Source organism: Sanguibacter sp. Leaf3, assembly GCF_001425965.1.
Taxonomy (GTDB): domain Bacteria; phylum Actinomycetota; class Actinomycetes; order Actinomycetales; family Cellulomonadaceae; genus Sanguibacter; species Sanguibacter inulinus.
The window spans coordinates 1,084,831-1,313,304 of record NZ_LMRH01000002.1 but is presented as its reverse complement, the minus strand read 5'-3'; the positions used below and the strand labels follow the sequence as shown (position 1 = coordinate 1,313,304).

General features: G+C 70.3%; 205 protein-coding genes, 3 tRNA genes and 3 pseudogenes (2 of these 211 cut by a window edge). 120 read left to right on the top strand and 91 right to left on the bottom strand.

Annotated features, from left to right (window positions below; all coding sequences use genetic code 11):
• From ASG53_RS13255 to ASG53_RS13245, 3 genes are all read right to left on the bottom strand, one after another.
• Positions 1-774, bottom strand: partial view of an energy-coupling factor transporter transmembrane component T family protein gene (locus ASG53_RS13255; RefSeq protein WP_156382790.1) — the 5' portion only. It extends 6 nt beyond the left edge of the window; the window shows 774 of its 780 coding nt (coding positions 1-774); the start codon lies at positions 772-774; the stop codon falls past the left edge of the window.
• Positions 771-1,433: an energy-coupling factor ABC transporter ATP-binding protein gene (locus ASG53_RS13250; RefSeq protein WP_056134346.1), complete on the bottom strand. Its 663-nt coding sequence runs from the start codon at positions 1,431-1,433 to the stop codon at positions 771-773. Before ASG53_RS13250 ends, ASG53_RS13255 begins: the two co-directional genes overlap by 4 nt.
• 125 nt (positions 1,434-1,558) lie before the next feature.
• Complete coding sequence (locus ASG53_RS13245) at positions 1,559-2,233, bottom strand: biotin transporter BioY (RefSeq protein WP_056133777.1); 675 nt, start codon at positions 2,231-2,233, stop codon at positions 1,559-1,561.
• Between the two features lie 243 nt (positions 2,234-2,476).
• Between ASG53_RS13245 and ASG53_RS13240 the strand changes: the two genes are divergently transcribed.
• Entirely contained in the window at positions 2,477-4,075 is a 1,599-nt protein-coding gene (locus ASG53_RS13240) for an ABC-F family ATP-binding cassette domain-containing protein (protein WP_056133775.1), read from the top strand.
• Positions 4,076-4,346: 271 nt separating this feature from the next.
• Positions 4,347-6,413 (top strand): DEAD/DEAH box helicase, encoded by a 2,067-nt coding sequence (locus ASG53_RS13235; RefSeq protein ID WP_056133772.1) that lies wholly within the window; start codon positions 4,347-4,349, stop codon positions 6,411-6,413.
• Between the two features lie 29 nt (positions 6,414-6,442).
• On the opposite strand, the gene ASG53_RS13230 is transcribed toward ASG53_RS13235, so the two are convergent.
• Genes ASG53_RS13230 through ASG53_RS13220 form a run of 3 tightly spaced genes read right to left on the bottom strand, consistent with a single transcriptional unit; the run spans position 6,443 to position 8,273 of the window.
• Complete coding sequence (locus ASG53_RS13230) at positions 6,443-7,528, bottom strand: SURF1 family cytochrome oxidase biogenesis protein (protein WP_235533925.1); 1,086 nt, start codon at positions 7,526-7,528, stop codon at positions 6,443-6,445.
• On the bottom strand, positions 7,525-7,770 hold the full coding sequence (locus ASG53_RS13225) for a hypothetical protein (RefSeq protein WP_056133770.1): 246 nt from the start codon (positions 7,768-7,770) through the stop codon (positions 7,525-7,527). Before ASG53_RS13225 ends, ASG53_RS13230 begins: the two co-directional genes overlap by 4 nt.
• Positions 7,767-8,273 carry a DUF3099 domain-containing protein gene (locus ASG53_RS13220; protein ID WP_056133767.1) on the bottom strand — a complete coding sequence of 169 codons (507 nt, stop codon included), beginning with the start codon at positions 8,271-8,273 and terminating at the stop codon, positions 7,767-7,769. Before ASG53_RS13220 ends, ASG53_RS13225 begins: the two co-directional genes overlap by 4 nt.
• Positions 8,274-8,550: 277 nt before the next feature.
• Between ASG53_RS13220 and fabG the strand changes: the two genes are divergently transcribed.
• From fabG to ASG53_RS13205, 3 genes are all read left to right on the top strand, one after another.
• Positions 8,551-9,297, top strand: coding sequence for a 3-oxoacyl-ACP reductase FabG (gene fabG, locus ASG53_RS13215; protein WP_056133764.1), 747 nt, complete (start codon positions 8,551-8,553; stop codon positions 9,295-9,297).
• A gap of 69 nt (positions 9,298-9,366) precedes the next feature.
• Positions 9,367-10,137, top strand: coding sequence for an enoyl-ACP reductase FabI (gene fabI, locus ASG53_RS13210; protein WP_012867166.1), 771 nt, complete (start codon positions 9,367-9,369; stop codon positions 10,135-10,137).
• Complete coding sequence (locus ASG53_RS13205) at positions 10,134-10,664, top strand: SixA phosphatase family protein (protein ID WP_235533924.1); 531 nt, start codon at positions 10,134-10,136, stop codon at positions 10,662-10,664. The genes fabI and ASG53_RS13205 overlap by 4 nt, the downstream gene beginning before the upstream one ends.
• 184 nt (positions 10,665-10,848) lie before the next feature.
• Here the strand turns inward: ASG53_RS13205 and serB are convergent, their stop codons facing one another.
• Entirely contained in the window at positions 10,849-11,565 is a 717-nt protein-coding gene (gene serB, locus ASG53_RS13200) for a phosphoserine phosphatase SerB (RefSeq protein WP_082544030.1), read from the bottom strand.
• A gap of 118 nt (positions 11,566-11,683) precedes the next feature.
• Positions 11,684-12,922, bottom strand: a complete 1,239-nt coding sequence (locus ASG53_RS13195; protein WP_056133761.1) for a glucose-1-phosphate adenylyltransferase — start codon at positions 12,920-12,922, stop codon at positions 11,684-11,686.
• A gap of 58 nt (positions 12,923-12,980) precedes the next feature.
• Between ASG53_RS13195 and glgA the strand changes: the two genes are divergently transcribed.
• Positions 12,981-14,210 (top strand): glycogen synthase, encoded by a 1,230-nt coding sequence (gene glgA / locus ASG53_RS13190; RefSeq protein WP_056134335.1) that lies wholly within the window; start codon positions 12,981-12,983, stop codon positions 14,208-14,210.
• 12 nt (positions 14,211-14,222) lie between these two features.
• On the opposite strand, the gene ASG53_RS13185 is transcribed toward glgA, so the two are convergent.
• Positions 14,223-15,041 (bottom strand): hypothetical protein, encoded by an 819-nt coding sequence (locus ASG53_RS13185; protein ID WP_235533923.1) that lies wholly within the window; start codon positions 15,039-15,041, stop codon positions 14,223-14,225.
• A gap of 134 nt (positions 15,042-15,175) precedes the next feature.
• Here ASG53_RS13185 and ASG53_RS13180 point away from each other — a divergent pair, with 134 nt between their 5' ends.
• From ASG53_RS13180 to ASG53_RS13125, 13 genes are all read left to right on the top strand, one after another.
• On the top strand, positions 15,176-15,994 hold the full coding sequence (locus ASG53_RS13180; protein ID WP_056134332.1) for an ABC transporter ATP-binding protein: 819 nt from the start codon (positions 15,176-15,178) through the stop codon (positions 15,992-15,994).
• A 109-nt stretch (positions 15,995-16,103) separates the two neighbouring features.
• Positions 16,104-16,568, top strand: coding sequence for an NfeD family protein (locus tag ASG53_RS13175; protein WP_056133755.1), 465 nt, complete (start codon positions 16,104-16,106; stop codon positions 16,566-16,568).
• Between the two features lie 77 nt (positions 16,569-16,645).
• Positions 16,646-17,920, top strand: coding sequence for an SPFH domain-containing protein (locus tag ASG53_RS13170; protein WP_056133752.1), 1,275 nt, complete (start codon positions 16,646-16,648; stop codon positions 17,918-17,920).
• Between the two features lie 203 nt (positions 17,921-18,123).
• Entirely contained in the window at positions 18,124-19,857 is a 1,734-nt protein-coding gene (locus tag ASG53_RS13165; protein WP_056134329.1) for an ABC transporter ATP-binding protein, read from the top strand.
• Complete coding sequence (locus ASG53_RS13160; RefSeq protein ID WP_082544029.1) at positions 19,854-21,869, top strand: ABC transporter ATP-binding protein; 2,016 nt, start codon at positions 19,854-19,856, stop codon at positions 21,867-21,869. The genes ASG53_RS13165 and ASG53_RS13160 overlap by 4 nt, the downstream gene beginning before the upstream one ends.
• 130 nt (positions 21,870-21,999) lie before the next feature.
• The gene (locus tag ASG53_RS13155; RefSeq protein ID WP_056133749.1) at positions 22,000-22,815 is read left to right on the top strand and encodes a TrmH family RNA methyltransferase; all 816 of its coding nucleotides are present in this window, start codon (positions 22,000-22,002) and stop codon (positions 22,813-22,815) included.
• Between the two features lie 179 nt (positions 22,816-22,994).
• Entirely contained in the window at positions 22,995-24,701 is a 1,707-nt protein-coding gene (locus ASG53_RS19545) for an AIPR family protein (protein WP_156382788.1), read from the top strand.
• Between the two features lie 351 nt (positions 24,702-25,052).
• Positions 25,053-25,289 (top strand): type II toxin-antitoxin system PemK/MazF family toxin, encoded by a 237-nt coding sequence (locus ASG53_RS20630; RefSeq protein ID WP_327286735.1) that lies wholly within the window; start codon positions 25,053-25,055, stop codon positions 25,287-25,289.
• Positions 25,290-25,395: 106 nt separating this feature from the next.
• Positions 25,396-25,905: a hypothetical protein gene (locus ASG53_RS13145; RefSeq protein WP_056133747.1), complete on the top strand. Its 510-nt coding sequence runs from the start codon at positions 25,396-25,398 to the stop codon at positions 25,903-25,905.
• 48 nt (positions 25,906-25,953) lie between these two features.
• Positions 25,954-27,237 carry a sensor histidine kinase gene (locus ASG53_RS13140; protein WP_056133743.1) on the top strand — a complete coding sequence of 428 codons (1,284 nt, stop codon included), beginning with the start codon at positions 25,954-25,956 and terminating at the stop codon, positions 27,235-27,237.
• Entirely contained in the window at positions 27,234-27,902 is a 669-nt protein-coding gene (locus tag ASG53_RS13135) for a response regulator (protein WP_056133741.1), read from the top strand. Before ASG53_RS13140 ends, ASG53_RS13135 begins: the two co-directional genes overlap by 4 nt.
• 126 nt (positions 27,903-28,028) lie before the next feature.
• Positions 28,029-28,838, top strand: coding sequence for an ABC transporter ATP-binding protein (locus ASG53_RS13130; protein WP_082544027.1), 810 nt, complete (start codon positions 28,029-28,031; stop codon positions 28,836-28,838).
• Between the two features lie 5 nt (positions 28,839-28,843).
• Positions 28,844-30,760: an ABC transporter permease gene (locus ASG53_RS13125; RefSeq protein WP_235533940.1), complete on the top strand. Its 1,917-nt coding sequence runs from the start codon at positions 28,844-28,846 to the stop codon at positions 30,758-30,760.
• Here the strand turns inward: ASG53_RS13125 and ASG53_RS13120 are convergent.
• Positions 30,739-31,146 carry an ArsR/SmtB family transcription factor gene (locus ASG53_RS13120; protein WP_082544026.1) on the bottom strand — a complete coding sequence of 136 codons (408 nt, stop codon included), beginning with the start codon at positions 31,144-31,146 and terminating at the stop codon, positions 30,739-30,741. The genes ASG53_RS13125 and ASG53_RS13120 overlap by 22 nt on opposite strands.
• 71 nt (positions 31,147-31,217) lie before the next feature.
• Between ASG53_RS13120 and ASG53_RS13115 the strand changes: the two genes are divergently transcribed.
• Entirely contained in the window at positions 31,218-31,532 is a 315-nt protein-coding gene (locus ASG53_RS13115) for a putative quinol monooxygenase (protein WP_056133736.1), read from the top strand.
• 146 nt (positions 31,533-31,678) lie between these two features.
• Complete coding sequence (locus tag ASG53_RS13110) at positions 31,679-32,284, top strand: hypothetical protein (protein ID WP_156382787.1); 606 nt, start codon at positions 31,679-31,681, stop codon at positions 32,282-32,284.
• Between the two features lie 191 nt (positions 32,285-32,475).
• Here ASG53_RS13110 and ASG53_RS13105 read toward each other — a convergent pair whose 3' ends face one another.
• From ASG53_RS13105 to ASG53_RS13085, 5 genes are all read right to left on the bottom strand, one after another.
• A complete protein-coding gene (locus ASG53_RS13105) occupies positions 32,476-34,158 on the bottom strand; it encodes a pectate lyase (RefSeq protein WP_200945496.1) in 1,683 nt (560 codons plus the stop codon).
• A 10-nt stretch (positions 34,159-34,168) separates the two neighbouring features.
• On the bottom strand, positions 34,169-35,014 hold the full coding sequence (kduI, locus tag ASG53_RS13100; RefSeq protein WP_056133730.1) for a 5-dehydro-4-deoxy-D-glucuronate isomerase: 846 nt from the start codon (positions 35,012-35,014) through the stop codon (positions 34,169-34,171).
• 102 nt (positions 35,015-35,116) lie between these two features.
• Positions 35,117-35,881: a 2-dehydro-3-deoxy-D-gluconate 5-dehydrogenase KduD gene (gene kduD, locus ASG53_RS13095; protein ID WP_056133726.1), complete on the bottom strand. Its 765-nt coding sequence runs from the start codon at positions 35,879-35,881 to the stop codon at positions 35,117-35,119.
• 93 nt (positions 35,882-35,974) lie between these two features.
• Complete coding sequence (locus tag ASG53_RS13090) at positions 35,975-37,330, bottom strand: MFS transporter (RefSeq protein WP_082544025.1); 1,356 nt, start codon at positions 37,328-37,330, stop codon at positions 35,975-35,977.
• A 42-nt stretch (positions 37,331-37,372) separates the two neighbouring features.
• The gene (locus ASG53_RS13085; RefSeq protein ID WP_156382786.1) at positions 37,373-38,167 is read right to left on the bottom strand and encodes a 2-keto-4-pentenoate hydratase; all 795 of its coding nucleotides are present in this window, start codon (positions 38,165-38,167) and stop codon (positions 37,373-37,375) included.
• 254 nt (positions 38,168-38,421) lie between these two features.
• Between ASG53_RS13085 and ASG53_RS13080 the strand changes: the two genes are divergently transcribed.
• Entirely contained in the window at positions 38,422-39,498 is a 1,077-nt protein-coding gene (locus tag ASG53_RS13080) for a LacI family DNA-binding transcriptional regulator (RefSeq protein ID WP_056133719.1), read from the top strand.
• Complete coding sequence (locus ASG53_RS13075; protein WP_056133716.1) at positions 39,495-40,016, top strand: hypothetical protein; 522 nt, start codon at positions 39,495-39,497, stop codon at positions 40,014-40,016. Before ASG53_RS13080 ends, ASG53_RS13075 begins: the two co-directional genes overlap by 4 nt.
• Before the next feature lie 24 nt (positions 40,017-40,040).
• Here the strand turns inward: ASG53_RS13075 and ASG53_RS13070 are convergent, their stop codons facing one another.
• From ASG53_RS13070 to ASG53_RS13010, 13 genes are all read right to left on the bottom strand, one after another.
• Positions 40,041-40,694, bottom strand: coding sequence for a DUF4125 family protein (locus ASG53_RS13070; RefSeq protein WP_235533922.1), 654 nt, complete (start codon positions 40,692-40,694; stop codon positions 40,041-40,043).
• 20 nt (positions 40,695-40,714) lie between these two features.
• Positions 40,715-42,658: a DUF4037 domain-containing protein gene (locus ASG53_RS13065; protein ID WP_056133713.1), complete on the bottom strand. Its 1,944-nt coding sequence runs from the start codon at positions 42,656-42,658 to the stop codon at positions 40,715-40,717.
• A 164-nt stretch (positions 42,659-42,822) separates the two neighbouring features.
• On the bottom strand, positions 42,823-43,587 hold the full coding sequence (locus ASG53_RS13060; RefSeq protein ID WP_056133711.1) for an ABC transporter permease: 765 nt from the start codon (positions 43,585-43,587) through the stop codon (positions 42,823-42,825).
• On the bottom strand, positions 43,587-44,453 hold the full coding sequence (locus ASG53_RS13055; RefSeq protein WP_056133708.1) for an ABC transporter ATP-binding protein: 867 nt from the start codon (positions 44,451-44,453) through the stop codon (positions 43,587-43,589). The genes ASG53_RS13060 and ASG53_RS13055 overlap by 1 nt, the downstream gene beginning before the upstream one ends.
• A complete protein-coding gene (locus tag ASG53_RS13050) occupies positions 44,450-44,872 on the bottom strand; it encodes a DUF1048 domain-containing protein (protein ID WP_082544023.1) in 423 nt (140 codons plus the stop codon). Before ASG53_RS13050 ends, ASG53_RS13055 begins: the two co-directional genes overlap by 4 nt.
• Before the next feature lie 2 nt (positions 44,873-44,874).
• Complete coding sequence (locus ASG53_RS13045; RefSeq protein ID WP_056133705.1) at positions 44,875-45,240, bottom strand: PadR family transcriptional regulator; 366 nt, start codon at positions 45,238-45,240, stop codon at positions 44,875-44,877.
• A 120-nt stretch (positions 45,241-45,360) separates the two neighbouring features.
• The gene (gene nrdG / locus ASG53_RS13040; RefSeq protein ID WP_056133702.1) at positions 45,361-45,957 is read right to left on the bottom strand and encodes an anaerobic ribonucleoside-triphosphate reductase activating protein; all 597 of its coding nucleotides are present in this window, start codon (positions 45,955-45,957) and stop codon (positions 45,361-45,363) included.
• 3 nt (positions 45,958-45,960) lie between these two features.
• Positions 45,961-48,228 (bottom strand): anaerobic ribonucleoside-triphosphate reductase, encoded by a 2,268-nt coding sequence (gene nrdD, locus ASG53_RS13035; protein WP_082544022.1) that lies wholly within the window; start codon positions 48,226-48,228, stop codon positions 45,961-45,963.
• A gap of 218 nt (positions 48,229-48,446) precedes the next feature.
• The gene (locus ASG53_RS13030; RefSeq protein ID WP_056133699.1) at positions 48,447-50,036 is read right to left on the bottom strand and encodes an ABC-F family ATP-binding cassette domain-containing protein; all 1,590 of its coding nucleotides are present in this window, start codon (positions 50,034-50,036) and stop codon (positions 48,447-48,449) included.
• 105 nt (positions 50,037-50,141) lie between these two features.
• Complete coding sequence (locus ASG53_RS13025; protein ID WP_056133697.1) at positions 50,142-50,579, bottom strand: GyrI-like domain-containing protein; 438 nt, start codon at positions 50,577-50,579, stop codon at positions 50,142-50,144.
• Positions 50,580-50,686: 107 nt separating this feature from the next.
• Positions 50,687-51,208 carry a hypothetical protein gene (locus ASG53_RS13020; RefSeq protein ID WP_056133694.1) on the bottom strand — a complete coding sequence of 174 codons (522 nt, stop codon included), beginning with the start codon at positions 51,206-51,208 and terminating at the stop codon, positions 50,687-50,689.
• Between the two features lie 61 nt (positions 51,209-51,269).
• Positions 51,270-51,839, bottom strand: a complete 570-nt coding sequence (locus tag ASG53_RS13015) for a sugar O-acetyltransferase (protein ID WP_056133691.1) — start codon at positions 51,837-51,839, stop codon at positions 51,270-51,272.
• A 138-nt stretch (positions 51,840-51,977) separates the two neighbouring features.
• On the bottom strand, positions 51,978-52,535 hold the full coding sequence (locus tag ASG53_RS13010; protein ID WP_056133688.1) for a cyclophilin-like fold protein: 558 nt from the start codon (positions 52,533-52,535) through the stop codon (positions 51,978-51,980).
• Between the two features lie 149 nt (positions 52,536-52,684).
• Between ASG53_RS13010 and ASG53_RS13005 the strand changes: the two genes are divergently transcribed.
• Positions 52,685-53,587 (top strand): helix-turn-helix domain-containing protein, encoded by a 903-nt coding sequence (locus ASG53_RS13005; RefSeq protein ID WP_056133685.1) that lies wholly within the window; start codon positions 52,685-52,687, stop codon positions 53,585-53,587.
• Positions 53,588-53,614: 27 nt separating this feature from the next.
• Here ASG53_RS13005 and ASG53_RS13000 read toward each other — a convergent pair whose 3' ends face one another.
• The 3 genes from ASG53_RS13000 to ASG53_RS12990 form a co-directional block, all read right to left on the bottom strand.
• Positions 53,615-54,625, bottom strand: coding sequence for an alcohol dehydrogenase catalytic domain-containing protein (locus ASG53_RS13000; protein WP_200945495.1), 1,011 nt, complete (start codon positions 54,623-54,625; stop codon positions 53,615-53,617).
• Between the two features lie 110 nt (positions 54,626-54,735).
• The gene (locus ASG53_RS12995; protein WP_056133683.1) at positions 54,736-55,074 is read right to left on the bottom strand and encodes a MoaF-related domain-containing protein; all 339 of its coding nucleotides are present in this window, start codon (positions 55,072-55,074) and stop codon (positions 54,736-54,738) included.
• A 40-nt stretch (positions 55,075-55,114) separates the two neighbouring features.
• A complete protein-coding gene (locus ASG53_RS12990) occupies positions 55,115-56,062 on the bottom strand; it encodes an NADP-dependent oxidoreductase (RefSeq protein ID WP_056133680.1) in 948 nt (315 codons plus the stop codon).
• 165 nt (positions 56,063-56,227) lie between these two features.
• Between ASG53_RS12990 and ASG53_RS12985 the strand changes: the two genes are divergently transcribed.
• Entirely contained in the window at positions 56,228-57,064 is an 837-nt protein-coding gene (locus ASG53_RS12985; protein ID WP_056133677.1) for a helix-turn-helix domain-containing protein, read from the top strand.
• Positions 57,065-57,103: 39 nt separating this feature from the next.
• Here ASG53_RS12985 and ASG53_RS12980 read toward each other — a convergent pair whose 3' ends face one another.
• The 3 genes from ASG53_RS12980 to ASG53_RS12970 are packed head-to-tail and all read right to left on the bottom strand — an operon-like array spanning position 57,104 to position 59,866.
• Positions 57,104-57,706, bottom strand: a complete 603-nt coding sequence (locus tag ASG53_RS12980) for a response regulator transcription factor (protein ID WP_056133674.1) — start codon at positions 57,704-57,706, stop codon at positions 57,104-57,106.
• Complete coding sequence (locus tag ASG53_RS12975; RefSeq protein WP_056133671.1) at positions 57,703-58,917, bottom strand: sensor histidine kinase; 1,215 nt, start codon at positions 58,915-58,917, stop codon at positions 57,703-57,705. The genes ASG53_RS12980 and ASG53_RS12975 overlap by 4 nt, the downstream gene beginning before the upstream one ends.
• 4 nt (positions 58,918-58,921) lie before the next feature.
• The gene (locus tag ASG53_RS12970; protein ID WP_056133668.1) at positions 58,922-59,866 is read right to left on the bottom strand and encodes an alpha/beta fold hydrolase; all 945 of its coding nucleotides are present in this window, start codon (positions 59,864-59,866) and stop codon (positions 58,922-58,924) included.
• Positions 59,867-60,059: 193 nt separating this feature from the next.
• Here ASG53_RS12970 and ASG53_RS12965 point away from each other — a divergent pair, with 193 nt between their 5' ends.
• The gene (locus tag ASG53_RS12965; protein ID WP_056133664.1) at positions 60,060-60,656 is read left to right on the top strand and encodes a shikimate kinase; all 597 of its coding nucleotides are present in this window, start codon (positions 60,060-60,062) and stop codon (positions 60,654-60,656) included.
• Here the strand turns inward: ASG53_RS12965 and ASG53_RS12960 are convergent.
• A complete protein-coding gene (locus ASG53_RS12960; protein ID WP_056133661.1) occupies positions 60,621-61,367 on the bottom strand; it encodes a hypothetical protein in 747 nt (248 codons plus the stop codon). The two genes, ASG53_RS12965 and ASG53_RS12960, sit on opposite strands and share 36 nt — an antisense overlap.
• A 108-nt stretch (positions 61,368-61,475) precedes the next feature.
• Between ASG53_RS12960 and ASG53_RS12955 the strand changes: the two genes are divergently transcribed.
• The 4 genes from ASG53_RS12955 to ASG53_RS12940 all read left to right on the top strand — a co-directional run bounded on the left by ASG53_RS12955 (position 61,476) and on the right by ASG53_RS12940 (position 63,695).
• Positions 61,476-61,784 carry a hypothetical protein gene (locus ASG53_RS12955; RefSeq protein ID WP_156382785.1) on the top strand — a complete coding sequence of 103 codons (309 nt, stop codon included), beginning with the start codon at positions 61,476-61,478 and terminating at the stop codon, positions 61,782-61,784.
• A 130-nt stretch (positions 61,785-61,914) separates the two neighbouring features.
• Positions 61,915-62,337, top strand: coding sequence for a VOC family protein (locus tag ASG53_RS12950; RefSeq protein ID WP_056134305.1), 423 nt, complete (start codon positions 61,915-61,917; stop codon positions 62,335-62,337).
• 110 nt (positions 62,338-62,447) lie between these two features.
• The gene (gene thiD, locus ASG53_RS12945) at positions 62,448-63,245 is read left to right on the top strand and encodes a bifunctional hydroxymethylpyrimidine kinase/phosphomethylpyrimidine kinase (protein ID WP_056133655.1); all 798 of its coding nucleotides are present in this window, start codon (positions 62,448-62,450) and stop codon (positions 63,243-63,245) included.
• 99 nt (positions 63,246-63,344) lie between these two features.
• Complete coding sequence (locus tag ASG53_RS12940) at positions 63,345-63,695, top strand: hypothetical protein (RefSeq protein ID WP_056133652.1); 351 nt, start codon at positions 63,345-63,347, stop codon at positions 63,693-63,695.
• A gap of 139 nt (positions 63,696-63,834) precedes the next feature.
• Here the strand turns inward: ASG53_RS12940 and ASG53_RS12935 are convergent, their stop codons facing one another.
• Positions 63,835-64,452, bottom strand: coding sequence for a biotin transporter BioY (locus ASG53_RS12935; protein WP_056133648.1), 618 nt, complete (start codon positions 64,450-64,452; stop codon positions 63,835-63,837).
• 185 nt (positions 64,453-64,637) lie between these two features.
• Between ASG53_RS12935 and ASG53_RS12930 the strand changes: the two genes are divergently transcribed.
• Positions 64,638-65,300 (top strand): TetR/AcrR family transcriptional regulator C-terminal domain-containing protein, encoded by a 663-nt coding sequence (locus ASG53_RS12930; RefSeq protein WP_056133645.1) that lies wholly within the window; start codon positions 64,638-64,640, stop codon positions 65,298-65,300.
• A gap of 69 nt (positions 65,301-65,369) precedes the next feature.
• Here the strand turns inward: ASG53_RS12930 and ASG53_RS12925 are convergent, their stop codons facing one another.
• Genes ASG53_RS12925 through ASG53_RS12910 form a run of 4 tightly spaced genes read right to left on the bottom strand, consistent with a single transcriptional unit; the run spans position 65,370 to position 69,800 of the window.
• A complete protein-coding gene (locus tag ASG53_RS12925) occupies positions 65,370-65,981 on the bottom strand; it encodes a YbaK/EbsC family protein (RefSeq protein ID WP_082544020.1) in 612 nt (203 codons plus the stop codon).
• 9 nt (positions 65,982-65,990) lie between these two features.
• The gene (locus tag ASG53_RS12920) at positions 65,991-66,521 is read right to left on the bottom strand and encodes a YbhB/YbcL family Raf kinase inhibitor-like protein (protein WP_056133643.1); all 531 of its coding nucleotides are present in this window, start codon (positions 66,519-66,521) and stop codon (positions 65,991-65,993) included.
• 7 nt (positions 66,522-66,528) lie between these two features.
• On the bottom strand, positions 66,529-67,671 hold the full coding sequence (locus ASG53_RS12915) for a substrate-binding domain-containing protein (RefSeq protein WP_056133640.1): 1,143 nt from the start codon (positions 67,669-67,671) through the stop codon (positions 66,529-66,531).
• Positions 67,668-69,800: a heparinase II/III domain-containing protein gene (locus tag ASG53_RS12910; RefSeq protein WP_082544019.1), complete on the bottom strand. Its 2,133-nt coding sequence runs from the start codon at positions 69,798-69,800 to the stop codon at positions 67,668-67,670. Before ASG53_RS12910 ends, ASG53_RS12915 begins: the two co-directional genes overlap by 4 nt.
• A 174-nt stretch (positions 69,801-69,974) precedes the next feature.
• On the opposite strand from ASG53_RS12910, the gene ASG53_RS12905 reads away from it, so the two are divergent.
• The 7 genes from ASG53_RS12905 (at position 69,975) to ASG53_RS12875 (ending at position 82,499) form a co-directional block, all read left to right on the top strand.
• Positions 69,975-71,012: a hydroxyacid dehydrogenase gene (locus ASG53_RS12905; RefSeq protein WP_056133637.1), complete on the top strand. Its 1,038-nt coding sequence runs from the start codon at positions 69,975-69,977 to the stop codon at positions 71,010-71,012.
• Positions 71,009-73,165, top strand: coding sequence for a DUF2264 domain-containing protein (locus ASG53_RS12900; protein WP_082544018.1), 2,157 nt, complete (start codon positions 71,009-71,011; stop codon positions 73,163-73,165). Before ASG53_RS12905 ends, ASG53_RS12900 begins: the two co-directional genes overlap by 4 nt.
• Before the next feature lie 161 nt (positions 73,166-73,326).
• Positions 73,327-74,517, top strand: a complete 1,191-nt coding sequence (locus ASG53_RS12895) for a hypothetical protein (RefSeq protein WP_056133634.1) — start codon at positions 73,327-73,329, stop codon at positions 74,515-74,517.
• Complete coding sequence (locus tag ASG53_RS12890) at positions 74,517-76,316, top strand: DNA polymerase Y family protein (protein ID WP_235533921.1); 1,800 nt, start codon at positions 74,517-74,519, stop codon at positions 76,314-76,316. Before ASG53_RS12895 ends, ASG53_RS12890 begins: the two co-directional genes overlap by 1 nt.
• 9 nt (positions 76,317-76,325) lie before the next feature.
• Positions 76,326-79,691, top strand: a complete 3,366-nt coding sequence (locus ASG53_RS12885; RefSeq protein ID WP_056133631.1) for an error-prone DNA polymerase — start codon at positions 76,326-76,328, stop codon at positions 79,689-79,691.
• 53 nt (positions 79,692-79,744) lie between these two features.
• Positions 79,745-81,577, top strand: a complete 1,833-nt coding sequence (locus tag ASG53_RS12880) for a dihydrodipicolinate synthase family protein (protein WP_056133629.1) — start codon at positions 79,745-79,747, stop codon at positions 81,575-81,577.
• A gap of 97 nt (positions 81,578-81,674) precedes the next feature.
• Positions 81,675-82,499, top strand: coding sequence for a serine hydrolase domain-containing protein (locus tag ASG53_RS12875; RefSeq protein WP_056133626.1), 825 nt, complete (start codon positions 81,675-81,677; stop codon positions 82,497-82,499).
• Between the two features lie 219 nt (positions 82,500-82,718).
• Here the strand turns inward: ASG53_RS12875 and ASG53_RS12870 are convergent, their stop codons facing one another.
• Positions 82,719-83,606, bottom strand: coding sequence for a LysR family transcriptional regulator ArgP (locus tag ASG53_RS12870; RefSeq protein ID WP_056133624.1), 888 nt, complete (start codon positions 83,604-83,606; stop codon positions 82,719-82,721).
• A gap of 68 nt (positions 83,607-83,674) precedes the next feature.
• On the opposite strand from ASG53_RS12870, the gene ASG53_RS12865 reads away from it, so the two are divergent.
• A complete protein-coding gene (locus ASG53_RS12865) occupies positions 83,675-84,289 on the top strand; it encodes a LysE/ArgO family amino acid transporter (RefSeq protein ID WP_056134296.1) in 615 nt (204 codons plus the stop codon).
• Positions 84,290-84,517: 228 nt separating this feature from the next.
• Positions 84,518-84,964, top strand: coding sequence for a methylglyoxal synthase (locus ASG53_RS12860; protein WP_056133621.1), 447 nt, complete (start codon positions 84,518-84,520; stop codon positions 84,962-84,964).
• A 63-nt stretch (positions 84,965-85,027) separates the two neighbouring features.
• Here ASG53_RS12860 and ASG53_RS12855 read toward each other — a convergent pair whose 3' ends face one another.
• From ASG53_RS12855 to ASG53_RS12845, 3 genes are all read right to left on the bottom strand, one after another.
• Positions 85,028-85,390 (bottom strand): GntR family transcriptional regulator, encoded by a 363-nt coding sequence (locus ASG53_RS12855; protein WP_082544016.1) that lies wholly within the window; start codon positions 85,388-85,390, stop codon positions 85,028-85,030.
• 40 nt (positions 85,391-85,430) lie between these two features.
• Positions 85,431-85,802 carry a VOC family protein gene (locus tag ASG53_RS12850; RefSeq protein ID WP_056133613.1) on the bottom strand — a complete coding sequence of 124 codons (372 nt, stop codon included), beginning with the start codon at positions 85,800-85,802 and terminating at the stop codon, positions 85,431-85,433.
• Positions 85,803-85,978: 176 nt separating this feature from the next.
• Positions 85,979-86,061, bottom strand: a tRNA-Leu gene (locus ASG53_RS12845).
• 232 nt (positions 86,062-86,293) lie between these two features.
• Between ASG53_RS12845 and ASG53_RS12840 the strand changes: the two genes are divergently transcribed.
• Positions 86,294-87,538 carry an amidohydrolase gene (locus ASG53_RS12840; protein ID WP_056133610.1) on the top strand — a complete coding sequence of 415 codons (1,245 nt, stop codon included), beginning with the start codon at positions 86,294-86,296 and terminating at the stop codon, positions 87,536-87,538.
• A 98-nt stretch (positions 87,539-87,636) separates the two neighbouring features.
• On the opposite strand, the gene ASG53_RS12835 is transcribed toward ASG53_RS12840, so the two are convergent.
• The 3 genes from ASG53_RS12835 to ASG53_RS12825 form a co-directional block, all read right to left on the bottom strand.
• Positions 87,637-87,719 (bottom strand) — tRNA-Leu (locus ASG53_RS12835).
• A gap of 133 nt (positions 87,720-87,852) precedes the next feature.
• Entirely contained in the window at positions 87,853-89,271 is a 1,419-nt protein-coding gene (locus tag ASG53_RS12830; protein ID WP_056133607.1) for a M1 family metallopeptidase, read from the bottom strand.
• On the bottom strand, positions 89,268-93,464 hold the full coding sequence (locus ASG53_RS12825) for a Pls/PosA family non-ribosomal peptide synthetase (RefSeq protein ID WP_235533920.1): 4,197 nt from the start codon (positions 93,462-93,464) through the stop codon (positions 89,268-89,270). The genes ASG53_RS12830 and ASG53_RS12825 overlap by 4 nt, the downstream gene beginning before the upstream one ends.
• A gap of 249 nt (positions 93,465-93,713) precedes the next feature.
• Between ASG53_RS12825 and ASG53_RS12820 the strand changes: the two genes are divergently transcribed.
• The 4 genes from ASG53_RS12820 to ASG53_RS12805 all read left to right on the top strand — a co-directional run bounded on the left by ASG53_RS12820 (position 93,714) and on the right by ASG53_RS12805 (position 99,717).
• Positions 93,714-94,979, top strand: a complete 1,266-nt coding sequence (locus tag ASG53_RS12820) for an AI-2E family transporter (RefSeq protein WP_082544015.1) — start codon at positions 93,714-93,716, stop codon at positions 94,977-94,979.
• Positions 94,980-95,002: 23 nt separating this feature from the next.
• On the top strand, positions 95,003-96,127 hold the full coding sequence (gene ald, locus ASG53_RS12815) for an alanine dehydrogenase (protein WP_056133601.1): 1,125 nt from the start codon (positions 95,003-95,005) through the stop codon (positions 96,125-96,127).
• 80 nt (positions 96,128-96,207) lie between these two features.
• Complete coding sequence (locus ASG53_RS12810; RefSeq protein WP_082544014.1) at positions 96,208-98,307, top strand: M3 family metallopeptidase; 2,100 nt, start codon at positions 96,208-96,210, stop codon at positions 98,305-98,307.
• 72 nt (positions 98,308-98,379) lie between these two features.
• Positions 98,380-99,717, top strand: a complete 1,338-nt coding sequence (locus ASG53_RS12805; protein WP_056133592.1) for a M20/M25/M40 family metallo-hydrolase — start codon at positions 98,380-98,382, stop codon at positions 99,715-99,717.
• A gap of 158 nt (positions 99,718-99,875) precedes the next feature.
• Here ASG53_RS12805 and ASG53_RS12800 read toward each other — a convergent pair whose 3' ends face one another.
• On the bottom strand, positions 99,876-100,079 hold the full coding sequence (locus ASG53_RS12800; protein ID WP_056134290.1) for a DUF5703 family protein: 204 nt from the start codon (positions 100,077-100,079) through the stop codon (positions 99,876-99,878).
• Between the two features lie 358 nt (positions 100,080-100,437).
• On the opposite strand from ASG53_RS12800, the gene ASG53_RS20145 reads away from it, so the two are divergent.
• Positions 100,438-100,773 carry a hypothetical protein gene (locus tag ASG53_RS20145; protein ID WP_056133589.1) on the top strand — a complete coding sequence of 112 codons (336 nt, stop codon included), beginning with the start codon at positions 100,438-100,440 and terminating at the stop codon, positions 100,771-100,773.
• A 55-nt stretch (positions 100,774-100,828) separates the two neighbouring features.
• On the opposite strand, the gene ASG53_RS12790 is transcribed toward ASG53_RS20145, so the two are convergent.
• Positions 100,829-101,794: an aldo/keto reductase gene (locus ASG53_RS12790; RefSeq protein ID WP_056133586.1), complete on the bottom strand. Its 966-nt coding sequence runs from the start codon at positions 101,792-101,794 to the stop codon at positions 100,829-100,831.
• Positions 101,795-101,854: 60 nt separating this feature from the next.
• On the opposite strand from ASG53_RS12790, the gene ASG53_RS12785 reads away from it, so the two are divergent.
• Positions 101,855-102,721, top strand: a complete 867-nt coding sequence (locus tag ASG53_RS12785; RefSeq protein ID WP_056133583.1) for an undecaprenyl-diphosphate phosphatase — start codon at positions 101,855-101,857, stop codon at positions 102,719-102,721.
• A gap of 22 nt (positions 102,722-102,743) precedes the next feature.
• On the opposite strand, the gene ASG53_RS12780 is transcribed toward ASG53_RS12785, so the two are convergent.
• Positions 102,744-103,736, bottom strand: coding sequence for a magnesium and cobalt transport protein CorA (locus tag ASG53_RS12780; RefSeq protein WP_156382784.1), 993 nt, complete (start codon positions 103,734-103,736; stop codon positions 102,744-102,746).
• Positions 103,737-103,853: 117 nt separating this feature from the next.
• Between ASG53_RS12780 and mshC the strand changes: the two genes are divergently transcribed.
• Positions 103,854-105,131: a cysteine--1-D-myo-inosityl 2-amino-2-deoxy-alpha-D-glucopyranoside ligase gene (gene mshC / locus ASG53_RS12775; protein WP_056133577.1), complete on the top strand. Its 1,278-nt coding sequence runs from the start codon at positions 103,854-103,856 to the stop codon at positions 105,129-105,131.
• A gap of 170 nt (positions 105,132-105,301) precedes the next feature.
• On the opposite strand, the gene ASG53_RS12770 is transcribed toward mshC, so the two are convergent.
• On the bottom strand, positions 105,302-106,177 hold the full coding sequence (locus ASG53_RS12770) for a PAC2 family protein (RefSeq protein WP_056133574.1): 876 nt from the start codon (positions 106,175-106,177) through the stop codon (positions 105,302-105,304).
• 153 nt (positions 106,178-106,330) lie between these two features.
• Between ASG53_RS12770 and ASG53_RS12765 the strand changes: the two genes are divergently transcribed.
• Complete coding sequence (locus ASG53_RS12765; protein ID WP_082544013.1) at positions 106,331-107,164, top strand: HAD family hydrolase; 834 nt, start codon at positions 106,331-106,333, stop codon at positions 107,162-107,164.
• 151 nt (positions 107,165-107,315) lie between these two features.
• Here the strand turns inward: ASG53_RS12765 and ASG53_RS12760 are convergent, their stop codons facing one another.
• The gene (locus ASG53_RS12760) at positions 107,316-108,254 is read right to left on the bottom strand and encodes a RecB family exonuclease (RefSeq protein ID WP_268793427.1); all 939 of its coding nucleotides are present in this window, start codon (positions 108,252-108,254) and stop codon (positions 107,316-107,318) included.
• 53 nt (positions 108,255-108,307) lie between these two features.
• On the opposite strand from ASG53_RS12760, the gene ASG53_RS12755 reads away from it, so the two are divergent.
• The 10 genes from ASG53_RS12755 (at position 108,308) to hisF (ending at position 119,140) form a co-directional block, all read left to right on the top strand.
• Complete coding sequence (locus ASG53_RS12755) at positions 108,308-109,450, top strand: site-2 protease family protein (protein WP_056133571.1); 1,143 nt, start codon at positions 108,308-108,310, stop codon at positions 109,448-109,450.
• Positions 109,451-109,461: 11 nt separating this feature from the next.
• Entirely contained in the window at positions 109,462-110,595 is a 1,134-nt protein-coding gene (locus ASG53_RS12750; protein ID WP_056133569.1) for a tRNA (adenine-N1)-methyltransferase, read from the top strand.
• 35 nt (positions 110,596-110,630) lie between these two features.
• The gene (gene arc / locus ASG53_RS12745; protein WP_056134280.1) at positions 110,631-112,334 is read left to right on the top strand and encodes a proteasome ATPase; all 1,704 of its coding nucleotides are present in this window, start codon (positions 110,631-110,633) and stop codon (positions 112,332-112,334) included.
• Between the two features lie 75 nt (positions 112,335-112,409).
• A complete protein-coding gene (gene dop / locus ASG53_RS12740) occupies positions 112,410-113,999 on the top strand; it encodes a depupylase/deamidase Dop (protein ID WP_056133566.1) in 1,590 nt (529 codons plus the stop codon).
• Between the two features lie 114 nt (positions 114,000-114,113).
• Positions 114,114-114,305 (top strand): ubiquitin-like protein Pup, encoded by a 192-nt coding sequence (locus ASG53_RS12735; RefSeq protein ID WP_056133564.1) that lies wholly within the window; start codon positions 114,114-114,116, stop codon positions 114,303-114,305.
• Between the two features lie 6 nt (positions 114,306-114,311).
• Positions 114,312-115,169, top strand: a complete 858-nt coding sequence (prcB, locus tag ASG53_RS12730; protein ID WP_056133561.1) for a proteasome subunit beta — start codon at positions 114,312-114,314, stop codon at positions 115,167-115,169.
• Entirely contained in the window at positions 115,166-115,951 is a 786-nt protein-coding gene (gene prcA, locus ASG53_RS12725; RefSeq protein ID WP_056133559.1) for a proteasome subunit alpha, read from the top strand. Before prcB ends, prcA begins: the two co-directional genes overlap by 4 nt.
• Positions 115,948-117,315, top strand: coding sequence for a Pup--protein ligase (gene pafA / locus ASG53_RS12720; RefSeq protein WP_056133556.1), 1,368 nt, complete (start codon positions 115,948-115,950; stop codon positions 117,313-117,315). Before prcA ends, pafA begins: the two co-directional genes overlap by 4 nt.
• A gap of 77 nt (positions 117,316-117,392) precedes the next feature.
• Positions 117,393-118,310, top strand: coding sequence for an FKBP-type peptidyl-prolyl cis-trans isomerase (locus ASG53_RS12715; RefSeq protein WP_156382783.1), 918 nt, complete (start codon positions 117,393-117,395; stop codon positions 118,308-118,310).
• A 56-nt stretch (positions 118,311-118,366) separates the two neighbouring features.
• Positions 118,367-119,140 (top strand): imidazole glycerol phosphate synthase subunit HisF, encoded by a 774-nt coding sequence (gene hisF, locus ASG53_RS12710; protein ID WP_056133550.1) that lies wholly within the window; start codon positions 118,367-118,369, stop codon positions 119,138-119,140.
• Between the two features lie 95 nt (positions 119,141-119,235).
• Here hisF and ASG53_RS12705 read toward each other — a convergent pair whose 3' ends face one another.
• Positions 119,236-119,880: a TIGR03085 family metal-binding protein gene (locus tag ASG53_RS12705; RefSeq protein ID WP_056133547.1), complete on the bottom strand. Its 645-nt coding sequence runs from the start codon at positions 119,878-119,880 to the stop codon at positions 119,236-119,238.
• A gap of 159 nt (positions 119,881-120,039) precedes the next feature.
• Between ASG53_RS12705 and ASG53_RS12700 the strand changes: the two genes are divergently transcribed.
• The 14 genes and pseudogenes from ASG53_RS12700 to ASG53_RS12635 all read left to right on the top strand — a co-directional run bounded on the left by ASG53_RS12700 (position 120,040) and on the right by ASG53_RS12635 (position 139,855).
• Complete coding sequence (locus ASG53_RS12700) at positions 120,040-121,869, top strand: ABC transporter ATP-binding protein (protein ID WP_056133545.1); 1,830 nt, start codon at positions 120,040-120,042, stop codon at positions 121,867-121,869.
• A gap of 134 nt (positions 121,870-122,003) precedes the next feature.
• Positions 122,004-123,848: an ABC transporter ATP-binding protein gene (locus tag ASG53_RS12695; RefSeq protein WP_056134277.1), complete on the top strand. Its 1,845-nt coding sequence runs from the start codon at positions 122,004-122,006 to the stop codon at positions 123,846-123,848.
• A 153-nt stretch (positions 123,849-124,001) separates the two neighbouring features.
• A pseudogene (gene hisI, locus ASG53_RS12690) lies at positions 124,002-124,385 on the top strand (phosphoribosyl-AMP cyclohydrolase); the annotation flags it as partial.
• A gap of 125 nt (positions 124,386-124,510) precedes the next feature.
• Positions 124,511-126,097 carry an anthranilate synthase component I gene (locus ASG53_RS12685; protein ID WP_056133541.1) on the top strand — a complete coding sequence of 529 codons (1,587 nt, stop codon included), beginning with the start codon at positions 124,511-124,513 and terminating at the stop codon, positions 126,095-126,097.
• A complete protein-coding gene (locus ASG53_RS12680) occupies positions 126,094-126,882 on the top strand; it encodes a Trp biosynthesis-associated membrane protein (RefSeq protein WP_082544010.1) in 789 nt (262 codons plus the stop codon). The genes ASG53_RS12685 and ASG53_RS12680 overlap by 4 nt, the downstream gene beginning before the upstream one ends.
• A 131-nt stretch (positions 126,883-127,013) precedes the next feature.
• A complete protein-coding gene (locus tag ASG53_RS12675) occupies positions 127,014-127,283 on the top strand; it encodes an HGxxPAAW family protein (RefSeq protein WP_056133536.1) in 270 nt (89 codons plus the stop codon).
• Between the two features lie 159 nt (positions 127,284-127,442).
• Positions 127,443-128,255 carry an indole-3-glycerol phosphate synthase TrpC gene (gene trpC / locus ASG53_RS12670; RefSeq protein ID WP_056133533.1) on the top strand — a complete coding sequence of 271 codons (813 nt, stop codon included), beginning with the start codon at positions 127,443-127,445 and terminating at the stop codon, positions 128,253-128,255.
• 132 nt (positions 128,256-128,387) lie between these two features.
• Positions 128,388-129,635, top strand: coding sequence for a tryptophan synthase subunit beta (trpB, locus tag ASG53_RS12665; RefSeq protein ID WP_056133528.1), 1,248 nt, complete (start codon positions 128,388-128,390; stop codon positions 129,633-129,635).
• Positions 129,632-130,450: a tryptophan synthase subunit alpha gene (gene trpA, locus ASG53_RS12660; protein ID WP_056133525.1), complete on the top strand. Its 819-nt coding sequence runs from the start codon at positions 129,632-129,634 to the stop codon at positions 130,448-130,450. Before trpB ends, trpA begins: the two co-directional genes overlap by 4 nt.
• Positions 130,447-131,430, top strand: a complete 984-nt coding sequence (gene lgt / locus ASG53_RS12655; protein ID WP_056133524.1) for a prolipoprotein diacylglyceryl transferase — start codon at positions 130,447-130,449, stop codon at positions 131,428-131,430. Before trpA ends, lgt begins: the two co-directional genes overlap by 4 nt.
• 135 nt (positions 131,431-131,565) lie before the next feature.
• Positions 131,566-136,140: a glutamate synthase large subunit gene (gene gltB, locus ASG53_RS12650; protein ID WP_056133521.1), complete on the top strand. Its 4,575-nt coding sequence runs from the start codon at positions 131,566-131,568 to the stop codon at positions 136,138-136,140.
• Positions 136,133-137,599: a glutamate synthase subunit beta gene (locus ASG53_RS12645; RefSeq protein ID WP_056133518.1), complete on the top strand. Its 1,467-nt coding sequence runs from the start codon at positions 136,133-136,135 to the stop codon at positions 137,597-137,599. The genes gltB and ASG53_RS12645 overlap by 8 nt, the downstream gene beginning before the upstream one ends.
• An 86-nt stretch (positions 137,600-137,685) precedes the next feature.
• Entirely contained in the window at positions 137,686-139,104 is a 1,419-nt protein-coding gene (gene pyk, locus ASG53_RS12640) for a pyruvate kinase (RefSeq protein WP_056133515.1), read from the top strand.
• A gap of 322 nt (positions 139,105-139,426) precedes the next feature.
• A complete protein-coding gene (locus ASG53_RS12635; protein WP_056133512.1) occupies positions 139,427-139,855 on the top strand; it encodes a hypothetical protein in 429 nt (142 codons plus the stop codon).
• Here the strand turns inward: ASG53_RS12635 and ASG53_RS12630 are convergent.
• From ASG53_RS12630 to ASG53_RS12610, 5 genes are all read right to left on the bottom strand, one after another.
• Positions 139,837-140,556: an ABC transporter ATP-binding protein gene (locus tag ASG53_RS12630; protein ID WP_056133509.1), complete on the bottom strand. Its 720-nt coding sequence runs from the start codon at positions 140,554-140,556 to the stop codon at positions 139,837-139,839. The genes ASG53_RS12635 and ASG53_RS12630 overlap by 19 nt on opposite strands.
• Positions 140,543-141,544: an ABC transporter ATP-binding protein gene (locus ASG53_RS12625; RefSeq protein WP_056133506.1), complete on the bottom strand. Its 1,002-nt coding sequence runs from the start codon at positions 141,542-141,544 to the stop codon at positions 140,543-140,545. Before ASG53_RS12625 ends, ASG53_RS12630 begins: the two co-directional genes overlap by 14 nt.
• Entirely contained in the window at positions 141,541-142,974 is a 1,434-nt protein-coding gene (locus ASG53_RS12620; RefSeq protein WP_235533919.1) for a branched-chain amino acid ABC transporter permease, read from the bottom strand. Before ASG53_RS12620 ends, ASG53_RS12625 begins: the two co-directional genes overlap by 4 nt.
• Positions 142,971-144,008, bottom strand: a complete 1,038-nt coding sequence (locus tag ASG53_RS12615; RefSeq protein ID WP_056133504.1) for a branched-chain amino acid ABC transporter permease — start codon at positions 144,006-144,008, stop codon at positions 142,971-142,973. The genes ASG53_RS12620 and ASG53_RS12615 overlap by 4 nt, the downstream gene beginning before the upstream one ends.
• Positions 144,009-144,134: 126 nt before the next feature.
• On the bottom strand, positions 144,135-145,376 hold the full coding sequence (locus ASG53_RS12610; protein ID WP_056133501.1) for a branched-chain amino acid ABC transporter substrate-binding protein: 1,242 nt from the start codon (positions 145,374-145,376) through the stop codon (positions 144,135-144,137).
• 442 nt (positions 145,377-145,818) lie between these two features.
• On the opposite strand from ASG53_RS12610, the gene ASG53_RS20625 reads away from it, so the two are divergent.
• From ASG53_RS20625 to ASG53_RS20140, 9 genes are all read left to right on the top strand, one after another.
• Positions 145,819-145,971, top strand: coding sequence for a hypothetical protein (locus ASG53_RS20625; RefSeq protein WP_327286734.1), 153 nt, complete (start codon positions 145,819-145,821; stop codon positions 145,969-145,971).
• Positions 145,971-146,189 carry a helix-turn-helix domain-containing protein gene (locus tag ASG53_RS12605; protein ID WP_056133498.1) on the top strand — a complete coding sequence of 73 codons (219 nt, stop codon included), beginning with the start codon at positions 145,971-145,973 and terminating at the stop codon, positions 146,187-146,189. Before ASG53_RS20625 ends, ASG53_RS12605 begins: the two co-directional genes overlap by 1 nt.
• A 133-nt stretch (positions 146,190-146,322) precedes the next feature.
• Positions 146,323-147,888 carry a DNA polymerase IV gene (locus ASG53_RS12600; RefSeq protein WP_056133495.1) on the top strand — a complete coding sequence of 522 codons (1,566 nt, stop codon included), beginning with the start codon at positions 146,323-146,325 and terminating at the stop codon, positions 147,886-147,888.
• Positions 147,889-148,009: 121 nt separating this feature from the next.
• Complete coding sequence (locus ASG53_RS12595; RefSeq protein ID WP_056133493.1) at positions 148,010-149,212, top strand: NAD(P)/FAD-dependent oxidoreductase; 1,203 nt, start codon at positions 148,010-148,012, stop codon at positions 149,210-149,212.
• 424 nt (positions 149,213-149,636) lie between these two features.
• Complete coding sequence (locus ASG53_RS12590; protein WP_156382782.1) at positions 149,637-150,956, top strand: DUF6923 family protein; 1,320 nt, start codon at positions 149,637-149,639, stop codon at positions 150,954-150,956.
• Positions 150,953-152,743: a sigma-70 family RNA polymerase sigma factor gene (locus ASG53_RS12585; protein ID WP_056133487.1), complete on the top strand. Its 1,791-nt coding sequence runs from the start codon at positions 150,953-150,955 to the stop codon at positions 152,741-152,743. Before ASG53_RS12590 ends, ASG53_RS12585 begins: the two co-directional genes overlap by 4 nt.
• 786 nt (positions 152,744-153,529) lie before the next feature.
• Positions 153,530-155,431, top strand: coding sequence for a DUF7927 domain-containing protein (locus tag ASG53_RS12580; RefSeq protein WP_056133483.1), 1,902 nt, complete (start codon positions 153,530-153,532; stop codon positions 155,429-155,431).
• A gap of 105 nt (positions 155,432-155,536) precedes the next feature.
• Entirely contained in the window at positions 155,537-156,967 is a 1,431-nt protein-coding gene (locus ASG53_RS12575; protein ID WP_056133480.1) for a SpaH/EbpB family LPXTG-anchored major pilin, read from the top strand.
• Between the two features lie 325 nt (positions 156,968-157,292).
• Positions 157,293-158,360 carry a class C sortase gene (locus tag ASG53_RS20140; RefSeq protein ID WP_056133477.1) on the top strand — a complete coding sequence of 356 codons (1,068 nt, stop codon included), beginning with the start codon at positions 157,293-157,295 and terminating at the stop codon, positions 158,358-158,360.
• Positions 158,361-158,539: 179 nt separating this feature from the next.
• On the opposite strand, the gene ASG53_RS12565 is transcribed toward ASG53_RS20140, so the two are convergent.
• The gene (locus ASG53_RS12565) at positions 158,540-159,376 is read right to left on the bottom strand and encodes an NAD(P)H-binding protein (RefSeq protein WP_056133474.1); all 837 of its coding nucleotides are present in this window, start codon (positions 159,374-159,376) and stop codon (positions 158,540-158,542) included.
• 85 nt (positions 159,377-159,461) lie between these two features.
• On the opposite strand from ASG53_RS12565, the gene ASG53_RS12560 reads away from it, so the two are divergent.
• Positions 159,462-159,902, top strand: a complete 441-nt coding sequence (locus ASG53_RS12560; RefSeq protein WP_056133464.1) for a winged helix-turn-helix transcriptional regulator — start codon at positions 159,462-159,464, stop codon at positions 159,900-159,902.
• Here the strand turns inward: ASG53_RS12560 and ASG53_RS12555 are convergent.
• Positions 159,874-160,461, bottom strand: coding sequence for a GNAT family N-acetyltransferase (locus ASG53_RS12555; RefSeq protein ID WP_082544008.1), 588 nt, complete (start codon positions 160,459-160,461; stop codon positions 159,874-159,876). The two genes, ASG53_RS12560 and ASG53_RS12555, sit on opposite strands and share 29 nt — an antisense overlap.
• 69 nt (positions 160,462-160,530) lie before the next feature.
• On the opposite strand from ASG53_RS12555, the gene ASG53_RS12550 reads away from it, so the two are divergent.
• From ASG53_RS12550 to ASG53_RS12535, 4 genes are all read left to right on the top strand, one after another.
• Positions 160,531-161,403 carry a LysR substrate-binding domain-containing protein gene (locus ASG53_RS12550; RefSeq protein ID WP_056133462.1) on the top strand — a complete coding sequence of 291 codons (873 nt, stop codon included), beginning with the start codon at positions 160,531-160,533 and terminating at the stop codon, positions 161,401-161,403.
• Positions 161,404-161,593: 190 nt separating this feature from the next.
• Complete coding sequence (locus ASG53_RS12545) at positions 161,594-161,968, top strand: hypothetical protein (protein ID WP_056133460.1); 375 nt, start codon at positions 161,594-161,596, stop codon at positions 161,966-161,968.
• Positions 161,969-162,243: 275 nt separating this feature from the next.
• Positions 162,244-162,780 carry a VanZ family protein gene (locus ASG53_RS12540; protein WP_056133458.1) on the top strand — a complete coding sequence of 179 codons (537 nt, stop codon included), beginning with the start codon at positions 162,244-162,246 and terminating at the stop codon, positions 162,778-162,780.
• A gap of 281 nt (positions 162,781-163,061) precedes the next feature.
• Positions 163,062-163,451 carry an ATP-binding protein gene (locus ASG53_RS12535; RefSeq protein WP_056133456.1) on the top strand — a complete coding sequence of 130 codons (390 nt, stop codon included), beginning with the start codon at positions 163,062-163,064 and terminating at the stop codon, positions 163,449-163,451.
• Positions 163,452-163,494: 43 nt separating this feature from the next.
• On the opposite strand, the gene ASG53_RS12530 is transcribed toward ASG53_RS12535, so the two are convergent.
• The 6 genes from ASG53_RS12530 to ASG53_RS12505 form a co-directional block, all read right to left on the bottom strand.
• Entirely contained in the window at positions 163,495-165,246 is a 1,752-nt protein-coding gene (locus ASG53_RS12530) for a SpoIIE family protein phosphatase (protein ID WP_056133455.1), read from the bottom strand.
• 122 nt (positions 165,247-165,368) lie between these two features.
• Positions 165,369-166,598 carry an MFS transporter gene (locus ASG53_RS12525; RefSeq protein ID WP_056133452.1) on the bottom strand — a complete coding sequence of 410 codons (1,230 nt, stop codon included), beginning with the start codon at positions 166,596-166,598 and terminating at the stop codon, positions 165,369-165,371.
• A gap of 5 nt (positions 166,599-166,603) precedes the next feature.
• Positions 166,604-166,999: an ArsR/SmtB family transcription factor gene (locus ASG53_RS12520; RefSeq protein WP_056133449.1), complete on the bottom strand. Its 396-nt coding sequence runs from the start codon at positions 166,997-166,999 to the stop codon at positions 166,604-166,606.
• 64 nt (positions 167,000-167,063) lie between these two features.
• Positions 167,064-167,924 carry an SDR family NAD(P)-dependent oxidoreductase gene (locus ASG53_RS12515; RefSeq protein WP_056133447.1) on the bottom strand — a complete coding sequence of 287 codons (861 nt, stop codon included), beginning with the start codon at positions 167,922-167,924 and terminating at the stop codon, positions 167,064-167,066.
• Positions 167,921-168,520, bottom strand: a complete 600-nt coding sequence (locus tag ASG53_RS12510; RefSeq protein WP_056133446.1) for a TetR/AcrR family transcriptional regulator — start codon at positions 168,518-168,520, stop codon at positions 167,921-167,923. Before ASG53_RS12510 ends, ASG53_RS12515 begins: the two co-directional genes overlap by 4 nt.
• Positions 168,517-169,479 (bottom strand): AvrD family protein, encoded by a 963-nt coding sequence (locus tag ASG53_RS12505; RefSeq protein ID WP_056133444.1) that lies wholly within the window; start codon positions 169,477-169,479, stop codon positions 168,517-168,519. The genes ASG53_RS12510 and ASG53_RS12505 overlap by 4 nt, the downstream gene beginning before the upstream one ends.
• A 92-nt stretch (positions 169,480-169,571) precedes the next feature.
• On the opposite strand from ASG53_RS12505, the gene ASG53_RS12500 reads away from it, so the two are divergent.
• The 5 genes from ASG53_RS12500 to ASG53_RS12485 all read left to right on the top strand — a co-directional run bounded on the left by ASG53_RS12500 (position 169,572) and on the right by ASG53_RS12485 (position 173,278).
• Positions 169,572-170,177 (top strand): TetR/AcrR family transcriptional regulator, encoded by a 606-nt coding sequence (locus tag ASG53_RS12500; RefSeq protein ID WP_082544006.1) that lies wholly within the window; start codon positions 169,572-169,574, stop codon positions 170,175-170,177.
• Between the two features lie 336 nt (positions 170,178-170,513).
• On the top strand, positions 170,514-170,627 hold the full coding sequence (locus tag ASG53_RS19885) for a lasso RiPP family leader peptide-containing protein (protein WP_156382781.1): 114 nt from the start codon (positions 170,514-170,516) through the stop codon (positions 170,625-170,627).
• Between the two features lie 505 nt (positions 170,628-171,132).
• Positions 171,133-172,602 carry an asparagine synthase-related protein gene (locus tag ASG53_RS12495; protein ID WP_156382780.1) on the top strand — a complete coding sequence of 490 codons (1,470 nt, stop codon included), beginning with the start codon at positions 171,133-171,135 and terminating at the stop codon, positions 172,600-172,602.
• Entirely contained in the window at positions 172,599-172,865 is a 267-nt protein-coding gene (locus ASG53_RS12490; protein WP_056133432.1) for a PqqD family protein, read from the top strand. The genes ASG53_RS12495 and ASG53_RS12490 overlap by 4 nt, the downstream gene beginning before the upstream one ends.
• Positions 172,862-173,278, top strand: a complete 417-nt coding sequence (locus tag ASG53_RS12485) for a lasso peptide biosynthesis B2 protein (protein ID WP_056133430.1) — start codon at positions 172,862-172,864, stop codon at positions 173,276-173,278. Before ASG53_RS12490 ends, ASG53_RS12485 begins: the two co-directional genes overlap by 4 nt.
• 66 nt (positions 173,279-173,344) lie before the next feature.
• Here ASG53_RS12485 and ASG53_RS12480 read toward each other — a convergent pair whose 3' ends face one another.
• From ASG53_RS12480 to ASG53_RS12460, 6 genes and pseudogenes are all read right to left on the bottom strand, one after another.
• Positions 173,345-173,857: a nitroreductase family protein gene (locus ASG53_RS12480; protein WP_056133425.1), complete on the bottom strand. Its 513-nt coding sequence runs from the start codon at positions 173,855-173,857 to the stop codon at positions 173,345-173,347.
• A gap of 208 nt (positions 173,858-174,065) precedes the next feature.
• Positions 174,066-174,290: pseudogene (locus tag ASG53_RS20380) on the bottom strand (GNAT family N-acetyltransferase); the annotation flags it as partial.
• Between the two features lie 224 nt (positions 174,291-174,514).
• Entirely contained in the window at positions 174,515-174,853 is a 339-nt protein-coding gene (locus tag ASG53_RS20135; protein WP_200945493.1) for a hypothetical protein, read from the bottom strand.
• Positions 174,850-175,542, bottom strand: coding sequence for a LysR family transcriptional regulator (locus tag ASG53_RS20130; RefSeq protein ID WP_200945492.1), 693 nt, complete (start codon positions 175,540-175,542; stop codon positions 174,850-174,852). Before ASG53_RS20130 ends, ASG53_RS20135 begins: the two co-directional genes overlap by 4 nt.
• A gap of 76 nt (positions 175,543-175,618) precedes the next feature.
• Positions 175,619-175,831 (bottom strand): hypothetical protein, encoded by a 213-nt coding sequence (locus ASG53_RS20620; protein ID WP_056133419.1) that lies wholly within the window; start codon positions 175,829-175,831, stop codon positions 175,619-175,621.
• Positions 175,832-175,870: 39 nt separating this feature from the next.
• The gene (locus ASG53_RS12460; RefSeq protein ID WP_056133416.1) at positions 175,871-176,227 is read right to left on the bottom strand and encodes a putative quinol monooxygenase; all 357 of its coding nucleotides are present in this window, start codon (positions 176,225-176,227) and stop codon (positions 175,871-175,873) included.
• Positions 176,228-176,387: 160 nt separating this feature from the next.
• Between ASG53_RS12460 and ASG53_RS12455 the strand changes: the two genes are divergently transcribed.
• Positions 176,388-177,329, top strand: coding sequence for an AraC family transcriptional regulator (locus tag ASG53_RS12455; RefSeq protein WP_056133411.1), 942 nt, complete (start codon positions 176,388-176,390; stop codon positions 177,327-177,329).
• 28 nt (positions 177,330-177,357) lie between these two features.
• On the opposite strand, the gene ASG53_RS20370 is transcribed toward ASG53_RS12455, so the two are convergent.
• A complete protein-coding gene (locus ASG53_RS20370; protein ID WP_235533918.1) occupies positions 177,358-177,951 on the bottom strand; it encodes a DUF2254 family protein in 594 nt (197 codons plus the stop codon).
• 12 nt (positions 177,952-177,963) lie between these two features.
• Between ASG53_RS20370 and ASG53_RS20365 the strand changes: the two genes are divergently transcribed.
• From ASG53_RS20365 to ASG53_RS12430, 4 genes are all read left to right on the top strand, one after another.
• Positions 177,964-178,581 (top strand): cation transporting ATPase C-terminal domain-containing protein, encoded by a 618-nt coding sequence (locus ASG53_RS20365; protein WP_235533917.1) that lies wholly within the window; start codon positions 177,964-177,966, stop codon positions 178,579-178,581.
• Between the two features lie 7 nt (positions 178,582-178,588).
• Positions 178,589-179,323, top strand: coding sequence for a VIT1/CCC1 transporter family protein (locus ASG53_RS12440; RefSeq protein WP_056133400.1), 735 nt, complete (start codon positions 178,589-178,591; stop codon positions 179,321-179,323).
• Between the two features lie 67 nt (positions 179,324-179,390).
• Entirely contained in the window at positions 179,391-180,068 is a 678-nt protein-coding gene (locus ASG53_RS12435; protein ID WP_200945491.1) for a response regulator transcription factor, read from the top strand.
• Positions 180,065-181,309, top strand: coding sequence for a sensor histidine kinase (locus ASG53_RS12430; protein WP_056133397.1), 1,245 nt, complete (start codon positions 180,065-180,067; stop codon positions 181,307-181,309). Before ASG53_RS12435 ends, ASG53_RS12430 begins: the two co-directional genes overlap by 4 nt.
• An 84-nt stretch (positions 181,310-181,393) precedes the next feature.
• Here the strand turns inward: ASG53_RS12430 and ASG53_RS12425 are convergent, their stop codons facing one another.
• The 4 genes from ASG53_RS12425 to ASG53_RS12410 form a co-directional block, all read right to left on the bottom strand.
• A complete protein-coding gene (locus ASG53_RS12425; protein ID WP_235533916.1) occupies positions 181,394-182,143 on the bottom strand; it encodes an FAD:protein FMN transferase in 750 nt (249 codons plus the stop codon).
• A 3-nt stretch (positions 182,144-182,146) separates the two neighbouring features.
• Positions 182,147-182,710 carry an FMN-binding protein gene (locus tag ASG53_RS12420; RefSeq protein ID WP_056133394.1) on the bottom strand — a complete coding sequence of 188 codons (564 nt, stop codon included), beginning with the start codon at positions 182,708-182,710 and terminating at the stop codon, positions 182,147-182,149.
• Positions 182,707-184,104, bottom strand: coding sequence for a ferredoxin reductase family protein (locus ASG53_RS12415; RefSeq protein WP_056133392.1), 1,398 nt, complete (start codon positions 184,102-184,104; stop codon positions 182,707-182,709). The genes ASG53_RS12420 and ASG53_RS12415 overlap by 4 nt, the downstream gene beginning before the upstream one ends.
• A 427-nt stretch (positions 184,105-184,531) precedes the next feature.
• Entirely contained in the window at positions 184,532-185,536 is a 1,005-nt protein-coding gene (locus ASG53_RS12410) for a LacI family DNA-binding transcriptional regulator (RefSeq protein ID WP_056133388.1), read from the bottom strand.
• Between the two features lie 314 nt (positions 185,537-185,850).
• Between ASG53_RS12410 and ASG53_RS12405 the strand changes: the two genes are divergently transcribed.
• From ASG53_RS12405 to ASG53_RS12390, 4 genes are read left to right on the top strand one after another with little or no spacing between them, the layout of a single operon-like run.
• On the top strand, positions 185,851-187,053 hold the full coding sequence (locus ASG53_RS12405; protein ID WP_235533914.1) for an MFS transporter: 1,203 nt from the start codon (positions 185,851-185,853) through the stop codon (positions 187,051-187,053).
• A 19-nt stretch (positions 187,054-187,072) separates the two neighbouring features.
• Complete coding sequence (locus ASG53_RS12400; RefSeq protein ID WP_056133385.1) at positions 187,073-189,583, top strand: alpha-L-rhamnosidase; 2,511 nt, start codon at positions 187,073-187,075, stop codon at positions 189,581-189,583.
• Complete coding sequence (locus ASG53_RS12395; protein WP_056133382.1) at positions 189,580-191,826, top strand: glycoside hydrolase family 3 C-terminal domain-containing protein; 2,247 nt, start codon at positions 189,580-189,582, stop codon at positions 191,824-191,826. Before ASG53_RS12400 ends, ASG53_RS12395 begins: the two co-directional genes overlap by 4 nt.
• Entirely contained in the window at positions 191,819-193,270 is a 1,452-nt protein-coding gene (locus ASG53_RS12390; RefSeq protein WP_156382779.1) for an NAD-dependent epimerase/dehydratase family protein, read from the top strand. Before ASG53_RS12395 ends, ASG53_RS12390 begins: the two co-directional genes overlap by 8 nt.
• A 79-nt stretch (positions 193,271-193,349) precedes the next feature.
• On the opposite strand, the gene ASG53_RS12385 is transcribed toward ASG53_RS12390, so the two are convergent.
• Entirely contained in the window at positions 193,350-193,805 is a 456-nt protein-coding gene (locus ASG53_RS12385; RefSeq protein WP_056133379.1) for a hypothetical protein, read from the bottom strand.
• 219 nt (positions 193,806-194,024) lie between these two features.
• Between ASG53_RS12385 and ASG53_RS12380 the strand changes: the two genes are divergently transcribed.
• Positions 194,025-195,020, top strand: coding sequence for an NAD-dependent epimerase/dehydratase family protein (locus ASG53_RS12380; protein WP_056133375.1), 996 nt, complete (start codon positions 194,025-194,027; stop codon positions 195,018-195,020).
• Positions 195,021-195,100: 80 nt separating this feature from the next.
• Here ASG53_RS12380 and ASG53_RS12375 read toward each other — a convergent pair whose 3' ends face one another.
• Positions 195,101-196,804 (bottom strand): 3-ketosteroid-delta-1-dehydrogenase, encoded by a 1,704-nt coding sequence (locus ASG53_RS12375; RefSeq protein WP_056133372.1) that lies wholly within the window; start codon positions 196,802-196,804, stop codon positions 195,101-195,103.
• A 145-nt stretch (positions 196,805-196,949) separates the two neighbouring features.
• Here ASG53_RS12375 and ASG53_RS12370 point away from each other — a divergent pair, with 145 nt between their 5' ends.
• Entirely contained in the window at positions 196,950-197,558 is a 609-nt protein-coding gene (locus tag ASG53_RS12370) for a TetR/AcrR family transcriptional regulator (protein ID WP_056133370.1), read from the top strand.
• 24 nt (positions 197,559-197,582) lie between these two features.
• On the opposite strand, the gene ASG53_RS12365 is transcribed toward ASG53_RS12370, so the two are convergent.
• From ASG53_RS12365 to ASG53_RS12355, 3 genes are all read right to left on the bottom strand, one after another.
• Complete coding sequence (locus tag ASG53_RS12365; protein ID WP_156382778.1) at positions 197,583-197,798, bottom strand: hypothetical protein; 216 nt, start codon at positions 197,796-197,798, stop codon at positions 197,583-197,585.
• Positions 197,799-197,884: 86 nt separating this feature from the next.
• Complete coding sequence (locus tag ASG53_RS12360) at positions 197,885-198,376, bottom strand: hypothetical protein (protein WP_156382777.1); 492 nt, start codon at positions 198,374-198,376, stop codon at positions 197,885-197,887.
• Positions 198,377-199,043: 667 nt separating this feature from the next.
• Positions 199,044-200,135 carry a hypothetical protein gene (locus ASG53_RS12355; RefSeq protein ID WP_156382776.1) on the bottom strand — a complete coding sequence of 364 codons (1,092 nt, stop codon included), beginning with the start codon at positions 200,133-200,135 and terminating at the stop codon, positions 199,044-199,046.
• Between the two features lie 393 nt (positions 200,136-200,528).
• On the opposite strand from ASG53_RS12355, the gene ASG53_RS12350 reads away from it, so the two are divergent.
• Together ASG53_RS12350 and ASG53_RS20360 are read left to right on the top strand one after the other, a co-directional pair.
• Positions 200,529-201,221 carry a hypothetical protein gene (locus tag ASG53_RS12350; RefSeq protein WP_056133357.1) on the top strand — a complete coding sequence of 231 codons (693 nt, stop codon included), beginning with the start codon at positions 200,529-200,531 and terminating at the stop codon, positions 201,219-201,221.
• Between the two features lie 27 nt (positions 201,222-201,248).
• Positions 201,249-201,497, top strand: a pseudogene (locus ASG53_RS20360) (metal-dependent hydrolase); the annotation flags it as partial.
• A gap of 35 nt (positions 201,498-201,532) precedes the next feature.
• Here ASG53_RS20360 and ASG53_RS20355 read toward each other — a convergent pair.
• Positions 201,533-202,057, bottom strand: coding sequence for a hypothetical protein (locus ASG53_RS20355; protein WP_235533941.1), 525 nt, complete (start codon positions 202,055-202,057; stop codon positions 201,533-201,535).
• A 67-nt stretch (positions 202,058-202,124) separates the two neighbouring features.
• On the opposite strand from ASG53_RS20355, the gene ASG53_RS19880 reads away from it, so the two are divergent.
• Together ASG53_RS19880 and ASG53_RS12335 are read left to right on the top strand one after the other, a co-directional pair.
• Positions 202,125-202,319, top strand: coding sequence for a hypothetical protein (locus ASG53_RS19880; protein ID WP_156382775.1), 195 nt, complete (start codon positions 202,125-202,127; stop codon positions 202,317-202,319).
• A 57-nt stretch (positions 202,320-202,376) separates the two neighbouring features.
• Positions 202,377-202,682 (top strand): hypothetical protein, encoded by a 306-nt coding sequence (locus tag ASG53_RS12335; protein WP_156382774.1) that lies wholly within the window; start codon positions 202,377-202,379, stop codon positions 202,680-202,682.
• 40 nt (positions 202,683-202,722) lie between these two features.
• Here ASG53_RS12335 and ASG53_RS12330 read toward each other — a convergent pair.
• Positions 202,723-202,796 (bottom strand) — tRNA-Leu (locus tag ASG53_RS12330).
• Between the two features lie 252 nt (positions 202,797-203,048).
• Here ASG53_RS12330 and ASG53_RS12325 point away from each other — a divergent pair.
• The gene (locus ASG53_RS12325; RefSeq protein ID WP_042439004.1) at positions 203,049-203,702 is read left to right on the top strand and encodes an ANTAR domain-containing response regulator; all 654 of its coding nucleotides are present in this window, start codon (positions 203,049-203,051) and stop codon (positions 203,700-203,702) included.
• A gap of 90 nt (positions 203,703-203,792) precedes the next feature.
• Positions 203,793-204,506 carry a GNAT family N-acetyltransferase gene (locus ASG53_RS12320; RefSeq protein WP_056133346.1) on the top strand — a complete coding sequence of 238 codons (714 nt, stop codon included), beginning with the start codon at positions 203,793-203,795 and terminating at the stop codon, positions 204,504-204,506.
• On the opposite strand, the gene ASG53_RS12315 is transcribed toward ASG53_RS12320, so the two are convergent.
• A complete protein-coding gene (locus ASG53_RS12315) occupies positions 204,474-204,911 on the bottom strand; it encodes a hotdog fold thioesterase (protein ID WP_056133344.1) in 438 nt (145 codons plus the stop codon). The genes ASG53_RS12320 and ASG53_RS12315 overlap by 33 nt on opposite strands.
• On the opposite strand from ASG53_RS12315, the gene polA reads away from it, so the two are divergent.
• The gene (gene polA, locus ASG53_RS12310) at positions 204,910-207,618 is read left to right on the top strand and encodes a DNA polymerase I (protein WP_056133341.1); all 2,709 of its coding nucleotides are present in this window, start codon (positions 204,910-204,912) and stop codon (positions 207,616-207,618) included. The genes ASG53_RS12315 and polA overlap by 2 nt on opposite strands.
• Positions 207,619-207,664: 46 nt before the next feature.
• Here polA and ASG53_RS12305 read toward each other — a convergent pair whose 3' ends face one another.
• Positions 207,665-208,501 (bottom strand): class I SAM-dependent methyltransferase, encoded by an 837-nt coding sequence (locus ASG53_RS12305; RefSeq protein ID WP_056133338.1) that lies wholly within the window; start codon positions 208,499-208,501, stop codon positions 207,665-207,667.
• 296 nt (positions 208,502-208,797) lie between these two features.
• Between ASG53_RS12305 and ASG53_RS12300 the strand changes: the two genes are divergently transcribed.
• Both ASG53_RS12300 and rpsA read left to right on the top strand, forming a co-directional pair.
• On the top strand, positions 208,798-209,823 hold the full coding sequence (locus ASG53_RS12300; protein WP_056133335.1) for a 6-phosphofructokinase: 1,026 nt from the start codon (positions 208,798-208,800) through the stop codon (positions 209,821-209,823).
• Positions 209,824-210,176: 353 nt separating this feature from the next.
• Positions 210,177-211,667, top strand: coding sequence for a 30S ribosomal protein S1 (gene rpsA, locus ASG53_RS12295; RefSeq protein ID WP_056133331.1), 1,491 nt, complete (start codon positions 210,177-210,179; stop codon positions 211,665-211,667).
• Positions 211,668-212,208: 541 nt separating this feature from the next.
• On the opposite strand, the gene ASG53_RS12290 is transcribed toward rpsA, so the two are convergent.
• Positions 212,209-214,113 (bottom strand): ABC transporter ATP-binding protein, encoded by a 1,905-nt coding sequence (locus tag ASG53_RS12290; protein ID WP_056134259.1) that lies wholly within the window; start codon positions 214,111-214,113, stop codon positions 212,209-212,211.
• A gap of 180 nt (positions 214,114-214,293) precedes the next feature.
• Here ASG53_RS12290 and coaE point away from each other — a divergent pair, with 180 nt between their 5' ends.
• Both coaE and uvrB read left to right on the top strand, forming a co-directional pair.
• Positions 214,294-214,917 (top strand): dephospho-CoA kinase, encoded by a 624-nt coding sequence (gene coaE / locus ASG53_RS12285; RefSeq protein WP_056133329.1) that lies wholly within the window; start codon positions 214,294-214,296, stop codon positions 214,915-214,917.
• A 78-nt stretch (positions 214,918-214,995) separates the two neighbouring features.
• On the top strand, positions 214,996-217,092 hold the full coding sequence (gene uvrB, locus ASG53_RS12280; protein WP_056133326.1) for an excinuclease ABC subunit UvrB: 2,097 nt from the start codon (positions 214,996-214,998) through the stop codon (positions 217,090-217,092).
• Positions 217,093-217,288: 196 nt separating this feature from the next.
• On the opposite strand, the gene ASG53_RS12275 is transcribed toward uvrB, so the two are convergent.
• Genes ASG53_RS12275 through ASG53_RS12265 form a run of 3 tightly spaced genes read right to left on the bottom strand, consistent with a single transcriptional unit; the run spans position 217,289 to position 220,243 of the window.
• Positions 217,289-217,585, bottom strand: coding sequence for a YciI family protein (locus tag ASG53_RS12275; protein WP_228087096.1), 297 nt, complete (start codon positions 217,583-217,585; stop codon positions 217,289-217,291).
• Between the two features lie 10 nt (positions 217,586-217,595).
• Complete coding sequence (locus tag ASG53_RS12270; protein ID WP_056133322.1) at positions 217,596-218,291, bottom strand: MBL fold metallo-hydrolase; 696 nt, start codon at positions 218,289-218,291, stop codon at positions 217,596-217,598.
• Positions 218,288-220,243, bottom strand: coding sequence for a glycoside hydrolase family 15 protein (locus ASG53_RS12265; protein ID WP_082544004.1), 1,956 nt, complete (start codon positions 220,241-220,243; stop codon positions 218,288-218,290). The genes ASG53_RS12270 and ASG53_RS12265 overlap by 4 nt, the downstream gene beginning before the upstream one ends.
• 230 nt (positions 220,244-220,473) lie before the next feature.
• Between ASG53_RS12265 and uvrA the strand changes: the two genes are divergently transcribed.
• From uvrA to ASG53_RS12240, 5 genes are all read left to right on the top strand, one after another.
• Positions 220,474-223,422, top strand: coding sequence for an excinuclease ABC subunit UvrA (gene uvrA, locus ASG53_RS12260; protein ID WP_056133318.1), 2,949 nt, complete (start codon positions 220,474-220,476; stop codon positions 223,420-223,422).
• Positions 223,423-223,573: 151 nt separating this feature from the next.
• Entirely contained in the window at positions 223,574-224,107 is a 534-nt protein-coding gene (locus ASG53_RS12255; RefSeq protein WP_056134253.1) for a DUF6328 family protein, read from the top strand.
• Positions 224,108-224,266: 159 nt separating this feature from the next.
• Positions 224,267-225,412, top strand: coding sequence for an acyl-CoA dehydrogenase family protein (locus ASG53_RS12250; RefSeq protein WP_082544003.1), 1,146 nt, complete (start codon positions 224,267-224,269; stop codon positions 225,410-225,412).
• On the top strand, positions 225,406-226,863 hold the full coding sequence (locus ASG53_RS12245; protein WP_056133315.1) for a bifunctional PIG-L family deacetylase/class I SAM-dependent methyltransferase: 1,458 nt from the start codon (positions 225,406-225,408) through the stop codon (positions 226,861-226,863). The genes ASG53_RS12250 and ASG53_RS12245 overlap by 7 nt, the downstream gene beginning before the upstream one ends.
• Entirely contained in the window at positions 226,860-227,633 is a 774-nt protein-coding gene (locus tag ASG53_RS12240; RefSeq protein ID WP_082544002.1) for a glycosyltransferase, read from the top strand. The genes ASG53_RS12245 and ASG53_RS12240 overlap by 4 nt, the downstream gene beginning before the upstream one ends.
• A 113-nt stretch (positions 227,634-227,746) precedes the next feature.
• On the opposite strand, the gene ASG53_RS12235 is transcribed toward ASG53_RS12240, so the two are convergent.
• Entirely contained in the window at positions 227,747-228,220 is a 474-nt protein-coding gene (locus ASG53_RS12235; RefSeq protein WP_056133312.1) for an OsmC family protein, read from the bottom strand.
• A 116-nt stretch (positions 228,221-228,336) separates the two neighbouring features.
• Between ASG53_RS12235 and uvrC the strand changes: the two genes are divergently transcribed.
• A protein-coding gene (gene uvrC, locus ASG53_RS12230) for an excinuclease ABC subunit UvrC (RefSeq protein ID WP_056133309.1) crosses the window boundary here: on the top strand, positions 228,337-228,474 show its 5' portion. 2,019 nt of this gene lie beyond the right edge of the window; the window shows 138 of its 2,157 coding nt (coding positions 1-138); the start codon lies at positions 228,337-228,339; the stop codon falls past the right edge of the window.

Genomic DNA, 228,474 nt, shown 5'->3' with positions numbered 1-228,474 from the left:
AGGTTCTTCGTCGGGGTCCTCACCGTCGAGGATCCCGCGGGCGGCGAGGGCGTCGCCCGTGCGGTGCGCACGCGCGACGGTCCGGAGCACGAAGGGCACGAGATAGGCCCTGGGTGAGCGTTCGAGCCCACGAGCGCGGGCGGCGTCACGCACCTCCCATGCGAGCTCGACGAGCAGCGGGACCGAACGGAGCATCAGGGTGACGGTGAGCCCCACGACCTCGGGGGAGACGCCGACCCGTCGCAGCGGCCCCGCTGCCCTGACGACTGTGTCGAGGACCCTGTCAGCGGGGGAGGTCACCGTCACCACTGTGGCCAGCACGACCAGCGCGAGCAGCGTCCCGGTGACCGCGAGGGCTGCCGAGAGGTCGCGAGACCACCACTGGAACACCCCGAGCACCACACCCACGACCACGACGGGGAGCAGCGCGCGGGAGGTCTGGCGCAGGGGAGCGCCCGTGGCGAGCAGCAGGACCACCGCGACGCCCAGGGCGCTGAGCCCGACGGCGGGGGTCCGCCACACGGTCAGGACGACCGAGAGAGCGGCGAGAGCGGCGATCTTGTACCCGGGGCTCAGCCTGTGCAGCCAGGTGCTGCCCGGCGTGTAGAGGCCGAGCGGACCTGTCCAGCGCGCGCGAGCGGGCCGGCGCCGGGGCGGCTGTGTCGACGGGGACGGCGTCGAGGGGGACTGCGCTGAGAGGGGCTGCGCCGAGCCCGACTGCTCCGAGGGGGACTGCTCCGAGGTAGACCTCGCCGACCCGAACTCCGCCGTCACGGCTCGTCCGTCGTGCCGACCCGGGTCGCCATGAGCCCGCGGTACGTCGCGACGGCCTCCTCCGGTGCACCGTCGGCCACGACCCGCCCGTGGTCGACGACCAGCACCCTGTCGGCGAGCAGCGCGGCGTCGAGGTCGTGGGTCACGTGGACCACCTGCTGCTCGAGGCGTCCCAGCAGAGCCGTCACGTGGGTACGCCACCGCAGGTCGAGCAGCGTGGTCGGCTCGTCGCAGACGAGGACGCGCGGCTCGGTCGCGAGCACCCCGGCCAGGGCGAGCAGCTGCTTCTGACCGCCGGAGAGCGCGTGCACGCTGACGTCGGCGAGGTGCGCCAGACCGACAGCACCGAGCACCTCCTCGACCCTCTGTGCCCGGAGAGAACGTTCCAGTCCCGTCCGGCGGACCGACAGCGCGACGTCTTCACGGGGGGTCGGCATCACCAGCTGGGCCTCGGCGTCGGAGAACACGAAGCCGACCATCCTGCGCACGGCGCGCCCGTCGTCGTACGTGTCGAGCCCGTGCACCCGCACGTACCCGCGGGTCGGCAGGATCAGCCCGTTGAGGAGGCGCGCGAGCGTCGACTTCCCCGAGCCGTTCGCCCCGATCACTGCGACCGACCGCTCGGTGAGGGTCAGGGTCGTCGGGTGCAGGATCGTGATCTCGCCAGGGGTGCCATGGTCGGCACGGCCCCAGCGTCGCCGCGCGCTCGTGGGCTCCGCACCTGGCGAGGCGGCAGGGGTGCTCGCGCTCGCGGGGACGGCGACCGAGACCGCGTCGAGCTCGATCACCCGCGTCGCCGGCTCACGGGGGCGAGCGTCGGGAAGGCACGCAGGACGGCCGTCGCGACGACACCGACGGCGACGCACTTGACGAGGTCCGCGGGGACGAAGGCTGCGTTCGCCGTGAAGGCGGCACCGAAGGAGAGGTCGGCGCGCCACATCATCCCGGCGATGCCGAGCGGGTAGACCACGGCAGCCGTCGCGACAGCGCAGGCGAGCATCACGAGAACGCTGCGCAGCGTCTGACCGGCCCGCGCGGGCACCAGCCTCACCAGCAGCCCGACGACCACCGCGGCGAGCGGGAAGGAGACGGCGTACCCGGCCGAGACCCCTGTGAAGATGACGAGGCCCGAGACCCCCATCGAGAACACGGGCACCCCGGCGACCCCGACCGCGAAGTACAGCAGGACCGCGAGCAGCCCGCGCCACGGTCCCAGGACCGCGCCGCACAGCAGCACCGCGAAGGTCTGCAGGGTGATCGGCACCGGCACGACACCGACGGTGATCGCCGGGAGGATCGAGCAGACCGCGAGCAGGGCGGCGAAGGTCGCGACCAGGGCGACGTCGGTCGCTGTCGTCGACCTCGTGAGGTCTCGGCGCTCGCCGAGCCTGGCGGGCTGCGCGCCCGTCGGGTCTGAGGCGTCTGTCGAGCCAGTCGAACCTGTCGTCGTGCCGGTCATCGGAACCTCGTGGTCGCAGGTGTGATGCAGCGAACTCCTCGCCCGCCGGCTGGCCCAGCATCCGCCCACAGCCTCGCGGAGAGCGGGCGTGGTGGCCGTCGGCTGCCCCAGAGGGGCTCCGCGGGTAGGCCCGCAGCGATATCGGGTGCCCTCGGAAGCCTATCCACCGATAGAATCGGTGGCGTTTGTGCCCGCCCCCAAGTCTGGCCCCAGGTCTTGTGGGCATCCTACGGAGGACTACCTGTGATCTCTGCCCATGCCGTCGAGCTTCGAGTCGGAGCCCGTGTGCTCCTCGAAGAGGCGACCTTCCGCATCGCACCTGGCGACAGGATCGGGCTGGTCGGCCGCAACGGTGCCGGCAAGACGACCCTCACCAAGACCCTCGCTGGAGAGACGCTGCCCTCGGGCGGCCAGATCACCCGCACCGGTGACATCGGCTACCTGCCGCAGGACTCCAAGTCCGGCGACATGGAGATGATCGCGATGGACCGCGTGCTCTCCGCGCGCAGCCTCGACAAGCTCGTCCGCCAGATGCGCGACACCGAGGGCGAGATGGCCTCGGCCGACGAGGAGACCCAGACGGCGGCCATGGACCGCTACCCCGGCCTCGAAGAGCGCTTCACAGCGGCCGGCGGGTACGCCGCCGAGAGCGAGGCCGAGCGGATCGCCTCGAACCTCGGGCTCTCAGAGCGTGTCCTGGAGCAGAAGCTCGGCACGCTCTCGGGTGGTCAGCGCCGCCGCGTGGAGCTCGCCCGCATCCTTTTCTCGGGTGTCGGGACACTCCTGCTCGACGAGCCCACCAACCACCTCGACGCCGACTCGATCATGTGGCTGCGCGAGTACCTCAAGTCCTACGCCGGCGGATTCATCGTCATCAGCCACGACACCGAGCTCATGCGGGCCACCGTCAACAAGGTGTTCCACCTGGACGCCAACCGCGGCGAGATGGACCAGTACAGCCTCGGCTGGGACGCCTACCTCGAGCAGCGCGAGACCGACGAGCGTCGCCGCCGTCGCGAGCGCGCCAACGCCGAGAAGAAGGCCGGCGTGCTGCTCGTCCAGGCCGAGAAGATGCGCGCGAAGGCCACCAAGGCCGTCGCCGCGCAGAACATGATCCGCCGCGCCGAGCGCATGCTGTCCTCCCTCGAGGGCGAGCGCGTGAGCGACCGCGTGGCCAAGCTCCGCTTCCCGACCCCGGCCCCCTGCGGCAGGACGCCGCTCACGGCCTCGGGCCTGAGCAAGGCCTACGGCTCGCAGGAGGTGTTCACAGGGGTCGACCTCGCGATCGACCGTGGTTCACGCGTCGTGATCCTCGGCCTCAACGGTGCCGGGAAGACGACGCTGCTGCGCATCCTCGCGGGAGTCGAGGAGTCCGACAGCGGCGCGGTCAACCCGGGCCACGGCCTCAAGCTCGGGTACTACGCGCAGGAGCACGACACCCTCGACCTCGACGCGACGGTCCTGGAGAACCTGCGCCACAGCGCCCCGAACCTCAGCGACACCGAGGTCCGCTCCGTGCTCGGCTCCTTCCTGTTCTCCGGGGACGACGCCGAGAAGCGCACCAACGTGCTCTCCGGTGGTGAGAAGACGCGTCTCGCGCTCGCGACGATCGTCGTCTCGGGTGCTAACGTGCTTCTGCTCGACGAGCCCACCAACAACCTCGACCCTGCGTCCCGCGCCGAGATCCTCGGAGCCCTCAAGACGTACGAGGGAGCGGTCGTCATGGTCACCCACGACCACGGCGCCGTCGAGGCGCTCTCGCCCGAGCGGGTCTTGCTGCTGCCCGACGGCGACGAAGACCACTGGAACGACTCCTACGCGGAGCTCATCGAGCTCGCGTAGCGGTCCGCACGTCCGTGCTCACGCCGCGCCGCAGCTGGTGTGCGGCGACCGAGAAGGAGTAGAAGTGGCAGGACAAGGCCAGAGACGATCTGGGCGTGCGCAGGACGCGAAGGGCACCTCAGGCGCGAAGGGCGGCCAGGGAGCCTCCGGCGGCCAGGGCGCGAAGAGCGCCCGAGGGGCGAAGAGCCCCCGGGGCGCGAAGGCGGCTCAGGGGGCGTCCGGCGCTCAGCGCCGCCGTGCCCCGCGCCGGACCCCGCAGGGGATCGTCGAGGTGCTCGTCGAGGTCGCCCGCGACGTCGACGCTGCCGTGAAGCGACCGCCGTCGAGCCCGGCGGTGCGCACCAAGTTCCAGGTCGTCGCCCTCCTCGTGCGTGAAGAGCGCGCCAGGGTCAAGGCGGACGACAGCCTGACGACGTCCAAGCGCGCCGAGGAGCTCAAGCGCCTCGACGGTGTCGCGACGATGCTCGCGAAGACCGCTGCTCGGGACACCTCGTTGCTCGCCCTGCTCGCCGACGACGCGAGGGTCTCCGACGCGGCCCGGGCGCTCAAGGCGAAGGTGATGCGTGCGGGTGGTCTCGAGCCCCCGGAGCCGTCCGAGGACCCGACGCCCGTGGCCCCTACGACGCCGACCTTCAGCTCGTCGCCCCAGGTGGTGCCCCGGTCTGTCGTCTCCCGCCAGATGGCGAACCCCTTCTTGGCCCCGGACTTCGAGGCGGCTGCCCAGCGCTCCGCGCCGCGTGCCCGCAGGCTCGCCGGCTGGGAGCTGCTCGAGCCGCTCTTCAGGTCCTTCGAGAAGGCAGCCACCGGCGCCCCGGCCTGCATGGCGCTGCCCGACCCGCGCCCGGTGCCGGTCCCGAGCGGCCGCGACCTCATGCCGCACCAGGCGCAGGTCGTCACCGCTGCGGCTCGCGGGCACCGGACCTTCTTGCTCGCCGACGAGCCCGGGCTCGGCAAGACGGCCCAGGCCCTGCTCGCCGCCCAGGCCGCTGACGCCTACCCGCTCCTGGTCGTGGTGCCCAACGTCGTCAAGGCGAACTGGGCGCGCGAGGTGGCCCTGTGGACGCCTTCGCGCCGCTCGACGGTGGTCCACGGAGACGGCGACCAGATGGACGGCTTCGCCGACGTGGTGATCGTCAACTACGAGATCTTGGACAGGCACGTCGGGTGGCTCGGCGACCTGGGGTTCCGCGGGATGGTCGTCGACGAGGCCCACCTCATCAAGAACAAGACCTCCCAGCGGTCCCAGCACGTGCTCGCGCTCTCCGACCGGATCCGGACCCGCGTCGCCCGGCCGCTGCTCATGGCGCTGACCGGGACACCGCTGATCAACGACATCGAAGACTTCCGGGCGATCTGGCAGCTGCTCGGCTGGATCGACGCCAAGGGACCGCTCGGCGCGCTCGCAGACGCTCTCGAGGACACCGGGCTCACCCCGGCCGACCCCGGGTTCTCGGCTGCCGCGCGTGCCAGCGTCATCGACATGGGGATCGTGCGCCGCCGCAAGATCGACGTGGTGGCCGACATCCCGGCCCGCCGGGTCGCTGACCTGCCCGTCGAGCTCGACGGAGCAGCAGGACGGTCGATCCGCGCGGCCGAGGCGGCCCTGACCGCTCGGCTCGTCCAGCGCTACACCACTGCCCTGGAGCTGCGGACCGGGGGCTCGGTCGTCGACGAGATCGACGGGATCGACCACGAGCTCGTCCGCCGGGTCGCGGCGGCCGAGCTCAAGGACTCGACCTCGAAGGCCGGCGGCGAGAACGTCTTCACGATGGTCCGTCGGATCGGCCAGGCCAAGGCGGGCCCGGCGGCCGACTACGCCGCGCAGCTCGCCCGCAACGTCGGCAAGGTGGTGTTCTTCGCCAAGCACGTGGACGTCATGGACCAGGCCGAGCAGCTCTTCGCCGAGCGCGGCATCCGCTACGCCTCGATCCGTGGAGACCAGACGACGAAGGTGCGGGAGAAGAACATCACCGCCTTCGTCGAGGACCCCGACGTGCAGATCGTCGTCTGCTCCCTGACAGCCGCAGGCGTGGGCCTCAACCTCCAGGTGGCCTCGAACCTCGTGCTGGCCGAGCTCTCGTGGACCTACGCCGAGCAGACGCAGGCGATCGACCGCATCCACCGCATCGGGCAGGCCGAGCCTGTCACGGCGTGGCGGATCATCGCGGCGCAGACGATCGACTCGAGGATCGCCGAGCTCATCGACAGCAAGTCCGGGCTGGCTGCCCGGGCCCTCGACGGGGCGAGCGATGAGGACGTCACCTCGGCGACGTCCGTCCAGCTCGAGACGCTCGTCGGCCAGCTGACCGACGCGCTCCGGCCGCCTGAGCTGGTCTGACCTCGCAGCAGGTCAGCAGGACAGCTGGGTCAGCGGGTCGAGCTCGAGTCGATGAGGGCGTCTTCGATCTCTTCGGCGCTCTGACGTCCGCCGCGACGCCCTGGCCGGCTCGAGCGGCCGGTGTGCGGCCCGACGGTCGAGGAGGGCCCGTCGAGCGGGCCGTCGCCGTCGCGAGCCCCATCAGCGTCGCCGAGCGCGGCGAAGGGGTGCGGGAGGTCGCCGAGGGCCTCGATGGTCGCGTCTCGGCGCTCGCGACGGATCAGCACGACGAAGCCTGCGACACCGCCCACGGCGAAGACCCACCACTGGAAGGCGTACGACAGGTGGGACCGCGGGTCTGTGTCCGGGACGGGCAGGGTCGCGAGCCCTTCGGCGGGCCGGCCGTCCTCGGCCGCGAGGGCCCCGTAGCCCCCATACGTGCGTCCGTCGGCCCAGGCTGCTCCGTCAGGCCCGGCAGCGAGCACCTGGGACGTGTTGATCGCCTGCACCTGACCTGGAGGCGCACCGTTGTCCGCTGCCGGCTCGTCGGCGCGCAGGCGGAGCGTCAGCTCGACCTCGCCTCCCGGGGGAGCAGGCAGCGCGTCAGGGGTCGAGCTGTTCGAGCCGTAGGGGATCCACCCGCGGTTCACCACGATGACAGTGCCCTCGTCCGTGACGAAGGGCACCAGCACGTGGAAGGCCGCCTGGCTCTCAACAGGGCGGTTGCGGAGCAGGACGGTCTTGTCGGCCTCGTAGGTCCCCGAGACCGTGACACGTCGCCAGACGTCGGAGGCCGGCACCACGTCGCCGGGGCCGTCGAGCAGCTCGTCGATCGGGACGGGGTCGGAGGCGTAGTTGGCCTCGATGACCGCGATCTGCGCGTCGCGGTCGACGTGCCGGTTCCACTGCCACCGCCCGGCGAGCACACACCCTGTGAACAGCACGGCGACGCCGAGGGCGAGGGCGACCCACTGCCGAGGGGTCCGCAGCTGGACGTGCGGCGCTGCGGCCTCGGGTGCTGGTGCCTCCGCGGTGCGCTGCGCGGTGGTCGCCTCGGCGCGCTGGGCGGCGGTCGCCTCGTCGGGCGTCTGCGTCTCGCGGGGCGCCCCGGGGGCAGGGGACGGTGCGTCGGTCACTGTGCCGGCTGCTGCTCGAGGTCGGTGACCGGGACCGTGCCGTGGCGGAACCCGCGTGCGTCGAGGAAGGTCTCGAGGTGCTCGCGGTGGTCGTCGCACGCGAGCCACACCTTGCGGCGCTCAGGGGCGTGGATCTTCGGGTTGTTCCACAGCAGACCCCACCGGGCCTCGGCGCGGCAGCCCTTGCCGCTGCACACGAGGTCGTCGGAGATGGGGTCGGCGAGGCCGAGCAGGTCGATCATGGGTGCCTCTCGTCGTGCTGGGCTGCCGGGGGAGCGTCGTCGGCCGGCGGGGTGGTCGACCCTCCATCTTCGCCCGAACCTGACGTCGGGCGTGACTGCGGGCCGTCGCCCGGCCCCTCGGGGTCCATCACGTGGACGTAGACGGGCGGGTCCTCGGTCGTCGGCCGCGAGGACGCCGGACCGTAGGGCCCCGTCGCGCCCTCCGCGGACGGCAGCTGGTAGTACTCCATGAGCGGACCCTGGGTCTCCTGCCCCTTGACCCTCGTCTCGTTGGCGCTGACGACAGCCACGTAGGGGAGCAGGACTGCGCCGGCCAGCAGAGCCCACATCAGCCACCCGTCGGCGAAGAACGCACCGGCGAAGCACGCCAGGCGGATGCCCATCTGGAGCAGGTACCGCTTGGCGCGTCGGGACTGGTCTTGCCTGAGGGAGTCGGCGGCGTTCGTGATCCGGTGCACCTCGTCGCGGTGCTCGGAGCGCCCGCGGGTGCCAGGAGTCTTCACGCCCTCGAGTTTACGCGCGGAGGGCTCGTGACGCCCCTCACGATCTTTGTCGGTGACGCACAGTGGAAGCCGTGTCCGACCAGCACAGGACCCCCACACTCTGTAGGGTTCCCACTAGTGCTGACCCGCCGACCTGAGGATTCCTGCGCGCCTGGGCGACCTCGTGTCGGCTACCGTTCTGACGCAGGGTCCGCATCGTGCGGGCCCAGAGACCGGCTCACCGCACCCGCGGACCGGTCAGCACGACCCACCAGACGAACGATCTCCAGGAGGACCTGTGGCAGCGGCTGAGACAGCGACGGCTGAGACGGCGGGACACACGCCACGGGTGGTCCTGGTGACCGGTGCGAACCGCGGCATCGGCCGCGCGATCGCAGAGCGCTTCGTCGCCGAGGGCGACCGCGTGGCGACCATCTACCGCAGCGGAGACCTGCCCGAGGGCGTCTTCGGCGCTGTCGCCGACATCAGCGACACCGCCGCGGTCGACGCCGCCTTCACGGCCATCGAGGCCGAGCTCGGCCCCGTCGAGGTGCTCGTGGCCAACGCAGGCATCACCCGCGACCAGCTGCTCATGCGCATGACCGACGACGAGTTCGAGAGCGTCGTCGACGTCAACCTCACGGGGACGTTCCGCTGCGTGCGCCGGGCGTCCAAGGGCATGATCAAGATGCGCCGAGGGCGCATCGTCCTGGTCTCCTCGGTCATCGGCCTCTTCGGCGGCGCCGGTCAGGTCAACTACGCCGCGTCCAAGGCGGCGCTGGTCGGCATGGCCCGCTCGATCACCCGTGAGATCGGCTCGCGCAACATCACCGCGAACGTCGTCGCCCCGGGCTTCATCAACACCGCGATGACCGCCGAGCTCCCCGAAGAGCGCCAGAAGACCTACAAGGCGTCCATCCCGGCCGGCCGCTTCGCCGAGCCGTCCGAGGTCGCCGGTGCCGTCTTCTTCCTCGCCTCACCCGACGCCGGCTACATCAGCGGCGCCGTCATCCCCGTCGACGGTGGCCTCGGCATGGGTCACTGATCCGAGGCTGGCTGTCCGTCTCCTCGCACCCCCCTCCTCGCACCACCCCCTCCGTCGGAAGGATCAGGCATGGGCCTGCTCGAAGGTAAGAAGCTGCTCGTCACAGGCGTCCTCACGGACCACTCGATCGCGTTCCACGTCGCGCGCCTGGCGCAGCAGGAAGGCGCGCAGGTCGTCCTGACGTCCTTCGGCCGCCAGTTCCGCCTCACCCAGGCGATCGCCAAGCGCCTCCCCGAGGCTGCGCCTGTCGTCGAGCTCGACGTCACCGACGACGAGCACCTCGCCGCGCTCGAGGGCAACGTGCGCGAGCACGTCGACCACATCGACGGTGTCGTCCACTCGATCGGCTTCGCACCGCAGTCCGTCATGGGCGGCAACTTCCTCAGCGGTGAGTGGAAGGACGTCGCGACGGCCCTCGAGGTCTCGGCCTTCTCGCTCAAGTCCCTCGCCGTCGCCGCGAAGCCCCTCATGACCAACGGTGGCGGGTCCATCGTCGGTCTGACCTTCGACGGCAGCTTCGCGTGGCCCGTCTACGACTGGATGGGTGTCGCCAAGGCGGCCTTCGAGTCGACCTCGCGCTACCTCGCCCGCGACCTCGGCGCAGACAACATCCGCGTCAACCTCGTCTCGGCCGGACCGATCCGCACCACCGCGGCCAAGTCCATCCCCGGATTCGAGAAGATGGAGGGCGGCTGGCCCGAGCGCGCCCCCCTCGGCTGGGACCAGACGAACCCGGAGCCGACGGCCCGCGCCGTCGCCGCCCTGCTCTCGGACTGGTTCCCCGCGACCACCGGTGAGATCGTCCACGTCGACGGTGGCGTGCACGCGATGGGTCTGTGACCTTGTCCACCCCCACGGTCCGCCGCCTGGTCCTGCTGCGCCACGCGAAGGCAGAGCCTGGCGGCACCGTGCCGGACGTCCTGCGCTCCCTCGCCCTCTCGGGCCGGTCGCAGGCGTCCGCAGTCGGGCGCTCCCTCGCGGAGGCCGAGATCGCCCCCGAGGTCGTGCTGTGCTCGGACGCCGTCCGGACGCGTCAGACCTGGGACCTCGTCCGTCCCGGACTCGGGGACGTCGAGCCTGACGTGACAGTGACGCCGGACCTCTACACGGCGGACGTCGCGCAGGTGCTGGCCCTCGTCGGAGCCGTCGACGAGCGCGTCCGCACGGTCCTCGTGGTCGGCCACGAGCCGATCATGTCCTCGGTCGCTGAGCACCTCGCCGGCCCCGGCTCGGAGTCGGCAGCACTGCGGCAGGTGCAGGTCGGGGTCCCGACAGCCTCGTACTCCGTGCTGGAGTCCGAGGAGCCGTGGGACGCGTGGGGACGCAAGACCAGCACGCTGCTGCGGCTGGTCCGTCCGAAGGACTGAACGTCTCTCGTGCCGGCCGTCTGACGGTCTGAGACAGCCCCGGCCGGGCGTCGCTCCCGCGGCGCCTCGCCGGGGCCGTCTGGTACGCGGGCAGCCCGCGTGTGCTCGGGGAGCCAGCGACGGACGGCCCGCACAGGAGAAGGCCCTGCGGTCGGCTCGTCCGGTCGCCCACCGGTGTCGGCCTTCAGACCGCGTCGATGATCTCCAGCACGGCGTCCAGGCGGGGACCGTCGACGGAGTACGGAGCCTGCTCCCGCACCACAGGCTTAGCGGCGAAGGCGATGCCGATCCCGGCCGCCCCGATCATGTCGAGGTCGTTGGCACCGTCGCCGATCGCCACCGTGTGCTCGATCGCGATGCCCTCCTCCGCGGCGATCTCGCGGAGGGTCTGCGCCTTGTAGGCGCGATCGACCACCTGGCCGGCGGTCCGGCCGGTGAGCACACCGTCCGTCACCTCGAGGTGGTTCGCCCGGAAGAGCGTGATGCCCAGCTCTGCGGCGAGCGGCGCGACGACCTCGGTGAAGCCGCCCGAGACGAGGGCGACCACCCATCCGCGCCGGTGGCACTCCGCAACGAGCTCGCGGGCACCGGGTGTGAAGGTGGTCCGTCGACGGACCTCGTCCAGCGCTGACACCGGCACCCCTGCCAAGGTCGCGACACGCTCGCGCAGCGACTCCGCGAAGTCCAGCTCGCCCCGCATCGCGCGCTCGGTCACCGCGGCAACCTGAGCCTCGGTACCCGCGTGCGCGGCGATGAGCTCGATGACCTCTTGGGAGATGAGCGTCGAGTCGACGTCCATCACGACGAGCCGGCGCGGGCCAGTGCCTGCCCCCTTGGGCTGGGTGGCTGCCGTGGCGGCGGGGACAGCGGGCTGGGCGTCAGGTGCTGGCGTCTCGGTCACCGGGCCAGCCTAGGCGCAGCCTCACGACGCACGAGAGCCGCGCCCGCACAGCGGACGCGGCTCTCAGGTGCCGGGCTCGGGGCGAGCCGCGGCGAGGTGCTCTCGGGGAGGCAGTCGCCTACTCGACGATCGACCCCTTCGGGACCACGGTGATGCCGGAGTCGGTGACGGTGAAGCCGCGGGCGCGGTCCTCCTCGGCGTTGAGGCCGACGCGGGCGCGCTCCTTGATGATGACGTTCTTGTCGACGATCGCGCGGTGGACCTGCGCGTGCCTGTGCACCTGGACGTCGTCGAGCAGGACGCTGTCCGACACGGCGGCCCAGGAGTGCAGGTGGACGCCGGGGGACAGCACAGAGCCGACGACGGTCGCCCCGGAGATGAGCACACCTGGGGAGACGATCGAGTCGGCTGCGTGCCCGAGACGACCAGCACCGGCGTGCACGAACTTGGCGGGCGGCAGCCCGACGTAGCCCGTGTGCAGCGGCCACTCGTGGTTGTACAGGTTGAACACCGGGGTGACGGCGATGAGGTCTTTGTTGGCCTCGTAGTAGGACTCGATGGTCCCGACGTCGCGCCAGTAGTCGCGGTCGCGGTCGGTCGAGCCGGGCACGTCGTTGCGGATGAAGTCGTAGACGCCGGCCGTGCCGCGGTCGACGAAGTACGGGACGATGTCGCCGCCCATGTCGTGGCGAGACTCGAGGTTGTCGGCGTCCTTGGTGACGGCCTCGACGAGGGCGTCGGCGTTGACGACGTAGTTGCCCATCGAGGCGAGGATCTCACCGGGGGAGTCGGCGAGACCGACCGGGTCGGTCGGCTTCTCGAGGAAGGCGCGGATCTTGTCGGGGGAGGCGGGGTCGGTGTCGATCACGCCGAACTCGGTCGCGAGGGCGATCGGCTGGCGGATGCCGGCGACCGTGAGCTCGGCGCCCGAGGCGATGTGCGCGTCCACCATCTGGGAGAAGTCCATGCGGTACACGTGGTCTGCTCCGACCACGACGACGATGTCAGGACGCTCGTCCTCGATGATGTTGAGGCACTGGTAGATCGCGTCGGCGGAGCCGAGGTACCAGTGCTTGCCCACACGCTGCTGCGCGGGGACGGGTGCGACGTAGTTGCCCAGCAGCGCTGACATCCGCCACGTCTTGGAGATGTGACGGTCCAGGCTGTGGGACTTGTACTGCGTGAGCACGACGATGTGCAGGTAGTGCGAGTTGACGAGGTTCGAGAGCGCGAAGTCGACCAGCCTGTAGATCCCGCCGAAGGGGACAGCTGGCTTGGCGCGGTGCGCCGTCAGCGGCTTGAGTCGGTTGCCTTCGCCGCCGGCCAGGACGATCGCGAGAACTTTAGGGGCTGCCATGCCATGACCTTAGAGCCGCGCGCCCCCAGATGCACCCAGAAGCGCTACCGTGTCGACCGTGAGAATCGACCTGTTGACCCGTGAGTACCCTCCGTTCGTCTATGGCGGGGCTGGTGTTCACGTCGCCGAGCTGTCGGCCGTGCTGCGCAGCCGCGTCGACGTGCGCGTCCGCTGCTTCGACGGTCCCCGGACCGCCCCTGACACCCCGGAAGGAGTGACCGGCTACGGCGTCCCCGGCGGTCTGGACGACGTCAACCCCGCGCTGGCGACCTTCGGCGTGGACCTCGCGATGGCTGGCGACGTCGCCGGAGCCGATCTCGTGCACTCCCACACCTGGTACGCGAACCTCGCCGGGCACCTCGCGGGTCTCCTGCACGGGGTGCCGCACGTGCTCTCCGCGCACTCCCTCGAGCCGTTGCGCCCGTGGAAGGCCGAGCAGCTCGGCGGGGGCTACGCGCTCTCCGGCTGGGCCGAGAAGACCGCGTACGAGGGCGCCGCGGGCATCATCGCGGTGAGCGCCGGGATGCGCGAGGACATCTTGCGCTCCTACCCGGACGTCGACCCCGCCAAGGTGCATGTGGTCCACAACGGCATCGACCTCGACGGATGGGTCCGTCCCACGGGTGACGAGGCGGTCCGTGCCGACTCTGTCGTCCGTGCGCTCGGCATCGACCCCGACAGGCCGGCCGTGGTGTTCGTCGGCCGGATCACCCGCCAGAAGGGCCTGCCGTACCTGCTGCAGGCTGCCGCGCGTCTCCCGGAGGACGTCCAGCTGATCCTCTGCGCGGGTGCGCCCGACACGCCCGAGATCGCCGAAGAGGTGTCCTCGGCCGTGGCCGAGCTCTCGACGCGGCGCAGCGGGGTGGTCTGGATCGAGGAGATGCTCTCGCGCCCCGACCTCGTCGCGGTGCTCGCTGCGTCGACGGTCTTCGTCTGCCCGTCGGTCTACGAGCCGCTGGGCATCGTGAACCTCGAGGCGATGGCCGTCGGGCTCCCTGTCGTCGGCAGCGCGACAGGCGGCATCCCCGAGGTCGTCGACGACGGCGTCACCGGGCTGCTCGTGCCGATCGACCAGGTGCAGGACGGCACCGGGACGCCGACAGACCCGGAGACCTTCGTCAGCGACCTCGCCCGGGCGCTCACCGACGTGGTGACCGACCCGGAGCGTGCCGCGGCGATGGGCGTCGCCGCCCGCCGCCGGGTCGAAGACCACTTCGCGTGGGACGCGATCGCCGACCGCACCCTCGCGGTCTACGAGACCGTCCTCGAGCAGTGGGCGGCGCGGTAGGTCAGAGCAGGATCAGTCGTCGGCGGGGACGTGGAGCGTCGCCGCCGACATGGCGCGGCGGGCTGCGCGGTCGACCTCGCGCAGGGCTGTCGACCGCTGGTCGGCCTGCCACAGGTTGACGGCCCCGCCGTCGTCCATCGTCGCGAGGTCGACGATGGCCCGCAGCCGGGCCGCCGACTGGAACACCTCGGCGCGGCGCGCGTCGACCCCGCGCGGCAGGACCGACCGCAGGTCGACGGGCTCACGCAGCGACGCGATGATCCCGGCAGCGTCTTCGCGCCACCTCGACACGTCGAGGTCCATGAGTGCCTCGGTCGCCTCCCGCAGGCCCAGCCGGAGCTGACGCTGCGCGTCGTCGAGCGTCCCCACGGCGCCGACGGTCCGCAGCTCCCAGGGGTCGACCCGCACACCGTGCCACGTCACGAGGTGACCGGGTTCGAGGTCCGACCCGAACCTCTCGACCTCGGGGGCGAAGGCCCAGTGCTCGAGGACCTCGGGGGCGTCCGGCCCCGCAGGCACCAGCGGCGCAGGCGGGGCGTCCGCGACGACAGTCACGAGGACGCACTCCTCGGCGTCGACGGCCCGCGCGCTCACCGGGGCGGGTACGCCCATCGCGTCGCCGGGCCCGGGGAACACCGCGGCCACCGAGCGCACCCGACCGGCCCACGCCGAGAACAGGCTCCCCACGGTCGGGGTGTCGAGGCCTGCCGGCACGTCGCCGGCGAGCTGGTGCGGCTCGTCGTCGTCGACGACGGTGCCGGCCGCTGCGGCAGCCTCCTCGGTCGACGAGACGGCCCACAACCACAGGGCGAGCGAAGCGGATCGGGGCACGATCGCCCCCGGGTCTGGACGCGCCGACGAGCGCGGAGAGAGCGAAGTCACGACGACCAAACTACGCCGCTCACAGCCAGACATGGCGTGCCACGGTCGGCGACTGTCACCGGATGCGGATAGGGTCGGTGACCATGACCTGGGTGCTTGACCTCGAGAACGTCTCTGTCCGCCGCGGTGAGAAGAACATCCTCGACGACGTGTCGTGGCAGATCGCCGAAGGCGAACGGTGGGTGATCCTCGGCCGCAACGGAGCCGGGAAGACGACCCTCCTGCAGATCGCCTCCGCGCGCATGCACCCGACGAAGGGTGTCGCCAAGATCCTCGACACCCAGCTCGGCAAGGTCGACGTCTTCGAGCTCCGCCCGCGCATCGGCCTGGCCAGCGCAGCGCTCGCCGACCGCATCCCCGCCTCCGAGACCGTCTCCGACGTCGTCCTCACCGCCGCCTACGCCGTGACCGGCCGCTGGCGCGAGTCCTACGAAGACCTCGACGTGGCGCGGGCGGGCGACCTGCTCGCCGTGTTCGGCGTCGACCACCTCGCCGACCGCCGCTTCGGCACGCTGAGCGAGGGCGAGCGCAAGCGTGTGCAGATCGCCCGCGCGCTCATGACCGACCCCGAGCTGCTGCTCCTCGACGAGCCGGCCGCCGGACTCGACCTCGGTGGCCGCGAAGAGCTCGTCGGCGCGCTGTCCGAGCTCGCCGCGTACCCGCAGTCACCCGTCCTCGTGCTCGTCACGCACCACGTAGAGGAGATCCCGCCGGGCTTCACCCACGTCATGCTCATGCGTGACGGCGGCGTGCACATCGCCGGACCGATCGACGAGGTCCTCACCGACGAGCACCTGAGCGAGGCCTTCGGGCTGCCGCTCGAGGTGACGCGCTCGGGTGACCGTTGGGCCGCCCGCGCAGCCCAGGTCGAGGCCGTGCGCACCGGGGGCCACGCCGACTGAGCAGGGGACTTCTCCCCGCTGCTAGGCCTACCCAGCACATGCCAGACCGACCCGGATAGGGTAAAGTTTAGGCAAAGCCGGGTTTGGCTTTCTCAGAGCGGAGGCACCCATGGACTGGTACTGGTGGATCGGAGCAGCGCTGCTCCTCGTGGTCGTCGAGATGGTCTCTCTCGATCTCGTCCTCATCATGTTCGCCGGGGGTGCGATCGCCGCAGGTATCGCAAGCGCCCTGGGCCTCGGCCTGGTCGGCCAGATCGTCGTCTTCGGCGTCGTGTCGACCCTGCTGCTCCTCGCCCTGCGGCCGTGGCTGCTCAAGTACCTGCGGCAGCGCACACCCCTCGTCGAGACAGGCGTCGCGGCGCTCGCGGGCCGCACCGGGACCGTCGTCTCTGAGGTCAGCGACGAGTCTGGCCGCATCAAGCTCCTCGGCGAGGTGTGGACCGCCCGGTCCCTCGGTGACGTCACCTTCCCTGTCGGCGCGGACGTCCGCGTCGTGAAGATCGACGGGGCGACGGCGGTCGTCGACGCCGTCGAGGCCCCCTACAGCTCACCCGGCGCGCCGCCCGTCCTCTGAGGTCCGGGCCCAGAGCCCAGCACCTGCGACGGCAGCGCCGGTCGACCGACCACACACCGCACCTCGAGAGGACCCTCATGAACGATGGCAACAGCGGCCAGGTCATCGGCCTGGTCATCGCAGCGCTCATCGCGCTGTTCTTCATCATCGCCCTGGCGCGTGCCGTCCGGGTCGTCCCCCAGACCGCCTCGCTCATCGTCGAGCGGCTCGGTCGCTACTCCCGGACGATGGACGCCGGTCTGCACTTCCTCATCCCCTTCGTCGACAGGGTCCGCGCCGGCGTCGACCTGCGCGAGCAGGTCGTGTCCTTCCCGCCGCAGCCGGTGATCACCTCCGACAACCTCGTGGTGAGCATCGACACCGTCCTGTACTTCCAGGTGACCGACCCCAAGTCGGCCGTCTACGAGATCGCCAACTACATCACCGCGATCGAGCAGCTCACCGTCACCACGCTCCGCAACGTCATCGGGTCCATGGACCTCGAGCAGACCCTCACCAGCCGCGACCAGATCAACGGTCAGCTGCGCGGGGTGCTCGACGAGGCGACAGGTCGCTGGGGCATCCGCGTCAACCGCGTCGAGCTCAAGTCGATCGACCCGCCGCAGTCCATCCAGGGCTCGATGGAGCAGCAGATGCGCGCCGAGCGTGACCGTCGTGCCGCGATCCTCACGGCCGAGGGCTTCAAGCAGTCGCAGATCCTCACGGCCGAGGGTGAGAAGCAGGCCGCGATCCTGCGCGCCGAGGGTGGCGCCCAGGCGGCGATCCTCACGGCCGAGGGTGAGGCTCGCGCCATCCTCCAGGTCTTCGACGCCATCCACGAGGGTGACGCGTCGCCCGAGCTGCTGGCCTACCAGTACCTGCAGATGCTCCCGCAGATCGCCAACGGCACCTCGTCGAAGATGTGGATCGTCCCGACAGAGTTCACGGCAGCTCTCGGCTCGATCAGCAAGGGCTTCGGCGGTGACGGCGGGGACTCCGGCAACGGAGGCGGTCGGGGTGGGGACGACGGCGACAGCCCGCGTCCCCGCCGCGACAGGACGGCCAGCCCCCTGCAGTCTGCCCTCGAAGACCCGACCCAGGCCCTCGCCGAGGCACGCCGCCTCGCCGAGGCCGCGACGGCCGACGCGACGAGCGCCGGCACGCACTCGGGTGCCCCGACGGACCCGTCGCGGACCGCCGGCCAGCAGCCCGCCGGGTCGCACGGCGCACCGCAGCAGGCACCCCGGACGCTCGGGACCGAGGGTGGGGGAGCGCGCTTCGCGCCGCCCGTCCCGGACTCGCTCGAGAAGCCGGCGACCCCGCCTGCTCCGCCGACACCTCCGACGGCGCCCGGACAAGCACCGCAGCAGTAACCCGTCCAGCCCGCGCGCACCTCAGGGACCACGCGCGGGCAGCGCACGACGCCTCGCAGGCTCCTCCGCCCTGAGCGGACCGGGACCTTCTGCGAGGCACACCGAGGGCCACGCACCGTAGGCTGACAGACGGTCAGCACACTGACCGTCTGTCAGTCCGGGGCGTGGCCCTCGGGCGTTCCGCGGGAAAGTCGAGGATGTCTGTGCTCCTCCAGCTGCTCAAGGCCCACCTGAGGCCCTACAGGTCTGCGCTCGTGCTCGTGATGGTGCTCCAGCTGGTGCAGACCATCGCCTCGCTCTACCTGCCGAGCCTCAACGCCGACATCATCGACAAGGGCGTGACGACCGGCGACACCAGCTACATCATCCGCATCGGCGCGCTCATGCTCGTGGTGAGCCTCGGGCAGATCGTCTGCGCGGTGACGGCCGTGTACTTCGGTGCCCGCGCGGCGATGGGCTTCGGGCGCGACGTGCGCGCCTCGCTCTTCTCGACGGTCCAGAGCTTCTCCGGGCAGGACGTCGGCCGCTTCGGGGCGCCGTCGCTCATCACCCGGACCACCAACGACGTCCAGCAGGTCCAGATGGTCGTCATGCTCGGCCTGACCATCATGGTCATGGCACCGATCATGCTCGTCGGCGGCATCATCATGGCGCTGCGCGAAGACGTCGGGCTGTCGGCCCTGCTCGTGGTGATCGTCCCGGTGCTCGGCGTGACCGTGGGCATCATCATCTCGCGGATGGTCCCGTACTTCCGGCAGATGCAGAAGCGCATCGACCGGATCAACTCGGTCCTGCGCGAGCAGATCACCGGCATCCGGGTGATCCGCGCCTTCGTGCGCGAGCGCCACGAAGAGGATCGCTTCGAGGTCGCCAACACCGAGCTCTACGACACGTCGCTGCGCGTCGGCAAGCTCATGGCGCTCATGTTCCCCGTCGTCATGCTCGTGATGAACCTGTCGAGCGTCTCGGTCATGTGGTTCGGTGCGCAGCGCATCGACTCCGGTGAGATGCAGATCGGTGCCCTCACGGCGTACCTCAGCTACATCATGTACATCCTCATGGCCGTGATGATGTCGACGATGATCTTCATGATGGTCCCGCGTGCCGCAGTCTCGGCCGAGCGCATCAAGGAGGTGCTCGACACCGACTCGAGCGTCGTCGAGCCGGCCCACCCTGTCGCGATCGGCCAGGTGTCGGGGCGCGTCGAGCTCGACCACGTCGAGTTCCGCTACCCGGGCGCACAGGACCCTGTGCTGAGCGACATCACCTTCACCGCCGAGCCTGGGCAGACCACGGCCATCATCGGCTCGACGGGCTCGGGCAAGACGACGTTGATCAACCTCGTGCCGAGGCTCTTCGACGCGACCGGGGGGACTGTCCGCATCGACGGCGTCGACGTCCGCGAGGCCGCCGGGCAGGACGTCTGGGCGCACATCGGCATGGTGCCGCAGAAGCCGTACCTGTTCTCGGGGACCATCGCCTCGAACCTCGCCTACGGCCTGCCCGGCGCGACCGAGGAGCAGATGTGGGACGCCCTCGAGGTCGCCCAGGCGGCGACCTTCGTCCGAGACCTCGCGCAGGGCCTCGAGACGCCCGTCGCCCAGGGCGGCACGAACTTCTCGGGAGGCCAGCGCCAGCGCCTCGCGATCGCCCGGGCCGTGATCCGCGACCCGAAGATCTACCTCTTCGACGACTCCTTCTCGGCCCTCGACTACGCGACGGACGCCGCCCTGAGACGCGCTCTGGTCCCACGGACACGAGGGGCGACGACCTTGCTCGTCGCCCAGCGCGTCGCGACCATCCGCACCGCCGAGAAGATCATCGTGCTCGACAACGGGCGCATCGTCGGCCAGGGCACCCACGACGAGCTCCTCGAGAGCTGCCAGACCTACCAGGAGATCGTCTTCTCCCAGCTCTCCGCGGAGGAAGCAGCATGAGCGCGAACACCGAGGGGGCCCCGGCCCGCAAGAGCATGGAAGAGCCCGTGGCAGACGCCGCCGCGACGGCGCCCAAGACCCCCCGCGCGGGTCGTGGCCGTCCCGGCGGTCCGATGGGCGGCATGGGGATGCCGACCGAGAAGGCCATGAACTTCACGGGATCGCTCAAGCGCTTCGCGGGGTACCTGCGCGTCGAGCGCATGCGCGTCGTGATCGTGACCGTGCTCGCGGTGGTGTCGGTGACGCTGTCCGTGCTCGGGCCCAAGCTGCTCGGCAACGCGACCAACATCATCTTCGAAGGTGTCATCGGGCGTCAGCTGCCTGCTGGTGCCACCCAGGCCGAGGTCGTGGCTGGGCTGAGGGCCGAGGGGAACGACACCTTCGCGGACCTCGTCTCGGGCATGACCGTGACGCCTGGGCAGGGGCTCGACACCACGGCGCTGCGGAACGTGCTGATCGGCGTGATCGCCGTGTATGTCGGGGCGTTCCTCTTCGGGTGGCTGCAGGGCCGAACCACCGCTGTCGTCGTCCAGAACACCGTGCTGCGCCTGCGCGCCGAGGTCGAGGCCAAGATCAACCGGCTGCCGCTCGGGTACTTCGACAAGCAGCAGCGCGGCGAGGTGCTCTCCCGCGTCACCAACGACATCGACAACGTGGCCCAGACGCTCCAGCAGACGCTGTCCCAGCTCGTCACGTCGGTGCTGACCATCATCGGTGTGCTCGCCATGATGTTCTGGATCTCGCCGCTGCTGGCCGTCGTCGCGCTCGTCACCGTCCCGCTGTCGGTGCTCGTCACCGCGATGATCGCGAAGCGGTCCCAGCCGCAGTTCATCAAGCAGTGGGCGGCGACAGGGACGATCAACGCGCACATCGAGGAGATGTACTCCGGGCACGCGCTCGTCAAGGTCTTCGGCCACCAGCAGGCCGCGATCGAGACCTTCGAGGAGGAGAACGCGGGGCTCTACGAGTCGAGCTTCAAGGCGCAGTTCATCTCCGGGATCATCCAGCCCGCGATGGGGTTCATCGCCAACCTCAACTACGTGATCGTCGCCGTCGTCGGTGGTCTGCGGGTCGCCTCGGGGACCATGACCCTCGGTGACGTGCAGGCCTTCATCCAGTACTCGCGCCAGTTCACGCAGCCGATCACGCAGGTCGCGTCGATGATGAACCTGCTGCAGTCCGGTGTCGCGTCCGTCGAGAGAGTCTTCGACCTGCTGGATGCCGAGGAGCAGACCCCGGACCCTGCGCAGCCCGCGCACGTCGACAAGGTCGAGGGGCGTGTCGCCTTCGAGCACGTGAAGTTCAGCTATTCGCCCGACGTGCCGCTCATCACCGACCTGTCGATCGTCGCCGAGCCCGGCCAGACCGTCGCGATCGTGGGGCCGACGGGGGCCGGCAAGACGACCCTGGTCAACCTCATCATGCGGTTCTACGAGGTCGACGGAGGGCGGATCACCCTCGACGGCGTCGACACGTCGACCATGACCCGCGACGAGCTGCGGTCCAGCATCGGCATGGTGCTCCAGGACACCTGGCTGTTCAAGGGCACGATCGCCGACAACATCCGCTACGGCGCGACAGGCGAGGTCTCCCAGGAGCGCCTGCTCGAGGCGTCGGTGGCGACGCACGTCGACTCCTTCGTCAGGTCGCTGCCCGACGGCTACGAGACCGTGCTCGACGACGAAGGCGGCAGCGTCAGCGCGGGGGAGAAGCAGCTGCTCACCATCGCACGAGCGTTCTTGGCCGACCCGCCGATCCTCATCCTCGACGAGGCCACGAGCTCGGTCGACACCCGCACCGAGGTGCTCGTGCAGAAGGCCATGAACGCCCTGCGCCAGGGGAGGACGAGCTTTGTCATCGCACACAGGCTGTCGACCATCCGCGATGCCGACGTGATCCTCGTGATGGAAGACGGGGACATCGTCGAGCAGGGGACGCACGACGGGCTGCTCGAGGCTGGCGGGGCGTACGCGCGGCTGTACCAGAGCCAGTTCGCTGTGGCTGAGGACTGATCCGGCTTCGGTGCCACGTCTGACGACGGGTTGAGCGACATCGGGCGGTGCTCCTGACTTCGGTCGGGGGTGCCGCCCGTAGCCGTCGCGGGGTGGTCGACCGCTCTCGCTCGTCGGGGAGAATGGTCTCGTGCCTCTCATCCCGATTATCGACTCGACCGACCCGCGCCTCGACGACTACACGAACCTCACGGACATCGTGCTGCGCTCCAAGCACGAGCCTGAGAAGGGCCTCTTCATCGCGGAGAGCTCCAACGTCATCCGCCGCGCACTGGCTGCCGGGCTGCGACCGCGGTCGTTCTTCATGGCGGAGAAATGGGTCGAGTCGATGGCCGACGTCGTCGCCGAGTGGCCGGACGTACCGGTCTTCGTCGGAGAGCCGAAGCTGCTGGAAGACATCACCGGGTTCCACCTGCACCGCGGGGCGCTCGCGGCGATGCACAGGCCGGTCGAGCCGACTGTTGCGGAGTTGCTCGCTGGTGCGCGGGGCGGTGCTGGGGCTCGACGCGTGGCGATCTTCGAAGACGTCGTGGACCACACGAACCTTGGTGCTGCGTTCCGGTCTGCTGCTGCGCTCGGTGTCGATGCGGTGCTGGTGACCCCGCGCTGCTCGGACCCGCTGTACCGGCGGAGCGTGCGCGTGAGCATGGGCACGGTGTTCCAGGTGCCGTGGACGCGGATCCCGTGGCCGTCGGGGATCGGTGAGCTGCAGGCCGCCGGTTTCACGGTCGCCGCGCTCGCGCTGTCGGACGACTCGATCACCCTCGACGAGTTCGTGGAGCAGAAGAACGAGAAGACGGCGTTCATCTTCGGCACCGAGGGCCACGGCCTGGCGCAGGAGACGTTGGAGGCTGTGGACTCGGTGGTGAAGATCCCGATGGCCGGGGGAGTGGACTCGCTCAACGTCGCGGCCAGCGCGGCTGTGGTGTTCTACGCGACGCGGTAGTCCATAGCGGCAATCGGGCGACCGATACCACTGTTCTCGGACCTGGGCAGGAGCGGATTGAGGATAGACGTACCGCATCCTGTGACGCTAGTGTGGACCCGCAACAGATGGGTCTCCGTTTGGAGGGCCTCAGGCATTCTCGGCCGAATTAACGTGCCGAATCAATATTGGGGGCAACTTTGACGGCAATCAAGCGCATCCATGTCAGCCACATTGCTAACGCTGTCAAGGAGAGATATTCTGTCCACCTCGATCTGACTGACGTGGCGGCCGCTTCCGCGAACTCGAAGGAAGCGATCATCAAGACACGCGGGCTGGCTGCATTCGCGTTGCAGAGTGTGGTCGCCGATCTGGAGGTAGATTCGGCGGCTCGACATGTGACGGATGGTACCGACGACAACGGTATCGACGCTCTGTACGTCGACTTGAGAGAAAAGACTATCTACGTTGTGCAGACAAAATGGCATGACGATGGCATGGGCAGTATTGGTGTCGGAGATATGCACAAGACGGTTAGCGGCCTGAGGGATTTGACTGAAGAGCGTTTTGATCGTTTCAATAGCAAATTCGGGCCGGTGCTGCCCGATGTCGAGGACGCTCTAAGCGATCCCGATGTCAAGTTCTCGCTCGTAATCGCGATGACCGGACCGTCCGAACTCGCTGAAGCAGTTCAGAATGTTGTTGATGACGCTTTAGCGGAGATGAACGAAATCTCCGAGATGCTAAAGATCAGAATTTTGGGACTCGCGGAACTGCATCAAATTCTGCGAGAAGGTGGAGCTGCCGCGAAAATCGACCTTGACCTAACACTCGAAGGATGGGGTGCTCTGACCGAGCCCTATAGCGCCTTCTATGGCGTTGTTGACGGCGTCACAGTGGCTCGCTGGTACTTAGAGCATGGGGGAAGGCTATTCGACGACAACCTTCGGAAGGCTCTAGGGTTCACTTCGGTCAACGCCGCATTGCTAGAGACAGTCGACGCAGAGCCAGAGAATTTCTGGTACTTCAATAATGGCGTGACGGCTCTTTGTGATTCGGTAAGTAAGACTGTGAAGGGAGGTGCTTCACGTGTAACTGGCGAGTTCGTCGTAAAAGGTATGAGCGTCGTAAACGGAGCACAAACCGTTTCTAGCCTAGCGGAGCGTTATAGGACTGACCCAGATGCCCTCGAAGCTGTCCGCGTCTGGATTCGTCTGATTTCGCTTGAGGGTTGCCCAGATCAGTTCGCCACGGACGTCACTCGCGCGACAAACACTCAGAATGTCGTTGAAGGCAGAGATTTTCTTTCGCTCGATCCGACTCAGCAGCGCCTTCAGGACGACCTCCAGCTCTCGCTGAAGAAGCGTTATGTATTTAAGAGAGGAGAAGTTACGCCAGCGGCGCAAGATGGATGTACTGTTGCTGACGCTATTGTTGCTCTTGCATGCGCGAAAAGCGACAGCACTTTTGCGGTCCTCGCGAAAAGTGCAGTCGGTCGGCTCGAAGATCGGCGCGGTCGGTACTATCCCCAGCTATTTCGGTCATCGACAACTGCTTTCGAAGTGTGGCAGTCGGTGCAGATCCACCGCGTCATCGAGAAAAAGTTGGGCACTCTAAGATCTGTGTCGCAGGGGAAAAAGAAAGCGGTTGCAATGCAAGGTAATAGAATGGTCGCGCATGCCGTCTTCCAAAAAGTTCGATCCCAGCACGACTTGTCGGCCGAGATTCAGAGTGATGTCTGGCAAGACCTAATCGGCGAGGTGTCAAACTTGACGGCTTCGGCGCTGGATGTTCTCAGCAAGCACGTCGAAAGAAGTTACGCGAGTAATTACGTGACAAGCTTGTTTAAGAATGCAACAAAGTGCCAGAGCATCTCCGTCCATGTAAACCGCCATATGGGCTCCTAGAAATTCTGACCTTTCGCTGGAACTAGTTTGTTCATAGTGGTGGTTGAGTCCTGTCTTTTTGTTTTCAGGAGCAACGAAGAGACCGATCGTGCACTTCAGCATCTCGTGGAGATGGGCGGAAAGTCCAGGTCTGTCGCAGTGCGTGGGCCATCGAGTCTGCCGAACGTGGGATGCTCCTCGCTCTTGCCTCGCTTCAGGGAGACGAGCTGCGGGAGACCCCGGAAGATCTTGTGGAGATGGCCGAGGTTGCGCTTTACATGGACTCCCTACGTACGAGGTGACGTCTACAAGGTCGAAGGCGCCCCGGGATGCGACGGGGCCGGAGCAGCGCGGTGCTCGTAACGCTGTGGTGTGCAGTCGGACAGGCTCAACCTGTCGACGATCCTCGTCGCGCCGATATCGACGTCCGCTGCTCCGGCCCTCTTTCTACCGACGATCGTGGTCGGCGACGTCACGACACGGGTGCTCGTCGAGCAGACCTGCGCCGCGAATGCGGAGGTCCGGTTTGGTGAGTTCGCTGGGCGACTGGATGCGGCCGAGCTCGACGATGTCGAAGAGTCTCTCCGCCTGGTCCTTGGTCTCCTCTGATCGCACGACAGGTGGCTCGCAGAGAGCGCGGCTTCACCGCGAGGTACCGTGACTTCACGCACCGCGGACCACTCCCGGCGCTGACCCATGAGGAGAGCACACGACCATGAAGCGCCAGACCGCAGCAGCGTGCCTGCTCGCCCTCACCCTGGTCGTCTCTGGCTGCTCCTCGTCGGCGCGTAAGGACTCGGCCCCGGTCGCCGTCGACACTGCAACACCGAGCGCTACCGCGTCCCCGTCGGCCTCGCCCGAGCCGAGCCCTTCCGAGTCCGTAGCCGACCCGTCTGACGCCCCCGACGTCATCGAGCCGCCCGCCGAGGCCCTCCCCGACGACAGCGCATCCGACGTCCCGGACGACCTCGAAGACATGCTCGTCCCCGACGACCTCAAGGACGTCACGGCTGACGACATGTACGGCAGCGGCATCGACGACCTCATGGCGGCCTTCGAGGCTGGGGACAAGAACCGCAAGGTCGGCGTGTGCCGCACCGGGGCGGTCATCGTCTCCGAGCTGACCCGCACGGAGATCGACGAACGCCGGGCGTCGATGACCTCGGACCAGGTCGAGACCTTGGAAGACTTCATCGAGCAGTGCGGTCGTGTCCTCGCCAGCTAGCGCCCCACCATCCCCAGCGGACAGCGTGACCGGCCTAGACTCCGTCGTGTGACCGACCGACCTCGTAGCCCGCGGACCGTCGACGCGTGGGTCGCGGGCTGTGGCTGGCTCTTCGCAGCCCTCGCCCTCGTGGCCCTCCCGCTGCTCGACACCGGTGACGACGGGGTGGTCCTCGTGCTGCAGGGCAGCATCGGGTGGTGGCTCGTCCTCGTCACGGTGACTGCCCAAGCACTCGTGCTCTGCCGCGCCCGGTCGGCGCCCCGCCCAGCGCTCCTGACCGTGGCGGCGATCCCGGCGCTGCTCGCCGTCGCCGGGCCCGGGGCGGTCTACGGCCTCACCGGGATCGCGACGATCCTCGCGGTCTTCCTCGTGACCCTCGCCCTCCCGCTGCCCGACCTGCGCACGCTCCTCCCGGTCGTCGCGGGATCCGTCGTGCTGGGGGAGACGATCAACGCCGTCCGCAGCACCCCGACCGAGATCCCTGCGGCGCTTGGCGCGGCGGTCCTGCAGGCTGTCGGTGTCGTCGGGCTGCCCTTCGTCATCGCCCTGGCCGTCGCGGCCCGGCGCGAGGCTCGCACGGCCCACCGCGGGGAAGAGCAGGCTCTCGTCCGTGAGCGCGACGCCCTCGTCCAGGCTGCGGTCGCCGACGAGCGCACCGCGATGGCGCGCGAGCTGCACGACATCGCTGCGCACCACATGTCCGGTATCGCGATCATGTCGGCGGCCATCGCCCGGCAGATCGACACCGACCCTGAGGCTGCGAAGCGCTCGGTGCAGCAGGTGCGCGAGCAGAGCACCGCGGTGCTCGACGACCTGCGTCGCCTGGTCGGTCTGCTGCGGTCCGACGACGGGGAGGCCACACGCTCGGTCGAGACGCTCTCCGCGCTCCGCGAGCTCGTCGCGAGCCGCCGCGAGGCGGGTCTGACAGTCGAGCTGCGCCTGCCCGAGCAGGCGGGACCCCACGGGCCACGGCTGACCGACGACGTCGGACCGCTCGCCCAGCTCGTGGCGTACCGCATGGTCCAAGAAGCCCTCGCGAACGCCGTGATGCACGCCCCCGGTGCGGCCTGCATCGTCGAGATCGCGAACTCAGGTGACCGCGCGATCCTGGTCCGTGTGGTCAACGGTCCGCCCGAACAGCCTGTCGACCGCGAACGCTCGACCTCAGGCTTCGGGCTCCTCGGCATGCGTGAGCGCGCCGCCCTCGTCGGTGCCGACCTCGCCTACGGCAGCACGGTCGACGGTGGCTGGGAGGTGCGGCTGACCTTGCCCACGGAGACGGGCCGCCCGCCACGCACGACGACCGACCACCAGCCTGGAGACCCTGCATGATCCGCGTCCTCGTCGCCGACGACCAGCCCCTCGTCCGCGCCGGCCTCTCGGCGCTCCTGTCGGCCGAGCCTGACATCGAGCTTGTCGGGGTGGCCTCCGACGGCGTCGAGGCCCTCGAGATGGCGCTCGCGCTGCGCCCGGACGTCGCGTGCCTGGACATCCGCATGCCCGGCCTCGACGGCATTGAGGTGACCCGCCGCCTCAACGGCATCGACTCCGGATACCCCGTCCCGGTGCTCGTGCTCACCACCTTCGACATCGACGACTACGTCTTCGGTGCCCTCGAGGCCGGGGCCTCAGGGTTCCTCCTCAAGGACGCCGACCCTGACGTGATCATCCACGCCGTCCGCCAGGTCGCAGCCGGTCACGGGACCATCGACCAGACGCTGACCCGGCGGATCCTTCGCGAGTTCGTCGACAGGCGCAGCCTGCGACCCGTCTCCGTGGACCGCGCTGACGGTGTGCTCACCGACCGCGAGCGGGAGATCTTGCTGCTGCTCGCCCAGGGCATGTCGAACGAGGAGATCGCCCGGGAGCTGGTCGTCGAGGTGTCGACGGTCAAGTCTCACCTCGCGCGCATGCTGCCCAAGCTGGGTGTGCGGTCCAGGCTGCAGGCCGTCGTGTGGGCGTACCAGAACAGGGTCGTCGCGCTGCCCGACGTCTGAGGCCGGCCGGGCCTGCATCGAAAGATGCAAGCCTCCAGGTCCCGCCGGAAGCATCTAGGTCCGCCACCACCCGCTCCGTAGCGTCGAGAGCATCACCTCAGAGCCCTCGACACCAGGAGCATCGTCATGCCTCTCCGCCCTCAGAATGCGCGCCCTCAGACCGCCCACCCGCACACCGCCCACCCGCAGACGTCGCTGCCGACCCTCTCGACCGACACGGCCGTCCGCCTCGTCCAGGTCACCAAGACCTACCCCGACGGCCCCGACGTCGTGACCGCCCTGCGGTCCGTCTCCCTCGCCATCCCGCGCGGGTCCTTCACAGCGATCATGGGTCCTTCAGGCTCAGGCAAGTCGACCTTCCTCAGCTGCGCGGCCGGGCTGGACTCGCCGACCAGCGGCCAGGTGATCGTCGGTGACGTGGACATCACCGCGCTCTCGCCCGACGCCGTCACCCGGTTCCGCCGCGACCACATCGGCTTCGTCTTCCAGGCCTACAACCTCGTCGGTCACCTGACGGTCGCGGAGAACATCCAGCTGCCCATGCTCCTGGGTGGCACCCGGCCCGACCCGGGGTGGCAGGCCTCGCTCGTCGACGCCGTCGGGCTCACCGGGATGGAGGACCGCCTGCCCGGCGAGCTCTCCGGTGGCCAGGCGCAGCGCGTCGCGATCGCCCGTGCCCTCGTGACCCGTCCTGCGGTGGTCTTCGCCGACGAGCCCACGGGTGCCCTCGACACACGCACCGGTCAGCAGGTGCTCGGGCTCCTGCGGCGGATGTCCGACGAGCTCGACCAGACCCTCGTGGTCGTCACCCACGACCCCGGCGTCGCCGCCACAGCCGACCAGGTGCTGTTCCTCGCCGACGGCAGCGTCGTCGGTGACCTCTTCTCGCCGACGGCCGCCGACGTCTCGGCCCGCCTCGCAGAGCTGGGGCGGTGAACCCCATGTGGTCCTTCGCCCGCTCAGCCCTGCATGCCCACGCCTCGAGCGTCGCCGGCAGCTTTGTCATGGTCGCTCTCGCCTCAGCCCTGCTCACAGCGACAGGCGCCTGGATGGAGGCCGGGATCCGCGGCACGTCCTCGGGGGAGGACCTGTCGATGCTCTCCGCCGCGACAGGCTCCTTCGCGGGGACGACGATCCTCGTGGTCGTGCTCGTCGTCGCCTCCGCCTACGCCGCCGCCCTGCGGGAGCGGCGTTCGCAGTTCGCGCTGCTGCGCGCAGTCGGTGCGACACCGACCCAGGTGCGCAGGATGGTCGCGACCGAGGTCGCCTTCGTCTTCGCCGCCGCGACGCTCGTCGGCGCTGTCCCCGGTCTGCTGCTCGCCCGCTCGGCGACGTCCGTGCTCGTGTCGGGGGAGATCGTGCCCGCGGGCTTCGTCCTCCAGCTCTCGCCCTGGCCGGTCCTCGCGACAGCCGTGCTGCTCGGCGGGACCGGCGCGCTGACCGCCCGCCTCGCGGCACGGGAGACAGCGAGGCTCAGCCCGACCGCCGCTGTCAGGCTCAGCGCGACCGAGCCGTCGACGCTCTCACCCGTGCGGCGTACGGCCGCCTGGTGCTGCGCCGTGCTGGGGCTCGGGGTCGCGGTGGTCCCCTTTGTCGTCCCCGGTCTCATCGGGAGCGCGTCGGGTGCGTCGTCGGCCTTCCTGCTCATCACGTCGGCGGCGCTCGCTGGTCCGGCGATCGTCGCAGCACTGGCTCGCCGTGGTCTCGCGGCGGCACAGGGCTCGGGGAGCGCGAGCCTCACGCTTGCCCTCACCAACGCCCGCGGCTTCTCTCGCCGGCTCACCGCGGCGATCGTGCCGCTCGCCCTGCTCCTGTCCCTCGGCACGGTCCAGCTCGGCGTCAACCGGGCGGTCTCGACAGCAGCCGGTGTCCAGCTGGGCGACGGCATCACGGCTGACCTCGTGGTCCAGAAGACCGGGGGACTGGGCACGACCGACCTCGAGGCCGTCCGCTCGACGCCCGGTGTCGAGGCCCTCACGACCCTCCGATCGCAAGAGGCGCAGGTGCGCACCGACGACGAGATGGACGACGTGGCCTTCCTCTCCGGCCTCGCCTGGGAACCGACCGCCCTCCAGGTCCTGTCCGGCGGTGACATGCTCGTCGACCCCGACGTGAGGTCTGGGACGCTCGACGACCTCGCAGACCCCGGCACCGTGGCTGTCGGCCGGGACTCGCTGCTCGGCACGGGCACGGGGCTCGGTGACAGCCTCACCGTCCGGCTCGACGACCAGGAGCGAGAGCTGACCATCGTCGCGGTCTACGACAGGACGCTCGGCTTTGGCGACTACCTCGTCGGCGAGGCGACGCTCGCCTCGGACGACACGCAGACGGGCACCGGGACCGCTGCCGACGCGGTCTTGCTCCGCACCGCACCTGGGCAGGCCGACGCTGTGGAGACCGCGATCGTCGCAGCAGGACTCGACGTGCTGACGACCGCCGAGTACGCCGACGCTGCGACCGACGCCGCCGCAGGTCAGCAACAGCTCTCCGCCATCCTGGTGCTCGCGCTCCTGGTCTTCGTCGCCGCCGCAGCTGCCAACACGCTCGCGATGCTCGCCTCATCCCGCCGCCCCGAGCACGCACTCCTGCGCCGGACGGGGGCGACCCGTCGCCAGCTCGTGACGACAGCAGCCGTCGAGGCGGCAGTCGTGGCCCTGGCAGCGCTGGTCATCGGGACAGCCTCGGTGCTGCCGGCGCTGATCGGTGTCGGCTACGGGCTCGTCGGGTCGGTCTTTGCCGGGATCGACGTCATGGCCTTCGGGGTGCTCGCGCTCGCGGTCGTGCTGGTGGCCGGCACGACGACGGTGATCGGAGCAGTCCGGGCGACGGCGAGACCTCAGGTCGTCCCCGCCGCCTGAGTGCTACCTGGTCGCGCCGGTCGGTGTGGCGTCCTCGGTGCCGGTGCCGGTGCCGGTGCCGGGAGGCCACCGGGTGTGTGCTCCGCACCCGCTCGGCTCGCGTCCTCTGAGAGCAGCAGCCCGAGCAGCCCGGGGAGGTCCCGGTCGATCTCCGCGCGTCGCAGCGTCAGGGTGCTCCCGTTGCCGTGGTCTCGCTGGGTGACGAGACCGGCTTCGCGGAGCACCTTGAAGTGGTGCGTCTTCGTCGCCTTCGAGACCGGGAGGTCGAAGGAGCCGCAGGCACGAGCCTGGTCGTCGGTGTCGTGCACGAGGTCGACGACTACCTGGCGGCGTGACGGGTGGGCGAGGGCGGTGAGCACAGCGCCCAGGTCGAGCTCGCGTGGCATGAGGTCCTTCTGGCAGGTCGGATGGGAGGTATGGCTTGCATCTTACCTCCGCGCGTCTCTACAGTCGAGGTATGTCTATCGCCATACCTTCATCTGCCGGTCCCGTGGCTCTCGTCGGGGTCGCCCGCCCGCGGCCCGAACGCGCAGCCGAGCTCGCTGCCCTCCTCCACTCCTTCGTGGCGCCGACGCGCGCCGAGGAGGGGTCGGTCGACTACGTCCTGCACACCGCAGAGAACGGAGACCTCGTGTTCTACGAGCGCTGGCGGTCTGCCGACGACCTCGCAGCGCACCTCGCCCTCCCGCACATGCGCGACTTTCAGGACCACCGCATGGAGTACCTTGCCGAAGACCTCCAGATCCGGTGGCTCACGCCTGTCGGCAACTGAGGCCCGACGGGGCTGGAGGCCCGGTCGACCGTCTGCGGGTCGCCGAGGCGGTGTGCGGTCTGCTGCACCGGATGAGAGGGTCGAGCTGTCGACGTAGCATCTCTGCACCGTGCGGAGACTGTCGACGTAGGGGGAGCATGCTGATGATGACGACACGCCTGACGACTGCCCGAGGGGCCGCGCTGGCTGCGCTCGTAGCCACCGTCCTGGTCGGGTGCAGCAGCCCAGACCAGGAGTCGGCTCCGCAGGAGATCACTGACATGATCCCGATCCTCGCGACCGACGCGGAGCCTCGCGACACCTTGCCCGAAGGCATGGTCACGAGCGTCGTCCAGACGGAAGACCTCGTACCGGACTCGGCGCGGCTCTTGCGGGAGAGTGACATCGACCGGCAGTGGGTAGCGCTCGACTCAGCGGGCAACGTCTGCCTCATGAACGAGTACGCCACGGAGGGCGACCTGGCGCCAGGGCAGAACGCCGTGGGCTCGTCGTGCATCGCGCCGGCGGTGTTTCAGCGACAGGGAGCGTGGATGGCTTCCGGTGGGCTCGACTATCCGACGAAGGTCGTCTACCTCGTGCCCGCCGACGTCGACGCCGACGCTGTCACCGAAGCCGGGGTGCAGCAGGTCGAGGAGGGGACGAGCTACGTCCCCGAGCTCTTCGTCGTGAGTCCTGGAGACGCAGACGATGCCGAGGGCGTTGCTGTCGAGCGTGAGTCGGGCGGGACCTTCGTCATCGCGCGGATGCGCTGATCTCGGTCAGGGTCAGGGCCCGGCCCAGGCGCCACCAGGCCAACCTCGGTCTAGGGCACGCTAGGTCGGCCAGGCAGGCCCGAACCACGGTCGCAGACGTAGACACAGACGCAGGCGCAGGCGTGGTCCGGACCTGACCGGACCACGCCTGCTCGAGCCGACAGGGCTGCGCTGGACCCGTCGACCCGGTCTCATTCCTCCGCGACGTACCGCACGAGGGCGCTCATGTTCTCGATGTACCGGCCTGTCGAGATGCCGACGACGGGGTCGTCGGTCGTGAACGGCGAGGTGTCCGTCGAGTCGCCGACCTCGGTCTGGGAGTAGTCGCCCTCGGCAGGTGTCGCCGAGCCTTCTCCTGCATAGGGGTTGCTCGTCGAGACGAGCTCCGTCGGCCAGTAGCCCTCGTCGTTGAGCCCGTCGACGAGCTCGCCGACCTCCGTGTCGCTCGGACGCTCGTCGGCCGGGCTCAGCGTGCCGACGTTGAGGTCCGACACGGAGATCTCGCCGGTCGTGAAGTACTCCGGGATGGTCGCGCCCTGGTGGAGCAACGGTGACCCGGCTGTGACCTCGTCGACAGGTGCGGCCCGCAGCTCCTCGTACCGGGCACGCAGGCCCGGGACGTCGATCTCGCGGAACGAGCTGTAGTGCACGATCGTGCCAGCAGGGTCCTTGTCGACCACGTACTCACCGTTGACGACGTTCGACCCCGTGCGGTGAACGTACAGCGGGTCGTTCGTCCCGAGCTCGACGAAGGTCGGGTACTGCCGACCGTCGTCGGTCCACAGGTCCTCCGGGAGCCGGACCGAGTCCAGCCAGTCGAGCGCCGCGGGGACACCGTCGAGGTAGGACGTGTCACCTGTGAGCTCGTAGAAGCCCAGCAGCTTCTCGACGTTGCTCGCCGTCGTGTGGGTCGCGAGCGACACCGGCTCGTAGCTCCGTGCACCGGCCGGCGCGAGGTCGTCGACGGTGTGCTGGAGCGACCAGCCTGCCTGCGGTGCCGGCTGCTGGGTCACCGTGAAGGCATCCATCGCCGCCCGCACCGCAGGTAGCACCGACTCGTCACCCAGGGCCTGGTAGGCCATGAGCAAGATCTCGATGTTCTCCGCCGCGACGTCGTCGTTGAAGGTGACGTGCCCTGTGTAGTCAGGTGCCCCGTCCTCCTCGAAGCCCTCGGCAGGTGCTGGGTAGCGCTGTGGCCAGCCGCCCATCGGGTACTGGCTCTCGAGCACGAAGGCGACGGCCTGGTCGAGCGCAGGCTTGAAGGTCTCGTCGTCCTTCTCGGTGTAGAGCCGCAGCAGCAGCTGTGTGCTCTCCGCGGTGCCGGCGTCGTCGAAGGTCGCGTTGCCGTAGTAGTGCTGGAACTCTTCGAGCCGCCACCCGTTCGCACCGATCGTGTCGTACCACTCCTGCGTCGACTCTTCCCCGGCGAAGTCGTACATGTAGTTCCAACCACCTGTCGGCAGCTGAGCCTCGGCGAGTGCCTGACCGACCTTCGTCGCGGCCTCGTAGTAGAGCTCGTCGCCTGTCGCGTGGTACGCGTCCAGGTACAGGTGGCCCATGGTCGCCGTGCCGGGCGGCTGGATCCAGATCTGTGTCGGGTACGCCTCCATCTCACCGAACTGGCGTGACCTGTCCGGCAGGTACGACCACACGTAGCCGCCCTCGTAGGCGAGGTCTTCGGTCATGAACAGGGTCGCGCGCCGCATGGTGTCGAGGGCGGCCTCACGTGTCGCGGTCCCCGTCCCGCCGCCCGGGTCGGAGGGCTGTGCGCCCTCCGGCCCGCACGCGACGACGCCCAGCGCTAGAGCCACGACGAGCGGACCTGCGAACCTGCGGTGCCCAGCCCTGCGCCAGGGCGTCATCACGTTCTTCATGGCGGCCCGATCAGCGGATCTGGTCGACGGGGACGGCGTCCATGTCGTCGAAGGCCTGGTTCTCACCGGCCATCGCCCACACGAAGGAGTACGCCGCGGTGCCGACCCCCGAGTGCAAGGACCACGACGGCGAGATGACGGCCTGACGGTCGGCGACCACGAGGTGCCGCGTCTGCGTCGGCTGCCCGCAGAGATGGATCACCCGGGCGTCCTCGGGCAGGTCGAAGTACAGGTAGCACTCGGTCCGACGCTCGTGGGTGTGCGCCGGCATGGTGTTCCACATCGAGCCCGGGTGCAGCGACGTCACTCCCATGACGACCTGGCAGGACTGGATGCCGCCGGGGTGGATGAGCTGCTCGAGGGAGCGACGGTTGCTCGTGAGCTGGTCACCGAGCTCTCGCGTGGTCCCCTCGCCCGGCAGCACCAGCCGGGTCGGGTAGGTGGTGTTCGCGGGGGCGGAGAACAGGTAGAGCTGCGCGCCACCCGCCGGGTGCTCTGCGGCGCCAGGACCGTCGGCGAAGACCACGTCCCGCACCCCGCGCCCGAGGTAGAGGCAGGCTCCCGTCGGCAGCGTGAAGGTCTCGCCGTCGGCGGTCACCGTGCCGGTCCCGCCGACGTTGACGATCCCGATCTCACGGTTCTCCAGGAAGTACTCGGCGCGGATCTCGTCCGAGGGCAGCAGCGCGAGCTCCTGGCCGGCAGGCTGCGCGCCGCCGACGACCACCCTGTCGTGGTGGGTGTAGACGAGCGTGATCTCGCCCGGGACGAACACGGCCTCGACGAGGAACCGCTCGCGCAGCTCGTCGGTACCCATGCCGGGGATCTGGTCGGGGTTCGTGGCGTATCGCTGTTCCATGTGGTTCTCCTTGTGGTGCGGTCAGTCAGAGGGGGAGCGCTGATCGGCACGGATCGGTGCCGATCAGCGCTCGTCGCGTCGGTCAGGGCTGGTGAGAGCGGCTCAGCGCACGAGCCAGCCGCCGTCGACCGGGATGATCGCCCCGTTGAGGTAGTCCGAGGCTGACGAGGCGAGGAACACGAAGGGTCCTGCGAGGTCGTCGGGGGTGCCCCACCGCCCTGCGGGGATGCGGTCCAGGATGCTGCGCTCGCGGGCCGCGTCGGCGCGGATGGGTGCGGTGTTCTCCGTCGCCATGTAGCCCGGCGCGATGGCGTTCACGCAGACGCCGTGGACGGCGAGCTCGTTGGCGAAGGACTTGGTGATCCCCGCGACGGCGTGCTTGGACGCCGCGTACCCGGGGACGAAGACGCCGCCCTGGAACGAGAGCATCGACGCGATGTTGATGATCTTGCCCGAGCCCTGCGCGACGAACCTGTGGCCGACCCGCTGCGAGAGGTGGAAGACGGCGTCGAGGTTGATCGCCAGGACGTCGTCCCAGTCTTTCGCGGAGTGCTCGAGCACCGGTGCGCGCCGGATGATCCCGGCGTTGTTGACGAGGACGTCGATCCGTCCGAGCGTCATGACCACCTCGGACACTGCAGCCTCGAGGTCGTCTGCTGTGGCCTGGACGAGGTCGAGCCGGATGCTGTGCGCGCGGCGGCCCAGTGCCTCGACCTGGGTGACGGTGTCGGTCGCCTCGGCGTAGTCGATCACGGCGATGTCTGCGCCGGCCTCGGCGAGGGCGAGCGCAGCGCTCTGCCCGAGCCCTTGGCTGGCGCCGGTGACGAGGGCGACGCGTCCGTCGAGCCTGAAGGATGGGATTGTCATGGGTGTCCTTGTGTGTCGTGGTGCCGGGTCCGGCACTCGGGTGAGTCTGGTGAGCCGGTGGTCGTCGTCGCGGTGGTGCGACGCCGCCCCGGCTCACACCGTGGTGGTCGAGGGCTCGAGGATGACTCTGTCCATGCGGGGCATGAGGAGGTGGATGACCGTGAGCGCGATGAGGTAGGCGAAGGCGCACACCATGAAGATCGGGGTGTAGTTGCCGACCCTGTCGAGGATGTAGCCGGCGTACTGGGCCATGAACATGCCGCCGATGCCGCCGAGCATGCCGCCGAGTCCGACGACCGTGCCCACGGCACCGCGTGGGAACACGTCGCTGGGGAGCGTGTAGAGGTTGGCGGAGAAGCCCTGGTGCGCGGCTGTCGCGATGCCGATGATCGCCACGGCGACCCACAGGTTGCTCAGCTGTCCGGCGAAGACCATCGGGAGGGCGAGGAGCCCGCAGAGGAACATGGTCGTCTTGCGGGAGCGGTTGATGCTCCAGCCACGGTTCATGAACTTGCCCGAGAGCCAGCCGCCGGAGACGCTGCCGACGTCGGAGATGAGGTAGATCGCGATGAGCGGGGGACCGAAGGACTTGAGGTCGAGCCCGTGCTGCTTGCCGAGGAAGTCGGGGAGCCAGAAGAGGAACATCCACCAGATCGGGTCGGTGAGGAACTTGCCGATCGCGAAGGCCCAGGTCTCGCGACGGCGCAGGATGAGCCTCCAGTCGACCTTCTCCTCGGGCTCTTCAGGGTCCTGGGTGATGTGGGCCAGCTCGGCCTCGGAGACGTGCTTGTTCTCCTGCGGACGTCGGTAGAGCAAGAACCAGACCGGCAGCCAGATGAGACCGCCGAGACCCGTCACGATGAACGCGGCCTGCCACCCCCAGGCGAGGACGATCGCGGGGACGACCAGGGGTGTGACGATCGCGCCGATGTTGGTGCCGGCGTTGAACAGACCTGTCGCGAAGGCGCGCTCCTTCTTCGGGAACCACTCGGCGACCGCCTTGATGCTCCCCGGGAACCCGCCTCCCTCACCGATGCCGAGTGCTGCGCGGGCGATGATGAAGCCCGTCAGGCTGCGCATCCCCGCGTGGGCGATGTGCGCGATCTGCCAGATGGCGAAGGCCATGCCCAGGCCCCACCGGACGCCGATCCGGTCCATGACGCGACCCCACACGAGGTAGGACGCGGCGTAGGCCGCCTGGAACCAGAAGATCGCGTTGGCGTAGTCCTGCTCGGACCAGCTGAACTCCTCGGAGAGGTCCGCCTTCATCAGCCCGAGCGTCTGCCGGTCGATGTAGTTGATGACCATCGCGGTGAACAGCAGGGCGACGATCACCCACCGGTACTTCGTGATGCGATCCGTGGCCGAGGCCACGTACCTCTTCTTGTCTGCGCTGCTGAGCTCGGGGAACAGCTCCTTGCCGTCCCCGCTCGTCTTCTGCTCGCTCATGTGTCTCCAACTCACGTCTTCGGGATGGACTTGCGACTGGTGTCAGGCCTCGACCACGTCGAGGTCGACCTGGAAGATCTCTCCGAACCTGATCCGGGCGTGCTGCCCGGGAACCACGTCGTGGATCCCTGTGACAGCGCCTGTGGCGATGTGGGTCCCTGCGGGGATGTCGAGGCCGCGGCCGCTGACCGTGGCCAGCGCGAACCTGAAGGCTTCGAGGGCGCCACCGGCGATCGAGGTCGCGTCGGCTCTGCCCACGAGCTCTCCGGCGATCCAGGTGCTGGCCTCGAGCTGCTCCCACGCGCCCGAGCGCCACTCCGGGACCTGTGGGCCGAGCACGAGCCCGGCGTTGTTGCCGAGGTCCGCGGCGACGGCCATGGGGCCGAGGCCGTTGATCTGCGGGACCGGGCTGCCGGCGAGCTCGACGGCGACGTGGACGCCGCCGAGGAGCTGTCGGGCGTCGTCGAGGGTCTGGACGGCTGTGCCGGCCGGGACGTCGACGCCGACGGTCATGACGATCTCGGCCTCGACGCACGAGGTGCCGCCGACGATCGCGGGGAGCGGCATGACGACGCCTGGCTGAGCAGGCCACAGGTTCGTGGCGAAGACCGGCCCGACGAGGCGCTCAGCACCCGCCCGCTCACGCAGTGCGGGAGCGATGAGCCCGACCTTCCAGCCCACGACGGTGTCGTCGGTGAGGGCGATCACCTCGTCCTGGATCGTGTAGGCCTCGTCGACGGTCGGTGGGATCTCGCCGGGAAACCCCGTGAGGGCCCTCCTGCTGGCTCGGGCTCGTACGAGGAGCTCGGCCGTTTTTGCTGTGTCGTGCTGGGTCACGGTCTTCTCCATCTGCTCGGTAAGCGGTTACGCTAGACCCGGAGTAACCGCTTACGCAAGCCTGGTGGGAGGAGAGAGTAGAGGCGGGCAACCCGACGGCACGAGGGGAAGAGCGTCGCGAGAGGCCGTCTACCTCGCCGGTTCCTCCGGCCCTCCGGCATGCCCTCGCGACCTGTGCAGACACTCCGGTCGCGTACTGTGGTCGCGTACTTCTGCGCGCTCTGGACGCGTCGTCTCGAGGAGGGCAGCACCCCATGGCACACGACCGCGAGGCACCGGCGTCGGTCGACCGGCGCCAGGGGAGCCTGACCATGCGGGACATCGCCAGGCTCGCGAACGTCTCGAGCAAGTCGGTCTCGCTGGTCGTCAACGGGCTGCCCGGTGTCGGCGACGAGACGCGTGCCAGGATCGAGGCGCTGATCGCCGAGCACGGCTACGTCCCGCAGGCGCGTGCCCAGGGGCTCGCGACAGGTCGCGCCTTCCTGGTGGGGCACGTGTACAACAACCCCAACCCCGAGTACCTGATCACCATGCAGCAGGGGTTGCTCGACGGGCTCGAGGGCACGGGGTACGCCCTCGTCACCTTCCCGCTGGACCGCGCCCACCCGCAGTTCAGCGAGCGTCTGCGGGAGTTCGTCAGCCGGCACCGCCTCGACGGCGTCGTCTTCTCGTCCTCGGTCGCCGAGGACGAACGGCTGGACCCTCTCCTGGCAGACCTGCGGGTCCCGTACGTCAGGGTGGCATCGACAGCCGTCGACGTCCCCGAGCGCAGCGTCGTGGGAGTCGACAGGGACGGGGCCGTCCTCGCGGGGGAGCACCTCGTCGAGCTCGGTCACGTGCGCATCGGGATGGTCTCCGGGCCGATGTCCTTCTTGTCGGCGAGAGAGCGCCGGAACGGGTTCGAGCAGGCTCTCACCGCCGCTGGCTCGCCGCTGGACGACACTCTGGTCGTCGAGGGTGACTACACCTTCGAGGCTGGTCTGCAGGCAGGTCAGGCGTTGCTCGACCTCGACGACCGTCCGACGGCTGTGTTCGCTGCGAACGACGAGATGGCAGCCGGTGTGCTCCAGGCGGCCCAGCGCGCAGGCCTCGAGGTGCCGCGCGAGCTGACTGTCGTGGGCTTCGACGACTTCAGCATCGCCAGCCACGTGCAGCCACGTCTGACGACGGTGCGGATACCGACCCGTGCCATGGGACACCTGGCGATCCTCACCCTCCTCGAGACGCAGACCGGCGCGACGGACCGCGGCCAGGCGCGGGACACCCCGAGCCCTGAGCTCGTGGTCCGTGAGACGTCAGCACCCGCCGTGAGCCCCGAGGGCCCGCGATGAGGGCCACGGGAGCACGCGCCGGCCTGGTCGCTCTCCTGATCGCGGCTGCAGCGACAGGGTGCTCGCCGACGGCGCCGAAGGACGCGTCTCCTGTGCTGACGGCACCGAGCCAGCCGAGCTCCTCTGCGCCGGCCGAGACCTCACCACCGGAGAGCAGTCCACCCGACGACCCCACGACCCCGGTCCCGTCCGAGGAGCCCACGTTCACCGAGCCCTCTGCCGAGCCCACGGTCACCGCTGACCCCGACGGGTCGACAGGGCAGGACGACTTCCTCATCCCTGACGAGGAGGTGCTCTTCACCGCGGACGAGCTGTACAGCAGCGAGGTGCAGACGCTGTACGCCGACGTCGAGGCTGCCGACAGGCCCAACCGGATCGGCATCTGCCGCTCGGCCGCGATCGTCGTCGGCAAGCTGACCTCCGCCGAGATCGAAGAGCGTCGCGAGGCCATGGCACCCGAGGACGTCGAGGTCCTCGAAGACTTCGTCTCCCTGTGCCAGCGGGTCCTCGCGAGCTGACGTGCGCCTCGCGCGCCAGTCGGTTCACCCCGCCTGGGCGGCCTCGGCCTCGGCCAGGTCGGCGTACCCGACGAGCAGCACTGTCCACCGCAGCGTCTGCTCGGTGAGGTTGCCGCCCGAGGCCGCGGTCTCCTCGACGAGGCGGGCGTAGCCCTCGAAGGTCCGGTCGGAGTAGGAGCCCAGCTCGCCGCGCAGGTAGGTCTCGAAGGACGTGTCGACGAAGGTGTCCTGCGTCGTGCGCAGCGTCCGCATAGCCCGGCCGAGCCGCGGGTACCGGGCGCAGAAGTCGACTGCCCACGCGACCTGCCTCGCGACGACGTGCTCTTGCTCGGAGACCCGGCTCGGGTCCAGGGCGGGCAGCTGTGGGGCGATCTCGCGCGCGTAGCGACCGGGTTCTGTCGATGCCATCATGCGGGCGTACTTCTCGGTGAGCAGGTTCCTCCCGGTCGACCCCGCCTCGTCGAGATCGGCCGCATAGCTGCGGAGCAGGTCGGTCGGCCAGGTGAGGAACTGGCTCAGGCGCATCTGGTGGAAGGTCGACAGGTCGTCCTGGCACGCTGCAGGTCCGCCCTCGTTGGTGACCTGCGTGAACTGCGCCCACTCTCGCTCGACGACGCTCTCGGCCACCTCCAGCCGTTCCTGCATAGTGCGGGTGTCCTCCGTCGGGGTGGTGCTCATCGCTGGTCCTCCGTCGTCTCTCACAGTGCCTTCAACCAGGGGTCGGTGATGTGCGCGGCGACGTGCTCGCGCTGTCGCTCGAGGAAGGTCTCGCCGCTGCTGCTCAGACCTCGGGCCTGGAGCTCGGCGGCGATCGTGGCGCAGAGCCTCTCGATCCGCTCTTCCAGCCGTGCTCGCGCGTCCGGAGAACCTGGTCCGAAGCACGCTGCCGACGCGAGCCTGAGGATCTCGGAGAGGTCGTCGACAGCGCCGGGCAGGCTCGAGCCCATGCGACGGCTCAGACGGCGCAGCGCCGCGAAGTGCCACTTGTAGTACGGCAGGTACCCGGCCGACGAGGGACCGGTGAGCAGGAAGACGAGGGAGGCGACGGCCCGGGTGAGCTCGCCGACCGACAACCACGCTGCCTCCCCGTCGCCGCGGTCGAGCATCCTGGGGACGTTGTACTGACCTGCCTGCGAGATCATCCCGAGCCTTCGCGAGACGAGAGCCCACCTGACGTCACGGGGCATCCTCGTGAAGGACCCCCGGACCGCGCTGAAGGCGCCGTGCGGGTCGGCGAAGACCGCGCCGTCGGTCGCTGCGGCGAGCGTCGCCTCGTCGAGCATCAGCCATTCGTGAGCGGTGGTGGGCGCCTGCCTGTAGCCGGTGATCTGCTCGTAGAAGGCGCCGATCTCGAAGACGCCGACGCGGCGACCTGCACCGTGCGCACGAGGGGTCGTGGGAGTGCGGTCCACGCCGCGGAAGGTGCGGGGGAGCGCGTCGTAGTCGGCCTGGAGCGCGGCGCCGATCTCGGCATGGTCCTCGGCGGTGAGCCACAGGCAGAATCCTGGGCCCGTGTCGTGGTCGCGGGAGATCGCGTCGTCGAAGCCGTAGCACTCGGAGCCGTGGCCGACGAGACCCGCGGCGATCCGACCGCTGTACGCCGGGTACCGGGACGCGAGCATCGGGCGTCCGTGCTCTTCCCAGAAGGCGCGGGCGAGATCGAGGCCAGAGTCGAGCGTGCGCGTCGTCGGGACCGCGGCGGCCGGTCCGGACGGGGCCGCGGCGGTGACAGGGGTGGCGGTGCTCGGACGGTCTGACGAGCCAGTCCCGGGCGCGGCCCCCGCGGCGGCTGCAGCCTCAGCCTCGGCGAGGTTCTCCGCAGTCACCGCGTAGTAGTCGTTGTCCGTGCCGTAGCACTCGGTGATGATCGCGAGCGCCTGGCGGTACATGGTCACGGCGTCGGCGTAGCGCCCGACCCTGAAGCAGGCCTCGGCGTGCCCTGCGACGGCCGACGCGTAGTGGGGGTCGTCTTCGTGCCCGCCGTCCAGGTAGATCGCGAGAGACCTGTCGACGTACCGGGCGGCGTCCTCGTGCTGCCCGAGCGTGAAGCTCACCAGGGCCAGGTTGGTGCAGGTGGTCGCGATGTCGAGGTCGCGCTCGGGGTCGACCGACGAGGCCTCGAGGATCGACATCGCCGCTCGCAGCTCTGCCAGCGCCTGGGCGTGGTCCTGCCGCTCGCTGCAGAGGATCGAGAGGTTGTTGTGCAGCCCTGCGAGACGCCGGTCTGCCGGTCCGAAGGCGGTGTCGGCTACGGACAGCGCCTGGCTGTAGAGCGCGCGGGCGTCGTCGGGGCGGCCCGCCGCGCGCATCGCCGTGGCCCCGTTGATGAGCGTGGTCGCGTGGGCGTCGGTGCCCGTGAGGCTCATGCTCTCGACGAGGGCGAGGGCAGACCGGCTCGCCGCGACGGCGTCGTCGTGCAGGCTCTGCGAGCGGTACAGCCCGACGAGCTCGTTGAGGAGGGTCAGCCGGGCTCCGTCGTCGCCCTGACGCTCAGCGTCGGCGAGCGCCGACCGCAGGTAGGGCGCGGCCCGGGTGGGACCGTCGTGGGCCGCGAAGATCGCGTCGAGACCGCGGAGCACGGCCGCGACGTCGACGGGCTGCGGAGGAGCTGCTGGGCGGGCGTCCGGTGTGCGTGACGTCATGGTGACGGTCGAGTCGCGCGGGCGGTGTGCATCTGTCCACCGTGCCATGCTGCGCGGCCTGAGATGTGGGGCTTTGGTCGGTCGCGCCCACGGTGAGCTTGCTGAGGGCTGGGCGAGGACGAGCGGGCTGGCGCAGGTCTGACCTGCCCGACCTGAGGGTCCGGTCAGCGGACCCGCCGGCGGTAGGCGGCGACAGCGGCGAGGTAGGCGCCAGCCAGCAGTGCGACCAGCCAGGCGAGGGCGACCCAGATGTCGCCTCCGACGGGGGTCTGCGCGAAGAGCGCGCGGACCGTGTCGACGACGGCGGTGACGGGCTGGTGCTCGGCGAACCAGGCGACAGGCCCGGGCATCGAGGCTGTCGGCACGAAGGCCGAGCTGATGAACGGCAGCAAGATCAACGGATAGCTGAAGGCGCTCGCCCCGTCGACTGTCGAGGCCGAGAGCCCGGCGACCACCGCGACCCAGGTGAGGGTGAGCGTGAAGAGCACGATCAGCCCGACGACGGCCAGCCACGCGCCGACGGTCGCCCCGGTGCGGAAGCCCAGGAGCAGCGCGACCACCACGACGACCGCGACCGAGACGAGGTTCGCGACGAGCGAGGTGAGCACGTGCGCCCACAGGACGCTCGGACGGGCGATCGGCAAGGACTGGAACCGTTCGAAGATCCCGCTCTGGAGGTCGAGGAACAACCTGTACGCGGTGTACGCGACGCCTGAGGCGACGGTGATGAGCAGGATGCCGGGGAGCATGTAGTCGACGTAGGACTCGTCCGAGCCCGTGTCGATCGCGCCGCCCAGCACGTAGACGAACAGCAGCATGAGGGCGACCGGGGTGACGACCGTCGTGATGATCGTGTCGGGGCTGCGCAGGATGTGGCGCAGCGAGCGGCCGGTCAAGGCAGCGGTGTCGGCGAGCGCGTGGGAGGTCATCAGGAGTCCTCTCGGGGTGGGTGTGCGTCACCTGTGGGATCGACGTCGGGCACGTCGTCGGGAGCTCCGGAGCCGGTCGTGGTGCTCGCCCCGGGGCGGCTGCCGGCACCGACGAGGGCGAGGAAGACGTCTTCGAGGGAGGGCTTCTGCTCGACGTAGCGGACCTCGGCCGGAGGCAAGAGCTGCCGGAGCTCGTCGAGGGTGCCGTCCTGGATGATCGTGCCCTGGTGCAATATCGCGATGCGGTCTGCGAGGTGCTCGGCCTCGTCCAGGTACTGGGTGGTGAGCAGGACCGTCGTGCCCGCGCTCGCGAGGCCGCGGACGGTCCGCCACACGTCGAGCCGGGCCTGCGGGTCGAGGCCCGTGGTCGGTTCGTCGAGGACGATGACCGACGGGTCTCCGACGAGGCTCATCGCGATGTCGAGCCGGCGTCGCATCCCGCCCGAGAGCTCGGCGGCCCTGCGGTCGCGGACGTCGGTGAGGGCGAGGTCGGAGAGCAGCGTCCCGGCGACAGCGCCGGGGTCGGGCAGGTGTCGGAGCCTGGCGACGAGGACGAGGTTCTCGCGTGCTGTGAGGATGCCGTCGACCGCCGCGAACTGGCCGGTGAGGCTGATCGCCTCGCGCACCTGGTCCGGTCGGTCCGCGACGTCGTTGCCAGCCACCGTGACCGTGCCCGAGTCGGCCGTCAGCAGCGTCGACACGATGCGCACGAGCGTGGTCTTGCCGGCCCCGTTGGAGCCGAGCAGGGCGACGATGCTCCCGGGGGCGACGTCGAGGTCGACGCCGCGCAGCACCTGGAGCTCGCCGAAGGACTTCGTGACACCGCGGACCCGGATCGCGGGTGCGGGGGACCCGGCGGTCGTCATGGCCGCCGCGCGTCCCCTGCGTCGTCGGGCCCGGCGTCCTCGCCGTCCGACGAGCCGCTCGAGACTCGCTCTGCGGAGTCGACGGTCGCGACGAACCTCGCGCGCTCCTTGTCGATCCATTGCTTCCCGGCATAGGCCTGCGCGAAGGTCTCGGCGAAGCCGACGGGGTCGTCGCCGACGATGTCGCGCACCGGGGTGGCGTCGAGGGAGGCGCGCTCCCAGAGGTCGGCCAGCTCGCCGAACATGGTGACGAGGGTGTCGCCGTCGGTGACGCCGGCGAAGTAGGTGATGTACCTGTGCATCCCCTTCGCGACGGATCCGTAGGGCTCGGGCAGCGCGTCGATGCGTGCCTTGTCCTGGCGGTACTGCTTCTTCTGCGAGAGCGGGCCGGTGAGGGTCTCGAACCAGTGGGCAGCCATGATCAGGTCTCTCTTCTGTCGTCTGCGGGTCTGTCGCCTGCGGGGTCCTGCGTGCGGAGGTGGTCGATGCGTCCTGCGAGGAAGCTCCAGGACGTCCAGAAGTCGTCGAGGTACTCGGCGCCTGCGGCGTTGAGGGTGTAGACCTTGCGCGGTGGTCCCTTCTCGGAGGGGACCTTCTCGACGTCGACGAGGCCACGCCGCTCGATCCGCACCAGCAGCGCGTAGACGGTGCCCTCGACGATGTCGGAGAAGCCCTGCTCGCGCAGCCGTGCGGTGATCTCGTACCCGTAGGCCGGCTCGGTCGCGAGGATCGCGAGGACGATCCCTTCGAGGGTGCCCTTGAGCATCTCGGTCATCTGCTTGCCCATGAGGCCCCGTCCCGGTACTTGGTGATGCTGACTACCACTAGATAGTAGCACCGAGTACCGGGCGCACAAGAGGGCCGCCCGCAGCCCCGCAGCCCCGCGGTCTTTGAGGTCCCGGGGGCCTCAGGGCGCAGAGGTGAGGCGTGGGGACAGGGCGGGTGCGGGCACCGCGCGCGGCTGCCACACCACCGCCCGGCCCGCCCGCAACGACGCGGGCACGTCGAGCACCCGCTGGTTGCAGCTGCCGCGGAAGGGCAGCGTCAGGTCACGCTCGGAGAGCGTGAACGGCCCGTCGACGAGCACGTCGAGCATCCCGAGCAGCTCGACCTTGTCGGAGCTCCCGGCCAGGAGCTCCTCGAAGGTGTAGCCGGACCAGGCCCAGACATCCTTGCTGTGACCGAGCTCGGCGCGCAGCCGGCGGGTGACCCGCAGGCACACGCCCGTGTTGAGGAAGGGCTCCCCACCGAGCAGGCTCAGGCCCTGCACCGACTCGTGCGCGAGGTCGGTGAGGATCTGGTCTTCGAGGTCGTGCGAGTACGGGCGCCCGTAGCGGAAGCTCCAGGCGGCCTCGTTGAAGCACCCCTCGCAGGCGAAGAGGCATCCGCTCACGTACAGGCTGCACCGCACCCCTTCGCCGTCGACGAAGACGAAGGGCTTGTAGTCGGCGACGTGGTCACGGCTGAGCCGGGAGGACAACCAGTCGGGCTGCGGCTCGCGCACTGCTCAGGCCTCGGGGTCGGGCCGACCGGTCGCCCCGGGCGTCCCGGTGCTGCCGGGCATGTGCTTGACCCTGGACGAGATCTCCACGTGCCGGCCGTGGACCATCGGCCTGGCCTGCGGGTTGCCGAGGTATCCGCAGGTGCGCTTGACCACGTCGCAGGTGCGGGGGTCCTCGTTGGCGCACTCCGGGCAGGCGAAGCCGCGAGCGGTGGGGGAGAAGTCGCCCGAGAACCCGCAGGCGTAGCAGTGGTCGATCGGGGTGTTCGTGCCCAGGTAGCCGACCCTGTCGTAGGCGTAGTCCCACACCGCCTCGAGGGCCTGGGGGTTCTGCTGCAGGACCGGGTACTCGCAGTAGTGGATGAACCCGCCCGCCGTGTAGGCGGGGTAGTCCATCTCGAAGTCGATCTTCTCGAAGGGCGTCGGGTTCTTGCGGACGTCGTAGTGGAAGCTGTTGGTGTAGTAGTCCTTGTCGGTGATGTCCGGGACGAGGCCGAACTTCGCGGTGTCGAGTCGGCAGAACCTGTCCGTGAGGCTCTCCGACGGTGTCGAGTACACGGAGAACTTGTAGCCGTGCTCGTCGGTCCAGCGCTGCGCATGCTCCGACAGGGTCCGCAGGATGTCGAGGGTGAAGGTCTTCGCCTCGGCGTCGTCCTCCCAGGCTCCTCCGAAGAACGCCGCAGCCGACTCGTACAGCCCGATGTAGCCGAGGGACACCGTCGCGCGGCCGTCCCGGAACAGCTGGTCGACGTCGTCGTCAGGGTCGAGGCGCTGGCCGAAGGCGCCGTACCTGTAGAGGATCGGCGCGTTGCCCGGTGTGGCCTCGCGGCAGCGCGCGACCCTGAACAGCAGCGCGTCCTCGACGGTCGCGAGGCGCTCGGCGAGCAGCGCCCAGAAGGTCTCGCGGCTGCCGTCGGACTCGAGGGCGATGCGCGGCAGGTTGAGCGTGACCACACCGAGGTTCATGCGCCCCTCGACGGTGTCGTTCCCGTCGGCGTCCTCCCAGCCCTGCAGGAAGGAGCGGCACCCCATCGGCGCCTTGAAGCTCCCGGTGAGCTCGACGATCTTGTCGTAGCTGAGCACGTCGGGGTACATGCGCTTGGTCGAGCACTCGAGCGCCGTCTGCTTGATGTCGTAGTTGGGGTCGCCCACCTCGAGGTTCACACCGCGCCGCAGCGTGAAGATCAGCTTGGGGAAGATCGCGGTGCGGTGCTCACCGCCGAGACCTTCGATCCGGATGCGCAGGATCGCGTGCTGGATCTCGCGCTCGAACCACCCGAGGCCGAGGCCGAAGCCGAGGGACGTGAACGGGGTCTGCCCGTTGGACGTGAAGAGCGTGTTGATCTCGTACTCGAGCGACTGCATCGCGTCGAGGATGTCCTTGCGGGTCTTCGCCTCGGCGTAGGCGCGGCGGCGGTCCGGCTCGGTCACCCACTCCTGTGCGTCCGCGAGGTGCTTGGCGAAGTTGCGCTCTGCGTACGGGGCGAGCAGCTCGTCGATCCTGTTGACCGTACAGCCGCCGTACTGGCTCGACGAGACGTTCGCGATGATCTGCGTGATCTGGGCGGTGGCGGTCTGGATCGACCGGGGCGGCTCGACCTCGGCGTTGCCGATGCGGAACCCCTCGCTGAGCATCGACCGGAAGTCGATGAGGCAGCAGTTGGTCATCGGTGAGTATGGGTGGTAGTCGAGGTCGTGGTAGTGGATTTCGCCCTTCTGGTGGGCGTTGGCGACGTGCGGTGGGAGCATCGTCAGGCCCACGGCCTTGCCGACGGCGCCGGCCGTCAGGTCGCGCTGGGTGTTGAAGACGTCGCTGTCCTTGTTGGCGTTCTCGTTGACGACGGCGCTCGCCTTGCTCAGCAGCTCGCCGATCGAGTGGTTGACGTCGGTCGACCGGTTGCGGGCGATGTCGCGACGCACGCGGTAGCCGATGTACGCCTCGGCGACGTCGTAGTGGCGGCTCTCGAGCAGCACGTGCTCGACGACGTTCTGGATCTCGTAGATCTGCACGGTGTCGGTGAAGCGGCGCGCCACCTCGGTGCTGACCTGCCGGGTGAGGTCGAGGACCGTCGGCCGCACGAGCTGGGGCGGGCCGTGGTGGACGTCGTCGAAGGCAAGGGTGAGCGCCCGCTCGACGCGGGCCGGGTCGTAGTCGGCGACCCGGCCGTCCCGCTTGAGCACCTGAGGCGCCTGGGGTCCGGCGGGGGAGAGGTACGCCGTCCCCTCCGACCCGTGGTGTGCTCGTGCGGTCTGGTCTCCGTCGACGACTGTCACTGCGGGTCCTGCTCCCTCTGGTCACGGCTGCTGGTCAGACGCTCGCCGTCGCAGTGGGGTGCCAGCCGTGGTCCGTCTCGCGGGTCAGGGGCACTCGAGCACTACATACGGGGTTCATGCGTCACACAGAGACTAGATCTTGTGTCTCGTCCGCAGCGGGCCGAAGGTCCCGGGTGAGGCCGGCAGGCCAGTCGTCAGGCCGTGCCAGCCTCCCCGGATCAGGCGGTGGCGACCTCGACCTCGCCCGACCCCGTCGCACCGAAGACGATCCGGCGCGTCGCGATCTTGTCGGTGAAGAACCTGTCGTGGCTGACGACCACGACGGCGCCGGGGAAGTGCACGAGGGCGCGCTCCATCACCTGCGTGCTCGACAGGTCGAGGTGGTTGGTCGGCTCGTCGAGGACCAGCACCGAGGCGCCGGAGAGCAGGCACTGCGCCATCGCGACGCGTGAGCGCTGACCGCCCGAGAGGTTGCCGATCTTCTGCTTGAGGTCGGCGTCGGAGAACTGGAACATCGCGAGGAACCTGTTGACGGACTTCTTGGTCGCTGTGAGCGCGAGGCTGTCCGGCATCGCATTGACGGCGTGGCTCACGGTGTCGGCGTCGTCGAGCTCGTCGAGCACCTGGTTGTAGGAGATCACCGCAGTGCCCTTGGTCCACGCGGCCTGCCCGGAGTCGGCGTCTTCCTGCCCGGTGAGCACCCGTAGGAGCGTCGACTTGCCGGAGCCGTTCGCGCCGAGCACGACGATCCGGTTGCCACGACGGATCTCGAAGGTGAGGTCGTCGAACAGACGCTTCTCGCCGTAGGCCTTGCTCAGACCCTCGACCCGGCACATGACGTCCTTGACGTGCAGACCGCCGTAGATCTCCGTGATGATCTGGTCGACCGGGCGGGGAGCACGCGACTTCTTGATCTTCGCGAGCTGGTTGCCCAGGCCCTTGCTCGCGGCCTTGGCGGCCTCGCGCCTGTCGGCGATGCCCTCCGACTCGAAGGCCAGCAGCTCGGACTCGTGGACGAACTGCGACTCGAGGGTCTTGAGGCGGAACTGCTTCTGCACCACGTACTCCTCGAAGTTCCCGGAGTACTCGTGCAGGTGGAAGTTCTCGACCTCGATGGTGCGGGTGATGACGGCGTCGAGGAACTTGCGGTCGTGCGAGACGACGATGGCCGCGCCGCGGAAGTCGCGGAACCACGCCTCGAGCCACTCGACACCGGCGACGTCGAGGAAGTTGGTGGGCTCGTCGAGCAGCAGCACGTCAGGGCGCTCGAGGACGATCTTCGCGAGGGCTGCGCGGTTGCGCCAGCCGCCCGACAGCTCGTCGATCGAGCAGGTGCGGTGCGCCTCGTCGAAGCCGAGGGTCGTCAGCGCCGTGTCGATGTGGCGGGAGTAGTCCCAGCCGTCGAGGTGGTCCATCTTCTCGAAGAGGTCTGCCTGGCGCTGCACGAGGGCGTCGAGCGCGGGACCGTCGGTGGGGTCCGCGGCGATCGCGGCGTCGATCGACGCGAGCTCGGCCTCGACGTCCTTGATCTCGACGAAGAGCCCGTCGAGCACCTCGGTGATGGTCGCCGTGCCGTCGAGCTCGGAGAACTGCGAGAAGTATCCGATCTTCAGCCCCTGGTCGAGGGTCACGGTCCCGCTGTCCGGCTCGACCTGACCGAGCACGAGCTTGAGCAGCGTCGACTTGCCCGAGCCGTTCTTGCCGATGAGCCCGACGCGGTCGCCGGCCTCCAGGCGGAAGAAGGCCTCGCGGAGGATCTGGGTGGAGTCGAAGCGCACGTGGACGTCGTGCAGCCGGATCAGGCTCATCAGGGGGTGACCTCTCGGGTGGGGCGCACAGCTCGGAGAAGTCCGGCCTGGGGGCGGGGTCAATCTTACCGAGTCGGGCGCGGACCCGAGGCGGCGGCGTCCGCGTCAGCTGGACGGGCGGATCGGCACCAGGCAGTCCACCTCGCCCTCGCGACGGTAGTGCTCGATGTGCGGTCTGCTCGGGTCGTGGTCGGCGCGGCTGAACAGCGCGTCGAAGGCCAGCCCGATCTGCTCGTAGACCGCCGGCGCCGTCCCGCGCAGCCGGAGCCTCAGATAGTCGCCACCAGGGATCACGGTCTCGTCCAGGGCGAGCGGGTTGTCGGCGTCCCGGTCGAGACGCACCGTCGACAGGCGGTACACGCCGTCGTAGACCAGACCCATCATCGAGCGGCCCCTGAGGGAGTCGAACGCTCCCTCGAAGTCTGGCCAGGCGGCCTGCACCGTCGCGAGGTCGTCGGCCACGTCGCGGCTCAGGGCTGGCCGCTCGACGAGCGTCACGACATCGATCCGGCCGAGATCGTGGGCTGCGGGATGGTTCGTCATGGGGACAAGGTACCGAGGTCGTCCGTCCATCGCGCCTGGTCTTCGCCTCCAGACGAGCGTCCAGCGAGCGCGGTCCCGCCGTCCCGGCCACGAGACCCGGTGGCCTGTCAGGTGTCCGCGAACCCCGCGATGCGCCGGGCTGCCTCGTGAGGGGTGAGGTGCGTGGTGTCGACGACCTCGGCCTCCTCGCGGAGCCACGAGTCGTAGGCGTCGGCGTAGAGCTCCAGGTGGCGCATGCGGAAGTCCGAGAAGCCCATCACCGCGTCGTTCTCGATGCGACCTCGGAGCGTGTCCTGGTCGGCGTGGAGCAGGACGTGACGGACCGGGATCGCGTGGGCGGTGAGTCCGTCGTGGATCTCCCGCCAGTAGGGCTCGACGAGCACGGTCATCGGGATCACGAGCGTGCCACCCGTGTAGTCGAGCACGCGCCGCGCGGTCTCGACCACGAGCGGACGCCACGGCGGCCAGTGCTGGAAGTTGTCCGTGGCGGGCAGCCCAGGCTTGATGTCCATCAAGGTCTCGCCGACCTTCTCGGCGTCGAAGACTCGGGAGTCCGGGATCAGTGCCTGCACGAGCGCACTGGTCGTCGTCTTGCCTGCGCCGTGGGTGCCGTTGAGCCAGATGATCACGCCACGAGGCTACCGCTGCCCCAGAGACGAGCAGCTCAGGGGGATTCATGGTCCTAGGTGACTATTCCTCGATGGTGCGGACCACCCGGGCCGGGGAGCCGACGACGACGGTCCGGGCCGGGACGTCCTTGGTGACGATGGACCCGGCTCCCACGACGGCGTCGTCGCCGATGGTGACGCCGGGGAGCACGGTGACGTTCGCTCCGAGCCAGACGTTGTTGCCGATGACGACGGGTGAGGGGATGAGGTCGCCGCGCCGGGAGGGGGCGATGTCGTGCTGGAGCGTCGCGATGACGGCGTTGTGGCCGATGAGGCAGTCGTCGCCGATCGTGATGCCGCCCTGGTCCTGGAACCTGCAGCCGGCGTTGATGAACACGCGGCGCCCGAGCCGGATGTTCTTGCCGAAGTCTGAGGTGAAGGGTGGGAAGAGGGTCACGGACTCCTCGACGGTGGCTCCGGTGAGCTGCGAGAGCAGCTCGCGGACCCGCGCTGGCTCGTGGTACCCGGAATTCAGGTCGCCGGTGATCCGCAGAGCCTCTTGGCTCGTCTCGTGCATGATCGCGTGCGCGGGGGACCCAGCGGTGATGGTGTCGCCCGTCGCGAGTGCGTCGAGCAGGTCGGTGAGTGTCATGGTGCTCCGTTCTCGATGGGGGAGTCGTCTGCGCAGGAGTGTCCCCGGCCCTGCTGCCGGAGCCGCAGGCAGGTCCTGCGCCTGGGGGGTGGTGAGGTCGAGCGTGCCACGGGGGCGGGGCGTCTCGCCTGCAGTCTCTCAGGGCACGATGCTGATGGTGACGTCCCCGCCCTCCAGGCCAGACAGCTCGTCCTCGGTGGCGTCGTAGGTGCCGATGTGGACTGTCTCGTCGGAGAACCCGATGTCTGAGGCGTCGTAGTAGAACCCCAAGTTTCCCCAGGGCGTGAAGTAGATCAGGTCACCATCCTCGGGGTCGGACCCTGGTGACCCCGAGGTGTCGAGCTGACGGCCGACGGAGGCGATCTTCTCGCGGCCGGCGAACTCCTCGACCGTGGTGGTCACGGGCAGGATCGAGAGGAGGTCGCGGACTGTCGGGTTGTCTTCTCCGAGTGTGACGTCGACCGTCGTCTGACCGGAGGAGAACCGGACGACGGTGCCCTCGACCTCGTCGACCGGCGCAGCCGGTGATTCGGGTACGACAGGTCCCGGAGACTCAGGCGTGGGTCGGGGAGGTGACGCGGGTGAGGGCGCAGCGCTCGACGGCGCGGCGGGCGCCGGTGGTGAGCCGGCGGTGCTGCACCCGGTGAGAGGGAGCATGGCCGTGAGCGTGGCGCTGACGATGGCAGTCGTGCGCATCGGGTGTCTCTCCAGTCCCTCGGGGTGTGCAGCAGCGTGCTGCTCTCCAGGTCAGCACACCTGATGCAGGTGCCCCTCGGGAAGGCTCTGCTGAGAGGTGTACCAGCAGTACGTCGTCTGGCGGGCCGGCGCCGCGTAGCGTGGCGGGCATGAGCAGCTCGAGCGAGGCCCGTGACTTCTTGGTCTCTCGCCGGGCACGGGTGCGACCCGAGCAGGTAGGGCTGACCGCCGGCCCCAACCGACGCGTCGCAGGGTTGCGCCGTGGAGAGGTCGCCGACCTCGCGAACATCAGCGTCGAGTACTACTCCAAGCTCGAGCGCGGCCACCTCAGCGGAGTCTCCGACGCGGTGCTCCGCTCCGTGGCTCATGCCCTCCGTCTCGACGACGCGGAGACCGCGCACCTGTTCGACCTCGCTCGTGCGCTCACCACGAGTCCCACCAGGCGCGGGCGCCCCACCCGCCGCACGCCCACGATCCGAGCAGGGTTGCAGCAGACGCTCGACGCGATCACCGACGGTCCGGCGATCGTCCGCAACGGACGCATGGACCTGCTCGCCGCCAACACCCTGGGACGTGCGCTCTACTCCGACGTCTACCTGGACCCGCGCCGTCCGGCGAACTTCTCCCGCTTCACGTTCCTCGACCGAGAGCGGTCCGAGCGCTTCTACCCCGACTGGGACGCAGCCGCCGACGTCGCCGTGGCGATCATGCGCCTCGAAGCGGGGCGCGACCCTCACGACCGTGACCTCCAGGACCTCGTCGGTGAGCTGTCGACCTGCAGCGCGGACTTCCGTGAGCGGTGGGCCCGCCACAACGTGCGCCTGCACGCTGCAGGAGTGAAGCCTTTCCACCACGCCGCAGTCGGTGACCTCGTCTTGACCTACGAAGCCTTCGACCTGGCCGCGGACCTCGGCCTCAACCTCACCGTCTACTCCGCACCCGCCGGGTCTCCCACGGCAGACGGCCTCCGGCTCCTGGCCCGGTGGGCGGCCACGGGCGAGTCCGAAGAGGCTCCCTCCGCCCGTTCCACCCACCCCGTCGAGCAGTCCTAGGACGAGACACCGGCCGTCTGCCCGGTGTCAGGGGCGGATGAGCACCTTGATAGCCTCGCGCGAGTCCATGAGCCTGTACGCCTCGGCGATGTCGTCGAGCGGGAGCTCGCGGTCGAAGACCCGTCCAGGGTTGATCGTCCCGTCGAGCACCTGGGGCAGGATCTGATCGAGGTAGGCCCGGACAGGGGCGGGGCCGCCGGTCAGGGTCGCGTTCTTGCCGAACAACGAGCCGAATCCCACGGGGGCGTCTTCGTACTGGGGCAGTCCGACACGGCTGATCGTGCCGCCGGGGCGGACGATCCTGTAGGCGGGCATGTGGCCGACAGCCTCGAGGACGGCGTGAGAGCCGAGCCCACCGGTGATCTCCATGACCTTCGCGACACCGTCGTCGCCGCGCTCGGCGACGACGTGGGTGGCCCCGAACTCGCGGCCGAGGTCGGTGCGGGCGGTGTGTCGGCCCATGAGGATGATGGTCTCTGCGCCCAGCTGCTTGGCGGCCAGGACGGCTGAGAGGCCGACGGCGCCGTCGCCGACCACGGTGACGGTCGTGCCGGCTGTGACGCCTCCGCGGACGGCGGCGTGGTAGCCGGTGAGGTAGACGTCGGAGAGGGTGAGCAGGCTCGGCATCAGCGACTCGTCGGTCCCGGCGGGGACGACCACGGCCGTGCCGTCGGCGTAGGGCACGATCATCTTCTCTGCCTGGGCGCCGCTGAAGAACCCACCGTGGACGCAGGAGGTGTGGACGCCGTCCCGGCAGAACGCACACGTGCCGTCGGACCAGGCGAAGGGCACGATCACGGTGTCGCCGACGACGAGCGTGCGGACGTCCGCTCCGACCTCCTCGACGACGCCGATGGACTCGTGGCCCATGCTGACGCCCTCCGGGGTGTCGGCGAGGCTGTGGTAAGGGTGCAGGTCGGACCCGCAGACGCACGCGTAGGTGACGCGGATCAGAGCCTCGGTGGGCTTCTGGATGACGGGGTCGGGGACCTCGACGACGCGGACGTCGCCGGCGCCGAACATCAGTGCTGCCTTCATGATCTTCTTCCTGGTCGTGCTCGCGGGGCGCCCTCTGGGGCGTTGCGCGTGAGGGATGGGGAGGTGAGCCGGAGACACCTCGGGGTGGCTCCGGCTCGTGGAGCCCGGTGTCAGCGGACCTGGGTCCAGGTGCCGTGCAGCTGGACGAACTCTCCGCCGATGACGGAGGAGGCCATGCAGGCGCCGTTCGTGTAGTCCTCGATGTGGGTGACGTGGTCGCCGGAGTCCGGCTCGGTCCAGCGGACGACGTGCAGTCCGTCGCGGACCTTGGTGGTGGTGTACTCCATCGTCTCGACGCGGCCCTTGATGGCGCCGCCGGTGACCTCGAAGGTCACCTGGGACTCGGTGTCGAAGGTGATCTCGACGGTGAAGTGGCCCAGCGGGGTGTCGGGGCCGAGGTCGGCGAGCCAGGTCTGTCCGACGCTGGGGAGGGGTGCGTTGATCTCCATGGGGTTCTTCTCTCTTCGTGGTGTGCGGAGGTGGTGGGGGTCAGAGCTCGAGGACGAGGCGGCCGCGACGGCCGCGCTGCTCGAGGAGTGCGTGGGCGGCTGCGGCGTCAGCCGCGGGGAGCGTCCCGGCGACCCGGGTGGTCAGGCGCCCCTGCTCGACGGAGCGGGCGAGCCTGTCGATCGCGTCGTGGCGCAGGTGGGAGCGCATGACGTACGAGCCGAAGACGGAGATGCCGCGGCCCGGGTCGACAGCTGTGGGCAGGTAGAAGGCGATCTGACCGCCGTCACGCACCGCGCCGGTCACCTGGTCGGTGAGGATCGCGGCGTCGGCGAGAGCATCGGCGCCGCGCCCTCCGGTGAGCGCACGGACCTCTTCGACGAAGTCGGCAGCAGGGTCCACGACGTGCGTGGCGCCGAAGCCGCGCACGAGAGGCTCGTCGTCGGCCGAGGCGGAGGCGATGACCACCAGCCCGCGTGCTGCGGCGAGCTCGACGAGGTATCCGCCGACGGCGCCGGTCGCGCCGGTCACCGCCAGGACAGCGCCGGGTGCGAGGTCGAGGTGCTCGAGCGTGATCTCAGCCGTCAGGGCATTGGACAAGAACGATGCTGCCTCTGGGTATCCCACTGAGCTGGGCTTGCGCGTCACGGACAGGGACGGCAGGACGACGAGCTCGCTGTAGCCGCCGTGGCTGCCCTCGGGGACCACGAACCCTATCGCTGGGTCGCCGACCGTCAGGTCGAAGCCGTCGGGCTGCTCGGGGCCGATCTCGTCGACGGTGCCCGCGACGTCCATGCCCGGCACGACCGGGTCGGTGATCGGCTCGTCGTTGCCGGCGAAGCCGCCGGAGCGGATGATCGCGTCGACGGGGTTGACGGCGGCTGCGTGCACGCGGATGCGTACCTGCCCCGGTCCTGCGTGGGGCTCAGGGACGTCGAGGGCGCGGAGCACCTCGGGTGCTCCGTACTCGGTCAGTCCGATGACTCTCACTGTGCTTCTCCTTCGTCAGGATCGCCTGGAGGGGGGCCTCTCCGGCATCGTGATCTGACCCTGTCACCTCGGCGGAGGTCGTAGCAGGGGAGAGAAAATGTCCCCCCACGAGGGCCGGCGACCGGCAGCTGCCACGCCTGTCGGAGGCCGTGAGAGGATCGCCAGGTGGCGGGCGAGACGAGATGGCGAGAGCTGGGCGACTTCCTCCGGGCGCGTCGGGCTGAGCTCACCCCGGAGGACCTCGGCCTGGTCGCCTCAGGGCAGACCAGACGTGTCCCGGGGCTCCGCCGCGAGGAGGTCGCCCACGCGACGTCCATCAGCACGGAGTACTACGCGCGGCTCGAGCAGGGAAGGTTGCCTGCCTCGGCACCTGTCCTCGACGACCTCGCCCGGGTGCTCAGGCTCACACCGGACCAGCGGGTCTACCTCGCCGGTCTGTCCGGGAGACCGCTGACCGGTGCCAGGCCAGCCTTCCGGGAAGCTCTCGACGTGCCCGTCCAGCGGATGCTCGACAACCTCGTCGGGACCCCGGCCTTCGTGATGGGACCTCGGACCGAGATCGTCGGGTGGAACGACCTCGGTGCGGCACTCATCACCGACTTCGCTGCGATCCCTGAACGTGAGCGGTACTTCATCCGGCTGCTCTTCACAGACCCGGCGATGCGGCTGCTCTACGCGGACTGGCTCAGCGTGGTGGACCTCGCGATCGCCCAGCTGCGCATGGACAGCGCCACCGACCCAGAGGACGAACAGCTCCGCGAGATCGTCCGCGAGCTCTCGGCCCTCGACCCTGACTTCCACGAACTGTGGAACGGGCAGGAGGTCGCCGCACGAGGATCGGGGACGAAGATCCTGCGTCACCCGGTCGTGGGAGAGCTCGCCCTGGACTGGGGAGCGCTCACCGACGGCGCTGGCCACACGATCATCGTCTGGACCTCAGAACCCGGGTCTGTCACCCATGACCGAGTCCTGCGCCTGGCGGAGATCGCCGAGGAGGGCTGATCGAGGCGGCCCCGACGGGACTCGTCGGTCGACCGGTCCTCAGACCCACCCGCGGTCGTGGGCTGTCGCGGCGGCGGTGACCCTGGAGTCGGCGTGCAGCTTGGCCATCGCCGAGGAGAGGTGGTTGCGGACCGTGCCGTGCGCGAGGCCGAGCGTCTTCGCGATGTGCTTGGTCGGCAGCCCCTCGCGCGTGAGGCGCAGCACGTCGGTCTCGCGTGCGGTGAGCGGGCTCTCCTCCTCGGTGAGTGCTGCTGCTGCCAGCGTCGCGTCCACGTACCTCTCGCCCGAGGCGACCGACCGGATGATGGCGGCGAGGCCGGACGCCGGGGTCGACTTCGGGACGAAGCCGCGGACCTTCGCGGCCAGCGCCCGACGCAAGGTTCCGGGGCGAGCGTGCCGGGTGACGATGATGATCTGCGAGGTGGGGTGGGACCTCAGCTCGTGCGCGACCTCGATCCCGTCGAGCCCGGGCATCTCGAGGTCGAGCAGCACGACGTCGGGGTCGTGCTCGAGGACGGCGGCGACAGCGGCGTGGCCGTCGTCGACGTCGGCGACCACCTCGATGTCGGGTTCGAGGGAGAGCAGGGCGACGAGTGCGCCGCGGATGAGCCCTTCGTCGTCGGCGATGACGATCCGGATCATCGGGCGACCTCAGACTGCAGCGCCGCGGTGCGTGCGGGGATGCGCACGACCAGGGTGAAGGTGTCGCCGCGCCGGCTCGTCGACACGGTCCCGTCCCACGAGGTGACCCGTTCGGTCAGGCCAGAGAGACCCGTACCCCCTGGGCGGACCGGACCGGATCCGTCGTTGGTCACCGTGAGGCGGTAGTCCTGCTCCGGGGTCAGGACCAGCTCGAGGGACGCCTCGGTCGCCCGGCTGTGACGGAGGATGTTGGTCGCCGCCTCACGGATCGCCACGGCGAAGACCGCACCAGCGAGCGCCGGGAGATCGGGGACGTCGATCTGGGCCTCGCAGCGGATGTCCGCCGACCGCAAGACCGCCGCGGCGTTCCGGGCCTCGACGGCCACCGTGACGGTGCGGTAGTCGTTGACCACGGCGCGCGTGTCGTCGAGGGCCGCCTGGGCGATCGCCCGGATGTCCGCGAGCTCGGCCGCCGCGAGATCCGGCTGGTCGGCGAGCAGACGACGTTCGGCGAGCTCTCCCTTGAGGGCGATCACCTGCAGGTGGTGGCCCTGGATGTCGTGGAGGTCGGTCGCGAACCGCAGCCGCTCGGTCGCGACGGCGAGGTCGGAGGCGGTCCGGCGGGCCTCGTCGAGGCGGAGCACGACGCGCAGGACCCAGACTGCGCTGAGCGGCATGGTGGTGACCACCACGAGCGTGCTGACCACCACGAGGGTCGTGCCGTCGTCGACAGGTGTGCTGACCACGGGTGTCGGGTCGGCCTGCGAGGCGAGGGCACCTCCCACGGTGAGCACCGCGAGGGTGCCCAGGATCGCGGCGAGGCTCCACCAGCGGGGCACGACGCAGCTGAGCATCCCGCCCGCGGTGACGAGCAGGAAAGCCCATCCCCACCCGCCGAAGGGTGGCAGCAGGGCGACGCCCCAGGTCGCGGTCGCCACCACCAGGAGCAGGACGACCCACAGGTTCCGCTCCGAGACACCTCCGGTCGTCCGCAGCAACGACGGGACCGCGGCGAGAGCGAGCACCACCGAGACGACCGTCAGGACCACGAGGAGGACCTGCCGCGGGCCGTCTGCCCCTCCGCCCGGCCCGAGGACCAGCTGGAGGAAGGCGGCGGTGACCACGAGGACCCAGAGGGTCACGGCCGTCGACGCGCACATCCACCGCAGGTCGGCCGCGCGTCGAGAGCTGCCCGGCAGGCCGTGTGTCATGTGCTCAGCGTACCGAGAGGGAGGTGAGGAGCTCGTCGGTGTCGCGCGCGATCTGCGGCGACTGCGTGTGGTGCAGGTAGTGCTCACCGTCGAGGGGGACGACCTCGCCGTGGTCGACGCTCGCCGCCTGGTCCTCGTGCAGCTCGAGCCAGCCGTCGACGTCCGAGTCGTCCTGCACGACGAAGAGCAGGACCGGCAGCGTCGACGGGAAGGTCAGACCGCTGACCGAGGCGAAGTTCTCGGGCGTGCGGTCCATCTCGTCGAGCAGGGTCGGAGCCGTCGAGTTCTTCGTGGTGAGGAAGCGCATCTGCTCCTTCGTGTCCTCGTCGTAGGGCAGGCCGGCGTAGGTGTCCCCGCCGATCGCGGACAGCACCCGCAGCAGGCCGAGGGTGCGCAGCTGGGCGAGACCGTCGGTCGGTACCGGGTCGTCCCAGCCGGGCTGGTCCGGCACGCTGCTGTCGATCCCGACGAAGGCGACGAGCTCGTCCGGGTACAGCTCGCTGTACTCGAGGGCGTAGATGCCGGCGATCGAGTGCCCCATGAGCACGTAGCGGTCGACACCGAGCTGCTGCAGCGCCTCGTGCACTTCTGAGGCGATGTTCGCCGCCGTGCGCGGCGAGTCGGTCTGGTCGCTCAGACCTGTGCCGAAGGGCTCGACGGCGATCACCCGGTGGGTGTCGTCGAGCTCGGCGATCAGCGGCTCGAAGTCGAGCCCCGGGGCGGCGGTGCCGAGCCCCGGGAGGAGGACGATGGTCTCGTCGCCGGTGCCGCTGACGACGACGTTCATCTGCTTGCCGTCGACGGGGACGAGCTCGCCGTACGGCGTGATCGCGGCCAGGTCCGACTTCGTCGCGACCACGTTGACGATGGAGGTGGTCGTCAGAGCCAGGACGGGGAGCGCGACGACGACGCCGACGGTCCACAGGGTGATCTTCAGGGGCTTGCGCATGAAATCCTCGTCTTCAGGGAGGCGGCTCGAGGGCCGCTGTGCAGTTCCTCAAGGACACCGGAGATCGGGATCGCGCAGAAGTGCCGTGATGTCACCCGAGACCCATGACTGATGTCATGGGTGCAGGGCATCCGGGGTCGTTCTACCGGCGACCGCCTTGCCCGCCGCGCACCCGCTCGCCCATACTGCGGGCGTGAACCAGCAGCCCCAGCAGACTGTCCTCGTCGGAGCCCCGGGGAGCGGGAAGTCGACCGTCGGGGAGATCCTCGCGGCGGCCACGGGTCGTCCCCATGTCGATGCCGACGCGGCGAGCGCAGACTTCTACGGAGAGGTCGGCTGGTCGGTCGAGCGACTCGGTGCCAGGGCGTCCGAGGTCGGGTTCTCCCTCGCGCACGAGGAGTGGGAGGTCGCGCTCGCGCACGCCGTCGAGCGCCTCGTCGAGACATCACCCGGTGCCGTCATCTCTTTGGGTGCCGGGCACTCGCACGTCACCGACGACGCGCTCTTCGAGCGTGTGGTGCGTGCTCTCGGGGCGGCGGACCAGGTGGTCCTGCTGCGGCCCTCGGACGACCTCCAGGTCTCGCTCGAGGTCCTGCGGCAGCGGTGCCTCGACGACAAGGGGACTGCGTGGAAGGTCGACGGCGAGGACTGGCTCGAGCGGTGGCTCACGGACGGGCGCGACGAGCGGGTCGCGACGCACCACGTGCTCACCGCCGGGATGACCCCGGATCAGACGGCCCGCGTGGTGGCAGGGCTAGCGGGTCGCGGCCTGTCGGTCGGCCGCGGCTGACTTCTCCGGGGCGTGAGCCTCCGCGCGGTCGCGGATGCCGCGCAGCATCTTCTGGGTCATGAGCAGGCTCACCCACTCGACAGGTTCTGCGAGCAGTGCTGCCCACGCGGACGTGTAGCCGTAGCGCTCGCGGACGACGAGACGGCACGACCTGTCGTCGACGGGGAAGAGCACAAAAGACCACGAGAACTCGTAGGGCATCGTCGGAGGTGCGGTGGCCAGGGCCTTCCCGCCGGGTGCGGGGGAGTCGTCCTCTCCAGCGGGTGCGATCTTCAACGAGGCCCGGACGGCTGACGTGCTCGGCGCTCCCGACAGCACCAGAGCGTGGCCAGGGTCGAGGGCCGCGACGACGAGCCGGACCTGGTCGGAGAGCCGGACCGTGTCGCCCGGCGCGAGACCTTGGAGGTGGGGCACGACAGTGTCGGCACTCCGGATGCCGAGCCTGGCGAGGTCTTCGAGCCTGTCGTAGCTGTAGAAACCGCCCCGTCCCTGCCCTATCTGCACGAGCCAGGGCCAGACGTCCGATGCCGGTGCGTCGATCATGATCGCGCGGGTCGCCTCGAGGTCGGGGTAGGGGACGAGCTCGTCTCCGGGGAGGACGCAGCGGCGCTCGTCAGGTGAGGCGCCCCAGCCGAGCGAGATGCGGCGGGCTGCCGCCAGCGCGACCGCCGCCACGAGCAGGGCGAGAGGCGCAGGACGGCGACGGGTCATCCCTCCAGCCAACCGCTCGTGCGCGGGAGGCGCCACGGACCATCGTCCCGACGAGGTCCGCCCTCGCCTGGTCTGTCCGACGCCGGCGGCGACCGCTAGCCTCGGACGATGCGACTCGTGCGAGAGAACCGGTTCCAGCTGACAGTCGCGCTGGGGGCGTTGCTCTTGATCGTGGGCGCCGTCGTCGCGATGCGCGCCCCGAGGTCGATGACCTTCGGGTGGTTCGAGTACGCGCCGGCCGCCGCGGTCGCCCTCAGCCCGGACGGCTCGCCAGGATTCCAGATGGTCAGCACGTCTCTGCTGGTGGGGCTGGCAGTCGCTGCAGCAGGCCTCCTCCTGCTCGTCGCGACCCTGGCCTACGGGGCTGGTCTGCGCCGCGGACGGGGTACCCGGTCCGGTGAGCCCACGCAGGACTGACCGGCCACCAGGAGGGCTCGGAATTCAGCCTCCGCGTCGAGGGCGGACAGGAGCATACTCAGGTGCGTGGGCTCGGTGCGGTGCTCTCGCCGTGACGTGCCGACACCTCATCCGCGCGACGATCGGGACGATCATGACCACCCTGAACCCGTACCTCAACTTCCCCGGCACTGCCCGCGACGCCATCACCTTCTACGCCAGCGTGTTCAGCGGAGAGCCCACCCTCTCGACCTTCGGCGAGTTCGGGATGGCTCAGGACCCTGCGCAGGCTGACCTCGTCATGCACTCCCAGCTGACGAGCCCGTCGGGTCTCGTGCTCATGGCCTCTGACTCCCCGGACAGCGCGGACCTCGTCGTCGGGTCGAACGTCTCAGTCTCGCTCAGCGGAGACGACGAGGCAGAGCTGCGCGGGTACTGGGACGCGCTGGTCGACGGCGGGCAGGTCACCGTACCCATGGAGGCGTCTCCGTGGGGTGACGTCTTCGGCATGCTCGTCGACAAGTTCGGGATCAGCTGGCTGGTCAACGTCGCGGTGACCCCACCCGAGGGCTGAACCCGGGAGAGCGGCCGGGCAGGGCCTGTGCTGGTGCGTGCGTGTGGACAATCCGCTCGTCGCGTGCCAGCCTCGACCTCGTCCCACCCCGCACCGACGAGAGTAGTTCGATGGTTCCCCTCGCGTATGTCATCGCTGGATCCGAGGCCACTGGTGGCGCCGGGATCCAGGTCGACCTCAAGACCTTCCAGCAGCTCGGCGTCTACGGCGTCGGCACGCTCACCTGCATCGTCTCCTTCGACCCCAAGAACGACTGGGGACACAGGTTCGTCCCGGTCGCGCCCGAGGTGATCGCGGACCAGTTCGAGGCCGCGACGAGCTGCTACGACCTCGACGTCGTGAAGATCGGCATGCTCGGGACCCCTGCGACGATCGACGTGGTGGCCCGCTCGCTCGCGAGCCAACCGTGGCGGCACGTGGTCCTCGACCCTGTGCTGATCTGCAAGGGCCAGGAGCCCGGCGCCGCGCTCGACACCGACACGGCGCTGCGTGAGCAGATCCTGCCGCTCGCCACGGTCATCACCCCGAACGTCTTCGAGGCCAAGACCCTCGCCGGGATGGAGTCGATCACGACAGTCGCCGACCTCGAGGAGGCGGCCCGCCGCATCTACGAGCTCGGTCCGCGCTACGTGGTCGTCAAGGGAGGTGTCGAGCTCGAGGGGCCGGACGCCGTCGACGTGCTGTTCGACGGTGAGGAGGTCACCGTGTACTCGACGCCGAAGATCGGCCAGGAGCGGGTGAGCGGGGCCGGTTGCACCTTCGCTGCGGCCATCACCGCCGAGCTCGCGAAGGGCACAGACGTGCCCGAGGCCGTCGCCGTCGCGAAGCAGCTCGTGACGGCGGGCATCACCGAGCGGGTCAGCTCGCACGCGCCCTTCGACACCGTGTGGCAGGGTGCGGCGGTCTGACTGCCCCGTCCGGGCGACGGGCTCTCCCCGCCGCCCGGACCACCCCGCACCGTGGTGTGAGGGATGATGGACCCGACCGATCGACGAACGAGGGCTGCTGTGAGCGAGAAGACCGAAGAAGAGCTGACCATCTGGATCAAGGAGCAGATCGACGCGTACGACGCCGGGACCATCGACCCCGACCTCGCTGCGCACCTCGACGCCGAGATCCCCGGCTGGAACGACGCCGGTGCCCGCGCCCGCGTGACGCCTGAGCCGGCTGTCGAGGACACCGAGGCCATGGCCGCCTGGATCGAGATCAACCGGGTCGCGCACGTGGCCGGCTCGCTCCCCGAGGGGCGTGCGGAGTACCTCGACTCGATCGCGCCCGGCTGGTCTGAGGCACCGGCGGCTGACGCCGACGAGGTCGAGGCCGCGGCTGACGTGCCTGTCACCGAGCCGACAGACTGACTCCTCTGGACCTGTCCGTCACGTGTGCGGACAGACGAACGATGCCCTCGCCCGGGTCTCCGGGGCGAGGGCATCGTCGTCCGCGGGGTGGTCCCGGGGGACTGGGCAGCAGCACCAGCACCGACAGCCCAGCCGCTACTCAGCGTCGCGCGCGGCGCACGAGCGCCCAGGTGGTCGGCAAGATGCCCGCGATCAGCAGCGCCTTCACGGTGTCGCCGACCAGGAACGGGGCGACACCGAGACGCAGCGCCGTCGCGAGGTCCACGTCGAGGAAGGCCATGAGCCACGGGACGCCGCCCGCGTAGACCACGACGGAGGCGAGCAGGACGAGCCCGACCGAGCGCAGCGGGGTCTTGTCCTGCCCGCGGCGGGCGAGGTGACCGGCGAGAGCCGCGGCCGGCAGGTACGCCAGGATGTAGCCGAAGGACGCGAAGGCCCAGCCGCTGCCGCCGTCGCCGTAGACGGGGGCGCCGAGCATCCCGACGAGCACGTAGAGCGCCACGCTCAGGCTGCCTCGCGTGGTGCCCAAGGCGGCTCCGGTGAGCAGCACGCCGAGGGTCGCGAGGCTGATCGGCACAGGGGTGAAGGGCAGCGGGACGGCGACCTGCGCGAGGACGGTCACCACGAGGGTCCCTGTGAGCACGAGGAGCGTGTCGACCGCGGTGCGCGAGAGTGCGACGGGGCGGGGGAGCAGGTCGGCGAGGACAAGACTGTCGAAGGGTGAGCGGCTGGGGCCGAGCGGGAGAGCTGTGGACATCGGGACTCCTGACCTGAACGTTGTTCAAGGACTTGAACGGCGTTCAAGGTATCTGGCTCGTGAGGTAGCGTCAAGCACCGCGAGCGATGCCGCTACCGCCCGTGGTACGAGAGGATCGGCCTCTGGGCGACGGCGCTGCCGAACCCGTACCAGACCGTCGAGGCAGAAGGGCCAGGACCCAGACCGTGGCACTGACCAGGAGCGACGTCGTCGACGCGGCGATCAGGATCCTCGACGAGTACGGTCTCGGCGACCTCACCATGCGGCGCCTCGCGGCGTCGCTCGGGGTCCAGCCCGGCGCCCTCTACTGGCACGTCGCGAACAAGCAGGCGCTGCTCGGCGCCGTCGCCGACAGGATCCTCGAGCACCTCGACGACGACATGCCCACGGGCGACTGGGACCTGAGGTTCAACGAGCTGGCGCACAGGCTGCGGGCGGCGCTGCTCGCGCACAGGGACGGGGCCGAGGTGGTCGCTGCTGCGCACTCCCTGCGGACTGGGCAGGGCGGGACGCTCGCCCTGCTCTCGCAGGTCCTCGCGGACGCCGGCTTCACCCCGGCCGAGGCGGAGCTCGCCGCGCTCGCCGTCCTGCACTACGTGCTGGGCCACACCGCCGACGAGCAGGGGCACGCGCAGTCCGAGACCCTCGCACGGACCGCAGGCACACCAGCCGCGGGCGACACCGCGTCTCCGGCGGGTCTGGCGACGCCGGGGACGGCGACCCCGGGTACACCAGAGGGGGCTGCCGGTGGTCCGCAGACCTCCGACAGCCCCCTCGCGGGCGAGACCGCCCGTTTTGGCTTCGGTCTCAGCGTGTTCGTCGACGGGCTCCGTGCCCGGCTGACCTGATGCTCTAGACCAGCAGGCGTCAGGACGACAGGCGGCAGAGCAGCAGGCGGTAGACCGGCAGGAGGCGCCTCAGGAGACGCCGAGGTCCGAGATGATCTGGACCCGCGGCATGGTCGCGAGCAGCACGCCCGGGAGCGTGATCTTGGAGCGCCGCACCCCAGAGCCGATGACGATCCAGCCAGCCTTGGCGCCGTCGTCGAGGAGCACGGGCCACTGCTTGCCGAGCCCGATGGGGCTGATGCCGCCGTACTCCATGCTCGACTCGGTCACCGCGCGGTCGACAGGCACGAAAGACGCCTTGCGCACGTTGAGCAGGGACTTCACGGTCCCGTTGATGTCGGCCCGCGACGACGCCCTGACGGCCGCGGCCGCCGTGCGCTCGACACCCTCACGCTTGCCGGCGACGAGCACGCAGTTGACCGACTGCGTCATCGTGATGTCGTACGCCTCGCACATCGCCGCCGTGTCAGACACCTCGGGGTCGATCTCCGCGACGAACACCTTGTCGGCGACCGTCGGGTCCGAGGCCGCCCACTCGAGGAGCGCCGCGTGCGTGACGTCGGCGAGCAGCTCGGGGTGGTCGACCGCCCTCAGCCACGTGAGCGTCCCGATGGTCGGGGCTGCAGGCTGAGGGGTTCCGGTGCCGGACGAGGTGGTCTCTGGAGAGTGTCGGTCAGGCATGCGTGCAGGCTATCCCAGCTGGAACGTGGCGGTGAGCGTAGCCCGGGCGACAGTGTGGAACACGGCAGTGAAGTGCACCACAGCGGGGCTGACCTCGGGGTCGAGGTCGAGGCTGTCGACGTCGAGGGCGTGCACCGCGAAGACGTAGCGGTGCGGGCGGTCGCCCTTCGGCGGGGCGGCACCGAGGTAGTCGAACTCTCCGCCGTCGTTGCGGACGTGGAACGCGGCGCCGGGGAGCATCAGGTCGCTCGACCCGTCACCCTGCTCGAGCTCGGTGACCTCGAGCGGGACGTCGACGACGTTCCAGTGCCACCAGCCCGAGGGCACCGGGGCGTCGGGGTCGAACATGCTCACGAGGAAGGACTGCGTGGTGTCGGGGAAGCCCGACCAGGCCAGGTGCGGCGAGGTGCTGCCACCCTCGGCGGAGAACTCGGCTCCGAGGGGTGCGCCCTCGGTGAGGTCGTCGCTGGTCAGCGTGAACGACGGCACGGCGGGGAGGAGGGAATAGGGCACGGGTGCGACGGGGCGGCTCAGGTCCATGCCTCCATCATGGACTCATCTCAGGGTGCCCTGCACGCCCGGACCGCGACGACGCCCGCACCACGAGCCACGGGTCGAGGGAGACGGTGCGCCGGGGACGGCGGCGCCCTTCGCCGAGGCGTGCGGTGAGCAGCTCGACAGCAGCCCGGCCCACCTCGCTCTTCGGCGGACGGACCGCTGTGAGCGCGGGCTCGGCCATGCTGGCCACCTCGTCGTCGTAGGCGACCACCGCCAGGTCACCCGGGACCCTGATACCCCGGTCTGCGCACAGCTGGAGCAGCGCGATCGCCTCGGGGTCGGAGTGGACGAGCAACGCCGTCGTCCCCGTCTGCTGGACCTGGGCCATGCGCTCGTCGAGCACCTGCTCCCAGGCCTCGTCGCCGAAGCCGACGGCCCGCCCGACGAGGTCGTCGCCCGAGGGCATCCCGAGCTCGTCGCAGGCCTCGCGCCAGCCGGCCCGGATGAGGTCGGCGTGCGGGCTCGTCGCCGTGACGAGCCCGACACGACGGTGCCCCTGCCCGTGCAGGTGGCGCACGGCGAGCCCGGCCCCGTAGGCGTGGTCTGTACGCACCCACTCCACCCGCTGGGTGTGGACCCCTGCGGGTGGTTGCCGCTCGACCAGGACCACCGGCACGTCGAGGGTGTCGAGCCAGCGCACGAGGTCGCGCCCCTCCTCGCCCTCGACCTGCGGGGCGAGCAGCAGACCGTCGACCTCCCCGGAGTCGAGCAGCCTGCGGATGTTCGACCTGTCGTCGCTCACGCTGTACGACGACCCGCGCACCACGACGCGGTCCCGGCCGAGGGTCGCCGCAGCCCTCGCCCCGTGGACCACCTGCGGCCAGTAGAAGCTGAGCGAGGGCACGACCATGCCGATCGTGAAGCGCGTGGTGCCCGTCCCGCGCGACCTGCTCGTGGAGCTCGTGCCGACGTCGAGCGTGCTGCGCAGGGTCGCACCGCCGTGCACCCGGGTCACGAGGCCCTCGTCGGCCAGGGCGGTGATGTCGCGCCGCACGGTGATCTCGCTGACCCCGATCTCGGCGGCGAGGCGGCTGACGCGCACCGAGCCGTCGCGGCGGAGCTCGTCCATGATCCGCTCACGCCGCTGGAGCCCGAAGGTGTGCGGGGTGGTGACGGTACGCGGGGTCGTCATGCGGCCGGTCCGTCGGACGGTCCGTCGGCGGTGCCGAGAGGTGCGCCAGCGGAGATCACGACTGTCGTGGTCCGGCCCCGGGTCGTCTCGTCCTGCTCGCCTGTCTCTGAGCCCTCTGAGCCGTCTGACCTGTGCCCCTCTGCGTCGTCCGGTCCCGTGAGGACGAGGTCGAGCCGGGTGAGGTGGTCACCCCACACGTCGGTGAGCAGCGGGTCGTCGAGGGTGCAGACCGTGAGGCGGGCCGTCGCTGCGGCGGGGTCCCAGCGCAGCAGCGCGGCGCGAGCGGCACCCGGTGCGCGGACCTCGGCCTCACCCGGCGCGGTGAGGGTGACCCCGCCGTGCAGCAGGAACCGGACCTCGTCCACGGGAGTCGGCTCAGGGGTGGCCGGGGCTGCCGGGTGCGAGATCGGGACTGTGGTCGAGGCAGGGGAGCGTCGGGCAGACCGCCGGTCGCAGACGACCACCTCGCCGTGCTCGCGGTCGAGGGTCACGGTGCGTCGCCAGGTCTCAGGGGGCAGGCCGGGATAGGCGGCCGACAGGTCGAGCGACAGCGACGAGCGAGAGGGACGGGTCTGGCCCTCGGCGAGCTCGACCCGCACACCGGCTGCGGCAGACGCACGCCCCGGCGGCTGCTCGGTCCCCGCCACGACCGGGACGTTGTGCCAGCCGCTCTGCATGGTCCAGATGTCGTACCGTCCGGGGCCGAAGGTCTGCGCCGTGTACGTCGGCTGACCGGCGTCGACGACCACGGGGACCCCGTCGAGGGCGACGATCACGCTGCCCACGTCGTCGTGGTTGTGGTGCTCGTCGTTGTGCCCACCCTTGACGGCGAGCGTCAGGCCTTCGGGGCTGCCGGCCTGCTCGCGGGCGACGAGCAGCTCGACGGAGGGCAACCACGTCTCGAGCGGCAGGGGAGCGCCGGGCGTCGTCCCTGAGCGCCCGGCGGCGACCCACGCCAGGTCGGTCAGACCGCGCAGCGCCCTGCCCAGGCCTGCGTGCTCGGTGACGAGCGGCCGCCCGGGGTCCGCGTGCGAGGCCGCGTGGGCGGTGACCGCGTCGTCACCGAGCAGCCGCCCCCAGCGGTGCAGCACGTGCCACGGCTGGTCCGGCGTGGGGCGCGCCGGTCCGTCGGCGACGTTGACGTACCAAGGGCCGGCCACCTGCATGCGGTGCGGGAAGCGTGCCGTCTCCCGGACGGCGGGCACACGGGTCGCGTCGAGGGTGCCCGCCGTCGCGTGGTGCAGCAGGTCGAGAGACTCGAGAGCCCGTCCTGCGCCGTTCCACCAATAGCTGTACCCCTCGTCGATCGCCCCGTCGGCCGGGATCGACGCGACGAACCTGTCCAGGCCCTCGATCACCAGACCCACGAGGCGCGCAGCCTCGGCGGGGTCGTCGACGAGCCCGAGGACAGCCACCAGGACGTTGCCGTGGATCCACGGGTTCCAGTTGTGGACGTCGCCGTCGAGACCGAGCCAGTGCCAGTCGCGCCGCCGGGAGAAGGGCTCGAAGACCCGCTCCTGCGCCTCGTGGCGGACCCGGGTCCGCACGCCCGGTGCCCGCGCGTCGAGGGCGTCCCCGAGCAGCGCGTCGACCCACGCGAGCTGGGCGACGACCTCCCCGGCACCGAGGTCGAGATACGGGTCGGTGACCGTCGGTGTCACCGCGCCGTGGGCTGAGAAGGTGTCGTCGTGCGCGGCCCACGACCACCCGCTCTGCTCGCACAGCAGCACGAGACCGTCGACGGTCTCGTCGAGCCACGCCTCGTCACCCGTCCACGCCGCCATGACCGCGGCGCGGCTCAGGCGGTGCTGGCGCTCGCGGACGCGGTCTTCGTAGGCCGTCCGGTCTCCGTCGCGGAAGAACCTCGCGTAGTCGCTCGCGAGCGGGACGGGCCAGGGCTGGGTGCGGTCTGCCTCCGCGTGGGCCGCGAGCGCGGTCAGGGTGGGCAGGTCCACCTGTGCCCAGACGTCGCGCTCGCCCGAGGATGGTACGGGCAGGCCGAGGGTCAGCGTGCGCGGCCGGGCACCGGGTCCCAGGTGGTCGTGCCAGGTGGACAGCAGCGGTCCCGCGGCTCCTGCGTCGTCCTGCGTGCCGCGTGCGACGGGGTGGCTCTCGGGGGCGGGGGTCATGCGTGCCTCGCTGACTCTCGAACGTCGGTGTTCGAGCCTGATCGAGTGTGTCGGTCTCTGATCGACCTGGTTGCCGGTCATCGTAGCGCCGGTCTTGACTGAGAGCGCAGCCCGCAGCCCGCAGCCCGCAGCCCGCCGCTCGACGACGTTCGACGATGCTCACCGAGGAGACCCATGCCCCCCGCCGGACCCGTCCCGCCCCTGCGGCGCCCCCGTGCGCTCGCGCTCATGGCCGACGACGTCTTCGACCAGCAGATGGACGGGCCCAGGCTCGACAGGTTCGCCCGGCTCGCCACGCTCACCGACCTGGTCCACACCGACACCCTCGACAGCCCGCAGGTCCGCGAGGCGGCCCGCGACGTCGAGGTGCTCCTCACCTCCTGGGGAGCACCGCGCCTCACCGCCGCTCGTCTCGACCACCTGCCCGCCCTGCGCGCTGTGCTGCACTGCGCCGGGAGCGTGCGACCCCACGTGAGCGACGCGCTCTGGGAGCGGGGCATCCAGGTGACCACCGCCGCCGACGTCAACGCCGTCCCCGTCGCCGAGTTCACCGTCGCCGCTATCGTCCTGGCCAGCAAGAAGGTGTTCACCCTCGGTGCCCTCGCCCGCCAGCACCGCGACGCCCAGTCCCGCCGCGACGACCTGGGACCGCTGAGCACCTTCGGGCTGACCGTCGGCGTCGTCGGGTTCTCCCGCGTCGGGCGACGCGTCGTCGAGAGGCTCCAGGTGCTCGACGAGTGCACCTGCCTGGTCGTCGACCCCTACGCCGACCCGGCCGAGGTCGCCGCGGCCGGTGGGACCCTGGTCAGCCTCGAGCAGATGCTCGGGCGCGTCGACGTCCTCTCGCTGCACGCCCCGTCGGTCCCCGCGACAGACCGGATGATCGGCGCCGCCGAGCTCGCCGCCCTGCCCGACCACGCCACCCTGGTCAACACCGCCCGCGGCAGCCTCGTCGACCACGACGCGCTCGCGGCCGAGTGCCTCACAGGTCGCCTGCACGCCGTCCTCGACGTCACCGACCCGGAGCCGCTGCCCGAGACGTCACCGCTGTACGGGCTCCCGAACGTCATGCTCACCCCGCACGTGGCCGGGTCGCTCGGCTCCGAGACGCTGCGCATGACCACGAGCGCCCTCGACCAGCTCGAGCTCTACGCCGCCGGGTTGCCGCTGACCGCCACCATGACGCGCGAGCTGCTGGAGGTCAGCGCATGAGCCCCCACGAGGCTCCCCGCCGTCCGACCGTCCTCGACGTCCCTGCCGACCACGAGCTCTCGCCGTGCACAGGCTGGACCCGCGCCCACTGGGCCGCGCTCGCCGACGACCTGCTCGTCGCGACCCGGCCGTGGACCTCGCCCGACTGCTCGCACGTCGACCTCCCCGGTCGCACAGGCGGCTACGGCCACGACATCGACGGCCTCGAAGGATTCGCGCGCACCTTCATGCTCGCGGCCTTCAGGCTCGCGGGGGAGCGCGGCCACGACCCGCTCGACCTCGCCGGGCGCTACGCCGCAGGCTTCGCGGCCGGCACCGACCCGGCCAACCCGCGCCGCTGGACGCGCCCCGACGAGCACGGGCAGGCGAAGGTCGAGGCCGCAGCGCTGGTCATCGGCCTCGACATGACCCGGCCGTGGATCTGGGACCGCATGACCCCGCAGGTCCAGCAGCAGGTGGTCGACTATCTCGCGACGGTGGTGGGTGGGGAGTACCCGCAGAACAACTGGGTGTGGTTCAGGATCGTCGTCGAGACCTTCCTGAGGTCCGTCGGCGGTCCGTGGTCGGCCGAGGACATCGAGTCCGACCTCGCCACGCACGACACCTTCGTGCGCGAGGACGGCTGGTACGCCGACGGGCCCGAGCGCAGCTTCGACTACTACACGGGGTGGGCGCTCCACCTCTACCCGGTGCTCTGGGCACGCATGGCCCCCGACGACCCCCTGGTGCTGTCGCGGCGTGCGCGCCTCGACGCGCACCTCGACGACTACCTGGGCCAGGCGGCGGCCCTCGTCGGGGCAGACGGGGCCCCGCTCTTCGAGGGACGCAGCCTGGTGTACAGGTTCGCGGCGGTGGCGCCCTTCTGGGCGGGTGCGCTCTCTGGGTCGACGGCTCTCACACCCGGTCAGACGCGCCGGGCGGCGTCGGGGATCGTCAGGCACTTCACCGAGCACGGCGTGCCCGACGAGCGTGGCCTGCTCACGCTCGGCTGGCACGGGGAGTGGCCCGACCTCGCCCAGCACTACTCAGGCACGGGGTCGCCCTACTGGGCGTCGAAGGGGATGCTCGGGCTCGCGCTGCCGGCCGAGCACCCTGTGTGGACGGCGACCGAAGAACCGCTCCCGGTCGAGCGGGGCGACGTGCTCACGGTGGCGCGGGCGCCAGGGTGGCTGGTCTCGGGGACCCGCGCAGACGGGCTCGTCAGGGTGGTCAACCACGGGACGGACCACGCTCTGCCCGGCGACGCGGTGACCGACTCCCCGGTCTACGCGCGGCTCGGGTACTCGACGGCCACGTCACCCGTGATGGGTTCCCGCGGCGCGGCAGACCCCCTCGACCAGTCCGCTGCTGTCGTCGGTCCGGACGGGCGGCTGAGCCACCGCTCCGGGCTCGAGACGGTGAGCGTCGGGGTCGTCGCGCTCGAGGGTGCTGGCAGTGCTGAGGGTGCCGAGGGTGCCGGAGGTGGCGGGGATCCCGCAGGCACGGGCGGTGCTGTCGCGCAGGCCGGGGTGGCGTTCTCCCGCAGCAGGGCGCACTGGGTGCGACCGGCCGACGACGCACGCGACTACGGCTCGGGGCTCGCCGGCGAGGTCACCTGGGGGCCGTGGGTGACCACGGGGTCTGTGGTCCGCGGGGCCTGGGAGGTGCGGCTCGTCCTGGTCGACGCGGTGCCCGGGGCGACGAGCGGCCGGTTGCGGGTCGCCGGGTGGGCGCTGTCGGACACGGTGCCGCCAGCCGTGGTGGTCGAGGGGGCTGGCGGTACGGGTGCAGGTGCGAGCGAGGTGGAGGAGGTCGCCGCCCGGCCGGTGGTGCGTGCGTCGACGAGGACGCTCGTCTCGTCCCTGCACGCGATGGTCGGAGACCTGGTCGCGGGCGCAGACGTCGAGGAGGACGTCACCCCGTTGGGCCCGTGCACAGCGGTGCCGTGGCTCGAGACACCGGGGGAGCCCGGTGCCGGGTGGTACGCGGTGGCCGTGCGGCTCGCGGGGGCAGCCGTCCCCGAGGGGGCGCCGCCGCAGGTCGTGGGAGCCGGCGCTGCCGGCGCTGTCGGTGGCGTCGGTGATGCTGGGCGCACAGGCAGCACCGTGCGGGTCGTGTGGTCCGACGGGGCGTCGTGCCAGGTCGAGCTGCCTGTCGGGGGTCTCATGACCTGACGGGCGGTCTGGCTGCGGGCCGTCGGGACGGGTGAGGTCGGCGTCCGGGGCTGCTCGGTGTCGGTGACGTGACGTATCGTTGTTCGAACAGGTGTTCGACACGAACGCCTGCCGAGCAGACTCCGACGCTCGGGACGACGACCACTGGCAGGTGACCCCCGATGCACGCACTCACCTCGTCGGACGACCCTGCTCCGCGGGCCGACGCCACCCCGGAGGACGCGACAGGTCCTGCTCCGGCACCGGCCCGGACCAGCGCCGCCGAGCGGGTGGCCCGGGCCCGCGAGGCGCTGCGCGCCGCCGAAGAGCGGACCGGGGCCAGGTCGCTCAGCGTCGTGCCCGCCGCAGAGGTCGCCACCCGGCTCGGCTCCGTCGACGCAGGCCGACGGTCGGCACGGCCCACCTCGGTGCCGGTGACGACCCCACCTGCCGCGCTGTCACCCACGGCGTCCCCGCACACGCCGTCCTCGCACACCGCGTCCTCACGCACAGCCCCCTCACCCACAGTCCCCTCGCACACGACGCTCTCGTCCGTGGTGCCCGCTCCGGCGGGGCCCGCCGAGCAGGGCGAACCGGCCGTGCCGGCAGACGCCCCCGCACCCCTGCATGCTGTCGACACCATCATCAGCACCGAACGGCCACCCCTGCCGGTCCCCGACGAGCTCCTGCCGCTGCTGCCCGCAGGTCTGCGCCGAGGCCTCACCGTCCAGGTCGACGGCTCGACCTCGGTGCTCCTCGCGCTGCTCTCCGAGGCCTCGCGCGCCGGGTCCTGGGCGGCCGTCGTCGGTGCACCCAGCATCGGGCTGCTCGCCGTCGCCCAGGCGGGCATCGACCTCAGCAGGCTCGTGCTGGTCCCCGCCCCCGGGGCCCAGGCCGCACCGGCGCTCGCGGCCCTGCTCGACGGCATGGACATCGTCGTCGTCGGGCCCGAGGTCTCGCTCCTGCGCGCCGACCGTCGTCGGCTCGTCGCCCGCGCCCGGGAGCGGGCGAGCGTCATCGTCTCGCTGCGCCCCTGGGAGGGAGCCCACATGACCCTCGCCGCAGAGCGCACCCGCTGGTCCGGCCTCGGTGCCGGCAGCGGGAGGCTGAGCAGCCGTGAGCTCACCGTCACCCGCACCGACAGGGCGCAGGGGATCACCTACCGCCACACCGTGACGCTGCCCTTCGCACGACCGGCGAGCACGACCCCCGGCGTGGTCGCACCTGCGCCTGTCGCCGCCCCGCTCGCTGCGCCTGTCACCGCCCCCGACATCGCACCCGTGGTCGTCCCCGAACCCACCACGGCCCCGGCGGCCGTCGTCGCCGCTGCCCGCCACGACGCCGTCCAGCCCTCCTTCGCGCAGGTCGGCTGATGACCACCGTCCCGACCGTGCCGCCGGGCGACGTCCGAGCAGCCGACGCCAGCCCTGCCGACGCGAGCCCTGCCGACGCCCGACCGACCGGTGCGCACCCTGCAGGCACCCACCCGGCAGGCACCCACCCTGCAGGTACTCAGCCGACAGGCGCTCACCCGGCTGCTGCCACGTCGACCAGCGCGGCAGCCACCCGGCACGTCCCGGGGGCCTCAGCCCACCGCACCGCCGTGGTGTGGGTGCCTGACTGGCCCGTCGTCGCCGCGATGCGTGCGGCCGAGGTGCCGGCCCAGCAGCCCGCGGCCGTGCACGACGGACGACGGATCGTCGCGAGCTCTGCGCCGGCCCGCAGCCAGGGCGTCCGCCGCGGCATGCGCCTGCGCACGGCGCAGGAGTGCTGCCCTGAGCTCGAGCTGCTGCCCGTCGACGACGCCCGCGACACGCGCGACTTCGAGCCCGTCGCCGTCGCCGTCGAGACCCTGGTCGCCGGGCTGGAGATCGCACGGCCCGGCCTGATCCTGCTGCCTGCCCTCGGCGCCAGCCGCTACCACGGCTCGGAGGAGGAGCTCGCGCGGCGTCTCGTCGAGACCGTCGCCGAGCGCACAGGGAACGAGAGCCAGGTCGGCATCGCAGACGGGATCCTCGCCTCCCTGCTCGCCGCACGCACGGCCCTGCTGCTCCCGCCCGGTCAGACGGCCCAGTTCCTCGCGACGCACCCGCTCGACGCGCTGCTGCACGCCGCGACCAGCCCGGACGCCGTGGACGAGACGCGTGAGCTCGTGCACCTGTGGACCAGGCTCGGTCTGCGCACCCTCGCCGACCTCAGCGCCCTCGCCGAGGCCGACGTCCACACCCGCTTCGGTGAGCGCGGGCGCTGGGCGCACCGCATGGCGCGCGGCGCCGACCTGCGCCCACCGGCCCGCCGCCGGATCGAGCCTGACATCGGCGTCGAGACAGCCCTCGACCCGCCCGTCGAGCGCGTCGACACCGCGGCCTTCGTCGCGCGCTCGCTCGCCGAAGACCTCTACGCCCTCGTCCTCGAGCGCTCCGTCACCTGCTCCCGGCTGCGCATCAGCGCCCACACGGAGTCCGGGCTCGCGCTCTCGCGCACCTGGCGCACCGACGACGGCGCGCTCGGCGGGCTGTCCGCCGCGCGCATCACCGACAGGGTGCGCTGGCAGCTCGAGGGCTGGTTGTCGGCCACCGGGGTCCGCGGCGAGGGCGACCCCGAGCCGTCTCCGCTGGTGCGCCTCGCGATCACCGCCGAGGGTGTGGTCGCCGCCGGTGCCCAGCAGGGCCGGCTGTGGGGCGCGGCGAGCGGCGACGAGCTCCGCGCCCGGCGCGTCACCGAGCGTGTCCAGGGCATCCTCGGCGGTGACGGCGTGCTCAGCGCCACCCTCCAGGGCGGACGCAGCGCCCGCGACCAGGTGCACCTCGTGCCGTGGGGGGACGCCCAGCCTGCGCCCCGCGCCCTCGACAGACCCTGGCCCGGGCAGCTGCCCCAGCCCGCCCCTGCCACCGTGCCCGCCGAGCCCGCCGACGTCACCCTGCTCGACGCCCAGGGGGAGCCGGTGCTGGTGAACGTGCGGCTCGCGACGAGCGGCGAGCCCGCCGTGCTCGTCACCGCGTCCGGACGGCACAGGGTCACCGGGTGGGCTGGCCCCTGGCCGCTCGCCGAACGGTGGTGGGGTGAGACCGCCCAGCGCCGTGTGTACGTGCAGGTCGTCCTCGACGACGACACAGCCCTGCTGCTCGCCTGCACAGGCGGGCAGTGGACCTGCGAAGCCCTCTACGACTGAAGCCCTGACATGACCCACCGCACCCGCCCGCCAGCCCGGCCCGAGTACGCCGAGCTCCACGCCCACAGCGCCTTCAGCTTCCTCGACGGGGCCAACCAGCCCGAAGAGCTGGCCGCCGAGGCCCACCGCCTCGGTCTCACAGCCCTCGCGCTGACCGACCACGACGGTCTCTATGGCGTCGTGCGCTTCGCCGAGGCCGCCCGCCAGCTCGGCCTGCCGACGATCTTCGGGGCCGAGCTGCACCTGCCCGACGCCGCAGGCACCCTCGACGCGCCGACAGGTGTCCCCGACCCTCGCTCGGAGCACCTGCTGGTCCTCGCCCGGGGACCCCAGGGATACCGCAACCTGTCGTCCGCGATCGCCGAGGGGCACCTCTCGACGGGCCGCAAGGGCGCCGCCGACCACACCCTCGACGAGCTCGGTGCGCGTGCCGACGGCCAGTGGCTCGTGCTGACAGGGTGCCGCAAGGGAGCCGTGCGCAGCGCCCTGGGGCCAGGCCCGGACTGGCACCCCCGCGGCGCGGCGACCGAGCTCGACCGTCTGGTCGCCACCTTCGGGCGGGACAACGTCGCCGTCGAGATCACCAGCACCGGCGACCCCTACGACGACGAGCGCAACAACCACCTCGCCGCGCTCGCCAAGGCCGCCCGCGTCGACCTGGTCGCCACGACGGCTGCGCACTACGCCCACCCGCGCGACGCCGACCTCGCTGCGGCCCTCGCCGCCGTCCGGGCCCGCTCGAGCCTCGACGACATGGACGGGTGGCTGCCCGGTGCGCCGTCGGCGCACCTGCGCTCGGCGAGCGAGATGCTGGTGCGCCACAGCTCCCACCCCGAGGCCGTGACCGCAGCCGCCAGGCTCGGCGCCGAGTGCGCCTTCGACCTCGCGCTCGTCGCCCCGAACCTGCCGCCCTACCCCGTGCCGGCCGGTCACACCGAGGCCACCTGGTTGCGTGAGCTCGTCCGGCGCGGAGCCCTCGCCAGGTACGGACCGCGCGAGTCCGAGCGGGTCCCCGGGGCCTACGCGCAGATCGACCACGAGCTGCGGATCATCGAAGACCTCACCTTCCCCGGCTATTTCCTCGTCGTCTACGACCTCGTCGAGTTCTGCAGGGTCAACGGGATCCTCGCCCAGGGGCGCGGTTCCGCGGCCAACTCGGCCGTCTGCTACGCGCTCGGGATCACCGCCGTCGACGCCGTCGCCCACGGGCTGCTCTTCGAGCGCTTCCTCGCGCCCGAGCGTGACGGGCCGCCCGACATCGACGTCGACATCGAGTCTCAGCGACGCGAAGAGGTCATCCAGCACGTCTTCGACACCTTCGGGCGCCGGCACGCCGCCCAGGTCGCCAACGTCATCTCGTACAGGCCGAGGTCTGCTGTGCGCGACGCCGCCCGCGCGCTCGGCTACGACACCGGTCAGCAGGACGCGTGGAGCAAGCAGATCGAGCGGTGGGGGTCGTTGCGGCCCGCGCCACCTGCACCGTCATCACCCGAGACTGCGCACTCAGGGATGCCCGAGGGCAAGCCCTACGGGGCGCTCGAGCAGCGCGAGCGCATCCGGGACCCGCTCGTGGAGCCGACAGCCCGCGACGACAGGGCGATGGCGCGCGAGGGCATGTGGGTCAAGGGCGGCTACGCCCCCCAGCGCGACACCGAAGACATCCCGGATGCCGTCGTCGCCCTCGCCGAGAGGCTCTTGAGGCTGCCGCGGCACCTCGGCATCCACTCGGGGGGCATGGTCATGTGCGACCGCCCGGTGATCGAGGTGTGCCCTGTCGAGTGGGCGCGCATGCCGGGGCGCACGGTCCTGCAGTGGGACAAGGAGGACTGCGCCGACGCCGGTCTGGTCAAGTTCGACCTGCTGGGCCTGGGCATGCTCACAGCGCTGCGCATCGCCTTCGAGCAGGTGAGCACCCACGAGGGTGTCGAGCTCACGCTGCACGGCCTGCCGCAGGAAGACCCCGGGGTGTACAGGCTGCTGTGCGCTGCGGACACGATCGGGGTGTTCCAGGTGGAGTCGCGCGCGCAGATCTCGACCCTGCCGCGCCTGCAGCCGGACTGCTTCTACGACATCGTCATCGAGGTCGCCCTCATCCGCCCCGGGCCCATCCAGGGCAACTCCGTGCACCCCTACATCAACCGCAAGCGCGGGCGCGAGAAGGTGACCTACCTGCACCCGCTCCTCGAGAAGTCCCTCGGCAAGACCCTCGGTGTCCCGCTGTTCCAGGAGCAGCTCATGCAGATGTCGATCGACCTGGCGGACTTCAGCCCGACCGAGGCCGACGCGCTGCGCCGCGCCATGGGCTCCAAGCGCTCGACCGAGAAGATGGAGGCGCTGCACGAGCGCCTGCTGAGCGGCATGGAGAAGAAGGGCATCGACCGCGTCGCAGGCGAGGAGATCTTCGACAAGCTCAAGGGCTTCGCCGACTTCGGCTTCCCCGAGTCCCACGCCTACTCCTTCGCGTACCTGGTCTACGCGAGCGCCTGGCTCAAGGTGCACCATCCCGAGGCCTTCTACGCGGGCCTGCTGGCCGCCCAGCCGATGGGCTTCTACTCCCCGCAGTCCCTCGTCGCCGACGCCCGCCGCCACGACGTCGAGGTGCTGCGCCCCGACCTGCTCGCCTCGCAGGTCCAGGCGGCGGTCGAGCAGTCCCCGGGGAGCGGGACCCGCGGTCTGGCGGTCCGGATGGGGCTCTCGTCGGTGCGCACGGTGACCGCAGAGGTCGCCGAGAAGATCGTGACCGAGCGCACCGAGCACGGTGACTTCGTCGACCTGCGCGACCTCGCCCGACGGGTGCGCCTGAGCACGGCCCAGCTCGAGGCCCTCGCGACCGCCGGGGCGCTCGACTGCCTCGGCGTCGAGCGCCGCGAGGCGCTCTGGGCTGCCGGCGCCCTCGCGCAGGAGCGGCCCGACACCTTGCCGGGGGTCTCCGTCGGGGTCGCTGCCCCGATGCTCCCGGGCATGAGCGAGGTCGAGACCGCCGTCGCCGACACGTGGGCGACAGGGGTGACGACCGAGTCGTACCCCACGCAGTACGCGCGCCCGGCGCTCCTGCGGATCGGTGCGATCACCGTCGCGGAGTGCACCACGGCCGACGAAGGACGGCGTGTCGCCGTCGGTGGCGTGGTCACGCACAGGCAACGACCCGGCACCGCGAGAGGTGTGACCTTCCTCTCACTGGAGGACGAGACCGGTCAGCTGAACGTCATCTGCTCGCCGGGCCTGTGGCAGCGGTTCAGGCGTGTGGCGCGAACTTCTGCGGCTCTCGTGGTGCGGGGGCGGCTGGAACGCAACGACGGTGCCACCAACCTGGTCGCCGAGCACCTCTCGGCCCTGTCCTTGCAGGTCACGACAACTTCACGAGACTTCCAATGAACGCAGGGGTTTTCATCCGCACGCGAGCCGAGCAATATCGCTACTCTGAATCGATGCCCACGATCGGACCACTCGTCGCGTACCCGCTGACCCCCCGTGGGGAGGACGGGCGTCTGCTGACCGCGTCCTTCGAGCAGCTGGTCGACTCAGCGATCAGCGCAGGCGCGAACGCCGTCGGTGTGCTGGGCAGCACGGGTGGCTTCGCGTACATGCCGCGCTCGGCCCGCAAGCGCATCACCCGCAGCGCCGTCGAGGTCGCCGACGGGCGTGCCCCGGTGATCGTCGGTGTCGGTGCCCTGAGCACCGCCGAGGTCCTGGCGAACCTCGCCGAGGCGCACAGCGTCGGTGCGAGCGGCGCGCTCCTCCAGCCGATGGCCTACCAGCCGCTGACCTTCGACGAGATCTACGGCCTGTACAAGGACGCCTCGGCGGCCACCGAGATCCCGCTCTGGGTCTACAACAACCCCTCGACCACGGGTCACAGGTTCTCCGTCGAGCAGCTGACCAAGATCGGCCGCCTCAGCGCCGTCGCCGGGTTCAAGGACCGCGCCGCGAACGCGACCGACGCCAAGGACCGCATGGACCGCATCGCTGCGGCGATGCCCCCGCGCACGGCCCGTCAGATCGACTGGGGCTTCAGCGGGGACGGTCACGGAGCCCAGGTGCTCCTCGCCGGCGCGACGGCCTGGCACTCCGGCCTGGCCGGTGTGCTCCCCGAGATCTGCGTCGCCATCGCCCAGGCTGCGACGTCCGGGCACGCGCCCCACGCCCGTGTCCTCCAGCGCCAGCTGACACCGCTGTCGATCATCGTGCGCCAGTACGGCGGCATCCGGACGGCCCACAGCATCGCGCAGATGCTCGGTCTCGACGCCGGGGAGCTCCCGCGCCCGCTCGCCCCGCTGCCCGCCGACGCCCGCACGCTCGTCCGGATGGCCCTCGAGGGCATCTCCGTCCCCGACGCGCCGACGCCCGAAGAAGTGGTTGCTCGCCAGGCCGACGAGGTTGCGGCGGTCGAGAAGGCGGAGGCAGAGAAGATCGTCGTCGAGACCCGCGCCGCCGCCGTACCAGCGGACGTCGCCGGGCCCGAAGATCCTGCCGGGCCTGCGGACGCTGCCGAGCTGGTCGCAGAGCCCCCGGCCGTGCAGGAGAGCGCGGTGGTCGACGCCGCCAAGGGGACCGGTACCGACACGGGTGCCAGCACCGGCACCGACGAGGTCGCCGGAGCCGCGCCTGGCACGACCGCTCCTGAGCTCACGATCGAGGAGCCCGAGCCCGAGCCCGAGCCCGAGCCCGAGCCCGAGCCCGAGCCCGAGCCCGAGCCCGAGCCCGAGGTCGGTCCGGATGTGCCGGTCGACCCGGGCGTCGCTCCTGACGAGCAAGCCGCCGTCGCCCCCGCAGGACCGGCACCTGTCGCGCGTCGCGCTGCCCCGGCGAGGACGAGGACCGCAGCACGCGCAGCATCCGACCCGTCTCCGGCACCGTCGGCGCCCTCGGCCGTGTCTCCAGGAACGCGCGACACTGCCGACAAGCCCGTCGCTGCCCCGCCCGCGCAGCCGCCCGCGCAGCCTCAGGCCGAGGCTCAGCCGCCGGCTCGGCCTCAGACCCCGCCGAAGTCCTCGGTCGAGTCCGTGCCCGTTCCTGCCGCGAAGCGCCCGGAGCCGACCAAGACCGGTGCGGTCTCGGTGGCACCCGACCCCGGGCAGCAGACACGTCCAGCCCCTGTCCGCTCCGACGCGGGCGTCAGCGTCCCGCCCCCGGTCTCCCTGGGCAGGAGCCGGACCGAGCAGCCCCGCCGGGTCCGCACCCCGCCCACCCCTGTCACCGACGACGACGTCGTCCTGCCCGACGAGGGCACCTCGGGGCAGTCTGGGCGTCACTCGGGCTGACGCCGGGACGAGGCTGCAGGAGCTCCGGCGCCTCCGGGGCGTCTAGTCGACCACCCGCTGGTTCGAGACCCTCGTGCGGGTGTTCTAGGGTCGTGTGATGCGAAGCGTCGAACTCATCGAGTCCTGGCCGGTCGAGCACGCGGGGACGGCTGTCGTCTCTGCGGACGGTGAGGTCCTCGCCTCCCACGGTGACCTCGACAAGGTCTTCCCGCTCGCCTCGGTCTCCAAGCTCCTCACCGCCTACGCGGCGCTCGTCGCGGTCGAAGAGGGCGCCGTCGAGCTTGACGACCCTGCGGGTCCTGAGGGGGCCACCATCCGTCATCTGCTCGCGCACACCGCGGGCTACGACTTCTCCGAGCGCACGGTCCGGGCCGCACCGGGAGAACGACGCATCTACTCCAACGTCGGGTTCGAGGTGCTGGCCGAGACCATCACCGAGCGCGCCGGGATCGACTTCGCGACCTACGCCCGCGAGGCCGTTCTGGCACCGCTGAGCATGGCCTCGACAGACGTCTCAGGCTCTCCGGCGGCCGGTGCTCGCTCGACGGTCACGGACCTGGCACGCTTCGCCGCCGAGCTGCAGCGACCGACCTTGCTGCACCCCGAGACCGTCGCGGAGGCGACCTCGGTCGTCTTCCCGGGGCTCGACGGTGTGGTCCCAGGCTTTGGCCGCCAGCGCCCCAACGACTGGGGCCTGGGCTTCGAGATCCGTGACGGAAAGAGCCCGCACTGGACGGGCGCGCAGAGCTCACCGCGGACCTTCGGCCACTTCGGGCAGTCCGGAACCTTCCTGTGGGTCGACCCTGCCGCGGGGATCGCCTGCGTCGCCCTGACCGACCGCGACTTCGGGCCGTGGGCCGCCGAGGTCTGGCCCGTCTTCACCGACGCCGTCCTGGCGGAGCACGGGCGCGCTGGCGCCTGACAGCTGATCTCTGACACCTGGCAGAGGCTCTCGGCCTGCCGAGCAGCCAGCACAGGCCGGGTGGCGGCACCAGGGACCTGCAGACACAGAACGACCCCCGTGTGTGGACACGGGGGTCGCGCTGCCTGCTGTCTCAACAGTCTGGTACCGGACCGCTCGGGGCCGGAAGTCTGGGACCAGCATACGCCCTGAGCCGGCGTGCCCGGGGCGCAGGCCCGTTCACCGCAGGTGCCGAGCCGCAGCCTCGTGGACGGCCGCCGACACCCTGTCGAGGGCCGCGGTCCGCAACGACCACTGCTGCCAGTACAGCGTGACCTCGGTGCGTCGACCAGGGTCGAGCTCGACCAGCGCACCGCTCTCCAGACCGTCGAGGCACTGCGGCTCGGTGAGCAGCCCCCACCCCATGCCGAGCCGGACGGCGTCGGCGTAGTCCGCTGACGAGGGCACGTAGTGGCGCGGGGGAGCGCCCGGGTCCACGCTCCGGTTGCGCAGATAGGCGTCCTGGAGGTCGTCCTTGCGGTCGAAGACGACCACCGGCGCCTCGGCGAGGGTTGCCGTCGTCGCCCCGCCAGAGAACCACCTGTCGGCGAAGCCGCGCGCCGCGCAGACGCGGTACGTCATGATCCCGAGCCGCCGGACCGTGCACCCCTGGACGGGAGCCTGAGAGGTGGTGATCGCGGCCATGACGCTTCCGTCCCGCAGGAGCGCAGCGGAGTGCGCCTCGTCCTCCCGGTGGAGGTCGAAGGCGATCTCTGCCGCGAGCGGGGCCAGCGCCGGGAGCACCCAGCTGCCGAGAGAGTCGCTGTTCACGGCGATCGGCAGGACGACAGACCGTCCCGAGGTGCCCGATCCCGCGGCCTCTCGGCGGGCATCGTCGGTGAGGACAGAGACCTGCCGCGCGAGGCGCAGATAGCTGCGACCGGCCTCGGTGACGGTGACGGGCCGTGTCCGCCGGACGAGGATCTGCCCGACCGAGGCCTCGAGTGCCTTGATCCGTTGGCTGACTGCCGGCTGGGTCAGGTGCAGCACGTCGGCCGCGGCCTCGAAGGAGCCCTCGTCGACGACGGCGGCCAGAGCGGCGAGCTGTGGGGAGTCGATCGATGTCATCAGCAGATCTTATGCTCGATCACTTCTAGTTGTTCGACTACTGGCTGCCTGCTCTCTACGGTGACGCCATGACCTCCTCCGCGCTCACGGTGCTCACAGGCGCCGCCTTCGGGCTCTCGCTCATCGTCGCGATCGGCGCCCAGAACCTCTTCGTCCTGCGAGCCGGCCTGCGCGGGGTCCACGTGCTCCCCGTCGTGCTGGTCTGCGCGCTCTCTGACGTGGTGCTCATCGCCGCAGGGGTCGGAGGACTGGGCAGCATCATCGAGGCTCACCCAGGGCTCGTCGTGTGGGCCCGCGTCGGCGGGGCGGCCTTCCTCACCGTGTACGCGGTGCTGGCTGCGCGCAGGGCGATGCGGCCGACGTCCGAGACCGAGGAGACCGGTGCTCGCGGCGGGACTCTTGTCGCCGCGGTCTCGACGGCTCTGGCTCTCACCTGGCTCAACCCGCACGTCTACCTCGACACCGTCGTCCTGCTCGGCTCGATCGCGACGACGCACGGGGACGCCCGCTGGTGGTTCGGTCTCGGTGCCGCCACCGCCAGCCTCGTGTGGTTCTCGCTGCTCGGGTTCGGGGCCCAGTTCCTCCAGCCGCTCTTCTCGAGGCCGGCGGCGTGGCGCTGGCTCGACGCCGCTGTCGCGGTCGTCATGCTCGTCATCGCCGCGACCTTGGTGGCGGGGATCTGAGCAGGATGCGCAGGGACGCGGTGGCTTGCGGGCGCTCGTCGCGGGTGGGCATGCGCTCTGACCTGGGTGCTCCTGCGCCAGGTCGGTCTCTGCCTGGACGTGGACCCCGTAGCGGACCCGCCTCTGCCGCGAGCATGATGGGCCTCAGGGTGGGGGAGAGCCGACATCTCGGCGCTGCCCGCTCACGGCCGGCCTCCACCGGCCCGGACTGTCGACCGAGGAGCACCCATGCCTGGAGTCTCGCACCAGATCGCCCTGGTGGCCCACGACAACAAGAAGGTCGAGATGCTCCGCTGGGCGGAGTTCAACCGCGGCACGCTCTCCCACCACGACCTCTTCGCGACGGGGACCACGGGGACGATGCTCGAGTATGAGCTCGGGCTCCCCGTGACCCGCCTGCTCTCCGGACCCGTGGGAGGCGACCAGCAGATCGGCGCGAAGATCGCCGAGGGGGTCATCGACATGCTCGTGTTCTTCTGGGACCCGCTCGAGCCCCAGCCGCACGACCCCGACGTCAAGGCCTTGCTGCGCATCGGCGCGGTCTGGAACGTCCCCATGGCGTGCAACGTGGCCACGGCCGACATGCTCATCTCCTCGCCGATGCTCGCCGACAGCTGGACAGGGCGACCCGAGATGACCTCGCGCGACTGGGTGGGGCGAGACGCGGGACTCTGAGCCTCGAAGAGCAGGGATCTGCGCCTGCCCAGGCTGCCGTGCTCGCACGGGGACGACGAGGCGTCAGCCCTGCTGGCCAGACAGCGACGCCGTGACGATCGCGAGCGCCGTCGCAGGGTCGACGCCGAGCTCTTCGGTCCGCGCCCTGTAGGCCTCGGCGGCGACCTGGGCGAGCCGCTCACCGGGGTCGCCGTGCGGAGACACCGTCGTCCCGTTGCGCCCGCGGGTCTCGACGACCTCGTCCTTCTCGAGCTCGCGGTAGGCCTTGGCGACGGTGTTGACCGCGACGCCGAGCTCGGCCGCCAGCGTGCGGACGGTGGGGAGCCTGGCGCCCGGTGCCAGCGCCCCGGAGCGCACGGCAGCGAGCACCTGGGCCCGGATCTGCTCGGACGGGGGTGCGGAGTCGTCGGGGTCGATCGCGATCATGGTGCTCAGGTCCTCTGCTCGGGGCCCCTGAGCCTATCGGTCAGCCCTGCGGCACGATCTGCTGGATGGCCCAGGTGTTGCCGTCGGGGTCGGTGAAGGAGGTGAACCGTCCCCACGGCAGGTCCTGGACCTCGGGTGCGTCGACACCGTGGGCCAGCAGGTGCTCGCGCGCGGCGTCGGCGTCGTCGACGACCACCTGGAGGCCGTGGAGCGAACCTGGTGCCATGTCGGTCATGGTGAGGTCGAGGACGATCGAGCACGCCGACCCAGGCGGTGTGAGCTGGACGAACCTCAGCTCGTCGGAGACGGTGACGTCGTGGTCGGCGACGAAGCCCACCTGGTCCACGTAGAAGTCCTTGGCGCGGTCGATGTCGCTGACGGGCACCTGCACGAGCTCGAGCCTGAAGTCCATGGGAAGGATCCCTCTGTGAGGTCGGTGCTGACCTCCTGATCATCGTCTCCTGGTGTGATTAGCACCATAGCCGTCTCGGGCCCTCTCGGAGGCCGCGCGACCCTGAGGACGACGAAGCGGCCCCGGGATGATCCCGAGGCCGCTCTGTCGTCTCTGCGTCGTGCTGTCCTGCGCTGTGTCCGGAGGGGGACTTGAACCCCCACGCCCGTTAGGGCACTAGCACCTCAAGCTAGCGCGTCTGCCATTCCGCCACCCGGACGGGTGAGCCTCCGTCGGACGTTTCCGTCCTCTGGCTGCGACGGAAAATCTAGCACGGATCTGAGGGGGTCCTCGACCACCTCCGTGCACAGCGGCAGCCTCGGCCACGCCCGACGTGACCAGACTCCAGCGCGCTGACCTGGCACATCTCACCACCAGTGGCGCATCTCGGGCGTCCTGCAAGGCTGGGGGAACCATCTCGAAGACCGGTACCGCGAAGACAGGAGAAGCTCATGACTGCTCAGCCAGACGTCGAGACCGACCCAGCGCTCGTCGACCTCTACAAAGACCTCCACAGGCACCCAGAGCTCGGGTTCCAGGAGCACCGGACGGCCGGGATCGTGGCCGAGCGCCTCGGTGCGCTCGGCTACGAGGTCACCACAGGGGTCGGCGGCACGGGGGTGGTGGGCCTGCTGAAGAACGGCGACGGGCCGACAGCGCTGCTGCGCGCTGACATGGACGCCCTGCCCGTCCTGGAGGACACGGGGCTCGACTACGCCAGCACGGCGACGGCCACGGACCAGGACGGCACTGTGGTCCCCGTCGACCACGCGTGCGGTCACGACCTGCACACCACGTGCCTCCTGGGCGCGGCTGCGGTCCTCGCCGGCAGCACCGACACCTGGGCGGGCACCCTGCTCCTGGTGTTCCAGCCGGCCGAAGAGCTCGGGGCCGGAGCCCAGGCTCTTGTCGACGACGGGCTCTTCGAGAGGTTCCCCAGGCCTGACGTCGTGCTCGGGCAGCACGTGGCGCCCCTGCCTGCCGGGAAGATCGCCGGTCACGCGGGGGCCTCCTACGCGGGATCGGACTCCTTGCGCGTCACGATCGTCGGCAAGGGCGCGCACGGCTCGATGCCCCAGTCCTCGATCGACCCCGTGGTCATCGCCGCGGCGACAGTCCTGCGGCTGCAGACGGTGATCTCGCGCGAGATCCCGAGCACAGCCGTCGCCGTGCTCACCGTCGGATCCGTCCACGCTGGCAGCGCGGCCAACGTCATCCCGGGGGAGGCCGAGCTCCAGCTGAACATCCGCAGCTACGACGAGGGGGTGCGCGAGCACGTCCTGGCGAGCGTCGAGCGGATCGTCCGGGGTGAGATGGCCACGGCCGGGGCGCCCGGCGAGCCGGAGATCACCTCGATCGAGCGCTTCCCGGTGGTCGTGAACGACGCTGGCGCTCTCGGCAAGACCCTCGACGTCTTCAGGGGGTGGCTCGGGCCGGAGAACGTCCTCGACCCCGGTGCCGGGGCTGGGAGCGAAGACGTGGGCGTGCTGGCGACAGCCTCGGGCGCGCTGCTGTCGTACTGGCTCCTCGGCGGGACAGACCCTGCGCTCTTCACCACAGGGGACATGACCGACCCGGCCCTGCTCACGGTGCCCTCGAACCACTCGCCCCACTACGCGCCGGTGATCGAGCCGACGCTGGGCATCGGAGTCTCGGCGGTCGTCAGGGCCACCAGAGCGTGGTTGCCGGTCGCCTGAGAGGTGCGGGGGTGACGGAGAGGCCCGGGGACGACGAAGCGGCCCCGGGATGATCCCGAGGCCGCTCTGTCGTCTCTGCGTCGTGCTGTCCTGCACTGTGTCCGGAGGGGGACTTGAACCCCCACGCCCGTTAGGGCACTAGCACCTCAAGCTAGCGCGTCTGCCATTCCGCCACCCGGACAGGTGGACCGTCGAGGAGCGTTTCCGTCCTCTTGGGTGCGTCGGAAAATCTAGCACGTCCTGGGCCCAGGTGTGGAACCCGTTGCCCCGGATGTGACGGGAACCACCTCTGACCAGGGCTGGGACGGCTCTCGTCAGCCGGTGATCCGCCGCAGCAGGGAACGCCGAGCGTGCGGCAGGTCCGGGAGCTCGAGCCCCGTCAGCCATGCCGTGAACAGCTCGAGGAGGTCCGTCCCGGCCACCGTGGAGGCGAGCGCGACGAAGTCCGCCGAGGTCACCGACCCGTGCCTGTGCTCGGCCACCCACGTCCGCAGGATCTGCCAGAACACGTCGTCGCCGACAGTCCCGCGCAGCGCCTGCAGGGTGAGCGCGCCGCGCTTGTAGACCCTGTCGTCGAACATGTCGTCGGTCCCCGGGTCCCCGAGGACGAGGTCCTGGGGGAGCGCGGCGAGACGTGCGTGCTGCTCTGCGGCGTGATCGGCGGCAGACCGCCCGCCCGAGGCCTCGGACCACACCCACTCCGCGTAGCAGGCGAAGCCCTCGTGCAACCAGATGTCCTGCCAGCGTGCGGCGGTGACCGAGTTGCCGAACCACTGGTGCGAGAGCTCGTGCGCGATGAGCCGCTGCGACTCCCACCCGGTGCTGAGGAACCCCTGGCTGAAGACCGAGAGCCCCTGCGCCTCGAGGGGGATCTCGAGCGCGTCCTCGGTCACGACGACCGTGTACGCGGCGAAGGGGTAGGGGCCGAAGGCGTCGACGAACACGTCGAGCATCTCGCCCTGGCGGGCGAAGGCGCGCTCGACGGCGCTCGTCGCCGTCGGCGGGAACACGGCGTGGATCGGGACCGTGCCACGGGTAGCAGCAGCGTCAGAGCCGTCGGCACCCGGAGCGCGTCCGGTGCCGTCGGTGCCCGCAGCGCCGTCAGTGCCCTCGCGCAGCGTCCGGCGGACGTACCGGCCGATCTGCACCGTCGCGAGGTACGCGGCCATCGGCTCGGGCTGCTCGTACACCCAGGTCGTGGTGCTGGCGCGGCGTCTGCTGCTGGTCAGCGTGCCGTTCGCGACCACGTGGTACTCGGACGGCACCGTGAGGGAGATCCTGTAGGGCGCCTTGTCGGAGGGGCGGTCGTTGCACGGGTACCAGGACGGTGCACCGTGCGGCTGGGAGGCGACGATCACGCCGTCGGCCAGCTCTTCCCACCCGGCCTCGCCGTCCGGCCCGGGCATCGGGCGCGGCGTCCCGGCGTAGGTGACCACGACCACGAGCTCTTGGCCCGGCTGCACCTCGCGGCGCGTCTTGACGACCAGGCGCCCGGGGCGCTGGGAGTACCGACCCGGCTGGGCGCCGTCGACGGTGACCTTCGACACGCGCAGCGCGTAGAGGTCGAGGGTCAGGCGGTCGAGGGCCTCGCGGGCGACGACCCGCAGGGTCGCCGTCCCGGACAGCTTGTTGGTCTCGACGGAGTAGTCGAGCACGAGGTCGTAGGAGAGCACGTCGTACGAGGGGTCGCCGTGACCCGGCACGTAGGGGTCGGCCGTCGTCTCGGCCGTCACAGGGCGGCCAGCGGGGCTGCCGCGGGGGTCTCGTCGGGGTCGGTCTCGTCGACCCACGGGCCGATCGGGTTGCCGACCCAGCGGGTCTTGTCGGGCACTGACTCACCTCTCATGACCAGGGACACCGGGCCCACAGTAGCGTGCCTGCCGAGGGTCGACGCGGGGAGCACGACGCTCCCGGGGCCGAGGGTCGCACCCTCCTTGAGGACGACGCGGTCGAGGCTGAGCACACGGTCGTGGAACAGGTGGGTCTGCACGACGCAGCCGCGGTTGACGGTCGCCCCGTCGTGCAGCTCGACGAGGTCCGCCTCGGGCAGCCAGTACGTGTCGCACCAGACGCCGCGGCCGATCGTCGCCCCGAGCGAGCGCAACCACACGGCCAGGACCGGGGTGCCGAGCGTCCCGCGGGCGAACCACGGGGCGGCGACCACCTCGACAAAGGTGTCCGCGAGCTCGTTGCGCCACACGAAGGAGCTCCAGAGCGCGTGGTCCGTCGTGGTGACCCGGCCGACGAGGGCCCACTTGGCGAGGGTGGTCACCGCGGCGGCGAGCGCCCCGGCCACGAGCAGGGTGAGCCCCGAGACGAGCGCGGCGACCCACCAGCCTGACGAGCCGGCGACAGCGACGAGCACGGTGACGACTGCGAGGCTCAGCGACCCGGCGACCACCACGGGGACGATCCTGCACACCTCGACGACGGCACGGGCCACCCGCAGGCGAGTCGGCGGGTGGTAGGTGAGGCTCTGGTCGACCTCGCTCGCCGTCCTGCGCAGCCGGGTCGGCGGGCTGCCGAGCCACGACGTGCCGCCCTTGGCCTTGGTGCGTCGTGGTGCCGCGGAGAGCACAGCCACGAGCCCGCCCTTGGGGACCTTGCGGCCCGGTGCCGCCATCCCGGAGTTGCCGACGAAGGCGTGCTTGCCGATCTTCACGCGCTCGACGCGCAACCAGCCGCTGCCGAGCTCGTACATGCCGAGCATCGTGTCGTCGGCCAAGAACGCCCCGTCGTTGACCGTCGTCAGGCTCGGGATCAGCAGGACCGTGGACGCCTCGACGTCGTCGCCGATCTCGGCCCCGAGGAGCCGCAGCCAGCCGGGGGTCAGGGAGCTGGAGTAGAGCGGGAACAGCCACGTGCGCGTCTCGTCGAGGATCCTCAGCACAGCCCACGCCCGCCACGCCTGGGGTCCGTGGACGGCGTGGATGCCGTTGGTCAGCCCGTGGGACAGGGCCCGGACCGAAGCCCACACCAGGGCCGCGAGGACCACGGCACCGACGAGGCAGGCGAGGGGCAGGAGCCCGAGCGCGCGCACGGCCGCCTCGGCCGGTGACGACGCACCGGTCACGGGCCCCAGGACGACCGCCACAGCGGTCGCGATCGCGACGACAGGCAGCGCGCTGATCCCGACGGCTGTCGCGGCGTACCCCCACACCCACCGCCGTCGGCGCGGGGGGCGCTCGTCGGCCCACGGCCCACGGGCGGCACCTGTGCGCTGGGCGGGGGCGCCCGCCCAGGCCGCGTCGGCCGGCACCGATCCGACCACCGCGGAACCCGGGGCGATCTCGGCGCGTGCGCCGACGTCCGCGCCCCCGACCAGCGTGGTCCGGGCGCCGATCCGAGCGCGCTCGCCGACGGTGATGGCACCCACGTGCAGCACGTCGCCGTCGAGCCAGTGACCGACGAGGTCGACCTCGGGCTCGATCGAGCAGCCGTCGCCGAGGGTGAGCATCCCGGTGACCGGCGGCAGCGTGTGCAGGTCGACGTCTGCGCCGACCGTCGCACCGAGCATCCGGGCGTAGGTGGGCATCCAGGTGGCTCCCGCGAGGGACGTCGCGCCGAGCTCGTCGGCCAGCCGCTCGGCGAGCCACAGGCGCAGGTGCACCCGTCCGCCGCGCGGATAGCGTCCGGGCGTGACACCCAGCAGCAGCAGCCGCGCCCCGAGGGCGGCGAGGCTCATCCGCCCCGCGGGCAGCACGAAGAGCAGCGCCCCGAGCCCCGTCCACCACCACGACGCCTGCGGCAGCCAGGTGACCGAGAAGAGGTCGCCCACGACGGTGCTCGCCGCCGCGACCCAGACCAGCCAGCGCAGCCCTGCGACCGTGCGCAGCGGGACCGAGGCGAGGACCTGGGCCACCTGGGTGGCTGCCGGGACCGGGTTGACCTCGGCGTTGCGCAGCCCGGTCGGTGCGGACATCGCGTCGAGGGCGTCGGCGAGGGCGCCGACCGTCGGACGCTCGTAGACGTCCGCCACGGTCACCTCGGGGAACTGCCCGCGGAGCTGGGAGACGAGCTGCGCGGCGGTGAGGCTGCCACCGCCGAGCGCGAAGAAGTCGTCGTCGCGGGAGGTCACCACGGCCCCGAGGATCTCGAGCCAGAGCTCTTGGACCCATCCGGCGGTCCCGCCGAGGGTCTCGGCCTCGGGGGCGGACCCCGTGCTGGGCAGCGGCCAGGGCAGCGCGTCGCGGTCGATCTTGCCGGAGGTGCGGGTGGGCAGCGTCGCCAGCTGGGCGATGCGCGGCACGAGGGCCGAGGGCATCGTCTCGCGCAGCGTCGCCATGGAGGCCTCGAGGTCGAAGCCCGGCCCCGGGGTGAGGTACCCGACGAGGATGGTGTTGCCCGACCCGGTCTTCCGGACGGCTGCTGCGGCGGCCTCGACGCCGGGCAGCGCGAGCAGCGCGCTGTCGACCTCGCCGAGCTCGACGCGCCGCCCGCCGATCTTGATCTGGTCGTCTGCCCGCCCCACGAACAGCAGACCTTCCGGGTCGGAGACCACGAGGTCGCCCGACCTGTACGCGCGGTCCCAGCCGAGCGTCGGCATCGGGGCGTACTTCTCGGCGTCCTTCGCAGGATCGAGGTACCGGGCCAGCCCGACACCGCCGATGATCAGCTCGCCGGTCTCGCCGTCCGCGACCTGCACGCCCTTGGCGTCGACCACGGCGAGGTCCCAGCCGTCGAGAGCCGTGCCGATGCGCACAGGCGGCTCGGTCGTCAGGCGTGCTGCGCAGGCCACGACAGTCGCCTCGGTCGGTCCGTAGGTGTTCCACAGCTCGCGGTCCTCGGTCGCCAGGCGGGCACCGATCTCCGGCGGGCACGCCTCGCCGCCGAGGATGAGCAGCCGCACCCCGTCGAGGGCGGCCGGCGGCCAGAGCGCCACGAGCGTCGGGACGGTCGAGACCACGGTCACGTCGTTGGCCGTCATCCACGGACCGAGGTCCATGCCGCTCTTGACGAGCGAGCGGGGTGCGGGCACCAGGCACGCACCGTGCCGCCAGGCGAGCCACATCTCCTCGCACGACGCGTCGAAGGCGACCGAGAGGCCCGCCATGACGCGGTCGCCGGGGCCGAGCGGGTCGCCCTGCAAGAACAGCCGTGCCTCGGCGTCGACGAAGGCGGCGGCGGACCTGTGCGAGACCGCGACCCCCTTCGGCGTGCCTGTCGAGCCGGAGGTGAAGATGATCCAGGCGTCGTCGGTCGTCGCCGGCCCGTCCCACGCCGAGGCGTCGTCGTCTGCGGTGCCTGCCTCGTCTGCGGTACCGACCTCGTCGGAACGGGGCGCCGAAGGGACCGAAGGTACCGAGGGTGCCGACGCCTGGGGGAGAGCCCGCGCCTGCGGACCCTGCGCTGCCCCACCTGCCGGAATGCCCACGACAGGGCGCGGCGCGACCACGAGCCTGTCCCCGACCACCGCGGCGACGCCGGCCTCGTCGAAGACCGTCCGGGCGCGCTCGTCGGGGTCGTCCTTGTCGACAGGCACGTAGGCCGCGCCGGCCTTGAGGATCGCGATGATCGCCACGTACAGGTCTGTCGTCCCCGAGCTGATCCGCACACCGACCCTGTCGCCTCGTCCTACGCCCACCCCCGCGAGCTCGGCCGCGAGCTCGTCGGCAGCCTCGTCGAGCGCAGCGTAGGTGAGCACGTCCACGGCGTTGTCGAGGGCGGGGGAGTCGGGGTACCTGTCCACGGTGTCGGCGAAGATGTCGACCAGCGTGCGGGGAGGCGGTGCGAGGGCGCCCCGCAGCAGGGACGACGCTGCCGGGCTCGCGCCCGGCTGCGAGCCGGGGACGGCCTGCGCGGGCTGCGAGCCCTGGGTGCCCGGTGCGGGCTTCGAGCTCAGGGTGCTCGGTGCCGGCTGCGAGCCGGGGGTGCCCTGTGCGTGCTGCGAGGCGGGCTGCGAGCCGGGGGTGCTCGGTGCGGTCATGGTCGGACGATCCCTCGCTCAGGTGAACGATGCATGAATGCCCGGCGACACTGACGCGTCACCGCCGGGCGAGCACGAGCGCGCTGCGCCAGACTTGTCGCAGGTCCGCGAGGACCGCGAGGCGCGGCGGCGACAGGCGCGTCGTACAGAACGGTTAGTGTCGCAGGTGAGCGACCCGCAGCCTCCAGCGGGTCCGAGAGCAGAGAGCAGGGGACCACCATGTCGGGCCAGCGGGTACGGAGCGCAGCAGTGCGACGGAGCACAGGGTCGATCCGTCCACCGGTGCCGGCAGCCCCCCAGGACTCTGTCCCGCTGTGGCTCAGGTCTTCCGCCGGGTGGGCCTGGCGGCTCATCATCGTCGCGATCGCCGTCGGGCTCGTCGTCTTCGCCACCGCCAAGGTGCAGCTCGTCTTCATCGCGCTCTTCGTGGCCCTCGTGTTCTCAGCCGTGCTCCGCCCCGTCGTCAACATCTACGGCAAGATCATGCCGCGAGCCATCGCGACCGCGCTCGCCCTGCTGAGCGGCGTCCTCGTCATCGGCGGCCTCCTCACCTACGTCGTCGCCTCCGTCGCCGGGCAGTGGCAGAAGCTCTCCGACCAGTTCGCGACAGGCACCGACCAGATCTTCGAGTTCCTGGAGAACGGCCCGCTGCCCTTCTCCATCACCGTCGACGACATGCGCGGCTGGATCGAGGACGGCCAGCAGTGGGTCCAGGACCACGCAGGCGACATCGCCGGCACGGCCTTCGAGCAGGCCGGGACCGTCGTCGAGGTCTTCACGGCCCTCGCGCTCGCCATCTTCTGCACCATCTTCTTCCTCGCCCGTGGCGACAGCATGTGGTCCTGGTTCCTCAACCAGCTCCCCAGCCGCATGCGCGACACGTGGAAGGTCGTCGGAGGAGCCGGCTGGTACACCTTCTCCGGGTACACCCGCGGCACCGTCATCATCGCCGTGACCGACGGCATCCTGGCCGGCGTGTTCCTCACCATCCTCGGTGTCCCCCTCGCAGCACCCCTCGCCGTGCTCGTCCTCATCGGTGCCTTCATCCCGCTCATCGGGGCCCCGGCGGCCATGGTCATCGCGATGGTCGTCGCGCTCGCGGCCGACGGCATCTGGAAGGCCGCGATCGTGGGTATCGGCATCGCCCTCATCGGGCAGTTCGAGGGGCACGTGCTCCAGCCGCTCGTCATGGGCAAGCAGGTGTCTCTGCACCCCATCGTCGTCGCCGTCTCGGTGACTGCGGGGACGCTCCTGTCCGGGATCCTGGGCGCCGTCATCGCCGTCCCGCTCGTCGCCGTCGCGTGGGCCGTCTACTCCCAGCTGCGCACCCTCGACCCGCCCATGCTCGATCCCGTGGACGACGAGGACCTGGACGACGACGAGGAGGACCACGACGACGGGGCCCTCGAGGACGAGACCCCGGTGTCCGTCACAGCCCCTGTCGTGCCGGCAGGCCCGACCACCCGCCCGACGTCCAGGAGCACCACGCAGGAACCACCGACCAGCACGGCGTGACCCGCCGGGCGCGAAGGAGACCCATGCGCATCGCAGTCCCGACCGAGACCAAGACCGACGAGCTCCGGGTGGCCCTGACCGCCGACGGCGCCCACCATCTGGTGTCCGCCGGGCACGAGGTGGTCGTCCAGGCGGGGGCCGGCCTCGGCTCGGCGGTGACAGACGCCGACTACGAGGCAGCGGGCGCGCGGGTGGTTCCCGGTGCCGAGGAGGTCTGGGCCGAGACCGAGCTCGTCGTCAAGGTCAAGGAGCCGCAGCCGTCCGAGCACCGCTACCTGCGCCCTGGTCTGACCCTCTTCACCTACCTGCACCTCGCGGCCGACCGTGCGTGCACGCAGGCGCTGCTGGACAGCGGGACCACGTCCTTCGCCTACGAGACGGTCCGTCTCGCCGACGGCAGGCTCCCGCTGCTCGCACCGATGAGCGAGGTCGCCGGACGGCTCGCCACCCAGGTCGGCGCGTACCACCTGACGAGCCCTGTCGGGGGAGCGGGTCTGCTCATGGGCGGCGTGCCCGGCACCCGACCGGCCAAGGTCGTGGTCCTCGGGGGCGGCACGGCCGGCCGCAACGCCGCGCAGGTCGCCGCAGGGATGCGCGCCGACGTGACGGTGCTCGACCTCGAGGCCTCGGTACTCGCCTCGATCGACCGCGAGCACAGCGGGGCCGTGCGCACCGTGACCTCGACGGCTGCCGCCGTCGACCGCGAGGTCGCAGGCGCAGACCTCGTCGTCGGAGCCGTGCTCGTCCCGGGCGCGCTCGCCCCACGCCTGGTCTCCGACGAGCTCGTCTCGCGCATGCGTCCAGGGTCTGTCCTGGTCGACGTCGCGGTCGACCAGGGCGGCTGCTTCGAGGGAACCCGTCCCACGACCCACAGCGCGCCGACCTACACGGTGCACGGGAGCATCTTCTACGCCGTCGCGAACATGCCCGGTGCCGTCCCGGTGACCAGCACCCAGGCGCTCACCAACGCGACGTTGCCCTACGTCTCACGCCTGGCAGCCCTCGGAGGAGCCCGAGACCTGCGCGCCCTCGCGGCTGACCCGGCGCTGGCCGCAGGTCTGGCGACGTACGAGGGCACGCTCGCGCACCGCGAGGTCGCGCAGGCGCACGGTCTCGACTGGGTCGACAGGTTCGCCCCTGCCCGGTGAGCCGCACGGCTGCGGGCTCTGACGACCTGCACCGACGTGGCTGGTCGACCTCCGACGCCTCGTGACGTATGAATGGAGTCATGTCTGACTCTCCTGTCGAGCTCGATGCGAGCAACCCCTTCGCCAGCCGGTCCACCCTTCCCTACGCGCTGCCCGACTTCGCGGCGATCCGCGACGAGCACTACATCCCGGCCGTGCGCGCCGGGATGGCAGCCGAGCTCGCCGAGATCGAGGCGATCGTCACCGACCCGAACCCGCCGACCGTCGAGAACACCCTCGAGGCCCTCGAGCTGAGCGGCGAGGTCCTCGACCGTGCTCTCACGGTCCTCTACAACGTGGCGAGCTCCGATTCGAGCCCTGCCCTCGAAGACATCGAGGAGACTCTCGCCCCCGAGCTCTCCGCGCACCACGACACGATCTTCATGGACGCTCGCCTGTACTCCCGTGTCGTCGCGCTCGACGCGGCGGTCCGCGCGGGCGAGGTCGAGGCAGACGCCGACACGCGGTGGCTCCTCGAGAACCTGCTCCAGGACTTCCGCCGCTCGGGCATCGACCTGTCGCCCGAGGACCAGGCGACGCTGCGCGACCTCAACGCGCGCACGACCTCCCTCGAGGCCGCCTTCGGGCGCAAGCTCCTCGCCGGTGCCAACGCGGCGAGCGTCTTCGTCGACGACGTCGCGGACCTCGACGGGCTCGCCGACGACGCGATCGCCGCCGCGGCGCAGGCTGCGACCGACCGCGGCGAAGAGGGTCGCTACCTGCTCGAGATGCAGCTGCCGACCCAGCAGACCGTGCTCGCCTCGCTCGCGCGCCGCGACGTCCGCCGCCGCGTGCACGAGGCCTCGGTCACCCGTGGCGCGACAGGCGACGACACCGACACCCGCGAGATCGTCATCGAGCTCGCCAGGCTGCGCGCCGAGCACGCCCGTCTGCTCGGCTACGACCACCACGCTGCGTACATCGCCGAAGACGCGACGGCCAAGACGACCGAGGCCGTCAACGCCATGCTCGCCCCCCTCGCCCCGGCTGCGGCCGCCAACGCCCGCAAGGAGGCGCTCGACCTCACCGAGGCGCTCGTCGCCGACCTGGGCGACCCGGGCGCCACGCTCGAGGCCTGGGACTGGGCCTACTACGCCGAGCGGGTCCGCAAGCAGCGCTACTCCCTCGACGACGGTCTCCTGCGCCCGTACCTCGAGCTCGAGAAGGTCGTCCAGGACGGCGTCTTCAAGGCGGCGACCGAGCTCTACGGCATCACCTTCGCCGAGCGCGACGACCTGGTCGGCTACCACCCCGACGTCCGGGTCTTCGAGGTCTTCGACACCGACGGCTCCGGCATGGGGCTCTTCCTCGCCGACTACTACACGCGCGAGTCCAAGCGGGGCGGTGCGTGGATGAACAACCTCGTCGACCAGAGCTACCTCACCGGTGAGCTGCCCGTCGTGGTCAACAACCTCAACATCGTCAAGCCGCCGGCGGGGGAGCCGACGCTCCTGGTCTTCGACGAGGTCATCACGCTGTTCCACGAGTTCGGCCACGCGCTGCACGGCCTGTTCTCGGCCGTGAGGTACCCCTCGCACTCCGGGACCGAGGTGCCCCGCGACTTCGTCGAGTACCCGTCGCAGGTCAACGAGATGTGGGCCTGGGACGAGGAGATCCTCCGGTCCTACGCCGTCCACCACGTCACCGGTGAGCCGTTGCCCGAGCAGTGGGTCCGCACGATGCTCGACTCCCGCCTGTTCAACGAGGGCTTCGCGACGACCGAGTACCTGGCCGCGACGCTGCTCGACCAGGCGTGGCACCAGATCACCCCCGAGCAGGTGCCCGGCACCGTCGACGAGGTATTGCCCTTCGAGGCAGCAGCCCTCGAGGCTGCGGGCGTCGCGCTGCGCGAGGTCCCCGCGCGCTACAGGACCACGTACTTCAACCACGTGTTCGGCGGCGGCTACTCGGCCGGCTACTACTCCTACATCTGGTCCGAGGTCCTCGACGCCGAGACCGTCGAGTGGTTCCGGGAGAACGCCGACGCCGACGGCCGTGTCCTCAACCGCGCCTCGGGTGACCGCTTCCGCGCGGCGCTGCTCTCGCGCGGCGGGTCGACCGACCCGATGCTCGCCTTCGGCGAGCTCCGCGGGCGCGGGCCCGAGATCGCCCCGCTGCTCGCGCGGCGCGGTCTGGTCTGACCTCGGCTGCCGGGGCGAGCGCTGCTCGGTCGCCCCGGCCCCGGCCCACGCCGAGGCAGGTAGCGTGGGGGGATGACCTCACAGAACACTGCACAGACCCCAGTCCCGAGCGCCCAGGACGAGGTCGTCGGGATCTGTCAGGACCTGCTCCGGATCGACACGTCGAACTTCGGTGACGGGTCCGGGCCCGGCGAGCGTGCCGCGGCCGAGTACGTCATGACCTCCCTCCACGAGGTCGGCCTCGAGCCCGAGCTCTTCGAGTCCGAGCGGGGCCGCGCGAGCGTCGTGGTCCGTCTCCCGGGGCTCGACCCGACCCGGCCTGCCCTCGTGCTGCACGGTCACCTCGACGTGGTGCCCGCGCAGGCCGGCGACTGGCAGGTGGACCCCTTCGGCGGAGAAGAGATCGACGGTCTTCTCTGGGGTCGCGGTGCTGTCGACATGAAGGACATGGACGCGATGATGCTCGCGGTCGTGCGGCAGATGGTCCGCGAGGGCCGCAAGCCTGCTCGCGACGTGGTGCTCGCGTTCTTCGCCGACGAAGAGGCCGGCGGAGCGCTCGGCGCTCGGTGGGCTGTCGACCACCGCCCGGAGCTCTTCGAGGGCGCGACCGAGGCCATCAGCGAGGTCGGCGGGTTCTCCACGCAGATCAACGGGCAGCGTGCGTACCTGCTCCAGACCGCCGAGAAGGGCATCGGCTGGTTGCGCCTGATCGCCGACGGCCGGGCCGGTCACGGGTCGCAGGTGCAGACGGACAACGCCGTCGTGCACCTCGCGGCAGCCGTCGCACGCATCGGTCAGCATCGATGGCCCTACGTGATGACGCCGACCGTCGAGGCGCTCCTGCGAGGCGTCGGCGAGCTCACAGGTCTGCCCTTCGACCCCGAAGACCCCGCAGGGGTCGACGCGCTCATCGCGGCGATGGGCTCGGCTGCCAGGTTCGTCGGCGCGACAGTGCAGAACACCTCCAATCCCTCACAGCTCGCGGCAGGCTACAAGGCCAACGTGATCCCCGGGCGTGCCGAGGCGACCATCGACGCGAGGTTCCTCCCCGGCCACGAGGAGTCGGCGATGGCCACGCTCCGCGAGCTCGCGGGGGAGCACGTGCGTATCGAGCCGATCCACCAGGACATCGCCCTCGAGGTGCCCTTCAGCGGCAACCTCGTCGACGCGATGACGGCGTCGCTGCTCGCGGAAGACCCCGAGGCCGTCGTGCTCCCGTACGCGCTCTCGGGTGGGACGGACAACAAGTCGCTCGCGAGGCTCGGCATCACCGGGTACGGCTTCGCGCCGCTGCTGCTGCCCGAGACTCTCGACTTCCCGGGCATGTTCCACGGGGTCGACGAGCGCGTCCCGACAGACTCGCTCAAGTTCGGGACCCGCGTCCTCGACAGGCTGCTCGCGACCTGCTGACCCCGCGTCTGCCGGACGGCAGCGTGCGCTGGGCTGGCAGCGTGGGCTGGGCGCCAGCGTGCGCTGGCCGGCGCAGGGCGTGCCGACCGTGCGCTGACCGGATCAGCCCGTGCTGGACGAGGCAGAGGTGGCACCCGTGTGGCAGAGGGCTGCCAGGGTCAGAGGGTGCTGCGGACGCGGATGATCTTGCGTCGCAGCCAGACCCTGCGCAGCCCACCCATGTAGAGCACCGACCTGGCCAGCTCCCAGCGCCCGTACTCGGCCTCGTCGGTGAGCATGCGGCGGGTCTCCTCGGGCCTGTCCCGGTCGCGGGGGATCGTGATGACCCTGTACTCGTACTGCCCGCCGGTGTCGGCCCACATGGTCGGGCGCACGCGCGGCGGGACGGGCGGCTGGGTGTCGTCGTGCGTACGTCGTTCCATGTCTGGCACCACCTTCTCGCCTGTCGCCGGGCGCTGCCTGCGGCGCCTGGATCGCTCCGGCGAACCTACCAAACACCGCTGACACTGGCCCCGTGAAGACCACCTCGTCACCCTCGACGCACCCGCGGACAGCCCGCCCGCTGCCCGCGCAGGGCGCGACGAGAGCCCTCGGCAGGTCTGCGGGGACGTCGCACCAGCCCGGCACCGCGCCGCCGCTGGTCGAGCAGCGGCGGTGCGTGTGGAACTCGGAGCGCCTGCGTGGTGCCATTCAGCCTGGTGGGGCGCTACGGTCAGGGGTATGACCGTCGACCCTCGCGCAGCCCTTGATCGTCTCGTCGCAGCCCTCGAAGCCCACCACGCGGCCGTGAGCAGCCGGCGCGGTGACGAGGACTCCTCGGTCGACGACGCCTACGACATCCTCGCGGACGCCTTCGACGTCTACGACGAGGCTGTCGGCAACACCTACGGCGAGGCTCTCCCCTTCGTCCTCGCCGACGACGACGATGACGATGACGACGACGAGGGAGACCACGACGACGACATCGACGAGGACGACCTCGACGACGACGAGATCGACGGGGCGGACCTCGACGACGCCGACGACCAGGGGTACGCCTCGGACGGCGACCGCTGACCTGCTGACCTCGCCCGGGCAGGTACGCCCAGCCTGGTGAGGCGCTCGACCCGGGTCAGGCGCGGGCGGACTCCCGATCGTCTGCGCTGACGTCGTCGAGCGCCAGGCTCACCGCGGGCGGCAGCACGAGGTCGACAGCCCCGAGCGCGGCCCGGAGCTGACCCGGTGTGCGCGCTCCGACGACGGCGGACCCCAGGTAGTCCCGTTCGAGCAACCACGCCAGGGCCACCTCGAGAGGCTCCCGCCCGAGGCCCGCCGCTGCCGTGCACACGGCGTCGACGACCGACGACGCGGCCTCGCCCAGGTACGGCTCCACGAAGCCGGCCAGCTGTGCCGACGCACCGCGCGACCCTGCGGGGACACCACCGCGGTACTTGCCGGTGAGGACCCCGCGGCCCAGGGCCGACCACCCGATCACCCCGACGCCCAGCGCCTGTGCTGCGGGCACGACGTCGTCCTCGAGGGCGCGGGCGAGCAACGAGTGCTCGACCTCGACGGCCGCGAGCGTGACCCCGTCGGCCTGCGAGAGCCGTCCGGCGACGTACCCGGTGTGCCACGCGCCGTGGTTCGAGAGCCCGACGTACAGCGCCCGGCCTGAGGTGACGGCGTGGGAGAGCGCGTCGACGGTCTCGTCGAGGGGTGTGCCGAGGTCGGGCGCCTGCACCAGGAACAGGTCGACGTGGTCGGTCCCGAGCCGCGCGAGAGACGCGTCGAGGTCGGTGAGCAGGGCTCTGCGCGAGGAGTCGACGACGGTCCCGCGCGCTGTCTGGCGCAGCCCGCCCTTGGTGCACAGGACGAGGTCGTCGCGGTGGACGGCCGAGCCGAGGAGAGACCCGAGGATCTCCTCGCTGGCACCGTCGGCGTAGGAGCCTGCGGTGTCGACGAGGGTCCCACCGGCGTCGGTGAAGTCACGGAGCTGCTCGGCGGCGTCCTGGGCGTCGGTCTCGCGTCCCCAGGTCATCGTGCCCAGTCCGAGGGCGGACACGTGCAGGCCTGTGCGACCGAGGCGGCGGTTCTCCATCCCCGCAGACTACGTGGCCGGGCACCTCGCAGGGCCAGGGTGCGGGTAACGTGTCTCGACGTGAACGCGATCGAAGCACTCGTCCTCGGACTCGTCCAGGGCCTCACCGAGTTCCTGCCCGTCTCCTCGAGCGCGCACCTGCGCATCGTCGGCGACCTCATCGGCTCCAACGACCCTGGGGCGGCCTTCACGGCGATCACCCAGATCGGCACGGAGTCCGCGGTCCTGCTGTACTTCAGGCGCGATATCGTCACCATCTGCACTGCCTGGTGGAAGGCGTTGCGCGGCGCGGACGGCACGGGCTGGCGCGAGCGCATGGGGTCGCAGAACCACGACGCACGGATGGGCTGGTTCATCGGTCTGGGGTCGATCCCCATCGTGGTCCTCGGTCTGCTGCTCGAGAGCGCGATCGACCAGAACTTCCGCAACCTCTACCTCATCGCGCTGATGCTCGTGGTCTTCGGTCTGATCCTCGGCTGGGCCGACAAGGTCGGCCGCAAGACGCGGACCCTCGACGAGCTGACCCCGCGTCACGCGCTGTACTTCGGTCTCGCGCAGGCGATGGCCCTCGTCCCGGGCGTCTCCAGGTCTGGTGGCACCATCACCGCAGGGCTCCTCATGGGCTACTCCCGCGAGGCCGCTGCCCGGTACTCCTTCTTGCTCGCCATCCCGGCGGTCCTCGGCTCGGGCCTCTACAAGCTCTTCAGCTCCTCGGGGGAGATCGGCTCGGCCGGCGCCCCTGGAGCGGGGGCGACGCTGCTCGCGACGCTGGTCGCCTTCGTCGTCGGCTACCTGGTCATCATCGTGTTCCTCAAGATCGTCTCGACCTTCAGCTACAAGCCCTTCGTGTACTACCGCATCGGGCTCGCCGTGGTCGTCGTCGTGCTGCTCCTCGCCGGGGTGCTGACCGCCCAGGGCGGCGTCTGAGCCCTCAGGTGAGCGTCGGCGCTCAGAGCCACCCGTTGTGCTTGAAGGCGCGGTGCAGACCGACGCAGATCCCGACCATCGCGACGAGCACGCCCGGATAGCCCCACGTCCAGGCGAGCTCGGGCATGTGCTCGAAGTTCATGCCGTAGATCCCGGCCACCAGGGTGGGGACCGCCGCGATGGCGGCCCACGCGGAGATCTTGCGCATGTCTTCGTTCTGCCGCACGGACACGAGCGACAGCCGGACCGTGAGCATGTCCGAGAGCAGGCTGTCGTGGCTCTCGAGATGCTGGTCGATCCGCTCCGCGTGCGCCGTGAGTCGCTCGAGCAGCTGGCGGTCGAGGCGCAGCGGCTCGGTCGAGACCGTCGTGCGGTCGTCGCCGAGGTCCGGCAGCTCGACCGAGAGAGGGAGCAGCGCTCGACGCGCCTCGGAGATCTCGCGCTTGAGGTTGTAGAGGCGGGGGAGCGGGTCCTCGTCCAGACGGAAGGCCACCTGCTCCAGGTGCGCGACAGCGTCGCCGAGCGCGAGCTCGACGTCTGACGCACCGGCCACCAGCTCGACGAGCATCGCTGCCAGCACCGGGAGAGCACCGCGACCCTTGAGGGCGCGCTGCTCACCGAGCCGCTCGACGACCTTGTCCGTGACCCCGGCCGACCCTGACTCGGCCGAGTAGAGCACGGTCCCTGTGGCGAAGAGCACGAGACGGCCTGTGGTCACCTGCTCGTCGTCGTAGGCGGCTGTCGGGACCACGACGTAGAGGGCGTGGTCGTTCACCCGGACCACCCGGGGTGCCACGCTCGACGGACCACGGCCGATTCGTGCGAGGCGCGCCCGGATCTCGGAGACGTCCAGACCGTGCTCCTCTGCGGCGTCGAGCACGTCGGCGCCGTCCTCGACCACGAACCACCGCGCCTCGGCACGGGCGACGGCCGAGCCGGGCGTGGTCTCGTGCCAGCCGTCGGAGACACGCTCGACGGTGCGACGGACGGAGACCGGGGGCTGTGGGCTGACCATGCCTGCATTCTGGACCACGCACGGTGCGACGCGCGCCCGGTCGGCGACGTCGTACGGGACCGACCGCACACCCAGCGGGCGGGCCTGGGGGTGCCCGGCTCGGGATACTGTTGGACCGTGCTCACCTGGCCTGCCCCACAGATCCCCGAACTCCCCGGCCGCGGCGACGTCGTCCGCGTCCACGACAGCTCGACCGGCCGGCTGGTCGTCGCCTCGCAGGGGCCGTCGGCGTCGCTGTACGTCTGCGGCATCACCCCCTATGACGCGACCCACATCGGGCACGCCGCCACCTATGTCGCCTTCGACCTCCTCGGGCGGGCGTGGCGCGACGCCGGTCAGCACGTCACCTACGCGTCCAACGTCACCGACGTCGACGACCCGCTGCTCGAGCGTGCGACGGCGACAGGTGTCGACTGGCGCGACCTCGCCGTCGAGCAGACTGCGCTCTTCGCCGAAGACATGACGGCGCTCGGCGTGATCCCCCCTGACGTGTACCTCGGGGCCGTCGAGACCATCCCGCCGGTGGCCGCTGCGGTCGAAGAGCTCGTCGCAGCCGGAGCCGCCTACCGCGTGCCGCTCGAGGACGGCGCGGGCGGCGACGCCCCCGAGCTCGGAGACGTCTACGCCGACGTGACCGCCGACAGCGCCTTCGGCCAGGTGTCACGCCTCGACGAGGCGACGATGCTCGAGCTCTTCGCCGAGCGCGGGGGCGACCCCGAGCGTGCCGGCAAGCGCAACGCCCTGGACCCGCTGCTCTGGCGCCGTGAGCGTCCGGGCGAGCCGGCCTGGGAGGCCGGGAGCCTCGGGACCGGGCGTCCTGGGTGGCACATCGAGTGTGCCGTGATCGCCCGTGCAGGGCTCGGGCTGCCCTTCGACGTCCAGGGCGGTGGTTCCGACCTGCTGTTCCCGCACCACGAGATGAGCACGTCGCACGCCCGCCTCATCGGCGACGGCGAGGTCCACGGAGCCGGTGCGGCCACGCACGTCCACGCCGGGCTCGTCGCCTACCAGGGCGAGAAGATGAGCAAGTCCCGCGGCAACCTCGTGTTCGTGTCGCGTCTGCGCGCCGAGGGCGTCGAGCCGATGGCCATCCGTCTGGCCCTGCTCGCCCACCACTACCGCTCCGACTGGGAGTGGACCGACGCGAGCCTCATCGAGGGCGTGCAGCGTTTCGAGACGTGGCGCTCGGCTGTCTCCGGCAACGGCGGCCCCGACGCCGACGCGACCCTCGCGGAGGTCCGTGCCGCCCTCGCCGACGACCTCGACGCGCCCCGCGCGCTGGCCGCCGTCGACAGGTGGGCCGAGCTGTCGCTCGCCGGCACCGCCGAGCCTGTCGAGGGCGCGCCCGGAGTGATCTCACGAGCGGTCAACGCGCTCCTCGGCGTCCGGCTCTGACACGCCGCACGTCGTCATCGCCGCACGACGTCATCGCCGCACGACGTCACCGCTGGACGGCTGACGCGGACAGACGACGAGCCGGGACCCCACTCAGGGGTCCCGGCTCGTGGCGTCTCCGTGACGCTCCCTCGGCTTGAGGAGCTGGTGCTCCCCGCGAGGGACGCCGCTCAGAGATCCTTGTCGCGCCGCTTGAGGTACTGCTCGAACTCCCGCGCGATCGCCTCGCCGCTCGCCTCGGGAAGCTCGGCGGTGTCCTTCGCCTCTTCGAGCTGCTTCACGTACTCCGCGATCTCGGTGTCCTCGGTCATGAGCTTGTCGACACCGTTCTGCCACGCCTCCGCGTCCTCCTCGAGGTCCTTGAGGTCGACGGGCTCGGCGAGGAAGGCCTCGAGACGTCCGAGGATCGCCGCCGTGGCCTTGGGCGACGGTGGGTGCGCGACGTAGTGCGGCACGGCGGCCCACACGCTGAGCGAGTGGAAGCCGGCCTCGTGCGCGGCGCTGTGCAGCACCCCGACGATCCCCGTCGGACCCTCGTAGGTGTTCGCCTCGACCTCGAGCAGGTGCTGGACAGCCGGGTCGTCGGAGGTCACCGACACCGGGATCGGCCGGGTGTGCGGCACGTCGGCGAGCAGCGCGCCGAGGGTCACGACTGTCGTCACACCGAGGCTCTGGGCGATCTCGAGCAGCTCGGTGCAGTAGGACTTCCAGCGCAGCGACGGCTCGATCCCGTGGACCAGGACCACCCGGCGGCGGGTCATGGGCGGCTCGACGACCGAGATCGTGGTCGTCGGCCAGGCGAGGTGCCGGGTGCCGTCGGCCGCTGTCGAGACCATCGGCCGGTTCTCCTGGAAGTCGTGGTACTCCTCGGGGTCCAGCTCGTCGATCTTCTCGGCGCCCCACACGTCGATGAGGTGCAGCAGGGCCGAGCTCGCAGCGCTGCCGGCGTCGTTCCAGCCCTCGAAGGCCGCGAACATGATGGCGTCTTCTGCAGGGCTCGCGTCGCCGGTGTCGGGGGTGGCCTCGGAGGGGGTCTCGTCCGTCATCCCACCAGCGTAGTTGGCCCGCGCCGCCAGGACCGTGCCGGCCGCCGCCCAGCCCGCCCGGACCGACCAGCCTGCCCAGGCTGTCTCGCCCGGACCACCCGACCGGCCCCGCTCAGGGCCGCCTCACCCAGAGACCGCCGATACGATGGACGGGTGCCCACCTCACCTGATCTGAGCCCTGTCCCCGCGCCTGCCGCCGCCCCGTCCGCAGCCGCCTCCACGTCTGCGACCTCCGCCACGTCTGACATCGCGGAGGCCTCTGCCGCGGCCCGTGACGCTGCCGGCAGCGAGGTCGTGCTGCCCGCTGCCGTCCTGTGGGACATGGACGGGACGCTCATCAACTCCGAGCCGTACTGGATGGCAGCCGAGGGTGAGCTCACCCGTGAGCACGGCGTCCCGTGGACGCACGACGACGGCCTGCAGCTGGTCGGTCGTGCCCTCGTCGACTCTGCGGCGATCATGCAGCGCGCCGGTGTGCGCCTGGAGGTCCCGGAGATCATCGAGTACCTCATCTCCCGGGTGATCGCCCAGGTGAAGATCGAGGTCCCGTGGCAGGACGGCGCCGTCGAGACCCTGGCGTCGGTCCGGGCTGCCGGCATCCCGTGCGCTCTCGTGACCATGTCCTACAGGTCCTTCGCTGACGCCTTCGTCGCGCAGGCTGCCGAGGGCACCTTCGACGTGATCGTGACAGGTGACGAGGTCGCTCGCGGCAAGCCCGACCCCGAGGCCTACCTGCGGGCCGCGCAGATGCTCGGGGTCCGCATCGAGGACTGCGTCGTGGTCGAAGACTCTCCGTCCGGCATCGCGTCGGGTCTCGCATCAGGCGCACCGACCGTCGGCATCGAGGTCATGGTGCCCGTCGAGCCGCAGCCCGGGCTGAGCCGCATCCGGTCTCTGCGCTCGCTCACGCTCGAGACCCTCGGTCGGCTCGCAGCCGGTGAGGTCATCGACGAGATCGGCGTGCCCCAGACTGCCTCTCGGGCCTGAGCGCACGCTGGCACCGCGCCTCGGCTGACCGGGGCTGGAGGGGTGACAGACCTGGTCTGGCACCCGGCCCGACCCGTCCTCGTCGGGGACCGGCCTGGTCCTCGATTCTCGCTGGTCTCGACCTGGCCCCGGACCCATCCCGGCCGCGCGGTCAGGCTGCCGGGCGCACACCTGTCGCGCGCTCGACGGCGTCCGGGTCGATCTCGGGCGGCGTCCCGCCGAACTCGGGGCAGATGCTCTGGTGCGCGCACCACCCGCACAGCTTGGACCGACGCGGTGCCCAGGTCCCGGTGGTCGCGGCGGTCTCGATGCTCGACCAGATGGTCCGCACCTTCTGCTCGGTCGCGAGCAGCTCACGCTCGGTCGGCTCGCTGCGCAGCACCTGCCCGTCGCCCAGGTAGACGAGCTGGAGCATCTTGGGCATCTCGCCACGCTCGCGCCACAGGACCAGACCGTAGAACCGCATCTGGAACACCGCGGAGCTCTCGTACCCCGGCCGGGGAGACTTGCCGGACTTGTAGTCGACCACGCGCACGGCGCCGTTCGGGGCCACGTCGACGCGGTCGACGATGCCGCGCATGAGCGGCCCGCCGTCGAGCTGGGACTCCACGAACATCTCGCGCGACTCCGGCTCGAGCCGGTTCGGGTCTTCGAGGGTGAAGTACGTCGAGACCAGCCGGCCGGCGCTGTCGAGCCAGGTGTCGAGCGCAGCGGCGTCGGTGAAGAGCTCGGCGTACTCGGGCGAGGCCTCGCGGAGCCTGTCCCACTCGCCGGGAATCATGCCCTGGGCGAGCTCGACGGTCCGCTCGCCGAGCGGCGCGTCGTAGAGCTTCTCGAGGACCGAGTGCACCAGGGTCCCGCGCGCTGCGGCAGAGCTGGGCGGCTCGGGGAGCTTGTCGACCACGCGGAACCTGAACAGCAGCGGGCACTGCATGAAGTCGTTGGCACGCGACGGCGAGAGCCCTGGCCGGCGCGGGGACCGGACCACCTCGGCGACCACCCCGTCCGCAGCAGGCACGACGGCTTGTCCGTCGACCGGAGAGGCGCCGACGGTGGACGGGAGTGCTGGGGGAGTGACCGAGTGCTGCATGGAGACGAGCCTAGGGTGCGTCACCGACAGCGGTGGCACGTAGGGTGACGCCTGTGGACAAGAGCACAGGATGGGTCGTCGGCCGGATCGCGGGAGCACCGGTCCTGCTCAAGCCCTCTGCCCTGGTCATGGTCGGGGTCCTCACGCTGCTGTTCGTCCCGACGGTCCGGACGGTCAGCCCCGAGCTCGGGTCGCAGACCCTCCTGGGTGCCTTCGTCGTGGTCGTCATGCTCATGGTGTCGGTGTTCTTGCACGAGCTCGCGCACGCCCTCGCGGCGCGCGCCCACGGCATGGTCGTCCAAGAGCTCGCCCTCACGCTCTGGGGCGGGCACACGGCCTACACGGACACGAGGTCCACGCCCCGCAGCTCAGCGGTCATCGCGGTGGTCGGCCCGCTCACCAACGTCGTCCTCGCCGGGCTCGCCTGGTTCGGCTACCAGGCTCAGGCCGGGTCGTCGTCGGTCGCGCTGCTCCTCTACGTCTCCGCCTACGCCAACGCCGCCGTCGCGATCTTCAACCTGCTGCCCGGGCTCCCGCTCGACGGTGGGCAGGTCACCGAGGCGCTCGTCTGGGCTGTCACCGGCTCGCGGCTGCGCGGGACCGTCGTCGCGGCCTGGACGGGGCGGGTCCTCGCCGTCACCCTCGTCGCAGCAGCCATCGCGGTCCCCAGCCTGAGCGGTCGGCGCGTCGAGCTCCTCATGGTCGTGTGGGCCGCGCTCATCGGGTCGTTCATGTGGAGCTCGGCCTCGGCGGCGCTGGCCCAGAGCCGCCGCCGCGCGAAGATCGACGCCCTCGACCCGCGCCTGCTGGCTCGTCCCGCGGTCGCCGTGAGCGCTGACGTCACCGTCGCGCAGGCTCGCCAGATCGCCGAGGACCTCGGCGGCGACGACGCCCAGGTCCAGCTCGTCCTCGTGGCCGGGCCGCAGCCGACGACCGGGGTCGCGACAGGACAGCCCGTCGGGCTCGTCGACCATCTCGCCCTCGCAGACGTCCCGGAGAACGCCGCCGCGACGGCGCCCGTCTGGTCGGTCTCCGTCGCCCTGCCGACGGTCGCCGTGGTCGACGCGGCCCTCGCGGGGGAGCAGCTGTTCTCGGCGGTCCTGCGCGCCGCCCCGCACGCCCCGGTGTGCATCCTCGTCCTCGGCGAGCACGTCGTCGGCGCCCTCTACGCCACGGACGTCGCCCGCGCGATCTAGACTGGCGCGTTGTGACCGACGAACTGAGCTCCGCCGCACCGAGCACCTCCGCCCCCTCCGCGCCTGGCGCACCGACCGCCGTCCCTGCCGGGGCCAGCGCCACCGGGCGTCCTGAACCGACCGGAGCCCAGGTCCGCCGCGGGCCGTTCCGCCCGGGGGACCGCGTCCAGCTGACCGACCCGCGCGGCCGTCTGCACACCATCACCCTCACCGCGGGTGCTGCCTTCCACACGCACCGCGGGTACTTCCAGCACGACGAGATCATCGGCCAGACCGAGGGTTCGGTCGTCACGACCACCTCGGGGATCGAGTACCTCGCCCTGCGCCCCCTGCTGAGCGACTACACGCTCTCCATGCCGCGCGGCGCCGCGGTGGTCTACCCCAAGGACGCGGGGCAGATCGTCGCGATGGCCGACATCTACCCCGGTGCCCGGGTGATCGAGGCCGGGGTCGGCTCCGGGGCGCTGACCCTGTCGCTGCTCCGTGCTGTCGGCGACGGCGGCTCGCTCCACTCGATCGAGCGTCGCGAAGACTTCGCCGACATCGCCCGTGCCAACGTCGAGCTGTTCTTCGGCGCCCCGCACCCCGCGTGGGAGCTCTCGATCGGCGACCTCTCCGACGTCCTCCCGACTGTCGCCGAGCCCGGCTCTGTCGACCGCGTGGTCCTCGACATGCTCGCCCCGTGGGAGAACCTCGAGGCCGTGGCCGGTGCGCTCGCGCCGGGCGGCGTCCTCGTCTGCTATGTCGCGACGACCACCCAGCTGTCCCGCCTCGCCGAGGACCTCCGCGACGACGGCCGCTTCACCGAGCCCGAGGCGTGGGAGACCATGGTCCGCGGCTGGCACCTCGAAGGACTCGCCGTCAGGCCCCAGCACCGCATGGTCGGGCACACGGGCTTCTTGCTGACCACCCGCCGGATGGCTGACGGCATCGACGCGCCCGTGCGGCGTCGCCGCCCGTCCAAGGGCTCCTACCCGGTCGTCGAGGAAGAGTGGAGCGCCGAAGACCTCGGCGAGCGTGCCGTCTCGGACAAGAAGGTCCGCAGGGTCCGTCGTGACGTCACCGCGGCTGCCGCCGAGAGCGGCGTGACCGGATCGTCACAGGACGTCTCCGCGGACACAGGGGCGCACGACGACGATCTGTGACATCGTCGGACCTCACGCAGCGGAAGGGGCTCACCATGAGCGACTCGACACCCGACACCCCCCGGAGCACACCTGAGGACGCCGCCCGACGTCTTGCCGTGCTCTCTGCGCAGAACGAGCGCCTGGCCCAGGTGCTCGGCGAGGCCCGCGGCAAGATCGTCGAGCTCCAGCAGCAGATCGAGGAGTTCGCGAAGCCTCCGGGCACCTTCGCGGTGTTCCTGGAGGAGCACGGCGACGGCACCCTCGACGTCATGTCTGCGGGGCGCAAGATGCACGTCGGCGCCAGCCCGTCGGTCGACCTCTCGCGGCTGCGCCCCGGCCAGGAGGTCAGCCTCAACGAGGCCTTCGTCGTCGTCGCCGCAGGCGGGTACGAGCCTGTCGGCGAGATCGTGACCGTCAAAGAGCTGCTCGACGACGGCCGCGCCCTCGTGGTCGGCCGCTCGGACGAGGAGCGGGTCGTGCGCCTCGCCGGCTCGCTCGTGGGTGCGCCGCTGCGCGCGGGCGACGCGCTCACCGTCGACACGCGGTCGGGCTTCGTCTACGAGCGCATCCCGAAGGCCGAGGTCGAGGACCTCGTGCTCGAGGAGGTCCCGGACATCGACTACAGCGACATCGGCGGGCTCGGTCCGCAGATCGAGCAGATCCGCGACGCCGTCGAGCTGCCCTTCAACCACCCCGACCTCTTCCGCGAGCACGGGCTGCGCCCGCCGAAGGGCATCTTGCTCTACGGCCCGCCCGGCTGTGGCAAGACGCTCATCGCCAAGGCTGTCGCCAACTCCCTCGCGGCAGCCGTGGCACGACGCGCGGCGGCCGCAGCGGCAGACGGCCCGACCGACGGTGTCCCGGCGGTCGTCGAGACCGCCAACCAGGCGAAGAGCTATTTCCTCAACGTCAAGGGCCCCGAGCTGCTCAACAAGTACGTGGGGGAGACCGAGCGGCACATCCGGCTGATCTTCTCCCGTGCTCGCGAGAAGGCCTCGCAGGGCTACCCGGTCGTGGTGTTCTTCGACGAGATGGAGTCGCTGTTCCGCACCCGCGGGACGGGCCTGTCCTCGGACGTCGAGACGACGATCGTCCCGCAGCTGCTGAGCGAGATCGACGGCGTCGAGCGTCTCGACAACGTCATCGTCATCGGGGCGTCCAACCGTGAAGACATGATCGACCCGGCGATCCTGCGCCCTGGTCGCCTCGACGTGAAGATCAAGATCGAGAGGCCCGACCCCGAGGGGGCCCGCGAGATCTTCGCGAAGTACCTCACGGCAGACCTGCCGATCCACGCGGACGACCTCGCCGAGCACCTGGGCGACACGGCGGCCGTGGTCGACGGCATGATCCAGCGGGTCGTCGAGCGGATGTACGCCGACACCGAGGAGAACCAGTTCCTCGAGGTGACCTATGCCTCCGGGGACAAGGAGACGCTGTACTTCAAGGACTTCAACTCGGGCGCCATGATCCAGAACATCGTCGACAGGGCGAAGAAGTCGGCGATCAAGGACTTCCTCGCGACCGGGCAGCGCGGCATCCGCGTGGAGCACCTGGTGACGGCCTGCGTCGACGAGTTCAAGGAGAACGAAGACCTGCCCAACACCACCAACCCCGACGACTGGGCGCGGATCTCGGGCAAGAAGGGCGAGCGCATCGTCTTCATCCGCACGATCGTCCAGGACAAGAACGGCTCGGGTCGCACGGCGGCTGGCCGGACCATCGAGACGGCGACGAGCACCGGGCAGTACCTGTAGCGCGTCGACCCTGGTCCCGGCACCCCTGAGCTGCGCGCCGGGGCTAGGGTTGGACGCGTGACTGTGCGACGCGTGATGGGGATCGAGACCGAGTACGGCGTCCTCCAGCAGGGCAACCCGATGGCCAACCCGATGCTCATGTCGAGCCAGGTGGTGACCGCCTACAGGGCGATCAGCTCCTCGGCCCGCTCGAGGGCCCGGTGGGACTACGACGACGAAGACCCCTTGCTCGACGCCCGGGGCTTCCACGTGCGCCGGGCCTCGGCGCACCCGTCGCTGCTCACCGACGACCCCAGCCGCCCCGCGCCGTCAGGCCCGACCGCGGGCGAGGCGCAGGTCCAGAGCATCGAGCGCCCGACCACCGAGGCCTACGACGACCCGAGCGCAGCGAACGCGATCCTCACGAACGGCGCCAGGCTGTACGTCGACCACGCGCACCCCGAGTACTCCTCGCCCGAGGTCACCAACCCGCTCGACGGCGTGCGCTGGGACGTGGCGGGGGAGCGCGTCATGGTCGCCGCCGCCCGCGAGGTCGCCGCGCACATGGGGGTCGACCTCCAGCTGTACAAGAACAACGTCGACGGCAAGGGCGCGAGCTACGGCACCCACGAGAACTACCTCGTCGACCGTCAGGTCCCCTTCGGCATCATCACCGAGCTGCTGACCACCTTCCTCGTCACGCGCACGGTGTTCACAGGCTCCGGTCGTGTGGGGCTCGGACCCGTCGGCCAGGAGGCCGGCTTCCAGATGTCGCAGCGCGCGGACTACATGGAGGCCGAGGTCGGCCTCGAGACGACGCTGCGACGCCCGATCGTCAACACCCGCGACGAGCCGCACGCCGACCGCAGCCGGTGGCGCCGTCTGCACCTGATCATCGGAGACGCGAACCTCTTCGAGACCGCGACATATCTCAAGCTCGGCACGACGTCGGCTGTCCTGTGGGTGCTCGAGCACCTGGACGAGATCCCCGGCGCGCAGGCCGCGCTCGCCGCGCTGCGCCTCCGCGACCCCGTCGCCGCGGTCTCGCAGGTGAGCCGCGACCTCGAGCTCGACTACGGGCTCGAGCTCGCGGACGGTCGGCGGATGACGGCCGTCGCGCTCCAGCACGCCTACCTCGAGGTGGTGAGGGCGGGGGTCGAGGCGATCGGCTCTGGTGACACCGTGACCGACGACGTCCTCGACCGCTGGGGCAGCGTCCTGGACCGGCTCGTGACCGACAGGGCGTCGTGCGCCCGCGACGTCGAGTGGGTCGCAAAGCTGCGTCTGCTCGAGGGACTGCGCCGACGCGACAACCTCGCCTGGGACCACCCCCGGCTGCGCGCGATGGACCTGCAGTGGTCGGACGTGCGCCCCGAGCGCAGCATCTACCACCGTCTGCTCGCCAAGGGCGCAGTCGAGCGCCTCGTCACGGAGGAGTCCGTGATGGCCGCGGTCGCGCACCCGCCGACGGACACCCGCGCCTACTTCCGCGGAGAGGTCATGGCGCGCTTCCCCGCGATGGTCTCGGCGGCGAGCTGGGACTCCGTCATCTTCGACCTGCCGGGGGCCCCGTCCCTGCAGCGTGTCCCGATGATGGACCCGTGGCGCGGCACCGAGCAGCACGTCGGCCGGCTGTTCGCCGAGCGGCCCGACGCCGAGGAGTTCCTCGCCGCGCTGCTCGGCTGAGCCGCCGACCTGCGACGCCACCTGTGGACTCGCCGCTCGTCGGACGCGCTGATGTGGTGAGATGGGAGTCAGTCGACGCCCTCGGGGTGACGCACCTCAGGCAAGGAGGACCACATGGCCGGCCAGGAACGCCAGCAGCACTCGCCGCAGGACCGCGAGCCCGACGACGCAGCACCGGCGCCAGCCCCCGCGGCGGCCCAGGCGCGCGACGCCGAGGTCGACGCGCTGCTCGACGAGATCGACGACGTGCTCGAGACGAACGCCGAGTCCTTCGTCCGTGGATTTGTGCAGAAGGGTGGGCAGTGACCCGCCATGACGGCTGAGCACCCTGCACGGCTCCCGAGCTCGTTCATGACGCCGGGCAGCTCGTCCTTCGTCGAGTTCCTCGCCGCGCACGACCCCTCGCTGCTGCCGTCGTCGCGCACGCTCCCGTCGGGCTCTGCGCCGCCAGCACCGCACGGCACGACCATCGTCGCCGCGTCCTTCGACGGCGGCGTCGTCATGGCCGGGGACCGCCGCGCGACCGCCGGCTCGATGATCGCGCACCGCGAGATCGAGAAGGTGTTCCCTGCGGACGAGTACTCGGCTGTCGGGATCGCGGGGACCGCCGGGCTCGCCCTCGAGCTCGTCAGGCTGTTCCAGCTCGAGCTCGAGCACTACGAGAAGATCGAGGGCACGCTGCTCTCCCTCGACGGCAAGGCGAACCGCCTGTCGACCATGATCCGCGGCAACCTCGGGCTCGCGATGCAGGGGCTCGCCGTCGTCCCGCTCTTCGCAGGTTTTGACCTCGTCGCGCGTCGCGGCCGCATCTTCTCCTACGACGTCACGGGCGGACGGTACGAAGAGCTCGACCACCACAGCGTGGGGTCGGGGTCGGTCTTCGCCCGGGGTGCCCTCAAGAAGCTGTGGCGACCCGGTCTCGACGCCCAGGGCGCCGTGCGGGTGGTCGTCGAGGCGCTCTTCGACGCCGCCGACGACGACTCGGCGACCGGCGGCCCCGACGCGGTCCGCCAGATCTGGCCCGTGGTCGCCACGGTCAGCGAGGCGGGCTATCTGCGTCTGGCAGACGACGAGCTCGAGAGCGTCGTCGACGACATCTCGCTCGAGCGGACCCGGCAGGCCCGCTCGTCCCGCACCCGCCACGGATCGCTCGGAGGAGACCTGCGATGAGCATGCCGTTCTACGTCTCGCCCGAGCAGCTGATGAAGGACCGCGCCGACTACGCGCGCAAGGGCATCGCCCGCGGCAGGTCTGTCGTCGTCGCCGCCTACGAGGGCGGTATCGCCTTCGCGACCGAGAACCCCTCGCGCGCGCTGCACAAGATCTCCGAGATCTACGACCGCATCGCCTTCGCGGCCGTCGGCAAGTACAACGAGTTCGAGAACCTGCGGGTCGCCGGTGTCAGGTACGCAGACCTGCGCGGCTATTCCTACGACCGCTCGGACGTCGACGCCCGCGGCCTCGCTAACGCCTACGCCCAGACGCTCGGCACGGTGTTCACGACAGAGTCGAAGCCCCTCGAGGTCGAGATCGTCGTCGCCCAGGTCGGGGCGACCTCCGAGCACGACCAGATCTACAGGCTCTCCTACGACGGTTCGGTCGCCGACGAGCACGGCTTCGTCGTGATGGGCGGGCAGGCCGAGCAGCTCGGGACGGCGATGACCGAGCGCTGGCGCCCGGGTCTGACCCTGGCCGAGGTCCTCGTGCTCGTGCGCGAGGTGCTCGCCGGTCCTGCTGCCCCCGACGGCGAGGCACGCGAGATCCCCGCTGCTCACCTCGAGGTCGCGGTGCTCGACCGCAGCCGACCACGCCGTGCCTTCCGCAGGCTCTCGGGCGACGTGCTCGACGACCTCCTGGCGGTCGAACCGTCACGCCCGGCTGGTGCTGGGCCCGAGTCCTCCGACCCGGCGGGACCGACTACCACGACCGACACCTCAGGAGACCCCGCATGAGCACCCGCCGGATCTTCGGCCTCGAGACCGAGTACGGCATCACCTGCGCAGCGCCCGCGGGCCAGCAAGGGCTCTCCGCCGACGAGGTCGCGCGCTACCTGTTCCGCAAGGTCGTCGCCTGGGGCCGGTCCTCCAACGTGTTCTTGCGCAACGGGTCCAGGCTGTACCTCGACGTCGGCTCGCACCCCGAGTACGCGACGGCCGAGTGCGACGACATCCGCCAGCTCATCACCTACGACCGCGGCGGGGAGCGCATCCTCGAAGGGCTCGTGGCGGACGCCCAGCAGCGCCTCGAGGTCGAGGGCATCCCGGGCTCGATCCACCTGTTCAAGAACAACACCGACTCGGCAGGCAACTCCTACGGCTGCCACGAGAACTATCTCGTGCGCCGGCAGGGGGACTTCACGCGCCTGGCCGACATCCTCGTGCCCTTCCTCATCACCCGGCAGGTCCTCACCGGCGCTGGCAAGATCCTCCCCACCCCGGGTGGCGCGACCTTCTGCCTGTCCCAGCGTGCTGACCACATCTGGGAGTCGGTGTCGAGCGCGACCACCCGGTCGCGGCCGATCATCAACACGCGCGACGAGCCGCACGCCGACGCCGAGCTGTACAGGCGCCTGCACGTGATCGTCGGCGACTCGACGATGGCCGAGCCCACCGCGATGCTCAAGGTCGGCGCGACCGACATGGTGCTGCGCATGATCGAGGCGGGTGTCCCGATGCGCGACATGGCGCTCGAGAACCCCATGCGTGCCATCCGTGAGATCAGCCACGACATGACGGGCAAGGCGCCCGTCACGCTGGCCTCGGGCCGGACCGTCACCGCGATCGACCTCCAGCAGGAATACCTGGTGCGGGTCCGCGACTTCGTCGAGGCGTCGGGGGAGATCTCCGAGACCGACCGCAAGGTCTTCGACCTCTGGGAGCGCGGGCTGCTCGCGCTCCAGTCGGGAGACCTCACGAGCGTCGAGCGCGAGCTCGACTGGGTGATCAAGCACCGCCTGATCCGCCGCTACCAGGAGAAGCACTCCCTCGAGCTGACCGATCCTCGCATCGCACGGCTCGACCTGGCGTACCACGACATCTCGCGCACCGAGGGGCTGTACAACCTGCTGGCCGCACGTGGACTGGTCGAGCGTGTGACGAGCGACGTCGAGGTGCTCGAGTCGACGGCCGTCCCGCCGCAGACCACCCGGGCCAGGCTGCGCGGCGAGTTCGTCCGCAAGGCTCAGGAGGCCAAGCGCGACTACACGGTCGACTGGGTGCACCTCAAGCTCAACGACCAGGCGCAGCGCACCGTGCTGTGCAAGGACCCGTTCCAGAGCGTCGACGAGAGGGTCGACAGGCTCATCGAGAGCATGTGAGGGGGGCCACGCCCGCCGCAGCCGTCTGGGCGGGCGTGCTCCACGAGTCCTCCACGACCGCTCGATACGATGACGGGATGCCCCGAGACCACCGCCGCAGCTCCACGTCCAGGATCCGTGCCGCCTGGGCGGCGCCGGCCCTCGCCCTCGTGCTCGCACTCACGGCCTGCGGACCCGGCGACGACGAGGCCCCGGAACCCGTCCCGACCGCCGAGCCGACGATCGGTGTCACCGGGACCGGCGGCACCGTCCCCACGCTCGACTTCCAGACCCCGCTGACACTCTCGGACCCCGTCGAAGAGGTCGTCTGGGAAGGCGCCGGTGACCCGTTGGTCGACGGAGGTCCCGTCCTGCTCCGCGTGTACACGGTGAGCGGGACCGACGGCAGCGTCGTCCGGGACGACTTCGCGTCTGTGCCGGCCGCCTACCTCATGACCCCCGACTCGATCGGCTCCGAGCTGTACACGGTCCTCGAGGGCCACTCCGTCGGGGCGCGCATCATGTACGCCGCAGCGACCGACGGCACGCCTCTCGTCTCGACCATCGACATCTTGCCGACGAGCGCCTCGGGTGACATCAGCGACCCCGAGGCCGGTCTGCCGAGCGTCGAGCACGGTGAGGGTGGCGTCCCCACGGTGACCATCCCCGAGGGGACCGAGCCGCCTGCCGAGCCTGTCGTGCGCCAGATCATCCGCGGCACCGGTGGGCAGGTGGCGAGCGGCCAGCAGGTCGTCATCCAGTTCGTCGCCGTGAAGTGGTCGACAGGTGAGGTCTTCGACACGACGTGGGGGGAGGGGCGTCTGCCCCAGACCGTCACGCTCGGCACCGACCAGCTGATCGAGGGCTTCGACGAGGGGCTTGTCGACCTGCCCGTCGGGAGCGAGGTCATGCTCGTCGTCCCGCCCGGCCTGGCCTTCGGCCCGAGCGGCAACGAGCTCGCGTCCGAGACCCTCGTCTACGTGGTCGATATACTCGCGGTGTCTCCTCCGGCCTGACCGCGGGAGCTGTCCGCGGCCCTGAGCCCGGACGAGTCCCCAGGAAGCAGGAGTGCATGTCTGTCTCGGTCCGCGTCATCCCGTGCCTCGACGTCGACGCCGGTCGTGTCGTCAAGGGTGTCAACTTCGAGAACCTGCGCGACGCCGGTGACCCTGTCGAGCTCGCGCGGACCTATGACGCCGCTGGCGCCGACGAGCTGACCTTCCTCGACGTGTCTGCGTCCTCCGGCAACCGCGAGACCACCTACGACGTGGTCCGCCGGACCGCCGAGCAGGTCTTCATCCCGCTGACCGTCGGCGGCGGCGTCCGCACGGTCGAGGACGTCGACAGGCTGCTGCGCGCCGGAGCGGACAAGGTCGGTGTCAACACTGCGGCGATCGCGCGTCCCGAGCTCATCTCCGAGATCGCCGACAGGTTCGGCAGCCAGGTCCTCGTGCTCTCGGTCGACGCACGACGCGTACGCGACGGCGTCGAGACCGCCTCGGGCTACGAGGTGACCACGCACGGCGGCAGGCAGGGAACGGGCATCGACGCCGTCGAGTGGGCCGCACGCGCGGCGACGCTCGGTGCCGGCGAGATCTTGCTCAACTCGATGGACGCCGACGGCACCTACGACGGCTACGACCTCGAGATGTTCGCGCAGGTGCGGTCCGAGGTGCGCGTCCCGCTCATCGCGAGCGGCGGGGCGAGCAGCCCTGCAGACTTCTCGGCGGCGGCGAAGGCCGGGGCCGACGCCGTCCTGGCTGCGAGCGTCTTCCACTTCGGGCGGCTGACGATCGACCAGGTGAAGCAGGCCATGGCCGCTGACGGGGTCCCCGTCCGCCTGTGACCGCGATGCCTCGGTGACGGGGCGCCAGAGACGACGACGAAGCCAGGATGCCCTCCCGCAGGTGGCAGCCTGGCTTCGTGCTTCGTGCTTCGTGCTCAGGCTTGGCTCGACGCGCCGCCCGGCCCGGGGAACCTCGCGAGGAGCGCTCGGACGTCGGCGGCGTCCCCCTGGAACGTCAGCTCTGTGCTGGTCCCGCGGCCGAAGGCGAAGAGGATCACGTCGGCCAGCTCTCCGGTCACGACCACGGTGCCGGCCCCCGACCGCGGCTTGCGCGCGACGACCCGCGGGCCGTCGGTCACGACGAGGACGACCCCGACAGGTGCCGGGCGGAGCAGCATCCTCGAGAACAGCCGGAACTGCTTCCACAGCGCCTTCGCGTAGTCGGGGCCGATCTCGGTCGAGCGCGCGCCGTCAGGTCCGGCGCGGCGGACGTCCTCGGAGTGGACGAACAGCTCGAGCAGGTTCATCTGCTCGGAGAACCAGTATCCCGGGCTGAGGCGCCCTGGGCCCTCGGCGACCTGCGCGACCAGGGCGGCATAGCCCTGGGGGTCGGCAGACGTCGCCGCGACAGACTCGAGCCGACCTGGGGACATCCGCCACGGGGTCCTGTCGCGGAGCACCAGGTGCGCGGCGAGGTGCTGCGTCTGCCAGCCTGCGCACAGCGTCGGGGCTCCGGGGCCCGCTGCGAGCAGGGTCTGGGCGAGGTCCGCGCGCTCGGTGGCGCTCCAGGTGTGGGTCATGGCCCCATCCTGGCACGGCGCCCCCGGCCGGGCATGCTGCGGCGCCAGCCTGTGGACCCGCGTCGCAGCAGGTGGCGACGGTGACAGCCCTCGACCAGCCAGGGCCCGTGTCGGTGGCTTGTGAGAACATTGTTCACTCCCTCTGGAAGGACCCTCTCCGTGACCTCGCACGCCCTCACGGGTTCACGCACACGCCGTTCTGCCGTCCTCATCGGTCGCGGTCTGCGCACCGAACCCGTCGTCTACTTCTGGGCCATCGGGGCCTCGGCGCTCTTCGGCGGACTCACCGTCGCGATCAGCCAGGTCCTCGGACGGGTCACCGACACGATCGTCGTCCCGGCCCTCGACGGGTCGAGCCCGGCCGGACGAGCCTGGATCGGTGGCCTCGTGCTCGCCGCCGTCGGCCTCGGCCTCGCGCTGAGCGTCGCGGCCCGCCGCATCTACGCGGGCATCGGGCTGTCCAACCTGCAGGCCCACCACAGGCGCGCGGTCACCCGCCGGTACCTCGAGCTGCCGATGTCCTGGCACCGGGCGCACCCCACGGGGCAGCTCTTGTCGAACGTCAGCTCGGACGTCGAGGCGGCCACAGGGGTCTTCACGCCCCTGCCCTTCGCCCTCGGTGTCTGCGTGATGATCGTCATCGCCGCCGTCGCGCTGCTGAGCATCGACGTCTGGCTGGCCGCCGCAGCCCTGGTCGTGCTGCCTCTCGCGGTCTTGGTCAACCTCGTCTTCCAGAAGTACATGTCACCGGCGATCACCCGCGCGCAGCAGCTGCGCGCCGAGGTGGCCGACGTCGCCCACGAGAGCTTCGAGGCAGCGCTGCTCGTCAAGGCCCTGGGCACCGAAGACCGCGAAGAGGCACGCTTCGCCGAGAAGGCCGGCGAGCTGCGGGCCGCGAACATCAAGGTCGGCAAGGTCCGGGCGTCCTTCGACCCGATCATCGAGTTCCTGCCCTCGGTCGGCACTCTCCTGGTGCTCCTCGTGGGTACCTCGAGGGTCTCGGGCGGGTACGTCGACACGGGCCAGGTGGTCTCGGCGGCCTACCTGCTGACGATGATGGCGGTCCCGGTCCGAGCCTTCGGCTGGGTCCTCGGTGAGCTGCCGCGCGGGCTCGTCGGCCACGACCGCATCGCGCAGGTGCTCGACGCACCGGGCGCGCTCTCGGTCGGCACCAGGACCCGGCCTGCGCGGGCCGCCGGCCCGGACGGCGCGCCGACAGGACTCCAGTTCCGCATGGACGGCGTCGGTGTCCAGGTCCCCGGCTCGAACGGACCGATCACCATCCTCGAGGGCGTCGACCTCGTGGTCGAGCCCGGGGAGACTCTCGCCGTGGTCGGACCGACGGGCTCGGGCAAGACGACCCTCGTCTCGCTGCTCAGCCGGCTCTCCGACCCCAGCAGCGGACGCGTCCTGCTCGACGGCGTCGACGCCCGCGAGCTGACGGCCGAGGCCATCACCGGAGCCGTCGCCTTCGTCTCGCAGACCACCTTCATCTTCGAAGACACGATCCGCGGCAACATCACGCTCGCCGACGTAGGGGACCAGGGCTCCTACACCGACGACGAGGTGTGGCAGGCCCTCGAGCTGGCTCGTGTCGCCGACGTGGTCCGCGCGCTGCCCGGTGGCCTCGACGCACCGCTCGGCGAGCGGGGCGCGAACCTCTCCGGCGGTCAGCGCCAGCGCGTCGCGATCGCGCGGGCGCTCGTGCGCCGACCGAGCCTGCTGGTGCTCGACGACGCGACCTCGGCCGTCGACCCCGAGGTCGAGCAGGCCATCCTCGCCGGTCTGCGGGCCGGCGCAGGGACGACCGTGGTCATGGTCGCCTACCGCATGTCGAGCGTCTCGCTCGCCGACAGGGTGGCCCACCTCGAGTCTGGTCGCGTCGTCGACGTCGGTACCGCGGCCGAGCTCCTGACCCGAGACGAAGGATTCCAAGACCTCGCACTCGCGTACCAGCGCGAGGCGACCCGACGAGAGGACGAGGCGTGAGCGCCGACAGCACGACGGGCGCCGGCTCGAAGGGCAAGAGCTCGAGGCTGAAGAGGGTGACGCGGAAGAGTGCGGAGGAGCAGGGTTCCACGACGCCGGTCTCCGGTGCTCCCGACTCCGACAGCCACAGCTCGATCGCCTCGGCCAGCGAGCTCGGGGTCTTCGCGACCCTGCGCCGCGGGGTCCAGGTCTCGCCCGAGATCCTCCACGGCGCGACGCTGACCTTCATCCTCGCCGTCTTCGCCGCGGCAGGACGCATCGTCGTCCCGCTCGCCGTCCAGCAGACCGTCGACACCGGCATCCTCGCGCCGGGCGGGGTCGACATGACCCGGGTCGTCTGGCTCGTCAGCGCCGCGGCGGTGGTCCTCGTGATCGCGGGGACCTGCTCCGCGCTCGTCAACGTGCGGCTCTTCACCAGCACCGAGACAGGTCTCGCGTCGTTGCGGGTCAAGGCCTTCAGGCACGTGCACGACCTCTCTGTCCTGTCCCAGAACACCGAGCGACGCGGGTCCCTCGTGTCTCGCGTGACCTCGGACGTCGACACCATCTCGCTGTTCGTGCAGTGGGGCGGCATCATGCTGCTCGTCTCGATGCTCCAGATCCTCGCGGCCACGGGCCTCATGCTCTGGTACTCGTGGCAGCTGACCATCGTCGTGTGGGTCTGCTTCGTGCCGCTCTTCTTCGTGCTGCGCCCGGCGCAGAAGAAGGTCAACCAGGCCTACACGGCTGTCCGCGCCAAGGTCGGCGCGATGCTCGGTGCGATCTCCGAGGCCGTGGTCGGTGCCGAGACCATCCGCGCCTACGGCGTCGGCCGCCGGACCGAGCGTCGCATCGACGCCTCGATCGACGACCACCGCCACGCGGCGATCCGCGCGCAGAAGCTCGTCTCGATCGTCTTCTCGAGCGGTGTCATGGTGGCCAACCTCGTGCTGAGCGCCGTCGTGGTGGCCGGGACGTACCTGGGCGTGGGGGGCGGTCTGAGCGTGGGTCAGCTCCTCGCCTTCCTCTTCCTCGTCCAGCTGTTCACGGGGCCCGTCCAGATGGCCACGGAGATCCTCAACGAGCTGCAGAACGCCGTCGCCGGCTGGCGCCGTGTGCTCGCCGTCCTGGAGACCCCGGTGATGGTCGCCGACCCGGGCGACGACGGGGTGCACAGCCCTCGTGGGGCTGCGGCCGTCGAGTTCCGCGGCGTGAGCTTCGCCTACCCGGGCGGGGCCCCGGTCCTGCACGGCGTCGACCTCGCGCTGCCCCCGCGCACCAAGGTCGCCGTGGTGGGTGCGACGGGTTCGGGCAAGACGACGATCGCCAAGCTCGCCACCCGTCTCATGGACCCGACCGAGGGCACGGTGCTGCTCGACGGCACCGACGTCCGGACCATCCGGGCGGCGAGCCTGCGCCAGCGCATCGTCATGGTCCCGCAGGAGGGCTTCCTCTTCGACGGGACCCTCGCGGACAACATCGCCTACGGCCACAGGCCCGAGCTCGACGACCCTGACGCGCCCTTCTCGCACGACCACCTGCAGCCCGGCCGGTCGGCTGGCCGCGACAGGGACCCGCGCCTGGCCGCAGACCTGGAGCGTGCGGTGTCCGAGCTCGGTCTGGCCGACTGGGTCGCAGACCTGCCCGACGGTCTCGACACCTCGGTCGGGCAGCGTGGAGAGTCGCTGTCGGCGGGGGAGCGGCAGCTCGTCGCGATCGCCCGCGCCTACCTCGCCCAGGCCGACCTGCTCGTGCTCGACGAGGCCACCAGCGCTGTCGACCCCGCGACCGAGGTCCGCATCGCGCGGGCCCTCGACTCGCTCACCCACGGCCGGAGCACGATCACCATCGCGCACAGGCTCTCGACGGCTGAGGCAGCCGACCTGGTGGTCGTGGTCGACGCTGGACGGATCGCGCAGGTCGGCCCGCACGCCGAGCTCGTCGAGGTCGACGGGCACTACGCCCGCATGCACGAGGCCTGGGTCTCCCAGGTCCGCTGACAGGCAGCCCATCGGACAGGCTGCCCAGCGCCGCGAGGGCGGCTGGCGGGCCCTGGCCTGTCGTGACGTGCAGGGGCTCGGGACGTGGCCCCGGTGTGTCCGCGAGACGCACCCGAGGCGCGGCGCGGCACCGCAGCATGGGAAGATGCTGCGGTGCCTGCCCAGTCTTCAGCCCCCGTCCCCACCAGCACCCTCGACCCGGAGATCGCCGCGCGTCTCAAGCGCGACCCGGCCGGCCTCGTCGCAGCGATCGTGCAGCAGCACGACACCCGTGAGGTGCTCATGCTGGGCTGGATGGACGACGAGGCGCTGTCCCGCACGCTGACCGAAGGACGCGTGACCTTCTACTCGCGGTCCCGGCAGGAGTACTGGCGCAAGGGCGACACCTCCGGCCACGTCCAGTGGGTCCGCTCGGTCTCGATCGACTGCGACGGCGACGCCCTGCTGGTCGAGGTCGACCAGGTCGGCGCAGCCTGCCACACGGGGGAGCGCACCTGCTTCATCAGCGGCGGCGACCTCGGCGCTGTCGTCGCCGGCGCGTCCGAGCCCACGGCCGCCGACCGCTCGACCGACCACACGACCGACCACACGACCGACCTCTCGACACCTGCCGCAGCAGAGCAGGCAGCCCCAGGACGTCCCGACAGCAAGGAGACCTCGGCATGACCACGTCACCGCACCCCGTGAGCACCCCCCGTACCGTCGGGTCGCTGCCGTGGGGCCAGACGTGGCCGGAGCTCCCGGAGTTCCGCGAGCTCGCCGCCGACCGCCGCGTGGTGCCCGTCGTCCGCAGGCTGCTCGCCGACGACCTCACCCCCGTCGCGCTGTACCGCCGGCTGGCCCAGGGGCGCCCGGGGACCTTCATCATGGAGTCCGCCGAGATCGGTGGTGGATGGTCGCGCTACTCCTTCGTCGGGGTGACCTCGCGCGCCACGCTGACGGTCGCGGACGACCGCGCCGTGTGGCGCGGTGACGTGCCCGCCGGCATCCCGACCGACGGCGAGCCTCTCGAGGTCCTCGACGCGACGCTGCGCGTCCTGCACACCGAGGCGATCGACGGGCTGCCGCCTCTCACGGGTGGTCTTGTCGGTGCCCTCGGGTGGGACGTCGTGCGCCGCTGGGAGCCCACGCTGCCCAAGACGGCTCCTGACGAGCTCGGCGTCCCCGAGATGACGCTCTGCCTGGCCAGCGACCTCGCAGTCGTCGACCACGTGGACGGCTCGGTCTGGCTCATCGCCAACGCCATCAACTTCGACGCGAGCGACGAGCGCGTCGACGAGGCTCACGCCGACGCCGTCGCACGTCTCGACGCGATGGAGGCCAGCCTCGTGGCGCCCCCGTCGCCCGCCGACGCCGCCGCGGTCCGCCGGGTGCTCGTCGACGAGCCCGAGCCGGAGCTGGCCTTCAGGACCGAGCGCTCGACCTTCGAGCAGTCGGTCCTGGCCGGGAAAGAGGCCATCCGCGACGGCGAGGTCTTCCAGGTGGTGCTCTCGCAGCGCCTCGACCTCGAGTGCACGGCGGACCCTCTCGACGTCTACAGGGTGCTGCGCACGATCAACCCGAGCCCGTACATGTACTACTTCCAGCTCACGGACGCCGACGGCCACGACTTCGCCGTGGTCGGATCGAGCCCGGAGACCCTCGCCAAGGTCGCCGACCGTCGGGTCGTCACCTTCCCGATCGCCGGCTCGCGTCCCCGCGGCGCGACCCCCGAGGAGGACACCCGCCTGGCTGAAGAGCTGCTCGTCGACCCGAAGGAGTGCGCCGAGCACATCATGCTCGTCGACCTCTCGCGCAACGACCTGGCCAAGGTCTGCGACCCCACGAGCGTCGAGGTCGTCGAGTTCATGGCCATCAAGCGCTTCAGCCACATCATGCACATGAGCTCGACGGTGGTCGGTGCCCTGCGCCCCGAGGCGACGGCGCTCGGCGTCCTCACGGCGACCTTCCCGGCGGGCACGCTCTCCGGGGCGCCCAAGACGCGCGCGATCGCGCTCATCGACGAGATCGAGCCCGCGGGCCGCGGCATCTACGGCGGCACCGTCGGGTACTTCGGCTTCGACGGGACCATGGACATGGCCATCGCGATCCGCACGGCGCTCATCCGTGACGGACGGGCGAGCGTCCAGGCGGGCGGTGGCATCGTCGCCGACTCCGACCCCGCGCTCGAGTACGAAGAGTCGCGGAACAAGGCCGCGGCCGCCGTCCGTGCGGTCCAGGTCGCGAGCCGTCTGCGAGCACGCCCGTGAGCCGCCAGCGTGGGCAGACCGGCCCCACCAGCCCTGACGGCTCTGCCAGCCCTGACAGCCCTGCCGCACGCCGGACGACCCCGCGACGGACCGTCGTGATGACGCTCCTGCTGCTCGGCGGGCTCAGCCTGCTGAGCGCCGTCCCGACGTGGCTCTCGACCACAGCATCGACTGCGCTCGATGCCTCGGTCGACGTCACCGTCTCCGGGACCACGGCCGCACCGGGGGTGAGCGCCGCGGCCCTCGTGGTCGTCGCGGCGGCTCTGTCCCTCGGGCTCGTCGGCCGCGCGGCCCGGTGGGTCTCGCTGCTCGTCGTGGCTCTCGGTGGCGCGGTCATCGGTGGCTCGGCGCTGTCCTTCGTCCTGTCCCCGGACGCGGCGGCCCGCTCCGGGGTCGCCGAGGCGACAGGCGTGGCCAGGTCGGGCGCGGCTGTCGACATCTCGGTCGCCCCCTACGTCACCGTCGTGCTCGGCGCTGTCGTGGTGGTCGTCGCAGCCTGGGCGGCCTTCGCCCCGGTCGACTGGGGCAAGCGGTCCCGTCGCTACGACGCACCGTCGGCTCCGCACGGCAGCGGTCAGCAGGCTGCTCGGCCGGGGGAGAAGAGCGCCCAGGTCGCACCCGGCGGTGCCTCAGGTGCCGCAGCCTCCGCGACGACCCCGGCCGCCACCAGTGTCACGGGATCCCGCGCAGCGGACCAGACGACGTCTCCTGGGGCCTCCACGACCCCAGACCTCGACGAGCGCGACACCTGGGACTCGCTCACCCAGGGCGACGACCCCACCTGACCTCACAGCTCTCCCTCCGACCCGCGCAGACGCTCCCAGGACGTGCCAGACACGGCCGACAGACGCTCCGTGGCCACCTCGAGCACCAGCAGTGGTTAGGCTGGGACCACATTTTCGTGAAAGGCAGTTCCATGGCTGACAGCTCAGTGAAGCGTGACGACACCTACCTCCCGCCGTCCGCGCCCCCGACCAACCACGGTCACACCACCGCGGCGTGGTTCACCACGATCGTCGTGGTGCTCGGCGCCGCGGTCGCCGGGGTCGCGATGTGCTTCGCGCTCGTCTGGCTCGTGATCGTCGGGGCGGTCATCGTCGTCGCCGGTCTCGTGGGCGGCAAGCTCCTCTCGGTCGCCGGGCACGGACAGCCGGCTGCTGCAGGTCGCGGCGCCTCGCGCTCCTGACCCTTCGGGACGGTCACCCGTCTCACATGCGTGACGCCGGTCGGTGGACCCGCACGGCGGCTCTACGATGGCTGTGCAGGTGCCTCGACGGCGCGGACGACCCGCGCCAGAGGTGTCCCTGCTCGGTGCGGGTCCATGCTGCTGGGGAGAAGAGACGTCATGACGGTGCTCGACGACATCATCGCCGGGGTGCGTGAAGACCTTGCCGTGCGCGAGGCGGCCACCCCGCTCGCTGTGCTCAAGGAGAAGGCCCAGCGCCAGACGAACGCCCTCGAGTGCGTCAGCCGCCTGAGCGGTGAGGACGCTGTCGCGGTCATCGCCGAGGTCAAGCGCTCGAGCCCGAGCAAGGGCTCGCTGGCCTCGATCGACGACCCTGCGGCGCTGGCCCGCGAGTACGAGAAGGGCGGCGCCTCGGTCATCTCCGTCCTCACGGAGGAACGGCGGTTCAAGGGCAGCCTGGCCGACCTGCGTGCTGTCCGCGCAGCCGTCGACATCCCCGTGCTCCGCAAGGACTTCGTGGTCACGCCCTACCAGGTGTGGGAGGCACGGGCCTACGGCGCCGACCTCGTCCTGCTCATCGTCGCGGCCCTCGAGCAGACTGTCCTCGAGTCGCTCCTCGACCGCGTGCACTCGCTCGGCATGACGGCGCTCGTCGAGGTCCACACCGTCGACGAGGTGACCCGCGCGGTCGACGCCGGCGCACGCCTCGTCGGCGTCAACGCCCGCAACCTCAAGACCCTCGAGGTCGACCGCACGACCTTCGCCAGGCTCGCACCTGCGATCCCCGAGGGTGTCGTCCGCATCGCCGAGTCGGGTGTCCGCGGACCCCACGACGTCATGGACTACGCCCGCTCGGGTGCGCACGCCGTGCTCGTCGGCGAGGCCCTCGTCACGGGGGAGTCGCCGCGCTCCTCGGTCGCCGACCTCGTCGCCGCAGGCTCGCACCCGTCGCTGCGCGCCGTCCGCCACTAGAACCTGCTCCGGTCCCGCCCGCGCCTCTGCGCGGGCGCAGGACCCCTCTCACCGACATCCGCCCCGTGCGCGGCGACGAGCCCTGCTCGCCGTGGGCGCCGGGGCGCTCAGCATCCCTCAGGAGGCCATCTCGTGCCCGAGTCCCTGCAGAACCTTCAAGGCCCGTACTTCGGTGAGTTCGGCGGCCGCTACGTCCCCGAGGCGCTCGTCGCCGCTCTCGACGAGCTCGACGTCGCCTACCAGGCCGCCGTCGCCGACCCCGTCTTCCAGTCCCAGCTCGCCGAGCTGCACCGCTCCTACAGCGGCCGCCCGAGCATCATCACCGAGGTCCCGCGCTTCGCGGAGCACGCCGGCGGTGCCCGGGTCATCCTCAAGCGTGAAGACCTCAACCACACGGGCTCGCACAAGATCAACAACGTGCTCGGACAGGCGCTGCTCACCAAGCGCATCGGCAAGAAGCGCGTCATCGCCGAGACCGGCGCCGGTCAGCACGGCGTGGCCACAGCGACCGCCGCGGCACTGTTCGACCTCGAGTGCGTCGTCTACATGGGCGAAGAAGACACCCAGCGCCAGGCGCTCAACGTCGCCCGGATGCGCCTGCTCGGCGCCGAGGTCATCCCGGTGACCACAGGCTCGCGCACCCTCAAGGACGCGATCAACGAGGCCATGCGCGACTGGGTCACGAACGTCGACACGACCAACTACGTCTTCGGCACGGCCGCGGGCCCCCACCCGTTCCCGGCCATGGTTCGCGACTTCCAGCGGATCATCGGCGTCGAGGCGCGCCAGCAGGTCCTCGACCTCGTCGGTCGCCTCCCTGACGTCGTGGCCGCGTGCGTCGGTGGTGGGTCCAACGCGATCGGCATCTTCGACGCCTTCCTGGACGACGAGTCCGTGCGTCTGGTCGGCCTCGAGGCCGGCGGCGACGGCGTCGAGACAGGTCGCCACGCCTCGAGCATCACCGGCGGCGCGACGGGTGTGCTCCACGGTGCGCGCTCCTACCTGCTGCAGGACGAGGACGGCCAGACGAAGGACAGCCACTCGATCTCGGCGGGCCTCGACTACCCGGGCGTCGGTCCGCAGCACTCCTTCCTGTCGAGCATCGGCCGGGCCGAGTACCAGCCCGTCACCGACACCGACGCGATGGAGGCGCTGCGTCTGCTGTGCCGCACCGAGGGCATCATCCCGGCCATCGAGTCGGCCCACGCCCTCGCCGGCGCGATCCGCCTCGGCAAGGAGGCTGCGGCCGCAGGCCGCACGGACGAGGTCATCCTCGTGAACCTCTCCGGGCGCGGGGACAAGGACGTCGCGACAGCGGCACGCTGGTTCGAGCTGGTCGACGCGGACGCCGACCTCGGCGCAGAAGGAGCAGACGCGTGAGCGCCACCGAACGTCGTATCGACGAGCTCAAGGCCCAGGGGAGGGCAGCCCTCGTCGGCTACCTGCCTGTCGGCTTCCCGACGGTCGACCAGTCGATCGAGGCCGCCCGCGCCCTCGTCGAGGCCGGGGCCGACATCGTCGAGCTCGGCATCCCGTACAGCGACCCCGTGATGGACGGGGCGATCATCCAGCAGGCCGTCGACCAGGCGCTGAGCTCGGGCGCCCGCGTGCGCGACGTCTTCAGGGTCGTCGAGGCCATCGCCGACCTGGGTGCGCCCGTGCTGGTCATGACGTACTTCAACCCTGTCCTGCGCTACGGCGTCGACGCCTTCGCGCGCGACCTCGCGGCAGCCGGCGGCAGCGGTCTGATCACCCCGGACCTCATCCCCGACGAGGGCTCGGAGTGGATCGAGGCCGCGGACTCCCGCGACCTCGACAAGGTCTTCCTCGTCGCCCCGAGCTCGACCCCGGAGCGACTCGAGATGACCGCCAAGGCCTCGCGAGGCTTCGTCTACGCAGCCTCGACCATGGGTGTCACGGGGGAGCGGGCGACCGTGGGGACCCGCGCTGAAGAGCTCGTCGCCGCCACCCGCGCCGCAGGAGCGTCCCGCGTCTGCGTCGGCCTCGGGGTGTCTCGCCCCGAGCAGGCCGCCGAGGTCGGCCGCTACGCGGACGGCGTCATCGTCGGCTCCGCCTTCGTCAAGCCTCTGCTCGGCGACACCCCCTTCGCCGACAGGGTGGCGAGCATGCAGTCGGTCGTCTCCGGTCTCGCCGCCGGTGTGCGCTCGGCCCGCTCTGGTGCGGCCGCGTCATGACCGGCGTCCTCGCCCAGGGGGTCGTGCTCGCCTCGATCCCCAGCCCGAGCACCGGGGTCTGGCACCTCGGTCCGCTCCCGCTGCGCGCCTACGCCTTCGCGATCCTCGCCGGCATCTTCGTCGCCGCCTGGATGACCGGGAAGCGCTGGGAGGCCCGCGGCGGCTCGATCGACGACATGTACACGATCGTCTACTGGGCCGTCCCCTTCGGGATCATCGGTGGACGGATCTACCACGTCATCAGCTCGCCCGACGCATACTTCGGCGAGGGCGGTGACCCGCTCAAGGCCTTTGCGATCTGGGAGGGCGGCCTCGGCATCTGGGGCGCGATCGCCTTCGGTGCCGTCGGCGCGTACATCGGGTGCCGCCGCACGGGTGTGCGATTCAGCTCCTTCGCGGACGCCGTCGCCCCGGGCCTGCTCGTCGCGCAGGCGATCGGCCGGCTCGGCAACTGGTTCAACCAGGAGCTCTTCGGCGGTCCGACGACCCTGCCCTGGGGCCTCGAGATCAGCCCGGACCGTCTCCCCGCAGGCTACGAGGTCGGCACGCTCTTCCACCCCACCTTCCTCTACGAGCTGCTGTGGAACCTCGCCGCCGCGGCGCTGCTCGTGTTCCTGGACAGGCGGTTCAGGCTCGGTCACGGACGCGTATTCTGGTTGTACGTCGTCTTCTACACGGTCGGCCGACTCTGGATCGAGCTGCTGCGGATCGACCCCGCAGAGCAGGTCTTCGGCCTCCGCCTCAACGTCTGGACCTCGATCCTCGTGGGTCTGGCCGGTGTCGCGGCCTTCGTGGTGCAGGGACGCCGGCACGCCGGACGCGAAGACTCGGTCTTCGTGGACGGGGACCGCCAGGTCCCCGCGCCGGTCGGAGCAGGCGCGAGCGCAGCAGGAGACGAAGCCGTCGTGACCGACCACCCCACCGGCCACGACGACCCGACGGACACCGTCGAAGAAGGTCAAGACCAGCCCAAGTTGTGATCCAGGTCACAACGGTTGGTAACGTCGTCGAAACACGAGCGACGTAGTGTCGTAATGTTTGGGCCGACGACGTCCCGCAACCCCCCAAGTCAAGTCAAGTCTGCGTCAAGCAGGCTCCCCGTGAGGACGGTGTCGATGACCACGCCGCTGCACAGCGCAACCAGCTCCGCGATGTCCGCGGCGCCCGCCGCCCAAGGCCTGTACGACCCCCGGGCCGAGCACGACGCGTGCGGTGTCGCCTTCGTCGCGACGCTGCGTGGTACCCCCGGCCGCGACATCGTCGACGCCGGTCTGACCGCACTGCTCAACCTCGACCACCGCGGCGCCGTCGGCGCCGAGGAGAACAGCGGAGACGGCGCAGGGATCCTCACCCAGATCCCTGACGCCTTCATCCGAGACGTCGTCGCCGTCGACCTGCCCCCTGTCGGCAGCTACGCGATCGGCATGGCCTTCCTCCCGCAGGACGCCGCCGAGGCGGCCGAGGTGGTCGGGGCCGTCGAGCTCATCGCAGCCCAGGAGCGCCTCGAGGTGCTCGCCTGGCGCGACGTCCCCGTGACGGCCGACCTCGTCGGCCCGAGCGCCCGGGCCTCGATGCCCACCTTCCGTCAGCTCGTGGTCGCCGACCCCGAGCGGAAGCTGTCCGGCATCGAGCTCGACCGCCGCACCTACAGGCTGCGCAAGCGCTCGGAGAACGAGCTCGGGCTCTTCTTCGCCTCGCTCTCCGCCCGCACCCTGACCTACAAGGGGATGCTCACGACGGCTCAGCTCGAGCCGTTCTTCCCCGACCTGTCGGACCCGCGCTACGCCTCCGAGCTCGCGCTCGTGCACTCGCGGTTCTCGACCAACACCTTCCCGTCCTGGCCGCTCGCCCAGCCCTTCCGGATGATCGCGCACAACGGTGAGATCAACACCGTCCGCGGCAACCGCAACTGGATGGCCGCACGCCAGGGCAAGCTCGCGAGCGAGCACCTCGGCGACCTCGCCCCGCTGCTGCCCGTGTGCTCCGACGGCGCGAGCGACTCGGCGTCCTTCGACGAGGTCCTCGAGCTGCTGCACCTCGGCGGACGCTCGCTGCCGCACGCCGTGCTCATGATGGTGCCCGAGGCGTGGGAGAACCACGCCGAGATGTCGCCAGAGCGCCGCGCCTTCTACGAGTTCCACGCCAACCTCATCGAGGCGTGGGACGGCCCGGCCTGCCTCAACTTCACCGACGGCACGCTGATCGGGGCGGTCCTGGACCGCAACGGTCTGCGCCCGGGTCGTTTCTGGGTGACCGAAGACGGCCTCGTCGTCCTCGCGAGCGAGGCCGGCGTCCTCGACATCGACCCCGCGACTGTCGTGCAGAAGGGTCGTCTCGAGCCCGGCCGCATGTTCCTCGTGGACACCGCCGCCGGCCGGATCGTCCCCGACGACGAGATCAAGTCCCAGCTCGCCGCACAGCGCCCGTACAAGCAGTGGGTCGAGGAGAACTCTGTGTTCCTCGACGCGCTGCCCGACCGCGAGCACGTGGTGCACAGCCCGGCCTCGGTCCAGCGTCGCCAGCGCGCCTTCGGGTACACCGAGGAAGAGGTCAAGATCCTCCTCACCCCGATGGCCAACACGGCCGCCGAGCCCCTCGGCGCCATGGGCACGGACACGCCGATCGCCGTGCTCTCCTCGCGCCCGCGCCTGCTCTTCGACTACTTCACGCAGATGTTCGCCCAGGTGACGAACCCGCCGCTCGACGCCATCCGTGAAGAGCTGGTCACGTCGATCGGCGGGGCGATCGGACCTGAGCCGAACCTGCTCTCCGACACCGCCGAGCACGCCCGCAAGGTCGTGCTCTCCTTCCCGGTCATCGACAACGACGACCTGGCGAAGATCATCAACATCCACAAGGCGCCCTCTCTCGGCGGCACCTTCGACGCGACGACCATCCGTGGTCTGTTCCGTGTCGACGGCGGCGGCGAGGGCCTGCGCGACAGGCTCGAGGAGATCTTCGACGAGGTCGACCTGGCGGTCGCCCAGGGCACGAGCTTCATCGTGCTCTCGGACCGCGACTCCTACCAGGACTACGCCCCGATCCCGTCGCTGCTGCTCGTGAGCGCCGTCCACCACCACCTCCTGCGCAAGCACACCCGCACCCAGGTGTCGCTCATCGTCGAGGCCGGGGACGTCCGCGAGGTGCACCACACCGCGCTGCTCATCGGCTACGGCGCGGCTGCGGTCAACCCGTACCTCGCGATGGAGACGGTCGAGGACCTCGCGAAGTCGGGCTACCTCGACGTCACGCCCGACAAGGCCGTGAAGAACCTCATCAAGGCGCTCGGCAAGGGCGTCCTCAAGGTGATGAGCAAGATGGGCATCTCGACGATGTCTTCCTACCGCGGTGCGCAGGTCTTCGAGGCCCTCGGTCTCTCGCACGAGCTCATCGGCGACTACTTCACGGGGACCACGAGCCGCCTCGGCGGCATCGGCCTCGACGTCATCGCGGCCGAGGTCGCGGCCCGTCACACCGAGGCGTACCCGTCGTCGGGCAACTTCCAGGCGCACCAGCGCCTGGCCGTCGGCGGCGAGTACCAGTGGCGCCGCGACGGGGAAGAGCACCTCTTCGACCCCGAGACGGTCTTCCGTCTGCAGCACTCGACGCGGACCCGTCAGTTCGACGTGTTCCGCGAGTACACGCAGCGCGTCGACGACCAGACGGCGCGCCTCATGACGCTGCGCGGCCTGCTCCAGTTCTCGGGCGACCGCACCCCCGTGCCCCTCGACGAGGTCGAGCCGGTCTCGGAGATCGTCAAGCGCTTCAACACCGGTGCGATGTCCTACGGGTCCATCTCGCAGGAGGCTCACGAGACCCTCGCGATCGCGATGAACCGTCTCGGCGCCCGCTCCAACACGGGGGAGGGCGGCGAAGACTCCGAGCGCCTCCACGACCCCGAGCGCCGCAGCAAGGTCAAGCAGATCGCGTCGGGCCGCTTCGGTGTGACGTCCGAGTACCTGACCTTCGCCGACGACATCCAGATCAAGCTCGCCCAGGGCGCCAAGCCCGGCGAGGGCGGTCAGCTGCCCGGTCACAAGGTCTACCCGTGGGTCGCCAAGACGCGTCACTCGACACCCGGTGTCGGGCTCATCTCGCCGCCGCCGCACCACGACATCTACTCGATCGAAGACCTCGCGCAGCTGATCCACGACGCGAAGAACGCCAACCCCTCGGCCCGCATCCACGTGAAGCTGGTCTCGGAGTTCGGTGTCGGGACCGTCGCGACGGGTGTCTCCAAGGCGCACGCCGACGTGGTCCTCATCTCCGGCCACGACGGCGGGACGGGCGCGAGCCCGCTCACCTCGCTCAAGCACGCCGGGACCCCGTGGGAGATCGGCCTGGCCGAGACCCAGCAGACCCTCGTGCTGAACAACCTGCGCGACCGCATCGTCGTGCAGGTCGACGGCCAGATGAAGACCGGTCGCGACGTGATCATCGGCGCGCTGCTCGGCGCCGAGGAGTTCGGCTTCGCGACGGCTCCGATGGTCGTGTCGGGGTGCATCATGATGCGCGTCTGCCACCTCGACACCTGCCCCGTCGGTGTCGCCACGCAGAACCCCGAGCTGCGCAAGCGCTTCACGGGGAGCCCGGAGTTCGTCGTGAACTTCTTCGAGTTCATCGCCGAGGAGGTCCGCGAGCACCTCGCGGCCCTCGGCTTCAGGACCCTCGAAGAGGCCGTCGGCCAGGTCCAGGCCCTCGACACCCGCAAGGCCGTCGACCACTGGAAGGCGCAGGGTCTCGACCTCGCGCCCGTGCTCGCCGTGCCCCAGCCCGTCGAGGGCTCGTCGCTGCGCAACACCACGACCCAGGACCACGGGCTCGCCCGGGCCCTGGACAACCAGCTCATCGCCTCGGCCGCTGCGGCCCTCGAGGACGGCACGCCGGTCTCGATCGACGTCCCGGTGCGCAACGTCAACCGGACTGTCGGCACCATGCTCGGCCACGAGGTGACCAAGCGCTACGGTGGCGACGGTCTGCCCGACGACACGATCGACGTGACCCTCACGGGGTCCGCGGGTCAGTCTCTCGGCGCCTTCCTGCCGCGCGGCATCACGCTGCGCCTCTTCGGAGACGCGAACGACTACGTCGGCAAGGGCCTCTCGGGCGGACGCATCGTCGTGCGCCCGGACCGCTCAGCCGTGCTGACGGGCGCGAGCAACGTCATCGCCGGCAACGTCATCGGCTACGGGGCCACCGGCGGGGAGATCTTCCTCCGCGGCCTCGTGGGCGAGCGCTTCGGTGTCCGCAACTCGGGCGCCACGCTGGTCGTCGAGGGCGTGGGCGACCACGGCTGCGAGTACATGACCGGTGGCACCGTGCTCGTCCTGGGCAACACCGGGCGCAACTTCGGCGCCGGGATGTCGGGCGGTACCGCCTACGTCCTGGACCTGCGCGAAGAAGCCCTCAACACCGTCGCGGCGACGACAGGCGAGCTCACGCTCTCCGGTCTCGACGACGACGACCTGGTCCTCGTCGAAGGTCTGCTCCGCCGCCATGCGGAGGAGACTGGCTCGCGGGTCGCCGAGGCACTGCTCGCCGACCTGCCCTCCTCGCTCGCGCGCTTCACCAAGGTGCTGCCGACCGAGTACGCACGTATCCGCACCGCCCTCGCGAAGGCCGACGCCGACAGCGTCGACCTGAGCGTCCCCGGTGCCTGGGAAGAGATCTTGGAGGTGGCTCGTGGCTGACCCACGTGGATTCCTGAAGGTCCGGGAGCGCGAGCTCCCGGCCTACCGGCCGGTGCCGGTGCGACTGATGGACTGGCGCGAGGTGCACGAGCACCGCGCGGAGGACTCGGCGATCGTCAAGGTGCAGGCCGGACGCTGCATGGACTGCGGCATCCCCTTCTGCCACCAGGGCTGCCCGCTCGGGAACCTCATCCCGGACTGGAACGACCTCGTCTGGCGGGACCAGTGGGAGGACGCGATCGACAGGCTGCACGCGACGAACAACTTCCCCGAGTTCACAGGCCGTGTGTGCCCCGCGCCGTGCGAGTCGAGCTGCGTGCTCGGCATCAACCAGCCTGCGGTGACCATCAAGAACGTCGAGGTCTCGATCATCGACGAGGCCTTCGCCCGCGGCTACGTCGTGCCGCAGATCCCGCAGCGCCTCACCGGCAAGACCGTCGCGGTCGTCGGCTCGGGCCCCGCCGGGCTCGCGGCAGCCCAGCAGCTCACGCGTGCCGGGCACACCGTCGCGGTGTACGAGCGCGACGCCACCATCGGTGGTCTGCTGCGCTACGGCATCCCCGACTTCAAGCTCGAGAAGACCCACATCGACCGCCGTCTGGCGCAGATGGAGGCCGAGGGCACCCGCTTCAGGCCCGGTGTCGAGATCGGCGTGGACATCACCTGGGACGAGCTCCGCTCGCGCTTCGACGCCGTCGTGCTCGCGACAGGGGCCACGGTCCCGCGCGAGCTGCCGATCCCCGGCAACGACCTCGAGGGCGTGCACTACGCCATGGAGTTCCTGCCGCAGGCGAACGCCGTCGTCGCGGGGGAGACCGTCGAGGACCAGATCCTCGCGACAGGCAAGCACGTCGTGGTCATCGGAGGCGGTGACACCGGCTCGGACTGCATCGGTACCTCGCTCCGTCAGGGCGCTGCCTCGGTGACGACCCTGGCGATCGGCAAGAAGCCGCCGACGTCGCGCCCCGAGAACCAGCCGTGGCCGACCGACCCGCTGCTCTTCGAGGTCTCGAGCTCGCACGCCGAGGGTGGAGAGCGTGACTACCTCGCCTCGACCGTCGAGCTGATCGGCGACGAGCACGGCCACGTGACGGGGCTCAAGGTCGCCACGACCGAGTACCTGCCGGACGGTCGGCGCGTGCCGCAGGCCGGCACGGAGCGGGTCATCCCCGCGGACCTCGTGCTCGTCGCGATGGGCTTCACAGGACCCGAGACCAGCCTGCTCGTCCAGCAGACCGGGGCGGGCCTCACCTCCCGCGGCCTCGTGGCCCGCAACGACGACTTCTCCTCGGCTCTCCCGGGGGTCTTCGTCACAGGAGACGCCGGGCGCGGTCAGTCGCTGATCGTGTGGGCCATCGCCGAAGGCCGGGCGACAGCGGCTACGGTAGACGCATACCTGCAAGGCACGACAGAGCTCCCGGCCCCGGTGCGTGCGACGACAGTCGCGCTCCGCCCGTGACCGACCGGCCCGCAGCACCTGATCTGCGGGCCGGGCAAGACCTTTGTCCCGTGAGCAGCACCTCAACAATCAACTAGGCTGGAGCCATGCGCAGAGCGAAGATCGTATGTACCATCGGGCCCGTCACGGCCTCCCCCGAGCAGATCCAGAACCTCGTCGACGCCGGTATGGACGTCGCACGGATCAACCGTAGCCACGGTGACCCTGAAGAGCACGAGGCGGTCTACCGCAACGTGCGCGCCGCAGCCGAGGCCTCCGGCCGCTCGGTCGCCGTGCTGGTCGACCTCCAGGGACCGAAGATCCGCCTCGGCCGGTTCGCCGGTGACGAGAAGCACTGGCTCAACGTCGGTGACACCTTCACCATCACGACCGAAGACGTCGTGGGCACCAAGGAGCTCGTCTCCACGACCCACAAGGGTCTGACGGACGACGCACGCGTCGGTGACCCCCTCCTCATCGACGACGGCCGCGTCCTCGTCCGCGTGACCGCCGTCGAGGGTCCGCGCGTCGTGACCCGCGTCGAGGTCTCCGGGCCTGTCTCCAACAACAAGGGCATCAACCTCCCCGGCGTCGCCGTCTCGGTCCCCGCCATGTCCGACAAGGACGAGGCCGACCTCCGCTGGGCCCTCAAGCTCGGCGCCGACATCATCGCGCTCTCCTTCGTGCGCAACGCCGCCGACTACGACGACGTCCGCCGCATCATGGAGGAGGAGGGCCGCGTCCTCCCCGTCATCGCCAAGGTCGAGAAGCCGCAGGCTGTCGAGAACCTCGCCGAGATCGTGGACGCCTTCGACGGCATCATGGTCGCCCGTGGCGACCTCGGCGTCGAGCTCCCGCTCGAGCAGGTCCCGCTCGTCCAGAAGCGCGCCGTCGAGCTCGCTCGTCGTGCCGCCAAGCCCGTGATCGTCGCGACCCAGGTGCTCGAGTCGATGATCTCGGCCCCGCGCCCGACCCGCGCCGAGGCCTCGGACTGCGCCAACGCCGTCCTCGACGGTGCAGACGCCGTCATGCTCTCCGGTGAGACCAGCGTCGGTGACTACCCGATCGAGGCCGTGCGCGTCATGGCCCGCATCATCGAGAGCACCGAAGAGCTCGGCCGCGAGCGGATCGCCCCCCTCGGGTCGACCCCGCACACCCGCGGTGGCGCGATCACCCGTGCCGCTGCGGAGATCGGTGAGATCCTCGGCGTCAAGTACCTCGTGACCTTCACCCAGTCGGGCGACTCGGCGCGCCGCATGTCGCGCCTCCGTTCGGCCCTGCCGCTCCTGGCCTTCACGCCTGACGCAGCAGTCCGCAACGTCCTGTCCCTCACCTGGGGCACGCAGTCCTACGAGGTCCCCTCGGTCGACAGCACGGACGCGATGGTCCGCCAGGTCGACACGACCCTCCAGGCCAACGGTCTCGCCGAGACGGGCGACCTCGTCGTCGTCGTCGCCGGTGCACCCGTCGGCGTCGCGGGCACGACCAACTCGATCCTCGTCCACCGCATCGGTGACGAGCTCTGATCGACCCGTCCTCCGTGAGCAGGTCTGCGTGACCTGACACGAACGACATCCACGACCCCCGTCCTCCTCACCGGAGGGCGGGGGTCGTGTCGTGTGACGAGGAGAGCGCTCGTGTGCGGCGACCAGCACAAGTGGCGGCCGGTCCCGCGGACGAGCGCTGGCGCGCAGCGGCTCGGCGGCCCGCCACGTCCTGCGGCCGTCGTGAGCCTGTGCCGGCAAGAGACTCACGTCCGGTGTCGACCGGCCGATGAGACAGGTGTCCGGGACGCCCGGACCGCGGAACCCAGCGTCGGGAGCCGCGCCACGACGACGAGGGAGAGAGATGACCGAGAGCTATGGAGCAGGTGTCGATCTTGCCGTCGCCGAGCCCGTCCTCACGACTCCTGCAGCACGCGTCTCCGCTGCCTCCGCCGCGTCCGCTGCCGCAGACTGTGCCTTCGCCGCAGCGATGGTCGACGCCGCGATCGGTGACCTCGACCTGGTGCTGGACCTCGATCTCGACACGCCCGGCTCAGCCCTTCCCGAGGTGCTCGAGCAGCCCAGCACCGAACGGGCCGAGATCAGCCCGCTCGTCTCGTCGCTCGTGCAGGCCTACGCCCGACGCCGGGGGATGCCCGTCGGTGCTGTCATGCTCGCCTATCCTCTGCACGACGTCCGCGTCGTCGAGAGGCTCGTGGCCGACCTCGCCCGTGCCCAGGGCACGAGCGAGGCCGTGGTCCGGCTGACCTTCGGTCAGCCCACCCCGAGGTAGGCCTCTTTGATCGCCGGGTCGGCGAGGAGCGCCTTGCCCTCGCCGGTCCGCACGACCGACCCTGTCTCGAGCACGTAGGCCCTGTCGGACCTCGAGAGTGCCTGCTGCGCGTTCTGCTCCACGAGGAGCACCGTGGTGCCCTGCGCGTTGATCTCCGAGATGATCCGGAAGATCTGCTGGATGATCATCGGAGCCAGGCCCATCGACGGCTCGTCGAGCAGCAGCACCCGCGGCCTGGCCATGAGCGCCCGGCCGATAGCGAGCATCTGCTGCTCGCCGCCGGACATCGTCCCGCCGAGCTGGGTGCGCCGTTCCGCGAGCCGCGGGAAGAAGGTGAACACCCTCTCGACCGTCTCGTCGTGCTCGGCCTTGGAGTCGAAGGGCCTGGCGAAGCACCCCATCTCCAGGTTCTCCATGACGGTCATGCCGGCGAACACGCCGCGGCCCTCGGGGGCCTGGACGATCCCCGCGGCCACCCTCAGGTGGGGCTTCATGCGGGTGATGTCCTTGCCGTCGAAGACGATCGTGCCACGCGACAGCGGACGCACGCCCGAGAGGGCCCGCATGGTCGTGGTCTTGCCGGCACCGTTGGCACCGATGAGCGTGACGAGCTCCCCGGTCTCGACGGTGATGGACACGTCGCGGATGGCCTCGATGCGCCCGTAGGCGACGGTCATCCCTGAGATCTCAAGCAGTGGCATCGTCGGGTACCCCCAGATAGGCGGCGATGACCGCCGGGTCGCTCGTGACGGCGTCAGGGGTGCCCTGCGCAATCACCTTGCCGAACTCGAGGACGACGATGCGGTCTGTCACCCCGCGCACGAGCTTCATGTCGTGCTCGATGAGCAGGACCGTGTACCCGTCGTCCCTGATCTGCCGGATGAGGTCCATGAGGGACTCCTTCTCGGCGGGGTTGAAGCCTGCGGCCGGCTCGTCGAGGCAGAGCAGCTTGGGCTCGGTGGCCAGCGCGCGGGCGATCTCGAGGCGACGCTGGTCCCCGTAGGAGAGGTTGCGGGCCTTGTCGGTCGCCCTGCCGCCGACGCCGACGAACTCGAGCAGCGCCATCGCGCGGTCGATGCCCTCGCGTTCTTCTCGTCGGTGCCGGGGCGTGCGGAAGACGGCGCCGGGGACCGACGTCCGGTGCCGGGCGTCTGTCCCCACGACGACGTTCTCGAGGGCCGTCATCTCGTTGAAGAGCCGGATGTTCTGGAAGGTCCGGGCGATCCCCAGCTGGGTGATCTGGTAACGCTTCTTGCGGCCGACGGGCTCGCCGTCGAAGACCACCGTCCCCGACGTCGGCCTGTACACCCCCGTCATCGCGTTGAAGCAGGTGGTCTTCCCCGCCCCGTTGGGCCCGATCAGCCCGAGGATCTCCCCGCGACGGATGTCGAAGGTCACGCCGTCGACGGCTGTGAGACCACCGAACTGGACCGTGACGTCGTCCATGCGCAGCAACGGCTCGCCGACGGCCGTGTGGACCTCGCGGTCCGAGGCCACCTTCTCGGCGACGACTGTCGGGTCGGCCAGCTCGGGGTGGACGTCGGCGACGTCCACGACGACGGGTTCTTCGACCCCTCCACCGGGAAGGTCTTTCTCTGCGGGTCCGGTACCGGCGCCCTGCTCAGGGTTGCGGAGCTCTTCGCCGTGCTCGGCGCCCGCGCCGATGCCGCCAGGCTCGTGGCTGCTCATGCCTGCTCCTTCGCTGTGCTGTCGGGCCCCGTGCTGCCGCGACCGGTGCTGCCACGACCCGCGCGGTGGTGCGAGGTGTCGTGGAGCTCGCTGTCCTGCGCCTTGATGGTGCGGCGGGCTGCGACGTACAGCTCGCGGCCGTAGGTGAGGAGCTTCTGCCGCACGGGCAGGAGCCCTTGCGGCCTGAAGACCATGAGCACCATGAGGGCGATGCCGAAGAACAGGTACCTGTACTCCGCGATCTGGGTACCGTCGATCGGTATGCCGAAGATCTCGGTCCGGCCGAGGAAGAAGTTCGGCAGGTAGACGATGACGAAGGCCCCGAGGATCACGCCGAGCTTGTTGCCCTGACCCCCGAGCACGACGGCGCAGAGGAACAGGACCGAGTTGATGACGTTGAAGTTCGTGGGGTTCACGAACTGCACCTGCCCGGCGTAGAGGGCGCCGGAGGCACCGCCGATCGAGGCGCCGATGACAAACGCCCAGAGCTTGAACCTGAAGGTCGGCACGCCCATGATCTCGGCGGCGTCCTCGTCCTCGCGGATCGCGACCCACGAGCGACCGACGCGTGAGCGCTCGAGGTTCCCCACGAACAGCAGCGCGACGACGATGAGCACGATGCTCAGCCAGTACCACCACACCCCGGAGTTGAGGGCTCCGGAGCCCGAGCCGGCCGAGAACACACCGTTGGGGTTCGTCTCGCTCACCCCGGCTCGCGGGTAGGCGACCTGGGCGAGGCCGCGACCGCCGCCGGTGATGCCGTCGAGGTTGTCGGCCAGCAGCCTGACGATCTCGCCGAAGCCGAGCGTGACGATCGCGAGGTAGTCACCGCGCAGACGCAGCGTGGGGGAGCCGATGAGCAGTCCCGAGAGCGCGGTGATCGCGACGGCGATCGGCAGCGCCGCGAGCCACGCCCAGTCCTGGGAGAGCCACCCGCCGTCGCCGGTCTGGTTCCACGGGCTCGACGGGCTGGTGAGCAGGGCGACGGTGTACGCGCCGATCGCGTAGAAGCCGATGTAGCCGAGGTCGAGCAGCCCCGCCTGGCCGACGACCACGTTGAGGCCGATCGCGATGAGCGCGTACATGCCGAACTGGGCCATGACGCCGCCGAAGTTTGTCCCCACGGTCGTCAGGACCGGGATCTGCAAGATCGGCAGGAGGGCGATGAAGATCAACAAGGGGAGCCCGAGGGCCCACTGGGTGGGCCTGGCCTGGGCGTCCCACCAGAGACGGACGGCGTCGCCCACACCGGAGTGGGGTCGCAGGCCTGTCGTCGTGCTGTGCGCAGGGTCAGTGGACGGGGGTGATGTCGACGAGCTGCCAGTCGGCGAGGTGCCCTTCGCGAGCGGGGCAGGCGAGGAGCCGGAGGACGGGGTCCCGTGCTCTCCGTCGCCCGGCGACGCGGGTGTGGGTGCGTTCGGGGTCGTCATGCGCGTGCCCTCCCGAGAGACTCGCCGAGGATGCCCGTGGGCCTGACCATGAGGACGAGGATCAGCAGGACGAAGGCGACGACGTCGCGCCACTCCGTGCCGAAGACGACCTGTCCGTAGTTCTCCATGACCCCGAGCAGCAGCCCGCCGAGGAGAGCTCCGCGCAGGTTGCCGATCCCCCCGAGGACCGCGGCGCAGAAGGCCTTGATGCCCAGGATGAACCCGCCCGAGTAGACGATGCCGTTGGGGACGCGGAGCGTGTAGAGCAGCGCGGCGGCGCCGGCGAGGATGCCGCCGATGAGGAAGGTGAGCATGATGATGCGCTCTCGGGAGACCCCCATGAGGGTGGCCGTCACGGGGTCCTGCGCGACGGCACGGATGCCGCGGCCGAACTTGGTGCGGTTGATGAACTGGTCGGTCGCGAGGGCCAGCAGCAGCGCGGAGACCACGATGATGAGGGTCACGTTGGTGACGTTGGCGGAGCCGATCTGGAACTGCACCTCGGGCTCGACGAGCCGGATGGGCTGCTGGGCGTTGACGCCGCCGAGCGTGCCGCCGGTGAGGCGGGGGAGCACGAAGTGCACGAACTCCTGCAGCACGAAGGACGCACCGATCGCGGTGATGAGGAAGACGAGCGACGGGGCACCGCGCTTGCGCAGCGGCCTGTAGGCGACCCGCTCCAGGCCGACGGCCACGCCGCCGGAGATGGCCATGCCGCCGATCATGGCGGCTCCGAGGTAGAGGACCGTCATGACGATCCCCATGTCGTACGCGTCGCCGTTCGGGCCGAAACCGAGCAGCATGAGGGCCGCGTACTGCCCGAACATCCCGAGCATGAACACCTCGGAGTGCGCGAAGTTGATGAGGCGCAGGACGCCGTACACGAGGGTGTAGCCGACGGCGACGAGGGCGTACACGGACCCGTAGGTCAGCCCGTCGACGGTCAGCGCCCAGAAGTTCCGCCCGAGGGCCGCGACGTCGAACCCGATGAGGGGTTCCGCCACGACCATGGTGTGGAGAAGACCACCTGTCATGTGCTGCACTCTCTCTTTCCTGTGCTGGACGTCCGTCGTGGTGCGCCCCGCAAGCAGCCCGCGCTCCCGGTCCGCCGTGGTGGCGGGCCGGGAGCGCGAGGTCAGCTGCCGGCGGGGCGGCGGGTGCTACTCGACGTCGTAGATCCAGATGAGTGCGGAGGTGAGCTCGCCCGTGTCGGTCCACGAGTAGTTCCGGGCGAGGCCGGCACCGTCGTAGCTCGCGACGAAGTCGAGCAGGCCTGCTCGGTCGGTGATGCCCGAGTCGATGCCGGCGAGCATGATCGTCATGAGGTCGTAGCCCTCGACGGAGTAGACACCGGGGGCTGCCTCGAAGGCGGTCTCGTACTCGGTCGCGAAGGCGTCGGGTGCCGGGCCGCACGGGCAGGAGAGCACGGCGCCGTCGGATGCCGAGCCTGCCTGCTCGACGAACTGCGGGTCGTTGGTGCCGTCGGCCGAGACGAAGGTGGTGTCGACCCCGGCGTCACGCAGCTGCTGGACGAAGGGTGCTGCCTCGGCGTAGTAGCCGGCGTAGAAGACCGCGTCGGCCTCGGCACCGCTGATGATCTGGACAGCGGCGGCGAAGTCCTTGTCACCGGTCTTGACCGAGGCGGAGCACGAGGAGTCTGCGGCGTCGCCGAGGCCCGCGGTGATCTGCTCGGCGAGACCGATGCCGTAGTCGGAGTTGTCGGCCACGACGCAGACCTTGGCGTAGCCGAGGGTGTCGACCATGTACTTGGCGACGGCCGGGCCCTGGACGGCGTCGTTGGCGAGGCCGCGGTAGAAGGTCTTCCACCCGAGGGTGGTGAGGTCAGGGTTGGTGGCCGAGGCAGAGAGCGAGAGCAGGCCCGCCTGGTTGAAGATGTCGCCGGTCGCCTTGGTCTCGCCCGAGAACGCGGGGCCGAGGAGGCCGAGGACGTTCGCGTCTCCGACGATCTGCGGCGCGACCTGGGTGGCCTTCTGCGGGTCGCCCTCGGTGTCGAAGGACTTGAGCACGACCTGGCAGTCGGCGTTGGCCTCGTTGTGCTTGTCGAGCGCGAGCTGTGCGCCGTTGAGGATGTTCTGCCCGAGCGCGGCGTTCGGACCTGTCAGCGCACCGGCCATCGCGATGGTGGTGGTGGCGGCGCAGGTGGCGCTCCCGTCACCCGCGGGGTCGACGGCGTCGCCGCCTGCCGCGGACTCGACCTCGACTCCGTCGGGGTCGATCTGGACCATCGGCACGATGGCCAGGTCGGCAGAGGCTGACTCGCTGGAACCTGACGCGGCTCCTGTCTCGTCGTCGGTGGACTTCTGCCCGCATGCGGTGAGGGCGACGGCTACGGCGAGGGCGATCGCCAGGCCTGGTGTTGTACGGCGAGCATGTGAACGCATCTCGTGACCTCCGGCTGTGGGCCCCCTGGACCCGGATGATGAGTGGAGCTGTGGGGTGGATCGGTCGGTGGTGGGTGGTGGAGCCGCGGGGGAGGAGTGCGACGGTGCACTCGTCCTGGTCCTGCGGTACCCACACCTTGGTGGCCTGGTGTTACGGCCGACTGCGATCGGTGTTGCGTCAGTGTTACGGAAAAGCCACGCTTCTGCACGCATGACTGTTCTGCCAGAGGTGCGCAGATCGTCAAGAGATCACAAAATCTGCAGGTCACATTTGTGACTTGGGTCACTGAACATATGTCCACGGAGTGAGCGCGACGGCGCGCCGCACGTTCCTGGCGTTGGCCCGGTGTCGGAGAACTTCACCTGGTCTCCATCTGGCAGCCTTGTGCGCCCTATCGAAGATCGATAGTTTGTGACCGTTGATCGATAGAGGAGAGCTGCCATGAGCACGATCGTCGTCCCCGCCCTGCGCGCTGTGCTCGCCGTAGCCTTCGCCGCGCTCGTCGTCCTCGTCCTGCGGATGCTCCTCGCCCAGGCTGTCGCCCGCGACGCGCAGGCGAAGGACCTCGAGGCCGAGCTCGAGCAGGTGGTCTGATGCCGGTGGTCGTCGACATCGACGTGATGATGGCGCGGCGCAAGATCACGGTGGGAGCGCTCGCGGACCTCGTCGGCATCACGCCGGCCAACCTGGCAGTGCTCAAGAACGGTCGCGCGAAGGCCGTGCGGTTCAGCACCCTCGAGGCGCTGTGCGAGGCCCTCGACTGCCAGCCCGGGGACCTGCTCCGCTGGGAGCCTGTCAGTCCCGAGACGTAAGATCTCCTGCCCGGCCAGCCGCGCCCGGGCTCTGTCCGGGACCGGCCGGCACCCGCCCGGCTCGCGCTCGGCACTGTCTCAGTCCCGCGTGGTCCCAGCCCGGCCCGGTCCCAGCGAAGGAGGGTGTCCAGTCGTGCCCCTCGACCGTTCTCGCGGCATCCCCGCAGCGCAGGCCGCGCTGAACGCGATGCGTGCTCCGCAGATGCGTCGCCGTCCGACGGTCGCGCACCTCGACGCCGACGCGTTCTTCGCGAGCGTCGAGCAGCACCAGAGGCCGTCGCTGCGCGGACGACCCGTCCTGGTCGGCGGCGTGGGACCGCGCGGCGTGGTGGCGACGGCGTCCTACGAGGCGCGGGCCTTCGGTGCGCGGTCGGCCATGCCGATGGAGCAGGCACGTCGACTGTGCCCGACGGCCACGGTGGTCGTGCCGCGCTTCCTCGCCTACTCCGCCTACTCGGCGCAGATCATGGCCGTCCTGCGCGAGGTCACGGACCAGGTCGAGGCCATCAGCATCGACGAGGCCTTCGCCGAGCTCGACCACCTGCCTGGCTCGAGCGCGGACCTCGAGGATCTGGCTCACGAGCTCCGGGCCCGGGCGCACGCACGGACCGGTCTGTCGGTCTCCCTGGGGCTCGGTCGCTCCAAGCTCGTCGCCAAGCTGGCCTCCGAGGCGGCCAAGCCGGGCGGCGTGCGGGTCGTGGACCCTGCCGACGAAGACGAGTTCTTGCTCGCCCTCCCGGTCCGCGCCCTGTGGGGTGTCGGGCCGGTGTCCGCCGCCAGGCTCGACCAGCTGGGCGTGCGGACCGTCGAAGACCTCCGGGCCCAGCCTCTGGACACCCTCGTCATGACCGCCGGCGAGGCAGCGGGCGCCAACCTCTACGGGGTGGCTCGTGGCTGGGACGACAGACCGGTGACGACGGTCCGGGAGCGCAAGTCCGCGGGGGCCGAGCACACCTTCGACGACGACCTGCACGGTCGGACGGCGATCGCCGCCGCGCTGGACGCCGTGACCGACTCGGCCCTGCGACGTCTGGAACGGCACGCTGTCGCCGCCCGGACCGTGGTGGTCAAGGTGCGGGTCGCGTCGTTCACGACGATCACCCGTTCGGTGACGCTGAGCCGACCCACCTCCGACGTCACAGCGCTGCGGCAGGCCGCGCAGCGGGCCCTCGCCCTCGCCGAGGTGGTTGAGCCCGTCCGGTTGCTCGGGGTGTCCTTCCACGGTCTGTCCGAGCACTCCCAGCTGATGCTCCCGCTCGGGATGGACGTCGGGGTCGACGAGGCTGGGCCCGAGGGCGACGGGCCCTTCGGCGGCAGACGCGCCGGGAGCGACCAGTCCGGGCAGCTCGCTGCCGACGACGCGGGCGCGGACGGCCACGGTCCCCAGGGCGGCGACGGTGACCAGAACGGTGTCGACGCCCGCTCCGGGCCGGTCCGGGCGACCGCCGCGGCCCTCGCCCCGGGCCTGGACGTGCAGACCTCGAGGGACGGCCGGGGCTGGGTGGTCCACCTCCGTGACGACGGGCGGGTCGCGGTGCGCTTCGAGACCGCCGCGACGGGGCCCGGCTACCAGCGCTGGGTGGACCCGGAGGTCGAAGAGCTCGTGCTCGTCGACCCGCTGGGCCCCGACGGCCTGGAGCTCGGCGCCGCGGCAGAGACGACGGAGCCAGCAGAGACGACTGAGGTACCGGGGGAGTAGGTCCACCGGTGCGCCATCGGTCACCGGCGGCGCTCGCGGCCCGGTTCTCGACCCGCGCCGTGGCGCAGGGACGCGTAGCGTGCGAAGGGTCTTCTTCCCCGAGCCCCACGGAGCGTGCCCTGTGAGCAGTCGTCGATACCATGACGTGGTCATCGTCGGAGGGGGCAACGCCGGGCTGTCGCTCGCGGGCCGTCTCCGCAGGGACGGCGCGAAGGACGTCGTGGTGGTCGAGCCTGCGCGGGTGCACCACTACCGTCCGATGCTCTCCTACGTCGCCGGTGGTCAGGCGACGCTCGACCAGCTGCGCCGCCCGCAGGACCGTGTCACACCGTCGGGGGTGCGGTGGTACGTCGACGAGGTGGTGTCGGTCGACCCCGTCACCTCGACCGTGCACCTCGCCGGTGGTGACGAGATCGAGTACGGGGACCTTGCCGTGTGCCCAGGGTCGCAGGTCGACTGGGACGCGATCCCGGGGTCCGAGGCGGCTGTGCAGACCCCGCACGCGGCCACGAGCTATCTGCCCGGCTCGGCTGTCGACACCTGGACGATGCTCTCGACACTCACGTCGGGACGTGCGGTCTTCGTCGTCTCGGACCGGCACGTGCCCTGCGCCCCGGTCGGTCTCAAGCCGATGTTCCTCGCCCTCGACCACTGGCGGCGCACGGGTGTGCGGGACGCGATCGACGTCGAGCTGCTGGTCGAGGGTGACCGCCTGGTCGACCTGGACCGGGCCGACCAGCGTCTGCGGGCCGAGGCTGCCGAGCAGGGGGTCACGGTGACCTTCGGAGCCACGGTGACCTCGGTCGACGCGGCGTCCCGTCGGCTGGCCGTCGACGTGGCTGGCACGGGGTCCGCGTCGTCGGAGCTGACGTACGACGCGCTCTATCTCGCCCCGCCGCACCGCGCGCCCGCGTGGGTCGCGGGCAGCGGCCTCGCCTCCGAGGGGGACGGCGGCTTCCTCAGGGTCGACCCGTCCACGCTGCAGCACCCGGAGCACCCCCGCGTGTGGGGTCTGGGTGACGTCGCGGACCTCGACGCGCTGCCGTCGGGCGGTGCGCTGCGCAAGCAGGTGCCTGTCGTCGCCCGCAACATCGCGGCACGGCGGACAGGGGTGCCGATGCGCACCTACGACGGGTACTCGATCGCCCCGGTGACCACGTCGCGCCGCAGCCTGCTGCTCGCGGAGTTCGACAGGCGCGGTCGCCCGGAGCCGAGCGTCCCTGTCGTGGACCTCGTCAGGCCGCGTCTGCTCACCTGGGCCTTCGACAGGTACGTCGAGCCGCAGGTGTACTTCCGTCGCCTGCTCCAGGGAAAGGTGTCCTGACCGCGCTCCGGTCGGTCGTGTCGCCCGCCGCCGTCTCGTCTCCAGGCGTCACAGCCGGGACGGTGTGCGCTGAGCGACCCTGAGCTCGGCAGGGAGTGCCTCCGCCGGGTGCGGTGAGCGGTCAACCTGGTCACGCCTGACGCCAGAGTCGCGGCGTCAGGCAGGGCGTCATGGGGCGACGCGGTGTCCACGACGAGGCGAACCACCTAACTGCATGGTGTCGTCACTCAGAGGTCCACCCACCACCGGCGCGGCAACCGCTCGGCACTCAGAGGAGCGCTGAGCTGCTGGTTCCGTGTGGCATGCCCCCCGCACCAGTACGCAGCACAGGTCGCAGGTGCGGGCTCCCAGCCGCCCAGCGCCTCACGAGTCGTCAAGCCCGTGTCGAGGGCGCGCCCACGACCCGTCGAGGAGACACGTGACCATGGATGGAACGACCGCACGCCTGATGACCACTGCTCGCCGCCGGTCGGCACCTCCCGAGGAGTCCCACCCTGCAGCGTCAGGAGTCGGCAGCCGGGCTCGCTGTGCTCTCGCGGTCGTCGTCGCAGGCGGTCTGGTCTTCGCAGCCGGCGGTCCAGCGGCAGGGGTCGCGAAGGTTCTCGTGGCTCCTCGGCCCGGAGTGGTCTACATGTCCTCAGGGACGAGTCTGTCGACCACGCTCTCTGCTGGGACAGGGACCGGCTCGTCGCTCACTTTCTCACCTGTCGGTGCCGGCACCCCTGGAGGTGCGGCTCACCAGGGGCTCGCCTCCAGGGCGAGCGACGGCAGGCTCTACGCCGTCGAGATCTCCGACGGTCAGGCCGACGTCCATCTCGTCGTGCTCGACGCAGCAGGGGCGATCACGCGCCTCGGTGCGCTCGCCAGCCTGGCCGGCCAGCACGGCACCGTCACCGGCGGGACCTTCGGCGAGGGCGTGTACTCCGACACCTACCTGGCCGTGGTCGCAGACGTGCCAGACGCGGGCGGACGAGATGTCCTGCTCGCTGTCGACATCGCCGCAGACGGGACCTTCGCGGAGACCATGACGCCGCTGTACCTGCCCGATGGTGCTCGACTCGGCGACCTCGCTCCGTCCGGCGGGTATCTCTGGGGTGTCTACGGGCAGACGATCGTCCGGGTCGACCCCGTCGACGGTTCTGCCACAGCATGGACGTTGCCGGAGGGGACCGTCGGACCGGGGACCGGCACGGTGTTCGGGGTCGCGTGGTCGACAGGCGACGGACAGCTCGCCTTCGGTTCCCACACGCACGGCGAGATCACGGAGATCGCCGTCTCGGACCAGGCCTCGGCCACCCCCACCTTCGAGGTCGTCGCGCGACACAGCACCCCGATCGGTCCGCAGAGCGACGGGACCTTCGTGCCCTCTGAGGAACCTGCCGAGATCCCGGCGGAGGGTGCACCCACCATCGGTCCGCGACAGCCGAGCGCGCCCGAGATCGACCCGACCGACGGGAACCGGTTCACGGGGCACGGGGTCCCCGGGGACACCATCGCCGTCACGTTCCCCGACGGCTCGACCTCCCGGACGACAGTCGAGCAGGACGGGGGATGGGTCGTCCAGCCGCCAGCCATGGACTTCGTCCACGGGCACCTCGTCGAGGCCACAGCGACGGACCTCACCGGAACCACCTCCGAGACCTCCTGCACGACGGTCGACCTCTTCCGAGCCCAGGACCCCGTGGCTGACGACGTCGGAGAGCGGCAGCTCACCTCGGCGAGCCAGCGCGGTGGGCACCAGTGACGACCGACGCGCACCTGGGCGGGTTCGTCAGCTCAGCCACCACCGACGAAGACCTCCTGGTCAGCGTCCGTGCCGGCGAGAGGGACGCGTACGGCGAGCTCTGGCGCAGGCACGTGCGCGTCGCGCTCGCGGTCGCGGGCCGCTACTCGACGATCGCTGACCCCGAGGACATCGTCCAAGAGGCATTCCAGGCCGTGTTCACAGCGGTCTGCGACGGTGGCGGTCCCACGCGCGGATTCCGCCCCTACCTGGCTCGGACCGTGCGCAACGTCGCGGTCAGCATCTCGCGCCGCCGCCGTGCCGAACCTGTCGGCGGGCTGACAGAGCTCGCCGACAGGCTCGACGTGTCGGTGCCCGGCCACGACGAGCAGAGTGCAGACAGGGTGGTCCTGGTGAAGGCATTCCAGTCCTTGCCCGAGAGGTGGCGGGCGATCCTCTGGATGACAGAGGTCGAGGACCTGCCCGTCCAGGACGCTGCTGACAGGCTCGGGATAGCCCCGAACGCCGGGGCTGCCCTCGTCCGACGCGCGCGGGAAGGGCTGCGCAGGTCGTGGCTCGCAGCGCACGTCGGGGGCAGCGAGCGGGGCCCGGAGTGCCGCTGGGTCGTCGAGCACCTCCCGCTCTCTGAGCGCGGCGACGCGACCCCGCGCCATCAGGACCGCATCGAGGCCCACACCGCCACGTGCCAGGACTGCGCTCGCACCGCGACCGAGATCGCCGCCGTCGGTCGGAGGCTCCCCGCGGTCCTCCTGCCGGTCTTGTTCACCGGGGGAGCGGCGGCCGAGCATCTGCTCGCGGGGGTCCCGGTCGCGCTGCCTGGCGACGTGGGGTCTGTCGGCGGTGCGGTCGTCGACCATCTGCCTGCCAGCGACGCGCCAGGCCGCGCGGCTCTCGGCGAGGCTTCGTCGGGCGCCCCGTGGAGGATGACGTCACTGGCGGTGAGCCGGCGGGTCGCGGCCGCCGTGGCCGTGGTGGTGATGACAGCCGCCGCAGTCGGCGCCGGGGTCGTCCTCCTCGACCGCAGCCCGTCCTCGGCTTCGGCTGGACCAGTGACGGGATCCGCCGACCCGGCTCAGATCCTGACAGCGCCCTCGGCCTCGGACGGTCCTGGTACCGAGATCGGGAGCGATACCGGAGCGCCATCCGTCGACTCGCCTGCACCCGGCACGACGGCTGCGCCCTCCGCGCCGCCCGGCACCACCTCGACGTCCGAGGTGGCTGTGCCACCGCCGCCGCGCGACGCAGCGACGTCGTCTCCCGATGCAGCCGTGCCGCTCGACGTGACTGGCGCGCCCGCGTCCGGCTTGCAGGAATGGGTGCCCGTGATCAGCGGGACCGGGGCGCCTGGGTCGACGGTCGAGGCCGTGCTGGCCGACGGCTCGCTCGTCGGTTCGGCGCAGGTCGCCGACGGGGCGTGGTCGATCGAGCTCGACGCCTCCCTCGCGGCGGACGTCGAGCACGCGGTCGCCGTCCGCTACACGGGCGACCTGCACCTGGTCGACGTCGGCAGGTACACGGTCGTCGCGCCGCTGGTGACTGGTGTCGAGGTCGTCGAGAGCCAGGCCGGTGTGCACGACGTGATCGTCCTCGTGACCGGGACCTGCGGGCAGCCGGTCGAGGCGTCGGTGGTCGGGACTGCCAGTGCAGCGTCTGTGGTGCTCGGGAGCTGCACGACGAGGGTTCCGCTGCCAGCAGTCCCGTCTGGGACCCACAGCGTCGAGCTGCGGTATGTCGATCCTGTGCAGGGCCGCGCTGGGGCCGTGCGGACCATCTCCGTCACGGTCTGACTGACGTACCCACGGACCTTCTGACCACCTCGCCGGATGGCCTTCTGGCGGTCCGACGGTCCGACGGTTCGACGGTCCGACGGTCTGGCCGGCAGTCCGGCCGTCTGACCGCTGAGGCGCCGAGCGGTCTCGCCGCTCGGCCGAGCCGTTCGTGAGGTCATCCCGACGAGCGGCGGACTCGCGGTGTCTCGACCCCGACGCGACCACGTGGCGCCTGTGAGGCGCATCACACCAGAAACCGTAGATCGGTACATCTTTCGCCGTCATGTCGACGCGTGCCGAGAGCGTCTAGTCACCGAGAGCACATCACCGCACCGAAGGACGGATCGATCAGTGAGAGCACCACGCCTAGGCCGCGCGTCCGTGAGCAGCGGCACCACCAGTCTGGCAAACCGCGGCGGTCGATCCGTCATAGCTGCAGCGGCGGCGACCTTGGCCGTCACCGCGTCTCTGCTCACAGCTGGCGGGGTCCAGGCGGCCAGCGAGGTCTCAGGACAGCGTCTCGAGCTGGCGTCAGACCCGGGGTGGGCGTCTGATGCCTACAACGCCGATGAGCTCAGGCAGGCCTTCGCTGGGGAGTGGAGGCCTTCCGGAGACGGCAGGACCGCGTCTGCGCCGCTCCCCGGCGGCGTCGGAAGCGTCTCGGTGGCTGTTCCGTCATCGGACCTGGTCGTGGCCGAGAGAGCAGGACAGATGGTGCGTGCGCTGGGCACCCCGGTGGCAAACATTGTGTACAAGGAAATGCTGCATACCAACAGCAGTGACAACCCTGCGACCGTGAACTGCTTGGCTGAGGTCCCCCGTCCTCCAGCACAGCAGCCGACGGTCGGCTACATCAAGTCCTGCGGAGAACGCGAAGTCACCGTGACCTTCGAGCGACCGACGGTCGACCCGATCCTCTGGCTCCACCTGGGGTGGTTCTACCCGATCTTCGAGCCCCAGGCAGGAGCCACCGTGGCGTGCTATCTGACGTGGCACGACGCCTCGGTCGTGAGGGTGGACGGCCTTGCGGCCGGAGCGCGTCAGCTCGATCACGTCAGCTCTGCGCAGAATCTCGCCGTCGCGAGCAATGGAGCAGTGAGCCTCGACGGGATCGGTACCGGTCTGAGCTCGACCAGCTGCAGCCCCACAGGTGTGGACAACCCCCACGGATATCCCGCCATCCAGGTGACCGGCCTCGTGTCGAGCGTGACCCTCAAACTTGACCACGTCGCGCAGATCAGTCGGCTCAGCACCCGTACGGGCGAGATCCCTCGGGGCGCAGTCGGGCAGCCGCCTATGGCTCTCACGACGAGTGCTGACGTGGTCGACCTGGGCGTCTCGACGTCTGCCCCAGCAGCGGTCGCACCGGGCGGGACCTTCGAGTGGACGCTGGAAGCGACAAATCTCGGACCAGCGGCCTCTCACGGCTTCATCGTCGCTGACGCTGTCCCGGAGGCCGTGACGGGCGCCGCTCTCGTCGACGCGCCGGACGGGTGCGTCCTGGACGGGCGATCGCTCTCGTGCGCGGTCGCCCCACCGGGGTGGACTGTCAGCCAGGACGCCGCCATGGCGACGCTCGCGAACCTCTCCGGTGGGGATCCCTCGGCTGTCGGTGAGGTCCTCGGCGACGGGGAGAGCTTCGGCCCGATCACCCTGCGGGGCACGGCGCCGGTGACGCCTGGTACCGAGATCGTCACGACGGCCTCGGTGTCCGGTGTGGACTCCGACCTCGACCTGACCAACAACACAGCCCAGACCCTCACCAGCGTCAGCGCGGCGGACTGGTCGGTCGCCAAGACTGTGACGGGCTCGGGGGACACCACCTACCCATCACCCGGTGACACCCTCACCTACACGGTCACGGCCACGAGCACGACGGGTGATGTCGCAGACGTCGTGCTGACCGACGACCTCACCGACGTGCTCGCCCACGCTGACCTCGTCCCTGGCTCGGTCCGGTACACGGTCGGGTCCGAGCCCGGAGAGCAGCTGGCGGACCCGACCGCACAGGACCCCGTCGTGGTGGTCGGCCCGACGTCACTCGGCGCAGGGAGCACGGCGACGCTCAGCTACTCCGTCGTCGTCCACGACGACGCGTGGAGCACCGTCCTCGCCAACACCGTCACCGCCACGGGCTCGACCCCGCCGTCCACCTGCGCTGCGGGCTCCTCGTCGCTCGACCCTGCCTGCTCCACCTCGACGACGACGACAGCGCTTCTCGAGCTGCTCAAGCAGGGTGAGGTCAACGATGAGCTCGTCGCTCTTGACGGCGCAGCCTTCGAGGTGGTCGCCGACGTGGAGGGGACGCTCGGCGAGGTCGTCGACTCTCTGCCCGTGTCACCGGTAGCCGACACCCCTGGGGCCTTCGAGATCCCGGGCATCGCACCGGGCACCTACTGGCTCCGAGAGACGGTCGCCCCGCCAGGGCACGAGCTCCTCGCGACCGCCGTGAGGTTCGACGTGGCGTCAGACGGCACCGTCACACTGCCCGACCCGGCCTCCGCCCCGCAGGTCGCAGCCTCGGGCGGACGGCTCACGGTGACCGACGTCCCCACCTTCCACATGCCCGAGACCGGGTCGGCGGGCACAGGGCGCCTCGTCACGGTCGGGCTCCTCCTGCTCGCAGGTGCTGTCGCAGCGACAGCCGTCCTCGGGCCCCGAAGCCACCCCCTGTCCCTCACCACCCTCCGGAAGCGGAGGCGCTGACGACCGAGACGCAGAGACGACAGACCCCGCCAGGTCTCACGACCGGGCACCAGCATCACACCGGACCCTCGTGGTCCACGAGAACTCATCAGGAGCACATCACACATGGCACTCACCTTCCGCGGATCTGCGCTCGTCGCAGCACTCGCACTGGCTGCCGTCGGCGTCGGCGGTTCCCCCGCCGTCGCGGCGACCACCATCGACCCGGAATCCGTCGCGTCGCTGTCGATCCACAAGTTCCAGCACCCCGAGACCACGACCGGCCTGCCGACGTCGAACGGGACCGAGATCGACCCGTCTGCCCTCACCGGGCTCACAGCGCTCGGAGGAGTCGGCTTCACTGCCACCCAGGTACCCGGGATCGACCTGACGACGAACGCCGGCTGGTCCTCGGCCGCCGAGCTGACCGTCGACACGGCTGCCTCCGCTGTCGCCGGCCTCCCCGGACTCAGCGGCGTGACCGCTGCCGACGGTCAGCTGACCTTCTCCGATCTCCCGCTCGGTCTCTACTACGTCGAGGAGACACTCACCCCGGCCGGTGCACGGGCCGCTGCGCCGTTCCTCGTCACGCTCCCGCTCACCGACCCGGTGACCTCGGGCGAGTGGCTGTACGACGTGCACGTCTACCCGAAGAACGTCATCACCACTGCGGGCAAGACCGTCACCGACGCTGGCACGAAGGTCGGCGACGTCGTGACATGGACCATCACCGGCGACATCCCCGTCGGCGGACGGACCGATGCCTACAGGGTCGTCGATCCTCTCGACTCTCGGCTCGAGCACGTGTCCACCACGGCGACCCTCACCAACGGCACGACGCTGACCGCGGGTGTGCACTACACCTCCGTGCTCGACGTCGCGACGAACACCGTGACTGTCGACTTCACAGCAGAGGGGCTCGACGTCCTCGCCGCCAACGAGGGCGCGCAGGTCCAGGTAGTCATCGAGACGACAGTCCTCGAGGCCGGCGAGATCGAGAACATCGCCTCGATCTTCCCGAACCAGCCCAGCATCGACGAGGGCAACCCTGTCGTCACCCCGCCGGCAGTCACGAAGTTCGGCGCGATGACCGTGCAGAAGGTGAACTCCGACGATCAGGTTCTCTCTGGAGCTCAGTTCCAGGTCTTCACGTCTCTCGAGAACGCTCGGACCCGCACCCAGCCGGTCGCCCTCGGGGGCGTCAGCACGTGGACCAGTGCTCAGGACGGCCTGCTCACGATCTCGGGGCTCGGCTACTCGAACATCGTCGACAACGTCGTGATCGACGACCCGGCGGACTGGGTCCAGTACTACCTCGTCGAGGTCGTCGCCCCGTCCGGGTACGAGCTGCTGGCCGAGCCGATCGCCTTCACGGTGACGAGCGACGACACCACCGTCGACCTCACGATCGAGAACACCGAGGCGAACGGCGGCTTCGAGCTCCCCATGACAGGTGCTCAGGGCGTCACGACCATCATCGCCGCAGGCGTCCTGCTGCTCGTCGGCGCTGCCGCGCTCAGCATCCGCTCGCGTCGTTCCTCGCGCTCGGACCGCTGATCGAGGTGGTTGTCAGCCGTCCGTAGATGCCCTTCACGGTACCTACGGACGGCAGCTCGCAGGAGTCACCTCCTGCCAGCAGGCGCACGACGCCACCTCCGGACGGCAGGCGACAGCAGTCGCCACCCGACGAGCGGCGCGCGACGTGCAGTGCTCACGGAGAGGGTGCGCGGACACGAGCCCCGCACCCTCTCACCTACGACAGGACGGACGGTCGGACGTGGCCCTGCGACCACCACGTGCAGCAACCCATCGAGAACCCCGGCGGTCACCCCCACGCAGCGCGGGGGACATCCAGCGCTCGCGGACGCGCACGCCCCGAGCGATGGTCGTCCGTCGGTCGCTCGTCGCGCTCCTCGCCGTCGCCGGCGCATCGGTCCTCCTCTATCCCTCGGCGGGGAACTGGTTCTCGGACCGGGCCCACGCTGCGGAGGTGTCCGGGTACACCGAGACTGTCGACTCGCTCCCGGCGGGCGAACGGTCGGAGATCCTCGACCGGGCTCACGAGTACAACCGGTCGCTCGCGACCGACCGCATCGAAGACCCGTACGGGTTGGCCGCAGCGGCAGCTGCGGTCGCAGCCCCGGCCGCCGAGTCCGAGCAGGAGTCAGGAGGACCCGAGACGACCGAGACGACCGATGCTTCTGGCGACCCGGCAGCGCCTGACCCGGCAGCGCCTGACCCGGCAGCGCCTGACCCGGCAGCGCCTGACCAGACGGCGACTGGCCCGGCAGACTCCGCCAGCGCGTCGGACGGCCCGGGTCTCGACTATCTCGACCAGCTGCGGCTCGGGACCTCCGACACGATGGCGCGGCTCCGCATCCCGACCATCGGCGCGTCGCTCCCCGTCTTCCACGGCACGAGCGACGAGACGCTCGAACGTGGTGTCGGGCACCTTCAAGGATCAGCTCTGCCCGTCGGAGGCGCCGGCACCAACAGCGTCTTGACCGGTCACAGCGGGATCCCGCAGTCGCGGCTCTTCACAGACCTCCACGACCTGGTCGCCGGTGACGTAGTGACCGTCGAGGTGGTGGGGGAGACGCTCACCTACAGGGTGGACCGGATCGCCACTGTGCTGCCCACCGAGACCGACCTGCTCCAACCAGTCCCTGGGGCCGACCTGCTGACCCTCGTCACCTGCACGCCGATCGGTGTCAACACCCACAGGTTGCTGGTGCAGGCGCACCGCGTGGACGAGGCAGACCTACCCGCAGCCGTGATCGTCGCGGGAGCCGCTGGCGCGGGGTTCCCGTGGTGGGGGCTGGTGTGGTCAGGCGCGCTGACGTGGGGGCTGTGGTTCGCCGTCAGGCCTGCGGCCCTCACCCGCGCCGGAGCAGTCGGCCGTCACCGGGTGCCCGCCCGTGCTGGACGTCGAGGGGCGGCGGTGCGCTGACGCCGACCGAGCCCTGTGGGCTAGCGTCTCTCCGTGGTCGTCTGGCTCGACGATCCCTTCGGAGCGGGCAAGACCACGGCGATCAACCCAGAGGTCGTCGCCGAGTCTGTCCTCGCTGCCCTGCCGCGTGCGCTCGCGCGCCGGTCGAGGGTGGAGTCGACGCTCGAGGCCCCGGTGTCCTACGCTCCGAGTGGCCCTCGAGGTGCTTCGACAGGACGACCGGCCGACGCCGCTCCGACTGCCACAGCCAGCGCATCCGCCGGCGGTCGGTCCAGCAGCCTGGTGAGGTCGTCGCTCGAACCGCTCAAGAACCCGTGGCGCACGCTCGAGGCGATCGACAGGAGCATCGGCGGCTGGAACGGCAGCAGCGAGCCGTCCGCGAGGAGCCGTGCACGGTACTCACCGAGGCCGATGCTCTGGTGAGGGACCTCGAGCCGCTCCGCGACGTCACCGGCAGTGATCGGATCACCGACGAGCTCGTAGGTCGCACCGGCGTGGGCGGAGGGGTGGGCGGCGACGAGGGCCGCGGCCGCCGCAAGATCCGCTCGTGCCACAGCCGACAGCTCACCGTCGCCGAAGGGCGACTCCAGGCCGTCCGGGCCCCAGGTCAGCAGCCCACCGAAGAGCTCCGCGTAGAGGCCGTTGCGCAAGATCGTCCAGTCGAGGCCGCTGCCCCTCACCAGGTCCTCGGTGGCTCGGTGGGCGAGCGCGAAGCCGAGGTGGTCACCCGCGCCGGTCAGGCTGGTGTAGACCACATGGGTCACACCGTCGCGGGCCGCTGCGCCGAGGAGGGCTGCGTGCCGGGCGATCACCTGGTCGTCCTCGGCATAGCCTGCCGAGACGAGCACCAGCGTCGAGACGCCGGTGAGGTCGAGGCTCGCCGGGTCGTCGAAGTCCACGAGGCGCTGCCCGCCGGTGGGCCTCCTCGTGCCTCCGAGAGCTGGCACCCCGCGGCTGCTCAGCTCCTGGAGCGTGAGAGAGGCGAGCTGTCCGGTCGCTCCGGTCACCATGATCATCGCGGTCGAGTCTCCTGTCGTGGTCGTGCCCAGCGGATACGGTGATCCTCGACCCCCTGCGATCCGCCCACAAGGAGGCACTTCGATGTCACTCACGCACACACGTGTGACTGCTGGACCCGCCGAGCTCGATCCCTGCGGCCTGCCTGAGCACCCTGACTGCGGGATCCGTGACCTCCTCGACCGTGTGGGCGACACATGGTCGGTCTTCGTGATCGTCGAGCTCGCCAACGGTGCGCGGCGCTTCGGCGAGCTCCAGCGCGCCATCGACGGGATCTCCCAGCGGATGCTCACCCTCACCGTGCGGAGGCTGGAGCGCGACGGCCTCGTGACCCGGACGGTGTACGCGACGGTCCCCGCGCAGGTCGACTACAGGCTGACCGAGACCGGGGCGAGCCTCACCCACCTGGTCAAGGCGCTGGCCGACTGGTCGCTCGCGCACCGCGAGGTCATCGCCGACGCGCGGTCGGCCTACGACGCCCAGCACCCGGACAACGTCATGCGTCGGGGGCGGTCGTCGTCCTGACGGCCTCGTGGGCGAGGTCCAGGTCCATGAACACGTCGGCCCGCTCGTAGGGGGACGGTTCGCGCCGGTCCGCAGGGACGTGCTCGAAGCCGACAGACTCGTAGAGCCGCACCGCCGCGACGAGAGCCGTGTTGCTCTCCAGGACGAGTCGGCTGAAGCCCATCGAGCGCGCCATGTCGATGGCTGCCGTGATGAGCGCACGCCCGAGACCCGTCCCGCGGCGGTCCTGCGCTACGGTCATCTTCGCCAGCTCGGCGACGCCGGGACCGTGCGGGAGCAGCGCGACGCACCCGATGCGCGCCTCGCCGTCGCGGGCGATCAGGACAGCACCTCCGGCGTCGACGACCGCGGCCTGCGGGTCGAGCATCACAGCGAGGTCGGTCTCCTCGAGGGCGAAGTGCTGGGTGATCCATCCGGCGTTGAGGTCGTGGAAGGCGCGCGCGTCGGCTGCGCCGGCCATCGGGGCGATGGACACGGGAGCCGGTGCCGGCGCCCGTGCTGAGTCTGGAGCTGGAGCTGGAGCCGGTGCGGGCTGCGGCGTGGAGGTCGTCGAAGTCATGACGTCAGTCTCCGACCTCCGATGGGTGCACGTCCAAGATGAGAATCGGCATATCGATAAACTCTGTGCATGGATCTCGAGCCGCGCGCCCTCCGTCCGTTCCTCGCGGTCGCCGACCTGCTGCACTTCGGCCGCGCCGCCGAGTCGCTCCACATCGCGCAACCTGCGCTGTCGCAGCAGATCAAGCGGCTCGAGCGAGACCTGGGGGTCGAGCTGTTCGTCAGGTCCTCACGCAGCGTGGCGCTGACTGCGGCCGGCCAGGTGCTGCGCGATCGCGCGCGAGCTCTCCTGGCGCAGGGCGAGAAGGACGCCGACGAGGTGGTGCGGGTCGCCAGGGGAGAGCAGGGACGGCTCGACGTCGGCTTCGTCAGCTCGGCGTTGCCGCTCGGTCCCGTGCGTCGGGTCCAGCAGTTCCGCGACGAGCACCCGCTCGTCCAGGTCCACCTCACCGAGGGCTGGACGGCGCACCTCCTCGCACGGCTCCTGCGCGGCGACCTCGACCTCGCGATCGTCCGTGACCCCGACGCCGTCGACGGCGTCGAGCTGACCCCTTTCCACACGGAGCGCTTCGTCGCCGCGGTGGCGTCCACGCACCGTCTCGCCGGGCGGTCGAGCATCCGTGGAGAAGAGATCGCGGGGGACCCCTTCGTGTTCTTCCCACCGGGGGCCGGCGCTCTCGCGACAGCGCGCAACCTCGCCCCCGTCGTGGCGGGCGGTGCCATCCCCGAGGTCGTGCAAGAGGCGTCCAACTGGACGACCCTCCTGCACCTGGTCGCGGCGGGGGTCGGGGTGACCGTCGCGCCCGTCAGCGCGATGCTCACGGCTCCGAGCGGGGTGGTCGCCCTCGAGCTCGACGGCCAGCACGAACCGAGCACCCTCGCCTGGGCGTCGCGCGCCGACGACACGAGGCCTGTGCTCAGGCGGTTCGTCGACGCGGTCTGAGCCGTTGTGCAGCCTCAGGGTTTCTCGGGTCCATGCGCTTCGGGGTGGCCAACCACTGAGGACCTACGTCCGGCGACCGATGACCGACGTCGGACGAGACGTCGGCCTGTCCGGAACCGTCGTCTGCCGTCTCCGGCATAGATTGGTGCGCGCGGGACACACCTCACGATCCATCTGAAGGAGAGCGGCCGTGCGCAGCAGCAACCGGGACGACGTCGACCCGATCCTCAGCCGAGAGGCCACCGAGGCTCTCAACGCCTCGATGCCCGCTGTGGTCGCCTCAGCTGCTCGGGCGCAGCTCGCCTCGACGATGCTGCTGACGTGCTCGACCTGCGGCGTGGTCCTGGGGCTGCTCGCCGCGATCTTCGGCTCGACGGTCTCGGGCGGGCTCGCTGTCCTGGCCGGGATCCTCGTGGCCTTCGCGCTCCTCGTCGCGACCATGCTCGTCGCGCTCGTCATCGGTCTCCGGGCCAAGCGGGCGAGGGCCCAGATCGCTGCAGTGGTCGAGCGGGACCACCACGGGAGGCTCGTCCGCGTGCAGGGTCGTCAGGTCTACGTCCGCTGACGGTCCAAGGCAGCAACCGAGGGTCGCGGCACAGGCGCTCGGCGGAGCGGCCTGCGTTCAGGCGATGTGACGGGACGACCCCCGTCGTCCACCCGTGGGCGCAGCGGGCCGTCCGAGGATCATGCCTCCGGTGGATCTCTTCCCTGGTCGCTCCGGCCTACGGTGTCGGACGGACAGCCCTGAGGCACTGAGCAGGTCGTCGTGCGCAGGCCGCACCGACGTGCTCAGCGTGCGCAGGTCGACGCTGTCGTCATCTGCCGCAGGGAGAATCTCACGTGTTCCATCAGGTACCGGTCTTGCCGGTCGTCGTCCCCGTCGCTGCGGCGGTCGTCGTGGTCCTGCTCTGGACCCTCCGCAGACGCGATCTCCTCACAGGTCGACGGGCTGCTGTTGCACTGGCCAACGGGGTGTACGTCGCCGGGGTCCTCGCGAACACGGTCTTCCCGATCTTCCTCGACAAGCCTTCGACCGAACAGCCCTGGGACACGTACCTGAACCTGGTGCCGCTGGCCGGCTACGAGGTACGCGACGCGGTGATCAACATCGTGGTCTTCGTGCCGCTCGGGATCCTCGTCCCGCTCTTCCTGCCCCGAGCACGATGGTGGAGCGTGCTCGGTCTCGGTGCGGGCTTCAGCCTGCTGATCGAGGTGGTGCAGTACGTCACCGCGCGCCTCCTGGGCGGCGGCCACGTCGCGGACGTGAACGACCTGCTCTTCAACGTCGTCGGTGCCGCACTGGGTCTCGCGCTGCTCGGAGCGGCGACTCGGCGACCACGCGCCAGATCGACCATCGACGAGTTTCGCTGGCGTTGATCGCCGAGGCGCAGGGCTGCTCGGGCGTGCCGGACACATCGGACGTAGGGTCGCGGAGTGCGTGGCGGCGCGCGGGCGCCGTGGGCGAGAACTCTCTCCCAGGCTCGCAGGCTCACCGACCTCCTCGAGCGCCTGCTGTGCGCACCGGCCCAGGGCAGTCCGGTCTCGCTCATCCTCATCGGCCCACCGCCGACCCCTGTGGGAGGACCTGCACGATCTCAGCCCCCGGAGCACCCGTGCCACCGATCCAGTACGCCCACCCTCCTCGAGGGCATCGCGCTGTGCGCACGTGGCACCTCGCCTCGACCAGAGACCTCGCGGGTCTGCGCGCCGACGTCTCGAAGATCCTCACCGGCCACCACTGGTCTGCCCCAGAGCAGTCTGTCGACGGGCTCGTGCTCATCGCGAGCGAGCTGGCGACCAACGCGTTGCGCCACGCTGGCGGCTCGGCCACGGTCCACCTGAGCACCGACGGACCGACCTACCTGCTCGAGGTCGTCGACAGTGCACCTGGGGCACCCCCGCAGGTGGCCGTCGACCGGGACAGCCGGGACGGTGGCTTCGGGCTCGTCCTGGCTCTCGGCGTCGCCCGGGAGATGGGGTGGTTCCGCACCGAGACGTCCAAGTGCGTGTGGACTGTCCACACGGCTCCCGTCGACGCCCCGCAATGAGGGACCTCTCGCGACAGACAGTGACCTGACCGGTCGACCCGGGTCAGATGATCGGTCCGGGCACGTCCGACCCAGGTCCGGCCTCGGGCGGGCGCGGCCGGTTCTCCGGGTAGGGGCGTACCAGGACCAGCGCGACGTCGTCGGCCGCCTCCGAGGGCGCGAGCGTCGCCAGGACGTGGTCGGCGAGCTCGTCGAGGGTCTTGGTGTGGCCACCCCGCAGTGCGTCGACCAGCGCCGCGGTGCTCGTGGTCCAGGACACCCCACGGCGTTCGGTCAGGCCGTCCGTGTAGAGGAAGAGCGTGTCCTCGGGGTGCATGTCGACGCTGTGCTCGGTGCGGGGCGTGCCTGCCAGGACCCCCAGGAGCGGGTCGTTGTGCCGGTCGAGGATCTCGATGGTCCCGTCCGCGCGGAGCAGCAGCGGGTGGGGGTGCCCGGCGTTGGTCCAGCGGACCGTGCGCACCCCGTCGAGGCGACCCACCGGGTCTTGCTCGAGGCGCGCCATGATCGCGGTGGCTGTCGCCGAGGAGCCGAGGTTGAGACCTGCGATGGCCTCGTCTGTGCGTTCGAAGACCGTCGCCGGTGGGTGATCGCTGTCGTAGGCGATCGCCCGGATCAGCCCGCGCAGCTGCCCCATCGCGGCCGCAGCGTGGTAGTCGTGGCCGGTGACGTCACCGATCACGAGTGTCGTGGCACCGTCCTTGGTGAGGAACGCGTCGTACCAGTCTCCGCCGATCTCGAGGTCGCGCGCTGCCGGTTGGTACCGGACCACCAGGTGCAGGTGGTCGGGCTCGGGGGGAGCCGTGAACAGGGAGTGCTGCAGGGCGATCGAGGTCTCCCGGGCCTTGGCGTGCTCGAGCTCGAGGACCTGTGCCCTGGCGTCGAGGAAGTCGACGTCGATGCGCTGGAGCGTCGCGGCGCGCAGCGCCCCGGACAGCGCCGCGGCGATCAGCAGCGCGAAGCCGCGCAGGGCCGCGTCGAAGGGGCGTGTGGGGGCGACGTCCAGGATCAGTGCACCGTCGGCGCCGCCGTGGTCGGTCGAGGACAGCGGCGCCACGATCACCGAGCCCGCGACCATCACGGCCCGGGAGCTCAGGACCGGGTCGAGCACGTCTGCGCCTGTCTCCCGGGCCAGCGCAGGGTCTCCGGTGACGACGGTCCCCGGTGCGGCCGGGGTGCGCAGGACGATCGAGCACCGCGCGAGGTCGGGGCTCGCGGTCAGCAGGTCGATGGCGGTCTGGGCGATCGTGGCGGGGTCGCTCGGGGTGCGCTGGAGCTCGGCGTAGAGGGAGTCGACCAGGGCGAGTCGCCGCTGGGTGACGACCTGGGTGGTGGTCTCGGTCGCGATGCCCAAGATCCCCGCGACCTCACCCCAGTCGTCGAGCAGGGGGCTGTAGGAGCAGGTGAAGAAGGTCTCCTCGACGAAGCCGGACCGGTTGACCATCAGCTGTTCGTCGGTCGCCCAGGTGGGCAGGCGGGTCGTCATGACCTGCTCGACGGTCGCGCCCAGGCCGTCCCAGACCTCCTCCCACACCGTCGCGAGCGGTGCGCCGAGGGCCGCCAGGCGCTTGTGGGTGCCGAGCATGTCACGGTAGGCGTCGTTGAAGATCATCGTGAGGTCGGGGCCCCAGGCGATCATCACCGGGAACTTCGTGCTGAAGCACATCCGCGCGGTCTGGCGCAGAGACTCGCCCCACGTGGACATCGCCCCCAGAGGCGTGGACTCCCACGCGAGCTCGAGCGTGGCCGAACCCATCGAGCTGCTGCGAGCAGTCGGACCGAACCACGCTGTGTCCATGGCGTCAATGTACTGCGCACGGGCGTGCGCACGGCCACAGTCCGCGGGAGCAGATCGGCGCGGCTCCCAGGACTGCCCTCTGGCAGACCGCGCTGGGCTGCCGGGAGGCCTGTGCGGGGAGGTCAGCCCGCAGGTGTCAGCGCCGGGACCGGGCGAGGTGCAGGCCACGCGGTGCGCGCGACGGCCAGTGCTCCAGCCCCCAGGGCGGCGAGGACCACGGCGGTCCACGGCAGGCCGACGAGGGCCCCGAGCACCCCGGCGGTGGGGTAGGTGAGGATGAAGCAGGCGTGGGACAGCGAGAACTGCGCGGCGAAGACCGCGGGTCGGTCCGCCTCGTCCGACGCGCGGCGCAGGAGCCGTGAGGACGGAGTCGAGACCAGCGCGGTGGCTGCACCCAGGACGGCCCAGGCCCCGATCAGGGCGATCCACTGGGGGGTGCTCGCGTCCATGGCCGTGATGACGGCGACCGCGACCAGGCCGACGGGCAGGATCGCGGCGCCGGTGAGCATGACGGTGTGGTCGGGGGACCTGTCGAGGACCTTCGGCAGGCACAGTGCCACGAGCATCGATCCGCCACCGTAGGCGGCGAGCAGGATCGCGACGTCGGTCTGCGGGCGTTCTAGGCGGCCCTGGACGAGCACGACGGTGTTGACGATGACCATCGCCGTCGAGGTGGCCACGACCAGGTTGAGGAAGAGCAGGCTGCGCAGCTCGCGGACGCGCCAGAAGATGCGTGCTCCCCGGGTGAGCCTGTCCAGGAACGGCGCGGCCGTGACAGGTGCCCGGGGTGGGAAGCTCGTGGCCAGGACGAGCAGCGCCGAGCCGACGAACCCGACGAAGGTCCCCACGAAGAGGTTGTGATAGCTCATCACGGTCAGCAGCGCTGCGGCCAGGGCAGGGCTGACCAGTGCCTCGAGGTCGTAGGCCAGGCGGGAGAGTGACAGAGCGCGGGTGTACTGACCCTCGTCGGGGAGCACCTCGGGGATCACCGCCTGGAACGTGGGGGTGAAGGTGGCCGAGGCGGCCTGGAGGACGAAGATCAGCACGTAGATCTGCCAGATCTCGCCCACGAAGGGCAGCGAGAGGGCCACCGCGGCTCGGGCCACGTCAGCGCCGATCAGGACCTTCTTGCGCGCGATGCGCCCGGTGATCGCCGAGACGACAGGTGCCACGCCGACATAGGCGAGCATCTTGATCGTCAGCGCGGTGCCCAGGACGAGGCCGGCATCGCTGCCGGCGAGGTCGAAGGCGAGGAGCCCGAGGGCGACCGTGAGGAGCCCGGTGCCCACCAGGGCGATCACCTGGGCGCTGAAGAGCTTGCGGTAGGCGCTGTCGCGCAGCACGTCGAGCATCGTCGTCAGCGCTCTTCGAGGAGGTGCTGGTGCGGCGAGGGGGGCGGCGGCATCGCGGTCTCGTGGTGCGCGGGGGTCTCGTCGAGGGCGTGCTCGGCCTGGAACACCGCCTCACCGACCAGACGTCGTGCGTGCTCGTCGGTGAGGCTGTAGAAGGCGCGGGTGCCGTCCTTGCGGACAGCGACCATCCGAGCCCACCGCATCTTCGCCAGGTGCTGCGACACGATCGTCGGCGTCTTCTCGACCACCTCCGCGAGCTGGTTGACGGACAGCTCACCGCCACGCAGTGCGAGGACGATGCGGATGCGGGTCGCGTCGGAGAGCAGACGGAAGACCTCGGCTGCCATCTCCACGTACTGGCTGTCCACACCAAGACTGCAGACCTTCTTATCTTCACTCATGTGCAGATAGTAGTTCCGGTGGATGGTGTGCCGCGAGCGTGGCGGAGCGGCGCGCCCGAAGGGGCTAGAGGTCGTCCGTGCCCTCCGCAGATGCTCCGGTCGTCGGGGCCGGCAGAGCATCTCCCTCGGCGACTGAGCGCAGAGAGACCTTCCCAGCCGTGCGCGGTCGTGCGCCCAACGTGCTCCCCCCGCTGACGTCGATCAGCGTGCCGGTCGTTCGTCGAGAGTCCTCAGACAGCAGGAAGCCGATCGCGCGGGCGACGTCGTCGACGGCCGCCACGTCGTCGAGGACCGAGAACCCGGCCATGTAGGTCCTGATGGCGGGATCCTGGAACGCCGGGTGACCGTTGTCGGTGAACCCGGGCACCACGGCGTTGATCCGGATGCTGCGCGGCGCCAGAGCCTCGGCCGCGTGCCGGGTCAGCGCCTCGACCGCCGCCTTCGACATCGCGTAGACGATGTCCCCAGGGCTCGAGAAGTGCACACCCGCAGACGAGACGTTGACGATGCTCCCGCCGGTGGTCATCCTGCGCGACAGCTGCTGCGTGAGGAAGAACGGGGCGCGTGCGTTGATCGCGAGGTAGAGGTCAAAGTCGTCCGGGTCGGCGGCGTCGAAGGAGGGGCCGAGCAGCCTGGCGGCATTGTTGACGAGCCCCGTCAGCCGGAGCGAGGGGTGCTCGACCAGCAGCCGGTCCACCTCGGACACCAGACGCTGCACCCCCGACATCTCGCCGAGGTCGGCCTGGACCGGCCAGCATCGTCGCCCCACCGACTCGGCGTGAGACACCAGGGCGTCCACGGCTTCACGGCGTCGGCTGTGGTGGGCGACGACGTGGTGACCGCGGTCCAGCAGCAGTCGTGCGGTCGCTGCACCGATCCCACCGGAAGCACCGGTGACGAGGACGACGCTCTGCTCCTCCGTCATCGTCGCCCCTCTGCGGCCGAGGCGCGGAGCAGGGCGACCATCCCCAGCGCAGTCTGCTCGAGGAGGCGCGTCGCGTCGTGCCACCGTCCCTGCGTCCGGCAGTAGTCCATCGTCCCTATCCCGCTCGCGACGACCAGCCAGCCCGCCGACGTCAGGTCGACGTCGTCACGGAGCTCGCCGTCGGCTCGCGCCGTGGTCAGCAGGCCGTCGACGAAGGTGAGCCACGTCTGGAACGGGTCGAGGCGTCGTCCTGGGAAGGCGTGGCGCGCGCCGGAGGCGAGGCAGACGCCGGCGCGGACGAGGACGTCCCCCGCGAGGTTCTCGCCGACGAGCCTGAAGGCGAGGACGAGACGGTCGAGGGCCGAGCCGTCGTGGCTCGCGAGCCGATCTTGCACAGCGTGCATGCTGGCTCTCTCGTGGTCGAGCACGACCGTGCCGATGTCGTGCGTCGAGGGGAAGGCTCTCAGGGCCACCTCCGACGGGACACCGGCTTCTGCGGCGATGTCCGCGATCGAGATCTCCGCGAAGGAGCGGGTGGTGAACAGCTCGGAGGCTGCACGCACGAGGGCGTCTCTGCTGGCGTCGACGTGGTTCATGCTCCAGGTGATCCCTTCGAGGGGGCAGGCGTGGGTTCGACGTAGGCGAGGCTCGCCCTGGCATGCACGAGAGTCTCGATCTGCGACTCTGCAGAGATGTCGTGGATGCGTCGGCCGTCCCGGTCGAGGACGCGGTGCCGGGTGACCCGCGTCGAGCTGGAGACGCATGACGGCAGCGGCCGGGGAGTCTCACAGACGTCGATCGTCATCGAGCGCATCCAGAGCTCACCACGACGGTGCTCGACAGGCATGCTCTGGTAGATCGTCGCCTGCGTCATCTGACCCATCGTGACCAGCAGGTCGATCGCGCTGACCGCGGGGGAGAACGCGGCCTCTACCCCTGACAGCGCAGGCATCTGGGCTCCCGGACGAAGACGGAAGTCGTGGAGGGCTCCGACGCCCTCGTCGACGGTGTGCGCGGTCAGCGACGTCTCAGCGCCGACGTGCCGGAAGCCCTCGGAGTAGACCGAGGGCGTCCCGTCGTCGCCGCGCTCAGGTCCTCCGGCTGCCGAGCGGCGCAGGGCGAGCCGCGTGCGCATGCCGCCGGTGTCTGCCGTGAGCGACAGGTCGGTCTCACCGACGACCCCCTCGACATCGAGGACGAGCGGGATGCTCGCGAGATCGGTCCTCGGCCCGGTCGGAGCGCGGAGCTCGACCCGCTCGACCCAGTACGAGGACAGGCGAGCCGGGTCGGCGAGCCTCTCGAGCACGATCAGCGGGAGGGCGATGGCGTCGACCGAGCTCAGGTGCGGTGTGCGGGCCGAACCGTCCCTGCCGCGGGACCAGTCCTGCGGATAGAGAGCCGTGACGACGGCGTGCGCGCGGCAGTCGTCGATCGGGTCCTCGCGGACCGTGCCGACCTCGTAGCGGACCTCTCGATAGCCCTCGGCAAAATACCTCCCGTGGGCGGGGCCGAGAACTGCGGTCAGAGGCGTCTTTGTCGTTTCCCCCTGGAGCATGTGATTTACATTACAGTCCCGGGCCTAACGTCCGCCTGCGGTGTCCGTACTGTTTTGAGGTCTTTCGTCGGGCTGGTTGATATCGTTGCGGCATGCAGACCAACCTCGGAGGTAGGCCCCAGACGCCGGGGTTGAGCGAAGCACTGCTGCAGGCAGCGGAGAGGACGATGGTCTCCGAGGGTTTCGAGGCCCTGACGGTCGACCGGCTCGTGACCGAGGTCGGCACGACCAGGCCCACGTTCTACAGGCGCTTCCCGAGCACGTCCGCCCTCGCCTTCGAGGTCATCTGGCGGCGCTTCGGTACGGGTTCGCCGGTCGACACGGGCTCGCTCTCCGACGACCTCCTCACCTTGCAGCGCGAGGACATCGCGATGTTCTCGACCCCGCTGATGCAGCGCAACCTCCCTGGGCTGGTGAGGTTGGTCCGCAGCGACCCGGAGATCCGGAGCCGTTACCGCAGCGACTTCATCGAGCCCCGTCGGGCGAACGTCCGTGACCTGATCTGCTCTGCGGCGGACCGGGGGGAGATCCCCAGCGCTGACGTCGACTTCGAGCTCGTCTGCGACCTGCTCATCGGACCGTTGCTCGCGCGCACGCTCCTCCCGCTGGAGGGGGCCCTGGACGACCGTCTCGCACGGATGACCGTGCAGACGGTGATGACGCAGCTCGGCGCCTCGCCGCACGGGACCGGCGCCTAGCCAGCGTCGGCGAACTCCGCCTCATGGGTCGCGCCCCGCGTGAAACCGAGCTCCTGCGATGTGGCCTGGGCTCTGATCTGCGCTCTGACCTGCGACGTCGGAGCACGGACCCCTCCCGGCGCCCGGAGGGCCCTCGGTAACCCTCTGGGCGCGCTGATCTCGAGTGCTTGTCCTCTCCGGAGACCACTGTTACGGTGAGGCGCGTAACGAAACCTCGACCGTCGCAGGGGGATCTAGGTCGAGGTATCTGCGCCCGGGGATCGGCTTCACCCCCCCGGATCCAGGCGGAGAGCCAGCTCTTCGCGCAGCAATGACGCTTCTGGAGAGGAGGACATCATGGAGAAGGCATACCAGGCACCGAGCATCGTCGCCGCAGGCGACTTCACAGAGCTCACGCAGGCCGTGCGAGACGGCGGGGTCGTCGACTTCGTCGGCGGATGGTGGTTCTGATCGGACACCGCTGAATCACTGAGCGCCGCCCTGGCGACCACGTCTCGACAGGGCGGCGCTCACGCGGACGGACAGTCGCGCGGGACCTGGGCCTGCGCACGATCGACGGGGGCGGCTGATGGGATTCGTGGGTCTGGCTGACACGCCCGAGCACTCTGCAGTGGCCGACTCGTGCCTGGCCCAGGGGTGGTCCTGCACGACTCGTCATGCCTCAGGGCGCCCCTGGATCGTCCGGACGTCTCGGTCCCGCGCCCCTGAGCAGCTCGTCTCGGCCGGGAGTCGCCGGATTCTGGCCGTCGGCGCGGTCCACGCGCACGACGGAGCGGGTGTCCTGGAGCGAGGCCTGGGCCAGGCTCGCACCGCGTCAGACCTCGTCGCTCTGCGCCGCCACCTCTCCGGGGACTTCCATCTGTTCATCAGCACAGAGGACGGCACGGTCCAGGCCGGCTCGATCTCTCGGACACGCAGGCTCTGCAGCACACGGCTGCGAGGCACGGGTGCCGTCGTGTTCTCGGACAGCGCGTCGTTGCTCGCCGAGCTCGGTGGCCTCCCTGTGGACGAGCAGCTGGTGCCCGTGTGGGCGCTGGCCTCCTACCCTCCGCACCCCGTCGACGACCTGCCGCTGTGGCGAGGGGTCGACGCTGTGCCGCCCGGATCCTTCGCTGCCCTCGACCGCGACGGGACGCTGCGTCTGACCAGCTACTGGTCACCTCCGGCTCCCGAGATCGGCGATGCCGATCAGGCGGCCGACCTGGTCCGGACTGCGCTCTCGCGGGCCGTCGAGGCCCGGTCCGCGAGCTTCGCGTCGGTCAGCGCGGACCTGTCCGGCGGGCTCGACTCGACGAGCCTCGCCTTCATGCTGGACCGCCACACCGCGACCTTCGAGACCTTCCACTCGCTGTCCGACGACAGCCTGAACGACGACGCACGCTGGGCGGCCGTCGCGGCAGCCCGGCTCCCAGGTGCCGAGCATCATGTGTTCCCCTACGACGAGTCACCGACGTGGTACACGATGGTGGACGACCGGTCGTACTCCCGTGACACACCAGACCCCATGGCACGGACCCACGGGAAGTCCTTGTACCTGCACACCCGGGTCGACGTCGCCGCCCCGCACGCGCGCCTCAACGGCACCGGCGGCGACGAGCTGTTCTCGATGGACGTGCTGGCGATGCACGACTACCTGACGACGGACCGGGGTGCCGCGAAGAAGCCCTTCGAAGCCTTCGTGTACGAACGCCACGACGTGCCGCGCACGGTCCGCCGCCGGATGGCGAAGGACCCAGACCGTGACGTCTCCTTCGAGGACTGGTTCGCCCGTCTCGGCGCCGCGACAGTCTCCGAGAGGAGGCCGTGGTCCCTCGGCTGGGAGTCGACGCCTCGCCTGGCGCCGTGGATCACCGACGACGCACGTGCGCGGGTGACAGACCTGTTCGAGGGCCGCGGCCGCAGCCTCGGTGACCTCGCACCGCTGTCTCCGCGCAAGCCGCAGCACGAGATCATGAAGCTCGTCCGCATCGGCGGGGACGTGACCCGGAGGATGACGGCACTCTCTGCCGGACACGGTGTCTGGGTGGAGAGCCCGTTCCTCGACGAGGCCGTCGTCGAGGCAGCGCTGCTGGCGAAGCCCTCGGTCCACATCCGCACAGGGACGTACAAACCGCTGCTCGGCGCAGCCATGCGCGGCATCCTGCCCCCTGCTCTTGCCCAGAGGAGTTCCAAGGGTGGGTACAACCGCGAGCTCTACCGCGGGCTCGAGCAGAACCGACAGGCCCTGCTGGAGCTGTTCGGGCCGGACAGCCGAGCCGTCGCCCGAGGCATCGTCGACCGTGCCTCGGTCGTCGACGCGCTGAGCGGCCTGCCGGCCACGGTCTCGACCTTCATGGACCTCGACGTCGCGATCGGCCTTGAGCTGTGGCTGCGGGACGTCGAACGACCGAGATACCCGTCGCTGCAGAAGGAGCTGGCCCGATGAGCTACGTGCTGAACCCCTCGCTCGAGATCGTGGAGGCCGAGGGAGGAGGGATCGCCCTCGACAAGAAGTCGGGCGCCTACCTGCAGCTGAACCCGCTGGGGTTCACGGTGCTCCAGGCGATGATCGACGGACGCTCCCTCGCCGAGATCCACGACGATCTCGTGCAGGAGTTCCCCGAGCAGGCTGGGCGGATCGGCGCGGACCTGGACGCTCTGGAGCAGGACCTGCTCGCACGGTCCGTGGTGAAGAAGGCGAGACGATGACGCCTCCGAGGCTCTCGCTGTCGATGCGGCTCAGGACGTGGTGTGCGATCGGGGTGGCGCGGCTGCTGTCCACGATGCGGCCCGGGCGGCTGGAGAAGTCCCTGCGCGCACTCTCCGCAGGCGCACGCCCGGCGACCCGTGAGGAGGCTCTGCGCTGCTACGAGGCCGTGGTCGCGACGAGCGCGCGGTGCGCAGGCCGGTGGTGCCTGCAACGCTCGGTCGCCGTCTCGCTCCTCTGCCGGAGCAGCGGCAGCTGGCCCGAGTGGCAGAGCGGGGCGTGCCTGATGCCGTTCCGCGCCCACGCGTGGGTCGCGGTGGACGGTGTGCCCGTCGGAGAAGACCCGGCTCTGGCGGACTACTTCCGGCCGGTGATCTCCGTCCACCCGCGGAAGGCGGCCGTCAGAGAGGTCTGACGCGGGGGAGCGGCGGCTCTCGTCCGGGCGGAGACGGGCGTCCTCCGAGGACGCGTCCCGCCTGGGTCAGCGGATGCTGAATAGCTCGTCGGTGGACCGGCGCCCGGTCGGTACGGCGAGACGCCCGACAGGTGACGACGAGTCCGGGCGACCGAGTGCGACGGCATGTCGGGCGCTCCAGCCAGGCTCAGCGCCGACGAGGGTCGCCGCGGTGTCGGCGTTCTCCTCCGGGTAGAGGCTGGTGACGCAGCTTCCGAGCCCTGCGGACGCGGCGGCGAGGGTCAGGGACTGGGCGATCCTCCCGGCGTCGAACTCGGCGTCGAGGTGGCGTTCGCGCGGGCTCAGCAGGACCACGACGACAGGCGCCGTGGCGAGGTGCGCGGCGTACGCGCCGAGGCTCGCCAGCCCAGCCCTGGTGGCCTGGTCGTAGACCGCCACGAATCGCCACGGCTGCCGGTTGCGCGCCGAACCTGTCCACCTCGCCTGGTCCACCAGCTGCCTGACCACGCTCACCGGGACGTCCTCGTCCAGGAACGAGCGGACAGTCCGACGAGCGATGAGCGAACGGAGCTGTTCCATCTGGCCATCCTGCCCGGTCTGCTCGTCCCAGGGACGGTCGTGCCCGGGGAGGGATGGCCGGTGCGGGGTCCTGGTCCGAGGGGCTCAGAGGGGTGGACGAGGTCGAACCGACCTGGGCCGCGCCTCCCGAGAGCCTCATGAGGCCGGCGTCGGTCGGGACGAAGCCGCAGGCGTCGAGGTAGAAGGTCTTCAGGTGCTCTTCGAAGTCGACGTGGAGCCACTCGCAGCCTGCGCGGGCGGCGTGGTCACGCGCGACCTCGATCAGGTGGACTCCTACGCCCTGCCGACGGGAACGCACTGCGACAAGAGTGTCCTCGACGAAGGCGTGGGCACGACCGTCCCAGGCGATGTTGACGAAGCCGACCAGCCCTCGATCGTCACGAGCGGTGACCCAGCCCAGGCTGTGGCTGTCGAGCTGGTGGTTCCAGCCCACCTCCTCGACCTGATGGCCGAAGCCCTCGGCGTGCAGGCTGCTGAGCTCTGGGTCGGTGAACGCTCCACGCCATGCGTAGAGGACGGGCCCGCGATCGGGACTGGGCACTGCTCCTCCTGGGTCGTGGCCTTGCCGGGATGGCCTCTGAGTGAGTCAGAGCACGGCAGCACCCTGCCGTCTGTCTCGAACCTGGGCAAGGGGATATCCCCGGTCCGCCCAGGACCCTAGCGCTCGGCGTGCTCGAGGCGAAGATCGCCCACTACCGCGATCCGGGGACCGACCGGGTGCTCCTGGTCGTGCGCCGCGGCCGGGGTGCCGTGGTCGGCGTCGACGACGTGGTCGTCTGCAGCCCGGACAGCCTCGGCGAGCCGTCGGAGCCCGTCAGAGTCCCTGTCGGCGCGCCACACGAGCCCCAGGGCTGAGTCGGGCAGACCGGTGAGCGGGACGAAGGCCACGTCTGGGCGCTGGCTGTACTCGGCTGTGGCTGCGCACACGACCAGCCCGACCGGCGCGGACGCGACCTCCGAGAGGCCTTCTTGGATCGTGCCCGCCCCTCCGGTCACCGGGATCGCCCTGCCTCCGGGGGCGTCGTCGGAGCGTGCACGTCCAACCAGTACCTGGGGGCCGCCCCGGTGACAGGGACTGTCGTGATCTCGGCCAGCCGCTCGACCGAGATGGTGTCCAGGGCCGCGAAGGGGTGACTCGTCGAGACGGCGAGCACGGGCGGCCTTCGCGAGAAGACTGCACCGGTGACGGGCTCGGGCTCGTCGACAGGCAGCAGCACGATCGCTGCGTCGATGCTCCCGGCGAGCACCTGGGTGCAGGGGTCCCCCAGGGGCAGCTCGTTGGTGCTCACGGCGCGTTCTGGGTCGTCCCGCGCGAGCTGGGCCAGCACCGCGGCGAGCGCCGGGTAGATCGCGCCCTGGAACCCGGCCCGGAGCCGCCGGGGTGTGCCGCGCGCTCGCAGCCGTGCGTCGTCCAAGACCGTCACGAGTGCACGATGGGCTGGCTCGAGCGAGGCGTAGAGGTCCGGCCCGAGAGGCGTGAGCTCGACCCTCCGGCTCGTGCGCTCCACCAGCCGCGCACCGATCCGTCGCTCGAACGCGCTGACGAGCTGGCTGACCCGGCTCTGCGAGACGAGGAGCCGCTCGCCGGCACGACCGAGGTGCAGCTCCTCGGCGAGCACGATGCGGCGGGTGACGAGGCCCTCAAGGGACGGTGTCCGCCCGAGACAGGGGTGTGCATCGGACACCGTTCCTGGGCCGGTCCTCTAGACAGGAGCTGTTGGTGAGTGGCCCCGGACCGGTCTGGTCCGTGTGGTCAGCCCGCTATCGAGCCGAGCTCGTGCGGGACGGGGCTCGGGGCTGGAGCGGGGTGAAGCCGCCGAGCGGGAAGAACGGGATGAACGCCACGCCCTCTGCAACAAGGCGGTCGATCAGGTCGTCGTCGCGGCGGGCGGCAAGGGTGTTCATGTTCTGCCCCGACACGATCGGGGTGATCGCCCGCTCTCGGGCGGCGGGCGCGAGCCCTCGTCTGCTCATGGGCTCGCGCCGGCGAAGAGTGGTCGCGGACCCGGAGGGTCAGTCGCTGAGAGGCCAGAGCCAGTCGGCTTCGAGGTCGCCCTCGACGAGGTCGGCGAGCTTGCCGAAATAGTCCTGCATGTGAGGCTGCTGGACGTGGCGCGCGATGTCGGCGCCCGATGACCAACGCTCATAGAAGGCGAACGCCCCGGGCTGCTCCTCGGAGGTGTGCACCCAGTACTGCTCGTACCCCTCTTCGGCGCGAACAGTCGGGATGATCTCCCGGATCGCGTCCTCGAGCGCCTGCTCCTGGCCGGCCTTGGCTCGGGCGAAGCCGTACACCGCCACCGGCGTGGTCGAGGCCAGGACGTCGGCGGGCATCAGGCCGTCGGGGACAGTGTCTTCGGTGGTGCTCATGTCATTTCTCTTTCCATGTGTGCTCGTCACGGTGCGTGCGCCCCGGATACCGATAACGCTTGGACCTATGAGTGGTCCTCCCAATGCCCGTAGGAGCCAAAGAAATATCCGTAGTGACCAACAGATGAGGAGTCCTGGGAGATCGGCGTAGGCTCTCATCATGGATGTCCTCTCTGAGGTGCTCGACGTCTCCGGAGTCCGGGGCAGTGCGGGAGCCCGTATAGCCGCCGCCGGGGACTGGGGCGTCGAGTGGGTCCGCGACCGGGATGCGGTCGTCTACGCGGTCACGGCAGGCATGGCTCATCTCACCGTCGGCGGCGATGCTTCGATGGTTCTCATGACCGGTGACATCGTCATTCTCGCCACCGGCGCGGCCCACGCGCTCTCGAGCGCTCCCGGCGTCACCATCCATTCCTGCGACGTCGCAGCCGCCGATGAGGCACGACGCCTCGGTGACGTCCTCAGGCTGGGCGAAGGCGACGTGCAGACCCAGATCCTCGGGGCTTCCTACTCACACGACCCTGCTGGATCCACGCCCGTCTTCGCTCTCCTGCCGTCGGTGATCCACTTCCGCGCTCACGAGCTCGACGCGAACCTGAACGACATCGTCCGACTTCTGGGGAGGGAGCTGGCCCGACCCGGTCTCGCGACCCACCTGGTCCTTGACCGGCTCGTCGACGTGCTGCTCGTCGAGATCTTGCGCACCTGGCTCTCCACCACGCCTCCGACCGATGCCTCCTGGTGGGGCGTCCTCCGCGACCCGCTCCTCTTGCAGGCCGTCACTCGGATTCACGAATCACCCGGGCGAGCATGGACGACCGAAGCCCTCGCACGCGAGGTCGCGACCTCGAAACAGACTCTCACGCGACGCTTCGCGACGTTCGCGGGCACCACGCCCGGCGAGTACCTCACCCGCTGGCGCATGACACTCGCCTCACACCGGCTCCGCGATACCGACGACACCCTCGACGCGATCGCCACGGACGTCGGCTACACCTCCGTCTACGCCTTCAGTCGCGCTTTCCACCGCGAACGCTCCCTGCCGCCCGGCCGGTATCGAAAAGTCTCCAGGTCAGAACAACCCATACCCACGCCTAGGTAGATCGCCGCCAAGTCCACGAGGGTGGCGTCTAGCTGGGTGCCAGAGCCAGGCGCACCGCATCGGCACGGGCAGTGAAGGTGTTGACGTCGTGGTCGCCGTGCCCAGCGCTGATGAACGCTTCCTGGAGCAGGTCCAGGTGCGCGACCAGATGAGCGCGGACCTTCGGAGAGGTGGCTGCTTGGGCGAGGTGGTCGAGGGGGCCGAGGGTGGCATGCATGACACCGGGGTCGGCTGGGGCGTACCAGCGCATGGCGTCGAAGACCTCGGTGATGAGGTCGCAGGGGTCTGTGCGGGGTGCGTGCACGCGCCGGGTGCCGATGTGGTCCGCGCGGTCGGGGGAGGGAAGGTCTCGGCTGACCAGCCGGGTCAGGCCTGCGGTGAGGTCGTCGAGGGCGTTGATCGCGGTGTAGTGGTCGTTGGTACCGGGGGAGACTGCTCGCACTGCCATCTCTGTGAGCTGCTGCACGGCGAAGCTGATGTCTTGGTAGGGGGTGCGGGCATCAGAGACTCGCACCGTGGCGCCCAGCGCTGCGCTCAGTGCGGTGTCGACGCGCTGGTGGGGGTGGACGAGGAAGAGCGCGGTGCCTTCGAGGACGTAGTCGCCGGGGTGGGCTTCGAGCACGAGCAGCACATCGTGCTTGTGAGCGACGGCAAGAAGGTCCTCTTCTTGGATCGACTCATCCGGCGCTTCATGCTGCTGTTCGGCACGATCAGCTCGTTCTTCGACGCCGTGACGTTGACCCTGATGATCGTGGTGCTCCACGCAGGACAGAGCGAGTTCCAGTCCGGGTGGTTCATCGAGTCCATCGCGACGCAGACGCTGATCATCTTCGTCATCCGCACCCGCCGGACTCCCTTCTACCGGAGCCGACCGTCGCTCGCCCTGACCGCGGCCTCGCTCGCAGTCGTCGGGGTCGGTGTGTGGCTGCCGTACTCGCCGCTCTCGGGCGTGCTGGGGTTCCAGCCGCTCCCGGCGCCGTTCTTCCTCGTGCTCGTCGCGCTGGTCGTCGTGTACCTCGTGGTCGTCGAGGGTGCCAAGGTGCGGTTCTTCGCACGGGACGCACGCCGTGCCGCGCTCTCGCCTCGTCAGCCCCGCATCCGTGGCCACCACCACCGGGTCGCACGACGCGCCAGCCGCTTCACGAGTCGCACCCCGTCCGGCCACGAGGCAGGCTCTGGCCTGACACCAGGGGGAGAGGGACGTCGGCATCACCTGGTCCGAGCGGCCCAGACCACCAGCGGGGGTGTTTGATAGCCCCATGGCCTCGACACCGCGCCCTTCTTCGGGCGCCCACCCCGACGAGCCGCACGCCGGCGACCTCTCCGGACGGCTCAACTGGCTGCGCGCCGGCGTGCTCGGTGCCAACGACGGCATCGTGTCCGTCGCCTCGCTCGTCGTCGGGGTCGCCGGCGTCACCACGGACTCTGCGCCGCTGCTCACCGCAGGAGTGGCTGGTCTTGTCGGAGGAGCGATCTCGATGGCGCTCGGCGAGTACGTGTCGGTGAGCAGTCAGAGCGACAGCCAGCGTGCTCTCATCGCGAAGGAGCGCGCCGAGCTGTCCGAGCAGCCCGCCGCCGAGCTGGACGAGCTCACCGGGCTCTACGAGGCCCGGGGCCTCACGCCGGGAACCGCACGGCAGGTCGCCGAAGAGCTCACGGCCCACGACGCCCTCGCCGCGCACCTCGAGGTGGAGCTGGGGATCACCGAGGACAGCGTCGTCAGCCCGTGGGCGGCCGCCGGGGCCTCGGCGCTCGCCTTCACCCTCGGCGCGATCCTCCCGCTGCTCGCGATGCTGCTGGCACCCGCGCACCTGCGGGTCGCCGTGACTGCCACGGTCGTGCTGGTCGCGCTCGCCCTGACCGGCTACACCAGCGCACGGATCGGCGGAAGCGCACCGCTGCGCCCCACGCTGCGAGTGGTGGTCGGCGGGGCGCTCGCGCTCGCCGCGACGTACACGATCGGTAGCCTGCTCGGCACGAGCGGGATCGTATGACCTGGCCGTGGTCGGCTGACGGCTGGCCTCGTAGTACGCCGGTCCTCGACGGCCCTAGAGCCCACCCGTGAGCGCCCAGGACGTCCGCCTGCTGCTCGTCGAGGACGACAAGCAGCTCGTGACCATGCTCGAGGAGGTGCTCGCCGACGAGGGCTACGTCGTCGAGACCGCCAGGGACGGTCAGCGAGGGCTGCACCTCGGTCTCACCCGCTCCTACGACGTCCTCGTCCTCGACCGCGGTCTGCCCGCCATCGAGGGTCTCGACCTGCTCGGCCGGCTCCGCGACCACGGCGTGACCGCCCCGGCTCTCGTGCTCTCCGCCCTCGGGAACCCGGCCGACAGGGTCGCCGGTCTCGACGCCGGGGCTGAGGACTACATGGCCAAGCCCTTCGACCTCGACGAGCTCGCCGCCCGGCTGCGCGCCCTGCGCCGCCGCGCCTCGGGCGCCGCGGCCGGCTCGACCACCCTGCGCTTGGGCGCGCACCGCCTGGACACGAGCGCTCGGCGTGTCACGCGCGGCGACGGGACGACGGTCGACCTCTCCGAGCGCGAGTCCGCTCTCCTGGCCTTGCTCGCCGGTCACCCCCACCAGGTGTTCTCCAGGGCTGACGTGCTCCGGAGCGTCTTCGACCATGCCGAGGACGAGGGCGCCGTCGACACCTACGTGTACTACCTGCGCCGCAAGCTGGGCCGCGACGTCGTGACGACGGTCCGCGGCCTCGGGTACCGGATGGGTACGTCGTGAGGCGGCCGACCTCGCTCACCGCGGCGGAGCAGTCCCGGCTGCGTCGCACCACCCGTGCGCTCGGCCTGCAGACCGCGCTGCTCGTCCTCGCCTGCCTCGCGGTGGTCGGCGCTGTCGTCCTGCTCGTCGTCGTCCAGGGGCAGCGGGAGTCGGGCGAGAACCGCCTCGAGGCCGCCACCCGCTCGGTCGACGACGTCCGCGACGCCCCTGCGGGCACCTGGGTCGCGATCGACGGGCCGCGCGGGCTCGAGGTGTCGGACGGGATGCCCGAGGGTCTCCCAGATCTCGACGTCATGGTCGAGGTCACCCGGTCCGGGACCGAGGTCCGCTCACGGGTCGAGGCCGCCGGAGGCACCTACAGCGTGGTCACCGCTCCCTCCCGGGGTGGCGCCGTCCAGGTGGTGCTCGACCCGCACGAGGCACAGGAGGAGCTGCAGCGCCTCGTGGCAGCGCTCGTGGTCGCCGGCGGGACCGGTGTGCTGCTCGCCGGGCTCGGTGGAGCCTGGCTCGGCCGGCGTGCCGTCCGGCCGACCGTCGAGGCTCTCGCTCTCCAGCGCAGGTTCGTCGCCGACGCGAGCCACGAGCTGCGCACCCCGCTCACGCTGCTGTCGACCCGGGCCCAGCTGCTGCGCCGCCACGTGCACGCCGAGGACGCTGTGCCGAGCGGGTCGCCGGTGCTCTCCGACGTCGACGGTCTGCTCGAGGACACCCGCGCCCTCACCTCGATCCTCGAGGACATGCTCGTCGCGGCCGACGCCCGCTCGGTCGACCGCTCTCCCGTGGACGTCGCCGAGGTGGCTGACGCCGTGGTCGCCGCGGCCCGCGCGACCGCGGCCGACCGCGGGGTCGACCTCGCGCGGACCGGGGTGACGTCAGCCGTGGCCGAGGTCTCCGCCGTGTCGGTGCGCCGCGCGACGACGGCCCTGGTCGACAACGCCCTCGACCACGCGGCCGCCGGGGTCCGGGTCGACGTCGAGCGGACCGGCGGCATGCTCGTCCTCCGGGTCGCGGACGACGGCCCGGGTGTCCCGGACGCGCAGACCGACCTCTTCGGCCGCTTCGCCTCGCACCGTCCTGCGCCCGCGCAGGACGGGCGGACGCACTACGGGCTGGGCCTCGCCCTCGTCGCCGAGGTCGCCGCCCAGCACGGCGGGTCGGTCGAGGCGGGACCCCGGGCCGACGGGTCGCACGGGACCGTGGTCACGCTGCGGGTCCCCGTCCGGGCTCCGCGAGACAGGTAGCCGACGCACCGCGAGACTGCCTCGGTCGCGGCGGAGGCGGCCCACGCGGGCGTCACCCGGGTGCCACGGGCACCGGACCCACCGTCACCCGAGTGGCGCCGGGACGCGCGCCACGCCCGCACGGGTGACCACCCGCCCGTCCGGCAGCACCCCGAAGGCCTCGCGCGCCCCGTGCGCGAAGGCCCAGTCGACGCTCTCGACGCCGAGCACGAGGACACAGGTGGCGAGCACGTCAGCCGTCGTGAGGTCGTCGGCGACGACTGTCGCCGACAGGAGCGCTGCGCCTGTCTCACCCGTCCGCCCGTCCCAGACGTGCGCGCCGCGCTCGTAGGTGCCCGAGGTCGCGACGGCTCCGTCGCGCAGCTCGACGACAGCCATCATCCTCGTCGGGTCGAAGGGGTCACGGACGCCGGCGCGCCAGGCCCGTCCGGGCTCGGGTTCCCCTGCGGTCACGACGTCTCCGCCGGCGTTGAGGCAGAAGCGCCGCGACCCGTGCTCGCGCAGCACGCCCGCCGCCCGCTCGGCCGCCCAGCCCTTGACCACGCCGTTGGTGTCGAGCGAGCCGTCCGGCGCGCGGATGCTGAAGGCCCCGCCACTCGCCTCGGACGCATCCCGGGCGACCTGGAGGATCTCCTGCAGGTCAGCCGAGGGGGCTGTCTCGCCCCGCTCGTACCGCCGCAGCTCGCTGTCCTCGCGGTAGGGGCTGAAGCGCTCGTCGGCGGACCGCAGGACGGCGAAGGCAGCGTCGACAGCCTCGGCGGCAGACCGCTCGTCGGTGAGGTCGCGGACGTCGACCGACATCGGGATCCCCATGACCACCTCGGTCCGGTGCACGACTCAGCCCACCTGGTCGATCGCGGACTGCACGGACTGCCTGTACCCCTCGGAGGTGTACGTGGCACCCGAGACCGTGTCGATCCTGGCCGACTGCGCCGCGAGCACCTCCTGGGCGAGCACCGGCGTGGAGCGCTGGGCGATCTGCTGGCTCTCACGCTCTGCGCTCGGGGACTGGAGCGTCTGGACGTCGACGATCGTCGTCCCGGAGAAGGTCACGGACACCTGGACCGGCCCGTACCTGGTCTGGGAGACTCCGCCGGCCACGGTCACCGTGCTCGACGTGGTCGACCCCGCCGCAGGCGTGGTCGTGTCGGAGGGGCTCGGGGTCGCCGTCGTGCTCGGAGCCGCAGAGGCAGAACCGGACGTCGTGCCGGAGCTGCTCCCGGTGGTCGAGCCGCCCTGCGTGGTGGTCGCCCCCTGCGAGGTCGAGGTCACCGTGGCGGCTGTCACGGGCGCCCCCTGGTCTGCGCCGAGCACAGGCCCGAAGCGGGTGACGGCCAGCGTGCCGATGGTGGCCAGGGTGCCTGTGTAGATGAGGGTCCCGCGCCAGCGCGCAGCAGTCATGACAGGCTCAGTTCTTCGTGGTGGATGGAGGCACGGGGCACGCCGAGCGCTCGGGCCGAGCGCACGACGGTCGAGACGAGACCCTCGGGGCCGCAGACGAACACGTCGCGGTGAGCGATGTCCGGCACGATCTGCTGCAGGACCGCGGGCGAGAGCGGGTCGTGGCCGAGCTCGCGACGCCGCCCCGGGAGCGGGACGTACCGCAGACCCTGCGCACCGCCGAGCTCTCGGCTCAGGGCGAGGCCCTCGGGTGTGTGCGACCTGTGCAGCACGACCACGTCGTGCCCTCGGAGGACGAGGTCTTCCGCGAGCGCCCGGACCGGCCCGATGCCCGCGCCTCCAGCGACGAGCAGGGTCCGGTCGGAGAGAGCCTGGTCAGCGGTGAAGAGCCCGAAGGGCCCTTCGACGACCACCCGCGTCCCGGGGCGCATCGCGGCGGTGCTCGTCGAGTGGTCGCCCAGCGCGGCGACGGTGATCCGCAGGTGCTCGTCGGTGGGGACCATCGAGAGGGAGTAGGGGTGCGCGGTCCACAGGTGCCCGCAGGCGAGGAACCGGACCAGGACGAACTGCCCGCCCCGCGCTGCGAGCCTGTCGACGTGCCGGCCACGGAGCCAGACGCTCACCATGCCTGACCCTTCGGGGACGACCTGGTCGACGGTGAGCATCATGCTGCGGTGCGCGAGCAGCGGCAGGACGACACGCCAGGTGACGAGCGCCGCCGCCGTCGCGACGTACATCGCGGTCCACACGGCTCGGGCGACCGGCGACCCGACGAAGTGCGTGCCCGCCGCGATCTGGTGACCGAAGGTGAGGTAGATGCCGACGTAGACGGACAGGTGCAGCACGAACCACACCTCGTAGCTCAGCCGCTGCCGGGCCAGCCGCGCGCTCGACAGGCCGACCACGAGGAAGATCGCGGTCCCGACGAGGGCGCTGAGCATCTCCGGCTGGGTCGCCAGGAGCGAGAGGGCCTCGGGCCGCAGCGCCTGCTGGTCGAGCATCGCGCCGCCGACGACCATGAGCGCGACGTGCGTGAGCACGAGCAGCAGGACGGTCGTGCCGAGCGAGCGGTGCCAGGCGACGAGCCGATCCATGCCGACGGCCCGCTCGAACCACGGGACGCGCCCGACGAGGAGCAGCTGGAGGCAGACGAGGTAGGCGGCGACCAGCCCGGTGAGCTCTCCGGTGCTCGTGAGCGCACCGCCGGGCGTCGCGCCGACGGCGGGTGGGGTGCCCACCCACCAGAAGACGAGGACCGCGAGGACACCCGCGACGGTCACCCCGCGGACGGCGAGGTGACCGCGGTGCGGTGACTGGCGTCGGGTCCGGCGGCGCACCGATGGCGCGACGTCCGAGGAGACCTGCCCTGCGCTGCGTTCGGTGAGGATGCTCATGACGTCATCGTGCCGAGCAGATCTCAGAAGATTCTCAGAAGAGCGCTGGCGGCTCGAGGGCGATGACGACGACCGTCAGCGGACCGTCGTCGAGCTCGCTGATGTCAGTCGGTCTGTCGAGGCGACGAGACCGCCTCTCACCTGCGAAACATGGTGCCCCGGGTGGGATTCGAACCCACACTGGATCGGGTTGGGACACTAGGTTGTCGTTGTATGGCAACAGTTGCCGTTGCCCCGGAATTTCAACGAATCCTAGGGTCCCAGGCCGGTCAGCGATGCCGTCCTCTGGGGACGTCACGCATCGTTTTCGTTGAGTAAACGTTGACCTGACGCATGGAGGCCGTCTGGACTAGGCGACGTAGAGCCGAGTCGCCTCTACGAGTCTCCCTCGGGCTCCGCGCTCCGTCCCGGGCTGCGGGGACGAGCCTTAGGTTGACTCTCTGCGGACCAGGACGGCGTGCGCATCGACGTCCCAGACGGGGACGGCCCGGTCCTGGATGAGCGCGAGCGCGATCTCGGCGAGGGCTCGTCCGAGGCCTTCGGTGTCCACCCGGACCGAGGTGAGAGCGGGAAACTGCAACGCGGCCAGCGGTGTGTCGTCATAGCCGACGATCGCGAGGTCTTCAGGGACGCTAGCGCCGAGTCGCTGAGCGGCCGCCGAGACGAGCGAGGCGATGTCGTCGTTATAGGCCACGACGCCCGTGACGTCGGCGCCGATCCAGGCTGTGACGGCGGCGAGCGTCTCGCCCCGGTCTGCAGGGAGGTGGCGGACGTCGAGCTCAGGCAACCCGAGTTCGCGGGCCCGGCCCTGGGCGGTCTGGAGGCGTTCGGCCCCGAGCGATGTCAAGCGCTCGTCAGTCGAGAGCGCGTAGGCGAGCCGACGGTGTCCGAGCTCGGCGAGGTGGTCCACCTGGAGCCGCACAGCCGTGTCCAGGTCGACGACCTGGTCGGCTCCGGACTCGACGACTGATGTCGCGGGGAACACGCGCGTCACGCCAGACCGGCGGAGTCCAGCAAGCTCATCAGGCGTGAACGGCATCATCCCGACCACCGCGGCCGGGTCGAGGACCTCCCAGAGCGGGCGTGCCTTGCTCGACTGGTGGCGCGTGTACGTCACGAGGGAGTACCCCTCCACGTCGAGAGCAGCGCGCGCTGCCTCGAGGTGAGCTCGCATCGAGTGATCGAGCGGCCAGTCCGGCAGGACGAAGATGACGATGGTGCTCGAGCCTCGCGCAAGAGCCTGTGCGCCTGCGTGCGGTCGGTAGCCGAGGCCCTCGGCGGCAGCCCGGACGCGCTCGCGTGTGGGGGCGGAGATCGTCTGCCCGTGGGTGTTGTTGAGCACGAAGCCGACGGTGGCGCGGGACACTCCAGCTGCCGAAGCGACATCCGCCGCAGTGGCCCGTCGGTTTCGCGTCGGCGTCTGAGGTTCCATCTGCTCAGGGTATCGCCCAGCGGCCGTTGCCGGACATCATGCTTGCGCGCGCTAGCTGTGTGTGTCACAGTGAGGTCGCTAGCGCGGGCTAGTAACTGACGTGCAATGGAGCGCTCATGACGATCGACGACGATTCACTAGACAGGACGGGCGCACGCATGCCTGTCGAAACGCTGACCAGCGAGCAACGTGCCGCGGGCAGCCTTGCCACTGGGGAAGCAGTCGGTAGGCACCAGCCACCTAACGCTGAGGCACCGGCACACCTCACTCCTACGCCGCCCGACATCCCGGACGTCAGCACGCGCTACATCTGGATGCAGGTGATCGCCCAGTTCGGTGTCTTCGTGGCCTTCATCACCCCTCTCGGGATATCGCTCGCGATTAAGGTCGCCCAGCTCGCCCCCGGTCAGGAGCAGTACCTGGGCTACATCACCGGGGCCGGCGCGTTCGCCGTGATGATCGCGAGCCCTTTGCTCGGTCAGCTCAGCGACCGCACCCGAACGAGGATCGGGAGACGCCGTCCGTTCATGATCGCCGGAATGCTCCTGGGCATGGTGGCTCTCACCGTGATGGCGCAGTCGACGAGCATCCTGATCCTGGGAGTCGGATGGGTCATGACCCAGCTCACCTGGGGCCAGGTGCTGGGGAACCTCCAGTACTCGCAGGCTGACAAGCTCCCCGAGCACCAGCGCGGCAAGGTCGCCGGCCTCACAGGTTTCGCGACCCAGGTTGCTCCGGTCCTCGGCGTCGGTGTCGCCAGCTTCGTCTCAGGCAACAACCTCCTCCTCTTCCTCATCCCAGGTTTCATCGGGCTATTACTCACGACGCTCTTCGTCGTCTTCGTCCACGAGGAAGACAGCCGTGGTCTGACCTTCGACCAGCCGATGACGGTGCTGGGCACCTTCCGTGGGATGGTTTTCGACCCGCGAGAGCACCCCGACTACGCATGGGCTTGGTTCGGACGGTTCCTCTTCTACTTCGGACTTACCCTCAACACGACATTCACCGCCTTCTTCTTCGCCCAGCGTCTCGGCGTCGCCGTCGAGGACGTTGCCCCGACGTTGGCCGTGCTCTCTCTCATGGGGATCGTCGCCCTCAGTCTCGGGGCGATCGGTGGCGGCTTCCTCTCCGACCGCTTCCACCGTCGCAGGGTCTTCGTCCTGCTGGCGGGGATCCTCTTCGGCGCCGGTGCGGTGACCATGGCGTTCGCCCCGAGCCTGCCTCTGCTCTTCGCCGGCTCGCTCGTGACGAGCATCGGGCTCGGCATGTTCTCGGCGGTCGACATGGCCCTAGCGCTGGACGTGCTGCCTGACCGAGCCCAGGCCGGTCGCTACATGGCCATCATGAACTTCGCCGCCGCGATCCCGCAGGCGGTCGCCCCGCTGATCGCGCCGTCGATCCTCGCTCTCGGTGCCACGGCCGCCGTCAGCAAGAACTACCCCCTCCTGTACATCGTCGCAGCGGTCTTCACCGTCGCCGGCGGCGCCGTCGTCCTCCGCATCCGATCAGTCAAGTAAGCACGAGGAGCCCAGCACCATGACATCACCCAGCTTTATCACCCCTCCCGGCACGACCGCGAGCGAAGGCAGCCCCGCGGTCTACCTCCGGCGGTCGTTCGCCCTCGACGGCCAGCCGGTCCGGGCCACGTTGCGCATCACGAGCCTCGGGGTGCACGAACCGTGGCTCAACGGGACTCGGGTGGGTGACGAGGTGCTCGCACCGGGGTGGACCTCGTACGCGCACAGGCTCGCGGTGAGCGAGCACGACGTGAGCGACCTGGTGCACGAGGGGGAGAACGTGCTCGGCGCGGTCGTCGGTGAGGGCTGGGCCGCCGGACGTCTGGGCTGGGAGTCGCGCCGGAACCTGTGGACCGACCGGCTCGCGCTGTGGCTCGAGCTGGTCGTCGAGCACACCGACGGCACGACGGAGACGATCGTCTCGGACGGGCAGTTCCGCGCCAGCACGGGCGGCACGCGCGAGAGCAGCATCTACGACGGCGAAGTCTACGACGCCCGCTTGGAACCCACCGGATGGGACGACGCCGGGTTCGACGACTCCGGGTGGACGGCTGTGGAACCGCTCGACTGGCCCGAGGGCTCGCTCGTCCGCACGGGCGCAGAGCCGATCCGCCGTGTCGAGACTCTCGCCCCCGTGAGCATCTCCGTCCGCGACGACGGACGGGTCGTCGTCGACTTCGGGCAGCTCATCACCGGATGGGTCCGCCTCACCGTCGACGGCGACGAGGGGACGACCGTGACGCTCCGGCACGCCGAGACCCTCATCGACAGGGAGTTCGACGTGCGCACGCTGCGGACCGCCCGCGCGACCGACCGGTACACGCTCGCCGGAGGAGGCTCTCAGACCTGGGAGCCCAGGTTCACCTTCCACGGGTTCCGCTACCTCGAGCTCACCGGCTACCCAGGCGAGGTGACACCCGAGGACGTCCAGGCTGTCGTCGTGCACAGCGACATGGTCCGAACAGGCGGCTTCGAGAGCTCGCACGAGCTCGTGAACCGTCTCCACGACAACGTCGTGTGGGGGATGAGGGGCAACTTCGTCGGCGTGCCCACCGACTGCCCCCAGCGCGACGAGCGCCTGGGGTGGACCGGGGACCTCAACGCCTTCACCCCGACCGCAGCTTTCCTCTACGACGTGCGCGGCGTGCTCGGATCCTGGCTCGCGGACCTCGCTGCTGAGCAGGAAGAGGCCGGAGACGTCCCCTGGATCGTGCCGAACGTCGTAGCCACCCCCAGCCCGCCCACCGCGCTCTGGAGCGACGCCGCCGTGAGCATCCCCTGGGCGCTCTACCAGCAGTACGGCGACGTCGACATCCTCACCCGCGCCTACCCGTCGATGACCACCTTCGTCCGACGTGTCGAGGCGCTCCTCGACGAGACCGGCCTGTGGAGCTCGGGCTTCCAGTACGGAGACTGGCTCGACCCGGACGCACCGGCCGACAACGCTGCGGCAGGCAAGACAGATCGCTACCTCGTGGCCACCGCGTACTTCGCGAAGGTCGCCCGCGAGATGGCTCAGACCTCAGGGGTGCTCGGCCACGACGAGGACGCCACAGCCTTCGCCGCCCTCGCCGAGCGCGTGCGCCGTGCCTTCAACGACGAGTACGTGACCGCGAACGGCCGGGTAGCCTCCGAGTCCGCCACGGCCTACGCGCTCGCGATCGTCTTCGACCTGGTCGACGACCGCCAGCGCCAGCACGCCGGTGACCGGCTGGCCGCCGTGGTGGCGAGATCGGGCTACACGATCTCCACAGGGTTCGCCGGGACCCCGCTCGTCACCGACGCCCTGTCCTCGACCGGGCACCTCGACGAGGCGTACCTGCTCCTGGAGCAGACCGACTGTCCGTCCTTCCTCTACCCGGTCACCCAGGGCGCCACGACGGTCTGGGAGCGCTGGGACGCGATCCGACCCGACGGCAGCCTCAACGACTCCGGGATGACCTCGCTCAACCACTATGCCCTCGGAGCCGTCGCCGACTGGCTGCACCGGGTCGTCGGTGGCCTCGCCTCCCTCGAGCCCGGCTACCGGCGCCTCCTCGTCGCACCGCAGCCCGGCGGTTCCCTCACCCGTGCTCGGGTGTGGAACGACACGGTCCGAGGCCGCGCCGAGGTCGCCTGGCAGATCACCGACGGCTCGATGCGGCTCGACGTCGTCGTCCCGTCCGGGGCGACCGCCGAGGTCCGTCTGCCGCTGCACCCCGAGGGTGCGGTCGTCGAGGTCGGCGACGGCTCTCACACCTGGACCTACGACCTCCCGGCAGCCGACTCGACCGTGGTCGACATGGACACCCCGATCGCCGTCCTGGCAGCGGACCCCGGTCTCTGGAGCCGGCTCGACGCCGTCTTCCAGGACAAGCTGCCCGGCGTACCGATCGTCCCCAGCGGGCCAGAGGCCCACTCCATCAGCCTCTCCCTGCTGCTCGGCTTCATCCCCGGAGTTCCCGACGGCCTCCAGGAGGCCCTCGAGTCAGCGCTCACCGCGCACCGCGCAGGCTCACCCACCCCTACCACCGCAGGAGCTGCACGATGACAAGCCTCGATCACGCCACCCTCGAGGAGAAGGTCGCCCTGCTCTCGGGTGCGTCCTTCTGGAGGACCCACCCGCTGCCGGAGCACGGAATCCCGGCGATCGTCCTCTCCGACGGGCCCCATGGCGTCCGCTTCCAGCCTGCCGAGGCCGACCACCTCGGCCTTGCCGGCAGCCTCCCCGCCACCTGCTTCCCGCTGGCTGCGGCGGTGGGGACAAGCTGGGACCCTGAGATCGCCGCCGCGGTCGGCGCCGGGATCGGCCGGGACGCGCGGGTCCTGGGTGTCGACATCGTGCTCGGACCGGGGATCAACATCAAGCGGTCGCCGTTGTGCGGGCGCAACTTCGAGTACTACTCCGAAGACCCGCTGCTCTCCGGCGTCCTCGGCGTGGCGCACGTCACCGGACTCCAGGCCACCGGGGTCGGTGCGTCCGTCAAGCACTTCGCGGCCAACAACCAGGAGACCGAGCGCATGCGGGTCAGCGCCGACGTCGACGAGCGGACGCTGCGCGAGATCTACCTGCCCGCCTTCGAGCGCGTGGTCACCGAGGCAGCCCCGGCCACGGTCATGTGCTCCTACAACAAGATCAACGGCGTGTATGCCTCCCAGAACCGCTGGCTGCTCACCGAGGTGCTGCGCGAGCAGTGGGGATTCCAGGGAGCCGTCGTCTCAGACTGGGGCGCGGTGAGCGACAGGGTCGCCGCGCTCGAGGCAGGGATGGACCTCGAGATGCCCGGGAACGGTGGCACCACGAACGCCGAGGTCCTCGACGCGGTCCGTTCGGGGCGCATCGACGAAGAGCTCGTCACCCGTAGCGCCGAGCGTGTCGGAGCGCTGACGAGACGGCACGCGACTCCCACCGGGGAGATCGACGTCGACGCCCAGCACGACCTGGCGCGCAGGCTCGGCGCCGACAGCATCGTGCTTCTCAAGAACGACGGAGTGCTCCCGCTCAGCTCTGGGCAGACTGTCGCCGTCGTAGGCCCCTTCGCGGAGGAGCTGCGCTTCCAGGGCGGCGGAAGCTCCAACATCAACCCCACCACGGTCACCCATCCGCTCGACGCGATCCGGGAGAGTGCCGCGACGATCGGCGCGACGGTGACGTTCGCCCGTGGGTGCGAGAAGGAAGCCGGTGGAGACAGCACCGGCTCCTTCGACGAGGCGGTCTCGACGGCAGCCTCTGCTGATGTCGCCGTGGTCTTCGTCGGCCTGACCGACGGCGAAGAGTCCGAAGGCTTCGACCGCGAGGTCCTGAGCATTTCCGACCACCAGGCCGATCTGGTCCGGGCGGTGGCAGGCGCGGCACCTCGGACCGTCGTGGTGCTCTCCCACGGTGGCCTCGTCACACTCGAAGGGTGGCACGACGACGTCGACGCGATCCTCGACGGTTTCCTGCTCGGCCAGGCCGGTGGAGGCGCACTGGCGGACGTCCTGTTCGGGGCCGTCAACCCCTCGGGGCGCCTCGCCGAGACCATCCCGTTGCGCCTCGAGGACACGCCCTCGTTCCTGTCGTTCCCGGGTGAGCAGCAGCACGTGCGCTACGGCGAGGGGGTCATGGTCGGCTATCGCTACTACGCGACCGTAGGTCGCGCGGTGCGCTACCCCTTCGGGCACGGGCTCAGCTACACCTCCTTCGAGAGCAGCGACCTGACGGTCGACGTCACCGGGCATGACACGGCTACCGCCTCCATCACCGTCACGAACACGGGTGATCGGGCCGGCAAGCACGTCGTGCAGCTCTACGTCGCCACGACCGCAGGCCCGGTCCGTCGACCCGTGCGCGAGCTCCGTGCCTTCACGAAGGTCACGCTCGACCCCGGCGAGTCACGACGGGTGGAGCTGCCTCTCGGCCGTCGTGCCTTCGCCTACTACGACGTCGAGCTGGCCGACTGGGTCGTCGCCCCAGGTGACTACACCGTCCAGATCGGGACCGACGCGCACACCATTGTCCTCGAGCAGACGGTCGAGCTGGCCGGGCAGTCGCTCGTCGGACCGCTGACGCTCGAGTCGACCGTCGGCGAGTGGTTCGGGCACGACGTCGTCGGACCTCTCCTCGTGCAGGGCATGGCGGCCTCGATGACGCCTGAGCAGCAGGCCCAGGCGACCGAGAACCCCGACGCGATGAAGATGGTCGAGTCGATGCCCTTCGGTCAGTTCGTCGCCTTCACCCAGCTCCCGGTGGAACCACGGGCACTCGAGCAGCTGATGTCCCTCAGCCGTGGTGAGGAGCACGCACATGTCTGAGAAGCGGACCGTCTTCCTCACCGGAGCGAGCGGTGCCTGGGGTCGACACGTCCTCGCCCAGCTGCGTGACACCGACCTCGACGTGGTCGCGCTCGTCCTGCCGACACCAGCCGACCTCGCTGTCATCGAGGAGCTGCGTTGGCTGAGGCTGACAGTCGTCGAAGGAGACCTCACCGACTACGACACCGTGGCCCGGTGCGTGAGTGTCGCAGACGTGGTGCTCCACGTCGGCGCTGTGGTGTCCCCGACCGCCGACGCCCACCCCGAGCTCGCCCGGAAAGTCAACGTCGGGTCGATGCGCAACATCGTCCGTGCTGTCTCGGCGTTGCCTGACCCGGGAGCAGTCAGTGTCGTGGGCATCGGTTCGGTCGCTGAGACCGGGAACCGCAACCAACCGGTGCACTGGGGCAGGGTGGGCGACCCGATCCGGGTCTCGCACTTCGACGAGTACGGCCAGACGAAGGTCGAGGCCGAACGGATCCTCGTCGAGAGCGGTCTGCCGCGGTGGACCTGGCTGCGCCAGACGGGCATCTTCCACCCGGGGATGCTCCAGATCCGCGACCCGATCATGACGCACTCGCCCTTCCACGGGGTGATGGAGTGGGTCACGGCGCAGGACGCCGCCAGGCTCCTCGTCGGCCTGTGCGACCCGGCCGCGCCCCAGGACGTCTGGGGTGCTATCTGGAACATCGGCGGTGGCCAGGAGTGGCGGCTCACCAACTGGCAGCTGCAGACGGCCGTCTCCGGGGCCCTGGGCGTCAAGGACGTCCGTCGGTGGTACGACCGCAGCTGGTTCGCGACGCAGAACTTCCACGGCCAGTGGTACAGCGACTCCGACGCGCTCGACGCTCTGGTCCCGTTCCGCCGCGACACGTTCAGCGACGCGATGGCACGAGCCAGGGCAGCCCAGCCGCCGGTCGTCCGCATGGCCGGGAAGGTCCCGGCGTGGATCGTCAAGAAGCTCGTCATGGAGCCGATCTCTCGACAGCCGCGAGGCACGATGTCCTACGTGCGCAGCAACGACACCGAGGGAGTTGATGCGTTCTTCGGCTCGCGTCTGCAGTGGGAGTCCATCGGAGACTGGTCGACCTTCGTCCCGCCGTCGCCGAGCCGCACCCCGACTCTGCTCGACCACGGGTACGACGAGACGAAGGACGTCGCGGAGTGGACGCGCGACGATCTCGCTCAGGCCGCCGACTTCCGTGGGGGAGCGTTCCTCGGAACCGTGGGGACTGGAGGGCCGACCTTCCTCGACCCTGCCACCTGGCGGTGCGCGGAAGGTCACGGCTTCGCCGTGAGCCCGTTCCTCGTCCTCAAAGGTGGCCACTGGTGCCCGCTGTGCGTCCGCGACACCGCTGGATACCTTCGCCAGGCCGAGCACAATCCGTTCCTCGCGCAGGTCGAGCTGGCGCAGCTCGACGGACGTCTCGCTGCGGCACGCTGAGCTGGACGAGCTAGCCGCCGACGTCCCGCAGGAGCTCCGCGCCACGAGCGACCACCGACCGTGGCGCGGAGCTCGGCCCTCAGCCGGACCACCTGCGACGATCCTGGAGTGCCATGCAGACCACAGTCGCAGAACGCGCGATCGACGAGTACGTGCCCGACGGGGAGCCCGAGGTCTTCGGTGATCGTGTCTGCAGCGGGTCGGACACCGCTGCCACGTGGGGCAGGACTCCGGCTTCCTGGACGAGGCGCTCGACGGTGGCAGGTCCGTCTCCGGTGGTGATGCCGTCGGCGGACTGGACGACCAGCTGCAGCGACGACGTCGCGGGAGCGCCAGCCCTCGCGGCGAAGGTGTCCTCGACGATAGAAAGTGCCGTGCTCGACTCCTGGCCGGGGATATCGAAGCCCGCGTCGGAGGACTTCATCCCCGTGAGGGTGACGACCCCCACCACGAGCAGGTCGAGCGGCCAGGCGATGAAGAGCGCGAGACGGTGTCGAGCACTGAACGTGCCCAGATGGTAGAGCCACCGAGGCAAGAATGTCCTCCCGCGGATGTTCGAGGTGAGCGCTCTGCCTGAGCGCGACCTCCGTCAACTCTGTGCGGTAGCGGTCGACGTGTCGTGGTCCGGCTGGACTCGGGGACGTACTCCGTCCGGAGTACTTGCCGATCGGCTAGGACTTTCTTCCCGGCCGCCGGTCCTGCGGCAGGCCTAGCGTGGAGACATCACCTTCACCGACCACACGACGGGACCGACATGACCAGCACGCTCGTCCTCGGAGGCACCGGCCTCCTGGGCTACCACACCACGCTCGAGCTGCTGCGTCGGGGCTACGACGTGACGACGGTCTCCCTGCCTGCCGCCGACGTCGCGCACATCCCCGACGAGGTCGAGACGCTCTACGGCGACATCATGACGATGACCGACGACGAGGTGCTCTCGCTCCTTGCGGGCAAGCACGCTTTCTTCTACGCGATCGGGGCCGACGAGCGCACGACACCCCAGGCTCCGGCCGCCCGGTTCTTCTACGAGGCGAACGTCGTCCCGACGCAGCGGCTCGCGCGCCTGGCTCGCCAGGCTGGGGTCAAGAAGTTTGTGCTCTACGGTTCGTACACCGCCGAGTGGGGAGAGCAGTGGGCCGACCTCGGGTTCCGGTCGCGCAACGGCTACCCGCGGACGCGCCTGGCCCAGGAGGAGGTCGCCTACCTCGAGGGTGACGGTGCCATGGACGTCATGGTGCTGCGCCTGCCCTACATCTTCGGGATCGTCCCGGGCCAGCGACCGCTGTGGCAGAGCTTCCTCGACATCGTCGAGTCCCAGCCGGGCCAGGTCGCGGTCCTGGGCGGGTCGACCTCGTCCGTGACCGTCCGTCAGGTGGCCCAGGGTGCGGTCGGTGCGATGGAGCGCGGGGAGCATGGCGGACGCTATGCGATCAACGCGCACGACCTCAGCTATGTCGAGCTCTTCGGTCTGTGCTGCGAGGCCCTCGGTCGCGACCCGGGTGAGGTCGTCGTCGTCCCGCTCGAGGCAGTCGCCGCCACGTACGCCGAAGGTGACGCCCAGTGCCAGGCAGCCGGGCTCGAGCACGGCGTCCACCTCGTCGACACCGCAGCCTTCCAAGACCGTGACGCGACCAGCCCGCGCACGGTCGGAGACGTCCTGGGGATCGAGGAAGACGATGTGGTCGCGGCGATCCGCGAGAGCCTGGACTGGTGCGTGGCGAACCCTCGTGAGGTCCCGGTCCCCGCTTAGCCGGTGGCACCCTGACGACGAGAGGCCCTGGTACCGCGCGAGCTGCGCAGCACCAGGGCCTCTGGTCTTCGAGGGCCTGGTCAGGCCGGGACGGGGGCCCCGGCGAGCTGCTCGGCGACGACGTATCCGGCGACGAGGCCCTGCCCGATCGTGGCGCCAGCTCCGGGGTACCGGCGGCCGAAGGCGTTGGCCGCGGTGTTCCCGATCGCGTAGAGGCCCGGGATCGTGGAGCCGTCCTCACGCAGGACCCGTGCCGAGGCGTCGACCGTCAGGCCGCCGCAGGTCCCGAGGTCGGACAGGACCACCTTGACCGCGTACAGCGGTCCGGTCAGCGGGCGCAGGTTGGGGTTGGGGGTGACGGTCGGGTCTCCGTAGTAGCGGTCGTAGGCGCTGCGGCCGCGGTCGAAGTCGGAGTCGTTGCCCCCTGCGGCCATCCGGTTGAAGCGTCCGAGACCGTCGGCGAAGTCGTCGACCGGCACACCCATGGCCTGGGCGAGCGAGGCAGGGTCGTCGGCCCGGACCGCGACGCCCGCGTCGTACCAGGCGCGGGGCAGGGGCATGGTCGGGAAGACCGTCCCGGCGAGAAGGTAGCGGTTGCGGTAGGCCTGGTCGAAGACGAGCCACATCTCCTCGACCGGGTCGCCGTCCGCGTCACGACGCAGCACCTCTTGGCCGAAGGACATGTAGTCCTCGGCCTCGTTGATGAAACGACGGCCGGTCTGGTCGACCATGAGGGACCCGGGCAGGGACCTCTCGGCGAGCAGCACCTGGGGGGTGCCGCCCGGCACGGGGGCGACGGCCGGGAACCACCACGACTCGGCCATGAGCGCCGTCCCGGCCCCGAGCCTCTCGCCGGCGACGATCCCGTCTCCGGTGTTGCCCTCGGCTCCCAGGCTCGCGTGCTGTCCGAGGCTCGCCAGCTGGTGCTCGTGCCGCATCGTCATGTCGTGGTCGAAGCCTCCCGCTGCCAGCACGACGCCTCGCCGTGCGGTGACGGTCACGGTCCGCCCGTCCTGCTCCAGGACGGCGCCGGTGACTCGGTCGCCGTCGGTGACGAGCTCCACGAGGCTCGTGCGTGTCCAGACCGGCACCCCGGCGTCGATCAGCCCTCCGAACATGCCGGCCGCCAGTGCCTGGCCGCCGGCGAGATACCGGCGCCCGAGCACGAGCCCGCCGACACCCTGGACCGCGCGCTTGAAGATCTTGGGCCACGCCTTCGTCGGGACGCGGGTCATGAGGTTCATCCACTTGTAGTCCGCACCGGTCACCGGCATGGGGATCGGTGCGTCGAGCACCCCTGGTCGTAGGCGACCACGCTCATCACCGAGCGTCGCGGCGTCGTAGGGCTTGCACTCGCACGTGCGGCCGAGAGCAGAGCCGCCGGGGTTCTCCGGGTGGTAGTCGGAGTAGCCGCGGGCCCAGAAGAACTCCATGGTCGTCGTGCGAGAGAGCATCTCGACGGCCTGCGGCCCGGACTCCAGGAACGCCTCCCAGCGCGCAGGGTCGATGTCGGGGCCGACAACGGCCTCCAGGTACTCGTGGTCTGAGGCCTCGGTGTCGCGAGCGCCTCCACGACGCAGCACGTCGTTCCCCGGGATCCAGAAGGCCCCGCCGGAGCGTGCCGTCGAGCCTCCGACGTACTCCGTCTTCTCCACCACGAGCGCGCTGAGCCCGCGATCGGCTGCGGCCAGCGCAGCCGCCATCCCAGTGCCAGAACCGATCACGAGCACGTCGACCGTGCTGTCGGCCGCTCGAGGGCCTGCGGGGGGTGCGGTGGTGCTCATCGGGGGTCTCCTCGTCATCGGGGGCGCTGGCCGTACGGCCGCGGTCTCCTCATCCTGGCCTCGTCCTAGCCGAACGGCAAGTAATGTGTCGGTAGGTCCTGGCGGGTACCGTGGGGGCACGCCCAGACGAGTCAGGAGCCACGCCATGCCCCGAGGGGACGCACCCCCCGAACGTGTCCGTGACGTCGCGCTGTCGCTCTTCCACGAGCACGGCGTGGCCGGGACCTCGCTCCAGATGATCGCGGACGGCCTCGGGGTGGCCAAGGCCGCGGTCTACTACCGCTACAGGACCAAGGACGACATCGTCCGCGCTGTCCTGGCCCCTGCCTTCGAGGGTTTCGACCGTCTGCTAGACCGCGCCGACGAGCAGGACGACATCGACCGCGTGGCCTTCGTCGTCGACGGTCTCGCCCGCCAGGCCGTCGAAAATCGCGAGCTCTACGCCGTCGTCCTCCGAGACGTGACCGCGGCGCAGCTCCAGCGGGAGGACGGTCCGCAGGCGGACACCTTCCGCAGGTTGCGCGACGTCCTCCGTGGGTCCGAGCCGACACCATCCGCGAGCGTGCGCGTCGGCATCTTCCTCTCCGGACTCATGGGCCCCGCGATGGACCCCGACACAGCCACCCTCACCGACACCGAGCTCGAAGGCGCGATCGCCGGAGCTGGCCGGGCGCTTCTCGGACTGCCCTCGTGGAACGGGTGGCCTCCTGCCACTTCAGGCATCACGCGTCGTCCTTCGCTGAGTAAGCACTGACCTGACGCATGCGGGCCGCCTGGACTAGGCGACGCAGAGCTGGGTCATGGCCGTCTCGTACAGGAACTGCGGGAGCGTCAGACCTCGCTGCGCCGCGAGCTCGGCGAGGTGACGGGCGTCGCTCGGGTCGAGCTGGACCAGTGCTGTGACCGGGCCGGTGGCGTCCTCACACCTGCGGTCAGCGTTCCTGCTGGCGAGGTGCGACCTCGGACCTTCGATTCCCCTGCGAACTGACTGCATGGCATCACGGTACACATCCCAGATCCCAGGTTCAGGGACCATGTGCCCGTCCTGCTCGGGCGTTGCCAGACCGTTGAAACCCAGCCCTAGGCGATGCCCTTGACTCTTGTGGCCGACCCCTCGGCCTCGACGGTCTGCAGGATCCCGACATCGATCCAAGAGCGGATGACAGCGCGGGGGACCCGAAGCAGATGCGCGGCATCCGAGACGCTCAGGGCTCCAGAGGCAGGGACGACTCGGTGACCCACCTCGGTCATGAGCTGGTCGAGCTGAGCCTCGCTCGTCGCAGCCCTGAGCGCCTCCGCGAGGTTGGGTGCCGGCTCTGCCTTCAGGTCTCGGACCTGCTGGTCCTCTCCGAGCGTGCGCCACAACGCCTGGACCTCTCGGGCAGGCGAGGTCTGCAGGATCTCGTCCCATCTGCCCCCGGCAACTCGAGCGATCTGTGTCGCGTCGAAGAGCCTCGCCCACTGCTCCTGTGCGGTGGCCTTGGCGACCTGCAGGTCGTCGTGAGCACGTGCGGCAGCTCGTGCTTGGTTCTGGACGTCGGCGAGCGCGCTGATCATGAGTTCGTCATTCATGGCGCCTACATGTGCGGCACCGTTGCCGCACATGTGCGAGAGAGAAACCTTGGACCAGCTTTACCGGGTGAAGTAGGGGCAGCGTACTGACATGTGCACTTCTAGCCTGATATTCAACTTCGAGCAGCAAACTCCAGGCTCCCCAGCGCCTATGGCTGCCGGTGAGTCTAACGCGATGCTGCTGGCCTCAGCGGTGAGCATGCAGATGGAGCCCGCTGGGATCGATGGCGACTAAGCAGGTCGGTACGTCATCACAAGGGGAGCCAGAGCAGTGGCGTGGCCAATGGGCGCGGCGTTGGAGTGCAACAGCTGCGTGCCAACGAAGCACGCGCGATCCTCACCTCCACCTGCGGGCAGCGCAACTTCGCTTCGCGGGAGGTCGCCAAGACGATCCTGCGAGCATTGGCCCCGAACCCCTCGCGACGCTGAAAGAACGCCTGCAGGAGCTCCAAGATCGGGAGCTACCCCTGCGTCCACACCACCTGGTTCGTGCCCGCTCTCCAATGTGGCCGAGTGCTGCACGGCCAGGCAGCCGGTAACACCCGTCCCTCGGGAGGCAGGGCCCGCAATGTTGATGAGTGCGCTGGAACCGGCGTTCAGCCGTAGGGCAGTTTCGGTGCGGCTCGGTTTCGGTCGGGGCTTTCGGGGTGGTGGGCCGGAGCTACCGCTAAGTGTGCTTGACGCCAGTTGGAGAGGAAGGGGTGGTATGTATATGCCACAGCGGAAGCCGGTCTGACTTCAGATCTGTCGGAACGAGTCGTGGAAGGGTGCCAGGTTCAACGTCGATGCTGAGCTTGGTCGTCTCGTATTCGAGTGAGGTGGTGCCGGAGTGGAACATGCGGGTGTACAGCTCGCTCAGGTCCCCGATGATGTCGAAGCCCTGCTCGGCGTGGCTCTCTTCGGGCGCCATCGTGAACACCATCTCCCACATCCCGTCGTCAGCATCTTCCAACTTTTCCTCGCACGGCCATCGTGCGTGCTGGAGGAGGAACCAAATGAGCGTGGTCTCGCTCTTGTCGACCATCTGCTCGCCGCCGGCGAACATGCGGACTCCGGTGGTCACGAGGGACAGCTTCCTCGTTCCATCCTCTTCAGGTCCAGCTTCAACATCGCCTACACCATCCTCGCCCGTTACCTCCTGCATCGTCAGGCGGAACTCCAGCGGAGGCGTCAGCCCGAGCATGCGGTCGTTGAGCAATGAGCTCATGTGGTTACGCTTGAAGGCGGTCTCGAGGTTGATCTCGAAGTGGTGACCTACCTGGCTGTAGTCGTCGATCGGCACCAACGTCCACATGCTCATCGCGACCCAGTGGACCGCGATGTACAGCGGGCAATCGTTCAGCTCGGCGTAGCGAAGCAGCCGGGCGACCTCCGTCATGCGCAGCTTGGATACCCTCGGGCGGCTGTCGTTCTCGGCTTTGACCTCGACGAGGATATTCTTGTCCGACAGGAGCGTCAGCCGCCAGTCCGGGAGCTTCACCTCGTCCTCGTAGAACAGGGTGCCGGCGTCCTCCTGCTTCACCAATTTGCATCCTCCCAGGTCTGCGGCGATGAGACCGAAGAGCTGGTCGCTGACCCATCCCCGGATGCGTGGCGGCGATTCCAGGGAGTCACGGAGGCCCGCCTCAAATTGGGCGACCGTTGCCTCGACCCGAGCGGGGTCAGACACCCGCCGCTGCTCGCCAGGGGTGGGAACATCGACCGCAGCATGGAAGTTGAGAGTTTCGATCTGTTCGGGTCGCCTGGGAAGTCGCTTCACTCAACCGAGGGTAACGGCATCACGGTGGTCTTACCGGGGTGCAGGACGCCACCTATCCGAGGCCTGTGGATCACCGATCCAGTGTTGACCTCGCGCGTCGGAGGTAGTCGGATCGCCACACTGTCGCCACCGGAGGCGGTGGGCGATGGCCACCGGCGGCCGCCTCTCGATGAGCTTGCAGCAGGCTGTGGGGTGTCACCGAGATTCGTCGCGCCGTCGTGCGGGGCGCAGGGTCGTCCGTCATTACGGTGAGGATGGTGCGTGTTTCGAAGCCGTCCCGTGCGCATCGCCGCCGTCTGGTCAAAGCGCACAGGCCTCCTAGGTTGTCGCTTCGAGGCGTCTTGGCGGCTGGTCATCGTGACTTCCGATCGGGATGTGCCTGTCGAGAGAGGCGTGTTCGAGACCGACCGCGTAGTGCTTGCCCGGTTGGGCGCACCAAGCAGCAGGACGCTCGCCCAGCCCTCAGACTTGCGGGCGGGCATGTGCAACGATCTCGACATGCGACTCGAAGCGAGTGAGGTCCCTGATGATGTGTGGTCATGGCTCAACGCCAACGGGGGAGCGGTCTCGACGATCGCCACCGTCATCACGGCGCTGGTAGCGATCGGCGCCCTCTACGCCGCCGCACGCGACAGCCGCGAACGATCACGTCCCTACCTGGCGGCCGAGCTCGTTCCCGCACGGAACAGCGGATCCTCGGTCGCGTTCCGCATCGTCAACTACGGGACCACGTCAGCTCGCGACATCTCGGTGACCTTCGATCCGCCCATCACGGCAACGGCTGATGACAACCCGGCGAGCAATATCCGCCTGCGCTACGAGCGTCCGGTGGCTCACCTCAGCCCAGGACAGTCCCTCGGCAACGTCTGGCAGACCTTCGCCGCCAACGGCAAGACCAGTACCGTTCCGGACGAATGCGCAGTCACGCTTACATACCGAGGCGCGCATCGACGAACCTTCGTCGACACGTACCAGCTCAGCCTCCATACCGTCAGCCTCGAGTCCGAGTCGACCGCGTCGAACTCACAACTCGGGGCCGTCCGCCGGATCGCCACGTCGCTGGAGGCTCTGGTCAAGAAGAAATAGTGCAGCTGGAGTTCCAGCGAGCTCGGGATGGGGCCCCGTGCCGCACATGTGCTGACCATGATGGGTAAAGGACACGCCGTCTCAGGCGCAGCAGCATGGATCGCAGTCACTTCCACCGCACCCCTCGCACTCAGTATCGAGCCGCTGCCGGCACAGTCCGTCCTCATCGGCGCGCTCGTGACCGCCGGCGCCGCGCTCCTGCCCGACGTCGACCACCACTCCGGCACCATCGCCCGCTCTGGCGGCATCGTCACCCGCGGGGTCGCCGCCGCAGCGAATCAGCACCGGCCGGCTGACGGGCCCGTCACTCGTCAGATCAGCAGGTTGGTGAAGCGTCCGCCGGGGAGCAGGTTCCCGTCCTCGTCGCGGCCGATCTCGACCTCGGTCGAGCGGATGTCGGTGAGCTCTTCGAGGCAGACGTCGCCTGCGAACTCGTCGTCGGGGTCGCTTCCGTGGCTCTTGAGCGAGCTCATGCCCGGGCGCGGGGGAGTGCGGCTGCTCACCGGCTTCGGCCAGTCCTGCGGCCCGCAGTACGTGAGGTCGCCCACGATGTAGAACGCCGTGGCCTTGTTCTGGTCGTAGCGCACCTGCGCGATGCGTACGCCGACGTCGCCCCACTTCGCGAATGTGCGCACCGCGAAGATCCGTGACGCGGCCGAGCACGGCATCTTCTCGATCTGCGGGGTGCGCGAGAGGTCCGGCTGCCATGTCCCGGACAGGTCATTGGCCCCGCGCCATACAGTCATCTCGTCCAGCTGCCAGAGGTTGACCTTGTAAGTCACCCCGCCGATGACCGCGAATGCGCCGTCTCTGACAACACTCCTGCTCTTGGTCATGCACCGACCCTAGGCGGGCTGTGCCGCGCCGTCAGCAACCTCGCCGACGCTCGCACATCTACTCAGCATGAGCAACCACGAACCACGGCGCGTCAAGGCCGGAGCGCCTCAGGGCGCCGGCGGGCAGTTCGCTCCCGACCGGCGCGCCGAGGCGAACCTCGCTCTGGATTCCGGCCTGACGCCCGAAGCCGACCTTGCCCCCACCCAGGCGGCCCGCGAGGACGCCCCGGAGCGCTACCGCAACGCGGGTACGGATGAGTAGAGGGGCGAACTCTCTGACGGCATCGAGGAGCCCGCTCTGCGTGTCCTCGCCCTCGACGTGCGCGAGCCGTACCCGACTGCCAGCCGCGGGGTGCTCGTCGGCTCCGACCACGGCGAGTTCATGCACCTCGCAGGCGTGCTCGACGCTCACGGTGAGCGCCTCGACTACCCGGCAAACGAGTGGGGCGTGGCGGACAACTACACCGCGGCAGCTGATCTGCTGACCGGCTATGACGTCTGGACCACGCACGCCGTCGAAGTCGGTCCGGGAGCCGGAGAGAACCAGTGCGCCATCGGCATCGACACCACCCTGGCGGGAGTGGTCAATCTCGAGGCGCAGCAGACGCCGGCTGGCGAGCTATGATCCAGATCCGTCAGGAGACGCGAGAGACTTCGAGATGATGTGCCCCGGGTGGGATTCGAACCCACACTGGATCGGGTTTGAGCCGAACGCCTCTGCCGGTTGGGCTACCGGGGCCTGGTGCTTGCTGGCAGTGCCCGACTATGAAACCACAGACAGGGGTCGGTGCGGGCATCCGGTGCGGGTACCTGTGGGCCCGCGCCGACCTCTCGAGGTGGACCAGCCCCGACGACCCAGAGCAGGGGAGCGGTGCAGGGCCCGAACCCGACCGGACGGTAGGTGTGGCACAGACGACGTGCGCAGATGCTCACCGCCCAGGTCCCGACCGACTAGGATGAACCCGTGACGGACAACGAAGAGAAGAAGAGCATGCTGCCTCTGGACCTCCCGCCTCTCCTGGAGCCGGTCGAGACCCCCGAGGAAGAGCCCGCAGCACCCCCGGCGCGCAAGGTGCGCCGTGCCGTCGTCGCCGAGGACGAGGCCCTCATCCGCATGGACGTCGTCGAGACGCTCCGCGAGGCTGGCTTCGACGTCGTCGGCGAGGCCGGCGACGGTGAGACCGCCGTGAGGCTGGCCCTCGAGCTCAAGCCCGACGTCGTCGTGATGGACGTCAAGATGCCCGAGCTCGACGGCATCTCGGCAGCCGAGCGCATCGGCAAGGCGCACGTCGCGCCCGTCGTCCTGCTCACGGCGTTCTCGCAGACCGAGCTGGTCGAGCGTGCCCGCGACGCCGGGGCGATGGCCTACGTCGTCAAGCCCTTCAGCCCCGCAGACCTGCTGCCGGCTGTCGAGATCGCGATCTCGCGCTACTCGCAGATCAGCGCCCTCGAGGCTGAGGTCGCCGACCTCGCCGAGCGCTTCGAGACCCGCAAGCGCGTCGACCGCGCCAAGGGTCTGCTCATGTCGAAGATGGGCCTGAGCGAGCCTGAGTCCTTCCGCTGGATCCAGAAGACGTCGATGGACCGTCGCCTCACCATGCGTGAGGTCGCCGACGCCGTCATCGACCAGGTCGGCGACAACTGATCTGATCTCACACTGCTCGCTGTTGACCCGCACGGGTCAGCAGGGGCACGCTAGGTCGAAGCGTCCACCCCCTCTCGAGGAGCCTTGCCCATGCGTGCACTGGTCGATGTCCGGCCCGCCGTCGCGTCGGACCTTCCGGTCCTGGCGAGGCTGAGCGTCTCCGCACGGCACGAGGCAGGTACGGGTGTCCAGCTCTGCGTCAACGACGAAGAGCGTCTGACGCGGCAGCTCGCGACCCTCACGGGTCTGCCGGGCGGCCGCATCAAGGTCGCCGTGATCGAGGGGCAGCCCGTCGGGTTCATGCTCGTGCGCATCATCGAGCCGAGCCTGTTCAGCGACGTGACGTCGGTCTACATCGAGGCGCTCTACGTGTCGCAGGACTTCCGTCGTCGCGGGGTGGGGCACGCGCTGCTCACCGCAGCGGGCGACCTCGCCGCGTCGGTCGGTGCTCTCGACGTCTACTCCGTGCCGCTCCCCGGTTCCCGAGGGGTGCAGCGCTTCCTCGCCAGGCTCGGCTTCGCGCCCGCAGCATCGCACCGTGTCGTCACCACGGCCGTGCTGCAGCGCAAGCTCGCCGCCGAGAGCGCCGGTCGCCGCCACCAGGTCCGAAGCATCGAAGACCTCATCGCCCGGCGTCGCCGCGCGCGCATCGAGACGAACAGCGGTCCGCTCGACCTGCGTAGCTTCCAGGCGAGCCTGTCGCTCGACAAGGCCCCGGAAGAGCCGTCGGCGACCGACGAGGCCACCGCAGCGGACGACCTCGTCGAGTCCTCAGACCGTCGGCACGAGCACCAGGCAGGTTAGCCGCGCCGTGCAGGTCCGCCTGCCCCGGTCGTCCGTCACGACGATCTCGTAGCTCGCCGTCGTCCGCCCCAGGTGGAGCGGTGTCGCGACCCCGGTGACGATCCCGGACCGAGCCGCCGAGTGGTGCGTCGCACCCACCTCGATGCCCACCACCGTGCGTCCCTCGCCCGCGTGCGCCTGGGCCGCGAGCGACCCGAGAGTCTCTGCGAGTACGACGCTCGCACCCCCGTGCAGCAGCCCTGCGGGCTGGGTGTTGCCCTCGACGGGCATGGTGCCCACGGTGCGCTGAGCACCGATCTCCAGCAGCTCGATCCCCATCCTCTCGATGAGCGTCCCGCGGACGAGGTCGGCGATGCCGGGGGAGGCGCTCGTGGCGTCGCCCTGCGTGGTGTCGTTGTCGGTCATGGGAGATAGGTTTGCAGGTGTGACCGACACTTCGCGACCCAGACTCCTGCTGATCGATGGCCACTCGATGGCCTACAGGGCATTCTTCGCCCTGCCGGTGGACAAGTTCTCCACCACCTCTGGCCAGCACACGAATGCCGTCCACGGGTTCATCTCGATGCTCGCGACGCTGCTGCGCGTCGAAGAACCCACGCACGTGGCCGTCGCCTTCGACGCTGGCTCGACCACCTTCCGCACCGAGGCGCTGCCCAGCTACAAGGGCACCCGCGACGCGACGCCCGAGCCCTTCAAGGGGCAGGTGCCCCTCATCAAAGAGGTCCTCGAGGCGATGCACGTGCCGCACCTCGAGAAGGACAACTTCGAGGCCGACGACATCCTCGCGACCCTGTCCTCGCAGGCCGACGCTCTCGGCATGGAGGTGCTCGTCTGCTCGGGCGACCGCGACTCCCTCCAGTTCGTCAACGAGAACGTCACCGTGCTGTACCCGGTCAAGGGTGTGTCCGAGCTCGCCCGGATGACCCCGGAGGCCGTCCGCACCAAGTACGGCGTCGAGCCCGACCAGTACCCCGAGCTCGCGGCCCTCGTCGGCGAGACGAGCGACAACCTCCCGGGTGTCCCGGGCGTCGGCCCGAAGACGGCCGCGAAGTGGATCAACCAGTTCGGCAGCCTCGAGCAGATCCTCGACCGCTCCGACGAGATCAAGGGCAAGGCAGGGGAGTCGCTGCGCGAGCACCTCGACGTCGTGCGTCTCAACCGCCAGCTCAACCACCTGCTGACCGACGTCGAGCTGCCCTTCGGCCCGGACGACCTCAAGGTCCAGCCGTGGGACCGCGAGGCCATGAGCACGGTCTTCGACGCGCTCCAGTTCCGGACGCTCCGCGAGCGTCTCTTCGCGATGCACCCCGCGGCAGACGACGACGAGAATGTCGGTCCGTCCGTCGACGTCACTCTCGAAGACCTCGCTCCGGGACTGCTCGAGGCCTGGTTCGCCGAGCACGACCAGCGTCCGCTCGGGCTCGACGTGGCCGGACGACCCGTCCCCGCAGGCGGAGACGCCTGGGCGCTGGCAGTCGCCGACGGACCCGCCTCGGCTGTCGCCCTCGACCTCACCGACCTCTCGGACGACGACGACCGTGCACTCGGCGACTGGCTCTCCGACCCGACCCGGCCCAAGGTCGTGCACGGCGGCAAGTCCGTCTGGCACGAGCTCGCCTCCCGCGGCTACTCCCTCGAGGGGGTCGTCTTCGACACCGAGCTCGCCGCCTACCTCTGCTTCCCCGACCAGCGCAGCTATGACCTCGGCGACCTCGCCGAGCGGCACCTGCACCGCGAGCTCACCCCGCTCGACACGTCGAACGGCGACCAGGGTGCGCTCGACCTCGCCGTCGGCGAAGACAGCGAGGGCGGGCGTCTCGCCGTGCGTGCTGCTGCGCTGACTGATCTCGCCGAGGTCCTGCGTGGCGAGCTCGGCGACCGCAGCGCCGAGTCCCTGCTGACCGACCTCGAGCTCCCGCTCTCGGCTGTGCTCGTGCACATGGAGCGTCACGGGATCGCGATGGACGTCGACTACCTCCGTGAGCTCGAGCAGCACTTCGGCGAGCTCGTGGCCGGAGCTGCCGGAGCGGCCTACGAGGTGATCGGACGCGAGGTGAACCTCGGGTCGCCCAAGCAGCTCCAGGAGGTGCTCTTCGAGCAGCTCGAGATGCCCAAGACCAAGAAGATCAAGACGGGGTACACGACCGACGCGGCGGCGCTGGCCGACCTCTTCGTCAAGACAGAGCACCCCTTCCTCAAGTTCTTGCTCGAGCACCGGGACTCGACCCGGCTGCGCCAGACCGTCGAAGGACTGCTCAAGTCTGTCGCAGACGACGGCCGCATCCACACGACCTTCCAGCAGACCATCGCCGCGACGGGTCGACTCAGCTCGACCGAGCCGAACCTGCAGAACATCCCGATCCGCACCGAGGCTGGGCGCCGCATCCGTCGCGCCTTCGTGGTCGGTGACGGGTACGAGACCCTGCTGACGGCCGACTACTCGCAGATCGAGATGCGCATCATGGCGCACCTCTCGGGCGACGAGGGCCTCATCGAGGCCTTCCGGACCGGCGAAGACCTGCACAACTACGTGGGCTCGCGCGTCTTCCAGGTCGAGACCTCAGCGGTGACACCGGCCATGCGCTCGAAGATCAAGGCGATGTCCTACGGCCTCGCCTACGGGCTCTCGTCCTTCGGTCTGTCCAACCAGCTGAACATCGACGTCAAAGAGGCGTCCAAGCTCATGGAGGACTACTTCACCCGCTTCGGCGGTGTGCGGACGTACCTCGCCGGAGTTGTCGACGAGGCGCGCGCCAACGGGTACACGGCCACGATCATGGGGCGCCGCCGCTACCTGCCCGACCTCACGAGCGACAACCGTCAGCGCCGGGAGATGGCCGAGCGCATGGCCCTCAACGCGCCGATCCAGGGCAGCGCAGCCGACATCATCAAGGTCGCGATGCTCGGGGTCGAGAAGGAGATCGCGGTCCGCGGGCTGAAGTCCCGCCTGCTGCTCCAGGTCCACGACGAGCTCATCCTCGAGGTCGGCCACGGCGAGCTCGAGGAGCTCACCGCCCTCGTCCGCGAGCAGATGGGATCGGCGGCCGACCTGCGCGTCCCGCTCGACGTGTCGGTCGGCACGGGGTCCAGCTGGCACGACGCCGGGCACTGACGACAGCTGGTGCGGGCAGGCTCGCACCCCGGGCCGACGTGGACGCTCAGCCCGGGGTGCGCGCGCTGAAGATCGCCGTCCCGGGGAGGAGGCGTCCGCGGGTCGGGCTCCATCCTCCCCAGGTCTGGTCGTGCCCCTCGGGCCACTCCGGCTCGACCACGTCGACGAGCTGGAGCCCCGCGGCCGTGATCTCACGGACGTGGTCACCGAGCGTCCGGTGGTACTCGGCGTAGGTGACGGTCCCGCTCTCGTCCCGCTCGGCGTACGGCCTGCGGTCGAAGTAGGACCGCTGGGCCGTGAGCCCGCGCTCGGTCGGGTCGTCGGGGAAGGCCCAGCGGACGGGGTGCGTCACGGAGAAGACCCACCGTCCGCCGGGCCGCAGCACGCGCGCGACCTCGGCGTGCACGGCCTGGGCGTCGGGGACGAAGGGGATCGCACCGTAGGCGCTGAAGACCACGTCGAAGCTCGCCTCGGCGAAGGGCAGGACCCGGGCGTCGACCTGGAGCGCAGGGACGTGCGTCCCCTGCGCGGTGTCGATCCGCAGGCTCTCACGCAGCATCCCGTGCGAGACGTCGGTCGAGACGACCCGCGCTCCCTGGCGGGTGAGCCACCTGCCGCACTGTGCCGCACCAGAGCCGATCTCGAGCACCTGGGCGCCGCGCAGCGACTCGAGAGGCCCGAGCAGGTGCGCGTCCTTCTCCCTCAGGCCCTCCGGGCACCAGCAGAAGTCGTCGGCGCCGAGGAAGGCACCGTGCTCGTCGAGGTACTCCGTCGCGTTCTCGTCCCACCAGCCGCGGCTCGCAGGCCCGGCCGACTCGTCGGGCACGTCCTGGTAGCCGGCGCGCAGCGCTCTGTCGTTCGTCACGGGACCAGTCTGAGGCATCGGGTCGCTTTGCTGGCCGACCTCTCGGTGGGCGATCGTGCCGGTCTGCCGACGAAGATGCTGGTCAACCCGCCGCGCGACACGCTGCTGGGCTCGTAGCGGGCCTGCCGGGCGGGGCACCCCTTGCGTTCGGCCTGTCCTCTGCGGGGGTGTGGTCAGCAGAGCGACACCTGTCCCTCCGGATGGGACCAATGGCGGCTCGGACCAGCGGAGGGGCTCTGTAGGGTTGAGGTCGAGGGTCCAGTTCTGGACCACGCGACGACGCTGCTCACCTGACACTTCTTGAGGGAGTTTGAATGAGAATCGGTCTGCTCACCGGCGGTGGCGACTGCCCAGGGCTCAACGCTGCGATCCGTGCGGTCGTCAAGCAGGGGCTGGGGGAGTACGGGCACACCATCATCGGCTTCCGCAACGGGTGGAAGGGTGTCGTCGACGGCGACGTCCGGACCATGTCCCGTGAGGACATCCGCAACGTCCTTCCCCAGGGTGGGACGCTGCTGGGCACCGCGCGATACCACCCGCACTCGGCAGACGGCGGTCTCGACGGCGTGATGGCGACGCTCGAGGCCGAGCGCATCGAGGCGCTCATCTGCATCGGCGGGGACGGGACGCTCCACGCGGCCAACAAGGTCGCCGAGCAGGGCATCAAGATCGTCGCCATCCCGAAGACGATCGACAACGACGTCGCCGGGACCGACCTGTCGATCGGCTTCCACACCGCCGTCAACATCGCGACCGAGGCGATCGACCGCATCCACACGACCGCGGAGAGCCACAACCGCGTCATGGTGGTCGAGGTCATGGGCCGCCACGCCGGATGGATCGCCGTGAACGCCGGGATCGCCGGAGGCGCCGAGCTCGTGCTCGCCCCCGAAGAGCCCTTCGACATGGACCGCATCGTCAAGTTCCTCAAGCACCGTCACCGCTCCCACGCGAACTTCTCGATCGTCGTGGTCGCCGAGGGTGCGCTGCCCAAAGAGGGCAGCTCGATGCAGTACGAGGCACAGCTGGGCAAGTTCGGCGAGATCGTCGCCGGCGCCATCGGTGAGCGCGTCGCGAACGAGATCGCGACCCGGACAGGCTTCGACACACGACTGACGATCCTCGGTCACGTGCAGCGTGGAGGCACCCCGACACCGACCGACCGGATCCTCGGCAGCCGCTTCGGCGTCGCGGCCGTCGACGCCGTCAGCCGCGGCGAGACGAACGTCATGACGGCCCTGCGCAACGAAGAGGTCGTCCTCGTGCCGCTCGAGGAGATCGCCGGCAAGGTCAAGCACGTCCCCGAAGACCTGCTGCGGGTCGCCCGGGTCCTCGCCTGAGAGACCAGCACGCCCGAGCGGGCGACGACGGGTCTGCCCTGATCAGGGGCCCGTCGTCGCCCGCGCGCCCACGTTGACCCACCCACCGCCGCGCCGGTAAGGTATATGGCGGTGCAGTACGGTCGCGCCCGCTCGTCCCGGAACGGTCAAGAAGCTCTCAGAGGCTCTCGTCCGTCCCCGTGACGAAGGGGTCGGCACGCAGGCGCTGCGCACGACACGCACCACCAGCCTGTTGCACCAGCACCACTCAGCACCATCACGCAGTACTGAGCACCATGTCCCGTGCCCTCGCGCACGAACAAGCAGCATCCCTATCCGAACTACTTCCTGTCCGCATCGGAGCACCTGACTCAATGACCATCTCTACCCCCGCGAAGTCCGCCCCGCAGGTCGCCATCAACGACATCGGCACTGCAGAAGACTTCCTTGCAGCCATCGACGCCACCATCAAGTACTTCAACGACGGTGACATTGTCGAAGGCACCATCGTCAAGGTCGACCGTGACGAGGTCCTCCTCGACATCGGTTACAAGACCGAAGGCGTCATCCCCTCCCGCGAGCTGTCCATCAAGCACGACGTGGACCCCGGAGAGGTCGTCCAGGTGGGCGACGTCGTCGAGGCGCTCGTCCTCCAGAAGGAGGACAAGGAAGGCCGTCTGATCCTGTCCAAGAAGCGCGCACAGTACGAGCGCGCCTGGGGCACGATCGAGAAGATCAAGGAAGAGGACGGCGTCGTCACCGGCACCGTCATCGAGGTCGTCAAGGGCGGCCTCATCCTCGACATCGGTCTTCGTGGCTTCCTCCCCGCCTCGCTCGTCGAGATGCGTCGCGTCCGCGACCTCCAGCCGTACGTCGGCAAGGAGATCGAGGCCAAGATCATCGAGCTCGACAAGAACCGCAACAACGTGGTCCTGTCGCGCCGTGCCTGGCTCGAGCAGACGCAGTCCGAGGTTCGTTCCACCTTCCTGCAGACGCTGCAGAAGGGCCAGGTCCGCCCCGGTGTCGTCTCCTCGATCGTCAACTTCGGTGCCTTCGTGGACCTCGGCGGGGTCGACGGTCTCGTCCACGTCTCCGAGCTGTCCTGGAAGCACATCGACCACCCGGGTGAGGTCGTCGAGGTCGGTCAGGAAGTCACCGTCGAGGTCCTCGACGTCGACTTCGACCGCGAGCGTGTCTCCCTGTCGCTCAAGGCGACGCAGGAAGACCCGTGGCAGACCTTCGCCCGTACGCACGCCATCGGTCAGGTCGTGCCGGGTAAGGTCACCAAGCTCGTCCCCTTCGGCGCGTTCGTGCGCGTCGAGGACGGCATCGAGGGCCTCGTGCACATCTCGGAGCTGGCTGTCCGCCACGTCGAGCTGCCCGAGCAGGTCGTCAACGTCGGCGACGACGTCTTCGTCAAGGTCATCGACATCGACCTCGAGCGTCGCCGCATCTCGCTGTCGCTGAAGCAGGCCAACGAGGGCGTGGACCCGGAGTCGGACGACTTCGACCCCGCTCTGTACGGCATGGCTGCCGAGTACGACGAGGCCGGGAACTACAAGTACCCGGAGGGCTTCGACCCCGAGACGAACGAGTGGCTCGAGGGCTTCGAGTCGCAGCGTGAGGTCTGGGAAGGCCAGTACGCCAAGGCGCACGAGCGCTGGGAGTCGCACCGCAAGCAGGTCGCCGAGGCCGTCAAGGCTGACCTCGAGGCTGCTGAGTCGGGCGACACCGACTCTGGCTCGAGCTCTTCCTCGGCCAGCACGTACTCGTCGGCTCCGGCTGCCGAGCCCACCTCCGGTGGCGGCACGCTCGCCTCGGACGAGGCTCTCGCCGCACTCCGCGAGAAGCTCACCGGTAACTGATCTGACCCGGGGCCTCGGCCCTGAGACGGCTCAGCACTGACAGCAGAGGCCGGTCACCTTCGGGTGGCCGGCCTTCGCTGTACCCGGAGCCACTCCTGATCTCCGATGCTGCCTGCTCGTCCGCTCGCGGTCCTCGTCGTCGTCCCCCCGTGCCGCCGAGGTCGTACCCGGGTCCGCGAGGTCGTACCCGTGTCGACGAGGTCGCACGGACGCGCCGAAATACCGGCATCGAGCCGTGATTCTGGCGTGTCCGTGCGACCTCGTCGTTGGGGGACGACTTCGTCATCGTCCGGACGACCTGGGTGCGCACGGTCTGGGTGCAGGGCCTACGACCTCGGCGCGGAGCCTACGACCTCGTCGTGGGGCGGACGACTTGGGCACAGCGCACGACCTCGTCGTGGGGCGGACGACTTGGGCACAGCGCAAGACCTCGTCGTGGGGCGGGCGACTTGGGTCCGGGGCCGGTGACTTGAGAACGGGGAGCCGGGTCGGGCCCCGGTCCGGAGAGACAGGGACCCCACCCGGCTCGAGCCGGCCTCTGTCAGGCTGGGTCCGTCAGACCGCTCACGGCCTCGGCGAACTGGGTGTGGTACAGGTCGGCGTAGAGACCGCCGGCCTCGAGCAGCTCGGTGTGCGTGCCCTGGGCGACCACGCGGCCCTCGTCGAGGACGACGATCCTGTCGGCCTCACGGATGGTCGACAACCTGTGCGCGATGACCACCGAGGTCCTGCCGACGAGCGCCGCGCTCAGCGCACGCTGGACGGCTGCCTCGGACTCCGAGTCGAGGTGTGCTGTCGCCTCGTCGAGGACGACGACGTCGGGGGCCTTGAGCAGCAGGCGCGCGATCGCGAGGCGCTGCCGCTCACCGCCCGACAGCCTGTACCCGCGGTCGCCCACCACGGTGTCGACACCCGAGGGCAGGGACTCCACGAGGTCCCAGATGTGCGCGGCGCGCAGCGACTCCTCGATCTCCTCGTCGCTCGCGTCCGGCCGGGCGTACCGCAGGTTGCCGGCGATCGTGTCGTGGAACATGTGCGAGTCCTGGGGGACCGTGCCGACCGTCGCGCGCAGGGACTCGAGGGTCACGCCGCGCAGGTCCTGGCCAGCGACCTCGATCGTGCCCTCGGTCGGGTCGTACATGCGGGTGACCAGCTGGGAGAGCGTCGTCTTGCCGGCACCTGACGGACCCACGAGCGCGACCATCTCGCCGGGTTCGACGCGGATGCTCACGTGGCTCAGAGTGGTGGACTGCGGGTCGTTGACGAGGGTCGCGACAGACTCGAGCGACGCGAGCGAGACCTCGGCGGCCGTCGGGTACCTGAAGGTCACGTCGCGCAGCTCGATGCTGGCTCCGTGCTCGGCGACCGCGAGACGCAGGTCTGTCGCGTCCTGCGCGTCGGTCACGCTCGGCTGGAGGTCGAGGACCTCGAGCACGCGCTCGAAGCTGACGAGCGCTGTCATCACGTCGACCTGGACGTTGGACAGGGCGGTGAGCGGGCCGTAGAGCCGGCCGAGGTAGGCAGTGAGCGCGACGACGACCCCGACGGTCAGCCCGCCGCTGATCGCGCTGAGCCCACCGACGCCGTAGACGACCGCGACCGCGAGGGCGGCGACCGTCGTCAGGCCCACCCGGAAGTAGGTCGAGTACATGGCGAGCTTCACGCCGATGTCTCGGGCGCGGCCGGCGTCGTGGGCGAACCTGCGCGACTCGTCGGCCGGACGGCCGTAGGTCTTGGCCAGGTGAGCGCCCGCGACGTTGAAGCGTTCGTTCATGGTCTGCGAGGTGTCCGCGTTGATCTCGTAGGACTCCCGCGTCAGACGAGCGAGGCGTGGCCCGATCCACCGTGCCGGCAGGATGAAGGCGGGCAGCAGCACGAGGGACAGGGCTGTGAGCTGCCAGGACATCGAGAACATCGCGGCGAGCACGAAGACCACGGTCAGGGTGTTCGAGAAGACGTTCGACAGCGTCGAGGTGAAGGCCTGCTGGGCACCCAGCACGTCACCGTTGAGGCGCTGGACGAGGGCACCGGTCCGGGTGCGGGAGAAGAAGGCGAGGGGCATCTGCTGGACGTGGTCGAAGACCGCGATCCGCAGGTCGAGGATGAGTCCTTCGCCGATCCGCGAGGACAACCAGCGCTGCGCCATCGTCAGCGCACCCGAGGCGAGAGCCAGAACGGCGACGAGTCCTGCGAGCCACAGCACGACGTCTCGCCGGCCCGGGGTGATGCCGTCGTCGATGATCGCCTTGAAGACCAGAGGCGTGGCAGCACCTATGAGGGCGTCGATCGCGATGAGCACGAGGAACACCGAGAGCTGCCGCTTGTACGGGCGGGCGAAGGCCAGCACACGTCGGACCGTGCCGTCGGCGAGGCGGTGCTGGGTGATACCGCGTTCCTGGCGGAACGAGCGGAACTGTCCGCCGCCCCCTCCACCTCCTGCGTGCATCGACACGATGTGCTCCCTTCGACGTGCTGTGTGGTCGTGCTGCTCGCCGCGACCTGTCGCGGCTCGGCGCGCCGTGCGCACGGCGGACGCGATACGTTGGGCCGACGCCCGTGCACCGGGCACCGGACGGTACGGCGCCCAGGGCGCCGTCCTCGCCGGCCGTGCGACGAGAGGGACGAGATGATCAGGATAGGTCTGACCGGCGGGATCGCCGCCGGCAAGTCGGTCGCCTCGACGCGCTTCGCGGAGCTCGGCGCAGTCGTGATCGACCACGACGTGCTCGCCCGCGAGGTCGTCGAGCCAGGGACTGTCGGTCTCGACCGCGTGGTCGAGGCCTTCGGTCCGGAGGTGCTGCTCGAGGACGGCTCGCTCGACAGGCCGGCGCTCGGTCACATCGTCTTCGGCGACCGAGCGCGGCTGGACCTGCTGAGCTCGATCATCCACCCGGAGGTGGCGCGGCTGTCCGCAGAGCGCGAGGCTGCCGTGGCCACCGCAGATGCCAACGCCGTGGTGGTCCACGACATTCCCCTGCTCGTCGAGACAGGGCAGCAGGAGACCTTCCACGTGGTGGTCGTGGTCGACGCCCCGGCCGACCTGAGGATCCGCAGGCTCGTCGAGAAGCGCGGTCTGGACCTGCCCGAGGCCCGTCGCCGGGTCGCGTCGCAGGCGACGGACGAGGCGCGCCTCGCAGCTGCCGACGTGGTGCTTCCCGGGGCCGGTGACGTGTCGCAGCTGCGCGCTGCCGTCGACGCCCTGTGGCGACGGCTGCAGGACGAGGTCGAGGCAGAGGTGCCCGTCCCCTGACGCTGCTGCTCGGGCGCTGTGGCCACCGGCACGCTCATCCCGGTGGGCGTTGTCGGTGGCTGGTCGTACGGTTGTTCCATGCGACCTGTGACAGATCTCCAGCGGACAGTGGCACCCTTCGAGGTGATCTCCGAGTACACCCCGTCGGGGGACCAGCCGACGGCGATCGCTGAGCTCGCAGAGCGTATCCAGGGCGGCGAGAAGGACGTGGTGCTCCTCGGTGCCACGGGTACCGGAAAGTCCGCGACGACAGCCTGGCTCATCGAGAAGCTGCAGCGACCGACGCTCGTCATGGCGCCGAACAAGACACTCGCCGCGCAGCTCGCGACAGAGTTCCGCGAGCTCTTGCCCAACAACGCCGTCGAGTACTTCGTGTCGTACTACGACTACTACCAGCCCGAGGCGTACATCGCGCAGACTGACACCTTCATCGAGAAGGACAGCTCGATCAACGACGAGGTCGAGCGCCTGCGCCACTCGGCGACGAGCAACCTGCTGACGCGGCGCGACGTCATCGTCGTCGCGTCGGTCTCGTGCATCTACGGTCTGGGTACCCCGCAGGAATACGTGGACCGCATGGTCCGGCTCGACGTCGGCGACCAGGTCGACCGCGACACCCTGCTGCGCAAGTTCGTCACCATGCAGTACACCCGCAACGACATGGCCTTCACCCGTGGCACCTTCCGCGTGCGCGGCGACACCGTCGAGATCATCCCGGTGTACGAGGAGCTCGCGATCCGCATCGAGTTCTTCGGCGACGAGATCGAGGCGATCCAGACGCTGCACCCGCTGACAGGTGACGTGGTGCGCAACGAGACCTCCATCCACCTCTTCCCGGCCACGCACTACGTCGCCGGTCCGGAGCGCATGGAGAAGGCCATCGCATCGATCGAGACCGAGCTCGAAGAGCGTCTCGCGACGATGGAGGCCCAGAACAAGCTCCTCGAGGCGCAGCGCCTGCGGATGCGCACCACCTACGACATCGAGATGATGCGCGAGATCGGCAGCTGCTCAGGCATCGAGAATTACTCGCGGCACATCGACGGTCGTGGTCCGGGTACGGCCCCGCACACGCTGCTCGACTACTTCCCCGAAGACTTCTTGCTCGTCATCGACGAGTCGCACGTGACGGTCCCGCAGATCGGTGCGATGTACGAGGGTGACATGTCGCGCAAGCGCAACCTCGTCGACCACGGCTTCCGGCTGCCGAGCGCGATGGACAACCGTCCGCTGCGCTGGGAGGAGTTCGTCGACCGCATCGGCCAGACCGTCTACCTCTCGGCGACCCCCGGAAAGTACGAGCTGTCGATGGCTGACGGCTTCGTCGAGCAGATCATCCGTCCGACGGGACTCATCGACCCCCAGGTGATCGTCAAGCCGACCAAGGGGCAGATCGACGACCTCCTCGAGGAGATCCGCGTGCGCGCGGAGAAGGACGAGCGCGTCCTGGTTACCACGCTGACCAAGAAGATGGCCGAAGACCTCACCGACTACTTCCTCGACAAGGGCGTGCGAGTCAGGTACCTGCACTCCGAGGTCGACACGCTGCGACGCGTCGAGCTGCTGCGCGAGCTCCGGATGGGCGAGTACGACGTCCTGGTCGGCATCAACCTGCTCCGTGAGGGTCTCGACCTGCCCGAGGTGTCGCTCGTGGCGATCCTCGACGCCGACAAGGAGGGCTTCCTGCGGTCCGCGACCTCGCTCATCCAGACGATCGGTCGTGCGGCTCGTAACGTCTCGGGCCAGGTGCACATGTACGCGGACACCGTCACGCCGTCCATGGCCATGGCCCTCGAGGAGACCGACCGCCGCCGCGAGAAGCAGGTCGCGTACAACCTCGAGCACGGGATCGACCCGACCCCGCTGCGCAAGAAGATCAGCGACGTCACGGACATGCTCGCCCGCGAGGACATCGACACCCGCGAGCTGCTCGAGGGCGGCTACCGCAAGCCCGCCAAGGGTTCGGCACCTGTCCCGGGTGGCCCGAAGGAGGGTGCGTCCGGCAACAGGCTCGCTGTCGCCGCTGCCGGTGATCTTGTCGGCCTCATCCAAGAGCTCGACGAGCAGATGCACGCTGCTGCGGCCGAGCTGCAGTTCGAGCTCGCGGCCCGCCTCCGCGACGAGGTCTCGGGCCTGAAGAAGGAGCTCCGCCAGATGCAGGCCGCCACGGCCTGACCTCTCGGCGCGTGACAGAGGTGGGCGGACACGCCCATGGAAGTCGACGACGCGGCCACCCCCGACGGGGTGGCCGCGTCGTCGTGCGTCTGCGGGGGAGTGCCTGCCGGGAGAACCGGGGGCCGAGGAGCGCCAGGCCACGTTCGAGCGCCATCGACGCTGCGTCGGACTTGTGGGCCGAGAGGCCGATGGAGCGTCAGTCCGCCCAGGGCCCGTAGACCACTGTCCACTCGGTGACCGCACGAGCCGCGACGAGCTGCTGCTGGTGGAAGGGGTCGGCGTCGAGGATCGAGCTGACGGCCTCGGCCGAGTCGCCCTTGAGGATGAGCAGCGCACCCTGCATGTCGTCGTCGGAGACTGGGCCCGACGCGAGCAGGATCCCCGCGGCGTACAGACCGCCGAGGAAGGCCCGGTGAGCCGGGCGGTGCGTGTCGCGGGCAGCAGAGTCGTCGGTGTAGACGTAGGTCACGGCGTAGGTGGTCATGCCCGCCATTCAAGCACCTTCACCAGCCGCGAGACCGCCACTCGTCGAGGTGCGGACGCTCAGCGCCGAGGGTGGTCGGGGCTCCGTGTCCGGGGTGGACGACGGTGTCGTCCCGGAACCGGCCGAAGATCTTCTCCTCGACGTCACCGAGGAGCTGCGCGAACCGCTCCGGGTCGTGGTTGGTGTTGCCGACCCCGCCGGGGAACAGAGAGTCACCGGAGAAGATGTGGGTGCGACCGGCGACCGCGTCGGGCTCAGACACCTCGTCCGGCTCGACGAGCACGAGGGCGACCGAGCCGGGGGTGTGGCCGCGGAGCGGGACGACCTCGAGGTCGATCGTCCCGGCGACGAGGTGCTCGCCCGCGTGCAGGCGCTGCCGCGTGGGCACGCTGATGGCCTCGGCGTCCTCCGCCCCCGCGGCGGTGGTCGCACCGGTGACACCGACCATGTCTTCGAGCGCCCCGACGTGGTCGTGGTGGCTGTGCGTGGTGACGATGAGGTCGAGGCGCGCAGACCCCGAGCCCTCGCGCACGAGCGCGAGCAGCCGGTCCGAGTCGGCAGCGGCGTCGACGAGCACCTGTGCGCCGGTGGTCCGGCAGGTCAGCAGGTACGCGTTGTTGTCCATGGGACCGACCGCCACCGACCTCAGGTCGACGTGGTCGAGCCGGGTCAGCCGGGTCGGTGAGGCCGGTGCGGTGCTCTGGTCGTCGGTCATGGTGCGTCCTTCCTCGTCCTCGGGGCGCCGCTCGGCGCCTCCGCCGTGCCGGTGGTCGTCGTGCCTGTGCTGGTCGTCCCGGTGCTCGTCGTGCCGGGGGCGTGGTGCCCCGCGGAGTGCAGACCGCCACGGTCGCTCGTGGCTCGGTCGAGGCTGTGGACTGCGCGCACGAGCCCGAGGTGGGAGAAGGCCTGCGGGAAGTTCCCGGCCATCCGTGCGCGTTCGTCGTCGTACTGCTCAGCCATGAGCCCGAGGTCGTTAGCCGAGCCCACGAGGGTGTCGAGCAGCTGCTGCGCCTCGTCGGTCTCGCCGGTGCGGGCGAGGGCGTCGACGAGCCAGAAGGAGCACACGAGGAACGGTGCCTCGTCGCCCTCGAGGCCGTCACCTGTCTGCTCGGTCTCGTAGCGCCTGACGAAGCCGTCCTTGGTGGCGAGGGTCCGCTGGATCTCCCGGACCGTCCCGACGAACCTCTCGTCGGTCGGGTCGATGAACCCCACCTGGGCCATCTGCAGCAGAGACGCGTCCGTGTGCTCGGCTCCGTAGTACTGGACGAAGGCACCGAGCCCCGTGTCGAAGCCGTGCTCCATCACCTGGGCGTGGATCTCGTCACGGGCAGCCTTCCAGTGCTCGACGGGACCGTCGAGGCCGTGCACCTCGACACCCCTCACGGCTCGGTCGATCGCCGCCCAGCTCATCACGCGCGAGTGCACGAAGTCCCGCTCGGGTCCTCGGACCTCCCAGATCCCACGGTCCGGGCGGTCCCAGTGCTCGACGAGCGCGTCCACCAGGTGCCTCTGCAGCGACCAGCTGTCGGCCGTCTCCGTGAGCCCTGCGTCCCGCGCCATGTCGAGCGCGCACATGACCTCGCCAAGCACGTCGTTCTGCACCTGGTCCACCGCCGCGTTCCCCACCCGCACGGGCCTGGAGCCCGCGTACCCGGGCAGGTGGTCGAGCTGTCGCTCGGGGAGGTCGCGGCGCCCGTCGACGCCGTACATGATCTGCAGGTCTTCAGGGTCACCGGCGACGGCGCGCAGCAACCAGTCGCGCCAACCGACGATCTCGTCGTGGTAGCCGGACTCGACGAGCGCCTCGAGGGTCATGGCGGCGTCGCGCAACCAGCAGTACCTGTAGTCCCAGTTGCGCTCCCCGCCGAAGTCTTCGGGCAGGGAGGTGGTCGCGGCCGCGACGATCCCGCCGGTCGTGCTGCTCGACAGGAGCCGCAGGACGAGCAAGGACCTGACGAGGGGCTCGCGATAAGGGCCGGAGTAGGGCGTCTGGCGGGCCCAGTCGTGCCAGCTGTCGGTCGCCGTGGCGATCACGTGCGCGACGGACAGCGGTGGGGGAGTCGCACCCCAGGACGGTGTCCAGGTCGAGGAGAACGTGAAACGTTCGCCCTCGCTCGCCTCGAAGACGTCTCGGTGACGGTGGTCCTCGGCCCGCGGGAGCCGGGTGCCGCGCAGCAGCAGCGAGTCCGGGCCGGCGACGGCGCGGATCGCGTGCCGCCCGGTCCGGTGGTCGTCGTCGACCCGGCTCACCCAGGGTTCGTAGGCCCCGTAGCCGAACCGCACCACCCATTCGTGCTCGATCGTCACGTGGCCGTGGAGCACCTCGAGCTCGCGGACCAGGTCCGCCCGTCCGTCGCCGGGTGGCATGGCGTCGACGACGCGTGCTGTGCCTGTCGCTGTCGTGTAGGTGGTCACCAGGACGAAGGAGTCGCCGAGGTACCGCCGTGTCACCGACACGGGGTCGCGGACCGTCAGCAGCCACCGTCCGTTCTCGGGGGTGCCCAGCAGCGCGGCGAAGCACGCCGGGGAGTCGAAGTCGGGCAGGCACAGCCAGTCGACCGACCCTGTCCGGCTGACGAGTGCGCAGGACCGCCCGTCGCCCAGGACCGCGTAGTCCGCGATCGGTGTCGAGCAGGGGGCGGTGTCGAGCGCAGGGCTGTCAGGCATCTCCCGATTGTGGTCTCTCGGCCGTCGTCGAGCACGTCGGGGGAGGTCGGAGCGGTGCGGGAGGCATCTGGGGGCTCGTCGAGGGCTCAGGAGGCTACCGTCACGTCGCGGGTCTCGGAGCCGTGAGGGCGGGTGCAGTGAGGCCCGGCGACGGCACCCGGAACGCGCGACCCGGTCGCAGTTCTTCGAACAGGTGTGCGCGTGTCGGTGGTCGACCGTACGATGTCCGGGTGAGTGATCGCCTCGTCGTCCAAGGTGCCCGTGAGCACAACCTCCGCAACGTCGACCTGGATCTTCCCCGTGACGCCCTGATCGTCTTCACCGGTCTGTCAGGCTCTGGGAAGTCCTCGTTGGCCTTCGACACCATCTTCGCCGAAGGGCAGAGACGGTATGTCGAGTCGCTGTCCGCGTACGCGCGCCAGTTCCTCGGCCAGATGGACAAGCCCGACGTCGACTTCATCGAGGGCCTCTCGCCCGCGGTGTCGATCGACCAGAAGTCGACCAATCGGAACCCTCGGTCGACCGTCGGCACCATCACCGAGGTCTACGACTACCTCCGTCTGCTCTTCGCGCGCGCCGGCACGCAGTACTGCCCGGTGTGCGGCGAGCGTGTCACCGCCCAGACCCCGCAGCAGATCGTCGACAGGCTGCTCGAGCTCCCCGAGGGCACGCGGTACCAGGTGCTCGCACCTGTCGTCCGCGGACGCAAGGGTGAGTACGCGGACCTGTTCAAGGAGCTGCAGTCGAAGGGCTTCGCCCGTGCCCGGGTCGACGGCGAGGTCGTCCAGCTCACCGAGCCCCCGACTCTCGAGAAGAAGCTCAAGCACACCATCGAGGTGGTCGTCGACCGTCTCGTCTCGCGCGAGGGCGTCCAGCGTCGTCTGACCGACTCGGTCGAGACCGCCCTCGGCCTCGCGGGTGGTCTCCTGGTCGTCGAGATGGTCGACGCCGAGGAGGGCGACCCGGACCGGGAGCGCCGGTTCTCCGAGCACCGCGCGTGCCCGAACGACCACGTGCTCACCCTCGACGAGATCGAGCCGCGGACCTTCTCCTTCAACGCGCCCTACGGTGCGTGCCCCGAGTGCACAGGCATCGGCATGCGCCTCGAGATCGACCCTGAGCTCGTCATCCCCGACGAGGACAGGTCGCTCGCCGACGGGGCCGTCGCCCCGTGGTCGCAGACCTCCTCCGAGTACTACCAGCGGGTCCTCGGTGCCCTTGCCAAAGACCTCGGCTTCTCGATGGACGTCCCCTGGCGAGCGCTGCCCGAGCGCGCCCGCAACGCTGTGCTGCACGGCCAGAACCACGAGGTGCAGGTCAAGTACCGCAACCGCTGGGGCCGTGAGCGCCAGTACTCGACAGGCTTCGAGGGAGTCATCTCCTTCCTCGAGCGCCGTCACTCCGAGACCGACTCCGAGTGGTCGAAGGAGAAGTACGAGGCCTACATGCGCGAGGTCCCGTGCCCAGTCTGCGACGGCACGCGCCTCAAGCCCGAGGTACTTGCGGTGCGCGTCGACGGCAAGTCGATCGCCGAGGTCTGCGCCCTCCCGCTGCGCGAGGCCCGCGACTTCCTCGACAACCTGCAGCTCGGTGTGCGCGAGCGTGCGATCGCGACGCAGGTCCTCAAGGAGATCCAGGACCGTCTCGGGTTCCTGCTCGACGTCGGGCTCGACTACCTCTCGCTCATGCGTCCCGCCGGCACCCTGTCCGGTGGCGAGGCCCAGCGCATCCGCCTCGCGACCCAGATCGGATCAGGCCTCGTCGGCGTGCTCTACGTCCTCGACGAGCCGAGCATCGGTCTGCACCAGCGGGACAACCGCCGCCTCATCGACACGCTGACCCGCCTGCGCGACCTCGGCAACACGCTGATCGTCGTCGAGCACGACGAAGACACGATCCGCACCGCGGACTGGGTCGTCGACATCGGCCCGGGCGCCGGCGAGCACGGCGGACGTGTCGTGCACTCCGGCGACTATGCGGGTCTGCTCGAGGCTCCCGAGTCCGTCACCGGCGCGTACCTCGCCGGCCGTCGGTCCATCCCGATGCCGACGCTGCGCCGTCCCGTCGACCCCAAGCGCCAGCTGACCGTGGTCGGAGCGCGTGAGCACAACCTCACCGGGATCGACGTGAGCTTCCCGCTCGGGGTGCTCACCGCCGTCACCGGTGTCTCGGGCTCGGGCAAGTCGACGCTCGTCAACTCGATCCTCTACACGGTGCTCGCCAACGAGCTCAACGGTGCCCGCCAGGTCGCCGGCCGCCACAAGAGGGTCACCGGGCTCGAGCACCTCGACAAGGTGGTCCACGTCGACCAGGGACCGATCGGGCGCACACCGCGCTCGAACCCCGCTACCTACACGGGGGTGTGGGACCACGTCCGACGCCTCTTCGCCGACACGAGCGAGGCGAAGGTCCGCGGCTACACGCCGGGTCGCTTCTCCTTCAACGTCAAGGGTGGGCGCTGCGAGGCGTGCTCCGGCGACGGCACGCTCAAGATCGAGATGAACTTCCTCCCCGACGTCTACGTCCCCTGCGAGGTCTGCCACGGGGCGCGGTACAACCGCGAGACCCTCGAGGTGCACTTCAAGGGCAAGACCGTTGCCGACGTGCTCGACATGCCGATCGAGGAGGCCAACGAGTTCTTCGCGGCGGTCCCGGCGATCTCCCGTCACCTCAAGACGCTCGTCGACGTGGGTCTGGGCTACGTGCGTCTCGGGCAGTCGGCCCCGACGCTCTCGGGTGGTGAGGCGCAGCGCGTCAAGCTCGCGAGCGAGCTGCAGAAGCGCTCGACGGGCCGGACGATCTACGTGCTCGACGAGCCGACGACGGGTCTCCACTTCGAAGACATCCGCAAGCTGCTCGCGGTGCTCCAGTCCCTCGTGGACAAGGGGAACTCGGTCCTGGTGATCGAGCACAACCTGGACGTCATCAAGAACGCCGACTGGGTCATCGACATGGGCCCCGAGGGCGGGTCCGGTGGTGGCCTCGTGGTCGCCGAGGGCACACCCGAGCTGGTCGCGTCGGTCGAGGCCAGCCACACCGGCCGGTTCCTCGCGGAGGTGCTCCAGAACCACGAGCCTGCGGGTGTCGCGCCGCTGCCGAAGAAGACCGCAGCAGCTGCCGTGACGAAGAAGCCAGCCAAGAAGCCCGCGAGCCGGGCGAAGGCCAAGCTCAAGGAGTGACGTGCTGCGCCTTGCGCGGCTGAGCACGTGCCGCCTCCGACGACAGTCGGTAGGGCTGTGACGAGAGGCGGTACCCGCAGGGGTGCCGCCTCTCGTGCTGCAGCCCCTCGTGCGGTGGTCCCCGCCGAGGCCCGGTGCCACACTCGGGAAGATGAGCGACACGCCTTCGAGCCGCCGCCCGACGAGCGGCACCCACAACCCCGTCGACGACCGTGACGAGAGCGTCTCCGAGCGAGCCGACCGCAACTGGGCTGAGCTCCTGCAAGAGCTCAGGGTCACGCAGACCGGCAGCCAGATCCTCACGGGCTTCCTCGTCACGCTGCCGTTCCAGCAGGCCTTCGCGGAGCTCGACAGCCTCCAGCGGGGCACCTACGTCACGCTGCTCCTGCTGTCCGTGCTCGCGACGGTCCTGCTCGTGGCGCCTGTCGCGGCCCACAGGGTCCTGTTCCGTCGCCACCTGAGGCTCTTGCTCGTCCGTGAGGCGGACGTGTGCGCCCGCACAGGGCTGGTGGTCCTCGGTCTCGTACTCACCGGCGTGACGTTCTTCCTCGTCGACGTGATCTTCACCCGGCCTGCTGCCCTCCTGACCGGGGCTGTGGTGCTGCTCGTCGTCCTCGCCCTGTGGCTCGTCGGACCTGTCGTCATGCTGCGACGGGCACAGTCGGCAGAGCACGACCAGAGGTAGTCCTGCAGGGTCGATGGTCCAGAGACGACCTCGAGGCGTCCCGGGTGCAGTCCACAGCGTTCGCCGTGCGTGCTCTCGTCCGTGTGCCTACCATCCACTGACTGCGCGGCACCGGGCTGGCGTGACCAGCGTGGCTGGCGGAGGAGAGACGAGGTAGGCGTGCAGCGACCGACGACCACGCTCGAGGGTGGCGTGCACCGAGCAGACCTGACGAGCGGCCGGCCCACCCGCCGGTCGACCGCGATCGACGCCCTGCTCGCCGAGGTCCCCGACCTGGGGACCGACGTGCCGGCCTCCGTCGACTGGGCGGTCCGGATCGGTGACCTCGTGCCGGGGCCCGGGCTCGGCCGCACCCTCGAGCTCTGGGAGACTCTCGCGTCGACGGCGGCGCTCGACGTCGGTGTGGCCCGCGTCCTCGAGCCGCACCTCGACGCGCTCTCGATCCTCGACCAGGCACCCGACGGCACGGACCTCGCCGAGCTGGGAGACACCCCGAGCAGCTGGGGCGTGTTCGCCGCCGAAGGACCGGGAGTGCGTCTCGAGGCGCGCCCGGTCGGCGGCGGCTGGCAGCTCGACGGGGTGAAGCCGTGGTGCTCGCTCGCCGCCGACCTCAGCCACGCCCTGGTGACCGCCTGGACTCCTACCGGCAGGCGGCTCTTCGCCGTGTCGCTGCGAGACGACGGCGTGAGGCCCGAGACCGGACCGTGGGTCTCCCGCGGCCTGCGGCAGGTCGTCTCTGCCCCGGTGACCTTCCGTTCCGTCCGGGCGATCCCCGTCGGCGACGACGAGTGGTACCTCACGCGCCCCGGCTTCGCCTGGGGAGGCATCGGCGTCGCGGCAGCCTGGTGGGGCGGGGCTGTCGGTGTGGCCCGCGACCTCTTCGACGCCCTCGGTGAGCGCGAACCCGACCAGATCGCGCTCGCACAGCTCGGAGCCGTCGACACGAGCCTGCGAGCGTCGCGTGCCGCGTTCCTCGACGCAGCGACCGTCGTCGATGCGCCACCGTCTGCGGCCGACAGAGCAGCCGGTGGCCACGGTGACCCGCTCCTCGGCGTCGTGCCCGGTTCGGCTGGTGCTCAGACTCCTTCCATGCTCGCTCGCCGCGTCCGTGGAGCAGTCGCCCGCACGGTCGAGGAGGTCCTCACTCGGTCCGCTCACACCCGAGGCCCTGGTCCGCTGACCGCCGACGAGCGGCACGCTCGGAGGGTTGCCGATCTCGCTGTCTACGTCCGTCAGCACCACGCCGAGCGCGACGACGCATCCCTCGGCAAGGCCCTGCTCGCGGGCGGGGTCCGACCATGGTGAGCTTCGACCACCGCGACGTCGGGACGCTCGAGGCCGACTGGGAGCGGTCAGGACGGCTCGGCACGCTCGAGCCTCTCGACGTCTCCGGGCTCGAGTCCCTGGCCGCCCGGTCCGCGCTGCGCGTCGTCGTGCTGGCGGCCCACCCGGACGACGAGACGCTCGGGGCTGCCGGGCTCGTCGCCCGTCTCGCCCGGGCGGGCGCGCGCGTCTCCTACGTCATCGCCTCGGACGGAGAGGCCTCCCACCCTGACTCCCCGACGACGAGCGTCGAGGCTCTCGTCCGCACCCGCCGGCGCGAGCTGCTCTCGGCGGTCCAGCACGTCGCCCCCGGAGCGGCGGTGCACCTCCTCGGGCTGCCTGACGGCGGGCTGCGCGAGCACCGGGCCGAGCTCAGGGCATCGGTCGAGTCTGTGGTCACGGCTGACGGTCCGCACGGCCGCGACGGCACGACGCTGGTCGTCGCGCCGTGGGCCGGCGACGGTCACCGAGACCACCGCATCGTCGGCGAGGTCGCGCGGGAGGTCGTGCAGGGAGCGGCCGGCGAGCGTGAGCTGCGTTTGGTCGAGTACCCCGTGTGGTTCTGGCACTGGGGTGCTCCGGACGGCCTCGCGCATCCATGGTCGTCGATGCGTAGGCTCGACCTGACCGTCGACGAGCTGGACTGTCGGCGTCGTTCTCTCGCGGAGCACCGGAGCCAGGTCGCCCCGCTGTCGGAGCAGCCTGGTGACGAGGCGCTGCTCGGTCCGGAGATGCTCCGCCACTTCGACAGGCCCTACGAGGTCTTCGTCGTCGAGAAGAGGGCAGAGACAGACCCTTCCCAGCCCGACGATGCGTCGGAGCAGCCCACCATGACCAGCAGCCTCGGTGAAGAGTTCTTCGACAGCTTCTACGAGGGCCGCTCAGACCCCTGGGGTTTCGAGTCGCGCTGGTACGAAGAACGCAAGCGTGCGATCACCCTCGCGAGCCTCCCGCGCCAGACCTTCCGCGCCGGGCTGGAGATCGGCTGCTCGACGGGTGTGCTGACCGAGGCGCTCAGCCAGCGGTGCGGCACGATCCTCGGGGTCGACATCGCCGCCGCCCCGCTCGATGTCGCGCGTCGGCGCCTGGGCGACGGCGCACGCTTCGAGCAGCTGACGACACCGCGCGAATGGCCCGCTGGGGACTTCGACCTGATCGTGCTCTCCGAGGTCGGCTACTACTACGGCCCGGAGGACCTCGTGACGATGCTCGACCGCGCGGTCGCCTCGCTCACGCCGGACGGTGTGCTGGTGCTCTGCCACTGGCGCCACGAGGTCGAGGAGTACCCGCTCAGCGGCGACGAGGTCCACGCGGCGGCTGCTGAGCGGACCGACCTGGCCCGCCTCCTCCGGCACGAGGAAGAAGACTTCCTGCTGGACGTCCTGGTGCGCCCGCCGGCACGTTCCGTCGCACGAGAGACAGGCCTGCTGTGACGGGCGCCCCCGCCCACGGCGCACGCTCCGTCGAGGGCCACGAGCCCGGGTCGGAGATCCGTGCTGTCTGCGTGGTCGTCCCCGTGCACGACGAAGAGGCGTTGCTCGGCAGGTGCATCGCCGGGCTCCGCCACGCCGTGCACCACGAGCAGGCGCGGGCGGGAGGGGTGCCGGTCGAGGTCGTGCTCGTCCTCGACGGCTGCACCGACGCCTCCGCGAGCATCGCTCGGCTGTCGCCGTTCCGCGTGGTCGAGGTGTCCGAGCGACGGGTCGGCGCGGCCCGAGCCACAGGCGTCGAGGCAGGCCTCGACGCCCTCCGGGAGACCTGCGGCCCGCTGCCCGACCAGGAGATCTGGATCGCGTCGACCGACGCCGACTCGCTCGTCCCCGCGCACTGGGTGTCGTCGCAGACCGGTCTCGCCGACCAGGGGGCGGACGTCGTCGTCGGCACGGTCCGCCCGGACCCTGCCGACCTCACGCACCGCCAGCGTGCGGCGTGGCAGGCGACCCACGTCCCGGGCCGGGCCAACGGTCACGTGCACGGCGCGAACCTCGGGATGCGCGCAGACGTCTACGCGGCTGCCGGCGGCTATCCGCCTGTCGACGAGCACGAAGACGTCGCCCTCGTCGCCCGGGCGCGCGCCACGGGAGCCAGGGTGGTCGCGAGCGACGAGGCCTGGGTGCTGACCTCTGGACGCCAGCAGGGGCGCACTCCTGGTGGGTACGCGCGCTACCTGCGGGAAGACCTGGTCGGCGAGGCCTCGGCCTGAGCCTGTCGGCGCACGTGCACACGCCTCCCCACACGCACACGCCGACGCACATGAGCAGGTGCAGTCAGAGGCACGGCAGGCTCGCCCTGAGTGGAGAGCTGGTCCCGCCCTGCTCAGCCGGCCGCGTGGACTACCGGCCGCACGTGCACGGGGAAGTTGACCGAGCGGGAGATGAAGCAGTGCGCATGAGCCTTCTCGTGGAGCTCTGCCAGGAGGTCGTCGGACGCCTCGGAGGACACGGTCACCTTCGGGCGCAGCTCGATCTCGGTGAACTGCCCGGCACCGGCAGCCTCGACGCGCATCGTCCCGACGGGGGAGTCGGTGTACGCCGTGACGATCACGTCCGACTGCGCCGCGACGTGCAGGAACCACAGCATGTGGCACTCGGAGAGCGAGGCGACGAACAGCTCTTCGGGGTTGTGCCGGGCGCTGTCCCCGCGGAACGCCGGGTCTGAGCTCGCCAAGATGTCGGGCTTCCCCTCGACGGTGACCACGTGGTCGCGCGAGTAGGCGGTGTAGCTGGAGGTCCCGGTCTCGCCGGCTCCGGTCCAGGTGATCGTGGCGGTGTACGCGTGGAAGGCTCCCATCGGCCCACCGTATCCGGAGTTCACCAGATGTGACACCGGTCACGTCCACGGATGGCGTGACCCACGCCGCCCTCTCTGGCGCGGTCCGTGTCGGCCGCCCCGACTAGGCTCGTCCTATGGCCGATCCAGCAACATACCGACCCGCGCCGGGCGAGATCCCGACGACGCCAGGGGTCTACCGCTTCCGCGACGAGCACGGACGCGTGATCTACGTCGGCAAGGCCAAGAACCTCCGCGCGCGGCTCTCCAGCTAT

Coding starts and splice junctions, on each gene's coding strand:
- ASG53_RS13245 (WP_056133777.1), bottom strand. CDS start 2,233: ATGACCGGCACGACGACAGGTTCGACTGGCTCGACAGACGCCTCAGAC.
- ASG53_RS13225 (WP_056133770.1), bottom strand. CDS start 7,770: ATGATCGACCTGCTCGGCCTCGCCGACCCCATCTCCGACGACCTCGTG.
- fabI (WP_012867166.1), top strand. CDS start 9,367: ATGGGCCTGCTCGAAGGTAAGAAGCTGCTCGTCACAGGCGTCCTCACG.
- ASG53_RS13195 (WP_056133761.1), bottom strand. CDS start 12,922: ATGGCAGCCCCTAAAGTTCTCGCGATCGTCCTGGCCGGCGGCGAAGGC.
- ASG53_RS13180 (WP_056134332.1), top strand. CDS start 15,176: ATGACCTGGGTGCTTGACCTCGAGAACGTCTCTGTCCGCCGCGGTGAG.
- ASG53_RS13175 (WP_056133755.1), top strand. CDS start 16,104: ATGGACTGGTACTGGTGGATCGGAGCAGCGCTGCTCCTCGTGGTCGTC.
- ASG53_RS13170 (WP_056133752.1), top strand. CDS start 16,646: ATGAACGATGGCAACAGCGGCCAGGTCATCGGCCTGGTCATCGCAGCG.
- ASG53_RS13160 (WP_082544029.1), top strand. CDS start 19,854: ATGAGCGCGAACACCGAGGGGGCCCCGGCCCGCAAGAGCATGGAAGAG.
- ASG53_RS13145 (WP_056133747.1), top strand. CDS start 25,396: ATGAAGCGCCAGACCGCAGCAGCGTGCCTGCTCGCCCTCACCCTGGTC.
- ASG53_RS13135 (WP_056133741.1), top strand. CDS start 27,234: ATGATCCGCGTCCTCGTCGCCGACGACCAGCCCCTCGTCCGCGCCGGC.
- ASG53_RS13130 (WP_082544027.1), top strand. CDS start 28,029: ATGCCTCTCCGCCCTCAGAATGCGCGCCCTCAGACCGCCCACCCGCAC.
- ASG53_RS13125 (WP_235533940.1), top strand. CDS start 28,844: ATGTGGTCCTTCGCCCGCTCAGCCCTGCATGCCCACGCCTCGAGCGTC.
- ASG53_RS13120 (WP_082544026.1), bottom strand. CDS start 31,146: ATGCCACGCGAGCTCGACCTGGGCGCTGTGCTCACCGCCCTCGCCCAC.
- ASG53_RS13115 (WP_056133736.1), top strand. CDS start 31,218: ATGTCTATCGCCATACCTTCATCTGCCGGTCCCGTGGCTCTCGTCGGG.
- ASG53_RS13110 (WP_156382787.1), top strand. CDS start 31,679: ATGACGACACGCCTGACGACTGCCCGAGGGGCCGCGCTGGCTGCGCTC.
- ASG53_RS13105 (WP_200945496.1), bottom strand. CDS start 34,158: ATGAAGAACGTGATGACGCCCTGGCGCAGGGCTGGGCACCGCAGGTTC.
- kduI (WP_056133730.1), bottom strand. CDS start 35,014: ATGGAACAGCGATACGCCACGAACCCCGACCAGATCCCCGGCATGGGT.
- kduD (WP_056133726.1), bottom strand. CDS start 35,881: ATGACAATCCCATCCTTCAGGCTCGACGGACGCGTCGCCCTCGTCACC.
- ASG53_RS13090 (WP_082544025.1), bottom strand. CDS start 37,330: ATGAGCGAGCAGAAGACGAGCGGGGACGGCAAGGAGCTGTTCCCCGAG.
- ASG53_RS13080 (WP_056133719.1), top strand. CDS start 38,422: ATGGCACACGACCGCGAGGCACCGGCGTCGGTCGACCGGCGCCAGGGG.
- ASG53_RS13075 (WP_056133716.1), top strand. CDS start 39,495: ATGAGGGCCACGGGAGCACGCGCCGGCCTGGTCGCTCTCCTGATCGCG.
- ASG53_RS13070 (WP_235533922.1), bottom strand. CDS start 40,694: ATGAGCACCACCCCGACGGAGGACACCCGCACTATGCAGGAACGGCTG.
- ASG53_RS13065 (WP_056133713.1), bottom strand. CDS start 42,658: ATGACGTCACGCACACCGGACGCCCGCCCAGCAGCTCCTCCGCAGCCC.
- ASG53_RS13060 (WP_056133711.1), bottom strand. CDS start 43,587: ATGACCTCCCACGCGCTCGCCGACACCGCTGCCTTGACCGGCCGCTCG.
- ASG53_RS13055 (WP_056133708.1), bottom strand. CDS start 44,453: ATGACGACCGCCGGGTCCCCCGCACCCGCGATCCGGGTCCGCGGTGTC.
- ASG53_RS13050 (WP_082544023.1), bottom strand. CDS start 44,872: ATGGCTGCCCACTGGTTCGAGACCCTCACCGGCCCGCTCTCGCAGAAG.
- ASG53_RS13045 (WP_056133705.1), bottom strand. CDS start 45,240: ATGGGCAAGCAGATGACCGAGATGCTCAAGGGCACCCTCGAAGGGATC.
- ASG53_RS13030 (WP_056133699.1), bottom strand. CDS start 50,036: ATGAGCCTGATCCGGCTGCACGACGTCCACGTGCGCTTCGACTCCACC.
- ASG53_RS13025 (WP_056133697.1), bottom strand. CDS start 50,579: ATGACGAACCATCCCGCAGCCCACGATCTCGGCCGGATCGATGTCGTG.
- ASG53_RS13015 (WP_056133691.1), bottom strand. CDS start 51,839: ATGACACTCACCGACCTGCTCGACGCACTCGCGACGGGCGACACCATC.
- ASG53_RS13010 (WP_056133688.1), bottom strand. CDS start 52,535: ATGCGCACGACTGCCATCGTCAGCGCCACGCTCACGGCCATGCTCCCT.
- ASG53_RS13005 (WP_056133685.1), top strand. CDS start 52,685: ATGAGCAGCTCGAGCGAGGCCCGTGACTTCTTGGTCTCTCGCCGGGCA.
- ASG53_RS13000 (WP_200945495.1), bottom strand. CDS start 54,625: ATGAAGGCAGCACTGATGTTCGGCGCCGGCGACGTCCGCGTCGTCGAG.
- ASG53_RS12995 (WP_056133683.1), bottom strand. CDS start 55,074: ATGGAGATCAACGCACCCCTCCCCAGCGTCGGACAGACCTGGCTCGCC.
- ASG53_RS12980 (WP_056133674.1), bottom strand. CDS start 57,706: ATGATCCGGATCGTCATCGCCGACGACGAAGGGCTCATCCGCGGCGCA.
- ASG53_RS12975 (WP_056133671.1), bottom strand. CDS start 58,917: ATGACACACGGCCTGCCGGGCAGCTCTCGACGCGCGGCCGACCTGCGG.
- ASG53_RS12970 (WP_056133668.1), bottom strand. CDS start 59,866: ATGCGCAAGCCCCTGAAGATCACCCTGTGGACCGTCGGCGTCGTCGTC.
- ASG53_RS12960 (WP_056133661.1), bottom strand. CDS start 61,367: ATGACCCGTCGCCGTCCTGCGCCTCTCGCCCTGCTCGTGGCGGCGGTC.
- ASG53_RS12955 (WP_156382785.1), top strand. CDS start 61,476: ATGCGACTCGTGCGAGAGAACCGGTTCCAGCTGACAGTCGCGCTGGGG.
- thiD (WP_056133655.1), top strand. CDS start 62,448: ATGGTTCCCCTCGCGTATGTCATCGCTGGATCCGAGGCCACTGGTGGC.
- ASG53_RS12935 (WP_056133648.1), bottom strand. CDS start 64,452: ATGTCCACAGCTCTCCCGCTCGGCCCCAGCCGCTCACCCTTCGACAGT.
- ASG53_RS12925 (WP_082544020.1), bottom strand. CDS start 65,981: ATGCCTGACCGACACTCTCCAGAGACCACCTCGTCCGGCACCGGAACC.
- ASG53_RS12920 (WP_056133643.1), bottom strand. CDS start 66,521: ATGGACCTGAGCCGCCCCGTCGCACCCGTGCCCTATTCCCTCCTCCCC.
- ASG53_RS12915 (WP_056133640.1), bottom strand. CDS start 67,671: ATGACGACCCCGCGTACCGTCACCACCCCGCACACCTTCGGGCTCCAG.
- ASG53_RS12910 (WP_082544019.1), bottom strand. CDS start 69,800: ATGACCCCCGCCCCCGAGAGCCACCCCGTCGCACGCGGCACGCAGGAC.
- ASG53_RS12905 (WP_056133637.1), top strand. CDS start 69,975: ATGCCCCCCGCCGGACCCGTCCCGCCCCTGCGGCGCCCCCGTGCGCTC.
- ASG53_RS12900 (WP_082544018.1), top strand. CDS start 71,009: ATGAGCCCCCACGAGGCTCCCCGCCGTCCGACCGTCCTCGACGTCCCT.
- ASG53_RS12895 (WP_056133634.1), top strand. CDS start 73,327: ATGCACGCACTCACCTCGTCGGACGACCCTGCTCCGCGGGCCGACGCC.
- ASG53_RS12890 (WP_235533921.1), top strand. CDS start 74,517: ATGACCACCGTCCCGACCGTGCCGCCGGGCGACGTCCGAGCAGCCGAC.
- ASG53_RS12885 (WP_056133631.1), top strand. CDS start 76,326: ATGACCCACCGCACCCGCCCGCCAGCCCGGCCCGAGTACGCCGAGCTC.
- ASG53_RS12880 (WP_056133629.1), top strand. CDS start 79,745: ATGCCCACGATCGGACCACTCGTCGCGTACCCGCTGACCCCCCGTGGG.
- ASG53_RS12875 (WP_056133626.1), top strand. CDS start 81,675: ATGCGAAGCGTCGAACTCATCGAGTCCTGGCCGGTCGAGCACGCGGGG.
- ASG53_RS12870 (WP_056133624.1), bottom strand. CDS start 83,606: ATGACATCGATCGACTCCCCACAGCTCGCCGCTCTGGCCGCCGTCGTC.
- ASG53_RS12865 (WP_056134296.1), top strand. CDS start 83,675: ATGACCTCCTCCGCGCTCACGGTGCTCACAGGCGCCGCCTTCGGGCTC.
- ASG53_RS12860 (WP_056133621.1), top strand. CDS start 84,518: ATGCCTGGAGTCTCGCACCAGATCGCCCTGGTGGCCCACGACAACAAG.
- ASG53_RS12855 (WP_082544016.1), bottom strand. CDS start 85,390: ATGATCGCGATCGACCCCGACGACTCCGCACCCCCGTCCGAGCAGATC.
- ASG53_RS12850 (WP_056133613.1), bottom strand. CDS start 85,802: ATGGACTTCAGGCTCGAGCTCGTGCAGGTGCCCGTCAGCGACATCGAC.
- ASG53_RS12840 (WP_056133610.1), top strand. CDS start 86,294: ATGACTGCTCAGCCAGACGTCGAGACCGACCCAGCGCTCGTCGACCTC.
- ASG53_RS12825 (WP_235533920.1), bottom strand. CDS start 93,464: ATGACCGCACCGAGCACCCCCGGCTCGCAGCCCGCCTCGCAGCACGCA.
- ald (WP_056133601.1), top strand. CDS start 95,003: ATGCGCATCGCAGTCCCGACCGAGACCAAGACCGACGAGCTCCGGGTG.
- ASG53_RS12810 (WP_082544014.1), top strand. CDS start 96,208: ATGTCTGACTCTCCTGTCGAGCTCGATGCGAGCAACCCCTTCGCCAGC.
- ASG53_RS12805 (WP_056133592.1), top strand. CDS start 98,380: ATGACCTCACAGAACACTGCACAGACCCCAGTCCCGAGCGCCCAGGAC.
- ASG53_RS12800 (WP_056134290.1), bottom strand. CDS start 100,079: ATGTGGGCCGACACCGGCGGGCAGTACGAGTACAGGGTCATCACGATC.
- ASG53_RS20145 (WP_056133589.1), top strand. CDS start 100,438: ATGACCGTCGACCCTCGCGCAGCCCTTGATCGTCTCGTCGCAGCCCTC.
- ASG53_RS12790 (WP_056133586.1), bottom strand. CDS start 101,794: ATGGAGAACCGCCGCCTCGGTCGCACAGGCCTGCACGTGTCCGCCCTC.
- ASG53_RS12780 (WP_156382784.1), bottom strand. CDS start 103,736: ATGGTCAGCCCACAGCCCCCGGTCTCCGTCCGTCGCACCGTCGAGCGT.
- ASG53_RS12770 (WP_056133574.1), bottom strand. CDS start 106,177: ATGACGGACGAGACCCCCTCCGAGGCCACCCCCGACACCGGCGACGCG.
- ASG53_RS12760 (WP_268793427.1), bottom strand. CDS start 108,254: ATGCAGCACTCGGTCACTCCCCCAGCACTCCCGTCCACCGTCGGCGCC.
- arc (WP_056134280.1), top strand. CDS start 110,631: ATGAGCGACTCGACACCCGACACCCCCCGGAGCACACCTGAGGACGCC.
- dop (WP_056133566.1), top strand. CDS start 112,410: ATGGGGATCGAGACCGAGTACGGCGTCCTCCAGCAGGGCAACCCGATG.
- ASG53_RS12735 (WP_056133564.1), top strand. CDS start 114,114: ATGGCCGGCCAGGAACGCCAGCAGCACTCGCCGCAGGACCGCGAGCCC.
- prcB (WP_056133561.1), top strand. CDS start 114,312: ATGACGGCTGAGCACCCTGCACGGCTCCCGAGCTCGTTCATGACGCCG.
- prcA (WP_056133559.1), top strand. CDS start 115,166: ATGAGCATGCCGTTCTACGTCTCGCCCGAGCAGCTGATGAAGGACCGC.
- pafA (WP_056133556.1), top strand. CDS start 115,948: ATGAGCACCCGCCGGATCTTCGGCCTCGAGACCGAGTACGGCATCACC.
- ASG53_RS12715 (WP_156382783.1), top strand. CDS start 117,393: ATGCCCCGAGACCACCGCCGCAGCTCCACGTCCAGGATCCGTGCCGCC.
- hisF (WP_056133550.1), top strand. CDS start 118,367: ATGTCTGTCTCGGTCCGCGTCATCCCGTGCCTCGACGTCGACGCCGGT.
- ASG53_RS12705 (WP_056133547.1), bottom strand. CDS start 119,880: ATGACCCACACCTGGAGCGCCACCGAGCGCGCGGACCTCGCCCAGACC.
- ASG53_RS12685 (WP_056133541.1), top strand. CDS start 124,511: ATGACCACGTCACCGCACCCCGTGAGCACCCCCCGTACCGTCGGGTCG.
- ASG53_RS12675 (WP_056133536.1), top strand. CDS start 127,014: ATGGCTGACAGCTCAGTGAAGCGTGACGACACCTACCTCCCGCCGTCC.
- trpC (WP_056133533.1), top strand. CDS start 127,443: ATGACGGTGCTCGACGACATCATCGCCGGGGTGCGTGAAGACCTTGCC.
- lgt (WP_056133524.1), top strand. CDS start 130,447: ATGACCGGCGTCCTCGCCCAGGGGGTCGTGCTCGCCTCGATCCCCAGC.
- gltB (WP_056133521.1), top strand. CDS start 131,566: ATGACCACGCCGCTGCACAGCGCAACCAGCTCCGCGATGTCCGCGGCG.
- pyk (WP_056133515.1), top strand. CDS start 137,686: ATGCGCAGAGCGAAGATCGTATGTACCATCGGGCCCGTCACGGCCTCC.
- ASG53_RS12635 (WP_056133512.1), top strand. CDS start 139,427: ATGACCGAGAGCTATGGAGCAGGTGTCGATCTTGCCGTCGCCGAGCCC.
- ASG53_RS12630 (WP_056133509.1), bottom strand. CDS start 140,556: ATGCCACTGCTTGAGATCTCAGGGATGACCGTCGCCTACGGGCGCATC.
- ASG53_RS12625 (WP_056133506.1), bottom strand. CDS start 141,544: ATGAGCAGCCACGAGCCTGGCGGCATCGGCGCGGGCGCCGAGCACGGC.
- ASG53_RS12620 (WP_235533919.1), bottom strand. CDS start 142,974: ATGACGACCCCGAACGCACCCACACCCGCGTCGCCGGGCGACGGAGAG.
- ASG53_RS12615 (WP_056133504.1), bottom strand. CDS start 144,008: ATGACAGGTGGTCTTCTCCACACCATGGTCGTGGCGGAACCCCTCATC.
- ASG53_RS12610 (WP_056133501.1), bottom strand. CDS start 145,376: ATGCGTTCACATGCTCGCCGTACAACACCAGGCCTGGCGATCGCCCTC.
- ASG53_RS20625 (WP_327286734.1), top strand. CDS start 145,819: ATGAGCACGATCGTCGTCCCCGCCCTGCGCGCTGTGCTCGCCGTAGCC.
- ASG53_RS12605 (WP_056133498.1), top strand. CDS start 145,971: ATGCCGGTGGTCGTCGACATCGACGTGATGATGGCGCGGCGCAAGATC.
- ASG53_RS12590 (WP_156382782.1), top strand. CDS start 149,637: ATGGATGGAACGACCGCACGCCTGATGACCACTGCTCGCCGCCGGTCG.
- ASG53_RS12575 (WP_056133480.1), top strand. CDS start 155,537: ATGGCACTCACCTTCCGCGGATCTGCGCTCGTCGCAGCACTCGCACTG.
- ASG53_RS20140 (WP_056133477.1), top strand. CDS start 157,293: ATGGTCGTCCGTCGGTCGCTCGTCGCGCTCCTCGCCGTCGCCGGCGCA.
- ASG53_RS12565 (WP_056133474.1), bottom strand. CDS start 159,376: ATGATCATGGTGACCGGAGCGACCGGACAGCTCGCCTCTCTCACGCTC.
- ASG53_RS12560 (WP_056133464.1), top strand. CDS start 159,462: ATGTCACTCACGCACACACGTGTGACTGCTGGACCCGCCGAGCTCGAT.
- ASG53_RS12555 (WP_082544008.1), bottom strand. CDS start 160,461: ATGACTTCGACGACCTCCACGCCGCAGCCCGCACCGGCTCCAGCTCCA.
- ASG53_RS12550 (WP_056133462.1), top strand. CDS start 160,531: ATGGATCTCGAGCCGCGCGCCCTCCGTCCGTTCCTCGCGGTCGCCGAC.
- ASG53_RS12530 (WP_056133455.1), bottom strand. CDS start 165,246: ATGGACACAGCGTGGTTCGGTCCGACTGCTCGCAGCAGCTCGATGGGT.
- ASG53_RS12525 (WP_056133452.1), bottom strand. CDS start 166,598: ATGCTCGACGTGCTGCGCGACAGCGCCTACCGCAAGCTCTTCAGCGCC.
- ASG53_RS12520 (WP_056133449.1), bottom strand. CDS start 166,999: ATGAGTGAAGATAAGAAGGTCTGCAGTCTTGGTGTGGACAGCCAGTAC.
- ASG53_RS12515 (WP_056133447.1), bottom strand. CDS start 167,924: ATGACGGAGGAGCAGAGCGTCGTCCTCGTCACCGGTGCTTCCGGTGGG.
- ASG53_RS12510 (WP_056133446.1), bottom strand. CDS start 168,520: ATGAACCACGTCGACGCCAGCAGAGACGCCCTCGTGCGTGCAGCCTCC.
- ASG53_RS12505 (WP_056133444.1), bottom strand. CDS start 169,479: ATGCTCCAGGGGGAAACGACAAAGACGCCTCTGACCGCAGTTCTCGGC.
- ASG53_RS12500 (WP_082544006.1), top strand. CDS start 169,572: ATGCAGACCAACCTCGGAGGTAGGCCCCAGACGCCGGGGTTGAGCGAA.
- ASG53_RS19885 (WP_156382781.1), top strand. CDS start 170,514: ATGGAGAAGGCATACCAGGCACCGAGCATCGTCGCCGCAGGCGACTTC.
- ASG53_RS12490 (WP_056133432.1), top strand. CDS start 172,599: ATGAGCTACGTGCTGAACCCCTCGCTCGAGATCGTGGAGGCCGAGGGA.
- ASG53_RS12485 (WP_056133430.1), top strand. CDS start 172,862: ATGACGCCTCCGAGGCTCTCGCTGTCGATGCGGCTCAGGACGTGGTGT.
- ASG53_RS12480 (WP_056133425.1), bottom strand. CDS start 173,857: ATGGAACAGCTCCGTTCGCTCATCGCTCGTCGGACTGTCCGCTCGTTC.
- ASG53_RS20620 (WP_056133419.1), bottom strand. CDS start 175,831: ATGAGCAGACGAGGGCTCGCGCCCGCCGCCCGAGAGCGGGCGATCACC.
- ASG53_RS12460 (WP_056133416.1), bottom strand. CDS start 176,227: ATGAGCACCACCGAAGACACTGTCCCCGACGGCCTGATGCCCGCCGAC.
- ASG53_RS12455 (WP_056133411.1), top strand. CDS start 176,388: ATGGATGTCCTCTCTGAGGTGCTCGACGTCTCCGGAGTCCGGGGCAGT.
- ASG53_RS12440 (WP_056133400.1), top strand. CDS start 178,589: ATGGCCTCGACACCGCGCCCTTCTTCGGGCGCCCACCCCGACGAGCCG.
- ASG53_RS12420 (WP_056133394.1), bottom strand. CDS start 182,710: ATGACTGCTGCGCGCTGGCGCGGGACCCTCATCTACACAGGCACCCTG.
- ASG53_RS12415 (WP_056133392.1), bottom strand. CDS start 184,104: ATGAGCATCCTCACCGAACGCAGCGCAGGGCAGGTCTCCTCGGACGTC.
- ASG53_RS12410 (WP_056133388.1), bottom strand. CDS start 185,536: ATGGAACCTCAGACGCCGACGCGAAACCGACGGGCCACTGCGGCGGAT.
- ASG53_RS12405 (WP_235533914.1), top strand. CDS start 185,851: ATGCAGGTGATCGCCCAGTTCGGTGTCTTCGTGGCCTTCATCACCCCT.
- ASG53_RS12400 (WP_056133385.1), top strand. CDS start 187,073: ATGACATCACCCAGCTTTATCACCCCTCCCGGCACGACCGCGAGCGAA.
- ASG53_RS12395 (WP_056133382.1), top strand. CDS start 189,580: ATGACAAGCCTCGATCACGCCACCCTCGAGGAGAAGGTCGCCCTGCTC.
- ASG53_RS12390 (WP_156382779.1), top strand. CDS start 191,819: ATGTCTGAGAAGCGGACCGTCTTCCTCACCGGAGCGAGCGGTGCCTGG.
- ASG53_RS12380 (WP_056133375.1), top strand. CDS start 194,025: ATGACCAGCACGCTCGTCCTCGGAGGCACCGGCCTCCTGGGCTACCAC.
- ASG53_RS12375 (WP_056133372.1), bottom strand. CDS start 196,804: ATGAGCACCACCGCACCCCCCGCAGGCCCTCGAGCGGCCGACAGCACG.
- ASG53_RS12370 (WP_056133370.1), top strand. CDS start 196,950: ATGCCCCGAGGGGACGCACCCCCCGAACGTGTCCGTGACGTCGCGCTG.
- ASG53_RS12365 (WP_156382778.1), bottom strand. CDS start 197,798: ATGCAGTCAGTTCGCAGGGGAATCGAAGGTCCGAGGTCGCACCTCGCC.
- ASG53_RS12360 (WP_156382777.1), bottom strand. CDS start 198,376: ATGAATGACGAACTCATGATCAGCGCGCTCGCCGACGTCCAGAACCAA.
- ASG53_RS20355 (WP_235533941.1), bottom strand. CDS start 202,057: ATGACCAAGAGCAGGAGTGTTGTCAGAGACGGCGCATTCGCGGTCATC.
- ASG53_RS19880 (WP_156382775.1), top strand. CDS start 202,125: ATGAGCAACCACGAACCACGGCGCGTCAAGGCCGGAGCGCCTCAGGGC.
- ASG53_RS12325 (WP_042439004.1), top strand. CDS start 203,049: ATGCTGCCTCTGGACCTCCCGCCTCTCCTGGAGCCGGTCGAGACCCCC.
- ASG53_RS12320 (WP_056133346.1), top strand. CDS start 203,793: ATGCGTGCACTGGTCGATGTCCGGCCCGCCGTCGCGTCGGACCTTCCG.
- polA (WP_056133341.1), top strand. CDS start 204,910: ATGGGAGATAGGTTTGCAGGTGTGACCGACACTTCGCGACCCAGACTC.
- ASG53_RS12315 (WP_056133344.1), bottom strand. CDS start 204,911: ATGACCGACAACGACACCACGCAGGGCGACGCCACGAGCGCCTCCCCC.
- ASG53_RS12305 (WP_056133338.1), bottom strand. CDS start 208,501: ATGCCTCAGACTGGTCCCGTGACGAACGACAGAGCGCTGCGCGCCGGC.
- ASG53_RS12300 (WP_056133335.1), top strand. CDS start 208,798: ATGAGAATCGGTCTGCTCACCGGCGGTGGCGACTGCCCAGGGCTCAAC.
- rpsA (WP_056133331.1), top strand. CDS start 210,177: ATGACCATCTCTACCCCCGCGAAGTCCGCCCCGCAGGTCGCCATCAAC.
- ASG53_RS12290 (WP_056134259.1), bottom strand. CDS start 214,113: ATGCACGCAGGAGGTGGAGGGGGCGGCGGACAGTTCCGCTCGTTCCGC.
- coaE (WP_056133329.1), top strand. CDS start 214,294: ATGATCAGGATAGGTCTGACCGGCGGGATCGCCGCCGGCAAGTCGGTC.
- uvrB (WP_056133326.1), top strand. CDS start 214,996: ATGCGACCTGTGACAGATCTCCAGCGGACAGTGGCACCCTTCGAGGTG.
- ASG53_RS12275 (WP_228087096.1), bottom strand. CDS start 217,585: ATGGCGGGCATGACCACCTACGCCGTGACCTACGTCTACACCGACGAC.
- ASG53_RS12270 (WP_056133322.1), bottom strand. CDS start 218,291: ATGACCGACGACCAGAGCACCGCACCGGCCTCACCGACCCGGCTGACC.
- ASG53_RS12265 (WP_082544004.1), bottom strand. CDS start 220,243: ATGCCTGACAGCCCTGCGCTCGACACCGCCCCCTGCTCGACACCGATC.
- ASG53_RS12255 (WP_056134253.1), top strand. CDS start 223,574: ATGAGCGACACGCCTTCGAGCCGCCGCCCGACGAGCGGCACCCACAAC.
- ASG53_RS12245 (WP_056133315.1), top strand. CDS start 225,406: ATGGTGAGCTTCGACCACCGCGACGTCGGGACGCTCGAGGCCGACTGG.
- ASG53_RS12235 (WP_056133312.1), bottom strand. CDS start 228,220: ATGGGAGCCTTCCACGCGTACACCGCCACGATCACCTGGACCGGAGCC.